General features: G+C 70.2%; 219 protein-coding genes, 1 tRNA gene, 1 rRNA gene, 1 pseudogene and 2 riboswitches (2 of these 224 only partly in view). Of the genes and pseudogenes, 110 read left to right on the forward strand and 112 right to left on the reverse strand.

All coding sequences use genetic code 11. The features are described 5' to 3' along the window. The 3 genes from IE066_RS08700 to IE066_RS08710 form a co-directional block, all read right to left on the reverse strand. On the reverse strand, positions 1-1241 hold the 5' end (the start) of the coding sequence (locus tag IE066_RS08700) for an EAL domain-containing protein (RefSeq protein WP_189449004.1). 1669 nt of this gene lie to the left of the window's left edge; the window shows 1241 of its 2910 coding nt (coding positions 1-1241); it begins with the start codon at positions 1239-1241; its stop codon lies beyond the left edge, outside the window. Between the two features lie 114 nt (positions 1242-1355). Then, positions 1356-1859, reverse strand: a complete 504-nt coding sequence (locus IE066_RS08705) for a VOC family protein (RefSeq protein ID WP_189449005.1) — start codon at positions 1857-1859, stop codon at positions 1356-1358. Between the two features lie 5 nt (positions 1860-1864). Beyond that, the gene (locus tag IE066_RS08710) at positions 1865-2209 is read right to left on the reverse strand and encodes a hypothetical protein (RefSeq protein WP_229790752.1); all 345 of its coding nucleotides are present in this window, start codon (positions 2207-2209) and stop codon (positions 1865-1867) included. A 223-nt stretch (positions 2210-2432) separates the two neighbouring features. Between IE066_RS08710 and IE066_RS08715 the strand changes: the two genes are divergently transcribed. Continuing rightward, positions 2433-2609 (forward strand): hypothetical protein, encoded by a 177-nt coding sequence (locus tag IE066_RS08715; protein WP_189449007.1) that lies wholly within the window; start codon positions 2433-2435, stop codon positions 2607-2609. Between the two features lie 129 nt (positions 2610-2738). Continuing rightward, a complete protein-coding gene (locus IE066_RS08720; RefSeq protein WP_189449009.1) occupies positions 2739-3119 on the forward strand; it encodes a J domain-containing protein in 381 nt (126 codons plus the stop codon). A gap of 3 nt (positions 3120-3122) precedes the next feature. Here IE066_RS08720 and prpF read toward each other — a convergent pair whose 3' ends face one another. The 3 genes from prpF to IE066_RS08735 form a co-directional block, all read right to left on the reverse strand. Further along, a complete protein-coding gene (gene prpF, locus IE066_RS08725) occupies positions 3123-4304 on the reverse strand; it encodes a 2-methylaconitate cis-trans isomerase PrpF (RefSeq protein ID WP_189449011.1) in 1182 nt (393 codons plus the stop codon). Between the two features lie 28 nt (positions 4305-4332). Further along, the gene (acnD, locus tag IE066_RS08730; protein ID WP_189449013.1) at positions 4333-6951 is read right to left on the reverse strand and encodes a Fe/S-dependent 2-methylisocitrate dehydratase AcnD; all 2619 of its coding nucleotides are present in this window, start codon (positions 6949-6951) and stop codon (positions 4333-4335) included. Between the two features lie 378 nt (positions 6952-7329). Then, the gene (locus IE066_RS08735; RefSeq protein WP_189449015.1) at positions 7330-8082 is read right to left on the reverse strand and encodes a ZIP family metal transporter; all 753 of its coding nucleotides are present in this window, start codon (positions 8080-8082) and stop codon (positions 7330-7332) included. A 102-nt stretch (positions 8083-8184) separates the two neighbouring features. Between IE066_RS08735 and IE066_RS08740 the strand changes: the two genes are divergently transcribed. After that, on the forward strand, positions 8185-8712 hold the full coding sequence (locus tag IE066_RS08740; protein WP_189449017.1) for a cytochrome P450 family protein: 528 nt from the start codon (positions 8185-8187) through the stop codon (positions 8710-8712). 119 nt (positions 8713-8831) lie between these two features. Here the strand turns inward: IE066_RS08740 and IE066_RS08745 are convergent, their stop codons facing one another. The 5 genes from IE066_RS08745 to IE066_RS08765 form a co-directional block, all read right to left on the reverse strand. Further along, positions 8832-9332 (reverse strand): hypothetical protein, encoded by a 501-nt coding sequence (locus IE066_RS08745; RefSeq protein WP_189449019.1) that lies wholly within the window; start codon positions 9330-9332, stop codon positions 8832-8834. Positions 9333-9428: 96 nt separating this feature from the next. Next, positions 9429-11291, reverse strand: coding sequence for an ABC transporter ATP-binding protein (locus IE066_RS08750; RefSeq protein WP_189449021.1), 1863 nt, complete (start codon positions 11289-11291; stop codon positions 9429-9431). 45 nt (positions 11292-11336) lie between these two features. Continuing rightward, on the reverse strand, positions 11337-11849 hold the full coding sequence (locus IE066_RS08755) for a hypothetical protein (protein ID WP_189449024.1): 513 nt from the start codon (positions 11847-11849) through the stop codon (positions 11337-11339). 26 nt (positions 11850-11875) lie between these two features. After that, on the reverse strand, positions 11876-12667 hold the full coding sequence (locus IE066_RS08760; RefSeq protein ID WP_189449025.1) for a lytic transglycosylase domain-containing protein: 792 nt from the start codon (positions 12665-12667) through the stop codon (positions 11876-11878). A 62-nt stretch (positions 12668-12729) separates the two neighbouring features. Beyond that, on the reverse strand, positions 12730-12981 hold the full coding sequence (locus IE066_RS08765; RefSeq protein WP_189449027.1) for a hypothetical protein: 252 nt from the start codon (positions 12979-12981) through the stop codon (positions 12730-12732). Between the two features lie 187 nt (positions 12982-13168). Here IE066_RS08765 and IE066_RS08770 point away from each other — a divergent pair, with 187 nt between their 5' ends. Continuing rightward, complete coding sequence (locus IE066_RS08770; RefSeq protein WP_189449029.1) at positions 13169-13561, forward strand: RcnB family protein; 393 nt, start codon at positions 13169-13171, stop codon at positions 13559-13561. A 66-nt stretch (positions 13562-13627) separates the two neighbouring features. On the opposite strand, the gene IE066_RS08775 is transcribed toward IE066_RS08770, so the two are convergent. The 4 genes from IE066_RS08775 to IE066_RS08790 all read right to left on the reverse strand — a co-directional run bounded on the left by IE066_RS08775 (position 13628) and on the right by IE066_RS08790 (position 16638). After that, complete coding sequence (locus tag IE066_RS08775; protein WP_189449030.1) at positions 13628-13990, reverse strand: hypothetical protein; 363 nt, start codon at positions 13988-13990, stop codon at positions 13628-13630. A gap of 13 nt (positions 13991-14003) precedes the next feature. Then, positions 14004-14783 (reverse strand): LytR/AlgR family response regulator transcription factor, encoded by a 780-nt coding sequence (locus tag IE066_RS08780; protein ID WP_189449031.1) that lies wholly within the window; start codon positions 14781-14783, stop codon positions 14004-14006. Next, complete coding sequence (locus IE066_RS08785) at positions 14776-16026, reverse strand: sensor histidine kinase (protein ID WP_229790753.1); 1251 nt, start codon at positions 16024-16026, stop codon at positions 14776-14778. The genes IE066_RS08780 and IE066_RS08785 overlap by 8 nt, the downstream gene beginning before the upstream one ends. A 327-nt stretch (positions 16027-16353) precedes the next feature. Beyond that, positions 16354-16638, reverse strand: a complete 285-nt coding sequence (locus IE066_RS08790) for a hypothetical protein (RefSeq protein WP_189449032.1) — start codon at positions 16636-16638, stop codon at positions 16354-16356. A 292-nt stretch (positions 16639-16930) separates the two neighbouring features. Between IE066_RS08790 and IE066_RS08795 the strand changes: the two genes are divergently transcribed. Next, positions 16931-17209 carry a type II toxin-antitoxin system HicB family antitoxin gene (locus tag IE066_RS08795; RefSeq protein WP_189449033.1) on the forward strand — a complete coding sequence of 93 codons (279 nt, stop codon included), beginning with the start codon at positions 16931-16933 and terminating at the stop codon, positions 17207-17209. On the opposite strand, the gene IE066_RS08800 is transcribed toward IE066_RS08795, so the two are convergent. The 5 genes from IE066_RS08800 to IE066_RS08820 all read right to left on the reverse strand — a co-directional run bounded on the left by IE066_RS08800 (position 17210) and on the right by IE066_RS08820 (position 21158). Next, a complete protein-coding gene (locus IE066_RS08800; RefSeq protein WP_189449034.1) occupies positions 17210-17953 on the reverse strand; it encodes a helix-turn-helix transcriptional regulator in 744 nt (247 codons plus the stop codon). It abuts the gene before it with no gap. A gap of 30 nt (positions 17954-17983) precedes the next feature. Next, positions 17984-18625 carry a glutathione S-transferase family protein gene (locus IE066_RS08805; protein ID WP_189449036.1) on the reverse strand — a complete coding sequence of 214 codons (642 nt, stop codon included), beginning with the start codon at positions 18623-18625 and terminating at the stop codon, positions 17984-17986. Positions 18626-18709: 84 nt separating this feature from the next. Then, positions 18710-19093 (reverse strand): response regulator, encoded by a 384-nt coding sequence (locus IE066_RS08810; protein WP_189449037.1) that lies wholly within the window; start codon positions 19091-19093, stop codon positions 18710-18712. Positions 19094-19209: 116 nt separating this feature from the next. After that, positions 19210-19605, reverse strand: a complete 396-nt coding sequence (locus IE066_RS08815) for a GFA family protein (protein WP_189449038.1) — start codon at positions 19603-19605, stop codon at positions 19210-19212. After that, positions 19602-21158 (reverse strand): tetratricopeptide repeat-containing sulfotransferase family protein, encoded by a 1557-nt coding sequence (locus IE066_RS08820; protein ID WP_189449039.1) that lies wholly within the window; start codon positions 21156-21158, stop codon positions 19602-19604. Before IE066_RS08820 ends, IE066_RS08815 begins: the two co-directional genes overlap by 4 nt. A 133-nt stretch (positions 21159-21291) precedes the next feature. On the opposite strand from IE066_RS08820, the gene IE066_RS08825 reads away from it, so the two are divergent. Continuing rightward, positions 21292-21693 (forward strand): ExbD/TolR family protein, encoded by a 402-nt coding sequence (locus tag IE066_RS08825; RefSeq protein ID WP_189449040.1) that lies wholly within the window; start codon positions 21292-21294, stop codon positions 21691-21693. 44 nt (positions 21694-21737) lie between these two features. On the opposite strand, the gene IE066_RS08830 is transcribed toward IE066_RS08825, so the two are convergent. From IE066_RS08830 to IE066_RS08845, 4 genes are all read right to left on the reverse strand, one after another. Next, positions 21738-21995, reverse strand: a complete 258-nt coding sequence (locus IE066_RS08830) for a hypothetical protein (protein ID WP_189449041.1) — start codon at positions 21993-21995, stop codon at positions 21738-21740. Between the two features lie 135 nt (positions 21996-22130). Continuing rightward, entirely contained in the window at positions 22131-22442 is a 312-nt protein-coding gene (locus IE066_RS08835) for a hypothetical protein (protein ID WP_189449042.1), read from the reverse strand. Between the two features lie 174 nt (positions 22443-22616). Next, the gene (locus IE066_RS08840) at positions 22617-24728 is read right to left on the reverse strand and encodes a M13 family metallopeptidase (RefSeq protein WP_189449043.1); all 2112 of its coding nucleotides are present in this window, start codon (positions 24726-24728) and stop codon (positions 22617-22619) included. Positions 24729-24796: 68 nt separating this feature from the next. Continuing rightward, positions 24797-25234, reverse strand: coding sequence for a hypothetical protein (locus IE066_RS08845; RefSeq protein ID WP_425488923.1), 438 nt, complete (start codon positions 25232-25234; stop codon positions 24797-24799). Positions 25235-25392: 158 nt separating this feature from the next. On the opposite strand from IE066_RS08845, the gene IE066_RS08850 reads away from it, so the two are divergent. Next, complete coding sequence (locus tag IE066_RS08850; protein ID WP_229790754.1) at positions 25393-27327, forward strand: M61 family metallopeptidase; 1935 nt, start codon at positions 25393-25395, stop codon at positions 27325-27327. 122 nt (positions 27328-27449) lie between these two features. On the opposite strand, the gene IE066_RS08855 is transcribed toward IE066_RS08850, so the two are convergent. Further along, the gene (locus IE066_RS08855; protein WP_189449047.1) at positions 27450-28358 is read right to left on the reverse strand and encodes a sensor domain-containing diguanylate cyclase; all 909 of its coding nucleotides are present in this window, start codon (positions 28356-28358) and stop codon (positions 27450-27452) included. A gap of 162 nt (positions 28359-28520) precedes the next feature. On the opposite strand from IE066_RS08855, the gene IE066_RS08860 reads away from it, so the two are divergent. Next, positions 28521-29732 (forward strand): L,D-transpeptidase family protein, encoded by a 1212-nt coding sequence (locus tag IE066_RS08860; protein ID WP_189449048.1) that lies wholly within the window; start codon positions 28521-28523, stop codon positions 29730-29732. Between the two features lie 71 nt (positions 29733-29803). Then, positions 29804-30676: a 5'-nucleotidase, lipoprotein e(P4) family gene (locus IE066_RS08865; RefSeq protein ID WP_189449049.1), complete on the forward strand. Its 873-nt coding sequence runs from the start codon at positions 29804-29806 to the stop codon at positions 30674-30676. A gap of 69 nt (positions 30677-30745) precedes the next feature. On the opposite strand, the gene IE066_RS08870 is transcribed toward IE066_RS08865, so the two are convergent. After that, entirely contained in the window at positions 30746-30994 is a 249-nt protein-coding gene (locus IE066_RS08870; protein ID WP_189449050.1) for a KGG domain-containing protein, read from the reverse strand. Positions 30995-31213: 219 nt separating this feature from the next. On the opposite strand from IE066_RS08870, the gene IE066_RS08875 reads away from it, so the two are divergent. From IE066_RS08875 to IE066_RS08885, 3 genes are all read left to right on the forward strand, one after another. Then, positions 31214-31798: a YdeI/OmpD-associated family protein gene (locus IE066_RS08875; protein WP_189449051.1), complete on the forward strand. Its 585-nt coding sequence runs from the start codon at positions 31214-31216 to the stop codon at positions 31796-31798. Positions 31799-31967: 169 nt separating this feature from the next. Next, a complete protein-coding gene (locus IE066_RS08880) occupies positions 31968-33584 on the forward strand; it encodes a diguanylate cyclase domain-containing protein (RefSeq protein WP_189449055.1) in 1617 nt (538 codons plus the stop codon). A gap of 58 nt (positions 33585-33642) precedes the next feature. Then, the gene (locus IE066_RS08885) at positions 33643-34623 is read left to right on the forward strand and encodes an NAD(P)H-quinone oxidoreductase (RefSeq protein WP_229790755.1); all 981 of its coding nucleotides are present in this window, start codon (positions 33643-33645) and stop codon (positions 34621-34623) included. Here IE066_RS08885 and IE066_RS08890 read toward each other — a convergent pair whose 3' ends face one another. From IE066_RS08890 to IE066_RS08910, 5 genes and pseudogenes are all read right to left on the reverse strand, one after another. Beyond that, positions 34624-36228, reverse strand: a complete 1605-nt coding sequence (locus IE066_RS08890; protein ID WP_189449058.1) for an MFS transporter — start codon at positions 36226-36228, stop codon at positions 34624-34626. Positions 36229-36273: 45 nt separating this feature from the next. After that, on the reverse strand, positions 36274-37071 hold the full coding sequence (locus tag IE066_RS08895; RefSeq protein WP_189449060.1) for an MOSC domain-containing protein: 798 nt from the start codon (positions 37069-37071) through the stop codon (positions 36274-36276). A gap of 31 nt (positions 37072-37102) precedes the next feature. Next, positions 37103-38278 (reverse strand): mechanosensitive ion channel family protein, encoded by a 1176-nt coding sequence (locus IE066_RS08900; protein ID WP_189449062.1) that lies wholly within the window; start codon positions 38276-38278, stop codon positions 37103-37105. 178 nt (positions 38279-38456) lie between these two features. Further along, positions 38457-39611: pseudogene (locus tag IE066_RS08905) on the reverse strand (PilT/PilU family type 4a pilus ATPase); the annotation flags it as partial. A gap of 111 nt (positions 39612-39722) precedes the next feature. After that, entirely contained in the window at positions 39723-40001 is a 279-nt protein-coding gene (locus IE066_RS08910; protein WP_189449066.1) for a DUF3297 family protein, read from the reverse strand. Positions 40002-40094: 93 nt separating this feature from the next. Here IE066_RS08910 and IE066_RS08915 point away from each other — a divergent pair, with 93 nt between their 5' ends. Together IE066_RS08915 and IE066_RS08920 are read left to right on the forward strand one after the other, a co-directional pair. Beyond that, positions 40095-40472, forward strand: coding sequence for a hypothetical protein (locus tag IE066_RS08915; protein ID WP_189449068.1), 378 nt, complete (start codon positions 40095-40097; stop codon positions 40470-40472). Positions 40473-40697: 225 nt separating this feature from the next. Beyond that, positions 40698-40904 (forward strand): cold-shock protein, encoded by a 207-nt coding sequence (locus IE066_RS08920; RefSeq protein WP_115647238.1) that lies wholly within the window; start codon positions 40698-40700, stop codon positions 40902-40904. Positions 40905-41246: 342 nt separating this feature from the next. Here the strand turns inward: IE066_RS08920 and IE066_RS08925 are convergent, their stop codons facing one another. Then, a complete protein-coding gene (locus IE066_RS08925; protein ID WP_189449070.1) occupies positions 41247-41852 on the reverse strand; it encodes a PAS domain-containing protein in 606 nt (201 codons plus the stop codon). Between the two features lie 61 nt (positions 41853-41913). Next, positions 41914-42282 carry a DUF3247 family protein gene (locus IE066_RS08930; RefSeq protein ID WP_189449072.1) on the reverse strand — a complete coding sequence of 123 codons (369 nt, stop codon included), beginning with the start codon at positions 42280-42282 and terminating at the stop codon, positions 41914-41916. A 125-nt stretch (positions 42283-42407) separates the two neighbouring features. On the opposite strand from IE066_RS08930, the gene IE066_RS08935 reads away from it, so the two are divergent. Continuing rightward, on the forward strand, positions 42408-43028 hold the full coding sequence (locus tag IE066_RS08935) for a M23 family metallopeptidase (RefSeq protein WP_229790781.1): 621 nt from the start codon (positions 42408-42410) through the stop codon (positions 43026-43028). A gap of 27 nt (positions 43029-43055) precedes the next feature. Here IE066_RS08935 and IE066_RS08940 read toward each other — a convergent pair whose 3' ends face one another. After that, positions 43056-43313: a hypothetical protein gene (locus IE066_RS08940; RefSeq protein ID WP_189449677.1), complete on the reverse strand. Its 258-nt coding sequence runs from the start codon at positions 43311-43313 to the stop codon at positions 43056-43058. A gap of 124 nt (positions 43314-43437) precedes the next feature. On the opposite strand from IE066_RS08940, the gene IE066_RS08945 reads away from it, so the two are divergent. Further along, on the forward strand, positions 43438-44463 hold the full coding sequence (locus IE066_RS08945; RefSeq protein ID WP_189449076.1) for a class I SAM-dependent methyltransferase: 1026 nt from the start codon (positions 43438-43440) through the stop codon (positions 44461-44463). Continuing rightward, positions 44460-45161 carry a pseudouridine synthase gene (locus tag IE066_RS08950; RefSeq protein WP_189449078.1) on the forward strand — a complete coding sequence of 234 codons (702 nt, stop codon included), beginning with the start codon at positions 44460-44462 and terminating at the stop codon, positions 45159-45161. The genes IE066_RS08945 and IE066_RS08950 overlap by 4 nt, the downstream gene beginning before the upstream one ends. On the opposite strand, the gene IE066_RS08955 is transcribed toward IE066_RS08950, so the two are convergent. Next, the gene (locus IE066_RS08955; RefSeq protein WP_189449080.1) at positions 45152-45709 is read right to left on the reverse strand and encodes a DUF1415 domain-containing protein; all 558 of its coding nucleotides are present in this window, start codon (positions 45707-45709) and stop codon (positions 45152-45154) included. The genes IE066_RS08950 and IE066_RS08955 overlap by 10 nt on opposite strands. Next, the gene (locus tag IE066_RS08960; protein ID WP_189449082.1) at positions 45710-46192 is read right to left on the reverse strand and encodes a YajQ family cyclic di-GMP-binding protein; all 483 of its coding nucleotides are present in this window, start codon (positions 46190-46192) and stop codon (positions 45710-45712) included. A 134-nt stretch (positions 46193-46326) separates the two neighbouring features. On the opposite strand from IE066_RS08960, the gene IE066_RS08965 reads away from it, so the two are divergent. Both IE066_RS08965 and IE066_RS08970 read left to right on the forward strand, forming a co-directional pair. Continuing rightward, positions 46327-46839 (forward strand): hypothetical protein, encoded by a 513-nt coding sequence (locus IE066_RS08965; RefSeq protein ID WP_189449084.1) that lies wholly within the window; start codon positions 46327-46329, stop codon positions 46837-46839. A gap of 38 nt (positions 46840-46877) precedes the next feature. Beyond that, complete coding sequence (locus tag IE066_RS08970) at positions 46878-47765, forward strand: DMT family transporter (RefSeq protein ID WP_189449086.1); 888 nt, start codon at positions 46878-46880, stop codon at positions 47763-47765. Here the strand turns inward: IE066_RS08970 and IE066_RS08975 are convergent. The 3 genes from IE066_RS08975 to IE066_RS08985 form a co-directional block, all read right to left on the reverse strand. After that, positions 47762-48562 carry a DNA-formamidopyrimidine glycosylase family protein gene (locus IE066_RS08975; protein WP_189449087.1) on the reverse strand — a complete coding sequence of 267 codons (801 nt, stop codon included), beginning with the start codon at positions 48560-48562 and terminating at the stop codon, positions 47762-47764. The two genes, IE066_RS08970 and IE066_RS08975, sit on opposite strands and share 4 nt — an antisense overlap. Positions 48563-48565: 3 nt before the next feature. Further along, positions 48566-48769: a hypothetical protein gene (locus IE066_RS08980; RefSeq protein ID WP_189449089.1), complete on the reverse strand. Its 204-nt coding sequence runs from the start codon at positions 48767-48769 to the stop codon at positions 48566-48568. A gap of 114 nt (positions 48770-48883) precedes the next feature. Further along, complete coding sequence (locus tag IE066_RS08985; RefSeq protein WP_189449091.1) at positions 48884-49516, reverse strand: OmpW/AlkL family protein; 633 nt, start codon at positions 49514-49516, stop codon at positions 48884-48886. A 230-nt stretch (positions 49517-49746) separates the two neighbouring features. Here IE066_RS08985 and IE066_RS08990 point away from each other — a divergent pair, with 230 nt between their 5' ends. From IE066_RS08990 to lpdA, 3 genes are read left to right on the forward strand one after another with little or no spacing between them, the layout of a single operon-like run. Beyond that, positions 49747-51195, forward strand: coding sequence for a dihydrolipoyllysine-residue acetyltransferase (locus tag IE066_RS08990; protein WP_189449093.1), 1449 nt, complete (start codon positions 49747-49749; stop codon positions 51193-51195). Between the two features lie 2 nt (positions 51196-51197). Continuing rightward, entirely contained in the window at positions 51198-52316 is a 1119-nt protein-coding gene (locus tag IE066_RS08995; RefSeq protein ID WP_189449095.1) for a mechanosensitive ion channel family protein, read from the forward strand. Next, complete coding sequence (gene lpdA, locus IE066_RS09000; protein WP_189449097.1) at positions 52316-54130, forward strand: dihydrolipoyl dehydrogenase; 1815 nt, start codon at positions 52316-52318, stop codon at positions 54128-54130. The genes IE066_RS08995 and lpdA overlap by 1 nt, the downstream gene beginning before the upstream one ends. Before the next feature lie 72 nt (positions 54131-54202). On the opposite strand, the gene IE066_RS09005 is transcribed toward lpdA, so the two are convergent. Both IE066_RS09005 and IE066_RS09010 read right to left on the reverse strand, forming a co-directional pair. Then, entirely contained in the window at positions 54203-55006 is an 804-nt protein-coding gene (locus IE066_RS09005; protein WP_189449099.1) for a hypothetical protein, read from the reverse strand. Positions 55007-55195: 189 nt separating this feature from the next. Beyond that, entirely contained in the window at positions 55196-55390 is a 195-nt protein-coding gene (locus IE066_RS09010; protein ID WP_189449101.1) for a DUF2061 domain-containing protein, read from the reverse strand. Between the two features lie 213 nt (positions 55391-55603). On the opposite strand from IE066_RS09010, the gene IE066_RS09015 reads away from it, so the two are divergent. The 12 genes from IE066_RS09015 to IE066_RS09070 all read left to right on the forward strand — a co-directional run bounded on the left by IE066_RS09015 (position 55604) and on the right by IE066_RS09070 (position 68236). After that, positions 55604-55972, forward strand: coding sequence for an ATP synthase subunit I (locus IE066_RS09015; RefSeq protein ID WP_189449103.1), 369 nt, complete (start codon positions 55604-55606; stop codon positions 55970-55972). Positions 55973-55981: 9 nt separating this feature from the next. Next, entirely contained in the window at positions 55982-56812 is an 831-nt protein-coding gene (atpB, locus tag IE066_RS09020) for a F0F1 ATP synthase subunit A (protein ID WP_189449105.1), read from the forward strand. Between the two features lie 79 nt (positions 56813-56891). Further along, complete coding sequence (gene atpE / locus IE066_RS09025; RefSeq protein WP_115841924.1) at positions 56892-57170, forward strand: F0F1 ATP synthase subunit C; 279 nt, start codon at positions 56892-56894, stop codon at positions 57168-57170. 86 nt (positions 57171-57256) lie between these two features. After that, on the forward strand, positions 57257-57727 hold the full coding sequence (locus IE066_RS09030) for a F0F1 ATP synthase subunit B (RefSeq protein ID WP_189449108.1): 471 nt from the start codon (positions 57257-57259) through the stop codon (positions 57725-57727). 13 nt (positions 57728-57740) lie between these two features. Further along, positions 57741-58268, forward strand: a complete 528-nt coding sequence (locus IE066_RS09035) for a F0F1 ATP synthase subunit delta (RefSeq protein ID WP_189449110.1) — start codon at positions 57741-57743, stop codon at positions 58266-58268. A 52-nt stretch (positions 58269-58320) separates the two neighbouring features. Continuing rightward, a complete protein-coding gene (gene atpA / locus IE066_RS09040; protein ID WP_189449112.1) occupies positions 58321-59868 on the forward strand; it encodes a F0F1 ATP synthase subunit alpha in 1548 nt (515 codons plus the stop codon). 71 nt (positions 59869-59939) lie between these two features. Further along, the gene (atpG, locus tag IE066_RS09045; RefSeq protein WP_189449114.1) at positions 59940-60803 is read left to right on the forward strand and encodes a F0F1 ATP synthase subunit gamma; all 864 of its coding nucleotides are present in this window, start codon (positions 59940-59942) and stop codon (positions 60801-60803) included. A gap of 70 nt (positions 60804-60873) precedes the next feature. Next, a complete protein-coding gene (gene atpD / locus IE066_RS09050) occupies positions 60874-62298 on the forward strand; it encodes a F0F1 ATP synthase subunit beta (protein WP_189449116.1) in 1425 nt (474 codons plus the stop codon). Positions 62299-62364: 66 nt separating this feature from the next. Next, on the forward strand, positions 62365-62790 hold the full coding sequence (locus tag IE066_RS09055) for a F0F1 ATP synthase subunit epsilon (protein WP_189449118.1): 426 nt from the start codon (positions 62365-62367) through the stop codon (positions 62788-62790). 258 nt (positions 62791-63048) lie between these two features. Continuing rightward, positions 63049-63669: a translesion DNA synthesis-associated protein ImuA gene (imuA, locus tag IE066_RS09060; RefSeq protein ID WP_189449120.1), complete on the forward strand. Its 621-nt coding sequence runs from the start codon at positions 63049-63051 to the stop codon at positions 63667-63669. 1 nt (position 63670) lies between these two features. Next, on the forward strand, positions 63671-65086 hold the full coding sequence (locus IE066_RS09065) for a Y-family DNA polymerase (protein ID WP_189449122.1): 1416 nt from the start codon (positions 63671-63673) through the stop codon (positions 65084-65086). Between the two features lie 3 nt (positions 65087-65089). After that, a complete protein-coding gene (locus IE066_RS09070) occupies positions 65090-68236 on the forward strand; it encodes an error-prone DNA polymerase (protein ID WP_189449124.1) in 3147 nt (1048 codons plus the stop codon). Between the two features lie 16 nt (positions 68237-68252). On the opposite strand, the gene IE066_RS09075 is transcribed toward IE066_RS09070, so the two are convergent. Beyond that, on the reverse strand, positions 68253-69248 hold the full coding sequence (locus IE066_RS09075; RefSeq protein WP_189449126.1) for an aldo/keto reductase: 996 nt from the start codon (positions 69246-69248) through the stop codon (positions 68253-68255). Positions 69249-69398: 150 nt separating this feature from the next. On the opposite strand from IE066_RS09075, the gene IE066_RS09080 reads away from it, so the two are divergent. Beyond that, entirely contained in the window at positions 69399-69830 is a 432-nt protein-coding gene (locus IE066_RS09080; RefSeq protein ID WP_189449128.1) for an antitoxin Xre/MbcA/ParS toxin-binding domain-containing protein, read from the forward strand. 4 nt (positions 69831-69834) lie between these two features. Here the strand turns inward: IE066_RS09080 and IE066_RS09085 are convergent, their stop codons facing one another. From IE066_RS09085 to glmS, 3 genes are all read right to left on the reverse strand, one after another. After that, positions 69835-70035, reverse strand: coding sequence for a hypothetical protein (locus tag IE066_RS09085; protein ID WP_189449130.1), 201 nt, complete (start codon positions 70033-70035; stop codon positions 69835-69837). Positions 70036-70044: 9 nt separating this feature from the next. Further along, positions 70045-70362, reverse strand: a complete 318-nt coding sequence (locus IE066_RS09090) for a YkgJ family cysteine cluster protein (protein WP_189449132.1) — start codon at positions 70360-70362, stop codon at positions 70045-70047. Positions 70363-70646: 284 nt separating this feature from the next. Then, entirely contained in the window at positions 70647-72479 is a 1833-nt protein-coding gene (glmS, locus tag IE066_RS09095) for a glutamine--fructose-6-phosphate transaminase (isomerizing) (RefSeq protein ID WP_189449134.1), read from the reverse strand. A gap of 175 nt (positions 72480-72654) precedes the next feature. On the opposite strand from glmS, the gene IE066_RS09100 reads away from it, so the two are divergent. The 6 genes from IE066_RS09100 to IE066_RS09125 all read left to right on the forward strand — a co-directional run bounded on the left by IE066_RS09100 (position 72655) and on the right by IE066_RS09125 (position 79990). Then, complete coding sequence (locus IE066_RS09100; protein ID WP_189449136.1) at positions 72655-73929, forward strand: efflux RND transporter periplasmic adaptor subunit; 1275 nt, start codon at positions 72655-72657, stop codon at positions 73927-73929. A 37-nt stretch (positions 73930-73966) separates the two neighbouring features. Further along, the gene (locus tag IE066_RS09105) at positions 73967-74680 is read left to right on the forward strand and encodes an ABC transporter ATP-binding protein (RefSeq protein ID WP_189449138.1); all 714 of its coding nucleotides are present in this window, start codon (positions 73967-73969) and stop codon (positions 74678-74680) included. 10 nt (positions 74681-74690) lie between these two features. Beyond that, the gene (locus tag IE066_RS09110) at positions 74691-76001 is read left to right on the forward strand and encodes an ABC transporter permease (RefSeq protein WP_189449140.1); all 1311 of its coding nucleotides are present in this window, start codon (positions 74691-74693) and stop codon (positions 75999-76001) included. Between the two features lie 12 nt (positions 76002-76013). Continuing rightward, complete coding sequence (locus IE066_RS09115; RefSeq protein WP_189449142.1) at positions 76014-77237, forward strand: ABC transporter permease; 1224 nt, start codon at positions 76014-76016, stop codon at positions 77235-77237. A gap of 79 nt (positions 77238-77316) precedes the next feature. Then, a complete protein-coding gene (locus IE066_RS09120) occupies positions 77317-78648 on the forward strand; it encodes a sigma-54-dependent transcriptional regulator (protein ID WP_189449144.1) in 1332 nt (443 codons plus the stop codon). Between the two features lie 37 nt (positions 78649-78685). Beyond that, a complete protein-coding gene (locus IE066_RS09125) occupies positions 78686-79990 on the forward strand; it encodes a sensor histidine kinase (protein ID WP_425488932.1) in 1305 nt (434 codons plus the stop codon). Between the two features lie 16 nt (positions 79991-80006). Here the strand turns inward: IE066_RS09125 and cfa are convergent, their stop codons facing one another. The 3 genes from cfa to glmU all read right to left on the reverse strand — a co-directional run bounded on the left by cfa (position 80007) and on the right by glmU (position 83103). Next, positions 80007-81170 carry a cyclopropane fatty acyl phospholipid synthase gene (gene cfa / locus IE066_RS09130; RefSeq protein ID WP_189449146.1) on the reverse strand — a complete coding sequence of 388 codons (1164 nt, stop codon included), beginning with the start codon at positions 81168-81170 and terminating at the stop codon, positions 80007-80009. Between the two features lie 137 nt (positions 81171-81307). Next, entirely contained in the window at positions 81308-81736 is a 429-nt protein-coding gene (locus IE066_RS09135; protein ID WP_229790756.1) for a GNAT family N-acetyltransferase, read from the reverse strand. After that, positions 81733-83103 (reverse strand): bifunctional UDP-N-acetylglucosamine diphosphorylase/glucosamine-1-phosphate N-acetyltransferase GlmU, encoded by a 1371-nt coding sequence (gene glmU / locus IE066_RS09140; RefSeq protein ID WP_189449148.1) that lies wholly within the window; start codon positions 83101-83103, stop codon positions 81733-81735. The genes IE066_RS09135 and glmU overlap by 4 nt, the downstream gene beginning before the upstream one ends. A 104-nt stretch (positions 83104-83207) precedes the next feature. Here glmU and IE066_RS09145 point away from each other — a divergent pair, with 104 nt between their 5' ends. From IE066_RS09145 to IE066_RS09155, 3 genes are all read left to right on the forward strand, one after another. Beyond that, positions 83208-85202: a hypothetical protein gene (locus IE066_RS09145; protein WP_189449150.1), complete on the forward strand. Its 1995-nt coding sequence runs from the start codon at positions 83208-83210 to the stop codon at positions 85200-85202. Continuing rightward, positions 85199-85582, forward strand: a complete 384-nt coding sequence (locus IE066_RS09150; RefSeq protein WP_189449152.1) for a GtrA family protein — start codon at positions 85199-85201, stop codon at positions 85580-85582. Before IE066_RS09145 ends, IE066_RS09150 begins: the two co-directional genes overlap by 4 nt. A gap of 113 nt (positions 85583-85695) precedes the next feature. Continuing rightward, positions 85696-86187: a hypothetical protein gene (locus IE066_RS09155; protein ID WP_189449155.1), complete on the forward strand. Its 492-nt coding sequence runs from the start codon at positions 85696-85698 to the stop codon at positions 86185-86187. Positions 86188-86239: 52 nt separating this feature from the next. Here IE066_RS09155 and IE066_RS09160 read toward each other — a convergent pair whose 3' ends face one another. The 4 genes from IE066_RS09160 to IE066_RS09175 form a co-directional block, all read right to left on the reverse strand. Then, complete coding sequence (locus IE066_RS09160; protein WP_189449156.1) at positions 86240-86617, reverse strand: DUF6694 family lipoprotein; 378 nt, start codon at positions 86615-86617, stop codon at positions 86240-86242. Between the two features lie 34 nt (positions 86618-86651). After that, positions 86652-88475, reverse strand: a complete 1824-nt coding sequence (gene btuB / locus IE066_RS09165) for a TonB-dependent vitamin B12 receptor (protein ID WP_189449158.1) — start codon at positions 88473-88475, stop codon at positions 86652-86654. Between the two features lie 113 nt (positions 88476-88588). After that, positions 88589-88818: riboswitch (cobalamin riboswitch) on the reverse strand. 46 nt (positions 88819-88864) lie between these two features. Continuing rightward, the gene (locus IE066_RS09170) at positions 88865-89230 is read right to left on the reverse strand and encodes a TfoX/Sxy family protein (protein WP_189449160.1); all 366 of its coding nucleotides are present in this window, start codon (positions 89228-89230) and stop codon (positions 88865-88867) included. A 4-nt stretch (positions 89231-89234) separates the two neighbouring features. Further along, the gene (locus tag IE066_RS09175; RefSeq protein ID WP_189449162.1) at positions 89235-89723 is read right to left on the reverse strand and encodes a GAF domain-containing protein; all 489 of its coding nucleotides are present in this window, start codon (positions 89721-89723) and stop codon (positions 89235-89237) included. A gap of 226 nt (positions 89724-89949) precedes the next feature. Between IE066_RS09175 and IE066_RS09180 the strand changes: the two genes are divergently transcribed. Both IE066_RS09180 and IE066_RS09185 read left to right on the forward strand, forming a co-directional pair. Continuing rightward, positions 89950-91122 carry an efflux RND transporter periplasmic adaptor subunit gene (locus IE066_RS09180; protein ID WP_189449163.1) on the forward strand — a complete coding sequence of 391 codons (1173 nt, stop codon included), beginning with the start codon at positions 89950-89952 and terminating at the stop codon, positions 91120-91122. Positions 91123-91127: 5 nt separating this feature from the next. After that, entirely contained in the window at positions 91128-94289 is a 3162-nt protein-coding gene (locus IE066_RS09185; protein ID WP_189449164.1) for a multidrug efflux RND transporter permease subunit, read from the forward strand. Positions 94290-94452: 163 nt separating this feature from the next. On the opposite strand, the gene IE066_RS09190 is transcribed toward IE066_RS09185, so the two are convergent. Together IE066_RS09190 and queD are read right to left on the reverse strand one after the other, a co-directional pair. Then, positions 94453-94899 (reverse strand): phasin family protein, encoded by a 447-nt coding sequence (locus IE066_RS09190; protein WP_189449165.1) that lies wholly within the window; start codon positions 94897-94899, stop codon positions 94453-94455. A gap of 176 nt (positions 94900-95075) precedes the next feature. After that, the gene (gene queD / locus IE066_RS09195) at positions 95076-95432 is read right to left on the reverse strand and encodes a 6-carboxytetrahydropterin synthase QueD (protein WP_189449166.1); all 357 of its coding nucleotides are present in this window, start codon (positions 95430-95432) and stop codon (positions 95076-95078) included. Between the two features lie 99 nt (positions 95433-95531). Between queD and IE066_RS09200 the strand changes: the two genes are divergently transcribed. Together IE066_RS09200 and IE066_RS09205 are read left to right on the forward strand one after the other, a co-directional pair. Then, positions 95532-99164 carry a PAS domain S-box protein gene (locus IE066_RS09200; protein ID WP_189449167.1) on the forward strand — a complete coding sequence of 1211 codons (3633 nt, stop codon included), beginning with the start codon at positions 95532-95534 and terminating at the stop codon, positions 99162-99164. Positions 99165-99398: 234 nt separating this feature from the next. Then, positions 99399-100154 carry a hypothetical protein gene (locus tag IE066_RS09205; RefSeq protein WP_189449168.1) on the forward strand — a complete coding sequence of 252 codons (756 nt, stop codon included), beginning with the start codon at positions 99399-99401 and terminating at the stop codon, positions 100152-100154. Here IE066_RS09205 and IE066_RS09210 read toward each other — a convergent pair whose 3' ends face one another. Continuing rightward, the gene (locus tag IE066_RS09210) at positions 100155-100436 is read right to left on the reverse strand and encodes a hypothetical protein (protein WP_189449169.1); all 282 of its coding nucleotides are present in this window, start codon (positions 100434-100436) and stop codon (positions 100155-100157) included. Positions 100437-100498: 62 nt separating this feature from the next. On the opposite strand from IE066_RS09210, the gene IE066_RS09215 reads away from it, so the two are divergent. From IE066_RS09215 to IE066_RS09255, 9 genes are read left to right on the forward strand one after another with little or no spacing between them, the layout of a single operon-like run. Beyond that, positions 100499-101266 carry a YjfI family protein gene (locus IE066_RS09215; protein WP_229790757.1) on the forward strand — a complete coding sequence of 256 codons (768 nt, stop codon included), beginning with the start codon at positions 100499-100501 and terminating at the stop codon, positions 101264-101266. After that, on the forward strand, positions 101263-101982 hold the full coding sequence (locus tag IE066_RS09220) for a PspA/IM30 family protein (RefSeq protein WP_189449170.1): 720 nt from the start codon (positions 101263-101265) through the stop codon (positions 101980-101982). The genes IE066_RS09215 and IE066_RS09220 overlap by 4 nt, the downstream gene beginning before the upstream one ends. Next, positions 101982-102632, forward strand: a complete 651-nt coding sequence (locus IE066_RS09225; RefSeq protein WP_189449172.1) for an OB-fold-containig protein — start codon at positions 101982-101984, stop codon at positions 102630-102632. Before IE066_RS09220 ends, IE066_RS09225 begins: the two co-directional genes overlap by 1 nt. A 26-nt stretch (positions 102633-102658) precedes the next feature. Further along, positions 102659-104716, forward strand: a complete 2058-nt coding sequence (locus IE066_RS09230; RefSeq protein WP_189449174.1) for a flotillin family protein — start codon at positions 102659-102661, stop codon at positions 104714-104716. A gap of 60 nt (positions 104717-104776) precedes the next feature. Then, positions 104777-110113, forward strand: coding sequence for a DNA repair ATPase (locus IE066_RS09235; protein WP_189449175.1), 5337 nt, complete (start codon positions 104777-104779; stop codon positions 110111-110113). Between the two features lie 8 nt (positions 110114-110121). Beyond that, positions 110122-110763 carry a hypothetical protein gene (locus IE066_RS09240; protein WP_189449177.1) on the forward strand — a complete coding sequence of 214 codons (642 nt, stop codon included), beginning with the start codon at positions 110122-110124 and terminating at the stop codon, positions 110761-110763. Further along, entirely contained in the window at positions 110760-111851 is a 1092-nt protein-coding gene (locus tag IE066_RS09245) for a toxic anion resistance protein (protein WP_189449179.1), read from the forward strand. Before IE066_RS09240 ends, IE066_RS09245 begins: the two co-directional genes overlap by 4 nt. After that, positions 111848-112534 (forward strand): phospholipase D-like domain-containing protein, encoded by a 687-nt coding sequence (locus IE066_RS09250; protein ID WP_189449181.1) that lies wholly within the window; start codon positions 111848-111850, stop codon positions 112532-112534. Before IE066_RS09245 ends, IE066_RS09250 begins: the two co-directional genes overlap by 4 nt. Before the next feature lie 56 nt (positions 112535-112590). After that, on the forward strand, positions 112591-112863 hold the full coding sequence (locus IE066_RS09255; RefSeq protein ID WP_189449182.1) for a hypothetical protein: 273 nt from the start codon (positions 112591-112593) through the stop codon (positions 112861-112863). 7 nt (positions 112864-112870) lie between these two features. Here IE066_RS09255 and IE066_RS09260 read toward each other — a convergent pair whose 3' ends face one another. From IE066_RS09260 to IE066_RS09290, 7 genes are all read right to left on the reverse strand, one after another. Further along, a complete protein-coding gene (locus IE066_RS09260; protein WP_189449184.1) occupies positions 112871-113332 on the reverse strand; it encodes a YaiI/YqxD family protein in 462 nt (153 codons plus the stop codon). Beyond that, positions 113329-114711, reverse strand: coding sequence for an ATP-dependent RNA helicase DbpA (gene dbpA, locus IE066_RS09265; RefSeq protein ID WP_189449186.1), 1383 nt, complete (start codon positions 114709-114711; stop codon positions 113329-113331). Before dbpA ends, IE066_RS09260 begins: the two co-directional genes overlap by 4 nt. 106 nt (positions 114712-114817) lie before the next feature. Further along, positions 114818-117031, reverse strand: a complete 2214-nt coding sequence (locus IE066_RS09270; RefSeq protein WP_189449188.1) for a carbohydrate binding family 9 domain-containing protein — start codon at positions 117029-117031, stop codon at positions 114818-114820. A gap of 206 nt (positions 117032-117237) precedes the next feature. Then, on the reverse strand, positions 117238-117840 hold the full coding sequence (locus IE066_RS09275) for a DUF2894 domain-containing protein (protein ID WP_189449189.1): 603 nt from the start codon (positions 117838-117840) through the stop codon (positions 117238-117240). Next, positions 117837-118472 (reverse strand): OmpA family protein, encoded by a 636-nt coding sequence (locus IE066_RS09280; protein WP_189449191.1) that lies wholly within the window; start codon positions 118470-118472, stop codon positions 117837-117839. Before IE066_RS09280 ends, IE066_RS09275 begins: the two co-directional genes overlap by 4 nt. Further along, positions 118469-120748, reverse strand: a complete 2280-nt coding sequence (locus IE066_RS09285) for a DUF802 domain-containing protein (protein WP_189449193.1) — start codon at positions 120746-120748, stop codon at positions 118469-118471. The genes IE066_RS09280 and IE066_RS09285 overlap by 4 nt, the downstream gene beginning before the upstream one ends. Further along, positions 120738-121412 (reverse strand): DUF3348 family protein, encoded by a 675-nt coding sequence (locus tag IE066_RS09290; RefSeq protein ID WP_189449194.1) that lies wholly within the window; start codon positions 121410-121412, stop codon positions 120738-120740. The genes IE066_RS09285 and IE066_RS09290 overlap by 11 nt, the downstream gene beginning before the upstream one ends. A 31-nt stretch (positions 121413-121443) precedes the next feature. Between IE066_RS09290 and IE066_RS09295 the strand changes: the two genes are divergently transcribed. The 7 genes from IE066_RS09295 to IE066_RS09325 all read left to right on the forward strand — a co-directional run bounded on the left by IE066_RS09295 (position 121444) and on the right by IE066_RS09325 (position 127699). Beyond that, on the forward strand, positions 121444-121992 hold the full coding sequence (locus IE066_RS09295) for an OsmC family protein (RefSeq protein WP_229790758.1): 549 nt from the start codon (positions 121444-121446) through the stop codon (positions 121990-121992). Between the two features lie 150 nt (positions 121993-122142). Then, complete coding sequence (locus IE066_RS09300) at positions 122143-122427, forward strand: hypothetical protein (RefSeq protein WP_189449196.1); 285 nt, start codon at positions 122143-122145, stop codon at positions 122425-122427. A gap of 125 nt (positions 122428-122552) precedes the next feature. After that, a complete protein-coding gene (gene ygiD / locus IE066_RS09305; protein WP_229790759.1) occupies positions 122553-123413 on the forward strand; it encodes a 4,5-DOPA-extradiol-dioxygenase in 861 nt (286 codons plus the stop codon). Further along, positions 123410-123823 (forward strand): YkvA family protein, encoded by a 414-nt coding sequence (locus IE066_RS09310; protein ID WP_229790760.1) that lies wholly within the window; start codon positions 123410-123412, stop codon positions 123821-123823. The genes ygiD and IE066_RS09310 overlap by 4 nt, the downstream gene beginning before the upstream one ends. Positions 123824-124037: 214 nt before the next feature. Continuing rightward, positions 124038-126155, forward strand: coding sequence for an ATP-dependent DNA helicase DinG (gene dinG, locus IE066_RS09315; RefSeq protein ID WP_189449198.1), 2118 nt, complete (start codon positions 124038-124040; stop codon positions 126153-126155). Positions 126156-126605: 450 nt separating this feature from the next. Continuing rightward, complete coding sequence (locus tag IE066_RS09320; protein WP_189449200.1) at positions 126606-126872, forward strand: hypothetical protein; 267 nt, start codon at positions 126606-126608, stop codon at positions 126870-126872. 146 nt (positions 126873-127018) lie between these two features. Next, positions 127019-127699, forward strand: a complete 681-nt coding sequence (locus tag IE066_RS09325) for a L,D-transpeptidase (RefSeq protein WP_189449688.1) — start codon at positions 127019-127021, stop codon at positions 127697-127699. 133 nt (positions 127700-127832) lie between these two features. On the opposite strand, the gene IE066_RS09330 is transcribed toward IE066_RS09325, so the two are convergent. After that, on the reverse strand, positions 127833-129245 hold the full coding sequence (locus IE066_RS09330; protein ID WP_189449202.1) for an aminotransferase-like domain-containing protein: 1413 nt from the start codon (positions 129243-129245) through the stop codon (positions 127833-127835). Between the two features lie 132 nt (positions 129246-129377). Between IE066_RS09330 and IE066_RS09335 the strand changes: the two genes are divergently transcribed. Further along, entirely contained in the window at positions 129378-129737 is a 360-nt protein-coding gene (locus IE066_RS09335; RefSeq protein WP_189449204.1) for a hypothetical protein, read from the forward strand. Further along, positions 129734-129988, forward strand: a complete 255-nt coding sequence (locus tag IE066_RS09340; RefSeq protein WP_229790762.1) for a twin transmembrane helix small protein — start codon at positions 129734-129736, stop codon at positions 129986-129988. The genes IE066_RS09335 and IE066_RS09340 overlap by 4 nt, the downstream gene beginning before the upstream one ends. Positions 129989-130225: 237 nt before the next feature. On the opposite strand, the gene IE066_RS09345 is transcribed toward IE066_RS09340, so the two are convergent. Then, positions 130226-131338 carry a serine hydrolase domain-containing protein gene (locus IE066_RS09345; protein WP_189449208.1) on the reverse strand — a complete coding sequence of 371 codons (1113 nt, stop codon included), beginning with the start codon at positions 131336-131338 and terminating at the stop codon, positions 130226-130228. A 324-nt stretch (positions 131339-131662) separates the two neighbouring features. After that, a tRNA-Met gene (locus tag IE066_RS09350) sits at positions 131663-131739 on the reverse strand. Between the two features lie 144 nt (positions 131740-131883). Between IE066_RS09350 and IE066_RS09355 the strand changes: the two genes are divergently transcribed. From IE066_RS09355 to bfr, 3 genes are all read left to right on the forward strand, one after another. Then, positions 131884-132498: an RNA pyrophosphohydrolase gene (locus IE066_RS09355; RefSeq protein ID WP_189449689.1), complete on the forward strand. Its 615-nt coding sequence runs from the start codon at positions 131884-131886 to the stop codon at positions 132496-132498. 58 nt (positions 132499-132556) lie between these two features. Then, positions 132557-132760, forward strand: coding sequence for a (2Fe-2S)-binding protein (locus IE066_RS09360; RefSeq protein ID WP_189449210.1), 204 nt, complete (start codon positions 132557-132559; stop codon positions 132758-132760). Positions 132761-132862: 102 nt separating this feature from the next. Beyond that, positions 132863-133333 (forward strand): bacterioferritin, encoded by a 471-nt coding sequence (gene bfr / locus IE066_RS09365; RefSeq protein WP_189449212.1) that lies wholly within the window; start codon positions 132863-132865, stop codon positions 133331-133333. A gap of 40 nt (positions 133334-133373) precedes the next feature. Here the strand turns inward: bfr and IE066_RS09370 are convergent, their stop codons facing one another. Beyond that, on the reverse strand, positions 133374-133970 hold the full coding sequence (locus IE066_RS09370; RefSeq protein WP_189449215.1) for a DUF4126 domain-containing protein: 597 nt from the start codon (positions 133968-133970) through the stop codon (positions 133374-133376). A gap of 91 nt (positions 133971-134061) precedes the next feature. Between IE066_RS09370 and IE066_RS09375 the strand changes: the two genes are divergently transcribed. The 3 genes from IE066_RS09375 to nudC all read left to right on the forward strand — a co-directional run bounded on the left by IE066_RS09375 (position 134062) and on the right by nudC (position 136095). Further along, complete coding sequence (locus IE066_RS09375) at positions 134062-134748, forward strand: DUF6776 family protein (protein ID WP_189449217.1); 687 nt, start codon at positions 134062-134064, stop codon at positions 134746-134748. Positions 134749-134821: 73 nt separating this feature from the next. Continuing rightward, entirely contained in the window at positions 134822-135190 is a 369-nt protein-coding gene (gene erpA / locus IE066_RS09380) for an iron-sulfur cluster insertion protein ErpA (protein ID WP_189449690.1), read from the forward strand. Continuing rightward, on the forward strand, positions 135187-136095 hold the full coding sequence (nudC, locus tag IE066_RS09385; protein ID WP_189449219.1) for an NAD(+) diphosphatase: 909 nt from the start codon (positions 135187-135189) through the stop codon (positions 136093-136095). Before erpA ends, nudC begins: the two co-directional genes overlap by 4 nt. A gap of 3 nt (positions 136096-136098) precedes the next feature. Here nudC and IE066_RS09390 read toward each other — a convergent pair whose 3' ends face one another. From IE066_RS09390 to IE066_RS09400, 3 genes are read right to left on the reverse strand one after another with little or no spacing between them, the layout of a single operon-like run. Further along, on the reverse strand, positions 136099-136479 hold the full coding sequence (locus IE066_RS09390) for a DUF2752 domain-containing protein (RefSeq protein ID WP_229790763.1): 381 nt from the start codon (positions 136477-136479) through the stop codon (positions 136099-136101). Positions 136480-136505: 26 nt separating this feature from the next. Beyond that, a complete protein-coding gene (locus IE066_RS09395) occupies positions 136506-136865 on the reverse strand; it encodes a CD225/dispanin family protein (protein ID WP_189449221.1) in 360 nt (119 codons plus the stop codon). A 55-nt stretch (positions 136866-136920) separates the two neighbouring features. Then, positions 136921-138807, reverse strand: a complete 1887-nt coding sequence (locus IE066_RS09400) for an MFS transporter (protein ID WP_189449223.1) — start codon at positions 138805-138807, stop codon at positions 136921-136923. A gap of 213 nt (positions 138808-139020) precedes the next feature. Here IE066_RS09400 and IE066_RS09405 point away from each other — a divergent pair, with 213 nt between their 5' ends. Further along, positions 139021-141450: a catalase gene (locus IE066_RS09405; protein ID WP_189449225.1), complete on the forward strand. Its 2430-nt coding sequence runs from the start codon at positions 139021-139023 to the stop codon at positions 141448-141450. Positions 141451-141574: 124 nt separating this feature from the next. Here the strand turns inward: IE066_RS09405 and IE066_RS09410 are convergent, their stop codons facing one another. Continuing rightward, entirely contained in the window at positions 141575-142183 is a 609-nt protein-coding gene (locus tag IE066_RS09410) for a DUF1989 domain-containing protein (protein ID WP_189449226.1), read from the reverse strand. Then, positions 142183-142923 (reverse strand): guanitoxin biosynthesis heme-dependent pre-guanitoxin N-hydroxylase GntA, encoded by a 741-nt coding sequence (gene gntA, locus IE066_RS09415; RefSeq protein WP_189449228.1) that lies wholly within the window; start codon positions 142921-142923, stop codon positions 142183-142185. The genes IE066_RS09410 and gntA overlap by 1 nt, the downstream gene beginning before the upstream one ends. Before the next feature lie 219 nt (positions 142924-143142). On the opposite strand from gntA, the gene IE066_RS09420 reads away from it, so the two are divergent. Continuing rightward, a complete protein-coding gene (locus IE066_RS09420; RefSeq protein WP_189449230.1) occupies positions 143143-143547 on the forward strand; it encodes a hypothetical protein in 405 nt (134 codons plus the stop codon). Positions 143548-143709: 162 nt separating this feature from the next. On the opposite strand, the gene IE066_RS09425 is transcribed toward IE066_RS09420, so the two are convergent. From IE066_RS09425 to IE066_RS09455, 7 genes are all read right to left on the reverse strand, one after another. Next, positions 143710-144066: a hypothetical protein gene (locus IE066_RS09425; protein ID WP_189449232.1), complete on the reverse strand. Its 357-nt coding sequence runs from the start codon at positions 144064-144066 to the stop codon at positions 143710-143712. A 173-nt stretch (positions 144067-144239) separates the two neighbouring features. Further along, the gene (locus tag IE066_RS09430) at positions 144240-144596 is read right to left on the reverse strand and encodes a PDZ domain-containing protein (protein WP_189449234.1); all 357 of its coding nucleotides are present in this window, start codon (positions 144594-144596) and stop codon (positions 144240-144242) included. Positions 144597-144753: 157 nt separating this feature from the next. Then, positions 144754-145098, reverse strand: coding sequence for a GFA family protein (locus tag IE066_RS09435; protein WP_189449236.1), 345 nt, complete (start codon positions 145096-145098; stop codon positions 144754-144756). Then, positions 145095-145316 carry a hypothetical protein gene (locus IE066_RS09440; RefSeq protein ID WP_189449238.1) on the reverse strand — a complete coding sequence of 74 codons (222 nt, stop codon included), beginning with the start codon at positions 145314-145316 and terminating at the stop codon, positions 145095-145097. Before IE066_RS09440 ends, IE066_RS09435 begins: the two co-directional genes overlap by 4 nt. A gap of 75 nt (positions 145317-145391) precedes the next feature. After that, complete coding sequence (locus tag IE066_RS09445) at positions 145392-145715, reverse strand: hypothetical protein (RefSeq protein WP_189449242.1); 324 nt, start codon at positions 145713-145715, stop codon at positions 145392-145394. Positions 145716-145980: 265 nt separating this feature from the next. Continuing rightward, complete coding sequence (locus IE066_RS09450) at positions 145981-146454, reverse strand: hypothetical protein (protein WP_229790764.1); 474 nt, start codon at positions 146452-146454, stop codon at positions 145981-145983. A gap of 136 nt (positions 146455-146590) precedes the next feature. After that, positions 146591-147160, reverse strand: a complete 570-nt coding sequence (locus IE066_RS09455) for a GNAT family N-acetyltransferase (RefSeq protein WP_229790765.1) — start codon at positions 147158-147160, stop codon at positions 146591-146593. Positions 147161-147432: 272 nt separating this feature from the next. Between IE066_RS09455 and IE066_RS09460 the strand changes: the two genes are divergently transcribed. Further along, complete coding sequence (locus tag IE066_RS09460) at positions 147433-148107, forward strand: hypothetical protein (protein ID WP_189449246.1); 675 nt, start codon at positions 147433-147435, stop codon at positions 148105-148107. A 173-nt stretch (positions 148108-148280) separates the two neighbouring features. Then, positions 148281-149102 carry a hypothetical protein gene (locus IE066_RS09465; RefSeq protein WP_189449248.1) on the forward strand — a complete coding sequence of 274 codons (822 nt, stop codon included), beginning with the start codon at positions 148281-148283 and terminating at the stop codon, positions 149100-149102. 251 nt (positions 149103-149353) lie between these two features. Here IE066_RS09465 and IE066_RS09470 read toward each other — a convergent pair whose 3' ends face one another. The 5 genes from IE066_RS09470 to IE066_RS09490 all read right to left on the reverse strand — a co-directional run bounded on the left by IE066_RS09470 (position 149354) and on the right by IE066_RS09490 (position 153278). Further along, complete coding sequence (locus IE066_RS09470; RefSeq protein ID WP_189449252.1) at positions 149354-149944, reverse strand: hypothetical protein; 591 nt, start codon at positions 149942-149944, stop codon at positions 149354-149356. A 132-nt stretch (positions 149945-150076) separates the two neighbouring features. Further along, a complete protein-coding gene (locus IE066_RS09475; RefSeq protein WP_189449254.1) occupies positions 150077-151759 on the reverse strand; it encodes a monovalent cation:proton antiporter-2 (CPA2) family protein in 1683 nt (560 codons plus the stop codon). A 246-nt stretch (positions 151760-152005) separates the two neighbouring features. Next, positions 152006-152308 (reverse strand): hypothetical protein, encoded by a 303-nt coding sequence (locus IE066_RS09480; protein WP_189449257.1) that lies wholly within the window; start codon positions 152306-152308, stop codon positions 152006-152008. A gap of 12 nt (positions 152309-152320) precedes the next feature. Then, complete coding sequence (gene rnk, locus IE066_RS09485; RefSeq protein WP_189449258.1) at positions 152321-152734, reverse strand: nucleoside diphosphate kinase regulator; 414 nt, start codon at positions 152732-152734, stop codon at positions 152321-152323. Between the two features lie 148 nt (positions 152735-152882). Further along, entirely contained in the window at positions 152883-153278 is a 396-nt protein-coding gene (locus IE066_RS09490) for a group III truncated hemoglobin (protein WP_229790766.1), read from the reverse strand. 114 nt (positions 153279-153392) lie between these two features. Here IE066_RS09490 and IE066_RS09495 point away from each other — a divergent pair, with 114 nt between their 5' ends. The 7 genes from IE066_RS09495 (at position 153393) to IE066_RS09525 (ending at position 160264) form a co-directional block, all read left to right on the forward strand. Beyond that, positions 153393-154757 (forward strand): M28 family metallopeptidase, encoded by a 1365-nt coding sequence (locus IE066_RS09495; RefSeq protein WP_189449261.1) that lies wholly within the window; start codon positions 153393-153395, stop codon positions 154755-154757. 119 nt (positions 154758-154876) lie between these two features. Beyond that, positions 154877-155731 carry an STAS domain-containing protein gene (locus IE066_RS09500; RefSeq protein WP_189449262.1) on the forward strand — a complete coding sequence of 285 codons (855 nt, stop codon included), beginning with the start codon at positions 154877-154879 and terminating at the stop codon, positions 155729-155731. Position 155732: 1 nt separating this feature from the next. Beyond that, the gene (locus IE066_RS09505; protein ID WP_189449263.1) at positions 155733-156104 is read left to right on the forward strand and encodes an STAS domain-containing protein; all 372 of its coding nucleotides are present in this window, start codon (positions 155733-155735) and stop codon (positions 156102-156104) included. Beyond that, on the forward strand, positions 156101-156502 hold the full coding sequence (locus IE066_RS09510; protein WP_189449264.1) for an anti-sigma regulatory factor: 402 nt from the start codon (positions 156101-156103) through the stop codon (positions 156500-156502). The genes IE066_RS09505 and IE066_RS09510 overlap by 4 nt, the downstream gene beginning before the upstream one ends. Further along, entirely contained in the window at positions 156502-157494 is a 993-nt protein-coding gene (locus tag IE066_RS09515; protein ID WP_189449265.1) for an ATP-binding protein, read from the forward strand. Before IE066_RS09510 ends, IE066_RS09515 begins: the two co-directional genes overlap by 1 nt. Next, positions 157491-158357 carry a sensor histidine kinase gene (locus IE066_RS09520; RefSeq protein WP_189449266.1) on the forward strand — a complete coding sequence of 289 codons (867 nt, stop codon included), beginning with the start codon at positions 157491-157493 and terminating at the stop codon, positions 158355-158357. The genes IE066_RS09515 and IE066_RS09520 overlap by 4 nt, the downstream gene beginning before the upstream one ends. Then, entirely contained in the window at positions 158354-160264 is a 1911-nt protein-coding gene (locus IE066_RS09525; protein ID WP_189449268.1) for a hybrid sensor histidine kinase/response regulator, read from the forward strand. The genes IE066_RS09520 and IE066_RS09525 overlap by 4 nt, the downstream gene beginning before the upstream one ends. 6 nt (positions 160265-160270) lie before the next feature. On the opposite strand, the gene purD is transcribed toward IE066_RS09525, so the two are convergent. Continuing rightward, positions 160271-161563 carry a phosphoribosylamine--glycine ligase gene (gene purD / locus IE066_RS09530; protein WP_189449270.1) on the reverse strand — a complete coding sequence of 431 codons (1293 nt, stop codon included), beginning with the start codon at positions 161561-161563 and terminating at the stop codon, positions 160271-160273. A gap of 97 nt (positions 161564-161660) precedes the next feature. Between purD and IE066_RS09535 the strand changes: the two genes are divergently transcribed. Continuing rightward, positions 161661-163115: an alanine/glycine:cation symporter family protein gene (locus tag IE066_RS09535; RefSeq protein ID WP_229790767.1), complete on the forward strand. Its 1455-nt coding sequence runs from the start codon at positions 161661-161663 to the stop codon at positions 163113-163115. 63 nt (positions 163116-163178) lie between these two features. On the opposite strand, the gene purH is transcribed toward IE066_RS09535, so the two are convergent. The 12 genes from purH to IE066_RS09595 all read right to left on the reverse strand — a co-directional run bounded on the left by purH (position 163179) and on the right by IE066_RS09595 (position 174133). After that, positions 163179-164777, reverse strand: coding sequence for a bifunctional phosphoribosylaminoimidazolecarboxamide formyltransferase/IMP cyclohydrolase (gene purH / locus IE066_RS09540; RefSeq protein ID WP_189449271.1), 1599 nt, complete (start codon positions 164775-164777; stop codon positions 163179-163181). A 74-nt stretch (positions 164778-164851) separates the two neighbouring features. Next, positions 164852-165139 carry a DNA-binding transcriptional regulator Fis gene (gene fis, locus IE066_RS09545; RefSeq protein WP_189449273.1) on the reverse strand — a complete coding sequence of 96 codons (288 nt, stop codon included), beginning with the start codon at positions 165137-165139 and terminating at the stop codon, positions 164852-164854. Positions 165140-165248: 109 nt separating this feature from the next. Next, a complete protein-coding gene (locus IE066_RS09550) occupies positions 165249-166118 on the reverse strand; it encodes a DUF3426 domain-containing protein (RefSeq protein ID WP_229790768.1) in 870 nt (289 codons plus the stop codon). Between the two features lie 108 nt (positions 166119-166226). Further along, on the reverse strand, positions 166227-167144 hold the full coding sequence (gene prmA / locus IE066_RS09555; protein ID WP_189449275.1) for a 50S ribosomal protein L11 methyltransferase: 918 nt from the start codon (positions 167142-167144) through the stop codon (positions 166227-166229). A 7-nt stretch (positions 167145-167151) separates the two neighbouring features. After that, on the reverse strand, positions 167152-167835 hold the full coding sequence (locus IE066_RS09560) for a hypothetical protein (protein ID WP_189449277.1): 684 nt from the start codon (positions 167833-167835) through the stop codon (positions 167152-167154). Positions 167836-167898: 63 nt separating this feature from the next. Beyond that, positions 167899-169266 (reverse strand): acetyl-CoA carboxylase biotin carboxylase subunit, encoded by a 1368-nt coding sequence (accC, locus tag IE066_RS09565; protein ID WP_189449279.1) that lies wholly within the window; start codon positions 169264-169266, stop codon positions 167899-167901. 103 nt (positions 169267-169369) lie between these two features. Beyond that, positions 169370-169846, reverse strand: a complete 477-nt coding sequence (accB, locus tag IE066_RS09570; protein ID WP_189449281.1) for an acetyl-CoA carboxylase biotin carboxyl carrier protein — start codon at positions 169844-169846, stop codon at positions 169370-169372. Positions 169847-169907: 61 nt separating this feature from the next. Next, complete coding sequence (gene aroQ, locus IE066_RS09575) at positions 169908-170375, reverse strand: type II 3-dehydroquinate dehydratase (RefSeq protein WP_189449283.1); 468 nt, start codon at positions 170373-170375, stop codon at positions 169908-169910. 94 nt (positions 170376-170469) lie between these two features. Further along, positions 170470-171060 carry a TlpA family protein disulfide reductase gene (locus IE066_RS09580; protein ID WP_189449284.1) on the reverse strand — a complete coding sequence of 197 codons (591 nt, stop codon included), beginning with the start codon at positions 171058-171060 and terminating at the stop codon, positions 170470-170472. Then, positions 171057-173327: a protein-disulfide reductase DsbD domain-containing protein gene (locus IE066_RS09585; RefSeq protein ID WP_189449285.1), complete on the reverse strand. Its 2271-nt coding sequence runs from the start codon at positions 173325-173327 to the stop codon at positions 171057-171059. Before IE066_RS09585 ends, IE066_RS09580 begins: the two co-directional genes overlap by 4 nt. Then, entirely contained in the window at positions 173320-173643 is a 324-nt protein-coding gene (cutA, locus tag IE066_RS09590) for a divalent-cation tolerance protein CutA (RefSeq protein ID WP_189449286.1), read from the reverse strand. The genes IE066_RS09585 and cutA overlap by 8 nt, the downstream gene beginning before the upstream one ends. Before the next feature lie 88 nt (positions 173644-173731). Next, positions 173732-174133, reverse strand: coding sequence for a helix-turn-helix domain-containing protein (locus IE066_RS09595; RefSeq protein WP_189449287.1), 402 nt, complete (start codon positions 174131-174133; stop codon positions 173732-173734). A gap of 606 nt (positions 174134-174739) precedes the next feature. On the opposite strand from IE066_RS09595, the gene groES reads away from it, so the two are divergent. The 4 genes from groES (at position 174740) to glnE (ending at position 182517) form a co-directional block, all read left to right on the forward strand. Then, positions 174740-175027: a co-chaperone GroES gene (groES, locus tag IE066_RS09600; protein WP_027083774.1), complete on the forward strand. Its 288-nt coding sequence runs from the start codon at positions 174740-174742 to the stop codon at positions 175025-175027. A 59-nt stretch (positions 175028-175086) separates the two neighbouring features. Then, positions 175087-176727: a chaperonin GroEL gene (gene groL, locus IE066_RS09605; protein ID WP_189449288.1), complete on the forward strand. Its 1641-nt coding sequence runs from the start codon at positions 175087-175089 to the stop codon at positions 176725-176727. A gap of 208 nt (positions 176728-176935) precedes the next feature. Continuing rightward, entirely contained in the window at positions 176936-179539 is a 2604-nt protein-coding gene (locus tag IE066_RS14940; RefSeq protein WP_308427436.1) for a S8 family serine peptidase, read from the forward strand. 200 nt (positions 179540-179739) lie between these two features. Next, complete coding sequence (gene glnE, locus IE066_RS09615) at positions 179740-182517, forward strand: bifunctional [glutamate--ammonia ligase]-adenylyl-L-tyrosine phosphorylase/[glutamate--ammonia-ligase] adenylyltransferase (RefSeq protein ID WP_189449289.1); 2778 nt, start codon at positions 179740-179742, stop codon at positions 182515-182517. 89 nt (positions 182518-182606) lie between these two features. Here glnE and IE066_RS09620 read toward each other — a convergent pair whose 3' ends face one another. Further along, the gene (locus tag IE066_RS09620; RefSeq protein ID WP_189449290.1) at positions 182607-183578 is read right to left on the reverse strand and encodes a mitochondrial fission ELM1 family protein; all 972 of its coding nucleotides are present in this window, start codon (positions 183576-183578) and stop codon (positions 182607-182609) included. Positions 183579-183666: 88 nt separating this feature from the next. Here IE066_RS09620 and IE066_RS09625 point away from each other — a divergent pair, with 88 nt between their 5' ends. The 8 genes from IE066_RS09625 to waaA are packed head-to-tail and all read left to right on the forward strand — an operon-like array spanning position 183667 to position 190544. After that, positions 183667-184257, forward strand: a complete 591-nt coding sequence (locus tag IE066_RS09625) for a malonic semialdehyde reductase (protein ID WP_189449292.1) — start codon at positions 183667-183669, stop codon at positions 184255-184257. A 25-nt stretch (positions 184258-184282) separates the two neighbouring features. Further along, a complete protein-coding gene (locus tag IE066_RS09630; protein ID WP_189449294.1) occupies positions 184283-184891 on the forward strand; it encodes a YceI family protein in 609 nt (202 codons plus the stop codon). A 4-nt stretch (positions 184892-184895) separates the two neighbouring features. Next, on the forward strand, positions 184896-185600 hold the full coding sequence (locus IE066_RS09635; RefSeq protein ID WP_189449296.1) for a pirin family protein: 705 nt from the start codon (positions 184896-184898) through the stop codon (positions 185598-185600). Between the two features lie 58 nt (positions 185601-185658). Then, a complete protein-coding gene (locus IE066_RS09640; protein WP_189449298.1) occupies positions 185659-185871 on the forward strand; it encodes a zinc-finger domain-containing protein in 213 nt (70 codons plus the stop codon). 24 nt (positions 185872-185895) lie between these two features. Further along, positions 185896-187023, forward strand: coding sequence for a glycosyltransferase (locus IE066_RS09645; RefSeq protein ID WP_189449300.1), 1128 nt, complete (start codon positions 185896-185898; stop codon positions 187021-187023). Continuing rightward, positions 187004-188326 (forward strand): O-antigen ligase family protein, encoded by a 1323-nt coding sequence (locus tag IE066_RS09650; protein ID WP_425488933.1) that lies wholly within the window; start codon positions 187004-187006, stop codon positions 188324-188326. The genes IE066_RS09645 and IE066_RS09650 overlap by 20 nt, the downstream gene beginning before the upstream one ends. Further along, on the forward strand, positions 188323-189240 hold the full coding sequence (lpxL, locus tag IE066_RS09655; RefSeq protein ID WP_229790769.1) for an LpxL/LpxP family Kdo(2)-lipid IV(A) lauroyl/palmitoleoyl acyltransferase: 918 nt from the start codon (positions 188323-188325) through the stop codon (positions 189238-189240). The genes IE066_RS09650 and lpxL overlap by 4 nt, the downstream gene beginning before the upstream one ends. After that, positions 189240-190544: a lipid IV(A) 3-deoxy-D-manno-octulosonic acid transferase gene (gene waaA, locus IE066_RS09660; protein WP_189449304.1), complete on the forward strand. Its 1305-nt coding sequence runs from the start codon at positions 189240-189242 to the stop codon at positions 190542-190544. Before lpxL ends, waaA begins: the two co-directional genes overlap by 1 nt. Before the next feature lie 405 nt (positions 190545-190949). On the opposite strand, the gene IE066_RS09665 is transcribed toward waaA, so the two are convergent. The 3 genes from IE066_RS09665 to IE066_RS09675 form a co-directional block, all read right to left on the reverse strand. Continuing rightward, positions 190950-192377 (reverse strand): TolC family outer membrane protein, encoded by a 1428-nt coding sequence (locus IE066_RS09665; RefSeq protein ID WP_189449306.1) that lies wholly within the window; start codon positions 192375-192377, stop codon positions 190950-190952. 84 nt (positions 192378-192461) lie between these two features. After that, positions 192462-193115: a protein-L-isoaspartate O-methyltransferase family protein gene (locus IE066_RS09670; protein WP_189449308.1), complete on the reverse strand. Its 654-nt coding sequence runs from the start codon at positions 193113-193115 to the stop codon at positions 192462-192464. 120 nt (positions 193116-193235) lie between these two features. After that, positions 193236-193919 (reverse strand): TetR/AcrR family transcriptional regulator, encoded by a 684-nt coding sequence (locus IE066_RS09675; RefSeq protein ID WP_189449310.1) that lies wholly within the window; start codon positions 193917-193919, stop codon positions 193236-193238. 87 nt (positions 193920-194006) lie between these two features. Between IE066_RS09675 and IE066_RS09680 the strand changes: the two genes are divergently transcribed. Together IE066_RS09680 and IE066_RS09685 are read left to right on the forward strand one after the other, a co-directional pair. Then, on the forward strand, positions 194007-195098 hold the full coding sequence (locus tag IE066_RS09680) for an efflux RND transporter periplasmic adaptor subunit (protein ID WP_189449312.1): 1092 nt from the start codon (positions 194007-194009) through the stop codon (positions 195096-195098). A gap of 24 nt (positions 195099-195122) precedes the next feature. Beyond that, positions 195123-198332, forward strand: a complete 3210-nt coding sequence (locus tag IE066_RS09685) for an efflux RND transporter permease subunit (RefSeq protein WP_189449314.1) — start codon at positions 195123-195125, stop codon at positions 198330-198332. 132 nt (positions 198333-198464) lie between these two features. Here IE066_RS09685 and thrC read toward each other — a convergent pair whose 3' ends face one another. Genes thrC through IE066_RS09700 form a run of 3 tightly spaced genes read right to left on the reverse strand, consistent with a single transcriptional unit; the run spans position 198465 to position 201774 of the window. Continuing rightward, positions 198465-199748: a threonine synthase gene (gene thrC / locus IE066_RS09690; RefSeq protein WP_189449316.1), complete on the reverse strand. Its 1284-nt coding sequence runs from the start codon at positions 199746-199748 to the stop codon at positions 198465-198467. Next, positions 199745-200698, reverse strand: coding sequence for a homoserine kinase (locus tag IE066_RS09695; RefSeq protein WP_189449318.1), 954 nt, complete (start codon positions 200696-200698; stop codon positions 199745-199747). Before IE066_RS09695 ends, thrC begins: the two co-directional genes overlap by 4 nt. Continuing rightward, positions 200695-201774 (reverse strand): homoserine dehydrogenase family protein, encoded by a 1080-nt coding sequence (locus IE066_RS09700; RefSeq protein ID WP_189449320.1) that lies wholly within the window; start codon positions 201772-201774, stop codon positions 200695-200697. The genes IE066_RS09695 and IE066_RS09700 overlap by 4 nt, the downstream gene beginning before the upstream one ends. 363 nt (positions 201775-202137) lie before the next feature. Then, positions 202138-202231, forward strand: a riboswitch (TPP riboswitch). Between the two features lie 84 nt (positions 202232-202315). Between IE066_RS09700 and thiC the strand changes: the two genes are divergently transcribed. From thiC to IE066_RS09715, 3 genes are read left to right on the forward strand one after another with little or no spacing between them, the layout of a single operon-like run. After that, complete coding sequence (gene thiC / locus IE066_RS09705; RefSeq protein ID WP_189449322.1) at positions 202316-204190, forward strand: phosphomethylpyrimidine synthase ThiC; 1875 nt, start codon at positions 202316-202318, stop codon at positions 204188-204190. A gap of 34 nt (positions 204191-204224) precedes the next feature. Next, entirely contained in the window at positions 204225-205898 is a 1674-nt protein-coding gene (locus IE066_RS09710) for a sulfotransferase (RefSeq protein WP_189449324.1), read from the forward strand. Positions 205899-205955: 57 nt separating this feature from the next. After that, positions 205956-206894, forward strand: coding sequence for an aspartyl/asparaginyl beta-hydroxylase domain-containing protein (locus IE066_RS09715; protein ID WP_189449325.1), 939 nt, complete (start codon positions 205956-205958; stop codon positions 206892-206894). Positions 206895-206959: 65 nt separating this feature from the next. Here the strand turns inward: IE066_RS09715 and ppa are convergent, their stop codons facing one another. The 3 genes from ppa to IE066_RS09730 form a co-directional block, all read right to left on the reverse strand. Further along, positions 206960-207508: an inorganic diphosphatase gene (gene ppa, locus IE066_RS09720; RefSeq protein ID WP_189449327.1), complete on the reverse strand. Its 549-nt coding sequence runs from the start codon at positions 207506-207508 to the stop codon at positions 206960-206962. A gap of 139 nt (positions 207509-207647) precedes the next feature. After that, the gene (locus IE066_RS09725; RefSeq protein WP_189449329.1) at positions 207648-209291 is read right to left on the reverse strand and encodes a mechanosensitive ion channel; all 1644 of its coding nucleotides are present in this window, start codon (positions 209289-209291) and stop codon (positions 207648-207650) included. Positions 209292-209426: 135 nt separating this feature from the next. After that, a complete protein-coding gene (locus IE066_RS09730; protein ID WP_189449331.1) occupies positions 209427-211490 on the reverse strand; it encodes a sodium-translocating pyrophosphatase in 2064 nt (687 codons plus the stop codon). A 190-nt stretch (positions 211491-211680) separates the two neighbouring features. On the opposite strand from IE066_RS09730, the gene IE066_RS09735 reads away from it, so the two are divergent. Beyond that, entirely contained in the window at positions 211681-212178 is a 498-nt protein-coding gene (locus IE066_RS09735) for a hypothetical protein (protein WP_189449334.1), read from the forward strand. 27 nt (positions 212179-212205) lie between these two features. On the opposite strand, the gene IE066_RS09740 is transcribed toward IE066_RS09735, so the two are convergent. Continuing rightward, positions 212206-213462, reverse strand: a complete 1257-nt coding sequence (locus IE066_RS09740; RefSeq protein WP_189449336.1) for a 6-phosphofructokinase — start codon at positions 213460-213462, stop codon at positions 212206-212208. Between the two features lie 115 nt (positions 213463-213577). On the opposite strand from IE066_RS09740, the gene IE066_RS09745 reads away from it, so the two are divergent. Beyond that, positions 213578-214156: an adenylate kinase gene (locus tag IE066_RS09745; RefSeq protein ID WP_189449338.1), complete on the forward strand. Its 579-nt coding sequence runs from the start codon at positions 213578-213580 to the stop codon at positions 214154-214156. A 116-nt stretch (positions 214157-214272) separates the two neighbouring features. Next, positions 214273-215673, forward strand: a complete 1401-nt coding sequence (gene mpl / locus IE066_RS09750) for a UDP-N-acetylmuramate:L-alanyl-gamma-D-glutamyl-meso-diaminopimelate ligase (RefSeq protein WP_268244881.1) — start codon at positions 214273-214275, stop codon at positions 215671-215673. 16 nt (positions 215674-215689) lie between these two features. On the opposite strand, the gene IE066_RS09755 is transcribed toward mpl, so the two are convergent. Beyond that, positions 215690-217699 (reverse strand): bifunctional DedA family/phosphatase PAP2 family protein, encoded by a 2010-nt coding sequence (locus IE066_RS09755; RefSeq protein WP_189449342.1) that lies wholly within the window; start codon positions 217697-217699, stop codon positions 215690-215692. A gap of 71 nt (positions 217700-217770) precedes the next feature. Between IE066_RS09755 and IE066_RS09760 the strand changes: the two genes are divergently transcribed. From IE066_RS09760 to IE066_RS09775, 4 genes are all read left to right on the forward strand, one after another. Next, positions 217771-218445 carry a protein kinase family protein gene (locus IE066_RS09760; RefSeq protein ID WP_189449705.1) on the forward strand — a complete coding sequence of 225 codons (675 nt, stop codon included), beginning with the start codon at positions 217771-217773 and terminating at the stop codon, positions 218443-218445. Between the two features lie 67 nt (positions 218446-218512). Beyond that, the gene (locus IE066_RS09765; RefSeq protein WP_189449344.1) at positions 218513-219325 is read left to right on the forward strand and encodes an SDR family oxidoreductase; all 813 of its coding nucleotides are present in this window, start codon (positions 218513-218515) and stop codon (positions 219323-219325) included. 9 nt (positions 219326-219334) lie between these two features. Continuing rightward, positions 219335-219754: a VOC family protein gene (locus tag IE066_RS09770; protein ID WP_189449346.1), complete on the forward strand. Its 420-nt coding sequence runs from the start codon at positions 219335-219337 to the stop codon at positions 219752-219754. A gap of 199 nt (positions 219755-219953) precedes the next feature. Continuing rightward, complete coding sequence (locus tag IE066_RS09775) at positions 219954-221186, forward strand: aspartate aminotransferase family protein (RefSeq protein WP_189449706.1); 1233 nt, start codon at positions 219954-219956, stop codon at positions 221184-221186. Here IE066_RS09775 and IE066_RS09780 read toward each other — a convergent pair. From IE066_RS09780 to thiE, 3 genes are read right to left on the reverse strand one after another with little or no spacing between them, the layout of a single operon-like run. After that, complete coding sequence (locus tag IE066_RS09780) at positions 221171-221785, reverse strand: HAD-IA family hydrolase (RefSeq protein ID WP_229790770.1); 615 nt, start codon at positions 221783-221785, stop codon at positions 221171-221173. The two genes, IE066_RS09775 and IE066_RS09780, sit on opposite strands and share 16 nt — an antisense overlap. Further along, positions 221782-223065, reverse strand: a complete 1284-nt coding sequence (gene hemL, locus IE066_RS09785) for a glutamate-1-semialdehyde 2,1-aminomutase (RefSeq protein WP_189449348.1) — start codon at positions 223063-223065, stop codon at positions 221782-221784. Before hemL ends, IE066_RS09780 begins: the two co-directional genes overlap by 4 nt. After that, the gene (gene thiE / locus IE066_RS09790; protein ID WP_189449350.1) at positions 223062-223706 is read right to left on the reverse strand and encodes a thiamine phosphate synthase; all 645 of its coding nucleotides are present in this window, start codon (positions 223704-223706) and stop codon (positions 223062-223064) included. Before thiE ends, hemL begins: the two co-directional genes overlap by 4 nt. Before the next feature lie 60 nt (positions 223707-223766). Between thiE and IE066_RS09795 the strand changes: the two genes are divergently transcribed. Further along, positions 223767-223958, forward strand: a complete 192-nt coding sequence (locus tag IE066_RS09795) for a rubredoxin (protein ID WP_229790771.1) — start codon at positions 223767-223769, stop codon at positions 223956-223958. Positions 223959-223961: 3 nt separating this feature from the next. On the opposite strand, the gene IE066_RS09800 is transcribed toward IE066_RS09795, so the two are convergent. Then, complete coding sequence (locus tag IE066_RS09800; protein ID WP_189449354.1) at positions 223962-224408, reverse strand: DUF192 domain-containing protein; 447 nt, start codon at positions 224406-224408, stop codon at positions 223962-223964. Positions 224409-224895: 487 nt separating this feature from the next. Here IE066_RS09800 and IE066_RS09805 point away from each other — a divergent pair. Then, positions 224896-225516 (forward strand): 16S ribosomal RNA (locus IE066_RS09805) (it continues 918 nt past the right edge of the window).

A 225516-nucleotide genomic window follows, 5' to 3' on the forward strand; every position in this document is an offset into this window, starting at 1 on the left:
CGCCGCAGCAGGCGCAGGCCCGCCTCGTGGCGGCGGCGCTCGGTCTCGTCGACGAGACCGCCCACCATGCGCAGCGCGCGGCCCTTGGCGCCGCGCGCGATCAGCCCGCGCTCGGTCACTTCGGCATAGCTGCCGTCCTGGCGCATGAGCCGATAGGTTTCCTGCCATTCGTCCGCGCCGCCGGCCAGCGCGTTCTCCATGCTGGCGCTGACGCGCTCGATGTCCTCCGGATGCACCAACGCGGCCCAGCCGGCCATCGACAGCTCGATGCTGCCGCGCGCATGGCCGAACAGGTGGTAGAACGAATCGCTCCACCACACGGTGCCGGTTTCCAGGTCGAAGTCGTAGACCGCGTCGCTGGTGGCGCGCGCGATGAGCGCGAAGCGGTCCTCGATGCGCTCGCGCTCGGTGACGTCCTGCGCGGCCACCAGGCGCGCGCTGCGCTCCTCGAACGTCGTGTCCTGCACCGACAGCGCGAGCCGCATGCGATGCCCGTCGCGATGCCTGCACGTGATGACCGCTCCGGAGCGCCAGGTGCGCGCCCAACTCGCGCGCCCGTTCTCCTGCAGATGCTCCTCCGGCGCGATGCAGTCGAGCGTGCGGCCGGTGATCGCCTCGGGTTCGTAGCCGAACTGGCGCCCCGCGGCGCGGTTGGTGGCCAGCAGTACGCCGCGCTCGTGGTCGAAGATCCACATCGGCACCGGGTTGTCCTCGAACAGCGCGCGGTACTGGCGCTCGGCCTCGCGCAGAAGCCCGCGCATGGTCTCCAGCTCGGTGACGTCCTTCATGAAGCCGAGCACCAGGCGCTCGCCGTTCTCCTGGCTCAGCTCGCCGGTGGTGACGATCGAACGCACCCGGCCGTCGGGGCGTACCACGCGCAGGATGGTCTCCGGTGGTCGCCCGCCGCCGGCGAGGTTGCGCACCGATGCCAGTGCGAGTTCGCGGTCCTCCGGATGGATGGCGGCGAGCGCGCGATCGACATCGATGCCGCGCGCCGGATCCATGCCGAAGATCCGGTAGCTGCACGGCGACCACCAGACCGCGCCGGTGTCGAGGTTCCAGACGTACTCGCCGATGCCCGCAAGCCGCTCCACGCGCTGCAGCCGGCTGACGCGCGCGCGCAGCTTCGCGAGCCGGTGCAGCAGCAGGCGCAGGCGCCGCGTGCGGCCGCCGAGCGTCGTCGCGGCGACCGCCACCGCGGCCATGCCGGCCGCCGTCGCCACCACAGTCGTACTCGACAACGCGGGGCCGCTCATCGGGGGGGGGCAATCGAAGGAGGACGCGCGGATCATTACGTGACGCACGTCACGTTCGTCTTCACGCGGCACCGGGCCCGTCCCGGGTGGCGGGAGGGTCTAGCCCGGCTTGCCGCGATGCGCCCGTTCGAGGGCCACGATGTCGAGCCGGCGCATCGCCAGCATCGCCCGCATGACGCGCGAGGCCGCCGCCGGATCCGGATCGGCCAGCCAGCCCGGCAGGGCCGACGGCACCACCTGCCAGGACACGCCGAAACGGTCCTTCAGCCAGCCGGACTGCTGCGCCGACGGATCGCCGCCCTCGCCGAGCGCCTGCCAGTAATGGTCGATCTCGGCCTGCGTGGCGCAGTGCACCACGAACGAGATCGACTCGTTGAACCGGAACAGCGGCCCGCCGTTGAGCGCGGTGAAGGGCTGGCCGTCCAGCTCGAACTCGATACTGAGCACGCTGCCCACGGGGCGCCCGGCCTGCCGCGCCGCCGCCGCGTCGTAGCGCAGCGTGCGCGCGATCCGCGAGTCCGGGAACACGCGCACGTACTGCGCGACGGCGGCCTCGGCGGCGTCGTTGAACCACAGGCAGGGCGTGATCCGGACCAGCTTCATGACGATCAGTCGAGGCGGCGGACACCGTGCGAGGGGTCGCCGCAGACGGTGATCGAGCCGGCCTCGCCGGCGCTGCCGGTCGCACGCACGCGGTCGCCGGTATGCAGCGACTGCACGTCCACCGCCGCGGCCTGACAGAGGTTCCAGCGCGCGGGCAGCTGCACGCGCACGTCGCTGGACGCCGTGGCGACGACGATCACCGCATTGCCGTCGTAGGCCCAAGGTGCGGTGTCGATGCTGGCGATGCGGCCCTCGACGGTGCGCGACGCGCCGGCGTCATCCGGCGCGACGGTCGTCGCGCAGCCGGCGAGGAACAGGAAGGACGACAGGGCGGCGATGGGCAGGCGCATGGCGGGCTCCGCAGGGAAAGCCGGACTTTAAGTCCTGCCGCCGCTGCGGGGCGTCGTCGCGCGCCCCGCAGGGTCGGCATCGCCCGGGGCCGTTCCGACGGGCGGTGGTCGGGCACGATCGGCGTCGACGGACTGTTAACGGCCGCTGTGCGGACATGGCCACCGGCGGACGCCAGCGTCCCCGCAGGCTCGGGTACCCTGCGCCGTACCCCCTACAGGGAGGTTGGACATGCTCGCTTTTCTCCTTTGGCTCCTCAGCATCTTCGGCGGCAGCGCGCCGGTCGCCGACGACGCCGGCGCCGCCAGCATCGCTACGGCCGGTTCCGATCAGGCGGACCAGATCGGCAACGACGAGCCGGACGATCCGATCAAGCGCTGCATCAAGTGCACCGTTCACTGATCGACTGAGGCGGCGCGGGCGCCGGCCCGCGTGCGCCACCCACGTGCCGTCCGCCTTCGCGGCGCGACTGAGCCGGGTTTCACGCGCGGCCGGCTACAACGGGCCTCCCCGGCATTCCGTTCGAGACGCGTGGCCACCGCCCACTATCAGGTCCTCAAGGTCGCAGCCGACGCGCCGGTCGAGGTGATCCGCGCCGCGTACCGGGCGCTGGCCGCCCGCCACCATCCCGACCGCTGCGGCGACGATCCGTCCGCCGCCGCTCGGATGCAGCGTGTCAACGAGGCCTACCGCGTGCTCTCCGACCCGGCGCTGCGTGCCCGCTACGACGCGGTGCTGCGCCGCGAGCGTCGGCGGCGCGCAACCGACGTACCTTCGACGCCGCCGCTTCCCGCACGGCGGCCGCGTATCGAGGTCGACGTCGACGGCGAGATCGAAGTGCCGCCGGCCCTGCGCCGACGCGCCGCCGAGGCCTACCGCGCGCACGCGTCGCTGGGAAGCTGGCGCGCCTGAGGCTCAGCCCTCGGCGGGCACGCGCACCCGGCCTTCCATCAGCACGCGCGCGCTGCGGCTCATCACCGCCTTGGTGACCGTCCAGATGCCGTCGATGCAGCGCACCTCGGCACCGGCGCGCAACGTGCCGGAGGGATGCCCGAAGCGCACGACTCGGCGGTCGCCACCGCCCGCGGCCTGGTTGACCAGCGTGCCCGGCACCGCGGCGGCCGTCGCGATGGCGACCGAGGCCGTGCCCATCATCGCGTGGTGCAGCTTGCCCATCGACATCGCGCGGGCGAGCAGGTCGATGTCCGACGCGGCGATCGCCTTTCCGCTCGACGCCATGTAGCCCTTCGCCGGCGCCACCCACGCGACCTTCGGCGTGTGCTGGCGCGTGGCGGCCTTGGACACGTCGTCGATCAGGCCCATGCGCACCGCGCCGTGGGCGCGGATCGTCTCGAGCTTCTGCAGCAGCGCGCGATCGTCGTTGACCGCGGGCTGCAGCTCGGTGCCGTCGAAGCCGAGGTCGGCCGCGCGCAGGAAGATGGTCGGGATGCCGGCGGTGATCATCGTCACCTCGAATGTGCCGACGCCGGGCACGTCGAGCGTGTCGACGAGGTTGCCGGTGGGAAACATCGCACCGGCATCGCCGTCGTCGGACGGATCGATGAACTCCAGCGGGATCTCGGCGGCCGGGAAGGTCACGCCGTCGAGTTCGAAGTCGCCGGTCTCCTGCACCTCGCCGTCGGTGATCGGCACGTGCGCGACGATGGTCTTGCCGATGTTGACCTGCCAGATGCGCACGATGCAGTGGCCGTCGTGTGGCACGCGCGCTGGATCGATCAGGCCGTTGGCGATCGCGAACGGGCCGACGGCCGATGACAGGTTGCCGCAGTTGCCGCTCCAGTCGACGAACGCACTGTCGATCGACACCTGGCCGTAGAGGTAGTCGACATCGTGGTCCGGCACGTCGGACTTCGAAATGATCACGCACTTGCTGGTGCTCGACGTCGCGCCGCCCATGCCGTCCGTGTGCTTGCCGTAGGGGTCGGGCGAGCCGATAACGCGCATCAGCAGCGCATCGCGCGCCGCGCCGGGGACGCGCGCCGCTTCGGGCAGGTCCTCGAGGCGGAAGAACACGCCCTTGGACGTGCCGCCGCGCATGTAGGTGGCGGGAATGCGGAGCTGGGGACGATGCGTCATGGATCGGATCCGATGCGGGCGGTCGCGGTCAGGCCGCGTCGCGGTTGCCTTCGAGGAAGTCGTTGGCGAAGCGCTGCAGCACGCCGCCGGCCTCGTAGATGGACACTTCCTCGGCGGTATCGAGGCGGCAGGTCACCGGCACTTCGAGCGTGTTGCCGTCCTTGCGGTGGATCACCAGCGTGAGCGTCGCGCGCGGGGTGCGGCCGCCGATGACGTCGAAGGTCTCGGTGCCGTCGATGCCCAGCGTGAGGCGGCTGGTGCCGGCCTGGAACTCCAGCGGCAGCACGCCCATGCCGATCAGGTTGGTGCGGTGGATGCGCTCGAAGCCCTCGGCGACGATCGCCTCCACGCCGGCGAGCCGCACGCCCTTGGCCGCCCAGTCGCGCGAGCTGCCCTGGCCGTAGTCGGCGCCGGCGATGATGATCAGCGGCTGGCGGCGCTGCATGTAGGTCTCGATCGCTTCCCACATGCGCGTGACCGTGCCCTCCGGCTCGATGCGCGCGAGCGAACCCTGCTTCACCGTGCCGTCCTCGTTGCGCACCATCTCGTTGAGCAGCTTCGGGTTCGCGAACGTCGCGCGCTGCGCGGTGAGGTGGTCGCCGCGATGCGTGGCGTAGGAATTGAAGTCTTCCTCAGGCACGCCCATCTTCGCGAGGTATTCGCCCGCGGCGGAGTTGGCGAGGATCGCGTTCGACGGCGAGAGATGGTCGGTGGTGATGTTGTCGCCGAGCACCGCGAGCGGACGCATGCCGCTGAGCGTGCGCTCGCCGGCCAGCGCGCCTTCCCAGTACGGCGGGCGGCGGATGTAGGTCGACATCGGGCGCCAGTCGTACAGCGGACTGACCGGCGCGGTGTTCTCCACGCGCACGTTGAACATCGGGCCGTAGACGCGACGGAACTGCTCGGGCTTCACATGCTCGCGCACGATCGCGTCGATTTCCTCGTCGGAGGGCCACAGGTCCTTGAGCGTGAGCTCACGGCCCTGCGCGTCGATGCCCAGCACGTCCTTCTCGATGTCGAAGCGGATCGTGCCGGCGAGCGCGTAGGCGACCACCAGCGGTGGCGATGCGAGGAAGGCCTGCTTCGCGTACGGATGGATGCGGCCGTCGAAATTGCGGTTGCCGCTGAGCACGGCGACGGCGTAGAGGTCGCGGTCGACGATCTCCTGCTGGATCGCCGGATCGAGCGCGCCGCTCATGCCGTTGCAGGTGGTGCAGGCGAAGCCGACGATGCCGAAGCCGAGTGCTTCAAGGTGCGGCAGCAGCCCGGATTCCTGCAGGTACAGCTCGACCGCCTTCGAACCCGGCGCGAGCGAGGTCTTGACCCACCGCTTGCGCACGAGGCCCAGCTCGTTGGCCTTCTTCGCGAGCAGGCCGGCGGCGATGACGTTGCGCGGGTTCGAGGTGTTCGTGCAGCTGGTGATCGCGGCGATGATCACCGCGCCGTCGGGCATCAGGCCCTGCGCTTCCTGAGCGCGCGCGGCGTCGAGGTTCTGCGCGATGCCGCGCTCGGCCAGCGCGCTGGTCGGCAGGCGGCGATGCGGGTTGGACGGGCCGGCCATGTTGCGCGTCACCGTCGACAGGTCGAACGTGAGCGTGCGCTCGTACTCGGCGTCGACCAGCGCATCGGCCCACAGGCCCGCGGCCTTCGCATACGTCTCGACCAGCGCGACCTGCTGCTCCTCGCGGCCGGTCAGGCGCAGGTAGTCGAGCGTGTTCTCGTCGATGAAGAACATCGCCGCGGTCGCGCCGTATTCGGGCGCCATGTTGGAAATTGTCGCGCGGTCGCCGAGGGTCAGCGCGCGTGCGCCTTCGCCGCGGAATTCGAGGTACGCGCCCACCACCTTCGACTGGCGCAGGAACTCGGTCAGCGCAAGCACCATGTCGGTGGCGGTGATGCCCGGCTGCGGGCGGCCGGTGAGCTCGACGCCGACGATCTCCGGCAGGCGCATCCACGACGCGCGGCCGAGCATCACGCTCTCGGCCTCCAGGCCGCCGACGCCGACGGCGATCACGCCCAGCGCATCGACGTGCGGCGTATGCGAATCGGTACCGACGCAGGTATCCGGGAACGCCACGCCGTCCTTGACGTAGATCACCGGCGACATCTTCTCCAGGTTGATCTGGTGCATGATCCCGTTGCCCGGCGGGATCACGTCGACGTTCTTGAACGCGTGCTTGGTCCACTCGATGAAGTGGAAGCGGTCTTCGTTGCGGCGCTCCTCGATCGCGCGGTTCTTCGCGAATGCGTCGGGATCGAAACCGCCGCATTCGACGGCGAGCGAGTGGTCGACGATCAGCTGCGTCGGCACGACGGGATTGATCTGCGCCGGGTCGCCGCCGCGTTCGGCGATCGCGTCGCGCAGGCCGGCGAGGTCGACGAGCGCGGTCTGGCCGAGGATGTCGTGGCAGACCACGCGCGCCGGGAACCACGGGAAGTCGAGGTCGCGGCGGCGCTCGATCAGCTGCTCCAGATAGGCCGACAGCATCGACGGATCGGCGCGTCGCACCAGGTTCTCGGCGTGAACGCGCGAGGTGTAGGGCAGCGTGGCCCAGGCACCCGGCCTGATCGCGTCGACGGCTTCGCGGGCGTCGAACCAGTGGAGCGGGGTGCCGGGAAGCGGCTTGCGGAAGGCGGTGTTCGTCATTCGGGGATCGACCGGCTGTCGGTGGGCGAACCGCCGCCCGGCGCTGCGCCGTGAGGCGGCCGGGCGGGACGGGAAAGGGTGCCGGGAGCCCGGCGTGCGGCAATTATCCCGCAGATCGCACCGACGACGCCGAATGTCCGGCAAGCGGGCTCGACCATGGCGTCGCGATCGGCCCGGCGCGAAGGTGGCGCAACGCACGGTTCACCGGGCTCCAACACACCCGGGGCTAGCGTCGCAGTCGGGTTCCGTGACGGATCGCATGACATGGCGCACATCGGCATCGGCAGCCGCAAGTCGCACTACCTGTGGATCGTCCTCGGCGCGGCGGTGCTCATCGCTGTCGCCTACCTCTGGGCCACGGTGTTCTGACCCGCGCGGTCAGGCGTACTTGCTCAGCGCGAACGCGGCGAGGAAACCGGCCACGGTGACGAGGCCGGCGAAGTCGTGCGCGATCTCGAAGGCCTCGGGGATCATCGTGTCCGCGAGCATGGCCAGTATGGCGCCCGCCGCGACCGCGGTGGTGGCCGCGACGACGTCCGGCGAGCGGCCATCGAACAGCGTGTAGCCGGCGATGGAGGCCAGGCCCGACATCAGCGCGATCGCGCCCCACACCCCGAACACGTAGCCGGCGCCGCGGCCCGCGCGCCGCATGCCCGACGCGCTCGACAGCCCTTCCGGCAGGTTCGACAGGAAGATCGCGACCACCGCCACCAGGCTCACCGCGCCGCCCTTGAGCAGGCTGAGGCCGATCACGATCGATTCGGGGATGCCGTCGAGCAGCGCGCCCGCGGCGATGGCCAGCCCGCTGCCGGCGGCATCGGCCTCGCGTGCCTGCTGGTCGCCACTGCGCTTGCGATGGCGCGCGCCGCGGTGCGAGAGCAACGTGTTGATCGCGGTGTAGACCGCGGCGCCGCCGAGGAAACCGATCGCCGTGGAGTCCAGCCCGCCCCGCGCATAGGCCTCGTCCATCAGCTCGAACGACAGCGTCGAGATCAGCACGCCGCTGCCGAAGGCCATCACCGCGGCGACCGCGCGCTGCGGGACATGCAACGCGTAGCCGATGCCGGCGCCGAGCAGCAGCGCACTACCCGCCAGCCACCCCCACAGTCCCGCGTGCAGCCATCCGGCCATCGTCGCCTCCACTGGCACCAGCGCCCTGAGTAGCCGGGCGGCCGTGTGCGGCGCGGCAAGCCGCCTTGCCCGGCACCTCACCGGATCCGCCGGCTGCGCCGCATGCCCGCGCAGCACGACACGCCGGCCGCCGTGATCGCCTGGCATCGCGATGCGCGGGGCGTGCTGCTGGACGAGACGAGTGCGGCGGTCGAGCTGATCCACCTGCTGCGGCCGATCGTCGCCATCGCGGTGTGGATCACCTTCGTCGTCCACGCGCTGCACGTGAACCCGGACATCCGCGAACGGCTGCGCGCGGGCGAGCGCGGCCTCGCCTGGCGCTTCGTGCAGGAAGTGCGGCGCTTCTGTCCGTTCTTGTCGGCGATCGCCGGGCGCGTGCGAACGGCGTGCGAATGGCGCGGCCGGCAGTTCCGCGGCGGCGAGAGGGTGATACTCGACCGCTACGCCAGCGGCCACGATCCCGCGCGCGGGGTATCAGCCGCGCGCTTGGAGCCCGAGCGCTTCATCGCCTGGCCCGGCACTGCCTTCGAGCTGATCCCGCAGGGTGCAGGCGAGGCCACGCACACATCGCTGCCCCGGCGAAAAGCTGTCGATCGCGGCGTTGATGGCGGCGGTGAATCTCCTCGTTAATCCCGTCGACTACGACGTGCCGCCTCAGCCGCTTGACTGGCGTGGCAACCGCTTCCCCCGACGTGCCGGAAAGCGGCCTTCGGCTGCGACACGTGCGATTGCGCGCCGCCTGAGCATGGTCAGCGCGGCGCGCCCTGTTCGACCTGCGCGAAGAAGCGGTCGGCGGCGCCATTGAGACGCGGATCGCGCGGGCTCACGCCCGCCTTGCCGAAGCGTGCGATCGCCGCACGCGTGAGGGCCTGGCGGCGCGCCTCCAGCGCCTTGGTCTGCCGGTCCACGCTTGCGCGGTCGGTAGTGCCCTTCACCATGCGGGTGAACACGGCTGACGTTTCCGCGTAGTACGCCGCCATCTCGTTCCAGCCGGCCTCGCGCGCGATGCGGCTCATGCCCGCATAGTCGTGGGCGACGTGCCGCAACGCCTTCACCGCCTGCTGCGGCGAGGTCTTCGGCAACTGGCCGAGATGGCGCTCGACGCGGCCGGCCAGCATCAGCACCACGGCCTGACGCTGCAGCGGGGACATCAGCTGGGGTGGGGCCTTCCGCGGCGGTGTCGCGCCGACCGCGAGCAGGGGCGCGAGCGCGAGGGAAACGGCGAACAGGTAGCGGGCGGTGCGGCGCATCGCGGCATCTCGGAAGGCGGCGGCGCCATCGTAGCGGCCGTGCCCGCAACGCCGTGTCGCGGCTGCAGGGCGGCCGGCGCCATGCCGGCACGGCGTTCAGCGATAGCCGGCGGCCTGCAGCTCGAACAGTTCCGCGTAGCGCCCGCGCTGCGCCATCAGCTCGTCGTGCGTGCCCGAGGCTTCGACCTTGCCGCCGCCGAGCACCAGGATGCGGTCGGCCATGCGCACGCTGGAGAAGCGGTGCGAGATCAGCACCGCGGTGCGGCCGCTGCTGAGTTCCTTGAAACGCTGGAACACCTCGAACTCGGCGCGCGCGTCGAGCGCGGCGGTCGGCTCGTCGAGGATCATCACCTGCGCGTCGCGCATGTAGGCGCGCGCGATCGCGATCTTCTGCCACTGGCCACCGGACAGGTCCACGCCGGTATTGAATCGCCGGCCGATCATCTGGTCGTACTGCTGCGGCAGCGCTTCGATCACCTCGTCAGCCAGTGCACGACGCGCGGCTTCGCGGATGCGGGCCTCGTCGCCCATCGCCTCGAGCCGGCCGACGCCGATGTTCTCGCGCGCGGTCAGGTGGTAGCGCACGAAGTCCTGGAAGATCACGCCGACGTTGCCGCGCAGGTCGTCGAGGTCGTAGTCGCGCAGGTCGCGGCCGTCGAGCAGGATGCGGCCCTCGTCGGGGTCGTACAGGCGCGCCAGCAGCTTCACCAGCGTGGTCTTGCCCGCGCCGTTCTCGCCGACCAGCGCCAGCACTTCGCCCGCGCGCAGTTCGAACTCCAGCCCGCGCAGGGCCCAGCGTTCCGCGCCCGGATAACGGAAGCCGACGTTCTCGAACACGAAGCCGCGCTCGATCGGCGTCGGTACCGGCACGGCATCCGGCTTCGAGGCGATCTCCGGTTCGATCTCGAAGAACGAGAACAGGTCCTCGAGGTAGAGCGCCTGCCCGGCGACCTGCGAGAAGCCGATCAGCAGGCCCTCCAGCAACTGGCGCAGGCGGCGGAAGCTGCCGGCGAGGAAGGTGAGGTCGCCGATGCTGAAATCGCCGTGCACGGTGCGCCAGACGATGTAGGCATAGGCGACGTAGTAGCCGAGCGTGCCGAGCGCGGCCAGCACCGTGCCCCATATCGCGCGTCGCCGTGCCAGCGCGCGGTTGGCCGCGTAGAAGCGCTCGGACAGCGTGCGGAAGCGGTCGATCAGGAAGCGGTGCAGCCCGAAGATCTTGATCTCCTTGGCCGTCTCCACGCTTGCGCCGGTCTGGCGCAGGTATTCGAGCTGGCGCCGCTCCGGCGTCCAGTGGAAATTGAGCGAATAGCCGAGCGCGTTGAAGTGCGATTCGCCGACGAACGCGGGAATCAGCGCGATCGCGAGCAGCAGCATCAGCCAGGGTGCGTAGGCGATCAAGCCGATGGCGAAGCTGATCACGGTGATCGCATCCTGCGCCTGCCCGAACAGCTGGCCCAGCAGGCCCATGCGGCCCATGGTCTGGCGACGCGCGCGGTCGAGTCGGTCCTGCAGGTCGGGGTCCTCGAAGTCCTCGAGATCGAGCGTGGCCGCGTGCTCCATCAGCCGGATGCTGGTGGCATTGGTGAAGCGTTCGGACAGCAGCGAGTCGACGTAGTTGGAGCCGCGCGCGAACAGGTCCGACAGCACCGCGAGCGCGAACTCCAGCGCGACCAGTCCGGCGAGCGGATGCAGCGCGCCGGTGTTCCACAGCGTGACGAGGTCGGCGTCGGCGCTGCCGATGGCAACGAGGCGGATCGCTTCGTCGATGATCAGCTTGCCGACGTAGAGCAGCGCCACCGGCATCAGCGCCTGCACCAGGCGCAGGCAGAGGCTGGCGAGCGTCAGCGGGCGGCTGGTCTGCCAGATCTGCCGGAGGAACGGGCGCAGGTTGCGCAGCGCATCGATGCGCTCGCGCAGCGGCATCGAGCTGTTACGGGGCTGGGACGGGGCGGGCATCGCGCCATTGTCGACATGGCCCGTGAAGCGCGCGGCCAGCGGTGCTCAGGCGAGCCTGTGCCAGGCGAACGCGCTCAGCACGACGACCGACGCAAGCGCGAGGAAGGGCAATGCGATGCGCACGTCCGCGCGCGAGGGCAATGCCGCGCCGAGCAGGGTGCCCGCGATCCAGGCATGCAGTGCGAGCCATGCGCCCGATGCGCCCGCGACGAGCAGCACGCACCACGCCAGCGCGGCTGGCGCGAGCAGCAGCGGCGCGAGCGCGATCGGCCCGGCGCGCCACCACGGCGCGCGGAACGCGACGGAGCCTAAGCGCCAGCCGGTCGCCGTGCGTTCGGGCCACAGACGCGGCAGTTGCGGTCGCGCGGCCAGCAGCAACGCGACGCCGTAATGCGCGAGTTCGTGCGCCAGGGTGCCGGGCAACGCGAACGCCGCGTAGATCCACAGCCCGAATCGCCGCGCCACGCGCTGCAACAGCACGACCGCGCCCACGGCCAACCAGGCGGACGCCGGCGTCGCCTGCCAGGCGGCCTGCCAATGAGCGGGAATGTCGATCACGCGCGCAGTATGCGCACGAAGCGGGCCTACTTCGCGGCCCGCAGGATCTCGCGGCCGTCGAGCGTCTTCGGCGCCTGCCCCAGCGCGCTCCGGTAGCGCGCGTACAGCGCTTCGACCTTGGCGATGTACTGCTGCGTCTCGCGATACGGCGGCACGCCGCCGTATCGCGCCACCACGCCGGCACCGGCGTTGTAGGCAGCGGCGACCAGCTTGAGATCGCCGCGATAGCGCTTGGCGAGCTGGCGGATCAGCCGCGCGGCGCCGTCGATCGACTGCTCCGGCGACTTCGGATCCGCCACGCCGAACTCGCGCGCGGTGTCCGGCATCAGCTGCATCACGCCGACCGCGCCCTTGGGCGACACGGCCACCGGGTCGAAACCGCTCTCGGCATGCGCAATCGCGCGAAGGTAGGCATCGTCGACGCCGGTCTTCTTCGCCGCCGCGCGGAACTGCTTGGCGTAGCGGTCGAGTCGCGGCTTGCCGACCTCACCGAGGCCCGCATGCGCCGGTTCGCCGGGCGGCGTCTCCACGGTGAAAGCCAGCACCTTCTTCGAGCCCGGCAGCTTGCGGGTGCCGTAGACGGTCCTGCCGTCCTGCTCGCGCTCGTAGAGCGTGCCGTTGATGACGCCGAGCTCGCCCCAGAGATTGGGCACCTTGCCGGGGTCGTCCTCGAACGTCTTTTTCTCGCAGCGCGAGCCGGGTTCCGGCGCGGTGGCGAGGCTGACCGTGCCGTCGCGCACGCAGCGATAGACGGTGCGTGCCTGCGCGATTGGTGCGATCAGCAGGCCGACAAGCAGCAGGGGCAGGACGCGACGCATGGCGCATCCTAGGCATCGCGCGTGAACCGCGGATGTGCTTCTCGTCAGCGGCCGTAAGCGCGTCAGTCGCCGCGCGCGGTGCCCGAGCGGTCGGGATTCGCGTCCTTGCGCGTGGCGACCGAGTCGTCGTAGCCGCCCGCCACGCCCTTGCTGGAGCGGTCGCGCTGCTGGTCTTCCATCGACTCGCCGCGATCGTCCAGTTCGACGTCATGGAGGCGGTTCTGCGCCGCGCGCCCTTCGCCCGGGCCGGAGTAGGGCTCGCGCTGGCCTTCGGCGGTACCGCTGTTGGAGGTGAACGATGAATCGCGATTCATGGCATGGCTCCCGTGTGCGTCGGGCCACGTTCCCATCGCCGCCGTAAGCGCGATGCGAGCAGCGCATCGCCATGCCGTTAGCAGCGGTTCTTCACGACGATGAGCACCGCGCATTAAACCCGGACGTGTTCATGTTCGCGTTCAGCTTCGACGCGCTAGGGTCGAGTCGTCCCCAAGGAGAACCGACATGAAGCGCATCCTTCTCGCCTCGGCCGTCACCGCCCTCATGCTCGCCGGCCCCGCGTTCGCCAAGGAGGGGCACGGCAAGGGTCATGCTCCGCATCATCCGAACCCGCCGCATGCCATCCGTGTCGGCGAACCGCATCCGCACAACATGCCGGTCCGTCACGACAAGGGCCGCCACCTCGGCCAGTACAAGAACCAGCACAAGAAGTGGGCCCGCGGCGAACGCCTGCCGCGCACGTACCTGGTGCAGCGTTACTACGTGAACGACTACCGCAGCTACCGCCTCGCCCCGCCACCGCGCGGCATGGTCTGGGTGCGCCCGTACAACGATTCGAACGAGTTCTACCTCGTGCAGGCGGCGACGGGCCTCATCTCGCAGATCCTCGGTCGCTGATCCCGCTCGACGTAACGAAAGAGCCCCGCAGACGCGGGGCTCTTTTCTGTCAACGTTCCTGCGCCGCTACTGCATGGCCGACGTCACCGCGCACTGCGTCGGCGGCGCGACGCGGTCGTCGCTTTCGACGCAGAGCCGGAACGCGGTGAGCCCCGTGACCTGCCGCGTGTCGCCCTGCGGCACCACGAAACGCCGAGCGTCGCCGTCGCAGGCGGACATCGACGTGCAGTCGCGGGGCAGCACAAGGTAATGGCAGCGACCGCTGGCGCTGCGCACGCAGTCCAGCCGCGTCACCCCGTCCTGCACCGAGGCGCGGCTGAAGAGCAGGTCGGTGCCGTCGCTCACCACGCGATGCACGATGGTGTCGCGCGCGCCGTCGCAGCCGACGAGCGAGGCGAGGAAAGCGAGCAGGGCGAAGAGCTTGTCCATGGCGACGACTCCTTCAGGCGGGACGGAACAGCGCCATGAACGGCGCGCTCACGGTGAGGGTTTCGGGACGGCCACGCAGGCGCAGCACGCCGCGGCCGGCGTCGTCGCGCGTAACGCCGGCGACGGCCTTCATGTTGACCACGGTGGAGCGGTGCACCTGCTTGAACACCGCAGGGTCGAGACGCGCGAGCAGTTCGCGGATCGACGTGCGCAGCAGCGCCTCGCCGTCGGCGGTGACCACCGTCGTGTACTTGTGGTCGGCGCGGAAATACGCGACCTCGTCGACCAGGATCAGCCGCGTCTCGCGGCCCGCGCTCGCGGTGAGCCAGGTCAGCGGCTCGGGCGCGGTGGCGGCGCGCGGCAGCACCGGGCTGAGCTTGGCGAGCAGGGCCGCCAGTGCCTCGTCGCGGCCTTCGCCGAGCCGGCCCTGCACGCGCTGCACGGTGGCGGCAAGGCGTTCGGGCAGCACCGGCTTGAGCAGGTAGTCGACCGCGCCGCGCTCGAAGGCGTCGATGGCGTGCTGGTCGTAGGCAGTCACGAACACGATCTGCGTCTGCGGGCTGGATTCGGCGGCGGCCGCGGCGACTTCCAGCCCGGTCAGGCCCGGCATGCGGATGTCGAGGAAGGCAACGCCGGGGCGTTGTTCGGCGATCGCTTCCAGCGCGCTTGCGCCGTCCTCGCATTCGGCGACGATGCGCAGCGTCGGCCAGGCGCGCCGCAACTGCTCGACCAGCGCCTCGCGCAGCAGCGTCTCGTCTTCGGCCACGACGCAGGTGACCACCGGCTCAGACATGGCGCACCGCCTCGCGTTCGGCCGGCACGCTCAGCGTCGCCGCCACGCCCGCCGGGAAGTTCGCCACCACGGCCAGCGATGCCGCGCCGTCGTACACCAGCCGCAGGCGCTCGCGCACGTTCTTCAGGCCGATACCGGTGCCGCTGTTCTTGGTGTTGAGGCCTTCACCGTCGTCGGCCACGGTGACGGCGACCTGGTCGTCGCTGCGGCGTGCGCGGATCCAGATCGTGCCGCCGCCGGTACGCGGCTCCAGCCCGTGCTTGATCGCGTTCTCGACCAGCGTCTGCAGCATCATCGGCGGTAGCTCGACGGCGCGCAGCGACTCGGGTACGTCGACCTGCACGTCCAGCCGGCTGCCCATGCGCACCTTCATGATCTCGAGGTAGGCGAGCGCGCGTTCGAGCTCCGCGCCGAGCGTGGACTGCTCGTCCTCGGTACGCGGCAGCGAATGCCGCAGGTACTGGATCAGGTGGCCGAGCATCGTCTCCGCGCGCGCGGGATCGCTGCGGGTGAGCAGCTGCGCGCTCGCCAGCGTGTTGTAAAGGAAATGAGGCTCGACCTGCGCGTGCAGCAGGTTGAGCCGCGCGACGGTGAGCTCCTTCTCGGTCGCGGTCTGCGTGGCGGCGGCCTGCTCGCCGCGGCGGCGTGCGGCCACGCGGCGGGTGATCGCACGGGTCAGCGCCTCGGCGTTCTCCAGGTTGGTGCCGTCGTCGACGAAGAACCAGTCGCCCCAGGCGCCGACCTGCGGCTCGCAGATCAGTGTCACGCTGCCGGTGTCCTGCGTGGGCGTGACGGTGGCGAGGATCTGGTTGTGCTGCGTGCCAAAGCCCGACAGCGGGTTCCAGCGCCCCAGCGGGCTGGTGCTGTAGGTGATCGGGCGATGCACGCGGGCACGGATCTGCAGGCTGTCGCGCGCGCTGTCGACGCGGTCGACGCCGGGCAGCTCACGGATCGCAGCGTCGAGCAGGTCGAAGGCCTCGCCGGCTTCGAACGGGATCTCGATCTGGCGGCGGTGGCGGTTGCCCAGCGCGCCGCGGTCGACGTGCCCGGCCACCAGCCGCACGCGGCGCAGGTGCGACAGCGTGCCGGCGATGACAAAGGCCGCCACGGTCATGTCGAAGGCGACTATCGGAAACTCCCAGCGCCCGAGGATCGGGATGCCGCTGTACATGCCGGTCAGCAGGGCCAGTGCGACGAACCACGCGGCCGCGATGCGCACAACGAAGAAGATGCTCTTGATCACGGGCCGGGTGTCCGCTGGGTCGATGCGGCGAGGATAGTGAGGCCATCCGCGCCGTCGATGGCATTGCGACGAAGGCGCCCGATCGCGGAACGAAGCGCGGCGCAGGCGCGATAAGCCCCGCGGCGCTCATCGTCGGGAGCGCCGGATTGCGCATTCGCGTGCAATCGGCGTGCGGATATCGCGGTAGGCGGCAGGGGTCGCAGCGGTGTCGCCGACGTCGCTATGGCTGCAGGCGGGCACGGCAGTGCCCTCCGTGCCGGCGCTTCATCGAATCAGACGGTCACTTGTCCCGGCCGGCAAGGCCCACCCGCGTCGTGGCCGGTGGCGTCAGGCCGCCTCGGGGCTGCCCCCACCGAGCGGCGTGGCCTTCTTCCTGTCCTCGGGACGCACGGCGAGGCTCCGCACGGCCAGCACCCGGCCGTCGCGGGCGATCACCGCATTGCCCTTGTCGTCATGGGAGAGAAACACGCTCGCGGGCTCGCCGCGGACGAACAGCAGGCGCCAGCCCATGGTTTCGTACCAGGCCAGCTTCGCGCGCTGGGTCAACGTCAGGCGGCGGCGCAGTTCGGAGCCCGGAAGCGGTCGGCAGCGACGGCGGTCGTAGATCAGCATGGCGGCTCCGGGCGCTGCGCGCACTGAACGGTAATGGGCCCGTGTTTCGGCCACGTGAAACGCCGTTATGCCAGCGGACACGGCGCGGGCGCCGGCTTCGCCACTGCAAAGGCCGCCAACGGCCGCTTGGCATGGACGGGCGGCGCTCGTTCGTGGCCGGTCAGCCCTCGCCGCGCCGAAAAAGCGTGCCGCGGGTCGAGACACCGTCGGCATCGCATTCCGTGACCGGAATCGCACTGTCGCCGTCGCTCCGTCACGGCCGCTTAGCGCCGGCCGAACCATGCTTTTCGGCATGCAATATTTCGCCTTCATCGAGCGCGACGCCGAACGCCGGTACTCGATCACGCTGCCCGATTTCCCCGGTTGCGTGACCGAAGCGGGTTCGCTTTCCGGCATCACCGACGCCGCGCAGCAGGCGGTGTCCGTGCACCTCGCCAGCTGCGTGACGCCGCTGGGCAAGCCGATGCGCGCGGAGATGCTGCCGCCCTCGTTCGAGACGCGCGAGGGCTACTGGATGCTGGTCGATCTCGCGCCCGTCATCGCGAATTACCCGCCCGGCGTGGGTTGGTAATCAGGCCAGCGCGCCTTCCTGCAAGGCGCGCGCGCGGACGGCATCCATTGCCTCCGGCTGCATGCGGACTTCGCGCAGCAGCGCGGCGAGGCTGCGGGACGGGACGTCGGCGGCGATCTCGCCGGTCGGCACCATCGATCCGATACGGTTGAGCCGGAACTGCCGGAACGCGCCACGCAGCCGGCACCAGGTGCCGAGCGTCCAGGAGCCGCCCCAGAACACGATGCACAGCGGCTCGACCTCGCGCAGCGTGGCGCGGCCGTCCTCCGACCGATAGTCGAGGCGCAGCACGCGCCGCGCGGCGATCGCCTCGTTGAGGCCGTCGAGCACTTCGCCGAAATCGCGCCCGCTTTCCCCGCGGCAGGTCGGCGCCATGATCGCCACGCGATCGGCGCGTTCGCGCAGGCGGTCGGGCAGGGCCGCCTCGATCTTCACCATCGCCCGCGCCGCGCCCGTGGCCAACCGCGGCCCTGCGAACGCGCGTGCGAAGCGGATCCCGACGACCAGCGCCTCGAGTTCGTCCTCGTCGAACATGAGCGGCGGGATGTCCGCGCCCTGGCGCAGCACGTAGCCGACGCCGGCCGCTCCCTCGATCGGCACGCCCGAGCGCTGCAGGTCGGACACGTCGCGATACACCGTGCGCAGCGAGACGCCGAGCGTCGCGGCGAGGTCGCGCGCGAGCACCGCGCGGCGACGGCCGCGCAGTGCGTTGACGAGCAGGAACAGGCGGTCGGCGCGTCGCATCGGCCGAGTGTAGACCCGTGCCGGCCCGGCTCAGGCCATCGCCGCCTCGGGCGCCTGTGCGGCGGCGTGGCGGGCGTCGAGCTCGAGCGCATGCGCCAGTTCCGGGCGTGCGAGCACACGCTCGACGTAGTCGCGGAACACCGGCAGGTCCGGCACCAGCCCGAAGTTGAGCGTCCAGCGCAGCGCCGTCGCCCAGAGCACGTCGGCGGCGGTGAAGCGCTCGCCGAGCAGGTAGGGGCCGGCGGCGAGCTGGTCGGCGAGCGCGCGCATCGTGCTGTCGTAATCGCCGTAGGGCGCGGCCATGGACGGCCCGGCATCGCGCTGCAGCGAGCGGTCGACCACCGCCGGCTCGAAGCTCGCGGCATAGAACACCGACCAGCGCAGGTACGGGCCGCGAAGCGGATCGTCGAGCGCCGGCGCGAGGCCGCGGTCGGCATACAGGTCGGCCAGGTAGATGAAGATCGCGACCTGCTCGGTGACCACCGCGTCGCCATGCCGGATCGCCGGTACCTTGCCCAGCGGATTGATCGCGAGATGCGCGGCGCTGCGCTGCTCGCCGCGATGCAGGTTCAGCACGTGCAGGTCGTAGTCGGCATGCAGCGCCTCGAGCAGCGCGAGCGTGCACGAGGCGCGCGAGTGCGGAGCGTAGTAGAACGTGACGCGTCGGGACATGGCGTTTCCTCCGTTCGGCGCTCGTGCGCCACGGAGGCCAGTGTCCGGTGGGGCTGCTGCCAGCGTGGTGTCAGCAGCCGACGCTCAGGCGACGCGCCGGATCGCCATCGACGGCAGGGCGGCCACGGCATCCCGGAACGCCTCCACCTCGAAGGGCTTCTGGCAGACCGGTACGTGTGCGAAACGCTCGGGCAGCCGCGCGCGTTCGTTGGCGGTGGCGAACAGGAACGGGATGCCGCGCGCGACCAACGCATCGGCCACCGGGTACACGACCTCGTGGCCGAGGTTGACGTCCAGCACCGCGCCGTCCATCTCGGGCACGCGCTCGATCAGCGCGAGCGCGTCGCCGACCGTCGCCACCGGGCCGAGCACGACGGCGCCGAGGTCACCCAGCACGTCCGCAAGACCCAGTGCGAGTACGAATTCGTCCTCGACCAGCAACAGTCGCAGCCCCTCGATCCCGTCCATCGTCCCTTCGCTTCACGCCCGCGGCGGGCGACGTGCATAGCCTGCGCGGGGCGGCGTTGTGCCCACGCGAAAATGCACCGCCTGCACGCACGTTCGCCTCGGACTCGCTGACGCGTTCAGAGACCGAGGGACGCGAGCCCGGCCATCGCTGCAGCGCGGTCGCCGTCGTTGAACGGCGTGATGCGCAGGTCTTCGATCGCGACGTGATCGAGGCAGCGCGCGTTGACGCTGTAGCCGTCGGGATGGCTGCGCGGCACGTAGAAGCTCTTGATGCCGCAGCGGCTGCAGAACAGGTGCCGCGCGGTGCCGGTGTTGAACCGGTACTCGGCCAGTGCGTCCTCGCCGCGCAGCAGGCGGAAGCGCTCGCGCGGCACGATGAGGTGCAGGAAGCCGGTCATCGCGCACATCGAGCAGTTGCAGTCGAGCACATGCAGCGGCGCGGGCGCATCGACCTCGAAGCGGACGGCGCCGCAGTGGCAGCCGCCGGAAAGCGTGGCAAGGGCGTTTGTCATCGGGGCGTGTCGTTCGTCTCGTCGAGCAGTTGCAGCAGCGGGTCGAGCAGGTCGCCATAGCGACGCCAGCGATCGACCGAATCGGTGTTCATGGCGCGCCGTACCTGCGCCGCGCTCGCCGTCGCCGCGGCCGAGGCGTTGTGCTGGAAATCGAGGCAGGCGGGCGACCAGTCCAGGCCGCAGAAGTCGAGCATCCGACGCGTCTGGCCCTCCTGGTCGGCGACGAGGTCCTCGTAGCGCACATCGAGGATGCGCCCGGGAAGCCGCGCCTGCCAAATCGCCATCAGGCGCTCGTAGCGCAGGAAGTAGCGCGCGGTGTCGGCGAGGTCGAACGAGTAGCGGTGGTACGGCGAATCCGGCGAGAACAGCTGGCGGAAGTTGCTGAGGCAGGTGTCGACGCGGTCGCGCCGCATGTGCACGAGGCGCGCGTTGGGCAGCGCGCCTGCGATGAAGCCGGCGAACAAGAAGTTCTGCGGGAACTTGTCGACCAGCCGCGCGCGATCGCCACGCAGCGCGCGCGTGCCCTCAACGTAGTGACGGCCGAGCGCGGCCCAGTCGCCGAAGCCCGTCAGCCCGAGCGGAATGTCGGCCAGCGATCGCGCAGGACGGCCGGCCATGCGCTGCATCGCGGCGCCGAAGTGGCCGAGTTCGCCGCCCGAGGCGACCTCCGGGTGCGAGGACAGGATGCGGTCGACCAGCGTGGTGCCCGAGCGCGGCATGCCGAACACGAAGATCGCGCTGTCGTCCGCATCGCCGTCGCCGGGTCGCGTGCTCGCGAACGCGGCTTCGATCACGTCGAACAGGCGCGCGTCCTCGGCCGATGACGAACCGAGCGTCGCCGCATACGCGCGCTTGCCGTCGACCAGATGGGCGAAGGCCTCGGGAAAGCGGCCCCGGTCCTCGAGTTCCTTGGCGAGTGCGAGATGCAGGTGCAGGCGCGCATCGGCATCGTCGCCGCAGCGCGCGAGCACGTCGGCGAACCAGTCGAGGTGGTGCGCGTCGCCGCGCCACGGGCGCAGCTGCGCGAGCGCAAGGTAGCCGCGCCAGTAACGCCAATCGTTCCGCAGGCAGGCGAGGTAGTTCGCCTCAGCGCCGTCGATGTCGCCGAAGTACATCAGCGATGTCGCGAGGTCGAAGCGGTAGTCGGCGCTGCCGGGCGTCAGCCGCGCCGCGCGCCCGAAGGCCTCGGCGGCGCGCTCGTGCGCATGCGCGCGGGTGTAGACGGTGCCGAGCGTGTCGAGCGCGGCGGCGTCGAGGTCGTCGCGCTGCAGCAGCGCATCGGCGACCGCGCGCGCCTCCTGCAGGCGATGGCATTCGACCAGCGCGCGCGCCAGTTGCGAGGCGGCGTCGATGCGCCCGGGCGTCGTGATGCGCTGCAGGTGCGCGACGGCCAGCGGCGCATGGCCGAGCTGCATCGCGGCCACGCCGGCGATGTAGTGCACGTCCGGATGCTCGAGCGCGAGCCGCGCGGCCTCGCCGGCATGGCCGTAGGCGCCGCGCCAGTCGCGTCGGTCGAAGGCGTCGAAGGCGCGTGCGAGCAGGGTCTGAAGCATGCGGGGCGGCCGGAGCGGGCGGCCAGCCTACGCGATGCGCTTTCCGCCGACCACGTCACGCCGCGTCTATTGCGGGTCCCACAGACGCAGGCGTACGGTCGAATCGGGCATCCCGCCCGCTGGAGGATCGACGATGGCCGCATCCACCTACGCACCCCGCCTGCGCAACGACGCGATGGCCGAAATGAACGTCACGCCGCTGGTCGACGTCATGCTCGTGATGCTGGTGATCTTCATGATCGCCGCGCCGGCAATCACCAAGACGCTGCCGATGAACCTGCCGATTCCGTCGGAGACGCCGCCCGAGCCGCCGCCGCGCGCAGAGCTGAGGGTCGATTCCAACGGCGGTTTCGTGCTCGACGGCCGTGTGCTGAACGAGGCGGGCCTGCAGGCCGCGCTCGACGACATCGCGCGCCGCGATCCGACCACGGTGCTGAACGTCAGTGCAGCCGCCGAGGCCGAGTACCAGGGCTTCGCGACCGCGCTGGCGGCGGCGCAGGGCAGCGGCCTCGGCAACATCGCGATGGGCGACTGAAACAACGCGCCGGGGCGGCCGCGGTCGCCCCGGCGTCGTCGCGGTCAGCGGTTGGCCGCGTCGAGATCCTTCAATGCCGCGCCGATCGCCTCGCGCACCACGTCGATGACGTTGCTGGCGGCACCTTCCACTTCCGGCAGATTCGCCAGCATGTCCTCGAACAGCTGGCGGCGATCTATGCCCGTCTGGCGCGACACCGCGTTCGTGGCTGCCAGCACCGTCACCGCCACGCCCACCGACATCTCGCCCAGCGCCTGGCCGACGGCTTCGGCCACGGCGCGCGCCAGTTCGTTCTGGTCCATCGTGCTCTCCTCGCAGGTACCCGCGTCGGGTGATACACGGGCGCGCGATCAGTCGTCGTGACGGGCGCGTAACCACGGATGCGAAGACGCCGCGCGGTGCGCGGCGTCCTGTCGACTCGATTCGGAGCGGCCTTCTCAGTGGCCGCCATCCTTCAGCGACGCGGTGATCGGCGCGGCGCGGCCGCCCGGCGCCGCGGTCCGGGTGGCCACGGATGTGTCGCCGGGGGTGGACGCGGCACGTTCGGCGTCGCGCTGCTCGCGCGCCACGCGCGCCAGCTCGGCAATGGCTTGGCCGAAGCGGTTCTGCGACTTCGGCTTCGATTTCACTGGCGCTTCGGCGGCGGCCGCGGCTGCCTGTCCATCGGCCGGGACCAGCGCCGCATCATGGGCCTGCGCGGCGAGCGGCAGCGCGAGAGCGAGCGCGGCGATGATCGGGAAGCGGCGCATGGCGGAACCTCGTACGGCGTGATCGGTGCGCGCAGCCTAGGAAGCGCCGTGTGGCCCATCGTGTGAAATGAACGCAGCGACCTTTCACGCGTATCGATACGGCTCAGCGACGTGGGCGCAGCGTGATCGCCAGAACGAGGAAGCCCGGCTTGCGCCGGGCTACGTGTCACCACCTCACCACACCTTCACCCGTTGCTCTGGCGCGAGATAAAGCGCCTGCCCGGGCTGCACGCCGAACGCCTCGTACCAGGCGTCGATGTTGCGCACGGTCTGCGCGCGATAGCGGCCGGGCGCGTGCACGTCGGTGAGGATCGCGTTGCGCATCGCCGCGTCGCGGTACTTGCTGCGCCAGGCCTGCGCGAAGCCGAGGAAGAAGCGCTGCTCGGGCGTGAAACCGTCGATCGTGCGCACCTCGCGGCCCTGCAGCGACAGGCGGTAGCCGTCGAGCGCGGTGGCGATACCCGCGACGTCGGCGATGTTCTCGCCCAGCGTCAGGTCGCCGTTGACGGCGAGGTCGGGGAACGGCTTGTAGGTGCTGAACTGCGCCGACAGCGCCTTGCCGGCGGCGTCGAACTTCGCGAAGTCCTCCTTCGTCCACCAGTTGTGCAGGCGGCCCTGCGCGTCGAACAGCGCGCCGGTGTTGTCGAAGGAATGGCTGATCTCGTGGCCGATCACCGAGCCGATCGCGCCGTAGTTCACCGCGTCGTCGGCGTTCGGGTCGAAGAACGGCGGCTGCAGGATCGCGGCGGGGAAGATCAGGCGGTTCTCCAGCGGCACGTTGAGCGCGTTGATGATCTGCGGCGTCATGTACCACTCGTCGTGGCTGACCGGCTGCGAGAGCTTGGCCAGGTTGCGGCGGTACTCGAACATCTCCGCGCGCTCGGCGTTGCCGACCGGATCGTCCGCGCGCACTTCCAGCGTCGAGTAGTCGCGCCACTTCGACGGATATGCGACCGCGACCTCCAGGCTGTCGACCTTCGCCTTCGCCGCGGCCTTGGTCTGCGGGCTCATCCAGTCCAGCGCGTCGATGCGGCGGCCGAACGCGGCGACGATGTTGCGCACCATCTCCTCGGCGCGCGCCTTGGTCTTGGGGTCGACATGGCGCGTGACGTACTCGCGGCCCACCGCCTCGCCCAGCGCGTTGCTGGTGGCCGAGACGGCACGCTTCCAGCGTTCGCGCTGCTGCGGCGTGCCGTTGAGCGTCCTGTCGTAGAACGCGAAGCGCTCGTCGGCGAAGGCGCGCGGCAGGTAGCTGGAGGCGCGGTCGATGGCGTGGAAGGCGAGGTAGTCCTTCCAGGTCTGCAGCGGCTGCGAGGCGGCGAGCTGCGAGATACCCGCGACGGCCCTGGGCTGCCAGACGATGAAGTCGCGCTGCGAGGCGAGGTCGGCGGCCTGCATGAAGACCGGCCAGTCCAGCCCCGGCGCCTTGCGCGCGAAGTCGGCCTGCGTCCACGCGTTGTTGCCGGCCTCGACGTCGTTGGTCTGCTCCTGCGTGGCGTGCACGCGTGCGATCGCCGTTTCCAGCGCGAGGATGCGCGTGGCCCTGGCGGCGGCATCGTCGATGCCGGCCAGCTCCAGCACCTTCTGGACGTGCGCCTGGTAGGCCTTGCGGATCTCCGCGGCGCGGCCACCGTCGAGATAGAACGAGCGGTCCGGCAGGCCCAGGCCACCCTGCACGAGGTAGGGCACGTTGCGCGAGGGATCGTTGAGGTCCTGCGTGATCCACAGGCCGAACGGGCGATCGGTGTAGTAGTCGGTGGCGTTGAGCAGGTCGACGTCGGCGCGCAGTTGCTCGCCGAACTCGCGCGCGAGCGCGCGGCGGTCGCCGATCCCCGCGATCGCATCCAGGCGCGGCTTCACCGGCGCCAGCCCGCGTGCTTCGATGCCGGCCTCGTCCATGAACGCGGTGTAGTAGTCGCCAACCTTGCGCAGGTCGCCCGTGGCGCTACCGTCCTTCGCCGCGCCCTCGATGATGTTGCGGACCTGCTTCTCCGTCTCCAGCGCGATGCTGGTGAAGCTGTTGTAGCTGGAGCGATCCGCCGGAATCTCGGTATCGCGCATCCAGCCGCCGTTGGCGTGCAGGTAGAAGTCGTCGCCGGCGGCGACCGCGCGATCCATGCCCGCCACGTCGAAGCCGAAGCTGCCGAGCGCGGGCGTGCCTGCGCGCGCGGGCGCGGGTGCCGCGGTGGACGCGGGTTCGGACGTCGTCGTCGCGCAGGCGGCGAGCCCGGAGACGAGCAGGGCGGTAACGGCGGTGGTCAGCAGGCGGCGGGGCAGCGGACGCATGGGGGATCCGGGTGGGGAAATTCCGCCGAGCCTACCGGGCCTGCCGCGCCCGCCGCGTGTATCGGAAGTCAGCGCTCGCTGATGATGAAACTGCCGAACGAGATACCGAGTTCGACGCCTTCGCCCTTGCCGGCCAGCGCCAGCGAGACCGGGCCCTTGGTCACCACCTGCGCCTTGGCGGCCTTGCCGGCGGCCGCATTGGCCTCGCCGGTGGCGTAGCCGCCCAGCACGTCGCGGATGCTGCGCACACCGGCGAATCTGCCGGTGCCATTGTCGATGCGCGACTTGCCGAACGTCAGCCCGCCGCCCTTGGCTTCGATCTTCACCGGCAGCGTCTGGCCGTTGCTGCAGCGGACCGTGCCGGTGCCGGTGGAATGCTTGTAGATCGCGCTCCAGCCCGTCATCGAGAAGCTCAGCGAGCAGGACAGGTCGGCCGCCGCGGCGGGGAGCGCGGCGAGGGAAAGAGCGCTGGCGACGATCAGGTGTCGGATGTTCATGGTGGACATGCGAGTGGACCGGTGCCGGAGTATCGCGTCGCCGGCATGAAGGCCGCGCGTCTGCTGCGCCGCACGATGTGACGCGTTGCCGATCGTTGCAAACGGCACACGCGCAAGGCCCGCCCGCGCCCGTAGGATCGGCCGCCTGCCCATCAACGGACCGCCGAATGCCCCGTCCTGCCCGTCGACTGCTTCCGCTTCTCTGCGCCGCCGCCTTCGCGGCGATGCCGGTTTTCGCCCAGACGGGCGCCCATGGCGCCCATCCGCTGTCCAGCCCGCAGGTGCCGCTGCCCGCGGACACGTCCTATCCGGGCACGGTATCGATCACGGTGGACGCCACCGACCTCGCGCGCCGCATCGTGCGCATCCGCGAGGAGATCCCGGCGCAGCCCGGTCGCCTCACGCTGCTGTATCCGCAGTGGCTGCCGGGCAACCACGGCCCGTCCGGTCCGATCGACAAGCTGGCGGGCTTCGCCTTCACCGCGAACGGGCAGAAGCTCGCGTGGACGCGCGACCCGCTCAACGTCTACGCCTTCCACCTCGACGTGCCGGCGGGTGCGACCTCGGTCGTCGCCGAGTACCAGTACCTCACGCCCAGCGACACCTCGCAGGGCCGCGTGGTGATGACGCCGAACCTCGTCAACCTGCAGTGGAACGCACTGGTGCTGTACCCGGCCGGCCACTACGCGAGCCGCATCGACACCGCCGCGACGGTGAAGTACCCGGCCGGCTTCACTGCCGCGACCGCGCTCGACGTCGCCAGCAAGCAGGGCGACACGGTGACCTACCGCAACGTGCCGCTGGACATCCTGGTCGACTCGCCGGTGTTCGCCGGCCGTTATTCGAAGGTGATCGACCTCGCGCCCGGCGCGAAGGTGCCGGTGCGCCTGAACGTGTTCGCCGACGAGGCCAAGTACCTCGAGGCCAAGCCCGAACAGATCGCCGCGCATCGCCGCATGGTCGAGCAGGCGGTCAAGCTCTACGGCGCGCAGCACTACGACCACTACGACTTCCTTTTCTCGCTGTCGGGCCAGATGTCGGGCATCGGACTGGAGCACCAGCGCTCCAGCGAGAACGGCGAGGATCCGGAGTACTTCACCGGCTACGACGCGAAGTCCGGTTTCTCCGACCTGCTCGCGCACGAGTACACGCATTCCTGGAACGGCAAGTACCGCCGCGGCGCGGACCTGTGGACGCCGAACTACAACGTGCCGATGCAGGACTCGCTGCTGTGGGTCTACGAGGGCCAGACGCAGTACTGGGGCAACGTGCTCACCGGGCGCGCCGGCATGCGCACGCCGCAGGCCTCGATGGACGCGCTCGCGCTCACCGCGGCGACGTATGCGGAAAACCGCCCGGGCCTTTCGTGGCGCGGCGTGCAGGACACCACCAATGATCCGATCATCGCCCAGCGCCGGCCGAAGTCGTATCGCAACTACCAGCTCTCCGAGGACTACTACTCGGGTGGCCAGATGATCTGGCTCGAAGCCGACGCGCGCATCCGTGCGAAGACCGGCGGCAGAAAGTCGCTCGACGATTTCGCGCGTGCGTTCTTCGGCGTCAACGACGGCGAGTGGAAGGTGCAGAACACCTACACCTTCGAGGACGTGGTGCGCACGCTCGACGGCATCGTCAAGGACGACTGGTCCACGTTCCTGCGCGACCGCCTGGACGGCCGCGTGCCGCTCACCGGCGGGCTGGACGCCGCGGGCTGGCGCCTGGTGTTCAAGGACGAGCCGAACGCGCTCGCGCAGGCGTCCGGCAAGTCGGGCAACGCCGATTTCGTCTATTCGATCGGCCTGTCGATCGGCAAGGACGGCAAGGTGGCGGACGTGCGTTGGGACAGCCCGGCGTTCAACGCCGGCATCGGCACCGGCATGACCATCGTCGCCGTGGACGATCGCGAGTACAGCAAGGACGTGCTGGTCGACGCGATCAAGGCAGCGAAGGGCGGCAGCGCGCCGATCCGGCTGATGGTCAAGACCTTCGACCGCTACCAGACGATCCCGGTCGACTACCACGACGGCCTGCGCTATCCGCACCTGGAGCGCATTCCCGGCAAGACCGACCTGCTGACCGCAATCTACGCGCCGAAGCGCTGACGACGATGGCCGGGCGGCGTGGACCGTCGCCCGGCCGTCACGACGTGTCGCCGCGGCTGGCGGGCCTGATCCTCGCGCGGAGCGGCTACGCGCAGTTGCGCAGCGACCCGCGCTGAGCGCGGTCAGCCGCGGCGTTGCGCATTCTTGGCGATGCCGAGCTGCGCGTCGGCGCGCAGGTACACCGACTCCGGCGACTCCGTCGGCGAAGCCGCGACCGCCAGACCGTGCAGCACGCGCGCGCCGAGCTCGCGCTCCAGGCCGGCAAAGCGTCCACGCAACGCCGCCAGCGCGGCCTCCGGTGCGTCCCCGTGCAGCAGCGCGATGAACTCGCCGCTGCCGGTCACGCGGTTCACGCTGTCGCCGCGCGAGAGCACCGATTCGAGCAGGCGGTCGACCTCCTGCAGCGTGCGCTCGACGGTGCGACCGCCGTGCTGCGCGACGAGGTCGGCGAAGGCCTGCACCTCGAAGATCGCGATCGCGTAGGGCTGCGCGTTGAGCGTGTCGGCCGAGGTCGCGATCTTCGGCTCGAGCTGCGCCGCGCGCTGAAGCTCCAGCTCGCGGCGGCGGCCTTCCATCAGGTTCATGGTCAGCCGCGCGAGCGATTCCAGCGCGGCGCGCTGGCGGTCGTCGAGGGTGCGCGGCTGGTCGTCGATCACGCAGACCGTGCCGATGGCCGCGCCGCCCGGCGTCACCAGCGGCATGCCCGCATAGAAGCGGATGCCGACGTCGCCGGTCACCAGCGGGTTGTCGCGGAAGCGCGGGTCCTGCATGGCGTCGGGCACTTCCATGATGCGGTCGGGCGTGCGGATCGCGTGGTCGCAGAACGCGTCCTCGCGCAGCGTCTCCGTGGCTTCCAGGCCCACGCGCGCCTTGAACCACTGGCGTTCGCGGTCGATCAGCGAGACCAGCGCGGTCGGCGCATCGCACAGCATCGAGGCGAGACGGGCGATGTCGTCGTAGGCGGCCTCGGGAAGGCTGTCGACGATGCGGTAGAGATCGACTTCGCGCTGGCGCTCGGCTTCTGTCGGCATGGACGCAAGGGGAGGTGGATGAGTGCCCAGTGTCGCGCAAGCGGCGTTAGATGGCCGCCAACGTCGCCGCATGAACGGACGCCGCGTTCGCGGCGCGGGATTCACGCGTCACCCACCGGCCGTGCCAAGGATGGAAGGCCCATCGCCTTCGCCGTGGTCCCGATGCCCGCACTCCGTCCGCTCGCCCTCGCCCTGAGCCTCAGCCTGCTCGCCGCCTGCAACGTCTCGCCCGCACCGTCGGACGCCGATACCACGCCTGCGGCGCCCGCCGACACCGCCGCGACGACCGGCAACGGCGTGCCCGCCAGCGCCACCGGTACGCCCGGTATGCAGGACGGCCAGCCCGGCGCGCCGGGCAATGCCATGCCTGTCGCGCCCGGCGATGCGCTCGACGCGCTGCCCGTGGCCGCGGCCGAGGCGCAGCTCGCCAAGGACGATCCGCTGCGTGCGCAGGTCCTGCTCGAACGCGCGTTCTTCTCGCCCGGCGAGATCGACGGCGCCAAGGGCAGCAACATGGCGCGCGCGGTGAAGGCGTTCCAGGCTTCCAACGGCCTCAAGGCGACCGGCACGCTGGACGCCGCGGCCTGGGAGCTGCTCAATCGCGATACGGCGCCGGTGCTGGTCGAATACACGGTCACCGCCGAGGACCTCGCGGGCCCGTTCGCCAAGACGCCGGGCGAACCGATGGCGATGGCCGAGCTCGACGCGCTGCCCTACGAGTCGGTGGAGGAGAAGCTCGCGGAGAAGTTCCATATGAGCCCCGCGCTGCTGCGCAAGCTCAACCCGCAGGTGACGTTCCCGGCCGGAACCGAGGGCGGCTCGGACAAGGCCGCGAAGACCGACGCCAAGCCCAAGACGGCACCATCGACGGACGCGAACGCCACGCCGTCGGCCTCTGGCCCGCTCGCAGCAGGTGCCAAGCTCACCGTGCTCAACGTGATGCCGGCCGAGCGCTTCCCGGCGCCCGCCAAGATCGTGGTCGACAAGTCCGATTCCGCTCTGCTGCTCGTCGACGCCGCCGGCAAGACGGTCGGCCAGTTCCCGGTGACCACGGGCAGCGCCCAGTTCCCGTTGCCGATCGGCGACTGGAAGGTGACCACCGTGCAGCAGAACCCGGTCTGGCATTACGACCCGAAGCTGATCGCGGGCAGCAAGAAGACCGACAAGAAGGCCGAGGTGCCGGCCGGCCCGAACAACCCGGTGGGCACGGTCTGGATCGGCCTGACCAAGGCGCACTACGGCATCCATGGCGCGCCGCATCCCGAGCGCATCGGCAAGACCGAATCCAACGGTTGCATCCGCATGACCAACTGGAGCGTGCAGGCGCTCTCGAAGGTGGTCGCCGAGGGCATGCAGGTCACGATGCGCGAATAACGCGGCGGCCGTCGTGTCGCCGGACGGGCCGACAGCCTAGACTGTCGGCCCGTTTTCGTGCGACCGACACCATGCGCCCGACCTGGTCCCTGCTGTTCCTCGCCCTCGCGCTCACCGGCTGCCACCGCGATGCCGTGCGTGACGCCGCCCCGCATGAGTCGGTCGCGTCCGTGCCGGCCGACGACAACCTCAATGCCGTGGCGTGGATGCAGACCTCGGCCGAATACCGCGCCAATTCGCTGCAGACCTACCGCGCCGCGATCCGCGAGCTCGATCGCGCCATCAAGGACCGTGACTGGGACGCGCTGGCGCCATCCGAGCGCGCCAACCCCGCGCGCGGCCTGCCCCCGGCGGTGGTGTTCGACGTCGACGAGACCGTGCTGGACAACTCGCCGTACCAGGCGCGCCTGGTCGTCGCCGGCACCGAGTACAGCGAGCCCGAGTGGGACAACTGGGTGCGCGAGCAGAAGGCGACTGCCGTTCCCGGCGTGCTGGAGTTCGCGAAGGCCGCGCAGAAGCGCGGCGTCGCGCTGTTCTTCATCTCCAACCGCGCCGTGCACCTGAAGGACGCGACGATCGCCAACCTGCGCAGCGTCGGGCTCGACATCAGGGACGATTCGTTCCTCGGTCTCGGGACCGTGGTGCCCGACTGCGAGCAGCAGGGCAGCGACAAGAACTGCCGTCGCCAGCTGATCGGCCGCAAGTACCGCGTGCTGATGCAGTTCGGCGACCAGCTCGGCGATTTCGTCGAGCTCGCGCCCAATACCGTCGCCAACCGCGACACGGTGCTAGAAGCGCATCGCGACTGGATCGGCGAGCGCTGGTGGGTGCTGGCGAACCCGACCTACGGCTCGTGGGAACCGGCGCTGTTCGACAACAACTACCGCCAGCCGCGCGATGCGCGCCGCGAGGTCAAGCGCGAGGCGCTGCGCCTGGCGAAGTGATGCATCCGGCGCGGACATACGAACGGCGCGGGATGGATGCCCGCGCCGTGGTTCGCCGAACGATTGAACTCAGCGCTGGTTGCCGCCGCGGCCGCCACCACCGCTGGACTCGCCGCCCTTGCGGCCGGCTTCGCGGGCCTCCTGCGAATCGAACTCGTGCGCGTTGCCGCTGCGGTGCGCGGCCTTGCCGCCTTCCGAGGCGATCTCGCGCTGCTGCTCGCGATCCATCGACGCGAAGCCACGCCCGCTGCCCTGGTTACCGCCCTGGTTGCCGCCCTGGTTGCCGCCGCCGCGATTGCTGCCCTGGTTGTTCGCCATGTCCGATGCCCTCGTGCTGTGGAAGAAACGTCCGGGCGCAGTTGACGCCCGCATGCAGTCTTCGCGGTCTGTCGTAAGCGTTTCGGCATGCGCGCGTGCATTCGGATTAACCGCATTCACGGCCCTGAGCGACGGTTGTGCGCGCGCCGGTTCAGATGCACGCGGCGCGCCGATCGGCGACATTGGTGCAACCGCCGCCCTGCATCGCGAAGCCCCGTCATGACCGAGCTCGACCCGCGCGTGGACGCCTACATCGCCGCGGCCGCCCCGTTCGCGCAGCCACTGCTCGCGATCCTGCGCGAGCGCCTGCACGCGGCCTCGCCGGCATTCGTCGAGACGATCCGATGGGGTATGCCGACGCTGCTGCACGAGGGCCGCATCCTCGCGCACGTCGCCGCGTTCAATCGCCACGTCGCGCTGGTGTTCCGCGACGCCGAAGCGGTCGGGGAGGCCGCGCCCGGCGCGATGGGCCAATTCGGCCGCTTGACGCGCGTCGAGGAACTGCCGGATGCGGCGACGATCGCGGCGATCGTGCAGCGCTCGATCGCGCGCATCGCCACGCCCGCGCCGCCGCGGCCGCGCACGCCACGCGCGATGCCGGCGCTGCCGGATGCCTTCGCGGCCGCGCTGCGCGCACAGCCCGCCGCGCAGGCCGGCTTCGACGCGCTCGCGCCCGGCCAGCGTCGCGACTACGTCGAGTGGATCGTCGACGCCAGGCGCGAGGACACACGCCAGCGCCGAATCGTGCAGGCACTCGAGTGGCTGGCGCAGGGCCTGCCGCGCGACTGGAAATACCGGCGTTGAAGCCGGCGCGGCCACGGCCGATAACCTGCCTGCGATCCGCCCCCGTGGTCGCGCGCTGCGGGCCGCTGTCCGCCGGAGATGCCGCCGTCAGTCCCCCGTTGCACGCCGCACCGCCTTCGGCCCGCTCCGCGCCGGCCGGCACTCGCGTGCGCGGCGGAGGACCGTGGCGATGAGCCGCGCCTCGCTGCGCCGCCAGCTGGTCACCGGCGTCGCGCTGGTGCAGTTGCTGCTGATGGGCGCGTTCGTCGTGCACGGCGCGCTGCGCCAGCGCGCGGATCTCGAGGCCGCGGCCACGCGCCATGTCGCGCAGGCGGCGGTGCTGGTGGCCGACGACCTCGCGCTGGCGCTGCAGGCCGGCGACGCCGTGGCCGTCGACCGCAGCGCGCGCCGCCTGCTGGCCGACGACATCGTGGCCGGCGTCGAGATCGTCCGCCCCGACGGCCGCCTCGTCTGGAGCTCGGGCGACACCACGGGCGCCGCGACCTATCCGCTGCGCTACGACGGCCGCGAGGTCGGCCGCCTGCGCCTGTCCGTCGACCGTGCCGACATGGCGCGTGCGCTGGCGGCCGCGGTGCGCGACGGGCTGGCCTTCGCGCTCGGTGCGCTGCTGCTCGGCCTGCTGCTGTCTCTGGCGCTCGCGCATGCGTTGACGCGTCGCCTGTACCGCCTTCTGGAAGTCGCCGACGCGATCCGCGAGGGCCGCCACGACCTGCGCGCACCGCCCAGCCGCGTGCACGAGGTCGGGCGCCTGGTCGAATCGTTCAACGGCATGCTCGACGCGATCGCCGAGCGCGAGCAGGCGCTGGCGCGTGCGAACGACGCACTGGAAACGCGCGTCGAGGAACGCACCGCGGAGCTCGCCGAGAGCATCGCCAACCATCGCGCCATCCTCGAGCAGGCCAACGACGCCTTCGTGATGCTCGACGAGGAAGGCCGCATCGTCGAATGGAACCGCGCCGCGCGCACCACCTTCGGCTGGACGCGCAGCCAGGCCTACGGGCGGCTGTTCTCCGAGTTGATCCTGCCCGAGGACGAGCGCGAGGCCTTCGACGCCGACCTGCAGGGCTTCATCGCCACCGGCCAGACCGAGCGCATCGGCCGCCGCATCGAGATGCAGGCACGCACGCGCGACGGCCGCGACATGCCGGTGGAGATGAGCACACGCTCGCGCTGGCGTGGCAACCGGCGCTATTTCGACGCCTTCCTGCGCGACATCACCGAGCGCAAGCAGCTCGAGATCTCGCTGGCGATGCAGGCACTGCACGATTCGCTGACCGGCCTGCCCAATCGTCGCCTGCTGCTGGAGTCGCTGCCGCGCGCGATCCAGCGCGCGGACCGCAACGGCACCGCGCTCGGCGTCTACTTCATCGATCTCGACGGCTTCAAGCAGGTCAACGACACCTACGGCCACGAGGCCGGCGACGACGTGCTGCGCGAGTTCGCCTGCCGCATCCGCGAGTCGGTGCGCGCCGTCGACCAGGTGGCGCGCCTGGCGGGCGACGAATTCGTGGTGGTGGCCGAGGCCTTCGCCGATCCGTCGCCGAACGCCGAGGTCGTCGCGGCCAAGCTGCTGTCCGTGGCGGAGCAGCCTTACACGGTCGGCGGACAGCCGCGGCGCATGTCCTCCAGCGTGGGCTTCGCGATCTACCTGCCGCGCGCGGGCATCGACTCGCAGGCGCTGCTTTCGCGCGCCGACCAGGCGATGTACGCATCCAAGCGCGCCGGCAAGGGCCGCGCTACCGAATGGCATGCCGGCCTGCCGCCGGTGAGTGCGAACGCGGGCTGATCGACGCTACCGACGCGGTGCCCGCGCTAAGGTGCCGGCGCGAACGAAGGAGCCCGCGATGAGCCTGCCCGACACGATGACCGCGATCGCCGTGCGCGATGGCGCCGGCCCCGCCGAGGCGCTGCATGCCACCACCGTCGAACGGCCGACGCCCGCCGACGGTGAGCTGCTTGTGCGTGTGCGCGCCGCCGGCGTGAACCGGCCCGACATCCTGCAGCGCGAGGGCCGCTATCCGCCGCCGCCGGGTGCGCCGGCCACGCTCGGGCTCGAGATCGCCGGCGAGGTGGTGCAGGGCGCCGGCCGCTGGCGCACCGGCGACCGCGTCTGCGCGCTGCTCGGCGGTGGCGGCTATGCCGAGTACGCCGTCGTCGATGCGCGCCACGCGCTGCCGGTTCCCGGCGACCTCGACGACGTACATGCCGCGGCGATTCCCGAAACGTGCTTCACCGTCTACGCCAACGTGTTCGAGCACGGCGCGCTGAAAGCCGGCGAGACGCTGCTGGTGCACGGCGCAACCTCCGGCATCGGCGTGATGGCGATCCAGATGGCCAAGGCCGCAGGCGCACGCGTGATCGCCACCGCGCGCGGGGCGGACAAGGCGGCCGCCGCGCGATCCCTCGGCGCGGATATCGCCGTCGATACGACGGCCGAGGATTTCGGTGCGATCGCCAGGGACGCCGGCGGCGTCGACGTCGCGCTGGACATGGTCGGCGCGCCTTACCTGCGCGCCACGCTCGACGCGCTCAATACCGGCGGCCGCATCGTCTACATCGCCTCGCAGGGCGGCGACATGCTGGAAGTGCCGGTGTGGGCGCTGATGCGCAAGCGCGCGGTGCTCACCGGCTCGACGCTGCGCCCGCGCGATGCCGACGAGAAGGCGCGGCTGGCCGCGGAGGTCGAGCGCGTGGTGTGGCCGTGGATCGCCGACGGTCGCATCCGCATCGTCGTCGATCGCACGTTCCCGCTCGCCGAGGCGGCGCAGGCGCATGCGTTTCTCGAATCCGGCCGGCATACCGGCAAGGTCGTGTTGCTGCCCTGATCAGCGCTCCAGCGAGGCCTGGATGTCCTCCAGCCGCACGCCGCGCGTCTCCACGCCGTGGCGCAGCAGCATCAGCATCGAGGCCGCCATCGGCAGCGCGATGAGGATCGCCGACAGCGCGAACTGCTCGAAGAAGCCGAACACGCCGAGGCCCGCCCCGAGGATGCCGCCGAGCTTGGAGCTGGCGGCGATCACGCCCGAGCCGGTGCCGCGCAGGTGCACCGGGTAGATCTCCGCCGCGTACGGAATCAGCATCGCGATCACGCCGCTCACGCTGACCAGCAGCGCGGCCACCACGCAGATCACCGCGGCCTGCGCGCGCACCTGCATGAGGCCGAGCGCGGCGAGGGCGAGCAGCGCCAGCACTGTCAGGCCGATGAACAGCACCAGCGCGCGATAGCTGCTCCAGCGGTGGTACAGCCAGATCACCACGCCGATGCCGGGCAGCGCGTAGATCGCCGACTTCGCCAGCAAAGCGCTGGTGGCCTTCGCGTCCACGCCCAGCGCGGTGAGGTTCACCGGCAGCCACAGCAGCACGCCGAAATTCACCAGCCCCCAGGCGATGCCGCAGACCACCAGGCCGATGGTGATGCGCGCATGCCGGCCGCGCATCAGCGCGCGCATTCCCGTGGCCGCGTGCTGCTCGTTGATCACCGGCGGTCCGGGATGCGCGGCGTCGTCGCGCTCGATCGCATCGGCGGCGCCACCGGAGAACTTGCGCAGCACCGCGCGGGCCACGTGCTCGAGCCCCGCGTTGGACAGGAAGCGCGGCGACTCGGGAATGAAGCGGTTGAGCGCGATGATGATCGCGCCGGTCGGCAGCCCGAGCAGCCACAGCACGCGCCAGCTGAACATCGGCTCCAGCGTGGCCGCGGCGCCCGCCGCGAGCAGGTAGCCCGCCGACGTGCCGATGCCGCCCAGCGCGACCAGCAGCCAGCCTCGATGCGCGGCGGGAATGGTCTCGGCCATCAGCGTGAAGGTGATCGGCAGCAGGCCGCCGGCCGACGCGCCCATCAGGAAGCACATCACCAGGTTCCAGCCGAAGCTCGGCATCGCGCCGCAGATGGCGGTGCCGATGAACATCAGCGCCGACAGCAGGATGGCGCCACGTCGCCCCGAGAGATCGGCGATGCGGCCCCAGATCACCGAGCCGACCGTGGTGCCGGTCAGTGCGACCAGCGCGAGCAGGCTCGCGGTGGGCTTGGCGATGCCGTACTCGCTGCTCATGCCCGGCACCACGAAGCCCAGCGTCGCGGGCTTCATGACGTCGATGGCGAGCGTCACCACCAGCACGGCGACGAGCTTCCAGTGCTCGACGTTGAGCGGCACGCCATCGGCGATGTGGAACTGTAGCGGTGCGCCGCCGCGCGCCTGGCGCATGCGCGCGAGCCGCGGCATCAGGCCGTAGGTGGCGAACGCGAGGCCGACCGGGATCGCGGCCATGCCGAGGATCATCCCGGTCGTCATCGGCATGCCGACCATCTGCCAGTGCGTGTGGCGTCCCATCAGGAACATCGGCGCATGGCCGAACACGCCCGCGGTGATCAGCAGGCAACCGAGCCAGAAGGCCCACGGATGGTAGAAGGAAATCCCGCTCGCTTTCATGAGGCCCCCGTTTGGACGCGACAGTCTACGGGCGCCGCGCCGGCCTCAGGCCAGCGGTACCACCGCATCGCCGACCCGCAGCACGCCGGTGCCGCGCGGGATCAGGTTCATGCCGAAGGTGACGCCCTTGGGCGTGCGGCGGTACTCCATCAGCGTGCGCAGCGGCTCGCCGTCGGCATCGCGCGTCATCGTCGCGGGATCGAGCGTGGTGAACACGCAGCGCGTGCAGGCCTTCACCGCGTCGAACTCGATGCCGCCGATACGCACGCGGCGCCAGCCGTCCTCGGCATGCGCGGCGCTGCCGGCGACAACGAGGTTGGGGCGGAAGCGCGCCATCGGCACGGGCGAGGCGAGCCGTGCGTTGAGCCCGTCCAGCGCGGCCTGCGAAATGACCAGCAGCGGATAGGCGTCGGCGAAGCTGACCTCGTCGCCGGGCGCGGCGTAGTCGGGATCGACGGCGCGACGGGCACCCGCGTCCATGTGCACCAGGCGCGCGGGCGTGCCGAGCCAGGCGCTGAGCCAGTCCGCCGCGGCGTCGCCGGCGTCCTGTGCATGCACGGTGTCGTTCCAGATCACAACGGGCCGTCGTGGGGCATCGGGCAAGGGGACAGGCACGCGCAGCGTCGGCCTTCCGGGTGCGTCGAGCCGAAGCCCGTCGCCGTCCGGCAGCGCGCGGATGCCGACCATCTCGTTGCGCTGGCGCGCGGTGATGAAGCGCCCCGTGTCGTCGACCACCAGCCAGCGGCGATCGCCGGCGGGGCCGCGCGGCGTGATGTCGAGCGTGTCCGCGTCCAGCGGCGCGCAGGACTTGAGCGGGTAGAGATGGAGCGAGGCGACGTGCATGCGCGCATTGTGGGCGGTGCGCGCGCGGGCGTCAGCCGGGCGGGCGCGGCTCGGCCGGCGGCGCCTCGCCCGCCGCCTCGGCCCCGGGCGATCCGGTGTCGGTGGCGACCGCGCGCGCGCGCCGGTCCGCCGCCTCGACGCGCACGCGGTCCGGATCCGGTGCCACGGTGCCGCGGACGATGTTGGCGCGCATGCGCGGCAGCGCCTCGGGATGGTGCGCCAGCAGGAAATCGATCATTCGCTCGCGCACCGCGCAGCGCAGGTCGAACAGGTCGCCCGAATTGCGTGCGCTCACCAGCAGGCGCACCTGCACGGTGGAGCGGTCGGTCTCGACGATCTGCGCCACGCAGACGCGCCCGTCCCAGCGCGCGTCGGTCTCGCAGATGCGCTGCAGCTCGGCGCGCACCGCGTCCATCGGCGTGCGGTAGTCCAGCCACAGCATCGACGCGCCGAGAAGCTCGGCGCTGCGTCGCGTCCAGTTCTGGAACGGGTGCTCGATGAACCACTGCAGCGGCACCACCATGCGTCGCTCGTCCCAGATGCGTACCACCACGTACGCGCTGGTGATCTCCTCGATGCGGCCCCATTCGCCTTCGACGATCACCACGTCGTCCAGCCGGATCGGCTGGCTCAGCGCGATCTGCAGGCCGGCGATGAGGTTGCCGAACACCGGTTTGGCGGCGATACCGGCCACCAGGCCGACCACGCCCGCCGACGCCAGCAACGTGGTGCCCACCTGTCGCACCGCCGGGAACGTCATCAGCACGAACGACAGTCCCAGCAACGCGATGCCGCCCTGCGCGATGCGCCCGATCACGCGCGTCTGCGTCTGGATGCGGCGCGCGGCGAGGTTGTCGGCCACGTCCACCGGATGCTCGATGATGATCCGGTTCGCGATCGCGCCGACCGCGCGCACGCCCAGCCAGGTCAGGCAGAGCATCACGCCGATGCCGAGTGCGTGGCGCACCGAGGCGAGCCAGTCGGATCGAAGCGGCAACAGGCCCGAGGCGATCGCCAGCAGCACCAGCGGCAGCGCGATCGACGCGGGCGGCGCCACCACGTCGACGATGCGCGCGACGAGCTTGTCGCGGCGCAGGCGCGCGCGCCGCGACAGCGATCTCAGCAGGCGATTGATGACGTAGCCGGCGAGCAGCGCGGCCAGCACGATGCCCGCCGCACGCAGCAGGGTGTCCCAGTCGACCGACATGCAGGTCCTCCCGGAGGGCGGGCCATGCTGACCGGAATCGCGTAAACGCGAGGTGCCCGGCGCGTCAGGGCTGCGGCGTGCCCTGCGCGGCCTTGGCGCGCTGCAGGCGCTCGAGTTCGATCTGCTCGCGCTTTTCCTGTTGTTTGCGCAGTTCCTCGCGGCGGATCGCCTCGGCTTCCTCCGCACTCGGCGCGGCATCGAGCGAGAGCGACAGCCCCGCGGCCGCCGCCGGCTCGCCGCGACGGCTCTTGAGCTTGATGTTCAGGCGCAGTTCGTTGGCCGAGTCGGCGTTGCGGATCGCCTCGTCGTAGCCGATCACGCCCTCGTTGTAGAGCTCGAACAGCGCCCAGTCGAAGGTGCGCATGCCCAGCTCGCGCGACTTGTTCATGATCCCCTTGAGCTCGTTGAACTCGCCCTTGAAGATCTTCTCGGCGATCGTCGGCGTGTTGATCAGGATCTCGATCGCCGCCGCACGCCCCTTGCCGTCCTCGGTGCGCACCAGGCGCTGCGAGACGATCGCGCGCAGGTTCGCCGAAAGATCCATCAGCAGCTGCGTGCGGCGCTCTTCGGGGAAGAAGTTGATGATGCGCTCCATCGTCTGCGACGCGCTGTTCGCATGCAGCGTCGACAGGCAGAGATGGCCGGTTTCGGCGAACGCGATGGCGTGCTCCATCGTCTCGGCATCGCGGATCTCGCCGATCAGGATCACGTCGGGCGCCTGCCGCAGCGTGTTCTTGAGCGCGTGGTGCCAGCTGTGCGTGTCCACACCCACCTCGCGGTGGCTGATCAGCGACTTCTGCGACGTATGCGCGTACTCGACCGGATCCTCGACGGTGATGATGTGGCCCGCGCTGGTGCGGTTGCGGTGGTCGAGCATCGCCGCGAGCGAGGTCGACTTGCCCGAGCCGGTGCCGCCGACCACCAGGATCAGGCCGCGCTTCTGCATGACGAGGTCCTTGAGCACCTCGGGCAGACGCAGCTTCTCGAAGTTCGGGATCTCGGCCGCGATCGTGCGCAGCACCATGCCGACCTGGCCCTGCTGCACATAGACGTTGACGCGGAAGCGCGATACGCCGGGCACGGCGATCGCGAAGTTGCATTCGAGCTCGGTGGCGAACTCGGCGCGCTGCTTCTCGTTCATCAGCGCGCGCGCCAGCTGCTGGGTCACCGCGCCGGTGAGCTTCTGCGGGCTCAGCGGCGTCATCTGCCCGTGCGCCTTCATGCTCGGCGGGAAATCGTGCGCGATGAACAGGTCCGAGCCGCCGGCCTTCGCCATGGCGGCCAGGAGCTTGTGCATGTAGTCGCGGGCCTGGTCGTCGGTGAGCTGGGTCATGCGCGGCGATCGGGAAAGACCACCCGGTTAACGGCCGCGGGCGCAGCCGGTGAACCCATTGGAACGTGCGCGCCGTGGCGATCCCGCGATCACCCGGCGCGTCGGCGGGCCTCAGCCGGCCGTGGATTCCGGTGCGGCGTCCGCGGCGTCGGCGGGGAGCAGCAGGAACGGCTCGACCGTCCCGCGCAGCTTCAGCGTCATCGGCTGGCCGCGGCGGTCGCGCGCGCGGCCCGCGGCAACGCGGATCCAGCCTTCGCTGACGCAGTACTCCTCGACGTCCATGCGCTCGCGGCCGTTGAAGCGGATGCCGATGCCGCGCTCGAGAAGGGCGGCGTCGTGGAAGGGGCTGCGCGGATCGGTGGCGAGGCGGTCGGGGAGGGTGTCGGTCATGGGGCGGTGCTGCCTGGAAAACGGACCGGCATTATGTCCGACCGTGACCTCCCGCCCGCGCAGCCGTCACCGCGCGGGGCCTAGGCTTCGCGCATGAGCCCCGGATTCGACCTGTCGCTCGACCAGCGCGACCACTATCTTTTCGCCCGCGTCGATGGCCCCGAGGACACCTACGAGGTTTCCGTCGCGTACTGGTCGCGCCTGCGCGCCGAATGCGAGGCGCGCGGCACCCGCCGGCTGCTGGTCCTGGAGGCGCTGGAGGGAAACGCCGTTCCCAGCGAGGCCCGGCAGGTCGTGGAAGCCTTGGTACAGATGGGTTTCCACGACATCCGCATCGCCTACGTCGACGCCACCGAGGACGCCGCACTGCTGGTCAGCAGCGAGATCCGAGCGGCCCAAGCGGGTGTCACGGCACGTGTTTTCCGCCGCTTCGACGAGGCCGAATCCTGGCTTCTGGAAGGCGTCGCGTAGGCGGGCCCCGCGGGCGGACCCCTCCCCTCGCTGAAGAGGCGACGGACGGACGTTGCATTTGCTACGGGCAGGCTCTACGGTAGCCGCGCTGCTCCGGGGGTCACCGTGACCTGTGACCCGATGCTGTAGATCGCTGATCCGCTACATCGTTGCTAGATCACTCCTTGTGAACAGCACCATCGCCGCCAACCGGCGGCACCATCAATTGTTCCAAGGAGTTACACAATGTCCCGCGAAACCGGCACCGTGAAGTGGTTCAACGACGCCAAGGGCTTCGGCTTCATCAGCCGCGAGAACGGTGAGGACGTCTTCGTCCACTTCCGCGCGATCCAGACCCAGGGCTTCAAGAGCCTGAAGGAAGGCCAGAAGGTCTCCTTCACCGTGACGCAGGGCCAGAAGGGCCTGCAGGCCGAAGCCGTCCAGCCGGAGTAATCCTCCGCTGACCGCTCAGGTCGCACGATGCGAAAGCCCGGCTCACGCCGGGCTTTCTCTTTTTCGGCCTCCGGTTTCGTCGTCCCGTCGAAGCTCCGGGCCATTCGGTGGCACCGCAACGCGATTCGCGCACGACATTGCCGAGGCGGCGGTGGCTGCCACGCGTTGGGCGGTGGATGCCGGCGGTCTGCACTCCCCGCGCCGCGAGCGCGGCGCACGCGTCCTCGGGTGGAAGCCGCAGTGGTTGTTGCGCCGCCGCAGCCTGGAGCGTCGCGGGCCCGGGCGAGCACCGCGGGTGATCGTGCGAACGCGGACCGCAACCGACGCCTCGAACCCCGCCGATCAGTCGGCGTCGACTTCCAGATTGAGCACGCGATCGACCAGGCGGGTGATGTGGCGCAGGCGCTCGTCCAGCGCGGGATCGACCTCGCGCGTCGACCGCCGCAGCGGCGTGAGGCCGGCGCGGATGTCGCAGGCCAGTGCAACGAGTTGCTCGCCCTGCAGGCGCAGGCGCTCGCGCTCGGCCTGTGCGCTGCGGTGCTGGTCGGTCACGTCGACGAGCAGGTTGACGCCGCCGATGACCGCGCCGCCGTCGTCGAACAGCGGGCTCGCATAGCTCAGCGCCACGCGGCGAGAGCCGTCGGGGCGCTCGAGCTGCAGGCGACGGCCGTGGTGCGCGCGTCCATCGACGAGCGCACGCGCGATCGGCGAGGCCTCGTGCGGCATCGGACGGCCGTCCTCGTGGAAAAGCCGCAGGGCGCCGCACCAGCGCGGCCCTGCTTCACCGAGAGCGGGCCGGTGGCCCCATAGGGCCACGGCCTGCTCGGTGTAATGGGTGACGCGACCGTCGGCGGCGCAGAGACAGGCGCCGGCCGGCAGCACGTCCAGCAGACGACGGAACTGCGCGAACGCATCGTCGTCAGTCGTGGGGCGGGCGGAATCCTGCATCGGCATGCCCGACGTCGGCAGCGGGGGGCGCGAGGATTGGCGCGCTGCCGTGAAGCAGGCGTCAATGGGACGTATTCAGTTCGGACGCGACGAATGCGCGCTGTCGGACGCCCGGCGCGGGCCGCGGCTCGATCTCGTGGCGGTCGAGGTGACGCACCGAGACGATCTGGTCGAGGTAGAGATCGACCCACTGCGCCTGCTCGGGCTGTTCCAGTGCGGGTTGCTCGAGGCGCACGGTGCCGTTGGTGCCTTCGCGGCCGTCGGCGTCGAAGAACTGCATGGTCATCGGCCGGGCGGCGACGATGCCGCGCAGCACGCGGCCGTCGTCGAGGGTGAGTTCGACGTGCTGGTCGTTCGGCAGCTCGAAGATGCGGGACTGCAGGCGGTCGATGTCGACCTGGGCGGTATAGACGCGGGGGGCGATGCGCATGGCGATCCTCCTGATCCGGTCATGCTGCGGCGCCGCGCGGCAATCGACGGTGAAAAACCGCGGCTTCACGCCGGTGCGAGCGGCCGTTGGCGAGCATCCTGCGACGCCTCGGAGGACACCGGATGCTGCGCTATCTGCTCGTATTCCTGATCGGCGCGCTGCTCGGCGCGAACGTCGCCTGGTACTACGCGCGCTCGCGCGGTGCCTGCGAAGCACCGCCGCGGAAAGAGGTTCCGGTGCGAACGCCGGATGCCGTCTCCACCACGCCGTCCGTTTCGCCGCCCGCGCCGGTCACGTCCGCCGCACCTGCAGTTCTGTCGAGCGGGCTCGTGCTGCCGGTTGCCGGCGTCACGCCGTCGCAGCTGGTGGATACCTACACGCAGGCGCGCGGCGAGAACCGCGTGCACGACGCGATCGACATCATGGCGCCTGCCGGCACGCCGGTGCTGGCCGCGGTCGACGGGCCGGTCGCCAAGCTGTTCACCAGCGACCTCGGCGGGCTGACGATCTACCAGTTCGACGATGCCGGCCGCCGCGTCTACTACTACGCGCACCTGCAGGGCTATGCCGCGGGGCTCGCCGAGGGCCAGCGCCTGCGGCAGGGGCAGGTGATCGGCTACGTGGGCAGCACCGGCAACGCGAGCCCCGATGCGCCGCACCTGCACTTCACCGTCGGCGACCTCGGCCCGGAGAAGCAGTGGTCGAAATCGACGCCGGTGAACCCGTACCCGTTGCTCGCGCGCTGACGGCGCGGGCCGCCAGCGCGCGAGGCGTCAATGCACCGTCTGCGGCGTCGCCTCGAAGCGGCGCGCGTAGTCGCGCTCGTCGGCCACGCGTTCGACGAAGGCGTCGTCGACTTCCGGCGCGCCGTACACCGCATACACCACGCGTTCGCCGTCCACGCCGAGCTGGCGCAGGCTGTAGCGCGACGCCCCGCCGCCGGTGTTTTCCGGATAGTTCTTCGGCGGCTGCGGGCCCTCCAGGTCCATCTCGCTGTTGTCCACCACGCCGCCGACGAAAAGGGCACGGATCATGTCGCCTCCACGCTGTGTATTGAGGCTCCACCCTGCCGCCGGCCGTGTTTGGCGGTGATGAAGCGGGCGTGGTGGAAGCGGCAAGGGCCTAGACTGTCGCGCCGCCCGACCCGCCAAGACCGTGCACGCCGACCCGGCCCTCGACGCCCTGTTCCTTCCCTTCGACGACGGCCTGCTGCCGCCGCCCGCCGGTGGCGCCTTCCTGGGCGCCCGCGCGGGCGTGGCGCTGCAGCGCTGGAGCTCCGCCGGCCTGGCCTGCGAGCAGGACTACCGCCCGGTCGCGTTGGCGCTCGAACGCGCCGGCATCGGGGTGGTCGCCGATGCGCTGCAGCCCCCGCCCACCTTTCCGACGGTGCTGGTGCTGCCGCCGCGGCAGCGCGAGCAGTCGCGCGCGATGCTCGCGCGCGCGGTGAAGCTGGCGGGCGAGCGTGGCCGCGTGGTCGCCTGCGCCGCCAACAATGCGGGCGCGAAGTCGATGCAGGACGATCTCGCCGCGCTGGCCGGCCCGGTCGGCGTGCTGAGCAAGCACAAGTGCCGTGTCGTCTGGACCGAGCCCGGGACGACGCCGTCGCCGTTGGTGGACGAATGGCTGGCGCTCGACGCGCCGCGGCCCATCCTCGACGGCAGCGTGCTGAGTCGCCCGGGCCTGTTCGCCTGGGATCGCGTCGACCCGGCCTCCGCGCTGCTCGTCGCGCAACTGCCGACCGACCTCGCCGGCCGGGCGGCCGATCTCGGCGCCGGCTGGGGCTATCTGTCACGCGAGCTGCTCGCGCGTAATGCGGGCATCGCGTCGCTCGATGCGTTCGAGGCGCAGTACCGCGCGCTGCCGCTGCTCGAACGCAACCTGGCGCCGTTCGCCGATCGCGCACGCATCGCCACGCACTGGTCGGACGTGACCGCCGGCATCGACGGCACGTACGAGGTGATCGTCAGCAATCCGCCGTTCCATGCCGACGACCGCGTCGATCGCCCGGACCTGGGCCGGCGCTTCATCGAAGTCGCCGCCGCCGCGCTCGTGCCGGGCGGACGCTACTTCATGGTCGCCAACCGCCACCTGCCGTACGAAGCCACGCTCGCCAGGCACTTCCGCGACGTGCGCGTGCTGGCCGACGCGCGCGGCTTCAAGGTCTTCGAGGCACGCCGATGAAACTGCTCCGTCTGATCGCCAACCTCGGCTACGGCTCGCGCAAACAGGTCCAGCAGATGTTCCGCGAGGGCCGCGTCACCGACGCCGCGGGCGACGTGCTCTACGGCGACGACGTGCGCGACCCGGCCGACGTGCGCCTGGACGGCGAGCCGTTGGATCCGCCACCGGGCCTCGCGCTGATGCTTCACAAGCCGGTCGGCTACACCTGTTCGACCAAGGACGCGGGGCGGCTCGTCTACGACCTGCTGCCACCGCGCTTCCGCCTGCGCGATCCGGTGGTGTCCACGGTCGGACGCCTCGATCGCGACACCAGCGGCCTTCTGCTGCTGACCGACGACGGCGCGCTGCTGCACCGGATCATCTCGCCGAAGGCCGTGGTGCCGAAGGTGTACGAGGCGACCCTGGCGCAGGACCTGCGCGGCGACGAGGCCGCGATCTTCGCCAGCGGCACCCTGTTGCTCGAAGCCGAGAAGACGCCGCTGGCACCCGCCGCCCTGGAAGTGATCGACGCGCGTCATGCGCGTCTCACCCTGACCGAAGGCCGCTACCACCAGGTGCGGCGCATGTTCGCCGCCGTCGGCAACCACGTCGACGCGCTGCACCGCAGCCGCATCGGCGGCCTGTCGCTCGACGGGCTGCCCGCAGGCCAGTGGCGGATGCTGTCGCCGGCCGACATCGAGGCGATCTTTCAGGGCTGAGTGTCGTCGGCCAACAACCGGCGCAGACCGTCGGCGCCGAGGCGCCGCATCGTGGCGATATTGCGTTCGACGATCACGTCGGGATCGGGATAAGCCGCCACCGCGCGGTCGATGCTCGCCTCGCGCAAGAGGTGCAGCGTCGGATAGGGCGTGCGGTTGGTGAGGTTGGACGGATCGTCGGCGGGCTCGCCGGCGAACACGTAGTCCGGATGGAAACTCGCGACCTGGATCTCCCCTTCGAGACCCATGCGCCGCACGAGGCGGTCGGCCTCGTCGAGGAAATCGTTGTAGTCGAAGAAGTCGCCCAGCACGTGCGGATGCACGATCAGCGTGGTGTCGATCTCGTCGGCGGGCGTGGCGCGCAGCCGCTCGAGCTCACGCTGCAGATCCTCGCGCAGCGCCTCGGTGTCGCGCGCCTCGCTCAGCACGAAGCGCACCTGGCGCTTGACGTGCACGGCCTTGGCAAAAGGGCAGAGGTTCAGCCCGATCACCGCGCGCTCCAGCCAGCGGCGCGTCGCGGCGATCTCGGCGGGCTCGGCCGCGTCCACTCAGTCGCGGAAGTTGTCGAACTGCAGTGGGCGCTCGAATTCGGCGCCGCGCAGCAGAGCGATCACCGCCTGCAGATCGTCGCGCTTCTTGCCGGTCACGCGCAGCTTCTCGCCGTTGATCTGCGTATCGGCCTTGAGCTTGCTGTCCTTGATCGTGGCCTGGATCTTCTTGGCCAGCTCGCGCTCGATGCCCTGCTTGACCAGCACGGTCTGGCGCGCACCGGCCACGTTGGTCAGCACGTCCTTGAACTCCAGGCAGCGCGCGTCGATGCCGCGGGCGATCAGCCGCGCGCGCAGGATGTCGTTCATCTGCTTGAGCTGGAATTCGCTGGGCGCCGACAGCGTGATCGACTCGCCCTCCTGCTCGAACTTCGCGTCCACGCCCTTGAAGTCGAAGCGGGTGGACAGCTCGCGGTTGGCCTGGTCGACGGCATTGGTGAGCTCGTGGGCGTCGACTTCCGAGACGATATCGAACGAGGGCATGGCGGCCTCCGCAGCAGGGCGCAAGAGGGTACCGCAGCCCTCGCGGGCCGACGACGCCGGATCGCGGATGCTGGATGCATGTCGCGCGCCGTTTCCTTGTATCGCAAGCGCCTGCCGTCCCGATGGAGGCTGCGATGCCGCTGTTGATCGCGCTGCTGGCGCTGGCGGGCGTATTGCTCCTCGGCGTCGTGCTCGGCGTCGCCGGCCTGTTGCGTCGGCCGTTCCGGGCGCCGGTCTGGCAGCCGGTGTTCGGCTTTCCGCTCGCGCTGCGCGCGGTGGCGCTGCTCGTGGCGGTGCTGATCGCCGTATCGCTGGCCGCATGGCGGCATCCGGAGGCGCTGCAGGGCCTCGGCTATGGATTGGCGGTCGGGCTGCTGCTGGGCGGCGGCGCGGGCGCGACGTCCGGGCTGCGTCGCGAGGGGCGATCGATGCGCCAACGCCCCAACCGCGTGTTCATGGTTCTGCTCGCTGTCGCCGTGCTGGCGCGCGCGCTGCTCGCGATGGCCGGCGGACTCGCGTCGCTTCCGGCCGGCATGCAGGCCACGCTTCCGATGCTGGGCGGGCTGCTGCTGGGCTATCCGCTCGCGCATGCGGTGGTGCTGCGTCTGCGACTGGTACGTCTGGCACGCTTGCGCGACGCCGGCTAGCGCCGCATCGTTCGCGCTCCTCACATCCGGATGCATCCATGCCGGCTTCCCGCCGCGCCGTGGCCATGATGCTGCTGGCCGTCGCAACCTTCTCGCTGATGGACGCCGGCCTCAAGCAGCTCAGCACGCATTACCCGGCCTTCCAGGTCGCCGCGCTGCGCGGTGCGGCCTCGTTGCCGTTCGTGCTGGTCTGGGCGCTGTCGACGGGCGGCGTTCGACCGCTGTTGCGCGTGCGTTGGCCGCTGCACCTGCTGCGCGGCGCGATGGGCGTGGCGATGATGGCCTCGTTCGTCTACGCGCTGCGCACGCTGCCGTTGTCGACGGCCTATTCGATCTTCTTCGTCGCGCCGCTGCTGGTGACCGCGCTGTCGGTACCGATCCTCGGCGAGCGCGTGGGGCCGCGGCGCTGGACGGCGATCGCGATCGGCCTCATAGGCACCCTGGTGCTGCTGCGGCCCACCGGCGAGGGCCTGGTCAGCATCGCCTCGCTGGCGGTGCTGCTGGCCGCGGTCATGTACGCGGTGAGCGCGATCAGCGTGCGCGTGCTCGCGCGCACCGACAGCACGCAGTCGATGATGGTCTGGCTGATGGCCCTGATGGCGATCGGCGCCGGCCTGCTGGCCTGGCCGGGCTGGACGCCCGTCGCAGGCGCGGATCTGTGGCTGATCCTCGGCATCGGCGTGGCGGGCGGCATCGGCCAGTACGCGGTCACCGAGGCTTTCCGCGTGGGCGAGGCCTCGCTGATCGCACCGCTGGAATACACCGCGCTGGTCTGGGGCGTGCTGCTCGACCTCACGCTCTGGGGCGTGCTGCCCGACGGCGTCACCTGGGTCGGCGCGGCGATCATCGTCGCCAGCGGGCTCTACCTGCTTCGACGCGAGCGCGTGCAGGCCGAGCGCGCACCCGACGTGGTGACGCCGCCCTAGCGTCGGCCGAGGCGCCGGGTCGTCGGCTTGGGCGCAGGCAACGGTGGCGGCTCGCCCTCGCCGTAAAAGCGCTGGCAGGTGTCGCACCAGAACGCGCGGCGTTCCTTCTTGCCCAGATGCCGGCAGAAGCTCAGCGGCGTGCCATCGCGCGGGCAGGTCTTCTTCGCGTGCACCTGCCAGTGCTGGCGCAGGGTGAATTCCTTCTTCCACTCGTAGAAGTCGAAGCTGTACTCGCGCGCCTGCACGATCAATTCGGTGAGCTTTCGCGACGGCAGGTCGCCAATGCGCGTCTGCGGATGCACGCGGATGCGGTGCAGCACCTCGTTCTTGATGATGTTGCCCACGCCGGCGAACACGTCCTGCTCCAGCAGCGCGTCCGCACATATCGTGTCCGGCATCGCCTTGAGCTTGCGGCGTGCGGCCTTCGGGTCCCATTCGTCGGCCATCACGTCGGCGGCCCAGTCGTAGGCGTCGTCGAGCGGCTCGTCGATGAACTTGACCGAACAGGAATAGAAGTTGAGCTCGCGCTTGCGGGTGAAGCGCCGGCTCAGGCGCGGCGTCTTGTCCTCCTTGCGCTCGTCGATGCAGTAGCTGCCGAACATCAGCATGTGGATGCGCACGGCGAAATCGCCGAAATCCAGCAGGAAGTGCTTGCCCCAGGTGCGCACGGACTTCAGGCGCGAGCCGGGCAGGCGGAGGAGGTCCTGCTTCGTGTTGCCGGATGCCTCCAGCACTTTCAGGCCCGCGAGCGATTCGGCGCGCTCGCGCAGGATGACCAGCGACGGGCCTTCGGGCATCGGTCAGCGCCCCAGCGTTTCGAGGCTGCCCTGCAGCGCGGCGGCGAGCGCGGCATCGCCGCTGACCAGCGCCGTCCACTGCAGCTCCAGGCCCTTGCGGCGCCCCTTGGGCACCAGCTTCAGGCCGTCGGGGTCGACGGTGAGCGTGTAGGCTTGGCCCTTGATGTCGACCTCGCGACGCAGCGGGCCGTCGAGCTTCGTCGTCATCGCGACATTCCTGCATTGGGTGCCCGCAGGCTAGCGAGCGGCCGACGCAGGCCACGTGAACCCGAAAAAGAGAACGGGCCCCGAAGGGCCCGTCCGTATACGCATGTCGCGGTGTTACCAGCGCGCGCCCAGGCCGACGCCCACCACCACCGGGTTGGCCTTGGCCTCGCCGACGTTGGTGCCGTTCACCGACATGTCCGACGAGCCGTGCAGGTAGCGCACGTCGCCTCGCGCGAACCAGTGCTGGCCCAGCGTCACGTCGGCGCCGACCGTGGCCATCGGGCCCTTCGCGGTCTCCACGCCGATGCGCTGGCCGGCGAGCGCGCCGGTCGACGTCGCGGTCTCGTTGTCGTAGTTCATCTCGTAGTAGCCAAGGCCCACGAACGGGCGCACGGTGCGGTCCGGCGTGCCGAAGTGGTACTGGCCGCTGAGTGCATACGGCTGCGCATCGACGCTGGCGACCTTGCCGTCGCCGGTACGCACGCGATAGCCCGCCTTGTCCGCGCCCCAGGCCTCGACCGCGAAATTGTCGTTGACGAACCAGCTGCCGCTCAGCGTGGCGGCCGCCTCGCCATCGAGATCCGCGCGGGTCGCGCCGGCTTCGACGCTGCCGGTCGGATGGTTGAGTCCGACGCCGCCGACGATGGCGAAACGCGAGCCGGAGGCGGAGGTGCCGGCGTCCTGGGCGAAGGCGCACGGGGCGGCGGCGAGAGTGCCCACGAGGGCAAGAATCAGGTGACGCTTCATGGAGTGGCCTCCTAGTAATTGGCAGGACCGGTCGATGCCACCGACCGGCGAAGCCAACCTACCGATGTACGACTGAACCTCGCTTGCCTCGCGGACGGTCGCTTCTACGCGCACGCGACATCGGCTTCGCTAGCGGCATCTGCACGCGACGTCGACATCGCGTGGTTGGCGTCCTAGCCCGCACAGGCGAGAATGGCTTTTTGGTGAGCCCTCACCGCGGAGTCCCTCGAATGGCTGAGCTGAAGGAAGCGCGCGTCCCCGACATCGGCAACTACGACGGCGTGCCCGTCATCGAACTGCTCGTGTCCGTGGGCGACACCGTGGCGGCTGACCAGGGCCTCGTCACGCTCGAGTCGGACAAGGCGACGATGGAAGTGCCCGCGCCGTTCGCCGGCGTGGTGCGCGAGCTCAAGGTCAAGGTCGGCGACAAGCTCGCCGAGGGCGCGGTGGTCGCGATGATCGAGCCGGCCGACGCGGGTGCCCGCGATGCCGCGTCGGCATCCGGCCCGTCGTCCGATGGCGCACAGCCCAGGGCCGATACCGCGCAGGTCGCGACCTCGCCCGCGCAGCCGCGTCCTTCCGAAACGCCTGATCGCGTCGAGCCGGTCGCCACGGGCGAGCCCGACAGGCTGGCGCAGCGGGAGATCGCCACGCATGCCGCCAGCACGTCCGCGCCGCCGCCCCCGGCGACGCCGCAGAACGAGTCGCCGCGTACGCCGCCGGTCACGTTCGACGCGAACGAGCTGATGCCCGATGCGGTGCCGTATGCGAGCCCCGCCGTGCGCCTGTTCGCGCGCGAGCTGGGCGTCGACCTGTCGCGCGTCAAGGGCAGCGCCAAGGGTGGCCGCATCACCAGGGAAGACGTGCAGGGCCACGTCAAGCAGGTGATGTCCGGCGCCACCGCCGCGCCGTCGTCGGGTGGCGTGTCGCTCGGCGGCGGGCTCAACCTGCTGCCGTGGCCGAAGGTCGACTTCGCCAAGTTCGGCGAGATCGAGACGCGCGAGCTTTCGCGCATCAAGAAGCTCTCCGGCGCGAACCTCGCGCGCAACTGGGCGAGGATCCCGCACGTCACGCAGCACGACGATGCCGACATCACCGAGCTCGAGGCGCTGCGCATCGCGCTCAACAAGGAAAACGAGAAGAGCGGCACCAAGGTGACGATGCTCGCCTTCCTGATGAAGGCCGTGGTCGCGGCGCTGAAGAAGCACCCGGACTTCAACGCCTCGCTCGACGAGAGCGGCGAGAAGCTGGTGCTCAAGAAGTACTTCCACATCGGCTTCGCCGCCGACACGCCGAACGGTCTCGTGGTGCCGGTGATCCGCGACGTCGACAAGAAGGGCGTGGTGGAGCTCGCGCAGGAAACCGCGGAGCTCGCGAAGAAGGCGCGCGACGGCAAGCTCGGCCCGGCCGAGATGAGCGGCGGCTGCTTCTCGATCAGCTCGCTCGGCGGCATCGGCGGCACCAAGTTCACGCCGATCGTCAACGCGCCGGAAGTCGCGATCCTGGGCGTGTCGAAGTCGGCGATGAAGCCGGTATGGGACGGCGAGGCCTTCCAGCCGCGCCTGATCCTGCCGCTGTCGCTGAGCTACGACCACCGCGTCATCGACGGTGCCTCGGCCGCGCGCTTCACCGCATACCTCGCGCAGCTGATGGCCGACATGCGTCGCGTGCTGCTCTGACGATGCCGCAGGCGCAGGCTTCGCGCGAGTTGCACGAGGCCGGCGCGCGCGTGCGCGACGCCGCGCAGGACGGCTGGCAGGGCCTGCAGCCCGTACTCGATTACGAGATCGTGCGCGTCGCCGGGCTGCAGCTCACCGTCGGCAACCTCGCGACGGCGACGATCCTGCTGGCCCTGTTCTTCGCCGCCTCGCGCTACGCGGCGCGCGGGCTCACGCGCTACGGCGAGCGCGAAGGCGTGGATGCGGCCTCGCTGTATGCGATCAGCCGCGTCGCGCGCTATGGCCTTCTCGTCATCGGCTTTCTCATCGCGCTGGAAGTCGCGGGCATTCCGGTGTCGAAGTTCGCGGTGTTCGCGGGCGCGATTGGCGTGGGCCTGGGGTTCGGCCTGCAGGCGATCTTCAACAACTTCATCTCAGGCCTGATCCTGCTGTTCGACCGATCGATCAAGATCGGCGACTTCGTCGAACTGGAAAGCGGCGTGCACGGCGTGGTGCGCGACATCAAGATCCGCGCCACGCGCATTTCCACCAACGACAACCTCAACATCCTGGTGCCGAACTCGGAGTTCGTCAGTGGGCGCGTGGTGAACTGGACGCTGCTGGAGCGTGCGCGCCGCATGCGCATTCCGTTCGGCGTCGCCTACGGCACCGACAAGGAGATCGTGAAGCTCGCGGCGATCGAGGCCGCCTGCGAAGTGCCGTTCACGCTCGCGCACGACGGCCCGCGCGGGCCGCAGGTGTGGCTGGTCGAATTCGGCCCGAGCCGCCTGGAGTTCCAGCTGATCGTCTGGCTCAACGCCGATGCCACGCGGCGCCCGTCCGCGGTGAAGGCCGCCTACAACTGGGCGCTGCACAGTGCGCTCCAGCGCCACGGCATCGTCATCCCGTATCCGCAGCAGGACCTGCACGTGCGCAGCCTTTTCGGGCACGAGGGCGACGAGGCGATCGCCGTGCTCGCCGGCCGCGCGGTGCCCACCGCCGAACACGAAGCGGCGCATGCGCCGCCGCCCACACCCCGCGAACGCATTGCGCTCGCCGACAATGACGCGCAGCGCGACATCGAGCGCGACATCCACGAACAGCCGCCGGCCGACCCGGGCCCGCGGCAGCAGGAGGAATGATGGCTGCCCAGATCGAAGTGAAGGTGCCCGACATCGGCGGCTACGACGACGTGCCGGTGATCGAGCTGCTCGTCGCCGTCGGCGACCGCGTCGAGAAGGACCAGGGCCTGATGACGCTCGAATCCGACAAGGCGACGATGGAAGTGCCGTCGTCCGCCGCCGGCATCGTGCGCGAGCTCAGGGTCAAGGTCGGCGACAAGGTGTCCGAGGGCAGCGTGATCGCGGTGCTCAAGGCCGAAGGCGAGGGCGCGGCGCCTGCAGCGCCGCAGGCCGCCGCACCGGCCACCAGCCAGGGCGAAGCCAAGGGCTACGGCGACACGAAGCAGGCGTCCCCCGCGGCGTCCACGGCCAGTGCGCCGGCCGCGACGTCCCCGACGCCTGCCGCATCCAGCGGCCGCAAGGCCGACGTCGAATGCCGCATGCTCGTGCTCGGTGCCGGCCCGGGTGGCTACACGGCCGCGTTCCGCGCCGCCGACCTCGGCCTCGACACCGTGCTGGTCGAGCGTTATGCGTCGCTGGGCGGCGTCTGCCTCAACGTCGGCTGCATCCCGTCGAAGGCGCTGCTGCACGCGGCCGCCGTCATCGACGAGGCGCAGCACGCGAAGGATTACGGCATCAGCTTCGGTCAGCCTGCGATCGAACTCGACGCGCTGCGGACCTACAAGGAGAAGGTCGTCGGCCAGCTCACCAAGGGCCTGGCCGGCATGGCCAAGCAGCGCAAGGTGCGCGTGGTGCAGGGCACGGGCCGCTTCGTGTCGCCGAACGAGGTCGAGGTGCAGGGCGAGGGCGGCACGCAGCTGATCCGCTTCGAGCAATGCATCATCGCGGCGGGTTCGCAGGCGGTGAAGCTGCCGAACTTCCCGTGGGACGACAAGCGCGTCATGGATTCCACCGACGCGCTCGACCTCGCCGACATCCCGAAATCCCTGCTCGTGGTCGGCGGCGGCATCATCGGCCTGGAAATGGCGACCGTCTATCGCGCGCTCGGCGCGCAGGTCACCGTGGTCGAACTCGGCGCGCAGCTGATGCCGGGCGCGGACACCGACCTCGTCAAGCCGCTCGCCGATCGCCTGAAAAAGCAGGGCGTGACCGTGCACCTCAACGTCAAGGCGTCGGGCGTGAAGGCGTCGAAGGCCGGCATCGAGGTGACGTTCGAAGGCGAGGGTGCGCCGCAGCCGACATCGTTCGATCGCGTGCTGGTCGCCGTCGGCCGCAGCCCGAACGGCGCGAAGATCGGCGCCGAGGCCGCGGGCGTGCAGGTGGGCGATCGCGGATTCATTCCGGTCGATCGGCAGATGCGAACCAACGTGCCGCACATCTTCGCGATCGGCGACATCGTCGGTAACCCGATGCTCGCGCACAAGGCGACGCACGAGGGCAAGCTCGCGGCGGAAGTCGCGGCGGGCGAGAAGCGCGAGTGGGTCGCGCGGGTGATTCCGTCGGTGGCCTATACCGATCCGGAGATCGCGTGGGTCGGCGTCACCGAGGCCGAAGCGAAGGCCAAGGGCCTCAAGGTCGGCGTCGGCAAGTTCCCGTGGGCGGCGAGCGGTCGCGCGATCGGGCTGGGTCGCACCGAAGGTTTCACCAAGCTCATCTTCGACGAGGTCACGCATCGCGTCATCGGCGGCGGCATCGTCGGCGTGCATGCAGGTGATCTGATCGCCGAGGTCGCGCTCGCGATCGAAATGGGCTGCGAGGTCGCCGACATCGGCATGACCATCCATCCGCATCCGACGCTCAGCGAATCGGTGGGCATGGCGGCGGAGGTCTTCGAAGGCACGATCACCGACCTCTACATCCCGAAGAAGAAGTAGTCGCGGGGGCGCGCGAAAAAGGAAACGGCGGCGCCTTCGCGGGCGCCGCCGTTTGCGTTCAACCGGCGTCGATCAGAACGCGATCGAAAGGCCCGCCACCGGGCCGTTGAAGCGCTGCTCGAAGCGGTTGATGCCTTCGTCGCCGTCGCGATCCTGCAGGTCCAGGCGCATCCACTTGTAGCCCGCGTGCACGCCGAAGCGGCCGCCGAAGCGGTATTCGACGATGGCGTGCGCCTGCGTCAGCTTGCCGTCGATGTCGTCCGAATCCAGCCAGCCCGCATCGAGGTGCTGCACCTGCGCATTGACGCGCCAGTTCTCGGACGGGGCGAACGTCAGGCGCGTGCCCACCAGCGGCAGCAGCCCGCTTTCCGCGTCGCTGCGGTCGTAGGTATTGGCACCGGAGACCGCGCGCAGGCGGCCTTCCACGCGCGCCTCCTGCACGCCCAGCTGCAGGCCCCAGCTCACCGTCGGCGCCTCGACCACGGCGAAGTCGTAGGCCACGCCGCCGAGGCTCATCTCGGCATCGGCGCGCGCGGAGCTGCCCGCGGGGATCACCACGTCGTCGTAGGAGATCGACTCACCGAGCGTGGCCGATTCGTCGCCGTCGAAGCGCGTGTAGTTGAAGACCAGGCGATGGCGATCGCCGAGGCGCCACTGCGCGTCGAGCGCGGGCACGGTGTCGCGGCCGGTGTCGAAGGTTTCGTCGAACGTCTCGGCATTGCCGAGGTAGGTGGTGTTGCCGGCCACGCGCAGGCGGCCGTCGCCGTTGAAGGCGCTGGCGCGCAGCACGAAGCGGTCTTCATCGATGGCATGTGCGGGAGCGGCGACGCCGGCCAATGCGAGGGCCAGCAGGGACAGCGGAAGCAGGCGGGTCATCGTGACTCCGGTATCAGGGGAAGGTCGCGATGAAAGCCGCACCGGGGTCGAGCATCCGTGAATCGCAGGAACGAAAAAGCCCCGGCCGGGAGGCCGGGGCTGCGTCCGCCGCGCACCACCGTCGACGAGGAGAGAAGCCGTGGCCGGGGCAGGCGAGGCTTGTGACCGCCCGTTGGCGGGAAGGTTCCGTCAGGCCGCGACCGCCGGCGACGTACGGCGCTCCAGGCGTCGCCAGAGCTTCTCGTGGAAGTGGAAGGCGACCGTGTTGCAGGCCGGCTCCACCAGCGCCATCACGCCACCGACCACTGCACTGCCGGTGAGCAGGTAGCCGAGGCTGAACGCCACGGTGAAATGGACGACGGCGAAGCTGAGGGTCTTGCGCATGGCGGGTCCTCTCCTGTCGCCCGATGCTGCGGCCGGGCGAATGCGCAGGTCCAATCGATTGTTCCGGCTGCCGCGATAGCCGGTTTCGATCACCTGTTCAGCCCATTCGCGCAGGCATGGCTTCCGTCGGTTGCCCGGATTTCTCACGCGTTCTATACTTTTGGGGCTCCACAGGGCGCTTTCGCGCCAGCCTCCAGACCGACGGAAACCCGCGTGCACGATCCATTGTCCGCAGGCCGCCGGCTGGCGTCGCGCGCGATCGTCTGGCAGGCCATTGCGACGGCGTTGGTCGCGCTGGCCTTCCTCCCGCTCGGCGTGCGCGAAGCGCTCGCGGCGGCGGTGGGCGGCGGCGCGGTCGTCGCGGCGGCGCTGGTGTCGATGCTGATCGCCCTGGGCGGCGGCATCCGGCCCGCAGGCGTCGCGATGGCGAGGCTCCTTGTGGGTATGGCGGCCAAATGGGCCACGGTCGCCATCGTTCTGGTTCTCGGCCTCGCCGTCTGGCGCCTTGCGCCCCTTCCGTTGCTGGTCGGGGTGCTGGTGGCGACAGTGGCGGCCGTCCCGGCCCAACTTCTGAAGCGATAGGTGTTCTCAGTGAGCGAGCAGACCGGTTCCGGCGGCGGCCTGAACGAGTACATCCAGCACCATCTGACCCAGAACACCATCCAGCTGGGCGGTGGCGGTTTCCATATCGATACGTGGGCCGTCTCGCTCATCCTGGGCCTGTTCTTCATCGCGTGGTTCGGCTTCTTCGCGCGACGCGCGACCGCCGGCGTGCCGTCCAAGGGCCAGGCCTTCGTCGAGCTCATCCTCGAGTTCATCGATGGCCAGGTGAAGGACACCTTCCACGGCGACCGTCGCTCGATCACGCCGCTCGCGCTCACGATCTTCATGTGGGTCGTGCTGATGAACGCGATGGACCTGCTGCCGCTCGACCTGCCGGGCTGGGTGGTCAAGACCACCGCCGGCGCCGAAGTCGCGCACCACACCTATTTCCGCTGGGTCCCGACCGCCGACCTCAACACCACGTTCGGCCTGTCCGTCGTCGTGTTCTTCATCATCCTCTACCACTCGATGAAGGCGAAGGGCATCGGCGGCTTCGGCAAGGAGCTGCTGACCGCGCCGTTCCACGCGCATGGCGCGGCGAAGATCGCGCTGGCCCCGGCCAACCTGCTCCTCAACCTCATCGAGTACGCGGTCAAGCCGGTTTCGCTGGCCATGCGACTGTTCGGCAACATGTACGGCGGCGAGCTGGTCTTCATGCTCATCGCCGGCCTGCTGGGCGGCGGCCTGCTGATGTTCGTGCCGGGCGTCATCTTCAATGCGGCCTGGGCGATCTTCCACATCCTGATCGTGCTGCTGCAGGCCTTCATCTTCATGATTCTCACCGTCGTCTACATCGCCGGCGCGTACGAGAGCCACTGATCGGATTCCGCTGTCGCGGTACTGCTCCACCCTTTCGCTTCACCCTTCAAACTTCACTTAAATCCGTAGGAGAAACACCATGGAATTCATCGCCAGCGTGCAGGGCCTGACCGCGATCGCGATCGGCATGATGGTCGGTCTGGGCGCGATCGGCGCCTGCCTCGGCATCGCGCTGATGGGCTCCAAGTTCCTCGAGTCGGCTGCCCGTCAGCCGGAGCTGGTTCCGATGCTGCAGGGCCGTATGTTCCTGCTCGCCGGCCTGATCGACGCGGCGTTCATCATCGCGCTCGCCGTCGGCCTGCTGTTCGCGTTCGGCAACCCGCTGCTCGGCGCGCTGCAGACCGCCGCCGGCGCCTGATCGCCCAGCAGTCCGCTTCAAGGCCGCCCGCGCATGCGGGCGGCTGACCGGGCGCCCGCGCCCGACCTGCGATCACCGGAGCTGTCATGAATATCAACATGACCTTCTTTGGCCAGATGCTCACCTTCGCGGTGCTGATCTGGGTCACCATGAAGTTCATCTGGCCGCCGCTCAACGCGGCCATCGAAGAGCGTCAGCGCAAGATCGCTGAAGGCCTCGCTGCGGCCGACAACAGCCAGAAGGCGCTGGAGCAGGCCCAGTCGAACGCCGATGCGGCGATCCGCGAGGCGCGCGTCAAGGCCAACGAGATCATCGAGCAGGCGCACCAGCGCGCGAACCAGATCGTCGAGCAGGCGCATTCCGAAGCGGTGGCCGCGGCCAACCGCCAGAAGGATGCGGCGCAGGCCGAGATCGCCGCCGCCAGCAACCGTGCCCGCGAGGAACTGCGTGCGCAGGTCGCCACGCTCGCCGTCGCCGGCGCCGAGAAGGTGCTGCGTCGCGAGATCGACCCGAACGCCCACCGCGCGCTGCTCGACGAGCTGGCCGCCCAGCTCTGACTGAGACCTATCGATGAGCCAGGCCCTGACCCTTGCCCGTCCCTACGCCCGCGCCGCGTTCAACGCCGCGCGGGACGAAGGCCGTATCAAAGCGTGGTCGGACGCGCTGGCGTTCGCGGCCCGCGTCGCCGGCGATCCGCAGGCACAGGCGGTGCTCAAGCACCCGCAGCTGACGTCCGAGCAGGCCGCGCGCCTGCTCGCGATCGACGGCGCGGAAGCCAGCGTGCAGCGTTTCGTGCAGATGCTTGCCGACAACCGCCGCCTCGAGCTGCTGCCCGAGATCGCCGGCCTGTTCGAGCAACTGCGCGCCGAGGCCGAGCGAGTCGTCAAGGCGCGCGTGACCTCCGCCTCGCAGCTCGGTGACGCCGACCTCGCGGCGATCCGCGACGGCCTCAAGCGCCGCTTCGGCCGCGAAGTCGAGCTGGAAACGGCGGTCGATCCGTCGCTGATCGGCGGCGCGGTGATCGATGCCGGCGACGTCGTCATCGACGGCTCGGTCAAGGGCAAGCTCGAGCGCCTGCAGTCGGCGCTCGCGGCGTAAGCCCACGAATTCATCTACTCCCGGCGTCCGCGTCGGAACCAGGGAAACTCCCATGCAGAACACGCTCAACCCGTCCGAAATCAGCGAACTGATCAAGACCCGCATCGAGCAGGTCGGTCTGGCCGCCGAAGCCCGCAACGAAGGCACGGTCACGTCGGTCTCCGACGGCATCGTCCGCATCTTCGGCCTGGCCGACGTGATGCAGGGCGAAATGATCGAGCTGCCGGGCAACACCTACGCGCTCGCGCTGAACCTGGAGCGCGACTCGGTCGGCGCCGTGGTCCTCGGCGACTACGAGCACCTGCGCGAGGGCGCGGTGGCCAAGACCACCGGCCGCATCCTGCAGGTGCCGATCGGCGAGCAGCTGCTCGGCCGCGTCGTCAATGCGCTGGGCGAGCCGATCGACGGCAAGGGCCCGCTGGGCGCCACGCTGTCGGCGCCGGTCGAGCGCGTCGCGCCGGGCGTGATCTGGCGCAAGTCGGTCGACCAGCCGGTGCAGACGGGCTACAAGTCGGTCGACGCCATGATCCCGATCGGCCGCGGCCAGCGCGAGCTGATCATCGGCGACCGCCAGACCGGCAAGACCGCGATGGCCGTCGACGCGATCATCGCGCAGAAGGGCACCGGCATTAAGTGCATCTACGTCGCGATCGGCCAGAAGAACTCGACCGTCGCCAACGTCGTGCGCCGCCTGGAAGAGCAGGGCGCGCTCGCGCACACGATCGTCGTCGCCGCCACGGCGTCGGAATCGGCCGCGATGCAGTACATCGCGCCGTACGCCGGCTGCGCCATGGGCGAGTACTTCCTCGACCGCGGCGAAGACGCGCTGATCATCTACGACGACCTGTCCAAGCACGCCGTCGCCTACCGCCAGATCTCGCTGCTGCTGCGCCGCCCGCCGGGTCGCGAAGCCTATCCGGGCGACGTGTTCTACCTGCACTCGCGCCTGCTCGAGCGCGCCTCGCGCGTGTCCGAGGAGTACGTCGAGAAGTTCACCAACGGCGAGGTGAAGGGCAAGACGGGTTCGCTGACCGCGCTGCCGATCATCGAGACGCAGGCGGGCGACGTGTCCGCGTTCGTCCCGACGAACGTCATCTCGATCACCGACGGCCAGATCTTCCTCGAGACCGACCTGTTCAACGCGGGCATCCGCCCGGCCGTGAACGCCGGCATCTCGGTGTCGCGCGTCGGTGGCGCGGCGCAGACCAAGATCATCAAGAAGCTGTCGGGCGGCATCCGCATCTCGCTGGCGCAGTACCGCGAGCTGGCGGCGTTCGCGCAGTTCGCGTCGGACCTCGACGAAGCGACCCGCAAGCAGCTCGAGCGCGGCCAGCGCGTCACCGAGCTGATGAAGCAGAAGCAGTACAGCCCGCTGCCGATCTCGCTGCAGGCGCTGTCGATCTACGCCGTCAACGAGGGTTATCTCGACAACGTGCCGGTCAACAAGATCGGCGCCTTCGAGGCCGGCCTGCACTCGCACTTCGTCAACACGCAGGGCGAGCTGGCGTCGCGCATCAACCAGTCCGGCGCGTGGGACGACTCGATCGAGAACACCTTCAAGCAGGTGATCGCCGAGTTCAAGCAGACGGGCAGCTGGTAATTCCAGCCGCCGCGCGGGCGTGGTGATCCACGCCCGCCGACCCCGGTAGCAGCACGAGAAGCGAGCGAGAGATGGCAGGCGGACGCGAAATCAAATCGAAGATCAAGAGCGTGCAGAACACCCGCAAGGTGACGCGCGCGCTTGAAATGGTCTCCGCCTCGAAGATCCGCAAGGCGCAGGACCGCATGAAGACCTCGCGCCCCTATGCGCGGGTGATGAAGCAGGTGATCGGCCACCTCGCGCAGGCGAGCGCCGACTACCGCCATCCGTACATGGTCGAGCGGACCGACGTGAAGCGCGTGGCCTACGTGATCGTGTCGAGCGATCGCGGCCTCGCCGGCGGCCTCAACAACAACATGTTCCGCAAGCTGGTGGGCGAGTTCCGCCGCTGGCAGGAGCAGGGCGTCGAGGTCGACGTCGTCACGATCGGCCAGAAGGCGTCGGTGTTCTTCCGCCGCCTGAAGGTCAACATGATCGCGTCGGTCACGCATCTGGGCGACGTGCCGAAGCTCGAGCAGCTGATCGGCGTGATCAAGGTCGTGCTGGACGCGTACGAGGCCGGCCAGGTCGACCGCGTGTTCGTCGGCTACAACCGCTTCATCAACACGATGAGCCAGCTGGCCACGTTCGACCAGCTGCTGCCGCTGCCGGCGTCGAGCACGAAGGTCGCGTCGCACGACTGGGACTACATCTACGAGCCGGACGCGCCGACGGTGCTCGAGCACGTGATGACGCGCTACATCGAGTCGCTGGTCTACCAGGCCGTCCTCGAGAACATCGCGTCCGAGCATGCCGCGCGCATGGTGGCGATGAAGGCGGCGTCCGATAACGCGACCAAGCTGATCGGCACGCTCAACCTCATCTACAACAAGGCCCGCCAGGCCGCGATCACCCAGGAAATCTCGGAGATCGTCGGCGGCGCCGCGGCGGTCTGATCGACGCCACCGGCTGAGCGCGTCGCCCGCGCTCGCATTCCAACGAATCGGTTTACCAAGGAAACAACCCATGAACGCTCAGGTCACTCCCAGCACCACGGGCACCATCGTCCAGATCATCGGCGCGGTCGTCGACGTCGAGTTCCCGCGTGATGCGGTGCCGCGCGTGTACGACGCGCTGAAGGTCGACGGTACGGCGATCACGCTGGAAGTCCAGCAGCAGCTGGGCGACGGCGTCGTGCGCGCGATCGCGCTCGGCTCGACGGACGGCCTGAAGCGCGGCCTCGTCGCCAACAACACCGGCCGCGCCATCGCGGTGCCGGTCGGCACGGGCACGCTGGGCCGCATCATGGACGTGCTCGGCCGCCCGATCGACGAGGCCGGCCCGGTCGAGGCGACCGATCACTGGGAAATCCATCGCGGCGCGCCGTCGTACGAGGACCAGTCCTCGGCGACCGACCTGCTCGAAACCGGCATCAAGGTCATCGACCTGATGTGTCCGTTCGCCAAGGGCGGCAAGGTCGGCCTGTTCGGCGGCGCCGGCGTCGGCAAGACCGTCAACATGATGGAGCTCATCAACAACATCGCGAAGGCGCACTCGGGTCTGTCCGTGTTCGCCGGCGTGGGCGAGCGTACCCGCGAGGGCAACGACTTCTACCACGAGATGAAGGACTCCAACGTCCTGGACAAGGTCGCGATGGTCTACGGCCAGATGAACGAGCCGCCGGGCAACCGCCTGCGCGTCGCGCTCACCGGCCTGACCATGGCCGAGTACTTCCGCGACGACAAGGACCCGGCGACGGGCAAGGGTCGCGACGTGCTGCTGTTCGTCGACAACATCTACCGCTACACGCTGGCCGGTACCGAAGTGTCGGCACTGCTGGGCCGCATGCCGTCGGCCGTGGGTTACCAGCCGACGCTGGCCGAGGAAATGGGCGTCCTGCAGGAGCGCATCACCTCGACCAAGACCGGTTCGATCACCTCGATCCAGGCCGTGTACGTGCCCGCGGACGACCTGACCGACCCGTCGCCGGCGACCACCTTCGCCCACCTCGACGCCACCGTCGTGCTGTCGCGAAACATCGCCTCGCTGGGCATCTACCCGGCCGTCGACCCGCTCGACTCGACCTCGCGCCAGCTCGACCCCAACGTCATCGGCACCGAGCACTACGACGTCGCGCGTCGCGTGCAGTCCACGCTCCAGAAGTACAAGGAGCTGAAGGACATCATCGCGATCCTGGGCATGGACGAGCTGTCGGAAGAGGACAAGCAGGCCGTGTCGCGCGCCCGCAAGATCGAGCGCTTCTTCTCGCAGCCGTTCCACGTGGCGGAAGTCTTCACCGGCTCGCCGGGCAAGTACGTCTCGCTGAAGGACACGATCCGCGGCTTCAAGATGATCGTCGACGGCGAGTGCGACCACCTGCCGGAGCAGGCGTTCTACATGGTCGGCGGCATCGAGGAAGCCTTCGAGAAGGCCAAGAAGATCGGCGGCTGAGCCGTCTGATCTGCACGGCGCCGACGTGAGTCGGCGCCGACGCCCTCCGAACCAAGCGAGAAAGACATGGCATCCACCATCCGTTGCGACATCGTCAGCGCCGAGCAGGAGATCTACAGCGGCGACGCCGAGCTGGTCGTCGCGACCGGCGAACTCGGCGAGCTGGGCATCGCGCCGAAGCACGCGCCGCTGATCACGCGCCTGAAGCCGGGCAAGGTCGTGGTGACCGTGCCGGGCGGCCAGCAGCTGGACTTCGCGATCTCCGGCGGCATCCTCGAGGTGCAGCCGAGCGTGGTGACCGTGCTGGCCGACACCGCGATCCGTGCCGAGGACATCGACGAGGCGGCGGTGCGCGCGGCGAAGGAAGAAGCCGAGCGCGTGCTGGCCAACAAGGATCCGAAGATGAGTCTCGAGGAAGCGCAGACCCAGCTCGCGATGTCGATCGCGCAGCTCTCCGCGCTCGAGCGCCTGCGCAAGAACCTCAAGCACTGAGGTCCGACCGCATCGCAGCGAAAACGCCGGCCTCGTGCCGGCGTTTTCGTTTGTGGCGGATGTTCGCGCGGCGCCGTCTCAGCCGATGAGCATGCGCTGCCGCAGATTCGATTGCGTTCCGCGTCGCAGTGCATAGAGCGACTGCATGCGGACCGGACAAGCGGCTGGCACCGCCTTCACATCTGTTAGTAATATTACTAACAGCATGAACGTTTCAGCCGTACATCCGACCCTTGGGTCCTGCCGGAGGCGGGGCTGATGGGCGAGGTGCATGCGCTCGATACGCTGATGCGCGAACGCCCGGTCTGGCGCGGACGTTCGCCGGCGCCCGTCCGCGACGGCGTGTCCACCGGCCATGCGCGGCTCGACGCGGCACTGCCGGGGCAGGGCTGGATCGCGCAGGGGCTCAACGAGATCCTGCTGCCCGACGCGGGGCTGGGCGAGCTCGAACTGGTCTGGCCGGCGCTGGCGAGGCTGGCGTCGACGAACGCGCCGGTGGTGCTCGTCGCGCCGCCCTACGTGCCGTATCCGCCGGCCTGGCATGCGGCGGGCGTGCGGCTGGACGCGCTGCACGTCGTCCACGCCGACCCGCGCGATGCGCTGTGGGCGGCCGAGCAGTGCATGCGCTCGGGCAGCTGCGGCGCCGTGCTGTGCTGGCCGTCGACCGACGACGACCGCCCGCTGCGCCGCCTGCAGGTGGCGGCTGAGGCCGGGCGCTGCCTCGGCTTCGCGTTCCGGCCCGCGCGCGCGGCGCTGAACCCGTCGCCGGCGCCGCTGCGCATCGCGCTGGAAGCCAGCCCGGTGCGGCAGTTGCGCGTGCTCAAGTGCCGCGGCGCGAATCCGCCACCGTGGCCGCTCGCCTTCCCGCGGGAGGCCTGAGATGCACTGGCTCTGCGTCTTCCTGCCGCAGCTCGCGCTCGACGACGTGCTGCGCCGCCTCGACGACCCGCTCGAGCCGGTCGCGCTGGTGAGCGGGCCGCGGCAGCGGCGTGTGCTGCACGCGGTGAACGCGGCGGCCCGCGAGGCGGGCCTGCGGCCGGGCCTGACGATGGCGGCCGCGCAGGCGCTGGGCGTGCGCTTTCGCAGCGCCGACCATGACCCCGACGCCGCCGAGCGCTGCCGTCGCCTCGTGGCCGCCTGGGCCTATGGCTACAGCTCGCAGGTCAGCCTCGACCTGCCGCATGCGGTGCTGCTGGAGATCGGCCGCAGCCGGCGCCTGTTCGGTGGGTGGGCGCAACTGGCGCCGCGGTTGTCGGCCGAACTGCAGGACATGCACCTGCGCCATCGGCTGGTGGCCGCGCCGAACCCGTGGGCCGCGCGACTGCTGGCGAACGTGCACGCGAGCCTGGCGGTCGATGCGCAGACGCTGCCGGCCGCGCTCGATGCCCTGCCGGTGGCGCGCAGCGGGCTCGCCGGGGAGGTGCGCAAGGCGCTCGCGCGCATGGGCTTGCGAAGGCTCGGCGAACTGCGACGCCTGCCGCGCGCGTCGATCGGGCGGCGCTTCGCATCGACGGTGCTCGACCATCTGGACCGCGCCTACGGGCTGCGGCCCGAGCCCCTGATCGCCTACCGGCCGCCGGACGTGTTCGAGGCGCGCATCGAGTTCGACCACGAAGTCGAATCGAGCCAGGCGTTGCTGTTCCCGCTGCGCCGTCTCACCGCCGACCTCGCGGCCTTCCTGCGCAGCCGCGACGGTGGCGTGCAGCGCTTCGTGATCCGACTGGAGCACGAGCGCGGCGGCGACAGCGACGTGGTCGTCGGCCTGCTCGCGCCCGAGCGCGAGGCCGGGGCGCTGTTCGACCTCGCGCGTACGCGCATCGAGCGTGCGCAGGTGCCGGCGCCGGTGCGCGGCATGCGCCTGCGTGCCGACGACCTGCCGCGCTTCGTGCCCGATGCGGGCGATCTCTTCGCATCGCAGGCGCGTCCGCAATTGCCCTGGCTGCAACTGCGCGAGCGGCTGCGCGCGCGGCTCGGCGATGCGGCGGTGCGGCCGGTGGTCTGGCGCGCCGACCATCGGCCCGAATGCATCCTGCTCGACGGCCCGCCCGTCGACCCGCGCATCCGCGCAGTACCGCGGCCCGGCTGGCTGCTGCCCACGCCCACGGCCTGCCGCGAGCGCATCGAGCGCCTGGTCGCCGGGCCCGAGCGCATCGAGTCGGGCTGGTGGGACGACGGCGACGTTCGCCGCGACTACTACGTCGCCGAAACGGTGGATGGGCGACGCATCTGGCTGTTCCGCGAGGCCGGCGACCTCGCCGGCGACGGGCCGGTCTGCGTGCACGGACTGTTCGGTTGAGCCATGACGAACGCCGTTGCCGAACCGCTGCCGGGCTATGCCGAGCTGCATTGCCTGTCGGATTTCAGCTTCCAGCGCGGCGCGTCGACCGCGCTCGAGCTGTTCCTGCGCGCGCGGCGCGAAGGCTATGCGGCGCTGGCGATCACCGACGAATGCACGCTCGCCGGCATCGTGCGTGCGCTGGAGGCCTCGCAGAAGACCGGCGTGCCGCTGATCGTCGGCAGCGAGATGGCCATCGAAAGCGGCCCGCGCTGCGTGCTGCTGGTGGAGAACGCGGCCGGCTACGCGGCGCTGTCGGGCCTGATCACCGATGCGCGGCGTCGCGCGCCCAAGGGGCGTTACCGCCTGCTGGCCAGCGACTTCGAACGCCCGCTCGACGGGCTGCTCGCGCTCTGGCTGCCCGGTGACGAACCCGACGCCTCACAGGCGCGCTGGCTCGCCGAACGATTCCCGTCGCGCTGCTGGATCGCCGTCGAGCTGCACTGCGGCGCCGACGATGCGGCGCGGCTGCGGCAACTGCGTGCGCTGGGCGACACGCTGGGCCTGCGCTGCGTCGCCAGCGGCGACGTGCACATGCACCAGCGCGGGCGTCGCACGCTGCAGAACGTGATGACCGCGATCCGCCTCGGCGTGTCGCTGCGCGAGGCCGGCTATGCGCTGTTCCCGAACGGCGAGCGCCACCTGCGCAGCCGCGATGCACTGGCGTCGCTGTATCCGCCGGAGCTGATGGAGGAAACGCGCCGCATCGCCGCGCGCTGCCGCTTCGACCTCGCCCGCGACCTCGTCTACGACTATCCGCACGAAGTGGTGCCCGACGGTCATACCGCCACCAGCTGGCTGCGCGTGCTGGTCGACGAGGGCATCGAGTCGCGCTGGCAGGATGCGCCGCCGGACCACGACGAGCGGCGCGAAACGAAGGCGCTGCTCGACAAGGAGCTCGCGCTGATCGAAGAACTCGAGTTCGAGAAGTTCTTCCTCACCGTGCACGACGTGGTCCGCTTCGCGCGCGGCCGCGGCATCCTCTGCCAGGGGCGCGGCTCGGCGGCCAATTCCGCCGTCTGCTACGCGCTGGGCATTACCGAGCTGCGGCCCGGCCATTCGAACCTGCTGTTCGAGCGCTTCATCTCGCGCGACCGGCGCAACGAGCCGCCGGACATCGATGTCGACTTCGAGCACGAGCGCCGCGAGGAAGTCCTGCAGTACGTGTTCAAGCGCTACGGCCGCGAGCGTGCCGCGCTGGCCGCGGTGGTGATCCGCTATCGCGGGCGCAGTGCGGTGCGCGACGTCGGCCGCGCGCTGGGCCTGCCCGAGGACCAGATCGGCGAGCTGGCGCGCACGCTCGACCGCTGGAGCGCGGAAGGCCCGATGCCCGATTACCTGCGCGAGCGCGGCTTCGATCCCGATGCGCCGCTGATGCGCCGGCTGATCCGCCTGACCACGCAGCTGATCGGCTTTCCGCGCCATCTCTCGCAGCATCCCGGCGGCTTCCTGATCTCGGAGCGCCCGCTCTCCACGCTGGTGCCGGTGGAGAACGCGGCGATGGACGACCGCACCGTCGTGCAGTGGGACAAGGACGACATCGAAACCATGAAGATGCTCAAGGTCGACTGCCTCGCGCTGGGCATGCTGACCTGCATCCGCAAGACGGTCGAGCTGCTCGACGCCGTCGGCCGCCGCCGCGTGACGCCCGCGGCCATCATGCTCGACGACCACCACACCGAGGCCGGCCGCCGCGTGTTCGAGATGGTCCGCGCGGCCGACACCATCGGTGTGTTCCAGATCGAATCGCGTGCGCAGATGGGCATGGCGCCGCGCATGAAGCCCGCCACGTTCTACGACCTGGTGATCCAGATCGCGATCGTTCGGCCGGGGCCGATCCAGGGAAACATGGTGCAGCCCTACCTCAAGCGCCGCATGGGACAGGAGGCCGTCACCTATACGAAGGACGAGCTGCGGCCGATCCTCGAACGCACGCTCGGCGTGCCGCTGTTCCAGGAACAGGTGATGCAGATCGCCATCACCGCAGCGGGCTATCGACCCGAGGAAGCCGACCAGCTGCGGCGCTCGATGGCCGCGTGGAAGCGCAACGGCAGCATCGAATCGCATCGCGAGAAGCTCACCGCGGGCCTGTTGCGCAACGGTTATCCGCCGCAGTTCGCCGAGGACATCTTCAACCAGATCCTCGGCTTCGGCAGCTACGGCTTCCCCGAATCGCATGCCGCCAGCTTCGCGATCCTGTGCTGGCAGAGCGCCTGGCTCAAATGCCACGAGCCCGCCGCCTTCGCCGCCGCGCTGCTCAACTCGCAGCCGATGGGTTTCTATTCGCCGAGCCAGATCGTGCAGGACGTGCGTCGCCATGGCATCGAAGTGCGGCCTGTCGACATCCGCTACAGCGACTGGGACTGCACGCTCGAGTTCCACACCGCGCCCGACGACCTGTCGCGCCAGCCCGCGCTGCGGCTGGGCCTGCGGCTGGTCGATGGTTTCAACCAGGGCGCCGCGCAACGCATCGGCGAGGCGCGCCGCCTGCGCGCGTTCACCGACGCGACCGACCTGTGCACCCGCGCCTCGCTCGACATGCGCGAGCGCGGGCTGCTCGCCGATGCCGGCGCCCTCAAGAGCCTGCTCGGCCATCGCCACAAGGCGCGCTGGGCGGTGGCGGGCGTGGAGGTGCAGCGGCCGCTGTTCGAGGCCGCCACTCCGGAGGCGCCGGTCGCGCTGCCGCTACCCAGCGTCGAGGAGGACGTGCGCACCGACTACGACATGCTCGGCCTCACGCTGGGCCGCCATCCACTCTCGCTGCTGCGGCCTGCGCTCACCCAGCGCCGCTACGTGCGCTCGCGTGACCTCAGGCGCATGGCCAACGGGCGCGTGGTCGCCTTCGCCGGCCTGGTCACCCTGCGCCAGCGGCCCGAGACCGCCAGCGGCGTGACCTTCCTGACGCTGGAGGACGAGGACGGGCTGGTCAATGCGGTGGTCTGGCGGCACGTTGCCGAGCGATTCCGGCGAGCATTGTTGGAATCGAAGCTGATGCTGATCCACGGCCACCTCGAATCGCAGGACGGCGTGCAGCACGTCATCGCCAGGCGGCTTGCGAACATCGGCGAGCTGCTCGGGCCGCTGTCGACGAGTTCGCGCGACTTCCACTAATCGCCAAGGCGATCTGTCAGAGGTTGACCTTCGCCATCCCGTCCGCCGGATAGCGCGTGCCGGCCACCGGATGCGCGTCGAGCACCGCAGCGATGCGCGCGATCTCGCTGGCGTCCAGTGCGATGAAGGCGGCCTGCGCGTTCTCGTCGAGGCGTTCGATCCGGCGCGTGCCGGGAATCGGCACGATGTCCTCGCCCTGCGCCAGCAGCCAGGCGAGCGCGAGTTGCGCGGGCGTGCAGCCGCGCGCCTGCGCGAGGTCCGTCACGGCGTCCACCAGTGCGCGGTTGAGCGCGGCATTGGCCTCCTGGAAGCGTGGGTGGTTGCGGCGCGCATCGTTCTCGGCGAGGCCGTCGGCGGCAGGCACCGCGCCGGTGAGGAAGCCGCGGCCCAGCGGGCTGTAGGGCACGAAACCGATGCCGAGTTCGCGGCAGGTCGGCTGCACGTCGACCTCGACGTCGCGCGACCACAGCGAGTACTCGCTCTGCACCGCGGCGATCGGATGCACCGCATGCGCGCGGCGGATGGTCGCCGCCGACGCCTCGGACAGACCGATGTGCCGCACCTTGCCGGCCTCGACCAGGCGCGCCATCGCGCCCACCGTCTCCTCGATCGGCACACTGGGATCGACGCGGTGCTGGTAGTAGAGATCGATCGTCTCGATGCCCAGTCGCGCGAGGCTGGCGTCGCAGGCTTCGGCCACGTACCGCGGCGAGCCATCGATGCGCAGCATGCGGCCGTCCGGCGCGCGAACGTTGCCGAACTTGGTCGCCAGCACCGCGTCGTCGCGGCGCGTCTTCAGCACCTTGGCCAGCAACTGCTCGTTGCGGCCGACGCCGTACATGTCGGCGGTATCGAGGAAGTCGATGCCACGGTCGAGTGCGTGGTTGAGCACGGCGAGGTTGGCCGCCTCGTCGCTCGGGCCGTAGAAGTCCGACATGCCCATGCAGCCGAGCCCGATCGCGGAGACGGTCAGGCCATTGCCGAGGCGGCGGCGGGGGAAGGCAGGACTCATGGGCGGTCTCCGGGAAAACCAGAACGCTACAGGCCGCGCCGTAATGCGGAGGCAGCAGCGGCGCTGCCAGCATGAACCGTGGCTGACGAAAGAGCGCCGTGGAGCCGACGTTATACGCCGCCCTCATCGGCCGCTGGCCACGATCGCGGGATGGGGGAATCCACGTCACTTCACCTGCTCGACGGCCGCACGTCCGCGCATGCGCTGACCTACGGCATGCTGCGCGCCTCGCGCACGCTCGAGCTCGACGACCAGCTTCTGCAGTTCATCCTGGCGACCGATGCCGACATGGTCACGCGCCTGCTGGGCAGCCAGTCGGTGCTGGAGCCGGACTCGCCCGAAGGCCAACGCGCGCTGCGGCTGGTGCGCCTGCATCGCGCCCTGGGGGACGTCTTCGGCTCGGCCGAGCGCGTCCATCGCTTTCTCGACACCGTCGAGCCGGAACTCGGGGACACGCCGCGGGCGCTGTTGCGCACCGTGGACGGCATCGAACGCGTGCTCGCGCACGTGGAACGCGACGTGCGCGATTCGCTGGATCCGGGCTTCGCCGGCGCGCTGGCCGAGCAGGGCGCGATGCGCTGACGCGTTACTCGGCGGCGGGCTTTTCCGCCGCGTCCGCCAGCCGCTTGAGCGTGACGGTGGTGCCCAGCACCTCGATGTGGCCGCCCCCGGCGGCGAAGGTCTCCATGTCCTGCGCGATGCGCTCGCTGGTGAGCTCGCGCGATGACTCCGGCCTGCGCCCGGAAGCGGCATTGGACGGGAAGCGAAGCGTCGTCTTGGTCGACATCGGATCTCCTCAGACCAGCGTTAGCGCGATCGGGCGCGTGTAGAAGTGGGCATAGTCCTCGCGGACCGCCTCGCAGTACGGGCCGCCCATGGTGAACTTGCGACAGACCTGCGGCCGCGATTCGTAGATCGAGCAGCACATGCGCGCGGCGTCGATCGCCACGCACCAGCCGTCCTCGTCGCGCGCCATCACGGTAAGCCCGGATGTCGTGGTGTCGGTCAGGTGCTCGGGTATGCCGTCCTCGGGCTGCACCACCACGGTGAGGCGGCAGCAGACGGCATCGCAGCTCGAACACACGGGCGCATCGGACTGGACCTGCGCGTTCATGCAGGCACCCGCCCGTGCGCGATGCGCGCGCAGCCGTAGGGGCGGAGGGACGGGGCGGAGTCGGGCATGGTGTTGCTCCCGGAAGGGCGTCCGCGGCGGGACGCGTGGGAGGAGCGACACGGGCGGCCAAGGGCCGGGCGCAGCGCGCGAAGGAACGTTTGCCGTCCCATCCTACGCCCTGCTTGCGACGGCGACGAACCGCGCATCGCACGGTGGGCGATGCGTTCAGGTCCGCACACCGAAAAAAACGCCGATGCGATGCGCGCATCGGCGTGCCTTGCGGCCTATTCCACGGTGACGGACTTCGCCAGGTTGCGCGGCTTGTCGACGTCGGTGCCGCGTGCGAGCGCGGCGTGGTAGGCCAGCAGTTGCACGGGGATCGCGTGCACGATCGGAGAGAGCACGCCCACGTGGCGAGGCGTGCGGATCACGTTGACCTGTTCGGACTCGCCGAACTGGCTGTCGGCATCGGCGAACACGAACATCTCGCCACCGCGCGCGCGCACTTCCTGAATGTTGGACTTCACCTTCTCCAGCAGTGCGTCGTTCGGCGCGATGACGACCACCGGCATCGCCTCGTCCACCAGCGCGAGCGGCCCGTGCTTGAGCTCGCCGGCCGGGTACGCCTCGGCGTGGATGTAGGAGATTTCCTTGAGCTTGAGCGCGCCTTCCAGCGCGATCGGGTAATGCACGCCGCGGCCGAGGAACAGCGCATGCTGCTTGGGCGCGAAGCGCTCGCTCCAGGCGACGATCTGCGGCTCGAGGTTCAGCGCGTGCTGCACGCTGCCCGGCAGCTGGCGCAGCGCGTCGATGTAGCCGGCTTCCTGCGCGGCATCGAGGCGGCCCTGCAATTTCGCGATCGTGCAGGTCAGCGTGAACAGCGCGACCAGCTGCGTGGTGAACGCCTTGGTCGAGGCCACGCCGATCTCCGCGCCGGCGCGGGTGTAGTACACCAGCCGGCTCGCGCGCGGTATCGCGCTCTCGGGCACGTTGCAGATCGACAGCGTCTTCGCATGGCCGAGCGACTTGGCGTACTTGAGCGCCTCCATCGTGTCGAGCGTCTCGCCCGACTGCGAAATGGTGACGATCAGGTTCTTCGGGTTCGCATGGGCTTCGCGGTAGCGGTACTCGCTCGCGATCTCGACGCTGCAGGGGATCTTCGCGATCGACTCGATCCAGTAACGCGCGGTCAGGCCGGCGTAGTAGCTGGTGCCGCACGCGAGGATCTGCACGCCCTCGACATCGCGCAGCACGTCCTCCGCGCCTTCGCCGAACAGCGATGCCCCGAACGCGCCGTTGTCCATCAGCGCTTCGATGGTGTCGGCCACCGCGCGCGGCTGCTCGTGGATCTCCTTCTGCATGAAGTGCCGGTACGGGCCGAGTTCCAGCGAGGCGAGCGAGACGTCGGAGACGTGAACCTCGCGTTCGATCGGGGCATTGGCCGCGTCGAACACGCGCACCGACTCGCGGGTGACGTCGGCGGTATCGCCTTCCTCGAGGAAGATCACCCGGCGCGTGGCCTGCACGATCGCGGACACGTCGCTGGCGACGAAGTTCTCGCCGTCGCCCAGGCCCACCAGCAGCGGGCAGCCCATGCGCGCGGCGACCAGGCGCCCCGGCTCGCGCTTGCTCACCACCGCGATCGCATACGCGCCGTGCAATTCGCGCACCGCCGCCTGCACTGCGGCGAGAAGGTCATGGCCGCCGCGCTGGTGGAAGTGGATGAGGTGCGCGATGACCTCGGTATCGGTCTGCGACTCGAACGCATAACCTTCCGCGCGCAGTCGTTCGCGCTGCTGCTCGTGGTTCTCGATGATGCCGTTGTGCACCACCGCCAGTTCGCCGAACGACACGTGCGGATGCGCGTTCGATTCGGTGACGCCGCCGTGCGTGGCCCAGCGCGTGTGGCCGATGCCCAGCTGCGCATGGAAGCCTTCCTGCTGCGCGGCGGCCTCCATCTCGGCCACGCGCCCGGTGCGGCGCACGCGGCGCACGTCATCGCCGTCGAGCACCGCGATGCCGGCGGAATCGTAGCCGCGGTATTCGAGCCGCTTGAGCCCGTCGATCAGGACCGGAACCACATCGCGATCCGCGATCGCACCAACGATGCCGCACATGGGGAAGCTCCTCGGACAAGGCGGCTAGTGTAGCGGCGGGGCGCGTCCGGCGGCGGACGCGGACACTGTCCGCGGACGGCGTCCGTTCGGGTTTGGTCCTTGCCGATCAATGGCTTGCGATTGGCACGATGCGTGCTTACTGCCGTTATCGACCGCCCGCACCGAACCACCCGCCATGGCCATCCGCGACACCTCCGGACAGGACGTCCGCGTCTCCACCGCCCAACCCGGCCGCGGCCGGCGGCGCCTGCTGCTCATCGGCGGCCTGGCCGCGCTGGGCCTCGTGCTCGCCTTCGGCGTCGCCGCGCGCTTCACCGGCTCCCGCTCGGTCGACGTGCAGCGCCTGCGCATCGCCGAGGTGACCCGCGGCACGCTGGTGCGCGACGCCTCGGTCAACGGCCGCGTCGTCGCTGCCGTCAGCCCCACGCTCTATTCGCCGGTGGCCGCCACCGTGGCGTTCGAGAAGCGCGCCGGCGACACGGTGAAGAAGGGCGAGGTGATCGCCCGGCTGATTTCGCCCGAGCTGCAGAGCGAACTCGCGCGCGAGCGCTCCACGCTGCAGCAGCTGGAAGCGCAGTCCGGCACCGCGCGCATTGCCGCCTCGCGCAGCCGCCTGGACGCCAAGCGCGAGGCCGACGAGGCCGCGATCGCGCTGCAGGCGGCCGAGCGCGACCTCTCCCGCATCGAACGCGGCTTCAAGGGTGGCGCCCTTGCGGAGATCGACTACCTGCGCGCGCAGGACGCGCTGAAGAGCGCGCAGGTGCGGCACCGCAATGCGGTGCGGGCCGCCCAGCTCACTGGCACCAGCGCCGGCTTCAGCGTGCAGACCAGCGCCGAGGAAGCGCAGCGCCAGCGCCTGGTGGTGGCCGAGATGCAGCGCCGCGTCGCCGAGCTCGAGGTGCGCGCACCCATGGACGGCGTGATCGGCACCACGCTGGTGGCCGACCGTGCGGTGGTGCCGGCCAATACGGCCATTCTCACGGTGGTCGACCTGTCCAGGCTCGAGGTCGAGCTGGAAGTGCCGGAGACCTATGCCGAGGACCTTGGCCTGGGCATGACCGCGCAGGTGCAGATCGGCGCGACGACCGCGAACGCGACGATCTCGTCGATCTCGCCCGAAGTGGTGAACCGCCAGGTGCTCGCCCGCGTGCGCTTCGCCGACAGCAAGCAGCCGCCGGGCCTGCGCCAGAACCAGCGCGTCACCGCGCGCGTGCTGATCGAGGAGCGCCCGAACGTGCTGATGGTCGAGCGCGGCCCGTTCGTCGACCAGGGCGGTGGCCGCTACGCCTACTTCGTGGACGGCGACAGCGCGGCGAAGCGCCCGATCCGAGTCGGCGCGACCAGCATCTCCAGCGTCGAGATCCTCGACGGCGCCAAGCCGGGCGACCGCATCGTCGTCGCCGGCACCGACCTCTTCGGCGACGCCGAAAAGATCTCCCTCTCCCAGTAAGTCCTCCACCGGATCCCCGCAGCCAAGGACCCCCGACATGCTCCGCATGACCCAACTCAGCAAGGTCTACCGCACCCACATGATCGAGACCCACGCGCTGCGCGGGCTCGACATCCACGTCCGCGAGGGCGAGTTCGTCGCGGTGACCGGCCCGTCCGGCTCGGGCAAGACCACGTTCCTCAACATCGCGGGCCTGCTGGAGGACTTCACCGGTGGCGAGTACATGCTCGACGGGGTCGACGCGCGCGGGCTCAACGACAACCAGCGCTCGAAGCTGCGCAACGAGAAGATCGGTTTCATCTTCCAGGGCTTCAACCTGATTCCCGACCTCAACCTGTTCGACAACGTCGACGTGCCGCTGCGCTACCGCGGCCTGGCGTCGGCCGAGCGCAAGCGCCGCATCGAGCAGGCGCTGTCGCAGGTAGGGCTGTCCTCGCGCATGAAGCACTTCCCGGCCGAGCTCTCCGGTGGCCAGCAGCAGCGCGTTGCGATCGCGCGTGCGCTGGCCGGCAGCCCGCGCCTGCTGCTGGCCGACGAGCCCACCGGCAACCTCGACTCGCAGATGGCGCGCGGCGTGATGGAGCTTCTCGAGGAGATCAACGCGCAGGGCACGACGATCGTGATGGTCACGCACGATCCGGAACTCGCCGCGCGTTCGCAACGCAACATCCACATCATGGACGGCGTCGTCACCGACATCAGTGCGGTGTCCGCGCTGCACGCCGTCACCCACGCCGCCGCGCAGGCCTGAGGACGACGCCATGTTCGCCTACTACCTGAAACTCGGCTTCCGCAACCTGCGGCGCAACCCGGTGCTGACCGCGCTGATGGTGCTGACGCTCGCGGTCGGCGTGGCCGCCAGCATGTCCTCGCTCACGCTGCTGCACGCGATGAGCGGCGACCCGATCCCGCAGAAGTCCGACCGCCTGTTCGTGCCGCTGCTGGACAACGCGCCCACGCAGCAGCCCGAGCCCAGCCCCGATCCGCCGGACCAGCTCACCTACCGCGATGCGGTCGCGCTGCATAACTCCGGCAAGGCGCCGCATTCGACCGCCGTGCTCGGCCTGAGCGGCGGGATCTCCACCGGCAAGCCCGGCGATCGCCCGCAGCTGGTGCAGGGCGTCGCGGTGAACGACGACTTCTTCTCGATGTTCGACGTGCCGTTCGCCCAGGGCGGCGCCTGGTCGGCGTCGGACGACGCGCGCGGCGGCGCGGTGGCGGTCATTTCCCGCCAGCTCGCCTCGCGGCTGTTCGGCGACGGCGAGGCCGTCGGCCGCACGCTGCGCTTCGACAACCGCGAGTACCGCGTCGCCGGCGTCATCGACCGCTGGAACCCGCTGCCGAAGTTCTACCGGCTGGTCGGCGGCAATACCTACGAGTTCGAGGACATCTTCCTGCCGTTCAACCACGCCATCGCCAACGAGATGGACCCGAACGGGAGCGTCAACTGCAACGTCAACGGCGACATCGAGCCCGGGTACAAGGGCCTGATGAACTCCGAATGCGTGTGGGTGCAGTTCTGGGTGGAGCTCGCCCGGCCGGGCGACCGCGCGGCGTTCGCGCAGTACCTCGACGACTACGTCAACGAGCAGAAGAAGCTCGGCCGCTTCGAGCGCCCGCTCAACAACCGCCTGTACGACGTAATGCAGTGGCTGGAGCAGCAGGAAGTGGTGGGCGACGACAGCCGCCTGCAGACCTGGCTCGCATTCGGATTCCTTTTGGTGTGCCTGGTCAATGTGATCGGCCTGCTGCTGGCGAAGTTCACCGCGCGCAGCGGCGAGATCGGCGTGCGCCGCGCGCTCGGCGCGCCGCGTGCGGAGATCTTCAAGCAGTACCTCACGGAGTCGGGCGTGATCGGTGCGATCGGCGGCGTGCTCGGGTTGGCGCTCACCTTCGGCGTGCTCGCGTTGATGGCGAGCCAGTCCAGCCGCATCCGCGCGATCGCGCATGTCGATACGACGATGCTCGTCACCGCGCTGGGCCTGGCGCTCGTAGCCAGCCTCCTCGCCGGCCTGCTGCCGACCTGGCGCGCCTGCCAGGTGCGCCCGGCCGTCCAGCTCAAGTCGCAGTAAGCGGAGAACGCCATGGAAATCCGTCCCATCCTGTCCGCGCTGCTGCGCAGCAAGACCGGCGCGGTGCTGATCGCCGCGCAGATCGCGCTCACGCTCGCGATCATCGCCAACGCGCTGTACATCGTGAACGACCGCATCGAGCGGTCGAACCGACCCGCCGGCATCGACGAGGCCAATACGTTCTTCATGACGCTCGGCGGCATCGGCGATATTCCCGACACGGAGGCGATGCAGAAGCGCGACGTCGAGGTGCTGCGAGCGATCCCGGGTGTCGTCGATGCCGCGTGGATCAACCAGTACCCGATGACGCAGAGCGGCTGGAACCTCGGGCTGACCACCACGCCGCAGGATCCGAACTCGGGCATCGCCGGCGCCACCTACTTCACGCCCGACTCGCTGACCAGGTCGATGGGGGTGAAGATCATCGAGGGCCGCGACTTCACGCCCGACGAGGTGCGCACGGTCGATCCCGAGAGCGGGCAGCTGGCCGCCGGCAGCGTGATCCTCACGCAGCAGATGGCCAAGAAAATCTGGCCCGATGCGACGCGCTACGTGGGCCGCGAGGTGACGCTGGGTTCCGGCGCGGAAGCCGAACCGATGCGCGTGGTCGGCGTCGTCGAGCGCCTGATGACGCCGTTCGCGCAGAGCAGCGACAACGCCTGGAACAGCTTCGTTCTCCCGGTGCGCTACCTCGTCAGTGACGGCACGTATGTCGTGCGTACGCAGCCCGGCCAGCAGGCGCGGGTGATGCGCGCCGCGGAAGACGCGCTGGTCAAGCTGCGCGACGACCGCGTGCTGATCGCCAGCCGCTCCGGCGAGGAGATCCGCGCGCGCCGCTACCAGAACGAGAAGTCGGTGGCGGGCATGCTGATCGGCGTCACGGTCGGCCTGCTGCTGGTCACCGGCAGCGGTATCGTCGGCCTCGCGAGCCTGTGGGTGACGCAGCGGCGCAAGCAGATCGGCGTGCGTCGCGCGCTGGGGGCGCGCAAGGTCGACATCCTGCGCTACTTCCTGGTCGAGAACGCGATGATCACCACCATCGGCGTGGTCATCGGCCTCGCGCTCGCGCTCGCGCTGAACCAGGTACTGGTGAGCACGATGGAGCTGCCGCGCCTGCCGCTGGCCTACCTCGGCTACGGCGTGCTGGCGCTGTGGGGCTTGGGCATACTGGCGGTGTACGGGCCGGCGTCGCGCGCGGCCGCGGTCCCACCGGCGATCGCCACGCGCAGCGCCTGATGTCCGCAGGGGAACGCATGTCCAATCGTCCACGTCGTGCCCGCCGGGCGGGCACGGCTCCGCGCAGAGCGATGCACTGATGGCCCGCGTGCTCGTCATCGACGACAACCCGGCGGTCGCCACCGCGCTCGACGTGCTGTTCTCGCTGCACGACATCGAGACGCTGAGCGCGACGACGCCGGACGCGGGCCTCGCGCTGCTGGACCGCGAGGCGGTCGACCTCGTCGTGCAGGACATGAACTTCCATGCCGACACCACCTCGGGCGAGGAAGGCCGCGCGCTGTTCGCCGAGATCCGGGCGCGCCATCCGGACCTTCCGGTGATCCTGCTCACCGCATGGACGCACCTGGAGGCCGCGGTCGACCTCGTGCGCGCCGGCGCGGCCGACTACCTCGGCAAGCCCTGGGACGACCGCAAGCTGCTGGCTTCGGTCAACAACCTGCTGGAGCTGTCGCAGGCGCGGCAGGAGATCGGCCGTCGCCTGCAGTCGGAAAAGCGCCGGCGCGAAGCGCTCACCCGCGAGTTCGACCTGCGCGACGTGGTGTTCGCCGATGCCGCGACCGAGGCCGCGCTCTCGCTCGCCTGCCAGGTCGCGCGCTCGGACCTGCCGGTGCTGATCACCGGCCCGAACGGCGCCGGCAAGGAGAAGTTCGCCGAGATCGTGCACGCCAATTCCGCCGCGAAAGCCGGGCCGTTCGTCGCGCTCAACTGCGGTGCGCTGCCGGGCGAACTGATCGAGGCCGAACTGTTCGGCGCGGAGGCCGGCGCCTACACGGGCGCCATCCGCGCGCGCGAAGGCAAGTTCGAAGCCGCCGGCGGCGGCACGCTGTTCCTCGACGAGATCGGCACGCTGTCGCCGGCCGGGCAGGTGAAGCTGCTGCGCGTGCTCGAGACCGGGCGTTTCGAGCGCCTCGGCGGCAACCGCGAGCGCAGCGTCAAAGTACGCGTGGTCAGTGCGACCAACGCGGACCTGCCGGCGATGATCGCCGCCGGCCAGTTCCGGCAGGACCTCTTCTACCGGCTCAACGCGGTCGAGGTGCGCGTGCCCGCGCTTGCCGAGCGCCCCGACGACATCCTGCCGCTCGCCCGTCATTTCCTGCCGCGCGGCCGGCGTTTCTCGGGCGACGCCGAGCGCGCGCTGCTCGCGCATGCCTGGCCCGGCAACGTGCGCGAACTGCGCAACGTGGTGCAGCGCGCGGCGCTGCTGTCGCGCGGCGATGCGATCGACGCGGCCGACCTCGGCCTGCCCGCGGCGAGCGTGGTACCCGGTGGCGACGAACCCGACCGCGTGGCCATCGAGGCAGCGCTCACGCGACATGCGGGCGTTGTCGCGCAGGCCGCCTCCGAACTCGGGCTGAGCCGGCAGGCGCTGTACCGGCGCATGGAGCGCCTGGGGATCGCGCGCGCATGAGGACTGCAGGCGTGCCGGGGAGAGCGACATGCGCTGGCTGCAACGCATACCGCTGACCGTGCGCTTCACGCTGATGGCGGCGCTGCATGCGCTGCTGGCGGCCGCGCTCGCCATGCTGCTCTACCGCTTCGTGCTGCACCACGTGGCGCCGTCGGTGCTGCTCGCCGTGCTGCTCGACCTGCCGTTGCTCGCCTATCACGTTCGCCGCATGCTGGCGCCCGCGCATTCGCTGTTTCGTGCGCTCGCCGGCACCGTGGCCAGCTATCGCGACGGCGATTTCAGCTTCGGCCTGAAATGGGACGGCGGCGGCGAGCTGCGCGAACTCGTCGACAGCCACAACGCGCTCGGCGACGTGCTTCGCGAGCAGCGCACCGCGCTGGTGCAGCGCGAGCTGCTGCTCGACACGATGGTGCAGAACACGCCGGTGGCGATGGTGCTGGTCGGGCCGTCGGGCCACATCGTGCACGGCAACCTCGCCGCGCGACGGATGCTCGGCGAAGGGCGGCGGCTCGAGGGGCGCGGCTTCGACGAACTGCTGGTCGACGCGCCCGATGCGCTGCGCGACGCGTTCGAGCGCGGCGGCGATGCGATGTTCACCGTCGGCGACGCCGACGACGAGGACGTCTACCACCTCTCGCGGCGCCAGTTCCGCCTCAACGGCCGTCGCCACGAGCTGGTGCTGCTGCGCCAGCTCACCGCCGAACTGCGCCGGCAGGAAGTGCAGACCTGGAAGAAGGTGATCCGCGTGATCAGCCACGAGCTCAACAACTCGCTGGCGCCGATCGCCTCGCTCGCGCATTCGGGCGCCGAGCTGCTGCGGCGTGGACAGCACGAGAAGCTGCCGATCGCGCTGGCCACCATCGAGGAGCGCGCGCGGCACCTGGAAGGTTTCATCCGCGACTACGCACGTTTCGCCAAGCTGCCGGCGCCGCGGCTGGAACCGGTGGAGTGGACGCGCTTCATCGCGCAGCTGCGCTCGCAGGTGGGCTTTCGCGGCGCGACTGAGGTCGAAGGCGTGGTACGCATCGACGTGGCGCAAATGGAGCAGGCACTGCTCAACCTGCTCAAGAACGCGCACGAGTCCGGCTCCGCGCACGAGGACGTGGAACTCGTACTGCGACGCCTGCCCGATGCCTGGCGCGTCGAGGTGCTCGATCGCGGCCACGGCATGAACGAGGCGGTGCTGGCGAACGCGCTGCTGCCGTTCTACTCGACCAAGCGCAACGGCACCGGCCTCGGGCTCGCACTCGTGCGGGAGATCGCCGAGGCGCATGGCGGGCGCGTGTCGCTGGCCAACCGCGAGGGCGGCGGGCTCTGCGTGTCGATGACGCTGCCGGCCTGACCGCCCGACTGCGCGGTCAGCGCACCGCCGCGTAGCCGCCCGGCACGCCGTCGGGCGACAGCACAAGCTGCCAGAGCTGCGCCTGCCGGGTGCGGAACACCGCCATGCTCGCGGCGAGATAGAAGCGCCACATGCGGCGGAAGCGTTCGTCGTAGCGCGCCGGCAGGCTCGGCCAGGCACGCTCGATGTTCGCGCGCCAGGCCTGCAGCGTGCGGTCGTAGTCGGGGCCGAAGCCATGCCAGTCCTCCATCACGAACAGGCCCTCGAACGCCTGCGTGATCTGCGCGGCCGAGGGCAGCATCGAGTTGGGGAAGATGTAGCGGCCGATCCACGGATCGGTGGCGCGTACCGACACGTTCGAGCCGATGGTGTGCAGCAGCGTCAGCCCGTCGGGCGCGAGGCAGCGACGCACGGTATCGAAATAGCGGCGGTAGTTGCGCAGGCCGACGTGCTCGAACATGCCGATCGAGAACACGCGGTCGTAGCGGCCGTCGAGCTCGCGGTAGTCCTGCAGGCGGATCTCGACCGGCAGACCGCGGCACAGCTCGCGCGCGAGTGCTGCCTGTTCCTTCGAGATGGTCACGCCGACGCCACTCACGCCGTAGCGCTCGGCCATGAACTTCAGCGCCTCGCCCCAGCCACAGCCGATGTCCAGCACCTTCATGCCGGGTGCGAGCTCCAGCTTGCGCGCGATGAGGTCCAGCTTGGCTTCCTGCGCCTCGTCGAGCGTCGCCGCACGCGCCCAGTAGCCGCAGCTGTAGACCATGCGCTCGCCCAGCATCGCGCGGAACAGGTCGTTGCCGAGGTCGTAGTGCACGCGGCCGACGCGCCGCGCGCGGCGGCGCGACTGCATGTTCAGCAGCGTGGCGCGCGCCACGGTCCACCAGGCGTCCAGCCCGTGCACGCGTTCGTGCAGGCGCGCGCGCATCAGCCGGGTCAGCAGGCCGTCGAGGTCGTCGGTCTCCCAAGCGCCATCCATGTAGGTCTCGCCGAGGCCCAGCGAGCCGCGGCTCAGCACCTCGGTGAAGAAGCGCGGGTCGCGCACGCGCAGGTCGGTGGGCGCCGTGCCGTCCAGGCGCACGCCGGCGGAGGCGAGCAGCTCGGCGACGCGTCGGCGCAGGCGGTCGGGGGCGGGACGTCGGGCGACGACGTCTTCGGCGGCATGCGGAGAAAGGGCCATGGATCGCACCTGCACCGGAATGACGACGGTTCCTGCGGCGCGGCCGCACCGCGGGGCCGCGCCGGAGCGGATCCTGTCTCGCCCGTGGCGGCCGCCGTCGAGTGTGCGTGAAGAACGTAAAGACGCCGCGATGAAGGCTAGCTGGCGCCGGCGTAGACGCCCGGCGCGTAGCGCTCCATCAGCGAATCGGGATGCGCGGGTGGCGCGAACCCGTAGCGGGCGTAGAGGCCGTGCGCGTCGCGCGTGGCCAGCATGAAGCGGCGCAGGCCCTGCAGGCCCGGGTGCGCGAGCACGGCGTCCATGAGGCGCGCCGAAATCCCGTGTCCGCGCGCGTCTTCGAGCACGAACACGTCGGCGAGGTAGGCGAAGGTGGCGCAGTCCGTCACAACGCGTGCGAACGCGACCTGTCGATCGCCGAGGTAGCCGGAGAAGCAGAGCGAGTGGTCGAGCGCGCGCTCCACGACGTCGCGAGGAATGCCGGCCGCCCAGTACGACTCGCGCGACAGCCAGCCGTGCACGACGTCCACGTCGACCGCGTCACGGCCGATGCGGATGTCGACGGTCACTTGCGCGTCTTCACCGGCCGCTGCCAGCCCGGCAGCGTGACCTGCCGCGCGCGGGCGAGCGTGAGCTCGCCTTCCGGCGCGTCGCGGGTGATCACCGAACCGGCCGCGATGGTCGCGCCGCGGCCCACCGTCACCGGCGCCACCAGCGCGCTGTTGGAGCCGATGAAGGCTTCGTCCTCGATCGTCGTGCGGTGCTTGTTGGCGCCGTCGTAGTTGCAGGTGATGGTGCCGGCGCCGACGTTGACCTTGGTGCCGATCACCGCGTCGCCCACGTAGCTCAGGTGGTTGGCCTTGCTGGCCACGCCCATCACGGTGTTCTTGGTCTCGACGAAGTTGCCGATGTGCACGCCGTCGGCGAGCACGGTGCCCGGGCGCAGCCGCGCGAACGGGCCGATCTGCGCGGCGCCTTCGACCACCACGCCCTCGAGGTCGCAGTGCGCACGCACCTCGGTGCCGGGACCGAGCTTGACGTCCTTGAGCCTGCAGAACGGCCCGATGCGCACCCCGTCGCCGAGCTCGACCTCGCCTTCGAGGATCACGTCGACGTCGATCTCCACGTCCAGCCCCACGCGCACCACGCCGCGCTGGTCGAAGCGATCCGGGTCGACGATGCTCGCGCCCGCCACGCACAGCGCCTGCGCGCAGCGGCGCTGCAGCGCGCGCTCGAGCTGCGCGAGCTGCCAGCGGTCGTTGGCGCCCTCGACCTCGACGGGGTCCTCCACCAGCACGATCTCGGCCGGGCTGAACTCGTCGGCCGCGGCGGCGAACACGTCGGTGAGGTAGTACTCGCCCTGCGCGTTGTCGTTGGACAGGTGCCCCAGCCAGCGCCGCAGCGGCTCGGCATCGGCGACGAGGATGCCGGTGTTGACGGTGGTGATCTCGCGGTCGTCGTCGCTGGCGTCCTTGTGCTCGACGATGCGCGCCACCTTGCCCGCGGCGTCGCGCACCACGCGGCCGTAGCCGGTGGGATCGTCGAGTTCGGTGGCGAGCATGGCGATCCGGCCTTCGGCTTCGAGCAGGCGCTCGAGCGTCTCGGTGCGGATCAGCGGCACGTCGCCGTAGAGCACCAGCACGCGCGCGTCCTGCTCGACCTGTGGCATCGCCTGCACGACGGCGTGGCCGGTGCCGAGGCGTTCGGCCTGCTCGATCCAGTCGAGGTCGTCCTGGCCTTCGAAGGCGTCGCGCACCTGCTCGCCGCGATGGCCGTAGACCACGTGGATTCCGGCGGGCTCGAGGGTGCGCGCGGTGTCGACGACGTGCTGCAGCATCGGCACGCCCGCCACCGTCTGCAGCACCTTCGGTTTCGCGGACTTCATGCGCTTGCCTTCGCCGGCAGCGAGGATGACGACGTGGAGCGGCGCGGCCATGGCGGATCCGGAAAGCGGGAAAGCGTCGATTCTAGCGGCGACGCGCAGGCGCGGCGGTCAAGGCGCACATGCGACGCGCGCGGCGACTGCTTACCATGCCGCGCGTGCAGACCCCGACCCTTTCCACGACGCCCGGCGTCCCGTTGCAGCGACGCCTCGTCGAGGCGGGCCTGCTCGCCTGCGCGGCCGGCCTCGTCATCCACCGCACCTGGGTGGAACTGCCCGCGGGGCGTTTCGGCGAATCGCTCGCGCTCGCGCTGCTGTGGCTGGGCCTGGCCTGGGTGCTGCGGCGCGTACGCGCGATGCGCATGGCCGACGCCATGGCGATCGTCGGCCTGCTTGCGCTGGTCGCGATGGCCGGGCCGCTGCCGGTGCTCGCGACCGTGTTGCTGGCTGCGGGCGCGATGGCGATCGGCAGCCTGTTCGTGTGCGACGCAGCGCTCGCGTTCGTCGTCGGCGCAGGCGTCGTTGCCGGCGTCGTCGGCTGGCTGCTGCCGCTGCCCGTGCATCGCGCGTGGCTCTACGCGCCGCTGCTGCTGGCGCTGGTGTTCGCACGCCGGCGCGTACTCGCCGACATGGCGCGCACATCGCTGGCCGAGTGGCACGCGTCGGTGCACGCGTCGCCCCGCGTCGCCGCGGCCGGGATGCTCGCACTCGGGCTCGCGTCGGCCGGTGCTTGGCTGCCGACGATGCAGTACGACGACCTCGCGTATCACCTCGGCCTGCCCTGGCAACTGCTGCGCAACGGGCGCTACGCGCTCGACACCTCCATGCAGGCCTGGGCACTCGCACCATGGGCGGGCGACGTGCTGCAGGGCATCGCGCAGGTGCTCGCACGGGCCGAAGCGCGCGGTCCGCTGGATACCGCGTGGCTGCTCGCGTCGGCCGCGTTGGTCGCGCGCATCGCCGGGCGCCTCGGCGCGCCCGTCGAATTCCGCTGGATGGCCGTGGCCTTGCTCGCGACACTGCCGCCCGTCACCGCGCTTCTCGGCGGCATGCAGACCGAGCTCCCGGCGATGGCCGCGATGCTGGCGCTGCTCGCACTGGCCACGCGCGACGAGCCACGCGGCCTGCTCGCCGTGGGCGTGCTGGCGGGTTTTCTCGGCGGGCTCAAGGCGATGCATCCGCTGGCCGCGATCGGGCTGGTCGCGATCGCCGTCGCGCGGACCGCACGCGGGCGTGGCGTCGTCACCCCGCTGCTGGCCGTCGCGCTGGCGCTCGGCATCGCCGCATCGAGCTATGCGACGGCGTGGCGCATCTGCGGCAATCCCGTGCTGCCGCTGTTCAATGACGTGTTCCTCTCGCGCTGCTTCGCGCCGACCGCGTTCAACGACGCGCGCTGGCAGGCGCTGCCCGGCCTGCCGCTGCCGTGGTCGATGACCTTCCTGACCGGGCGTCATCTGGAGGCCTTCGACGGCGGCCTGGGCATGTTGCTCATCGCACTGGCGGGTGCGGCCTTCGCCGCGCTGTTCGACCGCCGTACGCGCTGGCCGGCGGTCGCCGGGTTGCTGGCGGTCGTACTGCCGATGACGGTGATCGCGTATGCGCGCTACGTCGTCCCGGGCATCGTGGTGATGCTGCCGGTGGTGGTGGCCACCCTCGTGCGGCTGTACACACGGCGCACCGCGCTGGTGATGCTCGCGGCGCTCTGCGTGCTCGACCTCGCGTACCAAGCCAATGCGAACTGGATGCTGCATACCGGTGCGATCAAGCGTGCGGTCGGCGCACTGGGCCGCGATGCGCCGCTGTTCGACCGCTACGTGCCCGAGCGCAGCCTCATCGACGCGATCCGCCGCCGCTGGCCGGATGCGCGCGTGCTCGACCTCGGCGACGCCAGCCACGCCGAACTCGCCGGCAACGGCCTCACCACCACCTGGTACGCACCGGTCCTGCATGCGGACGCGCTAGCCGCCGACCAGGACGCGACCGGCGCCGTCTGGGCACGCTTGCTGCAGGCGCGTGAGGTCGACTTCGTGCTGCTGCGCGCCAAGGACGCCACGCCGGCGCGGCGCGCCGGCCTCGCGCGTGCGGGCGCCCACCGCGCGATGACCGCCGGGCCTGTAGAGTGCTGGCGCCTTGCACGCGACGCATCCGAATGAGCCTGAGTCGACAGAGCCGTGCCTACCTCACGATCGGCCTCGTGCAGTGGCTGGTCGACTGGGCTGTGGTGGTCGCGCTCAGCCACGCCGGCATGCTGATCGAGCCCGCGAACGTGGTCGGTCGCGTCGCCGGCGCGATGCTCGGCTTCTGGATGAACGGCCGCTTCACCTTCAACGGCGAGGAAACCGCACTGGGCGGTACGCAGTTCCGTCGCTTCGCGCTGATGTGGGTCGGCACGACGATCCTGAGTACGTGGGCGCTTGGCGCCATCGACGATGTCATCGGCCTGCATTGGGCCTGGCTGGCCAAGCCCGCCGTCGAATTCATGCTCGGCGTGATCGGCTTCGTGCTGTCGCGCCACTGGGTCTATCGCCGCTGAGTCCCGAGCGGACTTGAGCGGCCGTTCATCGCCGCTTCGCTACATCTTCCACGGCCGGTGCGATCCGGCCGGCCGTCGCCGCGGGCGGAGCGCGGCAGAGGGAGGAAGAGGCGATGCACCTACGTCACGGGGCGCCTGTCGAGCTGTGGCAGGCGCTGGTATCCGAAGCCGCCGAGCGCGCGGGGTGCGCGCACGACGAGTCGCGCGAGAGCTATCTCGTCTTCATGCTGCTGCGCCACCAGAAGGACGGCCAGCTGCTGACGCGAACGCAGGCACTCGACTGGCTGCGTGCGCATGCGCAGGCCGGGCGGCTGCGCGACCAATCGCTGCGCGAGGTGGGCGACCGCTGCCTGCTGATCGCCGGCCTGTACCCCGCGCTCGCCGAGCGCCGGCGGGTCGACGTCGGCTACTTCATGGATCTCGGCCGCAGCGCGTACCTCGGCATCGCCGACGCCGGCCGCTCGGCGTATGCCGCGCTGTTCCGTCAGCTCGCCGCGGGCTACGAGGACCTCGTGTGCACGCTGCGCGCCGTGCGCCCCGACATGGTCGGCATGCGCATCGACTTCGAGCGCCTTGCGCTGATGCCGGCACCCGGCCGGCGCTGAAACGAAGACCGCCGGCGCGAGGCCGGCGGTCGGTTGACGCGAAAGCGAAGGTCTACTGCAGCTCCGCCGGTGTCGGCAGAACGGGTACGACCTCCGTCCTTTCAATCTGCGCAGTGCCCACGCGCTCGCCATACTCGATGATCTCGTCGGCCGTCATGCCGGCGACGCGCTCTTTGATTCTCGCGATTCCCAGGCTGTGCATTTCCGGGTGATCGACGACGTCGCTCGCGGTCTTAACGCCTGCCAAATTGATCTTGAGCATGGCCTCCAGCAGCTTTTGCTTCTTCGACGCGTTGCTGGACGCCACCATGCGCTTCCAGCTCGCCTCCGCCGCCGCGTCCGACGATGCATCGAGCCGCACCGGCTCTGCTGCGTGCGCCGTTGTTGCGATAAGCATCGCCAGCATGGCGACGAGAACCCGCTTCTTCATGATCGATCCTCCGTGACGCCGCGTTCCTGCGGCCCTAGCGCGACGGAGCATATCGCAGCGTCACGAACAGGCCGCGGCCGGGCTGGCGGTAGAACTCCACGGTCTCGTAGTCGCGATCGAACAGGTTCTCCACGCGGGCCTGCACACGCCAGTCGGCATTGAAGGCGTACTCGGCGCGCAGGTCGAACGTGGCGAAGCCGCCGAGCCGGCGCGTATTGGCGAGGTCGTCGTAACGCTCCCCTTCGCCGGACGCGGTGACGCCGAGCCTGAACGCACCGAACTCGCGATCGAGGTCGAGGCGCGCGCTCTGGCGCGCACGACGCGGCAGCGTGTGCACGTCGCCCGCGACCGTACGGTTGTCGGCATCGACCCAGCTGAGGCTCGCGTTGGCGATCCATCCCGCGATCGTCGTATCGCCGCCGAGCTCGGCGCCGCGCAGGCGCGCTCGCTCGATGTTCTCGGGGCGACGCGTGAGCGAGCTGTAGGCGATGAGGTCGTCGACGTCGGTCTGGTAGACGTCCAGCCGCAGGTTGGCGACCTTGGACTTCCAGGACAGCCCGCCCTCGACGGTGCGCGCGCGTTCCGGTGAGAGTTCGGGGTTGCTGTAGCCGAACGGGTAGTAGAGCTCGTTGAACGTCGGCGCCTTGAACGCGGTGCCGGCGCCGAGGGTCAGGCGCCAGTCGCGCCCGAGGTCGAAGCCGATGGCGAGGTTGCCCGTGTCGTGCTCGCCGAACTGTTCGTTGTCGTCGCGGCGCGCGCTGGCCTGCAGGTCGAAGGCGCCGAAGTCGCCCTGGTACTGCAGGAAGCCTGCGCGATCGATGCGGCGCACGCGGACGTATTCGGTGGTGCTGCTCACCTGGTCGCGCTGCCACTCGGTGCCCGCGCTCAGGCGCTGGCCGGCCGCAAGAACGAAGTCGCCCTGCAGCGACACGGTGTCGCGGTTGCTGGCGAAGTCGCCGGCGAACACGTCGTCGCTGAAGTTGTCCGAGGCATCGCGGTTGCGGCCGGCCTGCGCGCGCAGCGATGCGCGCTCGGCGAGCTTCCACGTCAGCCCGGCGCCGGCGACCTGCTGCACCGTCTTCGAGCGGTTGTAGTAGCCGTCGTATTCGTTGTCGCCCTCGGCGCGCAGCGCGTTGCCGTCCAGCGTGAGGCCATCAACGAGCTCGACGCCTGCACGCAGCGACACGGAGTCGCGCGTGTAACCGTCGCGATCGGGCTCGTCGGCGAAGCAGCCGCCGCTGAAGGATGCGCGGCAGGAGTCGTAGCCGCGCGTCTGCTGGCGTGCGGCGTCGATGCCGAACCAGCCGCGGCCGATGCGGCCGCCGAGGCCGGCACCGGCTTCATAGGTATCGCGGCTGCCGGCACCCAGCGAGAAGCGCGGCGACACCGCGCCCGCGTCGCGACGGGTGAAGATCTGGATGACGCCGCCGATCGCCTCGCTGCCGTACAGGCTCGAGCGCGGGCCTCGCACGATCTCGATGCGCTCGATCAGCTCGACCGGGATGTCCTGGAACGAAACGAGGCCGGACGTCGCCGAGCCCATGCGCACGCCGTCGACCAGCACCAGCACGTGGTCGGATTCGCTGCCGCGCAGGAACAGCGTGCTGAGCTTGCCGAGGCCGCCCTGGTTGCCGATCGACACGCCGGCGCGGCCGCGCAGCAGGTCGGGCAGCGAGCGCGCCTGGCTGCGCTCGATCTCCTCGCGGTCGATGACCTCGACGGCGGCGAGCACGTCGCGCACGGCGATCGGCGTGCGGTTGGCGGTCACCACGACCTCGTCGAGCGGGTCGGTGGCGTCGGCAAGGGCAGGCATGGCGAGCGCGGCCAGTACGGCCGCGGAAAGGATTCGGAACGTCATCGGTACAGCACTCCAGCGGGCACGGCCCCACGCCGTGCGTGAAAGGGAGTCGCGTGGAGAGGCACGAACGGAGCGACGGCGGGCGTCGAGCCGCCGCGACGCCCTCCGCATCGCAACCAGTCGACTTCCAGGCCGGTCTCCGGGCTCGCGAGCTGGATGGCGATGCCATCCGTCCTTTGGCGCCTTCCCGTGACGTGGTCACAGTGGCCGATGCCGTGGAACGACTCGCTTACCGTTGCGGGGGCAGCGCCGGACTGGCGGATCGTGTCGATCGCGCGTCACCGGCTTCCCGTTTCAACCCGGCGCCGGACGGCGGCGGGTCACCTGAAAGCGGCGTGGAGTCTACGGGAAAGACGCAGCGCGTGCGTGGCCCGCGGCACGCGATGCGATCAGAACGAGAGTTCGTTCCTTTCCTCGGAGGCCGCCGGGATGTCCTGCGCATCGCCCATGGTGAGCGTGACCGCCGACGCGGCGGGCATGCGGCGCGCCGACGGCAGCAGCGCGGCGCCGGCCTGCGCCTGCGCGGCGAGTTCGACGCGGCGGTCCATCGCGACCTGCTGCCAATGGCAGCCGAGCAGCGCGCCTTCCAGCGCGTAGAGCAGGTTGAGGCTGGGCTTGAAACCGGCGCGCTTGACGCGCAGGTAGGCGTCGACCGCGCCGATGGCGTTGACGTCGTCCCACGTGCGCAGGCCGACCTGTCGCAGCCACGCGGCCGACTTGCCGCCGATGTTGAGCAGTTTCGGCGCGTCGGTCATGGCGTCAGGCCAGCGAATCGACGAAGGCGCGCGCGATCGCCTCGAGGCCGCGCTGGTCGTCGGCATCGAAGCGGTCGGGCTCGGGGCTGTCGAGGTCGAACACGCCGATCAGCGAGCCGTCCTTCGCGATCAGCGGGATGACGACTTCGGAGCGCGAGGCCGAATCGCAGGCGATGTGGCCCGGGAACGCATGCACGTCGGGTACGCGCTGGGTCTCGCGCGTGGAGGCGGCGGCGCCGCAGACGCCCTTGTCGAGCGGAATGCGCACGCAGGCGGGCAGGCCCTGGAACGGCCCGACCACGAGCTCGGTGCCTTCGTAGAAATAGAAGCCGACCCAGTTGAGCGAGGGCAGGGCGTTGTAGACGAGCGCGGACAGGTTGGCCGCGTTGGCGATGCGGTCGCGCTCGCCGTGCAGCAGTCCGCGCGCCTGGTCGAGCAGTTGCGCGTACTGCTCGGGCTTGCTGCCGCTGAGCGTGGAGGCGGTAAAGGTCATGCGCCCAGTCTATGCGGCCCGCGCCCGGCCGGCCACGCCGCCTTCGTGCGTTCAAAACATCGTGCGACACAAGGTCATGAGCGGAACCGGCCGTATGTCGGCAGCGCAGCGGCGGTATGACTTCTTGCCCGGGAGCGCCGAGCGGCCATTGCTATACTGGGCGGTGCATAAATTCCGGTGCGCGCATGCCGACCGTGCGGCGCCTTCCCCTTTTGGAGCTCCCAGAATGTCCAACACGCGCAATTTCGCCGCGGCCGGTGTGCTGTTCCTCGCGCTGACCGCCTGCGGCCGCGGCGAGGGTCCGCAGCAAGGCATGGGCCCGGGCGGCGCGATGCCGCCGGCCGAGGTAGGCGTGATCACCGCGCAGCCGCAGGCCGTGCCGCTGAGCAAGGAGCTGGTCGGACGGCTCGCGCCGTTCCGCACCGCCGACGTGCGCGCCCGCGTGCCGGGCGTGGTGCAGCGCCGCGTGTACGAGGAAGGCGCCGACGTCCGCGAGGGCCAGGTGCTCTTCACCATCGACCCGGCCGAGCTGCAGGCGCAGACCGGCGCATCCCGTGCGGCGCTGGCGCAGGCTGAGGCGACCTACGCCAATGCCCGCGCCGCCGCCGACCGCGCGCGCCGCCTGGCGCCGTCGCAGTTCATCTCGCGCTCCGACCTCGACAACGCGCTCGCCGCCGAGCGCAGCGCCGCGGCCGCAGTGCAGCAGGCGCGCGCCGCGCTGTCGAGCTCAAGCATCAGCCTCGGCTATTCGACGGTGCGCGCACCGATCTCCGGCCGCGCGGGCCGTGCGCAGGTCACCGAGGGCGCGCTGGTCGGGCAGGGCACCGCGACGCTGCTGACCACCATCGACCAGATCGACCCGCTGTACGCCAACTTCTCGATCTCCATCGCCGAGCTCGACCAGCTGCGCCGCGCGCAGAGCGAGGGCGAGCCCGGCGACCGCGACGTGCAGGTCGTGCTGCCCGACGGCACCGTCCATGCCGAGCGCGGCTCTCTGGACTTCGAGGGCAGCACCGTCGACCCGGCCACCGGCGCGGTGTCGATGCGCGCGCGCCTGGCCAATCCGGACCGCCGCCTGCTGCCGGGCACGTTCGTCACCGTGCGCGCCACGCTCGGCCTGCAGCGCAACGTGTTCCTGATCCCGCAGGCGGCCGTGCAGCGCGACGCGCAGAGCGCCTACGTGCTGGTGGTCGGCGCCGACAACAAGGTCGTGCGCAAGGACATCACCGCCGACCGCGCTCAGGGCCCCAACTGGGTCGTCGAGAAGGGCCTCGCCCCGGGTGACCGCGTGATCGTCTCCGGCCTGCAGAAGGCCCAGCCGGGCGCGCCGGTGAAGGCGTCGGCTTGGCAGCCCGAGGCCGCGCCGGCCAAGGCGGCGGCTCCGGCCGCGAAGGGCTGATCGCCATGTCACGTTTCTTCATCAACCACCCGGTCTTCGCCTGGGTCATCGCGATCCTGATCGTGCTGGGCGGCGTGCTGGCCACGCTCAACCTCGGCGTGGAGTCCTACCCGGACATCGCGCCGACGCAGGTCACCGTCGCCGCGACCTACCCGGGCGCGAGCGCGGAGACCACCGAGCGCGCGGTCACGCAGGTCATCGAGCAGCAGATGACCGGCATCGACAACCTCGACTACTTCAGCTCCTCGTCGAACGCGAGTGGCGGCGCGTCGGTGTCGCTGACGTTCAAGCCGGGCACCGACCCGGACATCGCTCAGGTGCAGGTGCAGAACAAGGTCGCGCTGGCGACACCGCGACTGCCTACCGAAGTGGTGCAGCAGGGCGTGGTCGTCGCGCGCGCGAACTCCGGCTTCCTGATGGTGGTGGCGCTGCGTTCGGAGAACCCCGCGATCGACCGCGACGCGCTGGGCGACCTGATCGGCTCGCGCGTGCTCGACCAGATCTCGCGCGTGCCGGGCGTGGGCAGCACCCAGCAGTTCGGCGGCGAGTACGCCATGAACATCTGGCTCAACCCGGAAAAGCTGCAGGGCTACGGGCTCTCGGCGAGCCAGGTGCTGCAGGCCGTGCGCGGCCAGAACGTGCAGTTCGCGGCCGGCAAGATCGGCGCGGCGCCGGCGCCGGAGAACCAGGCGTTCACCGCGACCGTTTCCGCCGAGGGGCGCTTCAGCACGCCCGAGCAGTTCGCCGACATCGTGCTGCGCGCCAACAGTGACGGCACCGTGGTGCGCCTGGGCGACGTGGCGCGCGTCGAGAAGGGCGCATCGGCCTACGGCTTCGACCTCAAGTGGAGCGGCACCACCGCGAGCGGCTTCGCCGTCCAGCTGGCGCCGGGCGCGAACGCACTGGGCGTCGCCGAAGCGGTGCGCAAGCGCATGGACGAGTTGCAGCAGACGTTCCCGCAGGGCGTCACCTGGTTCTCGCCCTACGACAGCTCGACGTTCGTGAAGATCTCGGTCGAGGAAGTGGTCAAGACGCTGATCGAAGCGATCGTGCTCGTCTTCCTGGTGATGCTGATCTTCCTGCAGAACTTCCGCGCCACGCTGATCCCGACGCTGGTGATCCCGGTCGCGCTGCTGGGCACGTTCCTCGGCATGTACATCATCGGCTTCACGATCAACCAGCTCAGCCTGTTCGGCATGGTGCTGGCGATCGGCATCGTGGTCGACGACGCGATCGTGGTGATCGAGAACGTCGAGCGGATCATGACCGAGGAGGGCCTGTCGCCGAAGGAGGCGACCCGCAAGGCGATGGGCCAGATCAGCGGCGCGGTCATCGCGATCACCGTGGTGCTGGCGGCGGTGTTCGTCCCCAGTGCGTTCCAGGCCGGCAGCGCCGGCGAGATCTACAAGCAGTTCGCGATCACCATCGCGATGGCGATGGGCTTCTCGGCGTTCCTCGCGCTGGGCTTCACGCCGGCGCTGTGCGCGACGCTGCTCAAGCCGACCCAGCATCACAAGTCCAACTTCGTGTTCCGCGGCTTCAACAAGGTCTACGACCGCGTCAGCCGTACCTACGTCGGCCACGTCGGCAGCGCGATCTCGCATGCGCCGCGCTGGATGGCGGTGTTCGTCGGTCTGGCGCTGCTCTGCGGCTTCCTGTTCACGCGCATGCCGGGCAGCTTCCTGCCCGAGGAAGACCAGGGCTATGCGCTGGCCATCGTGCAGCTGCCGCCGGGCGCCACGCTCAACCGGACGCAGCGCGTGTTCGAGGACGTGCGCGCCACGCTGGAGAAGCAGCCGGGCTACGAGGGCATGATGCAGGTCGCCGGCTTCAGCTTCGTCGGCCAGGGCGAGAACGTCGGCATGGCGTTCATCAAGCTCAAGCCCTGGGACGAGCGCGAGGTCGACGCGCCGACGTTCATCCAGAACGCGAACATGCAGTTGGCGGGCATCCGCGACGCGCAGATCTTCGTGATCAACCTGCCGACGGTGCAGGGCCTGGGCGCGTTCGGCGGCTTCGACATGTACCTGCAGGACCGCAGCGGCGCCGGCCGCGAGGCACTGACCAACGCCCGCAACATGCTGCTGGGCAAGGCCGCGCAGAACCCGGCGTTGATGGGCGTGCGCCCGAACACGCTGGAGGACTCGCCGCAGTTGCGCCTCGATGTCGACCGCGTGCAGGCCCAAGCGATGGGCCTGTCGGTCAACGACATCTACAGCGCGATCCAGCTGCTGTTGGCGCCGGTGTACGTCAACGACTTCGTCGACCAGGGGCGCGTCAAGCGCGTCAACATGCAGGCCGAGGGCGAATACCGCGCCGGCCCTGAGGCGCTGGGCCGGCTGTACACGCCGAGCACCATGCCGGCGGCCGACGGCTCGCAGTCCGCGGTGCCGCCGATGATCCCGCTGTCGAATGTGGTCAAGGGCCACTGGATCACCGCGCCGCCGTCGCTGACGCGCTACAACGGTTACGCGGCGGTGGAGATCGTGGGTTCGCAGGCGCCGGGCCACAGCTCGGGCGAGGCGATGGCGGCGATCAGCGACATCGCCGGCGAGCTGCCCGAGGGCATCGGCTTCGACTGGACCGGGCAGAGCTACCAGGAAATCCTGTCGGGCAACCAGGCCACCATGCTGATGGTGCTCTCGATCCTGGTGGTGTTCCTCTGCCTGGCCGCCCTGTACGAGAGCTGGTCGGTGCCTGTGGCGGTGCTGCTGGTGGTGCCGCTGGGCGTGCTGGGCGCGGTGATCTTCTCGTTGCTGCGCGGCCTGCCGAACGACATCTACTTCAAGATCGGCCTGATCACGGTGATCGGCCTCGCGGCCAAGAACGCGATCCTGATCATCGAGTTCGCGATCGCCGAACGGCAGGCCGGCAAGACGCTGCGCGAGGCCGTGACCGAGGCCGCGAAGCTGCGACTTCGTCCGATCCTGATGACGTCGTTCGCCTTCATCATGGGCGTGCTGCCGCTGGCGATCTCCAGCGGCGCGGGCGCCAACGCGCGCCACGCGATTGGCACCGGCGTCATCGGCGGCATGCTGTTCGCGACCTTCCTCGGCCTGCTGCTGATCCCGGTCTTCTACGTGATCGTGCGGCGCCTGCTCGGCGACAAGATGGACGAGCCGCCGAAGACGGACGCGAGCGACGCGCACCACCCCATCCCGCTCTGACGCCCCCACGTCCGGGATCGAAGCCCCCGCCATCGGCGGGGGCTTCTTCTTTTGCGCGACGCGACAGCAGCGCGAGCTTCGATGCGCACTCGCGCGCAGGCACAAAAAAACCCGGCAGCGCGGGCTGCCGGGTTCGGTTCCAGTCGGAACTGGAGAGAGAAACTTACTTCGCGGCCTTGCCGGTGGCCACGTTCGCGGCCTGCTCGGCAGCGCCCTTGGCGGCCTGCGTGAACTGCTCCTGCGCCTGCTTGACGGTGTCGTTCGCGCTGCGCGCGGCGGCGTCGAACTGGCCCTTGGCGATCTGCGCGACCGACTCCTGCACCTTGGCGATGCGGCCGAGCACGTCTTGGCCCGTGGTCAGCGTGCGCTCGATGTTCTCGCGGGCGACCTGCGCGCCACGCGGCAGCAGGTTCTTGGCGCCGTCGAGGTCGCGGACCTGCGCGGCTTCGCCGAGGAAGGCGAAGGTGGCGGAGCTGCGCTCCTCGATCGCGGCCAGCTGCAGGCCGACGATGGCCTCGGCGCTTTCGAGGGTAAGGCGGTTGATGCGGGCGGCCGTGTCGGCGAACTGACGGGTGGCCGCGGCGAACTGCTCGTTGAACTGTGCGTACATGGCGGGGCTCCTGGGCCGGATGGCCGTAACCGCGTGGATGGTGCAACGCAGCATATGCCTGTCGATGGTGCGGTGCAACAACCGCTCGTCGGCCGTTGGGAGCGCCTCAGGTAGGTGAGCGGCCGTACGCAAGCTCCTGATCCGCCTGGTTTTTATGGCCGCTTGCCGGTTAGGGGTCAGGGGCCGCGGTAGCGGCAGCCGGAGGTGCAGGTCTCGTGGACGACGACTTCGGACAGCTGCGGCAGCGCCGGCTTCAGGCGTTCCCAGATCCAGATCGAAAGGCGCTCGCTGGTCGGGTTCTCCAGCCCCTCGATGTCGTTGAGGTAGTGGTGGTCGAGCCGGTCGTAGAGCGGGCGGAACGCCGCCTTGAGGTCGCCGAAATCCATGATCCAGCCGGTTTCGGGGCCGGGCTCGCCGCTGACGTGGATCTCGATACGGAACGAATGCCCGTGCAGCCTCGAGCACTTGTGGCCCGGCGGTACGTTCGGCAGGCGATGCGCCGCCTCGAGGGTGAAAACCTTGAAGATGTCCATCGGTCACATTCTAAAGCTGCGCAGTCGCGCCGACTTTGCGTGCTTGCGGGCGCTGCGCGTCTGCTACCGTAATTCGATCCTCGCTTCGGGCGGCTCCACGTGGCCGAAAGTTCCGCGCCGATCGCCGTGTCGTCGACCGTGCCCGCGGCGGGCGCGCGGCAGGCGAGGCGCGCCTTGGCCGTCACGCTCGCGCTGACCATCGCCTATGCGCTGCTGGCGGCGTTCGGGCTGCGCTGGGCGCTGGCGCAGGGGATCGCCTCGCCGACCTGGCCGGCCGCGGGCGTGGCCCTCGCCGTGCTGGTGATGGCCGGGCCGCGGCATGCGCCGGCCATCGTGCTGGGCTACGTGCTGGCGGCGCTGTTCGGCGGGTCGCCGCAGCCCTCGTGGGTCATCGCGACCGTGGCCGTCGGCAACATGCTCTCGGCGCTGGGCGCGTGGTGGGTGCTGCGACGCCTGCACTTCGCCCCGCGCTTCGAGGCGTTCCGCGATTTCGTCGTGTTCGTCGGCGCGGCGACGCTGGCCTCGACGATCGCCTCGACGATCGGCGCCGTCGCCATCGGCCTCGCGTCCCCGGCCGGCACGCCGTCGGTGCTGATGTGGGCGCACTGGTTCCTCGGCGACTTCACCGGCGTGCTGGTCGTCGGCACGCTCGTGCTCGCCTGGGCCAATGCCGGCTGGCAGCGGCCGTTGCGCTGGTGGTTCGAGCTCACCGCGTGCCTCGCCACGCTCGGGCTGATCTGCAGCCACGTGTTCCTCGGCAACGGCGTGCGCGCCTACACCTTCCTCATCTTCATGCCGCTGATCTGGGCCGCGCTCTCGCTGCGCCTTCGCGGTGCGACGGTCGCCTGCCTCGTGACCGCCGCCTTCGGCGTGGCCGGCACCACGCTCGGGCTCGGCCAGTTCGGCGGCCTCGGGCTGCACGCGCGCTACATCGACCTGCAGATGTTCGTCGCCGTCAGCACCGTGGCGACGCTGGTGCTCGCGGTGGTGGCCGACGAGCGCCGTGCGCAGCGCGCACTGATGGCGAGCGAGGCACGCCTGCGCCTCGCGTTGGAGGCGTCCGACACGGGCCTGTGGAAATTCGACCTGCGCAGCGACGCGCTGACCTTCTCGCCCGAATGCTGGCGCATCACCGGCCTCGACACGCGCCTCGTCGAGGCCACGCGCGAGGGCATCCGGCGCCTGCTGCATCCCGATGACGCCGACCACGTGCGACAGGCATTCCTCGACGCGCTCGCGCACCACAGCCTGTTCGAGAGCGAGTTCCGCATCATCCGTCCCGACGGCGTGTTGTGGTTGCAGGCGCGCGGGCGCGCCTCGTTCGACGACGATGGCCGGCCGAAGACGATGCTCGGCACGATCACCGACGTCACCGCGCATCGCCGCGACGAGCGACGCCTCGCCGAGCAGGCGCGGCTGCTCGACCTCACCAGCGATGCCATCCTGATCCGCGACCTCGACGGCCGCATCACCTACTGGAACGACGGTTCGGTACGGCTGTACGGCTACACGCGCGAGCAGGCGGTCGGCCGCGACGCCGCGGAGCTGCTGGGCACGCGTGCGCCGCTGACGCCGCGCGAACTCGACGCGCTGCTGCTCCGCGACGAACGCTGGGAGGGCGAGGTCGTCGACCGCCGCCAGGATGGCGAGGCGCGCATCATCCAGTCGCGCTGGGTGCTCACGCGCGACGCCGCCGGCGAGCCGCATTCGGTGATGCAGACGCATACCGACATCACCGACCGCAAGCGCGCCGAGCGCGCCGCCGCGGTGCTTGCCGAACTCGACCAGTGCATCGCCCGCGCCGCGGGCGCCGACGAGGTCGCGGAGACGGGTCTCGCACTGCTGGGCCGACATCTGGGTCTGCAGCGCTGCGTGCTGTCGGACATCGACACCGAGCAGGCGCGTGTCCGCAGGCTGCACGAATGGACGGACGGCGCGCCGCGCGGCGGGGGCGGCCACGACGCGCGCGAATTCTTCTCCAGCGAATTCGGCATCCTGCTCGCCAATGGCGAGGCGGTGGCGATCCGCGACCTGCGCAACGATCCGCTCGCCGCGCCCGCGGTCGTCGCGCAACTGCCGCCGGGCATGCTTGCGCTGGCGGCCATGCCCTACGTCATCGAAGGCCGCTTCGCCGGCTTCCTGCTGGTGGGGGGCGCCGCGCCACGCGACTGGCGCAGTGACGAGGTGCAATTGCTGCGCGAGGTCGTCGCGCGACTGTGGCCGGCGATCGAGCGTGCCCGTTCGATCGCCGCGCTGCGCGAATCGGAAGTGCGCTTCCGGCAACTGGCCGACACCGCGCCGATCATGATCTGGGTGGGCGAGGCCGACGGGCGCTGCAGCTACGTGAGCCGGCGCTGGACCGAGTTCACCGGCCGCCTGCCGGAAGCCGAACTCGGCGAAGGCTGGAAGGACGTCATGCATCCCGACGACGTGCCGGCCTACATGGCGGGTTTCGAGGAGGCGGCGCGCGAGCAGCGGCCCTTCGCCTGGGAATACCGTGGCCTGCGCTGGGACGGCGCCTGGCGCTGGCTGCATGTCACCGCGCGGCCGCGCTTCGGCGCCGGCAGCGAGTTCCTCGGCTACATCGGCGCGGTGATGGACGTCACCGAGCGCCGCGAGGCGGAGGAAGCGCTGCGCGAAGCCGATCGTCGCAAGGACGAATTCCTCGCCACGCTCGCGCACGAACTGCGCAACCCGCTGTCGCCGATCCGCACCGGCCTGCACGTGCTCAACCTGACCGACGACGCGGAGACCGCGCGCCGCACGCGGCAGATGATGGAGCGCCAGCTCGGGCACATGGTGCGGCTGATCGACGACCTGCTCGACGTGTCGCGCATCACCAGCGGCAAGGTGGTGCTGCAGCGCGACCGCATCTCGCTGCAGGACGCGGCGCTCGCCGCCATCGAATCGGCGCGACCGGTGGTCGAATCCGCGCGCCATCGCCTCACGGTCGAGCTGCCGGAGGCGCCGCTGTGGATCGACGCCGATCCCACGCGCATCGCCCAGGTGATGGGCAACCTGCTGACCAACGCGGCCAAATACACGCCCGACGGCGGCGAGATCTCGCTGCGCGTCTACGAATGCGAGGCCGCGGCCTGCGTTTCGGTCACCGATACCGGCCTCGGCATTCCGCCCGAGGCGCTGGGCGAGGTGTTCGGCATGTTCGCGCAGGTCAACCGCACGCTCGACCGCGCACAGGGCGGGCTGGGTATCGGGCTCGCGCTCGCGCGTCGCCTCGTGGAGATGCACGGCGGCAGCATCACCGCCGACAGCGCGGGCCTGGGGCGCGGCAGCACGTTCACCGTGCGCCTGCCGCTGTCGTTCGACGCGCCGGATGCCGACACGCCGGCGAACGCGCTGTCGTCGACGGGCATGCGTCGCCGCGTGCTGGTGGTCGACGACAACCAGGACGCCGCGAGCACGCTGGCGATGATGCTGGAGCTCGAAGGCCACGCCACCTGCATCGCGTTCTCCGCGCATGACGGCCTGCGCCTGGCCGCCAACTTCGGCCCCGACATCGCCTTCCTCGACATCGGCATGCCCGGCATGAACGGCTACGAGCTCGCGGTCGCGCTGCGGCGCCTGCCGGGGCTCGCGCGCATGCGCCTCGTCGCGGTGAGCGGCTGGGGCGGCGACGAGGACAAGCGACGCTCGGCCGAAGCGGGCTTCGACCAGCATCTCACCAAGCCGGTGAGCATCGACGCGGTACAGAAGGCGATGGCGGATGTCTGACCTGCGCATGCGTCCCGGCGTCATGCCAACCCCGGACGCCTGCATGGCGCGTGTCGCGCGGATCGGCGGCTTCGACGTGCGCGCGATGCGACCGCGAGGGCGCCGCACGGGTCGCACGGCGCGTCATCGTGTATACATTCGAAACGTGCGCGCCGTTACGGGATGCACGCCGAAGCCGGCGACGCGGGCAGCCGATGCCGGCCGCGCCGCACGCCACGCGAACCAGGAGCCTTCGTGACGTCCCAGCTGCTCCAGGTGCCGCCACCGGGAAACGAAGGCGGCGACGGTGATCCGGTCGGGCGCATCGATCGCGAGATCATCCGCGAGGTCGACCTCGATCGCGTCTCCGCGTTGATCGAACGTCGCAGCGCGTCCGGCCTGCTGGAGGAACTCGCCGGCATCGTGCAGGCGCTCGAACTCGCCGCGTCCCGCGCCTCGCCGCTGCGCGCGGGCATCGTCGGCCGCCTGCTGGGGCGCGACCTCGCGCAACAGGCACGCGCGCGCCAGGCCTACGAGCACATCCGCATCCGCCTGCACCTCGCCGAACGCCGCGCCGTCGAGGTCGAGGCGCACGGGCGCGAGCTGGCCGAGGCCGTGGCGCATATCGGTCGCCAGCGCGCGCGCCTCGCCGAGATCGCCGAGCGCGGGCGCGGCGCGATGGACGCTTTCGCCGTGGGCGCCGCGCCGCGCCAGGCTGACGCGATGGCGCGGCGGCTCGACCACCTGACGCTGCTGATCAGTTCCTGGGACATCGCCGCCGCGCACATGCGGCTGGTCCGCCAGTACGGCGAGCTGCTGCTCGCGCGCTATGCGCACGTGCGCGACGTCGTGGTACCGCAGTGGCGACGTGCCGTCGAAATCGCGCTGACGCAGGACGAGGATGGCGATACGCAGGCGGCGGAACTCCTGCGCGAGGCGCTCGAATCGCTGCTGCAGGCGACCGCCCCCGAGCCGGCCGTCTTTCCGAGCGGTAAGGACCTGCGCGTCTAGTCAGCGCGCCTCCCGCGCCAGCGCCTCGCGCGACGGTCGCGGGCCGCGCGGATGGCGAACGCCGTCCCGCCCCGCATCGTCGACTACCCACTCCGCCTGCGTCGCATGCGCCTGCCGGGGCATGGCGTCGGCATTGCCCTGCCATGCGCCACCCGTCGCGAGCCGCGCGGCGACGTCATCGGGACCTGCATCCGCCGGCGCCCGGAGTCGCCCGCCCAGCATCAGCGCGCCCGCGACGCCGAGCAGGCCGCACATCATCATCGTCCTCGGGTTCCGGACCATGGCGTCCTCGCGGCTCGGGCCTTCGAGCCTTGCACGCGGCGTGGCGAGATGATGTCGACGCGGTGCGGGCGTTCCTCGGCGGGCTGCGAAGCCGCGAAGCCCGCCGCGCCGAACGACCACGCCTGCCGTTCGTCGGATCGGCCGCGGGAACCGCTGTTCGTGGCTTTCATGTAAGGGTAGTGTCGCCTTTCATGAAAGGCGAACGCCCCCGCAGCTCCACCGAATACGTTCGCGAGTTCCGGCGGCGCATGCGCGAGGCCGGGCTCGTCAAGCGGGAGGTGTGGATCCGACCGGAGCGCAGCCCGGAACTCACCGCGGTCGAGAAGCAGCTGCGCCAGCCGCGCGGTGCCGTCGTGGGAAGCGACGAGGAGCGCTCGAGCCGGCCGGGCTGGACCGTCCACGCCCTGGGCGCGGCGCTCGGCGGAACCCGGCCCATCGTCGACGGTCGCATCGAGCTCGAGGTCATCGAGGGCACCGAGCCGAGCCTGCACTTAGTCATGCGCGACTACGGTGACCTGCCGGTGTTCGTCGCGATCGGCGGCGAGCAGATCGTAGTGCAGGCGCTGATGTGGCCGGTGGAGGACGTGCTCGACACCGCAGGGTTCAACGCGCACGCACTTCGGACCCACAAGCTGCTGCCGCTCAGCACGCTCGGCATCGAGCCGATCGGCGGCGTGGCCTGCTACATCATGTTCGGCTCGCTCGACACCCATTCGAGCCTCGCCAACATCCTGTTCGAGATCGAGACGCTCGCGGAGAACGTGCTCGACGCCGCCGACGCCTATACGCCATTCCTGCGGCCCGAACTGCTCGAGGAGGCCGCCGCATGAGCAGCCTCGGCAAACTCGTGGGGCGCGTGCGCGAGCAGCTCTCCGAAATCGGCGAGGCGATCGCGGGCAACGCGGCGGACCGTGCACTGGAGGAGCAGATCCGGCTCGCCGACGGCCAGCTGCGCACGTGGCGAGCGTCGCTCGCCGAACTCAAGGCCCGGCATCTGGCTGCCAGCGAGCGCCGCGACGCCGACGCCGCGACCATCCTGCAGCGCGAAGCGCAGGCCGCCGCGGCGCTGCAGGCGGGCGAGGACGCGCTCGCGCTCGAAGTCGCGCGCGAGATCGATCGCCTCGAACTTGCCCGCGACGACGAGGCCGCGCTCATCGCCCATCTCGATGCCTGTATCGCGCAGCTGGTTCCGCTGGTCGAACAGGGCGAGCGTCACCTGCGCCGCCTGCGCCACCAGATCGACGTGCTGCATGCGGCGCAGACGGTGCAGCGCGCGCAGGAATCGGTGGCGGGTCGCGCCTGCGGCAGCGTGCCGCCGCCGCGGACGGCGATCGATTCGCTGATGCGCGCGCGCCGCAGGCATGGCGCCGCGCCGATCGACATCGAGTCGGCCGGTATCCCGAGCGCCGACGCGCTCGACATCAAGCTGCACGACGCCGGGCTCGACCAGCGCGCGCGACTGGACGCGATCCTCGCCCGCATCCAGGCGACTGCCGCGCCCGTCGTCGACAGCGAACCCGCACGACATTCCCGCAGGACGCCGTAATGGATGCCTTCCTCGCCACCGCCCTGACGTTCCCGACCGTCGTCTACAGCGTGCTGCTGGCGGTCTGCCTGATCTACTGGCTGCTCGCCGCGACCGGCCTGTTCGACCACCACGCCCCCGACGCTCTGGTCCACGGACACGCGACCGACGCACCGACCGCCGACGGCGACGCCGGTGACGTCGCCGCGATTCTCGCGCGCCTCGGGCTCGCGGGCGTGCCGGTGATGGTGATCGCCACCGTGCTGAGCTTCTTCGGCTGGCTCTGCGCGTATTACGTGCAGCTGCTGGTGCTCGACCATCTGCACACCTCGCTGCGCGTCGTGCTGGGTATCGCGATCGATGTGCTGGCGCTCGTGCCCGGCCTCGTCGCCACCTCGCTGGTGCTGCGCCCGGTCAGCCGCTGGATCCTCAGGCTGCGTCCGCCGGTCGAGCCCGGCCTGCTCGGTCGCGTCGGCACGGTCAGCACGCCTGCCGTGGACGCGCGGTACGGCCAGGCGACGATCGACGACGGCGGCGCCGGCCTGATCCTGCAGATCCGTTCCAACGACACCGGCCGGTTCAAGCGTGGCGACCGGGTCGTGCTCATCGAATACCTCGATGCGCAGCATGCCTACCGCGTCATCGCCGAAGAGCAGTTCAACAGCCTGTAAGCACCACACCTCAAGGAGAGGTCGCAATGAGTATGTCCCTGATCATGCCGTTCATCGTCGGCACCGGCGCGCTGCTGGTGGTGCTCCTCGGCATCTTCGGCCTGTTCAAGGCCTTCTACGTCAAGGTCGAGCAGGGCACTGCGCTGATCGTCAACGACCTCAGCAGCACGCCTAAGGTGCGCTTCACCGGCGGGCTGATCATCCCGGTGCTGTACAAGGCCGAGTACATGCAGATCTCGCTGATCGGCCTGCAGGTCGATCGCAAGGGCAAGGAAGGCCTGGTCTGCAAGGACAACATCCGCGCCGACATCTCGGTGGCCTTCTACCTGCGTGTCAACGAGACGCAGCAGGACGTGCTGCGCGTCGCCAAGGCGATCGGCGCCAGCCGCGCTTCGGATCGCGCGGCGGTGGACGAGCTGTTCAACGCCAAGTTCTCTGAGGCGTTGAAGACCGTCGGCAAGCGCTTCGACTTCACCGAGCTGTTCGACAAGCGCGACGAGTTCCGCGACGAGATCGTCAAGGTGATCGGCAGCGACCTCAACGGCTACGCGCTCGAGGACGTCGCGATCGACTACCTGGAGCAGACGCCCAAGCACCTGCTCGATCCGAACAACATCCTCGATGCCGAGGGCATCAAGAAGATCACGCTGATCACCTCCGAGCAGAACATCCGCACGAACGACCTCGAGCAGAACGCGACGCTGGAGATCCAGAAGCGCAATACCGCCGCGCGCGAAGCCTCGCTGTCGATGGAGAAGCAGGTCGCCGAGGCCGAGGCACGCCAGGCCCGCGAGGTCGCCGAGATCCGCGCCCGCGAGGAAGCCGCCGCGAAGAAGGCGCAGGAGGAGCAGCGCCTGATCGCCGAGCAGGCGCGCCTGGAAACCGAGGAGAAGCTGCAGATCCGCGACCAGAACAAGCAGCGCGAGATCGAGGTCGCGGAGCAGAACCGCCAGCGCGCTGTGGCCATCGAGGCCGAGCGCGTGGAGCGTGCGCGTGCGCTGGAGAAGGTCACGACCGAGCGCGAGGTGCAGTTGCAGGGCGTCGAGCGCGACAAGGTCGTCGAGACCGGCAGGATGGATGTCGCCAACATCACCCGCGAGCGCATCGCGATCGACAAGACGGTCGCGCAGGAAGAGGAGCGGATCAAGGAAGTGCGCGTGGTGTCCGAAGCCGAGCGCGAGCGCCAGGCGCGCGTGATCGCCGCCGAAGCCGCTGCACAGGAAGCGCTGGTGCAGGCCGTGAAGCGAGCCGAAGCCGATGAGACCGCCGCCAAGCATCGTGCCGTCGAGCGCACCACGCTCGCGCAGGCCGAACTCGAGGCGGCGAACCGCGAGGCCGAGGCCAAGCGCCTGCTGGCCGAAGGCATCAAGGCCGAGCGCGCGGCGCCGGGCCTGGCCGATGCGCAGGTGCGCGAAGCCGGTGCGACGGCCATCGAGAAGGTGGGTCTCGCCGAGGCACGCGTGGCCGAAGCGAAGGCCGAGGCGACCTACAAGCAGGGCAGCGCCGAGAGCCGCGTGCTCGCCGATACGCTGGCCGCGCGTGCCGAGGGCGAGCAGAAGATGGGCCTGGCGAAGGCCAGTGCGACGGAGGCGGTCGGCACCGCCGAGGCCGACGTGCTCGGCAAGCGCTTCGCCGTGGAGGCCGAGGGCCTGACCAAGCGTTTCGACGCGCTGGGGCAGCTCAACGACACCGCGCGTGCGCACGAGGAGTTCCGCATGGTGCTCGAGAAGAACCTCGAGCAGGCGCTCGCGGCGATCGAGGCGGGACGCGACGTCAGCAAGGAGAACGCCGAGGTCATCGCGACCGCGCTGCGTGGCGCGAACATCGATCTCGTCGGCGGCGACGGCGGCCTGTTCGAGAGCTTCTCGAAGGCGCTTTCGCTGGGCAAGGCGGTGGAGGGCTTCGCCGCCAAGAGCCCGATCGCGCAGGACCTGATGGAGCGCTTCCTCGGCGTGGCCAAGCCGACGCCGCGCGAGCGCGTCATTGAAGTGCCGGTTCCGGCGGCGGACCCGACGCCCATCGCGGCGGCGATCGAGCGCGCGGCGCATGCCGTCGACGCCGAGCCGGCGAAGCCCGCCGTCTGAGCAGGAACCGCCGGGCGCCGCGCGGCGCCCGGCTCGCACACGGAATAGAAGGTCGACCCCATGTCCGAAGCCATTGCCGACGCCGTGCAGTCGGGCACGCCCGAATCCGCGGTCGACCGTGCCGTCGCCGAAGGCGGCGCCTACGAGGTGCTGCGCCGGCGCCTGAGCGAGCAGGGCACGCGCCTGCGTGCCGTGGCCGACGCGCTCAATGCGCAGCGCCTCGTCGAGTTCGGCGACAGCCGGCTCGAGGTCATCGGGCGGCTTCGCATCCGTACCGAGCACAACTGCATCGGGCGCGACATCGTGCCGGTCGGCGACCTTCTGCTGTTCGGCTACAACGTGTTCATGGGGCTGAAGGCGACGACCTCCGTCGCCGACGTCTTCGGGCTCTACCGCCTCGTGACCACCGCAGACGGGTTCGACGTCGAAACCGTCGACCACGCGACCAGCTTCCTCGGCGACGCGCAGTTCGTCCGCGATTTCGGCGAGCTCTACGCGTACTACAAGAACGCTCGCCTGCTGCAGCTCGACGTCGTCGGCGGCAAGCTGCTGGCGGCGTTCCAGATCGGCGAGCGCAGCACCGACGTCCGCGTGTTCCGCTGGGCCGTGTCGCCGCAGGGTGACGTCACCTACATCGATGCACGCGGCGAGCGCGACCTGGTGCTGCCGCCGCCGTTCGACTTCGAATGGACGCGCGCCACGCGCGACCTCATGGTCAGCGGCCGCCATCCGCACCTCAACATCCTCGACACGCTTTTCGTCGAGACGACCGGTGGGGATCTCACCATCAAGGTCGAGAACAACACCGAGACCGGGCAGGGCCTGTACTCGGAGCCGGTCGAGGACGCCACGCAGTCGCTGGACGACGCGACCGTCGACTTCGCGAAACTCGGCACGCTGATCCTGCTGAAGGTGCTGCCGTACCGCGAGCAGGACTGGCGCGGCTTCATCTACAACACGCTGACCGGCAAGGTGCTGCGCTGCGACGCGATCGTGCAGGCCTGCGTGCAGTTGCCGGAGGACCACGGGTTGCTGTTCCCCGGTGGCTACTACCTGCAGAACGGCGAGTACAAGGCATTCGATGCGCAGATGGAGGGCATGTGCTTCCAGCGCGCGCTGCGCTCGCCGAACGGCGAGGACGTGCTCTACATGTTCTACGAGCACGAGGCGGGCAGGTCCGCGCTATTCGTCTACAACATGATCCAGCGCCGCCTGCAGAACCCGTTGTTCGGGCACGGCCACGCCGAACTGCCGGACGGCCGCATGGTGCTGTTCAACGCCGAAGGCGACGCGCCGACCCGCGTGCATCCCATGCAGGTTTGGCAGACACCGTTCGTTTCCGACGAAGTGGCGGCTGCGCGGCCGCCGGGAACGAGTTTCATGGGGCGTCTCGGCAATGCCGAGCTAGTGCGCGGCATCTCGAACCTGCTGGAGCTGGCGAGGGAGATCGAGCGTTCCGACGTGTCCGCCGCGCGCTACCAGCGGCTCGCGCAGCAGACCCGGCGCCTGTTCGATGCCCACCATTGGCTCGACGACGCGAACTGCCAGGGCGCGGTGACGTTGCTGCGGGACATCGCCGCCACGGGTGAGTCGGTGCTCGACGAGTTCGAGAAGGTCGAGGGCATCCGCCGCCAGTCCGGCCAGGCGATCACGCGCGCGCAGACCGAACACAGGGCGCTGATGTCGCGCCTTGCGCCCGACAACTGGACGCAGGTGCAGGACTTCGTCGACGCGCTCAATGAGATCACGCGCCTGCGCGGGCACCTGCTGACCATCCGCGACTACCGCTACATCGATGTCGCCGCGATCGACGCGATGGCGGAGGAACTCGAGACGGCGCACGCACGCGTCGGCGCGGCGACGGGCACGTTCCTTGCCGGCCCGACGGCGCTCGCGCCCTTCGCCACCCGTGTCGACGAGCTCGATGCCGCCGCGCAGCAGGCGCAGACGGCGAAGCAGCTGGCCGACCAGCTATCGGCCCTGAAGGCCTTGTCGGCGGACCTCGACATGCTGTCGGCGCTCATGGCCGGGCTCAAGGTCGAGGACGCGACCGAGCGCACGCGCGTGGTGGACGCCATCGCCGGCATCTACGCGCGCCTCAACCAGGCACGTGCGCGCGCCGAGCAGCGCCGCAAGTCGCTGGGCTCGGCCGAGGCGGTCGCGCAGTTCGCCGCGCAGTTCACGCTGTTCGGCCAGTCGATCACCAGCGCGCTCGGCCTCGCGACCGACCCCGAAAAAGCAGACGAGCAGCTTTCGCGGCTCATGGTCCAGCTGGAAGAGCTCGAGAGCCAGTTCGGCGAGCATGAGCAATTCCTCGGCGACATCCTCGGCAAGCGCGAGGAGCTTCTCGAAGCCTTCGAGAGCCACAAGCAGGCGCTGCTCGACGACCGCCAGCGCAAGGCCCAGGCCGTGCTGGACGCCGCCAGCCGCATCCTCGAAGGCCTCGGCAAGCGCTGCGAGAAGTTCGCCAGCCCGGACGAGCTCAACGCGTTCTTCGCCGGCGATGCGCTGATCCTCAAGATCCGCGAACTCGCCGAGCGCCTTCGCGCGCTGAAGGACAGCGTCAAGGCCGACGACGTCGAGGCCCGCCTCAAGGCCGCGCGCGACCAGGCGATCCGCGCGCTGCGCGACCGCAGCGACCTCTTCGAAGGCGGCGGCAGCGTCATCAAGCTTGGCCGGCACCGCTTCAGCGTCAATACGCAGCCGCTGGACCTGACCATCCTGCCGCGCGGCGATCAACTCGCGCTGCACCTGACCGGCACCGACTTCATGGAGCCGATCGAGAGCGTGGAACTCGACGCGCTGAGGGAGTACTGGCAGGTCTCGCTGGAATCCGAATCGCCGGCCATGTACCGCGGCGAATACCTTGCCGGTGAGGTGCTGGCGGCCGCCGAGACAGGCACCGACGGGCTGTCGCGTGACGCGCTGCAGCACCTTGCGGCCGACCCCGAGGCACTCGCCAGGGCGGTGCGCGATTTCGCTGCGCCGCGCTACCGGGACGGCTACGAGCGCGGCATCCACGACGCCGATGCCACCCGCATCCTGCGCGCATTCCTGACCCAGCGCGGTGCCGCCGGCGAACTGGTGCACGCACCTGCGGCCCGCGCCTTCGCCGCGCTCGCGCTGGCGGCGCTCGCCGCCGAGCCCGAGGTGCGCGAATGGGCCGGCCGCGCCACTGGCGCCAAGGCCATGCAGGCCCTGTTCGGCGCGCGCACCAGCCTCGACGCGCTCGAAGCGGACATGACGCGTCGTCTCGTCGAGTTCGCGGAAGCGTCGGGCCTGCCCTTCGATGCCGCCCTCGCCGCCGATGCCGCGCGCTACCTCGTCGACGAGTTGGCAGCGGGCCACGGCAGCATGGTGCTTTCGCGCTACGGGCGTGAGCTCGGCGAGACTCTGGCCAAGCGCCTCGAGGCCGCCGGGCTCAAGGAGGGATTCGACCGCACGCTCCTGCAGTTCCAGCACCGGCCCGGCGCGCGCTGGCACCACGTCGTGCATTGGCTCGATGCCGTCTGCGGCGATGAGGCGCTCGCCGCGTCGCGTGCCTACGTGCCGGAAGCGGCGGCCTGGCTGCTCACGCGCGACGTGCTGGCCTGGCGCGACAATCCGGCGACGCTGCTGGTCGCCGTCGACGGCCTGCTCGGCGAGCACCCGCGCATCGCCGCAGGCGTGCTGCAGTTGTCGATCGACGACCTGCCCGCGCGGCTGCGCGCGCATCGCGAGCGCTTCCTGCCCGGCTACCGGCGTTACCAGTCGCTGCGGCACGAGATCGCCGCGCGGGAGCGCGAGGCGCTGCGCCTGTCCGAGTTCCAGGCGCGCCCGCTGACCTCGTTCGTGCGCAACCGACTCATCAACGAGGTCTACCTGCCGCTGATCGGCGACAACCTCGCCAAGCAGATCGGCACGGTGGGCGAGGGCAAGCGCAGCGACCTCATGGGCCTGCTGATGATGATCTCGCCGCCCGGCTACGGTAAGACCACGCTGATGGAGTACGTGGCCGACCGTCTCGGCCTGATCTTCATGAAGATCAACGGCCCCGCACTGGGCCACGAGGTGCGCTCGGTCGATCCTGCGCAGGCGCCGGATGCCACCGCGCGGCAGGAGCTGGAGAAGCTCAACCTCGCGCTGGAGATGGGTAACGGCGTGATGCTCTACGTCGACGACATCCAGCACACTCACCCGGAGTTCCTGCAGAAGTTCATCTCGCTGTGCGACGGCACGCGCCGCATCGAGGGCGTCTGGCGCGGCCGCACGAAGACCTACGACATGCGCGGCAAGAAGTTCTGCGTGGTCATGGCGGGCAACCCGTACACCGAGTCCGGCGACGTCTTCCGCATACCGGACATGCTGGCCAACCGCGCCGACATCTACAACCTCGGCGACGTGCTCGGCGGCATGGAAGACACGTTCCTGCTCAGCTACATCGAGAACTGCCTGACCTCCAATCCGGTGCTCGCGCCGCTGGCCACGCGCGACATGGCCGATCTCTACGTGCTGATCAACCGCGCGATGGGCAAGGAGGTATCGACGAACGCGCTGTCGCACGCCTACAGCGCTGCCGAGATCAACGAGATCGTCGCCACGCTGCAGAAGCTCATCGCGGTGCGCGACGTCGTCTACCGCGTCAACCAGGCGTATATCGCGAGCGCGGCGCAGGCCGACAAGTACCGTACCGAGCCGGCGTTCAAGCTGCAGGGCAGCTACCGCAACATGGGCAAGCTGGCGGAGAAGATCTCGCCGGTGATGAACGACGCCGAGCTGCAGCAGCTCATCTCCGACCACTACCTTGGCGAAGCGCAACTGCTCACCCAGGGTGCCGAGGAGAACCTGCTCAAGCTCAAGGAGCTGCGTGGCCTGCTCGGCGACGAGGACGCGGCGCGCTGGGCGCAGATCAAGCGCGACTTCCTGCGGGAGAAATCCATGGGCGGGGACGAGACCGACGTCGGCGGACGCGTGGTCGCGCAGCTGGCCGACATCGCGGGCGGCCTGCAGGCGATGGAGAAGGCGGCCTCGAGACCGAGCGCGGAGCCCGCGCCGTGGGAGGAGATCCTCGATGCGCTGCGCCGCGTCATCGAGCGCCGGGACGAGACGACGCCGGCAGCGAACGCGTCATCCGAGCCGGCGTCGTCGTCCGATCTCGATCGGCTGGTCGATCGCATGCCTGCCGCGCTGCATGGCGCACTCGCGCCGTTGCTGGATGCCCTGCGCGCGACGCACGACCAGCAGGCACGCGTGGGTGCGGCGCTGCTGCAGCTCGCCGAGTCGCTGCGCGAGGCACCCGTGGCTCGACCTGTCATCGTGGCGCCGAAGTCCGGTGCGCGCGGGCCCCACAGTCCCACGCCCGACGAGGCGCCACTGGATCGGGCGCTCGAACAGTTCGGCTCGTCGCCGGTGCCGTGAGCGAATCGATGGATCGCGACGACGCGCCCCCGGCACGGGATGGTTTGATCGACGGCCTGCTCGAAGCCGCGGCAGCGCTGCTGGAGCGCCGCCCCTCAACGCATCTGCTCGCCGAGCTGCAGCCGCTGCTCGCCGCGCTGGCGCCGCAGGCTCCGGTCTCGACACCCCGGTTCATCGACCGCCTGCTCGGGCGCGATCTCGTACGCGCCGCGCATCCCGATCCGGTCGACGGGCGCGTGCGCCTGCACCTGCAACGCAGCGCCGTTCATGCCGAGGCGGTGGAGGCCCACGTCGGCGCCCTCGACGACAGCCTGCGCGCCATCGACGCATGGCTCGCGATGCCGCCAGCAGCCACGAACGCAGCCGCGGCCAACGAGGCGCGGCGTGCCGAAGCCCTGCATGCCGCGGCGCTGACCACGCGGGGCCAGCTCGCGCTTGCCCGCGCGACGGCGCTCGCCATACTCGACCAGCATCGACACCTCCGCGACCTGCTCGTCCCGCTTTGGCGGCAGGCACTGGCCGCGGAGGCGGCGGGCGCCCACGCCGAAGCGGCGCAGGGCCTCGCCGAGCTGCGCGCCAGCCTCGGCCATCGCCTGCACGAATTGCAGGCCGCCGCATCCCCTTCGTCCCGCCCGGAGAGCACGACATGACCGCACCGACCCCCGAGCTCCTCGCCACGGCGCCCGTCGTGCTCGACGAGGCCACCGTGAAGTCGCTCGATCTGCAGCCTGCCGATATGGAAACCGTCGAAACGCTGCGCGCGACGCTTGCCGCCTTGCCGCCCACCGACCTGCAGGGCTTCGGTCGCGATGCCTCGCTGCGAACGACGCAGTTCTCCAGCCAGCTGCTCGACCAGGTGCGCAACAAGGACCTCGACGAGGCCGGTGCCAAGCTGGGCGAGGTGGTGCGCATCGCGCGCACGCTCAACCTGAGCAATTTCGCCGGGCGCTCCAGGCTGCCGGTGATCGGCCCGCTGATCGACCGCCTGCGCGATGTCCGCGGCGAGCTGGCGCAGAAGTTCAGCACCACCAATCAGCAGATCGACCAGCTCATGCGCGACCTTTCGCGCCAGCAGGACGATCTTGGCAAGCGCGTGCGCGACTTCGATCGCATGCACGACATCGTGGTCGAGGAGCGCCACCAGCTCGGCCTGCACGTGGCCGCCGGCAAGCTGCGGCTGGGCGAGCTGGAGGCCGAGCGCGCGAGGCTGGACGGCGCCGACGAGGCGACCGCACGCGCGCGGCGCGGCGAGCTGGAGATGGCGATCCGCCTGCTCGAAAAGCGCGTGAGCGACCTGCAGCTCATGCGCCATGCCGCGGAGCAGACGCTGCCGATGATCCGCCTGATCCAGGCCAACTCGATGCAGCTGATCGAGAAGTTCACCTCGGTGCGCGACATCACGGTGCCGGCCTGGAAGCGCAGCTTCGCGATCCAGCTATCGCTCGACGAGCAGAAGAGCGCCGTCCAGCTGGCCACCGCGATCGACGATGCGACGAACGAACTGATGCGCCGCAACGCCGACCTGCTGCGCGAGAACTCCGTGGCCACGGCACGGGCGAACCAGCGTGGCGTCATCGACATCGAGACGCTGCAGCACGTGCACGAGCAGCTGATCCAGACGGTCGAGGACGTGCGCCAGATCCATCGGGAGGGCGCGGAGAAGCGCCGCCAGGCCGAGCAGGACCTCGCGCGCATGCGCGACGACGTGCAGCGGCGTCTCGCGGCTCCGGCCGCATGATCTCGCTGGAGGAGCTCGACCGCGTCCTTCGCGAGACCTCGGCGGACACGCGCCTGGATAACGAGGAACGCGTCGAGCTGCGCGACATCGGCGCGCGTGCCGCCGCCGACCAGCTGCGCTTCCTGCGCAACCGCGCGTTCGACATCGCCCGCGAGGCGCTGCTCGCCACGCCGACGGCCGCCGCTGAGGTGCTGCGCTGGCTAGAGCAGGTGGTGAAGACGCTGGACGTCGCCGCGGTCGGCGCCATCGCCGAGACGACCGCTTTCTTCTCCCCGGGCGATGCGTGCCTGCGCAAGCTGCAGGCGCTGTTCGGCGGTGCGAAGCGCTCGGTGGATGCGTGCGTGTTCACCATCGCCGACGATCGCATCACCCGCGAGATCCTCGCCGCGCACCGGCGCGGCGTCGCGATCCGTATCGTCAGCGACGACGACAAGCGGCTGGACGCGGGCAGTGACCTCGACGAGCTGCTGGCCGCCGGCGTCGCGGTGCGCACCGACGCGACGCCGTACCACATGCACCACAAGTTCGCGGTGTTCGATGGGGCGACGGTCGCCAATGGCAGCTTCAACTGGACCCGGACCGCCAGCACCAGCAATTTCGAGAATCTCGTGGTGAGCAGCGACCCGTACCTGGCCCGGGTCTTCGCCGGCCAATTCGAGTCGCTCTGGACGCGCTTCGGCTAGGACGGCGGCGGTGCACGGTCACCGGAACTACACGCCGTGCGACCTAGCCTCGGCGCATGCGCTTTCTCGATGCCGACCTCAAGCCCGTCACCGCCCGCGCGGCGCTGTCGCCGCTGCTGATGGCCGCTTCCATCACCGCGGTCACCGCGGTGCTGGGACTGCTCGGCGGCCATGGCGCATGGCTGGGGTTGCAGGCGTTTCCGGCCGTGTTCGCCGGTAGCCTGATGGCGCAGATGGGCATTTCACCGCAGCGTTCGCCGATGGCGACGCTCGCCGCCCTGCCGCTTCTGTGGCTGATCTTCGTCGCCGGCGCGCGGCTCGCGGCCTGAGCAGGCTCTAGCGGCGCAATCGCGCCAACCAGCGGTCGAGGCCGGCGGCGAAGGCCTGCCGATCACGTGCGTGGAACGCCGGCGGGCCGCCCGTCTGCACGCCGGCGCCGCGCAACTCGTCCATGAGGTTCCGCATCGACAGCCGCTGGGCGATGGTGTCCGGCGTGTGCACCTCGCCGCGCGGATCCATCGCCGCAGCGCCCGCTTCGATCGCGCGTGCGGCGAGCGGGATGTCCTGGGTCACCACGAGGTCGCCGGCGGCGAGCTGGAACGCGATCGCGTTATCGGCTTCGTCCGGGCCCTGGGCCACCTGCATCGCACGCAGCCACGGCGAGGTCGGCAGGCGGATCCACTGGTTGGCGACGAAGACCGCCTGCACCTGCGCGCGGTTGGCGGCGCGTACGACGATGTCGCGCACGGGGCCCGGGCAGGCATCGGCATCCACCCAGATGCGCGGTGCGTCGCTCACAGCTTGCGGACGCGGAAGCGCCGGGCCTTGATGCGGCCTTCCTGCAGGCGTGCGAGCGCGCGGTCGGCCTGCTCGCGGCGGATCGCGACGAAGCTGCGCGTGGCGAACACGTCGATCTTGCCGATCGCGTCGGCGGCGAGGCCCGCGTCGCCGGTGAGCGCGCCGACGATGTCGCCGGGGCGCAGCTTGTCGGTGCGGCCGCCGTCGATGCGCAGCGTCACCATCGCCGCGCGCGGGCCGATGCGGCCGCGCAGTGCCGCGAGCGGCGGGCGCTGCAGGTCGATGCGCAGGCCGAGCGCGTCCTCCACCACCTTCAGCCGGGGCTGCTCGCGCGGCGTGCACAGCGTGAACGCGGTGCCGCCGCGCCCGGCGCGCCCGGTGCGGCCGATGCGGTGCACGTAGGTGTCGGCATCGTTCGGAACGTCGTAGTTCACGACGAGGTCGAGGCTCTCGACGTCGAGCCCGCGCGCGGCGACGTCGCTGGCCACCAGCACGTTGCAACTGCGGTTGGCGAAGCGCACCAGCGCCTCCTCGCGATCGCGCTGCTCCATGTCGCCGTGAAGCGCGAGCGCGGAAAAGCCCAGATGCGTGAGCGACGAGACGACTTCCTCGGTGTCGCGGCGCATGTTGCAGAACACGACGGCGCTGTCGGCGGCGGCGTCGATCAGCAGGCCCGCCAGCGCCGCGGGCTTCTGCGCCGGCTCGACCGAGAAGAATCGCTGCGTGACCGCGGGCGCATGCGCCTCGCCCCCGACCGTGACTTCCTCGGGCTCGCGCATCGTGGTGCGCGCGACCTCGCGCACGGCGTCGGGGAACGTGGCGGAGAACAACAGGCTCTGACGCTGCTTGGGCATCGCCTTGGCGATTTCGCGGATCGCCTCCTCGAAACCCATGTCGAACATGCGGTCGGCCTCGTCGAGTACGAAAACCGACACGCCGCGAAGATCCAGCGACTTCTTGCGCAGCAGTTCCTGCACGCGGCCGGGCGTGCCGACTACCACGTGCGGCGGATGCGCGAGCGAGGCGAGCTGCGGTTCCAGCGAGACGCCGCCGGTGAGCGTCAGCAGCTTGAGGTTGGGCAGCCCCGTGGCGAGCTTGCGCAGCTGCTTGGCGACCTGGTCGGCGAGTTCGCGCGTGGGGCAGAGCACCAGCGCCTGCACGCCGCTGCCCGCGAGTTCGATCCGCTGCAGCAGCGCGAGGCCGAACGCGACGGTCTTGCCGCTGCCGGTCGGCGCCTGTGCGATGAGGTCGCGACCTTGCAGCGCGGGCGGCAGGGCGCGCGCCTGGATCGGCGTGAGGCGGACGTGCCCGAGGGCATCGAGCCCCTGGAACAGGGCGGGCGCGAGCGGGAGATCGGTGAATTCGGCGGCGTTTTGCATGCGCCATGATACGGACAGGCGCGGTGCAGGCCGGGAATGCGCGTCCCCGATACGCGAATCCCGGCCGTGGGGCCGGGATTCGCGGACTACTCGGGGCGGGGCCCGCTCAGGGCTGCCAGCCGTAGGTCAGCTTGACGAACGCGCCGCGCGTGCTGGCGAACAGCTCGCGGTTCTCGTCGTCGAGGAACCCGCCGACGGTGCCGCCCGCATAGATCGCGGTGCGCGGATTCACGCGATAGGAGTAGACCAGCTGCGCGCCGAGATCGCGGCCGTGGCGGTTGACCGGCTCGTCGTAGAGCGACGGGTCCTTGTCGACGTTGCTGGCCTGTACGGCGATCCGCAGGCGCTGGCGCGGATCGAGCTGCCAGGCCATGCGCGCGTCGAGCACCGTCGCCTCGAAGGCGGTGCCGCCGTCGCGGCGCAGGCTTTGCTGGAACAGGTCGAGGTTGGCGCTGAGCCCGCGGCCGAACGCGAAGTTGCCCCAGATGTCGAAGTAACGGCCCTGGCCACGGCGCGAGGCCGCGAGGTCGATCTGCGGGCCGACGCGGAAGTTCGCGCCCACCTGCATCGCCGAGCTCGGCGTCATGCTGCCGAACAGGTTGACGTAGGACTCGTCGAACAGCTGGCCGTTCCAGTAGCGCTCGCGGGTCATGCCCTGCACTCCGAAACTGCTCTGCCACGGGCCGTTGACGCTGATTTTCGATTCCAGCTCGCGCTCGAGCAGCTGCCCGTCGTAACGGTGGGTGATATCGAAGTCGGTATAGAACTGCACGCGCGTGATCTTCGAGCCCTTGTCGAAGAACCAGTTGTAGGCGCCGCCGACCAGCGATTTCTCGTAACCCACCTGGCCGATGAAGCCGAGGTCGGCGCGGAAGCCGGGGTCGATCCGCTCGTGCCAGGCCGAGGCGAACCAGTTGCGGGTCTCGTAGTCGTAGGACGCGCGCCAGGCATTGCCGGCGGGGCTGGTGTCGTCGACGTCGTCGGCGAGCGCGGCCGGATATTCGGAATCGCTGCGCAGCAGCTGCGCGATCACCGTGTGCCGGCCCTTCTGCCAGCGCGTGTCCACGCCCGCCACGCCATTGCTGTAGTCGTCGCCCTGACGCGCGGTCGCGATGACGCCGACGCTGGTGTGCTCGTCGAGGTCGTGGCGATAGCGGCCGACGGCGACGTCGGAGGTCTGGTCGAGCACGGTGAACGACGAGCCGAGCACGCCCGGCAGCAGCAGCTGCGTGGTGGCGTCGCGCGCGACGAACGCGCCGTAGGCGCCGCTGCCGCTGCGGCCGGTCACGCGCAGGCCGAAGTCGGGGTCGGCGATCTGGCGCGTGTAGAGCACCTGGAACGGCGTGTTGAAGTAATCCGCGCCTTCCATGAAGAAGGGGCGCTTCTCCGGGAAGTACAGCGCGAAGTTGCTGGTGAGATCGAGCTGCGCCTGGTCGGATTCGACCTGCGAGAAGTCGGGATTGATCGTCGCGTTGAGCGTGAGGTTGGGCGAGGGTGCCCATGACACGTCCAGGCCCGGCTCGATCCGCACGCCGTCGCCGCGCCACTCGCCCCCGCGATGGTCGCGCGACTGCGCATCGGTGATGGTGAGCGTGGGCACCACTTCCAGGTTGCGGCCCTGCTGCACGCCTTCCATGCCCTCGAACTTCGACGCATGGCAGAGCAGGCAGTTGCCCCCGCGCGGCACGGTCACGTTGGCGAGCTGGTGGCGGACGCTGCGCGGATAGGCGCGGAAGGCGATCACGCCCCAGCGCTTGGGGCCTTCGCCGTCGCGGAAGCGCAGCGTCGAGAACGGGATGCGGATCTCGACGTCGTAGCCTTCCGCGGTGATGCGGCCGGCGCTGGTCCAAAGTCCGTCCCAGGAATCGTCCTCGTTGCCGGTGGCTTCCTCGCGGATGAGGTCCATCTGCACGCCGAGCGGATTGACGAAGAACTCGTAGTTGCGGCGGCGGTCGTCGAAGGTGTCCAGCATCACGCCGACGAAATCGTCGCGGAAGGCGCTGTCGCGGTCGGTGAGGTGCGCGCGGATCTTCGACGGGTCCGGGTCGGCGGCATGCACCGCGATGTACAGCGCATCGCGCGTCGTCGCCATGCGCATGGTGGTGCGCACCGGCGCCGGCGTGTTGTCGGCAGGCGAGATCTCGTAGGGCAGGTCGATGACGGTGGCCTGCGACCAGACCGATTCGTCGAGCAGGCCGTCGACGACGATGCCGCCCTCGATGTGCGGGATCTGCGTGGCCTCCTGCGCGGGCGCGAGGGGCGCCAGTGCAAGAAGCGCGAGTGCGAGGGAGAGGGCGAGCGGGCTGCGTCGTGTCGTCATTGGGCGGCTGCGGATCCGGTTCGTGCAGGGATGCGGCGCAGTGCCCGACGGTTTAAGCCGCCTGCTGCATATCACGGCCCGGCATGCACGTCCGGGCGTCGCGAGGATGAGGCCGTGATGCGGGCGCGGCGCGTGCCGGAAGTCGCGACCCCTGCGTACGGTCGCGACGGCTTATGACGGTGGCGCGTTCCGACGGATGCGCGGCGTCAGGCGCGGCGCGTGCGCGGCTTCGCGCGCGGGCGCTTCGGTCCCGCGATGGGCGTCGCGCTCGCGGGCGCCGCTTTGGCCGTCATGCCATCGAGCCAGGCCAGCGCGTCGACGTAGCCCATGAACGCCTGCAGATAGTCGGGCGAGACATCGCGCATCAGCGTGAGCGCGCGATGCACCAGCAGCGTGGAGTTCAGCGGGCCGGCGTCCTGCGGCGCGCTGTCCAGCGCCTGCCGCATCTGGCTGCGTGCGCGGGCCGTGGCGCTGGCGCGGTGCAGTTCGTCGAGGGCGGTCGTCGCGGCCTGCGCCTTGGGCGACGCGGTGTCGGCTGCAAGGCGTTCGTGCAGCGCCGCGAACGCGTTCCGGGCCGACTGACGTGAACCATCGCGTGCCGGCGCGGCGTGCGATGCATCGAGCGAGGCCAGGCAGGCGGATGCGAGTTCGGCAATCCGGGCGTCGAGCACGCGTCGCAGCCCGCCGTCGCGGTCCGCGGCGCGGCGCGACAGTGCGCGGATGCGCGCGTAGCACAGCGGGTCCAGGCGGTCGGCGCCGCGCTGCTGCAGCGTGGCCAGCATCGCCGCGATGTCCACGGCGTCGCTCACGGTGCGGCCGCGGTCCGCGGCTTGGGCATCGGCGCGATCTCGACACGTCGATTGCGCGCGCGGCCGGCTTCGTCGTCATTGGCGCTGACCGGGCGCTGCGAGCCGAAGGCCGCGGCGAACACCGAATCGGCCGGCACGCCGGCGGCGATGAGCGCACGCGTCACGGTGAGCGCGCGCTCGGCGGAGAGCTCCCAGTTGTCGGCGAACTGGCGGTTGCCGTCGCGCACCTGACGGTCGTCGGTGAAGCCGCTCACCATCAGGATCTCGTCGCGCGAGCGCAGGTACGTGGCCAGCGGGCCCGCGAGGCTCTTCAACAGCTCGCGCCCTTCCGGCTGCAGGCGGTCGGAATTGAGCGCGAACAGCACACTGCCGCGGATGCCGATGCGCCCGTCCACCAGCGTCACGCGGCCAGTCGACAGCGGCACCGCGAGCGCCTGCTCCAGCGTGCGCGTGCGCTGCGTGGCTTCCTCGCGCTTGCGCACTTCCTCGTCGAGACGCTGCGAGAGCTGCATCTGCATGCCGATCGCACCGACCAGGATCAGCACGAACACACCCAGCAGCACCGACATCAGGTCGCCGAACGCGGCCCAGACCGGCGCGCTGCCGCTGTCGTTGTCGAACTCCACGCTCATGCCGGCTGGGCCTGTGCGTCCGCCCGTTGCTGCAGCTCGCCGAGGATCTGCTTCTGCGCCAGCAGGCTCAGGTCGACCACCTCGCGCGCCTGCGCGACGTAGTAGGCGAGTTGCTCGTCGCTGCGTTCCAGCGAGCGCTCCAGCGCGCCCTCGATGGCCTGCAGGCGCGCGGCGAGCTGCTCGTTGGCGTCGCCGAAGCGCTGCACCGCCTCGCTGAACACGTCGCCCACGCTCGCGACGTCGATCGCGCCCGCGGCGATGCGGTCGGCGGCGGCATCGAGCCGGCTGCCCTGCGCCTCGACCTGCTCGGTGAAGCGCGCGGCCACGCGTTCCATCGCGTCGGCGGAAGTCGCGATCAGCGCATCGACCGCGGCGCGCTGTTCGGCCGACGCGTGGTTCACCGCGCCGAGCAGCGTGTCGACGGTCGCCAGCAGGCGGCCGCGTTCCTCCAGCATCGCCGTATCGCGGGCGAGACTGTCGGACAGGTTCTGGCGAAGCTCGGCGATGACCGCGGCCGCCGCCTTCGGCGCCTCGGCGGCGTCGTGCACGAGGCGCGAGATTTCCGCCAGGGTTTCGCGCGCATGCGCCTGCGTGTTGGCTTCGAGACGCGCCTGCAGCTCGGCGTGCGAGCGCTGCACGGTGTCCACGAGCGACGCGGCCTGCGATTCGAAGCACGCCGTCGCAGCCACGAGCGCCTGTTCGTTGTTGCGCGCGAGTGCTTCACCGGCTGCGAGTTGCTTCGACAGCGCTTCCTCGAAGGCGGCGCGCGCACCGGCGAGTGCCTGGTCGCTGCCGCGCGCCAGCGTTTCGCCCACGGCGGCCTGCTGCGATACCGCCTCGTTGAACCGTGTCGTCGCCTCGGCCAGCGCCTGTTCGTTGTTGCGCGCAAGTGCTTCACCGGCTGCGAGTTGTTTCGACAGCGCTTCCTCGAAGGCGACGCGCGCATCGGCGAGCGCCTGCGCGCTGCCGCTCGCAAGCGACTCGCCCGCGGCGGCCTGCTGCGACAGGGCCTCGCCGAACTTCGTGGTCGCCTCGGCCAGTGCGTGCTCGTTGTTACGTGCGAGTGCCTCGCCCAGCGCAGCCTGGCGTGCCAATGCGTCATTCCATGCGGCGACGGCGCCGGTGCCCACGTTTTCGACGCGTGCAGAGATCGTGTCGACCAGTCGGGTGGCGCGCTGCTCGAACGCCCCGGTGAACTGCGCGAGCGTGGCGTCCAGCTGCTGCGCGACGCCGTCGTTCGCCGCACGTTGTTGCGCGATCGCATCGGTCCATAGCGTGGCGACCTTGTCGGTGCTCGCCTGCAGGCCGTCGCCGATCGATTCGATCTGGCGTTGCATGGCCTGCGCGATCTCCGCATGCAGCTCGGCGGCCTGTTTCGTCAGCGCGGCCATGGTGTCCTCGGCGACCGGGCGCAGCGTCGCGCCCGCGGCCTCGGCGCTCCTGGAGACGCTGGCTTCCAGCGATTGGCCGACGCTCGTCGCCAGCTGGGCATGCATGGCTTCGGCGCGCGCGTGGAACGCGGCCTGCTGCGCGAGCTGTCGCTCGTGCGCGCGTGCGCTCTGCTGTTCGATCGCCGCCATTGTCGACGCCAGTTGCTCGACCAAGGTCGGCATCGTGTCGACCTGGCGCTGCAGCAGGCGGAATGCCTCGTCGCGCTGGTGGCTGCGCGAATACACGTGCAGGTGCGTGGCGACCGCGCCGTCCAGCGCCTGCGCAGCCTCGCTGCGCTCGCGACGGCACAGCGCCGACAGCAGGCCGAGCATGGCCGAGGCCGCGACGCCCGCGATCGACGTGCCGAACGCGAAAGCCAGCCCCTTCACCGGTGCGGCCAGCGAGGTGCGCACGGCATCGAGATCCGTGGCGCTCTCCAGCGCCATGCCGGTGCCGCGCAGCGTGCTCATCATGCCGAGAAGGGTGCCGAGCATGCCGAGCAGCACCAGCAGGCCGACGAGATAGGGCGTCAGCGCAGGGGCCGGCAGTGGCGCCCGCTCGCCCTCGATGCGCTGGCGCACCGTCGCGCGCAGCGATGCGGGCAACGACGCGAGCCAGGTCGTCAGGCTGTCGACCGGCCCGTCGAGCGAATCGACCGACGTCGCGAGTGCGGTGGTGGCACGGCTGTAGCGCCGCAATTCGACCGCACCCGCGAGGTAGCAGGCGGTGATGACCAGCACCACCGCGAGCGCGAGCGGGTTGCTGCCGACATAGCCGGCGCCGACGGCGACAAGGGCCAGCAGGCCGAGGGAGAAGACGGCGGGTTTGAGCAGGTTATTCGGCATGGGGTCCCGCGGTATCGGTTCGAAGGGCCGCTGACAGGCCCCGGGTGGGTTGCAGGCGCAGGTCCAGCTCGGCGACGAGCAGTGCGCGCATGTCGCGGCGGAAGGCGTCGAGCCAGGGCGCCGCGGTGTCGCCCGATGCTGGTTGGGCATCGCGCAGTCGTTCCAAGTGGCGCCCGAGCATCTCCGGCACCGCGGCCAGCGACGCGCGTTCGCGCGGCGCGAGCGCCTGTTCCATTGCCGCATCCGCCGCAGCCAGCCGCGCGAATGCCGTCGAGCGCCGCGCGAGACGCTCGCGCAGGCGCTTTCGCAGCAGCCCGACCTCCGCGCCCATCACCTGTTGCAGCAGCTGGCAGCGCTGGCGGAAGAAGGCCGCATCGGCGGACGTCGTGGTGAACGCGCGGTCGCCGTCGATCGAACGGACGAGGGACGCGCGAACCTGCGCGCAATCCTCGTCGCCATCCGTACCGGTCGGAACGTCGCTGTCGCAGGCCGACGGCTGTGCCTCCAGCGCGGATGACAGCGCCACGGCCTGGCGCCACTCGATCCACTGCGCCAGTTGCGGGGCCAGGGCTTGCGAAGGGGGCGATGCGGCGGCGCCGCCGACGTAGGCAAGCAGGCGGATGAGCGCAGGCCCACCGTCCTGCGCCCGGAAAGAATGTTCCACTGCGTGCGTACGGCCAAAACGCGGATTTTACATGCCGACCGGCGGGCGCCCCCTGTTCAGCAGCCGGCCGTGGCCTCCGCCGCCCGGCGGCCGCCATTTGCGCCTGCATCGGCGCTACAACGGCGCAGGGCCCGGGACGACACCCGGGCGCGGCGCAAGCGAGGCGGTGATGGAGATCTCGGCACGCGTAAGCAACACGGCGGGCGGGCACGCGGCGGATGTCGCCACCGCCGGCAGCAGGCAGTCGGTGGCGGTCGCGGCGAAGGCGCAGGGCCGCGGCAGCGCGATCAACGGCGGCGAATTCCTGATGCTGGCGCTCGCCACGTGCTACTGCAACGACCTCTACCGCGAGGCCGCGCGGCTGGGCATCGCCATCGACGGCTGCGAGGTCGTCGCCACGGCACGCTTCGAGGGTGTTGGCCTGGCGGCGGAAGACGTCCGGTACGCCGTGCGGGTCGATTCCATCGCTCCGACGGCCGACATCGAGAGACTCGTCTCGGAGACCGACCGCGTCGCGGAGGTGCACAACACGCTTCGCGGTGGCTGCGCCGTCACGCGGGTCCAGTGGCCGCTGTCCTGAGGACGGTGGCGACCGCTAGGCGAACCTGCGGGACAGAACTGGAACGGCGGGCCGCCGCTTGCCCCTGGACGCAGGGATGGATGCCGCAGGTCATATGGCGTCCGTGCGCCGGATGGGCCATGCTCGAACCCCCGACGTACGGATATCGCCATGAAGCTTCCTGTTCTTGCCGCTGGCCTTCTGCTGGCCATGCCGACGGCGTTCGCTCAGACAGCCACCGCACCGACGGACGACGCCGCACCGGCGCCCGCGGCGCAGGCCGAGGCGGCCAAGCCTGAAAAGAAGAAGGTGTGCACGCGCGAGCGGCCGATGGGCAGCAACATGTCGCGCAAGGTCTGCCGCACCGTGGACGAAATGCAGGCCCAGAGCGACGACTCCCGCGACGCCATGCGCGACCTGATGCTGCGTGGTCCTTCGCAGGCGACCGGCAACTGAGGTTTGCCGGCAGCGACGTTCCGCGCACTACACGGCGCGTCGTTCCGTCGGACAGCGCGGCAAGCGCCGATCCCGGGCCGAAGACGTGGATCGCGCCGCGTCGTGACCCGTCACCGGAGGGACCGATGAGCAGCCAACCCATGCCGGCGGCCTTCATCGGCCACGGCAGCCCGATGAACACGCTGGAACGCAACCGCTACACCGAAGCGTGGCGTGCGTTCGGCGAATCGGTGCCGCGGCCGCGCGCGATCCTGATGGTGTCGGCACACTGGTTCGTCAACGCGACGGCCGTGACCGCGATGCCGCGCCCGCGCACCATCCACGACTTCTACGGCTTCCCGCAGGCGCTGTTCGACGTCCGGTATCCCGCGCCCGGCTTGCCCGAACTCGCGGAAGAAGTCGCCGACGTCGCGCAGCCCGACTACGTCGCCGCCGACACCGACAGCTGGGGCCTGGACCACGGCACCTGGTCGGTGCTCGCGCATGCCTTCCCCGATGCCGACATCCCCGTCGTGCAGCTGTCGATCAACGCGACCAAACCGGCCGACTGGCACCTCGCGATGGGGGCGAAGCTCGCCGCGCTGCGCGACTCGGGCGTGCTGGTGATGGGCAGCGGCAACGTCGTGCACAACCTGCGCGCGATGGACCGCCATTCGGTGGATGCCGGTTTCGACTGGGCACGCGCGTTCAACGAGGCCGCGATCGATATCGCCACCTCGCGGCCCGTCGAAACGCCCGCGCTGGTCGCGCGCGGCGATTTCCTCAAGGTCGCGCCGACGCCCGAGCACTTCCTGCCGTTCCTCTATATCGCCGGCATCGCCGCGCAGGCGGGCAGGCCGCTCGACGTACTGGTCGACGGCTATGCCTACGGCTCTCTATCGATGACCTCGTTCACCGTCGGCGGCCCGCATCTGCGGGTCGACCGCGGGCTCGACGGTGCGCCGCCGCTCGGGAGCAGCGCGCCGGCCGACAGCTCGAACGTGTGAGGCCGACGCGGACGTCCGATGCCGGGCGCCTGTTCGCGACGTTGGGCGACTCGGCGCGAAGGCTGCGGCGCGAGGCGATCACGGTCTATCTCGTCGCGCGCCATCCGGCGACGCCCGGCGGGGCGCGGCTGCTGGCATTCGCCGTCGCCGCCTACGCGTTGAGCCCGATCGACCTGATTCCCGACTTCGTTCCGGTGCTGGGCTACCTCGACGACCTCGTGCTCGTGCCGTTGGGCATCTGGCTGGTGATGCGGCTGGTGCCACCCGCAGTGATCGCGGAGTGCCGCGAGCGTGCCGGCGCGATGGCCGAGCGCCCGGTGGCACGCGGCGCGGCCGTCCTGATCGTGGGGCTGTGGCTCGCGGCGGCCGTCTGGGCCTGCTGGCTGGGCTGGCGCTGGCTGCACGACTGAGCGCGCTCGCATGACGGCGGCTCGCGACGGCGCATGTCCTAGCCGTTCGCGGTCCGCGATGGAACGTCCATGTCTTCGGGAGGCCGCCGATGCAGGCCGCGCTCCAGTGGCATGGTGCGTGCCCTGCCGGTTCAGAAAAGCCAACGGCAGGCCCGCGCGCTGAGACAGCGAACGGCGACAATCGCGGCCGCGTCGCGCCGTGTGTCCTGTCCAGATGAGTAAGCCCGCAGTTCCCCGCGCCCTCGACGAGGGAACCAAGACCGCCGTCCGCAAGGCCTACGAGCAGGTCACGAACGGCGTGCCGGGCTTCGTCCCGCGGCCGTCGCAGCGGCACCTGATCGCCACTGCCTCGCGCGCGCTGGGCACCAGCGGCGGCTTCGCCGTCGCCGAAGCGCCGACCGGCACGGGCAAGTCGCTGGGCTACCTCATCGCCGGCATTCCGACGGCGAAGATCGGCAAGCGCAAGCTGGTGCTGTCGACCGCGACCGTCGCGCTGCAGGGCCAGCTGGTGAGCAAGGACCTGCCCGCCTTCCTCGCCGCGACGGGCATCGAGGCGAAGGTGGCGCTCGCGAAGGGGCGGCAGCGCTACCTGTGCGTGCGCGATGCGATGGAGCTCGCCGGCGGGCAGACCGCGCAGGCCGACCTCGGCTTCGACCTGCCCGCCGCCGGCTGGCCGCGCCCACCCGCGGCCGACGAGATCAGGGCGGTGAATGCACTGGTCAGTGCGTTCGAGCGCGGCGACTGGACCGGCGACCTCGACGAGGCGCCGCACCCGGTGCCCGCCGCGCTGCGCCCGCTGCTGAGCACCACGTCCGGCGCGTGCTCGAACAGCCGTTGCGCGCATTCCATGCGATGCCCCGTGCTCGCCGCGCGCAAGGACATGCGCGACGCCGACATCGTCGTCGCCAACCACGCGATGGTGATCGCCGCACTCGAACTCGACGGCAACGCCGATGCCGAAGCGCAGTCGGAGAACTTCCTCATCGGCGACCCCGCCGCGTGCACGTTCGTGTTCGATGAAGGCCATCACCTCGCGTCGGTGGCGATCGAATCGGGCGCGGCGCGCCTGCACATAGGCGCGTTCGGCCGACGCCTCGCCAAGATGGACCCCGTCTTCGCCGCGCCGTTCCGACTGCTCGACAAGAAGAAGCTCGGCAACCGCGAACTTGCCGACGCGCATGCCGACCTCAAGCGCCTCACCGATGCGGTCAAGGCGTTCGAGGCACTGCTGCAGGCACACTGGGTGCCCGACGCCAACGAGCGCGAGCCGATGTGGCGCGCGCGCCTGGGCCTGCTGCCGGACGATTGGCGCACGCATGCGAAGGCGCTCGCGACCGATACCGGCAACCTTCTGGAATGGCTCGACGCCGCGCGCCGCCGCGTGCTGAAGAACGAAGGCTCCGCGAGCAATGACCGCGTCACGCGTGCCATGGGCACCGCCGTCGAGCAATTGCGCGAAGCCTTCGACCTGTTCTTCGCCTGGGGCCAGCAGGATCCCGACGGCGAGGCGCCCAACGCGCGGTGGATGACGCTCGGCATCGACCGCGGCCTGGTTTGCCATGCCTCGCCGATCTCCGCCGCCAAGCTGCTGCGCCGACGCCTGTGGTCGCAGGCCGATTCCGCACTCGTCACCTCGGCCACGCTCAGCGCCGGCGGCAACTTCAAGGTGTTCGCGGCGTCGATCGGGCTGCCGACGGACGCCGAATGCGTGTCGCTGCCATCGCCCTTCGATCTGGACCGCCAAGCCGTGCTGCAGGTGCCGCGCTTCCCGGTGCTGCCCGACAACGAAGCACACCCGCGCGCCGTCGCCGACTGGCTCGCGCGCGAGCTCGTGTGGAGCCGCGGCTCGCTGGTGCTGTTCACCTCGCGCCGCAAGATGGAGCAGGTCTACGCATTGATGCCGGAGACCTGCAAGCCCGACATCCGCATGCAGGGCGCGCTCGGCAAGCAGGCGCTGATCGACGAGCACTGCGCGGCGATCGACGCGGGCGAGGGCAGCGTGCTGTTCGGCCTCGCCTCGATGGGCGAGGGCCTCGACCTCGCCGGCGAGTACTGCTCCACGGTGGTGATCACCCAGCTGCCGTTCGCGGTGCCGACCGAGCCCGTGCTCGCGACCAAGTCCGAATGGCTCGAATCGCGCGGCCAGAACGCCTTCATGCTGGTGTCCGTGCCCGAAGCCACGCGCGTGCTCACCCAGTACGCCGGCCGCCTGATCCGCACATCGAGGGACACCGGCCGGATCGTCATCCTCGACCGGCGCATCGTCGAGAAGCGCTACGGGCGCGACATCCTCGATGCGCTACCGCCGTTCCGGCGGGAAGTGGAGATGTGAGCAGCGGCGAAGCTGCGCTGTGGTCGTGAAGAAAACACGTATCGGCTGCACCCGTCGCCTCGCCGAAATGGTTCGTTTGCCGATGGTTGCAGGCGAGTGGATGCAGGACCGAAAGATGCGTCGCGAGCGGGTGCGGACGTTGACGGAGAGGGTGTGGCGCCGCGCTCTTGTCGTCTCGCCGCATGACGCAACCCGACAAGCCGTGCGGTGATGAGTCGATGTCGCGTTCGTTGCGGGTCCGCGATCAATGAACGTCGCGGTCGCACCCGCGGTGCGTGCTCGAATATCGAATAAGCCCGGGAAGATCGCCGTTCTGCGATCGCCGCCTCGTCGATGACAGCGCATTCTTCACGCCCTCTCGACGTAGTCGAACAGCGCCTGTACGCATTTCATGAATACGACACGAAGGTGGCTATATTCCGGGCTCCCCCAACAGGAAGGAGGTTCGAAATGATTCTTACCCGGCAACATTTCGTCATGGCGCGCGCGCTCGGCGTTGCAGCCGTCGCCCTCAGTCTCTCCGCCTGCGCCACATACAAGGACGAGTTCGCGGCCGTGAATTCGCGCCTCGACCAGATCGACACGCGCGTGCAGAGCGCCGCCCAGAGCGCCGAAGCCGCCAACCAGAACGCACAGCGCGCCAACCAGCGCCTCGACCAGCTGGAAGGCCGCGTGCAGCAGCTCGAAACGGCACCGGGCCGTCGCCCGCGCGGCTGATCGGGCTTCGCGCCGTTTGCGACAAACGGCTTGAGCCGGGACCCGGTGGCCGTCGCCGGCCATCGGTGTCCGCATCGTCAATCGTTCGAAGGAACCGTCCCATTCGTACGCGCAAACATCCTGCGATCCGTATCGTTGCCGGCGCGCTGGCGTTGGCATTCGCAAACTTCGGCGTCGCAGGCGCCGACGCCATGGCGGCGCAACCGGTCGCGGCCGCCGATCAGCTTCCGCCCGGGCAGGACGTGTCCGGCACGGTGATCGAACTCGCCGGCTGGGTCGTCGCGTCAAACGACGCCCAGGGCTATCCGTTCGCGATCATCGACAAGGCCAGCGCGCAGGTGCTGGTGTTCGGCGGCGACGGCCGGCTTCGCGGCGCAGCGCCCGGCCTGCTCGGCTCGGCGATCGGCGATCACATCGCCCCCGGTGTCGCCGGGCTCGCGCTTCGCGAGATTCCGGGCCGCGACCGCACCACGCCCGCGGGCCGTTTCATCGGCGGCTTCGGCCCGTCGATCGACGCCGGGCGCGTGCTGTGGGTGGACTACGACTCCGCCGTCTCCATCCATCCGACGGCCACCGGCGTTCCGTCCGAGCGGCGTGCCGAACGCCTGGCATCGCCGACGCCGTCGGACAACCGCGTCACGCACGGCTGCATCAACGTCGCCCCCGACTTCTACGAGCAGGTCGTCAGCACGACCTTCAAGCGTGGCGGCCTGTTCTACATCCTGCCGGACAAGGCATCGGTCGCGGAGACGTTTCCCGACTTCGCACGAAGCCGCGCCACCGCGGACGGCGACGACGGGAAGCGCGAACGGCACGCGCGTCGCTGAAACGCGTCCGCCGCTGGCTGTGCAAGGCCGGCGGCCGACGGTGATTGTTCGCACCTTCCCTGCAGGTGCGCGCATCGCGCGCGCAGCCTGCTGGACGTCGGACCTACGTGACCGTGCGCTGGGGCAAACGCTCTCAGCCCCTGCGCGCCAGGCGTCCTACCTGCCTGATCCCCTCGAGAGCGCGCTTGTCGAGCGGATGCCCGAAGTTGACGCGGATGAAGTTGCCAAAGCCGCGTGACGCCGAGAACATCGGCCCCGGCGCGAGGCTGACGCCACTGGCCACGGCACGCTGCCGCAGGTCGAGCGCATCCGTGGACGCGGGCAATTCGACCCAGAGGAAGTAGCCGCCGCCGGGGCGGCTCACGCGTGTCCCGGCCGGAAAGTACTGCGCGATCGCTTCGGTGTAGTCGTCGCGCTGCGCTTCGAGCGTGCTGCGCAGCACGCGCAGGTGCCGCTCGTAGCTGCCGCGCTCGAGGTAGCGCGCAAGTGCGAGTTGCACGGGAACCGATGTCGCCAGTGAAAGCGTGAGCTTGTGCTGCGCGATGCGCGCGGCGAAACGTCCCGGCGTCACCCAGCCGACGCGGTAGCCGGGCGCGAGCGTCTTCGAGAACGAGCTGCAGTGGAGCACCCAGCCGTCGGCATCGAAAGCCTTCGTCAGCGCGGGCCGGCGGCTTCCGAAGTACAGCTCGTTGTAGACATCGTCCTCGATCAGCGGCACGCGGTATCGGGCGACAAGTTCGGCCAGTGCCCGCTTCTTGTCGTCGGACATCGCGCTTCCGAGCGGGTTCTGGAAATTCGTCATCAGCCAGCACGCCTTCGGCCGGCGCTGCTGGAAGGCCCGTTCCAGTGCGGCGAGGTCGATGCCCTCGCGCGGATCGGTCGCGACCTCGACCGCGTGCAACCCCAGCCGCTCCAGCGCCTGCAGGCAGACGTAGAAGCAGGGCGATTCGACGATGACGGCATCGCCCGGATCGCAGACCGCGGAGAGGCAGAGGTTCAGCGCCTCCATCGCGCCGTTCGTCACGAGGATGTCGCCGGGATCGATGTGGACGCCGTCCAGCACGTATCGAAGTGCGATCTGGCGGCGCAGCTCGAGGCTGCCCGGCGTCAGGTCGTCCACCGTGCTCCACGGATCCATGTGGGTTGCCGAGTTCGCCAGCACGCGGCCGAGCTTCTCCAGCGGAAACAGCAACGGGCTGGGAAAGGCCGAGCCCAGCGGCACCACGTCGCGGGTCATCGCCGAGCGCAGGATGTCGAACACCATCGAGCTGATCTGCACAGGCCGCGCCTGGCTGTCGGGCGTCGACGCCGTCTCCGGCTCGGCAGGCAGCCGTCGGGGCTTGTCGACGACGTAGTAGCCCGAGCGCGGCCGCGACCGGATCAGCCCGCGCGCCTCCAGCAGGTAATAGGCCTCGAACACGGTCGCCGGGCTCACATGGCGGCCGGCGCTGGCCTGTCGCACCGACGGCAGGCGGTCGCCGGGCTTCAGCAGACCGTCACGGATCGAGGTCGCGATGTCGGCGGCCAGGGCTTCGAAGCGCTTCATCTCGGGCTTCTTAGGGGTCGACCTACGGCGCGGCTGAATCTGATCCGGTTTTTTTCAGCAGATCTGATCCTGAAAAATCTGATCCGGTCGCCCTAGGCTAGCACCCGTCCAGAAGATGCTTGCCGCAATGCCATGACTGCCGGTGTCCAGCTCAACCTCGCACTGATCCTGTTCCTGCCCTGGTACGCGATCCTCGCGGCGCTGTACTGGATCTACCCGCGCCAGCCCAGGACGCTGGTGCGCTGGTCGTTCGACCTCATCGCGCTGGCGCTGACGACGCTGCTGTCGATCGCGAGCATGCACTGGGGCTACCGGAGCGCGGATGTCTCCGTCGGGCCCATGTGGAAGCAGATCCTCGCGACGTCCGTCTGCTACGGCGTGTTCCTCGGCGCCATGACGGCGGCCTTCTTCCTCCGTCGCGCATGTGTCATCCGCCCGTACCAGCGGTGCGTGGCGGGCGACACCGGCGCGCCTCATCAGGTGACTTCATGAAAACGCTGCTGATCGTCGGCTTCCTCGGCCTGATCATCTACAACCTCGGCGCCGGCCTGTATTACATGCTGACCGACAAGGGCACCAGCAAACGCACGGTCAACGCCTTGACCAAGCGCATCGTGCTGTCGGTCGTGCTGATCCTTCTGGTGTGCGCGGGCATCGCCACCGGCTTCATCGAGCCCCACGGCGTGGGTTCGAATCCGTCGAGTGCCGTTGCGGTGCATGCATCGACCACGGATGCGGTCTAGCTGGGTCACACCTCGATATACCCATGAGGGTGGGCGGCTGGCTGGCCGGGCCCGCTGGCTGGCGCGACGGCAGGCGGCGCAACGCATTGCCGAATCACCAACACTGACGATCGACACGCGGCTCAGGGGTTTGCGATAGCAGTCCGTCGCCCGCTTCGCGTCGCGCCGATATCGAAACGCCGATTCTGGCGACTCGTCAACGCTCGACTGTTTCGACCACGTCCTGGACGAATCGGTTCACCGCGATCGCCGTGGGCAACTGGTCGTAGGCTCCGGCCGTGGTGGCGATCGCAAGGTCGAGGTCGTGTACGACGAACAGGCGTTGTCCCCCGTTGCCGAACGCGGCCTGCCACGCGACCGCACGCCTTTCCATCGCGCCGTGCCCGTCCACCACTGGCCCCGGTAACGCACGCCATCGATATTGGTCGGAAGACCGGGCGCTCTCGCATCGCGCACCCAGTCCGCTGGAACCGGTTGGCGTCCGTCCCAGCGGCCGTCGTCGAGGACCAGGCGCCCGAGCTTCAGCAGGTCCCGCGGGCGCAGGCGGAGCCCGTTGAACGCCATCGGGCGCCCATGGACGTCGCGCACCCATTCCCAGCTGCGAATGCCCATCGGCTTGAAAAGGCGTGCCTGCGCGAACTGGTCCAGCGGCTCGCCGGTTCCATCGCTGATGATCGCAGCGAGCAGCGCGGTGCCGCCGCCGTTGTAGTTGAATACCGTGCCCGGCGGGTAGCTCATGGGGTGGTCGAGCACGTAGGCCGGCAGGTCGCGCTTCCAGAACAACTTCAGCTCGTCGTTGAGCCCGGGCCTGCCCTCCGTCCATGCCAAGCCGCTGCCCATGTCCAGCAGGTCGCGGATACGGATCACGCGCGCATTCTTCGCGGCCCGACCGGCGAGCCCCGGAAAGGCGAGGGCGACCGGCTGATCCGTCGCAGGCACCCGGCCCTCGGCGAGCGCGATCCCGTAAAGCAGGCCCGTGACGCTCTTACCCACGGATCGGACGTCGTGGAGCGTCGCCGGCCCGAACGACTGCCGCGTTGACACCAGCGAGTAGACGGATCGATCGAGCCCACCCCGATACATCTCTGCGACGAGACACCGGTGGCGCTCGATCACCACGGCATGCACATCCAATGGCCGGTCGACGAGCCGCTGTGTCGCGGCGAGCAGCGCGGCCTCGTCGAAGCCCTGCGTGGCCGGACGGCACAGCCTCCATCCATCGTCCTGCTGCGACGGAACGGGTCCAGAGCCTGCGTCGATCGGGCGTAGCCATCGCAGCCATGCGAACGCGGCCAGCAATGCGAGCCCGAGTACGACAGACACGCGAGCTCGCCGGGAACGCAGGTTCATGGGCAGGCGGCGTCCGCTTCTCGTGGGAGACGATTGTAGGTGGCTGACGCGAACGTCAATTCTGCGGCGAGACGGAACCTCGGCGACGTCCAACTGTTATCGAAGGCCCTGAGACGAAAGCTCGCGATTCCGCCAGCTTGGCTCGTCAGGCTGGCGGCTGTAGGTGGTGCTGGGTCAGATTGAAAAACGGCGTTCGACGTGTGACAGAAAAGTTGTCACAGATTTGTCCCAAGCCGCTCCCAGCACTAACTGCGGCGCACGCTTGCGTAGCGAGCAGAAACAAAAAAAGCCCGCGAATTCGCGGGCTTAGATGATTCACCGAACTGGTGGCTATGGGTGGACTCGAACCACCGACCCCAGCATTATGAGTGCTGTGCTCTAACCGGCTGAGCTACATAGCCAGTGCGGTGAACCGTGAATTCTTCCGGTTCGACCGGCGGCTGTCAATCACCCGATGCGCTCCGCCGTTCGCTTGTTGTCGACGGCACCCCGTGGCAGAGTCGGGCGCAGTGGCCTTTCGGCCTAAGCAGATCGAGGTCCGCATCGTGATCGATCCGGACGGGTACCGCCCCAACGTGGGCATCGTGATCATGAACGCCGAGGGCCGGGTGTTCTGGGCCCGTCGCGTCCATCGCGATGGCTGGCAGTTCCCGCAGGGCGGGATGAACACCGACGAGACACCGCTCGAGGCCATGTACCGCGAGCTCCGCGAGGAGACCGGGCTGTTGCCGCAGCACGTTGAGGTGCTGGCCGCGACCCCGGGCTGGCTGCGCTACCGGCTGCCGCAGCGCGCGATCCGCCGGCGCGACCGCCTGGTCTGCATCGGCCAGAAGCAGGTGTGGTTCCTGCTGCAGCTCAAGGGCGACGAGTCTGCCGTCCGGCTCGACCTCACCGACAAGCCCGAGTTCGACCACTGGCGCTGGGTCGACTTCTGGTACCCGCTTGAGCACGTGGTGACGTTCAAGCGCGGCGTCTATTCGCGCGCGCTGCGCCACTTGGCGCCGACCGCGCGAAGCGTGGCCGGGGCCGGTGCGATCCCTACGCCCCAGCCCGATCCCCGCGACGCCCGCGGCCCGCGCAGTTACGGCCGACAGCGTCCACGGCATAGCGGTGGCGGGGCGACGCAGGGCGGCATGCCCGCTGAATCCGCGCCGAATTGACAATCATTCTCATTCGTGTTGCACTGTCGAGGCTGCCGGAATACCTCGATGGGCCTCCATGTACGTGTGCATCTGCAACGGCGTTACCGACCGTGACATCCGCCAGGCTGCCGAAGCCGGCTGCCGCACGATGACCGAGCTGACCATGCGCACCGGCGCAGGCGCGAACTGCGGCAGTTGCATCGAGATGGCCACGCAACTGCTCGACGAGACCCACGCGCGACGCGAGCTGCCGCTGCCGGTGCTGTCCCAGGCCGCCTAGGCCGTGCCGCAAACGCGCGCGGAGATGCAGTCGATTCGCGTTACGTCATCCGTTCTTCCGGGTCGCTAGAGTGTCGGCTGCCGTCACCGAGGAGCCGTCGCCATGAAGGGCGATTCGAAGGTCATCGAATATCTCAACCGCGCGCTCTACAACGAGCTGACCGCGATCAACCAGTACTTCCTGCATGCAAAGATGCTGAAGAACTGGGGGCTCAAGGAACTCGCCGACCACGAGTACCACGAGTCCATCGACGAGATGAAGCATGCGGACAAGCTGTCCGAGCGCATCCTCTTCCTCGACGGCCTGCCGAACTTCCAGGCGCTGGGCAAGCTGCGCATCGGCGAGGATCCTCGCGAGGTGCTCAACGCCGACCTTGCGCTCGAGTACGAGGCGCTGCCGCTGTTGCGCGAGGCGATCGCGCACTGCGAGCAGGTCAGCGACTACGTCAGCCGCAAGCTGTTCGCCGATATCCTCGAATCCGAGGAAGAACACATCGACTGGATCGAGACGCAGCTCGCGCTGATGGACCGCCTCGGCGACGCACTCTACCTGCAGTCCAAGATCGAAAGCTGACGAAAACGGCCCGCCTCGCGCGGGCCGTCTCGCATCCGGCTCAGCGCGCCGCCGGCGCGGCAGGCGTGGGCCGACGCAGCAGTCGGCGCACCCGTCGCCACAGCCAGAGCAGCGCCAGCACCACTACCAGCGTGAGCAGCAGCGCGAGTCCGAGCGCGGCCACCGGGTGGGTGAGCACCAGCGCGAGTACGCCGAGCGTGGCGGCGTCCTCGCCAGCCGATGCGGTCCAGTTGGTCACCGGCTCGGGCGAGGTATTGAGCAGCGCGCGCGTACCGGACTTGAGGCCATGGCTCGCGAACGCGATGCCCGCGCCGGTGGCGAGCGCGCCTGCACCCAAATGCCCATCGGGCGACAGCGCCGCCGCGGCGAGGAAGGCGCCGACCGGCACGCGCAGCAGCGTATGCAGCAGGTCCCAGATCGAATCCACGCCCGGGAACTTGTCGGCGAAGAACTCGACCACCGCGAGCACGCCGGCCACGCCCAGCACCCACGGTGACTGCGTGACCTCGAGCGCCGGCGGCAGCTCCATCCATCCCAGCGCGCCGGCGAGGCCGATGCCGAAAACCGTGAGGTAGACGCGTACCCCTGCCAGCCAGGCCAGCACGAGGCCGAGGGCGAACAGCGGGGCGTCGGTCATGGCGGATCTCCGGCGTACGGCGGCATGGGAGCGCCGCGGGCGTGCATGCGCTGTCGGCATACTCGCATTCCCGCCGTACGAGGACACCGCCATGGAGCCACGCCCGACCCCGACCGCTGCCCGTGCGGGACTCGGACTCGTCGTCGCGCTCGGTGTGTTCCTGCTGGCGCTGCTGTTCGGCGCCTGGGGCGTCTGGCAGGTGGCGCGAGGCGGCCGTCCGCCGGCCTGCAATGCCAAGGCGACGGCCTTGCTGGAGCAGCGCGTGGCCACGCTCGGCCGCTCGGACCAGATCAGCCGTGACGCCAACCGCCAGCTGCAGTCCACGCTGGCCGACCGCGAGGAGCAGATCGCGCAGCTGCGGGCGGACGTCGACTTCTACGAGCGGCTGGTGGGCGCGACGGGCCAGCGCCACGGCCTGAGCGTGCACGCGCTGCGCATGCAGCGGCAGGCGGGCAACGCGTGGCATTTCACGGCCGTGCTCACCCAGAATCTCGACCGCGCCGCGGTCAGCACCGGCGAGCTGACGCTGTCGGTGGAAGGCAGCCGCGGGGGCCGCATGCAGACGCTGGACTGGAACGCGCTGCGGCAGCAGCCGAAGGCACCCGGCACGCCGTTCTCGTTCCGCTATTTCCAGGAGGTCGAGGGCGACGTGCTGCTGCCGGCCGATTTCGCGCCCGTGCGCGTCAGCGTGCACCTGAAGCCGCGCGGCCGGGCGGCGGTCGATCACGCGGTGACCTGGGCCGAAGCGACGTCGCCGGCGCCCGCGACCGCGCCGTGACGCGCGCGGAAAGCATCGTCGCGATGCATTGGAACGGCGTTCCGGAAGCCACTGCTATCCTGCGCGCATGGAAATGATCGATCTGCCGACGGCCCCGGGTTACCAGTCGCTCGAGCGGCCGCTGGTGTTCACCTCGTCGGCGGCCGCCAAGGTGCGCCAGCTGATCGAGGAAGAGGGCAACGACGCGCTCAAGCTGCGCGTCTACATCCAGGGCGGCGGTTGCTCGGGCTTCCAGTACGGCTTCGAGTTCGATGAGGAAAAGGCCGAGGACGACCTCGCGGTGGAGACCGACGGCGTGACGCTCGTGGTCGACCCGCTGAGCCTGCAGTACCTGATGGGCGCGGAAGTCGACTACACCGAGAGCCTGCACGGCGCGCAGTTCGTGATCCGCAATCCGAACGCGAAGACCACCTGCGGCTGCGGTTCCTCGTTCTCCGCATGAGCCCCGCCGACGCGCCGTACGCGCTCGTCGGAACCGATCCCCAGCTGGCGCCGCTCGATCGCGCCGACCACCTGCGCGACGACCCCGCCGCGCTCGCCGCGATGTGGCCGGCCGCCTGCGTGCTGCGCGTCGATGGCGACGGGCGTGCGGCCGCCGATGTCGATGGCGCGCCGTCGGTGTCGTGGGGCGAGTCGCTGGGCCCGATGCCGGCGGATGCGGACTTTCTCGGCATCGACGCCGACTCTGTCGCCTGGTTCGCCAGCACGCTGACCGACGCGACGACGCCCCGCATCGACCTGCGTCGCGCCGCCGCGACGTGGCCCGTGCGCGCGGCCAGCGCCTACGCTACCGCGCACGCGCTGCATCACTGGCATGCGCGGCATCGCTACTGCGGCGCCTGCGGCGGCGAGGTGGAATTCGTGCGCGGCGGCTGGCTCGGCCGCTGCCTTCGCTGCGAGCGCGAGCACTACCCGCGCACCGACCCGGCGGTGATCGTCGCCGTCGGCGAGGGCACGCGCCTGCTGATGGGGCGACAGGCCTCGTGGCCCGCGCGCCGCTATTCGGTGATCGCCGGCTTCGTCGAGCCGGGCGAGACGCTGGAGCAAGCGGTCTCGCGCGAGGTGATGGAGGAGACGGGTATCCGCATCACCGGCTGCCGTTACCTCGGCTCGCAGCCGTGGCCGTTTCCGACCTCGCTGATGCTCGGCTTCATCGCCGATGCCGGTTCGGCCGAGATCCGCGGCAGCGACGAGCTGGAGGAGGCGCGCTGGTTCGAGCGCGAGGAGATCGTGGCGGCGCTGGACGCCGACGCGCGTGGCGAGCCCGAGTCCGGCCCGTTCCTGCCGCCTGCGCGCATCTCGATCGCGCACTGGCTGGTGCGCCAGTGGGTGGCCGCGACGACCTGAGATTCAGCCGGGCGCGAGCGCGGTGAAAGGTGCGAACGGCAGGTTCCGCGCTATGCCGAACGCAAGTGCGGCGACCATCCAGAAACGGCCGTTGTAGGCGAAACGCGCGACGGCGCCACGCAGCAGCGTGCGGCCGCGCATCTCGTTGAGGGCGATGGCGCCGAGCACGGGCAGGCCGGCGAGCGCGAGGACGTTCATGGACGCGGCACGGGCGATGTCGCCGTGCACCAGCGCATGCAGCATGCGGGTCAGGCCGCAGCCGGGGCAGTACAGGCCGGTGGCCATCCGGAACAGGCAGGGCAGGAACGGGTTCCCGGGGGCGTTCGGATCGAAGCGCCACAGCAGCCACACGCCCAGCAGGGCGACGGCCGAAGCCGTCGCCACGAGGGCGTTGCGGGATCGCGTCGCGATCAATTCATCCCCTGCAACTGCTGCATGGTTTCCATGTACTGGGCCATGCCACCGGTCGCCAAGAAGACGATGTTGAGCACCACGCCGAGGATGCACAGGCCGGTGGTGATCCAGCACCACAGCTTGGCGTTGTCGGACGAACGCTTGGCCTCGGCGAAGTCGCCGCGGTCGAGCGCGCCGTTGACCTTCGACGAGAACACGATGGCGACGATGCCGGGGATCGTGCCGATGATGCAGCAGACGCACAGCGACACGATGGTGATCGCGATCGACCACACCATGTAGTTCGGCACCGGCGATGCGGTGTTCCCCGGCTGCGTGATGTGCGGTGGCGGCTGGATCGGCGGCGGCGTGCTCATGGTGTTCCCCTTGTCTGAAGATGGTGGACCGGCGCGATGCTAGCAGGGCGACGCGTCAGGCCGCATCGCCGCGCAGGGCGCGCACCTGCGCTTCCAGCGTGTCCGCCGTGGCCGTGGTGCCATCAACCGGAGGCGCGGCCACGACCTCGACACGCGCGCGGAAACGGCGCGGCACGCGCATGCGGCCCAGGCGGCCGTCGCGACGGCTCCACATGCTGGCCCACATGCCGCGCAGCGCCATCGGCACCACCGGCACCGGACGGCGTTCGAGGATCTTCTCCACGCCCGACTTGAACGCGGCGATCCCGCCGTCCTTGGTCAGCGCGCCCTCGGGGAAGATGCCGACCAGCTCGCCCTCGGCCAGCGCCGCGTCGATTTCGTCGAATGCGCGCTGCATCAGTGCCGGGTCCTCCTTCGCGCCGGCGATCGGGATCGCCTTGGCGGTGCGGAAGATCCAGCGCATCACCGGGATGTTGAAGATGCGGTAGTACATGACGAAGCGCACCGGCCGCGGGATCGCCCCGGCGAGAATCAGCGCGTCCATGTAGCTCACGTGGTTGCAGACGATCAGCGCCGGGCCCTCGTCGGGTACGTTGGCCTCGATGCCCTTGGCGCGCAGCCGGTACAGCGAGCGCACCAGCACCCAGCTGACGAAGCGCATCGCGAACTCCGGCACGATGCTGAAGATCCACAGCGTGACCAGCGCGTTGGCGACGGCGAGCGCCAGCAGCAGCTGCGGGATCGACCAGCCCAGAAGCCGCTGCGTGCCGAGCGTCGCGCCCGCGGCCAGCACGATCAGCAGCGCGTTCTGGATGTTCATGCCGGCGATCACGCGCGACATCTCCGCCTTCGGTGTGCGGCTCTGGATCAGTGCGAACAGCGGCACCACGAAGATGCCGGCCGACAGTCCGATGCCGAAGAGGTCGAGCGCCACGCGCCAGCCACCGGGCGCGGCGAGGAAACCGGCGACGTCGAGCCCCTGTGCGGTGGCCGCGTCCGGCCGGCCGAAGTAGAGGTGCACGAGGAACGCGGTGATGCCGAGCGCGCCGATCGGCACCAGGCCGATCTCCACCGTGCGCGCCGAGAGCTTCTCGCAGAGCATCGAGCCGATGCCGGTACCGATCGAGAACACCGCGAGCGCGAACAGGTAGAGCGTCGCGCCGCCGCCGAGCACCGTCTCGGCGTAGGCCGGCAGCACCGAGGTCAGCACCGTGCCGACGAACCAGAACCACGACACGCCGAGCACAGCGTTGCGCACCGCCAGCTGCTTGCGAGTGAGCCGCAGGATCGCAATCGATTCGGGCAGCGGGTTCCAGCGAACGCGCAGCTCCGGCGCGCTCGCGCCCGCGGGCGGGATCAGCCGGCTGACGAGGTTGCCGGTGATGGCGAGCGCGACCACCGCCCCGCCCGCCGCGTACGGGCCGTACTCGCCCGCGAGATGGAAGATCGAGCCGCCGAGCAGCATGCCCAGCAGGATCGACACCGACGTGCCCATCTCCACCAGCCCGTTGCCGCCGGTGAGCTCCTCGGGCTTCAGCACCGAGGGCAGGATCGAATACTTCACCGGCCCGAACAGCGTGGACTGCACGCCCGTGCAGAAAAGCGCCACGAGCAGCACCGGCAGGCTCTGCAGCGCGAAGCCCACCGCCGCCAGCGACATGATCGCGATCTCCATCGCGGTGGTGATGCGGATGACGCGCGACTTCTCCAGCTTCTCGGCGATCTGCCCCGCGATGGAGGAGAACAGGAAGTAGGGAAGGATGAAGAGCGCCGGCGCGAGCGTCGCGTACAGCGTCTTCTGGTCGTCGCTGGCCTCGAGCCAGAACAGCAGGCCGATGATCGCCTGCCGGTACACGTTGTCGTTGAACGCGCCCAGCGCCTGGGTGAGGAAGAACGGCGCGAAGCGCCGCTGGCGAAGCAGCTCGAACTGGTTGTGCGCCATGCGGCGTGGTCTCTCCCCGGGACGGCGCGAATCTAGCAGAGCGCGCCCTCCCGGCAGACGTGGTGCGCGCACGGCTTGGCCCGACCGGCGGCACCGTTGCACGACAGCGTCCGACGTCGATACGGCCGCCTGTTACCGGCCGCGCCATGCAGTAGCCGTAACGAGCCGGCGGCTAGCCTCGCCGGGCGGCATGCGGTCGCACAGGAGATATCCATGGCTACGAAGAAGTCGGCCGGCGGCAACGCGTCAGGCCCCAAGGCGGGCGCTGCCCGCGCCACCGGCGGCAAGGCCGCCGCCCGCAAGACGGACAGCGGTAGCGCTAAGGGCCCGCCGCCCGGCACCGGCGATGCGCCGGCCGAGAAGATGGCGCGCACGCAGCAGGTGGCCGAGGCGATGAGGGTCAACACGGCCAAGGCCGGCGAGTACGCGAAGGCCGGCAGCGTGCCCGTGCCGCCGGAAGGGGCGCACGTCGACATCGATCCGATCGTCGGTGCGAGCACGCTCACCGAGCTCAACGTCAACGACAAGGCCGGCGCGCCCGCCGCGATCGGCGAGAACCCCACCGTCGATCCGCTCGACCGCGTGCGCGTGGATTCGGCCGGGCGCGTGCTCACCACCAATCAGGGCGTGGCAATCGGCGACAACCAGAACTCGCTGAAGGCCGGCCTGCGCGGCCCCGCGCTGCTGAAGGACTTCATCCTCCGCGAGAAGATCACCCACTTCGACCACGAGCGCATTCCCGAGCGCATCGTGCATGCGCGCGGCTCGGGCGCACACGGCTATTTCGAGAGCTACGAGGACCTTCGCGACATCACCGTCGCCGCGCCGTTCCAGGGCCGCGGCAAGCGCACGCCGGTGTTCGTGCGCTTCTCCACCGTCGCCGGCGAACGCGGCAGCAAGGACACCGCGCGCGACGTGCGCGGCTTCGCGGTGAAGTTCTATACCGAGCAGGGCAACTGGGATCTCGTGGGCAACAACATACCGGTGTTCTTCATCCAGGATGCGATGAAGTTCCCCGACCTCGTGCACGCCGTGAAGCCCGAGCCGCACCACCAGATGCCGCAGGCCGCGAGCGCGCACGACACCTTCTGGGACTTCGTCTCGCTGATGCCCGAATCCACGCACATGCTGCTGTGGCAGATGAGCGACCGCGCGATTCCGCGCAGCTACCGCACCATGCAGGGTTTCGGCGTGCACACCTTCCGGTTGGTCAACGCCAAGGGGCAGGCGGTGTTCGTGAAGTTCCACTGGACGCCGGTGCTCGGAACGCATTCGCTGGTCTGGGACGAGGCGGTGAAGATCTCCGGCGCCGATCCGGACTACCACCGGCGCGACCTCTGGGAAGCCATCGAGGCGGGGCATTACCCCGAGTACGAGCTCGGCCTGCAGATCTTCACCGAAGAGCAGGCCGAGGGCTTCAGCTTCGACATCCTGGACGCGACCAAGATCGTTCCCGAGGAACTGGTACCGGTGCGTCCGGTCGGCCGCATGGTGCTGGACCGCAATCCCGACAACTTCTTCGCCGAGACCGAGCAGGTGGCGTTCTGCACCGCGCACGTCATTCCCGGTATCGACTTCACCAACGACCCGCTGCTGGCCGGCCGCATCCATTCCTACGTCGACACGCAGCTGACGCGACTGGGCGGGCCGAACTTCCACGAGATCCCGATCAACGCGCCGATCGCGCCGGTGCACAACAACCAGCGCGACGGCTTCCACCGGCAGGCGATCAACCGCGGCCGCGTGAGCTACGAGCCGAACAGCCTCGCGGGTGGCTGCCCGTTCCAGGCCGGCGGCGCGGGCTTTGTCGGCTTCCCGGAAGTGGTGCAGGGCAACGAGGTGCGCGGCAAGCCGGAGAAGTTCGCCGAGCACTACAACCAGGCGCGGCTGTTCTTCGAGAGCCAGACGCCGATCGAGAAGGCGCACATCGTCGCGGCCTTCCGCTTCGAGCTGTCGAAGGTGACGGTGCCCGCGATCCGCGAGCGCACCGTCTCGATGCTGGCGAACGTGTCCGACGAGCTGGCCGCGGGCGTCGCCGCAGGGCTGGGCATGGACGTGCCGGCGCCGATGCCGCCGGTGCTGGCGAAAGCGCCGAAGCCGGAGGTCGAGTCGTCGGACGCGCTCTCGCTGCTCGCGCGCCCGGGCGACGGGAGCATCCGCACGCGGCAGATCGCGATCGTCGTGGCCGATGGCGTGGATGGCGCGGCGGTCACCGCGCTGCAGTCCGGCCTGCTCGAGGAAGGCGCCGTTCCGCGGCTGGTCGGCCCGCGCATCGGCCCGGTGCGCACCACCGACGGCGGCGTGCTGGACGCCGATGCCTCGCTAGAGAACGAGCCGGCGTTCCTGTTCGACGCGATGGTGCTGCCCGACGGCGCCGCGGCCGTGGACGTGCTGGCCGCGAACGGGCGCACGCTGGAAGGCATCAAGGACCAGTACAGGCACTGCAAGACTCTGCTCGCGCTGGGCGAGTCGCGTCGCCTCGTGGCGGCCGCCGGCCTGCCGACGGAACTGCCCGACGGCTCGCCCGACCCCGGCCTCCTGCTGATGGATGGCGGTGACGTCGACGCGGCGCTGGCGGCGTTCGTCGAAGCAGTGGCGATGCACCGCCATTGGGATCGCGAGACCGATCCGCCGCGCGTGTGAGTGCAACCGCAACGGGTCGCCGCCAGACGCGGCGCCCCGTTGCGGCAGCCGGGTCGATGCATCGATCCACTCGGGCAGGAACGAAGGCCCCGCATCGCGGGGCCTTTTCGTCGTCCTGCGGCGCTCAGGCGTCGGCTTCGGCCGCGCGGATGATCCGGTAGTCGATCGGCTTGTAACGGAAGTTGTTCGACTGCCCGGCCGAGCAGGCGGTCATGCCGACGATCAGCGGCATCAGTGCGCGCAGGCGGACGAAATCGCCCGGGCCGCTCTTGGGCGGCAGCACGCGGATCACGCCGCTGGCCGAGTCCACGTCCACGTGCATGAACACGTTGAAGGCGATCGGGATGTCGTCCACCTCGATGCCGTGCGGAGCCAGCGCCTCGGCGAGGTTGCCCTCGCAGCCCGGGCGCCCTTCGGTCTCGCCGTAGATGATCGAGAACGTGTCCTTGGAGCAGGGCGTCAGGGTGAAATCGTGGCGGCCGCAGGTGTCCTCGACGATCTCGAACATCGGCCGGCTGCGGTTGGAATAGAGCAGGTCGCCGGTCGTGAGGAACATGCGCGACGCGTAATCGATCGAGCGGCCCGACGACAGGTACTCGCGGACGTCCTCGCGACTGAAGGCGGTGAGGTCGCTGACCTGCTGGCCTTCGGGGTCGATCACCACCAGCTCGTCGCCGGCCTCGAGTTCGATGGCATGGGCGGAGCAGGGTGGGATGCGGGTGGTGTCGCTCATCAGTGCAGGCGTCCGGTGCGGATGTGGAGGGGGCAGCGCCACTCGGGTTCTACCGCGCGGCCGCTGTACTGGCGCGTCTCGGCCGCGGTGCCGAAGTCGGCCAGGTTGGGGTTGATGCCGCCCTGCAACGCGGTGTCGCGTGCGCGGGTGGCGGCCTGCATCTTCGCGTAGCGGCCGTCGGCGCGGAGTGCATCGAACTGGCGGTGCGAGTTGAATACCAGCACGGGCGACTCGAATCGCCGCGCGAGGCGCGAGGCGCCGGCATGTACGCCGATCACGAAGAACGGGTGGCCCGCGACGCTCAGGCTGAAGCGCGCGTCGTCCGGGTCGGGCGACACGCCGTCGGCCCAGGCGTGGCCGCGCGCGCGATCGAGGTCGTGCAGGCGCTGCAGCTGCGCCCACAGCAGCGCCTCGAAGTGCGCCTCGTCGGTGTCGCCGGGGCCGGCGAACAAGGCGGCGAAGGAATGCACGGTGGTATCGCCCTCGGGCTGGGACTCGACGAAGGCGGCGAACTCCTCCAGCGCATCGAGCAGCGCGGCATCGTTGCGCGGGCAGCCCAAGGTGCCCAGTTCCAGCGCGCGGATCGCGCCGCGTGCCAGTGCCGCTTTCGAGCCGACGCAGGGAAATTCGGGGGAGGCGATGCGGTCGAGGAAGCGCTGCGCACGCGAGGGCGACGCCTCCTCGACCCACGGAACCGGGCAACTCGGGGTGTCGGCGGCGGGGTGGTTCGAGAAATCCATCGGAAAGCGGCCCTGAAGGTTTCGCTCAGGCTAGGGACCGCCGCTCGATGCCACCGTGTATTTCCGCCTTCACCTCGCGCGACCGTTCAGTGAGGCGAAGCGCATGTGGATGCGTACCGTCGCCGAACCACCTGCAGACGGGCCGACGGACGGGCGCCGCCAGGATGCGCCGGGTGCCGACGATCGCCATCGCGCGATCCGCGCATCGGGAGCAAACACATGAAAGGCCAGCTGTTTCTCCGTACGGGCGTCGTGCTGCTGATCGTCGGCATCGTCATGGGCATGCAGCTGGGCGCCACGCAGAACTTCACGTACGCCCCGGTGCATGCGCATCTCAACCTCGCCAGCGGCGTTCTGATCATGCTGGCCGGGATCGTCTACAACGCGCGGCCCGATCTTTCGTCGCGCGCCGTCAATGCGCACTACGTCAGCCACCTGCTGGGCACGATCCTGCTGCCGATCGGCATCTACGGCTCGATCGCCGGTCGCGCCTGCGCCGGCGGCGTGGTGGGTGCCGGCGCGGTGCTGGTCCTGCTGGCGCTGCTGCTTTTCGCGTTCAACCTGTTCCGGCGAGTGCCGCGCGAAGCCCCGGCGGGACAGGTCGATACGGCTCAGGTGCCGTAGGGCCGTCCCGCTCCGGCGTCCGTATCCGGGGCGACCTGCGGATGGACCAGGGGTTCGCTGGAGACCGCGAAGTAGCGGCCCGCTCGCGGGCCTTGCGAACAGGCCAATGCCCGCCATCCGTTCGATTCGATGCGATGCGACGCGCGAGGGCCGCGGGAACCGTCAGGACGACGCTCCCGGCGTTCGCGGCAGCCATGCGTGGACGCCGACCGTCGTGATCGCGGAACCCACAAAGAAGCTGAGCATCAGCAGCGTAAGGATCGCCACCGCGAGCGCGGCACTTCGGCCGACGCCGACCCGCGCCCTGCTTGCGGCCAGGGGCCAGGCGCAGAGAAGAGCGAGCGAGAGCGCGGTAGCCGTCCAATAAAGCGTCTGGCTGCCGACACCATTCAGATCCAGCAGCACCAGCAACGCGGGAAGCACGGCAGCGCTGATGCAGGACGCCAGCAGCCGGCGACCGAACCGGGAGGCATTGGCCCGGCCGGGGCGGGAGGGCGGAGGGGCTGGTGTCTGGTGCATGGGAATCGATGGCCTGTCCGCGTGGGTGACGATGTCGATGCGGCGCTCCCGTAGCCTGAGGGTCACTAGGCGGGCAACGTCGGTTGACGTCGGCGGCTGCAGCGCCAGCAGTCTGTCCTGATGAGCGCTTTAATCGTGGGCGGTCGCAGCGTCGCGCGAAACCGGTCTACCGCTCAGGAGCCTGCGACGATGTCGACAACGACCAACCCCTTGCCTGCGCGTTCCACCTTCAGTACGACGTGTTCGCCCGGCTTCACCGCGGCCAGCGCCCTCTTGAGCGCCGGGCCACTGGCGCCCTTGACCGGCGTGCCGTCCATCTCGACGACGATGTCGCCGACCTTCAGCCCCGCCTTCTCCGACGCGCTGCCCGGCCGCACCGACGTGACCTTGACCGATTCCAGCGTGGTGCTGAAGAAGCCGTCCGTGGCGACAGCGATGCCGAAGCCCAGCAAGGGCTTGGCGAAGGCCAGCGCGGGAACGAGCAGTGCGAGCAGCAGCAGCGCAGGGAGCGCAAAAAGACGTCGCTTCATGAGGTCCGGGCATCTGGATGTGACCCGCATTTGAGCAGAACGCGCGGATCACGGCAGTGCCGGAAGTGCTGCCCGCGATCGTGGCCGTGCCTCGCGTCGCGGCGACCCTGGGTGGCCGGCAAGAGGCGGCGGGTCAGCGCGATGCCGGGGCCGTCGACTAGAAGTCGCGGCCGTTGACCGCGACGCGCGGCACCGCGTCCAGATCCACATTGTCCAGAGCGCGGATATTGATGGCGGCCATCGACGTGCCATCGGGCATGCTGCCGAGCCCGAACGGCTGCACGCCGCAGACCGCGCAGAAGCGGTGCTGGATCGCGTGCCGGTTGAACGTGTACGTGGTGAGCCGGTCGTCGCCGGCCGTGACCTGCAGTGCGTCGCGCGGCACGAACCACAGCAGGAATCCCTTGCGACTGCAGTGCGAGCAGTTGCATTCGATGGCCTTGTCGATCTCGCCGTCCACGCTGAAACGGACGGCACCGCAATGACAGCTTCCCGACTTCATGAGCTTCTCCCGACGATGAGTGTCCACGCGAGCCAGCCCGCACTCGCGATCCACGAAATGGCGACATACAGCTTCAGCTGCTCCGCGCCCAGCAGGCCCGCGAACCAGTCGATGAAGACGAAGGCCTTCCAGCCCTCCATCACCTCCGCACCGTCGCGGAAGACGACCCAGTAGGCGAAGAGGGTGTGGACCAGGAACAGCAGGACCGCGATTCCCATCGACGACTCCTTGTGAGGGAAGGGCTGGCGACTGGATCAGGCCATGCCGAGAAACGGCACGGCCCGGGCGAAGCTTCAGGTCCCTTTGCCGGCGGGCTTGGTGACCACGTTGATGACGATCGCATCACCGTCGGACAGCACTTCCACGCGGTCGGACTTGTCCAGCTGCGAGGCCGCCGTCGACGACTCCTTGCCGTCGAGAAGGAACAAGACCTTCGTCGGATCGATCAGGGACGTCCGGCCCGTGTCCGCGAGGAAGCGGTCGACGATGTCGGGAATGGTGTACGTGTTCGAAGGCGCGAGTTCCGACTTCGGATACGTAAGCCGGGTGGGGACGTCTTCTGCCGAAGCGATGGAGGCAAAGGCCAGCAGGACGGTGAGCGCAAGAAGCTTCTTCATGGGACTCGTTTGCGATGAGCTTGGACGTGAGGCTAGCGCTGTGGATGGCCGCCGCGCCACGCGTGCGGCGGAAGTCCTGTGGCCGGTGTACCCCTGCCGGTAGCGGCTCGGGCGCCGCGTCGGAAGAAATCCCGGGCGGGCCCCCGGCTACGACACAATCGCTGAGGATTCGGAGCTAGCGCCACGTGGTGTTGACCAACGGGCGCGAGACTGGGTACGGGGCCACAGTGCTGTGCACGCCTGGGATGCACTGGCTGGCCCTCGACTAGCGCGAAGCCGATGTCCTATCGAACTTCAGCGTCGCGCCATCGATAAGCCGCATCCACGACTCGTCGCGCCTGAGCTTCACGTCGGCCCAGAAGGTCAGGTCGCGCGGGTTTTCAGGTGACTTGGCAAGCGGCACGTTGATGCCCAGTTCGAACTTGTTCGGGTTCCCGGCGAGGGCGAACTGCTGCATCGCGCGCATTTCACGCACGCCTTCTGGCGATAACGCGAGTACGTAGGTCGACACCGGCACGTCGGCGCTGAACCAGCCGGGCGATCGCGTATCGCGCACGGTTTGCAGCAGCGACAGGCCGAGTTGGCTCTTGCGTGACGGCCCATTGGTCGCGGCGAGCGACACGGTGAGCCGGCTCTTCGGGACGTTGAGCTCGAAGCCGTCCGGCAGGGACACGCGTACACGCACGTCGGCCGGGTCGAGCTGCGCGAGCGTCCGAGGCTTGAGCGACGACAGCCGCATTGCGGTGCTCAGCGGAATTGACGCGCACCCCGCCAGCACGAGTGTCGAGGCGAACAGAACGGCGAATAATGAGCGCATCTGGATCTCCCCCGAGGCGGATGCCGATTTGCAGGCTACCGCGGTCCGCGCGCTTGCGTCAGGGTCTCGGCCGCCGCATGACGTACTCGTGCGTGGTCTCGTCGACGATCGCGAAGCCCAGCCGTTCGTACAGCCGTCGCGCGGGATTGGCCTTGAGCACGCTGAGCTTCAGGCCGGCGCCGGCGGCGGTGGCTTCTTCGATCACCTGCTGCAGCAACATGCGGCCCATGCCCTTGCCCTGCAGCTCGGGGCCGAGCTGGATCTGGATGACCTCCCATTCCTCCGGCGCGCGGCGGACCTTCAGCAGGCCGACGGGGCGGCCGTCGAGTTCGAGCACGCACGCGTGCTCGAAGCCGTAGCGCAGGCGCGCGAAATGGTGCGCCTCCGAGGTGTCGGCGCCGGTGGCGGCGAGGTGCGCGTCCATGGTCTGGCGGCGCAGCGCCAGCAGGAACGGGACGTCGGCTTCGGTGGCGGGGCGGGACGTGAGCGGCAGGGCGGCGGTCATGCGGTAGGTCCATGATGGCGCGGCGCGAGTCTTGTGCAGGCGGCGCATGGGCGCCGTGGAGACCCAGGGCGTCGGGAGGACGACGGTGGCGACGAGGATGTCGGCATCGCGTGCGTTCGACATGCCCCGCGCCATTCGCGCGCGAGCGGATGCGGCGATACCCCCAGTGTGGCGAATGACGGCGTGTGGCGGTGCCGAGCCGCGGCGATGGCCAGCGCGGGCGTATCGCCCAGCGCTCATCCCGTTGGCGCTCCTGCGGCGACGGCGTGCCCAGCCCTGCAGGGGGCCGCTGCGAGCAGCGCACGATGCGCGCGACAAATGCGTTTCCTTGCACGCCGCGCACCGGCATCATGCGCGCCTTGCGGCGCCGGCCCTGGCGCCACCACAGGGGACACATGAGGACGATGCTTCTCGCCATGGCCTGCGCCATGGCGCTCGCCGGTTGCGGCCAGAACGACGTCACGCCGATCGGCATGGCCGCGACGGCGGGGCAGTGCGCGAAGGACACCGACTGCAAGGGCGAGCGCATCTGCGAGGCGGGGCGCTGCACGATTCCGTCGACGCCGCCGCTCGCGGCCGCGGTGGCGGCGAAGCCCGCCGGCGCGTCCGAGCCCGCGCCTACCAGGCCTGCAGTCGCATTGCTGGCCGCGCTGCGCCTTAAGCCGGGCACCTACGAGCGCGAGGGCGAGGCTGACGTCGCGGTGCAGGGCTATGTCGACGCCGGGCTGGTGCCCGCGAAGGCCGATGCGCGCGTGGACTACAGCGACTACCGGCTGCTGCGGAAGCCAGCCACGCTGCTGGGCCACGACCTCGTCGGGCTGGACGAGGAATACATGGTCGAGCACATCGGCTGCTGCGTGTCCGAAGGCATGGCCGTCGCGCTTCGCCTGCGCCCGGATGGCGAGGATCTCGATGCGTTCGCGAGGTCGAACGGCTGCAGCCTTCAGTCGGAGGCCGACAGCTACACGCTCGAACAACTGTTCCTGCTCGGCCTGCCGAAGGCGCCGGCCGGCACCTACACCGTGCTCCAGTGCAAGGCGCGCGACGCGGTGAGCGACGACGGGGAGTGAGGCGCCGGGCTTGATCCTGCGCGACCGCCCACAGGTTGCGGGCGCGCGTGATTCAGACCCGCCCGCGCGGGTGAGCCACGTCGCGGTTTGCGCATCCGGCCCGTGATTCGCGCGCAAACCCGGTCCGCATCGCTAAAGCCGCCGCTGCGGGGGCCGATGCTGGGAAGGCAATCGTGAGCATTTCCCCCGCCAGCACCGATCCGGTTCTCGCCCGCATGGGCGAACTCCTGGACACCCCCATCGCCAGCGAGCTCGACGTCCTCGAGATCGTGCGGCACGGGCTGACGTGCGCGATGTGGGCATCGCTGCAGTCGCAGTGCCCGCTGCCGCGCGACCTGTTCGTGCCCAGCGACGCGGTGCGGCTGATCGTCGCGCTGGACCGCCGTTTCTCGCCCGCGCAGTCGGACCTGATCCTGCGCGCCGTGCGCCTCGTCGCGCAGGCCCGGGAAGCGCTGGGCTCGCTGCAGGCCGCGCGCGACTGGCTGGACGCGCGCCAGGACCTGCTGCCTAGCTGCGCGCCGGTGTCGCCGTGGAGGCTCGCCAGCTGCGAGGCCGGCGCGCGGCTGTGCCAGTCACTGCTGGGCCTGGGTACCGCGAGCGTGGCGCCGATGGCCCTGCCGAAGCCGGCGCCTGCCATCGACGTCGACGCGCTGGTCCGCGAACAGGCCGGCATGAGCGATCACGACCTCGACTGGGCCGCCGCGTTGGAAGAGCAACGGACCGCTGGCCTGCCCGAAGTGGCGTCGTCCGACGCGGTAGGTGCGGACGTGGACGTCGATGCGCTGATGGCCGACGTCGCGATGGACCCGCATGCCGCCGACTGGGCCGCCGCGCTCGCCGAACAACGCAACGCCGAGCACGGCGAAGAAGCGGTGGTCGACGCCGACGACATCCTCGCCGACGTGCAGCGGCAGCAGGCGACGTGGCAGACCGGCGCGTCGGTCGACCAGGTGGTCGGCCGCGCCGAGCACCAGGGGCTGGTGGCGGGACGCTAGTCCATTCAGGCGCTTGGGGAGATCGTCCCAATCAAGGGCCGGCTCCGTGTCGACCCGACGAGACGCCGGCTGCTAAGGCCGGTGCGCTGTGTTGCCGCGGGTTGATGGACGCACGGCCCCGCCAAGCGTGCCTACCGTAAAGTGCTGTCGCGCTACTGCAACCGCAGGTGGTCGCTTCGCCGTCTCGCCCAGAACCTCGATACTTAGGTCAAGCGCAGCGATGCCGCAACGCTTAGCTGATCGCAGGTGTATCAACCGCCATTCGGCGCGACCGTCACCGTAAGCCCCATCTCGCCGATCTTCATGCTGGCCGGCACGCCGGGCTTCACCACGACGGTCGGCGAGATGCTGCCGTGCGCCGAATCCACCGCCGCGACGACTTCGATCCTGTCCGCCGCCAGTTCCCGCACCGTCAGTGCAAGCCTGTATCCCGTCGCACCCGTCACCTCCATCGACGCGGGCTCCGCGTCGCGGACCACGACCGACGGTGCCGCGAAGACCTCGCCCTGGTGCGACAGCTCGACAGCCACGGCGTAAGGCCCCGATGCCCGGGCAGCGAAGGGCGCGAGGGCCGAGGCCAGCAGTACGGCAGCGGCAAGAGCCGTTCGAGCGTTCATATCTTTCCCTGTAATGACTGGACGGGTGGGTCGAGCCGCACCTTGAGCTGCCGCGGCCTGCAGCGCTGGATTATGGGGCGGCTCGGCCTGCACGGCAGCATGTGCATCGATTTCGCAGGCGATGGCAGCGGGATCCTCGTCGGCGACCTGAATAAGCGAGACGACCCCTCCGTCGCGAAGGATTCGCGTCGATTTCGGCCGCGCTGCGGTCGCCGTCGCGCCCAAGGGCCGCACGTCGCGGTGGCGACGACGGATTCATTGCCGGCCGCCGCCACGCCAGGACGAGTCCTGCATGTGCGCGCTTTAGGCAGGTCGCGACGGCACGTGGCGCGGTCGGTGGCAGGCGTGATGCGCGCGTCAGCCCGCCACGCCCAGCGCCGGCGGCAGCGGCTTGCCGCCGCGCCGCGCGGGCGTGGCCTCGATCATCGCGATGATGCTGTGCGCGAGTTCCTTCTCGGCGATCACCGCGGCGTCGGCGCCGTTGCTGATCAGGTGGCTCGCGCCGTCCTCGGTATGCGCACGGCCGATGATGGTGATCCCCGGCGACTGCTTGCGCATGCAGTCGGCGACGGCGCCGGCCTCGAGCGCGGTCGGCACGGCGACGATCGCGAAGCCCGCGTTGTCCACGTGCGCCTCGCGCAGCGTGCGCACGTCGGCACCGTTGCCGGTCACCGCGAGGTAGCCGTCGGCGCGTGCCTCGTCGCTGCGATGGCTGTCCGCGTCGACCACCACCGCCGTCATGCCGAGCGACGACAGCAGGGGAGCGAGCTCGCGCCCGACACGGCCGTAGCCGACCACCAGCACGTGTCCCGCGATATCCGCCGGCAGCGGCGCGACCGCATCGGCCTGCGCGCGCGCGCGGGCATCGCGGCGCGCCTTGCGGCGGTCCAGCACAGCGAACAGGAAGGGATTGACGACGATCGAGATGATCGCGCCGGCGAGGACCAGGTCCTGGCCGTCCTTGGGCAGCACCTTCAGCTGCAGGCCCAGCGTGGCGAGGATGAAGGAGAACTCGCCGATCTGCGCGAGGCTGGCGGCGATCAGCAGCGCGGTGTTGTTGTCGCGCCCAAACGCGCGGACGATGCCGTAGGCGGCCACCGACTTGCCGAGGATGATGATCAGCGTGGTGACCACCACCTCGACCGGGCGCTCGACCAGGATCATCGGGTCGAGCAGCATGCCCACCGAGACGAAGAACAGCACCGCGAAGGCGTCGCGCAGGGGCAGCGTCTCGTTGGCGGCCTGGTGGCTGAACTCGGATTCGTTGAGCACCATGCCGGCGAAGAACGCACCCAGCGCGAACGACACGCCGAACAGCGCGGCCGAGCCGAACGCCACGCCCAGCGCGATCGCCAGAACGCACAGCGTGAACAGCTCGCGGTTGGCCATGCGCACGATGCGGTCGAGCAGCCACGGGATGACCCGTCGGCCGACGATCAGCATGAAGGCGACGAACGCGCCGACTTTCGCCAGCGTGAGCAGCAGCGCCTGCCAGAGCGGCTTGGGCTCGCCCGCGGACGCATCGCCCGCCAGCGCTGGCAGCAGCACCAGCGCGAGCACCATCGCGATGTCCTCGACGATCAGCCAGCCCACGGCGATCTGACCGCGCGTGGTGTCCACGAGCCGGCGTTCCTCCAGCGCGCGCAGCAGCACCACGGTGCTGGCCACCGACAGCGCGAGACCGAAGATCAGGCCCGCCATGTCCGACCAGCCGAGCCAGCGCGCGAGGCCCCAGCCCATCGCCGTGGCGACCGCGATCTGCACCACCGCGCCCGGCAGCGCGATGTTCTTCACCTTCATCAGGTCGGCCAACGAGAAGTGCAGGCCGACGCCGAACATCAGCAGGATCACGCCGATCTCGGCCAGCTGCGGCGCCAGCGCGCTGTCGCCGACGAAGCCGGGCGTGAAGGGGCCGACCGCGACGCCGGCGAGCAGGTAGCCCAGGAGCGGAGGCAGCCGGAAACGCTGCGCGACCGCGCCGAAGACGAAGGCCAGGACGAAGCCGCCCACCAGTAATGCGATCAGCGAGGTGTGGTGCACGTTCGGGTCTCTCCACTGCGGGCCCCCGCCGCGACGACGCCGGGCCGATGGGCGGAGATTGGGGGAGCGCTATTTTCACCCGGGACGGGCGCGACGCATTCACATTCCGCGGCACATGTGTGGCGACACACGGCGGAACCGGGCGCGCGAAGCGCGCAAGACGCCGCAACGGCGGACCTGCACGCTACTCGCGGGCATCGGAAAAACGGTGTCGTCGCCGCGTGCGTGCGAATGGCTGCAGCGAGATCAGGGCCGCAGCAGTCGCGCCTCCAACCGGCCCGCGCGGATGCGCACCCACAGGCGCACGGTCGCACCCGGCCTCCAGCGCCGCTGCAGGCGCCGCAGCGCGGCCGGGGAGGCCTCCCATTCGATGTCCAGCGGCACTTCGGTCGGCGCATGGCCGACGGTCGACCACGGGCTCAGGCGCAGGCGCGCCGTCCAGCGCCGCTCACCCGCGCGGCGCCAGGCGCAGACGCCCTCGGGCCCCACGGTGCCCTGCACCCGTTGCGGCAGTGCCGCCGCCAGCCGCTTCCAGCATTCGACGAGCATCGCGCCCCGGCGTCACTCGGGCAGGCCGGCCGCCTCCGGCTGGTACAGCACGCCGGTGACGCGCAGGCGCACGGTACGGTCGCCCGGCATCGGCCAGTCGATCGCATCGCCCGTGCGCAGGCCCAGCAGCGCCGCGCCCACCGGCGCGAGCACCGACACGCTGTCCGCGCCGCCGGTCTCGTTCGGGTAGACCACGCGCACGGTGCGCTCGGCCCCGGTGCTCTCGTCGAGCACGGTGACGCTGGAATTCATGGTCACCACGTCGGGCGGCATGTCCTGCGGCTCGCGCAGCTCGGCGCGCGCGATCTCCTCGCCCAGCAGTTCCGCGGTCTCGTTGCCGGCGGCCGAGGGGCTCGCGATCAGCGCCTCCAGGCGTCGCGCGTCGCGTGCCGACATGATCAGGCGGGGCGTGGTCTGCGAATTCATCGCGGGTCTCCATGTGAAAAAGGGCCCGGTGCTGACCGGGCCCACTGTGGGGGAACCGTACTCCGCCCATGTCGCCGGATGCAAGGCTCGACGTCGCCGCACGGCCTCTCGGCACGGCCGTGGGGAGGCCGCATGTGCCAGGTGCGTGTCAGCCGACCATCGGCAGGCCCAGCGGCCGGCGCGTGCCGTCGATGCCCATGCCGTACATCAGGCTACGCGCGATGCGGCGCGCATGGTCGAGCGCGAGTTCGGCATCGGTGGGGGCGAGTTCGGCGCGCACCGTCGATTCCCACAGCGCCAGCCAATCGGCGAAGTGCTCGGCGCGGATCGGGTGCGGGCGGTGCATGGCCATCGGCCGCCCGCGGTAGCTCGCGCTGCCCAGCAGCACCGACGACCAGAAGCGCACCAGCGTGGCCTTGTGGTCGGGCCAGTCGTGCACGGCCGGGTTGAATACCGGGCCGAGGGTGGGATGCGCCTGCACGGCCTCGTAGAAACGGTCGACGACGCGCGCGATGTCGGCTTCGGTAAGGGTGGTCTCGCTCATGGCGTCCATTGTCCGCCGGTGCGCTGTACCACGCATGGACGCCGCGCCCGACGTCGGACACGCATCGCCGCGGCTGCCGTTGCTACGCTCGCCGCCTGCCTTCCGGAGGTCCGCATGCGCCGCTCGCCCCTGTTCCTCGCCTGCCTGATGCCCACGCTCGCCCTGGCGCAGGCCGCGCCGCCCGCCGACAAGGCGGACCTGTACGACATCGGCACCGCGCCCAGCGCTGCGCGCATCGAGGCCGACGTGCGCAAGCTGGTGTCGTTCGGCACGCGCCACACGCTGTCGGACCAGACCTCGGAAACGCGCGGCATCGGCGCGGCCACGCGCTGGATCCACGACGAATTCGAGCGCATCTCGAAGGCCTGCGGCGGCTGCCTCGAAGTGCGCTACGTGCGCGGCACCGTGCAGGGCGAGCCGCGCATTCCCGGTCCGCTCGAAGTCACCAGCGTGATCGCGATTCAGCGCGGCACGTCCGACCCGGACCGCTACGTGATGATGAGCGGCGACATCGATTCGCGGGTCACCGACGTCATGAACGCGACGGCCGACGCGCCGGGCGCCAACGACAATGCCTCGGGCATGGCCGGCACGCTGGAGGCCGCGCGCGTGCTGACGAAGTACCGGTTCCTCGGCTCGATCGTCTACGCGGCGCTCTCGGGCGAGGAGCAGGGGCTGTTCGGCGGCCGATTCGTCGCCGCGGAAGCGAGGAAGAACGGCTGGCGCATCGAGGCCGTGCTCAACAACGACATGATCGGCAACTCGGCCGGCCTCACCGGCGTGGTCGACAACACCACGGCGCGCGTGTTCTCCGAGGGCACGCGCATCGTGGAGACGGCCGACGAGGCGAAGCAGCGCCGCTTCGAGGGCGGTGAGATGGACTCGCCCTCGCGCAACCTCGCGCGCTACATCGATCGCATGGCGGGCTACGTGCCCAATCTGGACGTGATGATGGTCTACCGCCTCGACCGTTTCGGCCGCGGCGGCCATCACCGCCCGTTCAACGAGGCCGGATATCCGGGCGTGCGCGTCATGGAAACCAACGAGAACTACGACCGCCAGCACCAGGACCTGCGCACCGAGAACGGCCGCGTCTACGGCGACACCATCGAAGGCGTGGACTTCGCCTATGCCGCCAAGCTCACCGCGCTCAATGCGGTGAGCCTGGCCGGCATGGCCTGGGCGCCGCCGCCGCCGGCCAGCGTGAAGATCGAAGGCGCGGTGACCGCCGACACCACGCTCAAATGGACGCGCCCGACGGCCAAACAGGCGCCGAACCTCGCGGGCTACAAGGTGTACTGGCGTCTCACCACCGAGCCGACGTGGACGCATTCGCGCTGGGTCGGCAACGTCGATGCGTACACGCTGAAGAACACCGTCATCGACAACTACTTCTTCGGCGTCGCCGCGGTCGCGAAGGACGGCACCGAAAGCCCGGTGGTGTTCCCCGGCGCGGCGGGCAGCTTCGGCGGTTACTGAAGCCGCCTGGCGAGCGATCGAAGCACGCCGCCGGCGCCCCGGCGGCGTCACCGGACGACTACGGCCGCTTGGCGGGCCGCGTGGTAACTTCGGGCGCTCTTTCCAGCCTCGAAAGCGCCATGGCCCACCCAGCTTCTCTGCTGCCCGACGTCATCCGCCAGGACAAGCCCGCCATCCTCGACGACTGGCGTCACGAGCTGGAGCAGACCGCCAGCGCGCTGCGCGGACGGGTCACCAAGGAGGAGCTCGGCGCCCGCGGCGCGGAGATGCTCGACCATCTCGCGCAGGCCGTCTCCACCGGCGCCGACGGCACCACGCAGGCCGACTTCGCGGTGCTCGACCGCTTCTTCGACGAGTTCGCCCGCGACCGCGTGCTGCAGGGCTTCAACGCCGAGGAAACCGCGACCTTCGTGCTCTCGCTCAAGCGCCCGGTGTTCGCGCGGCTGCGCGATCGCGCCGAGCCCGCCGCACTGGCCGACGCGCTATGGGACGCGACGCAGCTCGTCGACAAGCTCGCGCTGCGCTGCGTGGGCGCGTTCCAGCGCATGCGCGAAGCGGTGATCGAGCGCCAGCAGGCCGAGCTGCTCGAGCTGTCCACCCCGGTGGTGAAGCTGTGGGACGGCGTGCTGGCGCTGCCGATCATCGGCACGCTCGATTCGGCCCGCACGCAGACCATGATGGAGACGCTGCTGACGCGCATCGCCGACACCGGCTCGGCGATCGCGATCATCGACATCACCGGCGTGCCCACCGTGGACACGCTGGTCGCGCAGCACCTGATCAAGACGGTCACGGCGATCCGCCTGATGGGCGCCGAATGCATCATCAGCGGCGTGCGTCCGCAGATCGCGCAGACGATCGTCCACCTCGGCGTGGACCTCGGCAACGTCACCACCAAGGCCAACCTGGCCGATGCGCTGGCGCTCGCGCTCACGCGCACCGGCCTGTCGGTCGCCAAGACCGTGCGCGCCTGACGTGGACCGCATCCCCATCCTGCGCATGGGTGACGTGCTGCTCGTCACCATCCAGGTCGACATGCACGACCGCATCGCGCTGCAGTTGCAGGACGACCTCACCCGCATGATCGAGCGCACCGGCGCGCGCGGCGTGGTGATCGACATCTCCGCACTGGAGATGGTCGATTCCTTCATCGGCCGCCTGATCGCCGACACCTCGGCGATGAGCCGCGTGCTCGACGCCGCGACGGTGGTGGTAGGCATGCGGCCGGCGGTCGCGATCACGCTGGTCGAACTCGGCGTGGCGATGCCGGGCGTCAAGACCGCACTGGACGTCGAGAAGGGACTCGCGCTGCTGCAGGCGGAACGGCCTGCGGACGGCAACGAATGAGCGCGACCTCCGGAACGCTTCCGCTGCGCAGCGAGCAGGACATCGTGCTCGCGCGCCAGCATGTCCGGCAGCAGGCGCTGCACCTCAAGTTCTCGCTGGTCGACCAGACCAAAATGGTCACCGCCGCGAGCGAGCTCGCGCGCAACGCGCTGGTCTACGGCGGCGGCGGCGACATGGAATGGGAGATCGTGCACGACGGCCCGCGCACCGGCCTGCGCCTCGCCTTCGTCGACCAGGGGCCCGGCATTGCCGACCTCGCGCTCGCGCTGACCGACGGCTGGACCTCGGGCAATGGCCTGGGGCTGGGCCTGACGGGCACGCGGCGCCTGGTCAACGACTTCGAACTGCACAGCGTTCCGGGCGAGGGCACGCGGGTGGTCATCACCCGGTGGAAGTGATGGACGCGGACACCGGGCTCTGGCAGGTGGCGGAGATCGACGACGCCACCCAGGTCGGCGCGGCGCGCCGCATGGCCGCACGCCTGGCCGAATACGCCGGGCTCGACGACACCCGCGCCGGGCAGCTCGGGCTGGTGGTGGTGGAACTCGCCACCAACCTGTTCAAGCACGCCCGCCAGGGCCGCCTGTTCCTGCGCGCCGAAGGCGAGGGCGACTCGGCGGTGATCGACGTCGTCGCCGTCGACCAGGGGCCCGGCATGGACCTGGAGCGTTGCTTCCGCGACGGCTTCTCGACCGGCGGCACCAGCGGCACCGGCCTCGGCGCCGTGCGTCGCGTCGCCACCCTGTTCGATGCGTATTCCGATGCGCGCGGCAGCGTGCTGTTCGCGCGGCTGGGCACGATGCCCGGCCCGCGCCGCGGCTCGGTCGCGCTGGCCATCCGCGGCGAGCTGGAAAGCGGCGACCGCTGGCAGTTCCTGCCCACGCCGCGCGGCTGGTCGGCCGCCGTGGTCGACGGGCTCGGCCACGGCGCCGAGGCCGCGCGCGCCTCCGACATCGTGGCCCGCGAGCACGCGGCGCTGCCGGAATCGCCGGCGCACTGCCTCGCGCTGGCGCACGAGCGCAGCCGCGCCGGCCGCGGCGCCGCCGCCTCGATCGTCGCCTACGACGCGGGTGCCGCGAGCCTCGTGCACGCCGGCGTGGGCAACGTCGCGGTGTCGGTGGTCGGGCTGGAGGACGGGCGCGGGCTGGCCAGCCAGAACGGCACGCTCGGCGCCGCCTGCCCGGCGGTGCGCGAGCAGCGCATCGACGCGCCGCGACGCTCGCTGGTGGTCATGCACAGCGACGGGCTGAGCTCGCGCTGGTCGATACGCACCCATGCCGGCCTGCGCTCGCGCCATCCGCAGGTGATCGCCGCGGCGCTGTTCCGCGACGCCTGGCGCGTGCGCGACGACGCCACGGTGCTCGTGGTCGAAACAGGAGAGGCGGCATGAACGAGCTGTCGGAGCTGCAAGCGCATCTCGCGGCCGCGCGGGCGCAGGTGGAGGCGCTCAACGCCGAACTCGCCGAGACCAACAACGGCGTGCTCGCGCTGTATTCCGAACTGGACCAGCAGGCCGAGGAACTGCGGCAGGTTTCCGAGCTCAAGAGCCGGTTCCTGTCGTACATGAGCCACGAGTTCCGCACGCCGCTGGTGTCGATCCAGAGCATGGCGCGGCTGCTGCTCGACCGCCTCGACGGCCCGCTCGAGCCCGAGCAGGAGCGCCAGGTCGGCTTCATCCAGCAGGCCGCGGGCGAGCTGAGCGAGATGGTCGACGACCTGCTCGACCTCGCCAAGGTCGAGGCCGGGCGCATCACCATCTCGCCCGACTGGTTCGAGCTGATCGACCTGTTCTCGGCGCTGCGCGGCATGTTCCGCCCGATCGCCACCAGCGGCGAGGTCGCGGTGGTGTTCGAGGAGCCGGTCGGCGTGCCGGCGATGTTCTCGGACAACCAGAAGGTCGCGCAGATCCTGCGCAACTTCATCTCCAATGCGTACAAGTTCACCGAGCAGGGCTCGATCATCGTGTCGGCACGGAAGGAGGGCGAGGCGATGATCCGCTTCTCCGTCGCCGACACCGGCGTCGGCATCGCGCCGCAGGATCTCGACCACCTGTTCGAGGACTTCGTGCAGCTGCGCTCGGCGCGCAGCCATCGCGGCACCGGCCTCGGTCTGTCGCTGTGCCGGCGCTTCGCCGAGCTGCTGGGGGGGCGCGTCGAGGTGGAGAGCACGCCGGGCGTGGGCTCCACCTTCCATGCGATCCTTCCGTGCGTGCCGCCGGCCGTCCCGGAGGGCAGCGAGGAGGACATGCCGTGATCGGCCAGATCAAGGTCGAGCGCCCCATCCTGGTGGTCGACGACACCAATTCCACGCGCTACTCGACCGCGCGCATCCTGCGCGCCGCGGGCGTGGAAGTGATCGAGGCCACCAGCGGCCAGCATGCCATCGAGCTCGCGTCGCGCTGCGGCGCCGTGGTGCTGGACGTCAACCTGCCCGACATCGACGGCTTCGAGGTCTGCCGGCGCCTGCGCGCGGGCGCGCTCAACGCACGCGTGCCGGTCATCCACCTCTCGGCGCAGCGCCTGCGCGACGAGGACAAGATCCTCGGCCTGGAGTCGGGCGCAGACGCCTACCTCACGCATCCGGTGGAACCCGGCGTGCTGGTGGCGACCATCAACGCGCTGCTGCGCGCGCGTGCGGCCGAGCACGCCGAGATGCGCTCGCGCGAGCGCTTCGAGGCGATCTTCCGCACCGCGCCGGTCGGCATCGCGCTGGTGTCCGACGACGGCGCGCTGCGCGACAGCAACACCGAGATGCACCGCATCTTCGACACCGGCGAGGGCGATGGCGAGGCCGCGCTGCGCGAGCGCCTGCAGGACGTGATCGCGCAATGCGCGACCGCGGTGGACGGAAGCCGCGAGCCCACGGTGGTCACGCTGTCGCGCGCCGATCGCGCGGTCTATCTCGACTGCCGCATCGCCGCGCTCGACGACGGCACGCGCCTTCTGATCGTGGTCGACACGACGACCAAGCACCAGCTGGAAGTCGAGCGCGAACGCCTGTTCGAGAGCGAGCGCAGCGCGCGCCGACAGGCCGAGGAGGCCAGTCTCGCCAAGGATTCCTTCCTCGCGCTGCTCTCGCACGAGCTGCGCAATCCGCTGGCGCCGATCAGCTCGGCCGCCAAGCTGCTGCAGATGGCGCCCGGCGACGCGACCGTCGTCGATCGTGCCAGCGGCGTGATCGTGCGGCAGGTGCGTCACATGAAGGAGCTGGTCGACGACCTGATGGACGTCTCGCGCGTGACGCGCGGGCTGGTCGAGCTCGAGCGCCTGCCGCTCGAACTGCGTCCGGTGCTGGAGCAGGCGGTCGAGCAGGTGCGCCCGTTGCTGGAATCGCGCGGCCATGCGTTCGAGGTCGTGGTGCCCGACACACCCGTGGTGGTCGACGGCGACCGCACGCGGCTGGTGCAGGTAGTGGCAAACCTGTTGAACAACGCGGCCAAGTACACGCCGCCGGGCGGGCGGATCTCGCTCGCGCTGGAACGCATGGGCGACGCCGCGGTGATCCGCGTGCACGACAGCGGCGTGGGCATCTCCGCGACGCTGCTGCCGCACATCTTCGAGCTGTTCACCCAGGCCGAGCGCACGCCCGACCGCGCGCAGGGCGGGCTGGGCGTCGGCCTCGCGCTGGTGCGCAGCGTGGTCAAGCTGCACGGCGGTCGGGTCGAGGCCGCGAGCCCGGGCGAAGGCGCGGGCAGTACGTTCACCGTAAGCCTTCCGCTGGGCAGCGACGCCGCCGCCCCGGTGCCCGAGCGCAGCCTGTCGGGCCGCCGCTTCGAGGCGCGCGACGTGCTCCTGGTGGACGACAACGCCGATGCCGCGGCCACGCTGGCCGAGGTTCTGCGGCTGGCCGGCCATCGCGTGCACGTGGCGCACGACGCCGATACCGCGCTGGCCGTCGCCCGCGACCCGGAAGCCCGCTTCGATACGTTCGTGCTCGACATCGGCCTGCCGGGCATGACCGGCTACACGTTGTCCGAGCACCTGCGCGACGATCCGCGCTGGGCCGACGCGGTGTTCGTCGCACTGACCGGCTACGGCCAGGAAACCGACCACGAGCGTTCGCGCGCAGCCGGGTTCGATCGGCACCTGGTCAAGCCGGTGCGCGAGCTCGACCTGCTGGAAGAGCTCAACGCATTGGCGGCCGCGCGCGTGGCCGGCTGAGCCGGCTCAGCCGCGCTCGCGCTCGCGCGCGATCGCGCGCCAGCCGATGTCGTGGCGGTGGAATTCGCCGTCCCAGGAAATGCCAGCCACCAGCGCATACGCACGGCGCTGCGCCTCGGCGACCGTGTCGCCCAGCGCGCAGCAGCACAGCACGCGGCCGCCCGCGGTTTCCACGTGCTCGCCGACCAGCTTCGTCCCGGCGTGGAAGACCTTGCTGCCCGGTTCCTCGGGCACGTCCCACTGGTTGATGACGTCGCCGGTGCGCGGCGCGTCGGGATAGTTCGCCGCCGCCATCACCACGCCGAGCGAGGCGCGCGGATCCCACTCGGCCTGCACGCCGTCGAGGCGGCCGTCGATGGCGGCATCGACGAGGTCGAGCAGGTCGCTGGCCAGGCGCAGCATCACCGGCTGCGTTTCGGGGTCGCCGAAGCGCACGTTGAACTCGATGACCTTCGGCGCGCCGCTCGCGTCGATCATCAGCCCCGCGTAGAGGAAGCCGGTGAACGGCACGCCGTCGGCCGCCATGCCGCGCACGGTGGGCTCGACGATCTCGCGCATCACGCGCGCGTGCACCTCGGGCGTCACCACCGGCGCCGGCGAATACGCGCCCATGCCGCCGGTGTTGGGACCGGTATCGCCATCGAACACGCGCTTGTGGTCCTGGCTGGTGGCCATCGGCAGCGCGGTCCTGCCGTCGACGATCGAGATGAAGCTGGCTTCCTCGCCGTCGAGGAATTCCTCGATGACGACACGCGAGCCGGCGTCGCCGAACGCGTTGCCGGCGAGCATGTCGCGCACGGCGGCCTCGGCTTCCTCCAGCGTCATCGCGACGACCACGCCCTTGCCGGCCGCGAGGCCGTCGGCCTTGATGACGATCGGCGCGCCCATCTCCCGCACGTGGGCCAGCGCCCTCTCGACGTCGTCGTGCACCGCGTAGTGCGCGGTCGGGATGCCGTGGCGGGCGAGGAAATCCTTGGCGAAGGCCTTGCTGCCTTCCAGCTGCGCAGCGGCGGCGGTGGGCCCGAAGATGCGGTGGCCGGCGGCGCGGAAGCGGTCGACCACGCCCGCGACCAGCGGCGCCTCGGGGCCGACGATGGTGGTGGTCACGCCCTCGCGCTCGACCAGTGCGAGCAGGCCGTCGATATCGGTGGCGCGCACGTCGACGTTGCGGCATTTCGACTCGCGCGCGGTGCCCGCATTGCCGGGGGCGACGAGCACCTGCGAGATGCGCGGCGACTGCGCGAGCTTCCAGGCGAGCGCGTGCTCGCGGCCGCCGGAACCGATGACCAGAACCTTCATGCCGGTAATCCAACGCTTGCGAAACGCCGCATCTTACGGGAGCACTTCTCCGCGATCGACCGGCTGCTAGCATCGCCGGCCCTCGCACAAGCTTGGAATGCGCATGGCCAGCGGCCCGTCGATCATCGAAACCGTGCTGGGGCCGCCGGTCGGCCTGGTCAACACGGTGTTCTGGAACTACGTGCTGACCTATGGCCTGCTCGCCGTCGGCCTGTACTTCAGCGTGCGCCTGCGCGGCATCCAGCTGCGGCGCTTCCCGCACATGCTGCGAGTGATCGCGCGCGGCACCGGCGGCGACGCCAGCGGCATCTCGCCGTTCCAGGCGCTGTGCACGAGCCTCGCCTCGCGCGTGGGCACCGGCAACATCGCGGGCGTCGCCATCGCGATCGGCCTCGGCGGGCCGGGCGCGCTGTTCTGGATGTGGTGCACGGCCGCGCTCGGCATGGCCACCGCCTACGCCGAAAGCACGCTCGCGCAGCTCTACAAGGTGCGCGACGAGAGCGGCCAGTACCGCGGCGGCCCGGCGTACTACATGGAGCGCGGCCTGAAAAAGCGCTGGATGGGCCTCGCCTTCGCGCTGTCGCTGCTGCTGAGCTACGGCGCGATCTTCTCCAGCGTGCATGCCAACGCGATCGCGCAGTCGGCGGGCGCCGCGTTCGGGCTGGGGCAGGGCGTCATCGCCATCGCGCTGGTGCTGCTGACCGCGGCGATCATCTTCGGCGGCCTGCGTTCGGTGGCGCGCTTCTCCGAGTGGGTGGTGCCGATCATGGCGCTGGGCTACATCGGCCTCGCCGGCTGGGTGGTGGTCACGCACATCGACCGCGTGCCGGGGGTGCTGTCGCTGGTGCTGCGCAATGCGTTCGGGCTCGACGCGGCCGCGGGCGGCGTGCTCGGCGGCATCACCGCGGCGATGCTGCAGGGCGTGAAGCGCGGGCTCTACTCGAACGAGGCCGGCATGGGCAGCGCGCCCAACATCGCCGCGGCCGCCACGCCGGTGCCGCACCATCCGGCCAGCCAGGGGCTGGTGCAGTCGCTGGGCGTGTTCATCGACACGCTGCTGGTCTGCAGCGCCACCGGCTTCGTGATCCTGCTGTCGGGCGTGCCGCTCGACGCCGCCGACGGCGTGCTGCTCACCCAGCGCGCGATGACCGTGTTCTTCGGCGGCGCCGGCACCGTGTTCGTGGCGATCGCGCTGTTCTTCTTCGCCTTCACCACCATCATCGGCAACTACTCCTACGCCGAGAACAACCTGCTCTACCTCGGCGGGCGCCGCATCGGGCTGCTCGTGCTGCGGCTGGTGACGCTCGGCGTGATCACCTGGGGCGTGTACTCGAAGGTGCAGATCGTCTGGGACGCGGCGGATGCCTCGATGGCGATCATGTCGACCATCAACCTCGTCGCGATCCTGTTGCTCTCGGGTGTGGTGGTGCGGCTGACGCGCGATTACGACGCGCAACTCGCGGCAGGCCGCACGCCCGAGTTCGTGATCGCCGAGCATCCGTCGCTGGCGGACGGCGTGGACACGGAGATATGGCGGCCGCGGAATCGCTGAGCCAACGTCGCAACGAAAAACGCCACGGCAAGCCGTGGCGTTTCTTCTTCGGGCCCGCGCGCCTCAGTGGCGGAAGTGGCGGATGCCGGTGAACACCATCGCGAGGCCGTGCTCGTCGGCCGCCGCGATCACCTCGGCGTCGCGCATCGAGCCGCCCGGCTGGATCACCGCCTTGATGCCGGCCTCGGCCGCCGCGTCGATGCCGTCGCGGAACGGGAAGAATGCGTCGCTGGCCATCACCGAACCCGGCACGACCAGGCCCGCGTCGTTCGCCTTGATGCCGGCGATGCGTGCCGAGTACACGCGGCTCATCTGGCCCGCGCCGACGCCGACGGTGCGGCCGTCCCTCGCATAGACGATGGCGTTCGACTTGACGTACTTGGCAACGCGCCAGGCGAACAGCAGGTCGGCCAGCTGCGCCTCCGTCGGCGCCACACGGGTGACGACCTTGAGCTCGTCGCGCGTCACCTCGCGGATGTCGGCGGTCTGCATCAGCAGCCCCGAGCCGACGCGCTTGATGTCGACGTTATTGCGGCCGTCGCCATGCGGGATGCGCAGCACGCGCACGTTGGCCTTCTTGCGGCCGTAGGCGAGCGCGGCCTCGTCATAGTCCGGGGCGATCAGCACCTCGACGAACTGGCGGTCGAGGATCGTTTTCATCAATTCGCCGTCGACCGGGCGATTGAACGCGATGATGCCGCCGAAGGCGGAAGTCGGATCGGTCGCGTAGGCGAGCTCGTAGGCGGTCGCGATGTCCGCCGCCTCGGCCACGCCGCACGGGTTCGCGTGCTTGACGATCACGCAGGCGTTGCCCTCGAACTGGCGCACGCATTCCCAGGCCGCGTCGGCGTCGGCGAGGTTGTTGTAGGAGAGTTCCTTGCCCTGCAGCTGGGTGAACGTCGCCAGCGTGCCCGGCACCGGCCAGAGGTCGCGGTAGAACGCGCCCTGCTGGTGCGGGTTCTCGCCGTAGCGCAGGTCCATCACCTTCACGAAGCTGCCGTTGCTCTGCTGCGGGAAGGTCGAGCGCTTGGCGCGGCCGTCGTCACCGACCGCGGTGATCGAGGACAGGTAATCGCTGATGCGCGCGTCGTACTGCGAAACGCGGTTGAACGCGGCGACCGACAGCGAGAAGCGCGTGGCGCCGGACAGCGCGCCGTCGTTCGAATCGAGCTCGGCGACGATCGCGTCGTACTGCGCCGAATCGGTCGCCACCGCCACGCGCGCGAAGTTCTTCGCCGCCGAGCGCAGCATCGCGGGGCCGCCGATGTCGATGTTCTCGACGATCTCGTCCATGGTGCTCGCCGGATCGGCCGAAACCTTCTCGAACGGATAGAGGTTCAACACCAGCAGGTCGATCGCGCCGATGCCGTGCTCGGCCATCACCGCGTCATCCGTGCCCGCGCGGCCGAGCAGGCCGCCGTGCACGATCGGGTGCAGCGTCTTGACGCGCCCGTCCATCATCTCGGGAAAGCCGGTGAGCTCGCTGACGTCGCGCACCGCAAGGCCCGCATCGCGCAGCGCCTTCGCGGTGCCGCCGGTGGAGACGAGCTCGACGCGGTGGCGCGCGAGCGCCTGCGCCAGCGGCACGAGGCCGGTCTTGTCGGAGACGGACAGCAGGGCACGGCGGAGCTTCACCGACGGGCCGTTCAGGGCAGCGGTCATGGCGGGCGAGGAGGCGTGGGAGAAGCGCGAATTATACCGGCGCGCTGCAGGCGGCCTTTCCGCGCGACGCGCGATCAGCCCTGCGCCAGCCCGTATTCGCGCAGCTTCTTGCGCAGCGTCGCGCGATGGATGCCCAGCAGCTGCGCGGCGCGGCTCTGGTTGCCGTCGCAGTGGCGCAGCACTTCCTGGAACAGCGGGATCTCGAGCTCGCGCAGCGCGATCTCGTACAGCTCGCTGGTGTCGCAGCCGCCGAGGTCGCCGAGGAAGCGCCGGATCGACACCGCCACGTGGTCGCGCAGCGGAACGCGCGCCGGGCGGATGTCGGTGATGTTGGAGGTGACGTCGGACGCGGCGGCGCTCATGGTGTCGTTCTTGCCCACGGTCCGGTGCGGGCGGACGGGGAGTCTAGCCGGTCGACGTCGCGCGCGGCCCGGCGACGCGACGCACCGGCGTGGCTGCGGACGAACGGCGTTACTGCAGCTGGAAGTCGTAGGCCTCGACGCGGCCCACGGGCTCGCGCACGTCGAAGGCGATGTCGATGCTCTCGCCGGGCGGCACCAGTGCGTCGATGCGGCGGCCGTACTCCGCAGGGGCGAGGGCGCGCGCACCGAGCAGGCGGCCGTCGACGTCGGACAGGCTCAGCACGACTACCGGCGGCGGCTGCGGCCAGTGCGCGTCGTTGCGCACCGTGGTGCTGGCATGCAGCACGCCGCCGCGCCCGGGCGCGGGCCGCACGGTGTGGCTGAGCATCCGGTAGGCGCGCGGCTCGTGCCAGGCCGGCACCTCGCAGCCGAGCACGGTGCATACGCGCAGGACGACGGGGCGCCAGCGCGCATCGCGTGCAAGCTCGACACGTTGCGCGAGCACGAGTTGCAGCGCGAGCAGGAGCGCCAGCAGCAGGAGTGCCAACGCCCAGGGCCAGCGGCGGCCGCCTTCGCGCGACACGTTCTCGCGGCGGCGCGCGAAGCTCGGGCCGTCGTGGCGCGGCTCGCGCTGCGCTTCCGGTTCGGGAATCCCGGTGGCGGGGCCGGCATCGATATCGCTCGGTGCCGACAAGGGCGACATCGGCATTGCAGCCACCGGCGGCGCGGCGTCGCTTGCGTCGTATGCATCCGTGGCGACAGGCGCCCGCTCGGCTTCGATACGTGGTTCGACGACCGGAGACGCCGGCGCCTCGTCGCGTGGCAGGTCGCGGCGGCGACGGCGTGGCGTGTCGTCCGCCGGCTCGAGCACCTCGCCGTCCAGTAGCAGCGCGCTGCCGCAACGCGGGCAGCGCTGGCTGGCCTCGCGACCGGCGATCAGGGCGACCAGGAAGCCGCAGTTGGGGCAGGGCTTGAACATGCGGCTATTCCACCACGCCAAGCGGCGGGAATGCGACGTGGTTCACAGGGCTCCGCGCATCGGGCAGGCCGGCGCCGCCATCATGCCGCGCGGCCTGCCGGGCACTGGTCAGCGCCGGCGGCCGCTCACGCGCACCCAGTCCTCGATGCGTTCGACCTGCACGTCGTCCAACGCGTCGGCATAGGCGGCGATGACGTCGTCCTCCTGCCCGGCCAGGATGCCGGACATCGCGAGCACCGCGCCCGGCGCGCAACGCGCCACGATCACGTCGCGCAGGTCGATCAGCGCGGTAGCGAGGATGTTGGCGACGACGACCAGATAGGTCGCGGCCGGCTCGTCCTGCGGCAGGTACACGGCGAGGCGATCGCCCACGCCGTTGCGCTCGGCGTTGTCGAGCGTGGCGGTGACCGCCTGCGGATCGTTGTCGACGCCGACCGCGTCGGCCGCGCCGAGCTTCAGCGCGGCGAGCGCGAGGATGCCGGAGCCGCAGCCGAAATCGAGCACGCGCGCGCCGTCCAGCACGCCGTCGTTCGCCAGCGCGTCGAGCCACTGCAGGCAGAGCGCGGTGGTCGGATGCGTGCCGCTGCCGAAGGCGAGGCCGGGATCGAGGCGCACCACCGCCGCGTCCGGCGCATCAGCGCCCTCGGGCAGTTCGTGGTTCCACGGCACGATCCACGTACGCGCACCGAATTTCAGCGGCTCGTACTGGTCCATCCACGCGCGTTCCCAGTCCTGGTCCTCGACGTCGCGGAACGAGGCGCGCGACCAGTCGAGCCCTTCGTCCGTCGCGTGCAGCGCCAGCATGAGCCCGTCGCGCGGCGTACCGGCTTCGAACAGCGCGGTCAGCACCATTTCGCCCCACAGCGGCTGCTCGCCGACCCCGGGCTCGAAGATGGCCTGCTCGTCGGGCGCATCGGCATGCGCGTCCACCAGCGTCACCGCGAGCGCGCCGACGTCCTCGAGCGCGCGCTCGTAACGTGGCTGCTGCTGTTCGGTACAGGGCAGCGAGAGTTCGAGGAAGGGCATGCGCGGCTTACTTGCCGACCAGCTGCACGGCGTCGACTTCCTTGTAGCCCGACTTCACGTTGTTGGCGAAGGTGAGCTTGACCGACTTCACCGGATACGGCGTGGCGTCGAACGTGCGCACGAACCAGGTGCGCGGGCCGCGCTCGTCTTCCTTGGTATCGCTCACGCCGCTCCACACCGTGTGCGCGGCGCCGTCGGTGCCGATCAGCTCGACCTTCGCGATCGATTCGACGGCGTCGTCGTTCAACACCGCGCGCACCGCCGTGGCGGACACCGGGCGCTCGTAGTCGAGCTGCAGCCAGTCGAAGCCGATGTCCTGCTGGTTGTTGGTCCAGGTCTTGCCGTTGACCGCGCCGGTGGTCTGCCACGGCGTGTTCTGGTCCTGCGAATCGGCCGGCGCTTCGTTAGCCTCACCGAACGACGTGCTGGCCTTCGCCGACACCGCCCACTGCGCATTGGCATCGTTGATGTAGCCGTCTTCCATCGTCGCGTAGTCGAGCCTGGCCTTGGCCTCGTCGGTCGGCGCGCTCGCGTTGTCGGCCGGCGCGGGCGTGGCGGGCGCGGGCTGCGCGGCGGGCGCCGCGTCGGCGGCGGGTGTGGCGGTGTCGGCCTGCGCGTCGTCGTGCTTCTTGCAGCCGGCGAGGGCGGCGGTGAGCAGCAGGGCGGAGGCGAGGACAGTTCCCTTGTTCATTGCGTCGATCCGATGGTTGGAAGGTTGGAGGATAGGCCGCGGTTCGCGCGGCGGTGGCATGGGTCAGACGATCGAGATCGCCTTCTCCTTCTGCTCCTTGAGCCGCTTCTCGAGGTAATGGATGTTCTGACCGCCCTGCTGGAAGCCGGCGTCGCCGAGGATGCGCTGCTGCAGCGGGATGTTCGTCTTGATGCCGTCGACGACCATCTCGTTCAGCGCCACGCGCATGCGCGCGATCGCGATCTCGCGCGTGGGGCCGTGCACGATGAGCTTGCCGATCATCGAGTCGTAGTTCGGCGGCACGCGATAGCCCTCGTAGATGTGGCTGTCGACGCGCACGCCCGGGCCGCCCGGCGCATGGAAATGCTGGATCAGGCCGGGGCAGGGCATGAAGGTCTCGGGATCTTCCGCGTTGATGCGGCATTCGATCGCGTGGCCTTCGAGGACGATGTCCTCCTGCTTCAGGCGCAGCTTCTCGCCGGCGGCGATGCGCAGCTGCTCGGTCACCAGGTCGATGCCGGTGACCAGCTCGGTCACCGGGTGCTCGACCTGGATGCGGGTGTTCATTTCGATGAAATAGAACCGCCCGTTCTCGAACAGGAATTCGAACGTGCCCGCGCCGCGGTAGCCGATGCGGATGCAGGCTTCGACGCAGACCTTGCCGATCTCCGCGCGCAGCTCCGGCGTGATGCCCGGCGCCGGCGCTTCCTCGACCACCTTCTGGTGGCGGCGCTGCATCGAGCAGTCGCGCTCGCCGAGGTGGATGGCATTGCCCTGGCCGTCGGCGAGCACCTGGATCTCCACGTGGCGCGGGTTCTCCAGGAACTTCTCCATGTAGACCATGTCGTTGCCGAACGCGGCCTTGGCTTCCTGCTTGGTCGTCTGGATCGCGGCGACGAGCGCGGCCTCGGTATGCACCACGCGCATGCCGCGGCCACCACCACCGCCGGCGGCCTTCACGATCACCGGATAGCCGATCTCGCGCGCGATCTTGACGTTCTCGGCCGCGTCGTCGCCCAGCGGGCCGCCGCTGCCGGGCACGCAGGGCACGCCCGCGGCCTTCATCGCGCGGATGGCTTCGACCTTGTCGCCCATCAGGCGGATCGTGTCGGCCTTGGGGCCGATGAAGATGAAGCCCGACTGCTCGACGCGCTCGGCGAAGTCCGCGTTCTCGCTGAGGAAGCCGTAGCCGGGATGGATGGCCTGCGCGTCGGTGACCTCGGCGGCGGCGATGATCTGCGCCATGTTGAGGTAGCTCTGGGCAGACGGCGCCGGGCCGATGCAGACGGATTCGTCGGCCATCGCCACGTGCTTGAGGTTGCGGTCGACAGTGGAATGCACGGCGACCGTGCGGATGCCGAGCGCGTGGCACGCGCGCAGGATGCGCAGCGCGATTTCGCCCCGGTTTGCGATTACGACTTTGTCGAGCATGGAAGAGTCCAGTGCGTCTGGGAGAGTGGGAACGTCCGGCCCTTCGGCCGCACGGCCGAAGGGCGTTCGCAGGCCGGCGGCAGTGCCGCCGGAAAGCTCCTGCTCACCCAATCACAAACAGCGGCTGGTCGAACTCGATCGGCTGGCCGTTCTCGACGAGCACCTTGAGCACGGTGCCGGAGACGTCGGCTTCGATCGGGTTGAACATCTTCATCGCCTCGATGATCGCGAGCGTCTCGCCGGCCTTCACCGACTGACCGACGCTGACGAATGCCGGCTTGTCCGGCGAGGGCGAGGCGTAGAACGTGCCGACCATCGGCGCGCGCACCACGTGGCCGTCGGGCAGGTCGACGCCGGCCTTGGCGCTGCCGCCGGTGGCGGCCTCGACCGGGCTGGCCATCGGCATCGGCGCGGCCTGCTGCTGCGGGGCCTGCATCGGCTGCGGCGCATAGGCGAACTCGACCGGGCGCGACGTCGTGCGCGCCAGACGCACCGTTTCCTCGCCTTCCTTGATCTCGATTTCCGAAAGGTTGCTCGCCTCGAGCAGGTCGATCAGCTTCTTGATTTTCCGCAGGTCCATGTCGGGCCTCGTGGTGGGATACGGGTTCGATCGCGGCGGGATCGCCGTCGATCTCGGTGGATCAGGAACGGTTGGCTTGCGCCGCGGCGCGCTTGTCCAGCCAGATCAGCGCGGCGTCCATCGCGAACCGGTAGCTGTCGGCGCCGAAGCCGGCGATGACGCCCATCGCGACGTCGCTGAAGTAGCTGTGCTTGCGGAACGGCTCGCGCGCATGCGGGTTGGACAGGTGCACTTCGATGAAGGGCAGGTCGACCGCCGCGATGGCGTCGCGCAGGGCCACGCTGGTATGCGTGAACCCGGCGGGATTGATGATCAGGAACGCGGTGCCGTCGGTACGCGCGGCATGCAGGCGGTCGATGAGCTCGTGCTCGGCGTTCGACTGCATCGAGTCCAGCGTGTGCCCGTGCGATTCGGCGTCGAGCTTGAGCGCGCGATCGATGGCGGCCAGCGAGGTCCTGCCGTAGATGCCCGGCTCCCGCTCGCCGAGCAGGTTGAGGTTCGGGCCATGCAGGACCAGCAGCTTCGCCATGGCGGCAGTTCCGACGTCGAGGCCGGGCAGTCTGCGCCCTGCTGGAAAGGCTGTCCAGACGTTCGCTACCGTATCGCCGACGTTGGGCGAAATTTCAATCGCGCGTTGGGCGCGCCTCGCGGGCCCAGCCGTCGAGGTCGTCGGGCTCCAAGGGGCCCGCCCACTGCTTCAGGATGCGGCCGTCGGTGCCGACCAGCACGCTGTAGGGCAGCACGCCACGGGCATTGCCGAGGCGCACGCTGGAATCGGCCGGGCCCGGGCTGTCGACGAGTACCGTGTAGCCGACGGGGCGCGCGTCGAGAAAACTGCGCACGGCGTCGGCCTCGTCCAGCGCGATGCCGACCACTTGCACGCCGTTCGCGCCCTGTCGGCGCGCGAAGGCATCGAGCGCCGGCATTTCCTCGAGGCAGGGGCGGCACCAGCTGGCCCAGAAGTTCACCAGCAGCGGCCGGCCGGCGGCAAGGTCGGCCAGATGCCGGGTTTCTCCGTCCAGGGTGGGCAGCGCGATCGCGGGCAGCCGCTCGCCGACGCGCGCGACCGGACCGGCGGCGTCGGTCGGTCCCGCCTGCAGGATCGCCTGGCCGAGGCGGGTGCGGGCGAGCCAGCTGCGGTCGACCGCGAGGCTCGCCGCCACGCCGAGCAACCCGGCGACGACCGCCACCGCAACCACGGTGCGCGTCCTCATTTCGCGGCGGCCCGCAGCGCGTCGGCGGTGATCGACGGCGTGAGCAGCGTGGGCAGCACCATCGGCTCGCCGCGGCGCGGATACACGACGTAGAGCGGCACGCCGACCGCACCGTGGCGCTGCAGGAAGGCGGTCAGGCCCGGGTCGACATCGGTGTAGTCGCCGACCATGTAGATCGCATCGGCCGCGCGCAGCGCCTCGCCGAATCCGGGCCGGCCGAGCACGGTGCGCTCGTTCGCCTTGCAGCTCACGCACCAGTCGGCGGTGATGTTGACGAAGACCACCCGGCCTTCGCCGCGCAATCGGGCGAGGCGCGCCTCGTCGAAGGACACCTGCTCGGTGGCGTGGCTCGACGTCGTCGCGGCCGCGCGCGGCAGGCGATGCACGGTCACGAGCGAGGCGCCGACGCCGGCGAGCCCGATCACCAGCGCGACCACGCCCCAGGCGCGCTGACGATCGCGCGTGCGCGTCCAGGCCCAGGCAGCGAAGGCAACGGCGACGGCGGCGGCGAGCGTCCAGGCGATCGCGTCCGGGCCCCGCTGGCGGCCCAGCACCCACACCAGCCATGCGGCGGTGAGGTAGAGCGGGAACGCGAGCGCCTGCTTCAGCGTCTCCATCCACATGCCCGGGCGCGGCAGCATCGCGGCAAGCCCGGGCAGCAGGCCGATCAGGATGAAGGGCAGTGCGAGGCCGACGCCGAGCGCGACGAATACCGCCAGCGCCAGTGGCGTCGGCGCGAGGAAGGCCCAGGCGAGCGCTGCGCCCATGAAGGGCGCGGTGCAGGGCGTGGCGACGATCACCGCCAGCACGCCGGTGAAGAAGTCGCCGGCGATGCCCCTGCGTTGGGTGAGGCCGTGGCCCGCGCCGGTCCAGCGACCACCCGCGTACCACAGGCCCGACAGGCTCAGGCCCAGCGCGAACATCAGCAGCGCGAGCGCAGCGACGACCACCGGCTCCTGCAGCTGGAAGCCCCAGCCCAGTGCGCGGCCCGCGTGCCGCAGCGCGAGCGCCAAGCCGCCCAGCAGCAGGAAGCTCAGCACCACGCCCGCGGTGTAGCCCAGTGCATGGCGGCGCGCGACGCTGGGCGCGCCGGACTCCGCCAGCGACAGCGCCTTGAGCGAGAGCACCGGCAGCACGCAGGGCATCAGGTTGAGGACGAGGCCGCCCAGCAGGGCCAGCAGCAGCGCCGACAGCGCGCCGCCGGGCGCGATCGCGCGGCCGGCGGGCGGGCCTTCGCGCGGCACGGCGGCGGCGGGCGGCGGGGTCCTGCCATCGTTCGTCGAGGAAGCCGTCGCCGCGGCTTCGACCGGTGCTTCGGGCGACGCGGTGGGCGTCGTCGGCGGTACCGTCGTGGCCGACGGCGTCGAAATCACTGCGGCTGCGGTCGCGGCCGGGAGGTCCAGCGTGACGCTGCGCTCCATCGGCGGATAGCAGATGCCGTCGGTCTGGCAGCCTTGGAAACGCGCGATGAGCGTCAGCTTCCGCGCCGCACCCGCGTCACGCGTGATCGGCAGCACGAGATCGACCGGGTCGAAGTACACGGCTACATCGCCGAAATGCTCGTCGCGATGCGCGCGCGCCTGCGGCCAGCGTGGCTTGCCGAGCGCGAAGCCCGCGCGCCGCGACGCGTCGTCGAGCCGGAACGTGCTGCGGTCGCGGTAGAGGTAGTAGCCCGGCGCGACGGCGAAGCGCGCCAGCACCGAACGCGCGTCGCCGGCGATCGCCTCGAAGCGGAACGCGTCGTCGGCCGGCAGCGGCGCGGCGTCCATGCCAGCCGCGGCGCCGCGGGCGCGGGCGAACGGCGACAGCGCGGTCGCGGGCGCCGGCTCGGCCTCGGGCAGCGCGACGCTGATGCGGCGCGTCTGCGGCGGATAGCAGACCCCGGCGTCGGCGCAGCCCTGGTACTTGACCGTCAGCACCGTGCGCGCAGCGCGAACGGTGCCGGGCAGCCGGCCGACCAGCTCGCCGCGGTAGGTCTCGACGTCGCCGAAGAACTCGTCGCGATGCGCGTCGCCGCGCGGCAACTGCAGCGGCTCGGCGTCGAAGCCCGCATCAGCCTGCACGGAGGTCCGATGGCGATAGAGGTAGTAGCCCTTGGCGATCGTCCAGCGCACCTCGATCGCGCCATCCGCGTAACGCGCGCTGGGCACGAACACCTGGTCGACAGGCGGCAGCTGGTCGGGGGTGATGGCATGGACCGAGGGGGCAAGCGCAGCCAGCAGCAGCGGCGCGAGATGCCGCACGAGGCGGCGCAGGAAGTCAGGCATCGTCACGGCTCTGGGCGATCACCCAGTCGAGGTAGTCGGGCGTGCCATCGCGCGCGTCGAGCGCGAGCAGTTCGGGCACGTCGTAGGGATGTAGCGCACGCACGCGCTCGAACACCGCGGCGGTGCGATCGGCGGCCGTCTTGATCAGCAGAAGAATCTCCCCGGCGTGCTCGACGCGGCCCTGCCAGCGGTAGGTCGAGCGCAGCCCGGGAAGCTGCTGCACGCAGGCCGCCAGGCGTTCGCCGACGAGCGCGGTCGCGATGCGCTCGGCCGTCGTCGCGTCGGGGCAGGTGCAATGGATGACGACGGCGGCCATGGCCCGATTCTACCGGCCGCGCCGCCGCGGGCCCCGTCGGGCGTGGCCGCATCGGCGGCACGCTGAGACGTGCGTATGGCGATGCGCCTCAGTCCCGCGGCTTGCGGCTGCGGCCGCGCCCGGTGCGCAGCTCGGCCATCTGCTCCATCAGCTCCACCAGCGGAGCCTGGCTGCGCGCCGGAAGCGTGCGGAAGGCGGCGAGCATGCGCAGCTCGAGCGGCTCGTCGACCATCGTGGCGTCGACCGCCGCCACGCCGTCGAGCGCATCGTCCGGCGACAGCGCCATGCGGCCGCGTCCCGTGGCCAGCCATTCGAACTGTACCCCGGTGACCGTGGCGACCCGCCGCAGGTTGGACATGCTGGGGCTCTTGCCCTGCACGGCCTCCCAGTGGCTGACGGCGCTTCGCTGCACCCCCACGGCCTCGGCGAGGGCGGTCTGGGAGAGCGCGGCATGGCGGCGGGCGAGCCGGATTCGCTGCTGAGAGTTCATGGAGTGACGCTCCGCGTCAGTTCAAGCCCCTGAACAGGGCGGGGGATACCGAAGCTCACAATGCTACCGATAACCGCGGAAGGATGTCCGTTTCAGGTCACCATTCGTGATGGCATGCGACGAAATGCGGAAATGAAAACGTTTGCAGATTTGGCCGGTTTCGATGCGCTACCGGAATCGGTCGCCCACGGCCGCTTACGGCCTCTGGCATGGGTGACACGAAGGGGCACACAATCGCCCCACGTCGACAGGGACTCGTCGATGGACATGGGGTCAGGTACTGGGGAGGCGCACCGGATCGCGCGAGCTTGGATGGCCCTCCCCGGCACCAGGGAGCGCGTTTCTTCGGGACGCGCTCTTTTTTTGCGTCCGCGAAACGCCGCCTCGCGCGCACGCGCGGCCGCGTTGCACCGTCTGCCGGCCGATCGGCCGAGCGCGGATTTTTTCTGAACACCCCTTGAAAGCCTTTGGCGGCATCCCATATCCCGCCCCGTCCGCGATGCGGGCGGGTCGCGCCCCGGGTTTGGCACTCGTGGCCAGCGACTGCTAAAATTTCCCGTCTTTCGCTGTTTTTTCAATCACTTACAATCTGCCGGAGGTTCGTGCATGAACATCAAGCCGCTCTACGACCGCGTGGTCATCAAGCGCATGGAAGAAGAAAAGGTCTCGGCCGGTGGCATCGTCATCCCGGACTCGGCGACCGAAAAGCCGATCAAGGGTGAAGTCGTCGCCGTGGGCGAGGGCAAGGCCTTCGACAACGGCAACGTGCGCGCGCCCAAGGTCAAGGTCGGCGACAAGGTGCTCTTCGGCAAGTACAGCGGCACGGAAGTGAAGCTGGACGGCACCGAGTACCTGGTGGTGAAGGAAGACGACATCTTCGCGGTCCTCGGCTGATCGCGGCCTTCCCTCGCATCACGCATCCCTTCTGATCAATTCTTTTTGAGGTAACTGCAATGGCAGCCAAGGAAATCCGCTTCGGCGAAGACGCACGCACCAAGATGCTGCGCGGCGTGAACGTGCTCGCGAACGCCGTCAAGGCCACGCTCGGCCCGAAGGGCCGCAACGTCGTGCTCGAGAAGAGCTTCGGCGCCCCGACGATCACCAAGGACGGCGTGTCCGTCGCCAAGGAGATCGAGCTCGCCGACAAGTTCGAGAACATGGGCGCGCAGATGGTGAAGGAGGTCGCGTCCAAGACCTCCGACAACGCCGGTGACGGCACCACCACCGCCACCGTGCTGGCGCAGGCGCTGATCCGCGAGGGCATGAAGGCGGTCGCCGCCGGCATGAACCCGATGGACCTCAAGCGCGGCATCGACAAGGCGGTCACCGCCGCCGTTGAAGAGCTGAAGAAGATCAGCAAGCCGTCGTCGACCTCGAAGGAGATCGCGCAGGTCGGTTCGATCTCGGCCAACTCCGACACCAACATCGGTGACCTCATCGCGCAGGCGATGGACAAGGTCGGCAAGGAAGGCGTGATCACCGTCGAGGACGGTTCGGGCCTCGAGAACGAGCTCGACGTCGTCGAGGGCATGCAGTTCGACCGCGGCTACCTCTCGCCGTACTTCATCAACAACCAGCAGTCGATGCAGGCCGAGCTGGACGACCCGTTCATCCTGCTGCACGACAAGAAGATCTCGAACGTGCGCGACCTGCTGCCCGTCCTCGAGGGCGTGGCCAAGGCCGGCAAGCCGCTGCTGATCATCGCCGAGGAAGTCGAGGGCGAGGCGCTCGCCACGCTCGTCGTCAACACGCTGCGCGGCATCGTCAAGGTCTGCGCCGTCAAGGCGCCGGGCTTCGGTGACCGTCGCAAGGCGATGCTGGAAGACATGGCCATCCTGACGGGCGGCACCGTGATCTCCGAGGAAGTCGGCCTGCAGCTCGAGAAGGCGACGATCAAGGATCTCGGCCGCGCGAAGAAGGTGCAGGTCTCGAAGGAGAACACCACCATCATCGACGGCGCGGGCGACACCGCCGGCATCGAAGGCCGCATCAAGCAGATCAAGGCGCAGATCGAGGAGACCTCTTCCGACTACGATCGCGAGAAGCTGCAGGAGCGCGTCGCCAAGCTCGCCGGCGGCGTTGCGGTGATCAAGGTCGGTGCGTCGACCGAGATCGAGATGAAGGAGAAGAAGGCGCGCGTCGAAGACGCCCTGCACGCCACGCGTGCGGCCGTCGAGGAAGGCATCGTGCCGGGCGGCGGCGTCGCCCTGCTGCGCGCGCGTGCGGCGATCGAAGGCCTCAAGGGCGTCAACGAGGACCAGAACCACGGCATCCAGATCGCCCTGCGCGCGATGGAAGCCCCGCTGCGCGAGATCGTGACCAACGCCGGCGAAGAGCCCTCCGTCATCGTCAACAAGGTGAAGGAAGGCAACGGTTCGTACGGCTACAACGCCGCCACGGGCGAGTATGTCGACATGCTGGAAGCCGGCATCCTGGATCCGACCAAGGTCACCCGCACCGCGCTGCAGAACGCCGCGTCGATCGCGGGCCTGATGATCACGACCGAGGCGATGGTCGGCGAGCTGCCGAAGAAGGACGAGCCGGCGATGCCGGGCGCGGCCGGCATGGGCGGCATGGGCGGCATGGACTTCTAAGCGCCGCTTCGACGCTGCATCGCAACAGGAAAAGCCCCGCGAAAGCGGGGCTTTTTCTTTGCCGCGACCGTTCGTCGTCGCGAGGTGGAAATGTGACCCGCGTCGCTTTTTGTGAAGCTAGGCTAAATCCGGCGCTGCGCGTCCTGTCCGCTCGGCGCTTCCGTTTCCGGCTCCAGATGCCCCCTCCCCCGAATCGTCGAGGTATGCCGTGAAAAAGTCCTCCGCCCTGGTTGTCTCCGTCCTCGCCGGCGCCTGCATGGTCGCCCTGGCCCAGGACGGCTTCGAAGTGAACTGGCTCCAGCCCATCGCGCCCGCCGCGCCGGTGGACCTGGGCGCCGCCCCGGTCGACGAGACCCCGCAGCGCTGGTTCGTCGAGCTGGCGGGCAATCCCGTCGCCGAGCGCGGCTCGGCCAATGCCCTGCGCAGCGAGAAGCAGGCGTTCCGCGATGCCGCGCGCAGCGCCGGTGTCCGCTACATCGAGAACTACGCCTTCGACCAGCTGTTCAACGGCTTCTCGATCACCGTCGCGCGCTCGCAGCTCGGCACGCTGATGCGGATCCCGGGCGTGAAGGCGATCTACCCGGTCGAGACGATCGACCTGCCCGACCAGCCGGCCGCTAGCGCGCCCGAGCTCTACACCGCGCTGTCGATGACCGGCGCGGACATCGCCGGCAGCGAGCTGGGGCTGACCGGCGCCGGCGTGCGCGTGGGCATCATGGATACGGGCATCGACATCGACCATCCCGATTTCGGCGGTGGCGGCGTCAACGGCGGCACGCCGTTCCCCAGCGCGCGCATCGCCGATGGCTGGGATTTCGTCGGCGACGCCTTCAATGCAGACCCGGCCTCGGCCGGCTACAACCCGGTGCCGGCGCCGGATGCGCGTCCTGACGACTGCAACGGCCATGGCACGCACGTCGCCGGCATCGTCGGCGCCAACGGCAAGGTCAAGGGCGTCGCGCCGAAGGTCACCTTCAATGCCTACCGCGTGTTCGGCTGCGAGGGCTCGACCACGTCGGACATCATGCTCGCCGCGATGGAGCGCGCGCTGCTCGACCGCGTCGACGTGCTCAACATGAGCATCGGCGCCTCGTTCCAGTGGCCCGAATACCCGACCGCCAAGGCGGCCACGCGCCTGGTCGACCGTGGCGTCGTGGTGGTGGCCTCGGCCGGCAACAGCGGCACCTCGGGCCTGTACGCTGTGAGCGCGCCGAGCCTCGGTGAGAAGGTCATCAGCGTCGCGTCCTACGACAACATCGGCATCGCGCAGGCGGCGTTCGCAGTCTCGCCCGACGCGCGCAAGATCGGCTTCAACCCCGCCACCGGCGCGCCGCCGCCGCCGGCCTCCGGCACCGCGCTGCTGGCCCGCACCGGCACCGCGACCTCGACCGCGGACGCGTGCAGCCCGCTGCCCGCCAACAGCCTGGCCGGCAAGGTCGCTCTTATCCGTCGCGGTTCCTGCGGCTTCTACGACAAGGCCCGCAATGCGGAAGCCGCCGGCGCGATCGGCGTCGTCCTGTACAACAACGTCGCGGGCGTGCTGAACCCGACGGTCGCCGGCACGCCGTCGGTCAACATCCCGACGGTGGGCATCAACGACGTCGACGGCGTGCTGCTCGACGGCCGCATCGCCGCCGGCCCGACGCAGATCACCTGGGGCGACTTCCACGCCTCCCAGCCGAACCCGACGGGCGACCTGATCTCGTCGTTCTCGTCCTGGGGCACGTCGCCCGACCTGCAGCTCAAGCCGGACATCGGCGCGCCGGGCGGCTCGATCTACTCCACCTACCCGCTGGAGGCGGGCGGTTACGGCTCGCTGAGCGGCACGTCGATGGCGTCGCCGCACGTGGCCGGTGCGGCCGCGCTGCTGCTGCAGTACGCCCCGCGGACCCCGGCGCCGAAGGTGGCGGCGATCCTGCAGAACACCGCGGTGCCTAAGGCGTGGTCCGGTAATCCGGGCCTGGGCTTCCTGGACTCGGTGCACCGGCAGGGCGCCGGCATGATGCGCATCGACAAAGCCGTCGTCGCCGCCACGCGCGTGCAGCCGGGCAAGCTGTCGCTCGGCGAGAACCAGGGCGCCACATCGCAGGTGCGCTCGCTGCAGATCGAGAACACCGGCAACAAGCCGGTGACCTACGCACTGTCGTACACGGCCGCGATCGGGACCGGCGCCGGTACCTTCGCCCTCAGCTACTTCTCGGGCGGCAGCGCGGTGACGTTCCCATCGCCGACGATCACCGTGGCGCCACGCAGCACCGCAACGCTCAACGCCACGATCCTCTCCGCCACTGCGCCCGCGGGAGGGCTCTACGGCGGCTACATCGTCATGACTCCGAACGACGGCAGCCCGACGCTGCGCGTGCCGTACTCGGGCTACATCGGCGACTACCAGGCCAAGCAGGTGCTGGTGCCGACGGCGAACGGGTTCCCGTGGCTGGCCAAGCTGTCCGGCAACAGCTACACCCGCCAGGCGGCCGGTGCGACGTATTCGATGGCCGGCGACGACGTGCCGTTCTTCCTGATCCACTTCGAGCACCAGTCCCGCATCGTGCAGATGACCGTGCGCGACGCGACGACCGGCCGAGACTGGTACACGGCCTTCGAAACCGAGTACTTCGGTCGCAATTCCTCGGCGACGGGCTTCTACGCCTTCAGCTGGGACGGCACCACGCTGCAGGGCCGCCACCGCGTGCACACCGTGCCGGACGGCAAGTACATCGTGACGCTCAAGGTGCTCAAGGCGCTGGGCGACGAGTCCAACCCGGCGCACTGGGAGACCTGGAACTCGCCGGTCATCACGATCCAGCGCTGATCGCCGATGGATGGGGCGGCTAGGGACGGCCGCCCTGAACCGTAAAGGTTTTGCTGCATTGCAGCGTGCATTCCCCGTCACGCATCTTTAACGATAGACCTGCACCCGACGTGGGGGAGGGAGCAAAGGCCCGCTGCCAGCGATGACAGCGGGCTTTTTTTCGTCCCGGAAGCGGCCTTGCCGCGTGCCAGAATCCCCGCATGACCGCATCGATCGCGGCCGCGGCAGCGGTCGAAGCCCTCGTCGAACGTGCCCTCCAGCGGCTCGATCCGCCCACGCAGGCGCACGACCGCGTGGCCGCGGTGGCGCGCGCCAGCGATTTCGCAGTCGACACGCTCTCGCGCGATCCCGACCTGCTGGCGCGCCTGCTGGACGACGATGGCGCCACGCCGACGCCCGAGCCGCGGCTCGATCCCGACCTGCCCGGCGACTGGCCCGTGCGCCTGCGTCGCTATCGCGTGGCCGAGTCGACGCGGCTGATCTGGCGCGACGTGCACGGCCTCGACGGCGTCGAGGCGACCCTGGCCGGCAGCACGCGGCTGGCCGAGCGCTGCCTCGCGCTCGCGCTGGAGGTGCTGGAAGCGCAGTTCGTCGCGCGGCATGGCCAGGTGCGCGATCCCGACGGCCGCGTGCAGCGGCTGGTGGTGTTCGGCCTCGGCAAGCTCGGCGGCGGCGAACTCAACTTCAGTTCCGATGTCGACCTCGTCTACGCGTACGAGGCCGCGGGCGAGTCCGACGGCGCGCGGCCGCTGGACGCCGAAGGCTACTTCACCCGCCTCGGCCAGCAGCTCGCGAAGCTGCTCGACGAAGTCACCGTCGACGGCTTCTGCCATCGCGTCGACCTGCGCCTGCGCCCGTTCGGGACCGCGGGGCGGCTCGCGTGGTCGTTCGGTGCGCTCGAGCAGTACTTCCAGCGCGAGGGCCGCGACTGGGAACGCTATGCCTGGCAGAAGGCGCGGCCGGTCGCCGGCGACATCGAGGCCGGCGAGCGTTTCCTCGACGCGCTCAGGCCGTTCGTCTACCGGCGCTATCTCGACTTCGGCGCGCTCGACGGCTTACGCACGATGAAGGCCTCGATCGCCGCCGAAGTCGCGCGTCGCGAACTCGTCGACGACATCAAGCGCGGGCCCGGCGGTATCCGCGAAATCGAATTTCTCGTGCAGGCGCTGCAGCTGATCCGCGGCGGCCGCGAGCCCGCGCTGCGCGAGCGCCGCCTGCTGCCGGCGCTGCGTGCGCTGGTCGAGGCCGGCCATATCGATGCGCACACCGGCGACGCGCTCGCCGAGGCCTACCGTTTCCTGCGCCGCGTCGAGAACCGGCTGCAGATGCTGCGCGACGCACAGACGCATGCGCTGCCGGACGACGAGGTCGCTCGGCATCGCATCGCGACCGGCCTCGGCTATGCCGACTGGACGGCCTTCCTGCCCGCGCTGGAGGCCGTGCGCTCGCGCGTGAGCGCCGAGTTCGGCGCGCTGCTGGCACCGCGCGAGCGCGATGCCGCGCCCGGTGCGCTGGCCGCCTACTGGGGCGCGCTGCCGCAGGCCGGCGAGGCCGACGTGCTGGCCGGCGCGGGATTCGCCGATGCGCTGGCCGCCGATTCGCTGCTGCGCGACTTCGCCCGTGCACCCGCGGTGCAGGCGTTGTCGGACGCGACGCGCGCGCGGCTCGATCGCGTGATGCCGGCACTGTTGGAAGCCGCGGCCTCGTCCAGCGAGCCGATGCTCGCGATGCGTCGCCTGCTCGCGCTGGTCGGCAACATCCTGCGCCGCAGCGCGTATCTCGCATTGCTCGACGAGCAGCCGGCGGCGCTTGCGCGGCTGGTCGACGTGGTCGCGCACAGCGCACTGCTGGCCGAGCGGCTCGCCGCGTACCCGCTGCTGCTCGACGAGTTGCTCGATGCACGCGTCGCCGGTGCCTTGCCGGATCGCGACGCGTTGCTGGCCGTCTGCCGCGAGGCGGTCGCCGGCATCGACGACACCGAGCAGGCGCTACGTGCGCTCAACGAGGCGCGGCAGGCGCTGAGCTTCCGCATCGCGATGGCCGTGCGCGACCGCCGCCAGCCGGCTGCGGAGAGCGCGCGCCAGCTGGCCTGGCTCGCCGATGCGGTGGTGGACGAGGTCGTGGGCCTCGCGGACCGCGAGATGGTGGCCGCGCACGGTCGCGTCGCCGGCGCGCGCTTCGTCGTGCTGGGCTACGGCAGCCTCGGCGGCGAGGAGCTCGGCTTCGGCTCCGACCTCGACCTCGTGTTCCTCTACGACGCGCCGGCCGATGCCGAATCCGACGGTGCCCGCGCTCTCGACGCGCAACGCTGGTTCGCGCGGCTCGCGCAGAAGGTGGTCGCGCTGCTGGGCGCGCCGACCGGCGCGGGGCGCCTGTTCGACGTCGACGTGCGCCTGCGTCCCGACGGCGCGAAAGGCCTGCTGGTGTCGAGCCTGGCGAGCTTCGCCGCCTACCAGCGCGAGCGTGCGTGGACATGGGAACACCAGGCGCTGGTGCGTGCGCGCTGCATCGGGGGCGACGCGACGCTGTGCGCGGACTTCGACCGCATTCGCGCCGAGGTGCTCGGCCGCGAGCGCGAACGCGCGCAGGTGATGGACGAGGTCTCGCAGATGCGCCGCCGCATGCGCGCCGAGCTCGACCGCAGCGACGCGGCCGCGTTCGACCTCAAGCAGGGCGAGGGCGGCCTGGTCGACCTGGAATTCGTGTTGCAGGCGCTCGTGCTGGCACGCAGTGCCCGTCGCGCTGCGCTGCTCGGGCCGCGCAACACGCGTGCGTTGATCGCGACGTGCGCGGAGGCGGGCGTGCTCGATACGACGGTCGCCGGTGCGCTGTCGGAAGCGCACGCGCTGATGCTCGCGCGCGGGCTGGACTGCACGCTCGATCGCCGCGCGCGCCGCGTGCCGGCCGGCGATGCCGCGGTGGACGCCGCGCGCGCGATCGTGCGCGACGTCGCCACCGCCTGCGGGCTCGCGTTCTGAGGCCCGACTGAGGGGCAGGTGTCGCGTCGGCGTGCCGAAAGAAACGTGCGGCATGGACCGCCCCTCGGCGATGCCGCTTCGACCTGCGATCAGCCGCCGATCCCGAAGCGCTCGCGCAGGAGCGCGGCCACGCGTTGAGTCTCGCGCATCGGTTCGGCGTCGAACGGGGCCAGCACGGCATCGAAGGCGCGCACGCGGCCGCGTTCGCGGAGCGCCTCGACGAAGCGCCGCGGACGCCCGTGCAACTGGCGGTCGCCGGCCACGAAGACGGGTGCGCGCGTGGCGGCGGCTTCCGAAATCATGTTCACCGAGTCGGCGGTGCAGACGATGCGGTCGGCCCAGCCGAGCAGACCGGCATAGGGATTGCGACCGTCGACCGAACCGCTCCAGACGATGCCCGGCAGGCCCTGCAGGCGTTTCTTGACGCGCACCACCATCGCGGGCGGCGTGCGTCGCGACGTCGTGGCCAGCACGCTGCCGCCCTCGCGCTCGACCACCTTGCGCACGTCGCGCAGCCAGCGGTCGAGGCGACGCATCGACATGCGCATGTCCGAGGTCGGCCCGCCGATCAGCAACGCGGTGCGCGGGCCCGGCAGCTTGCCGAGCGCCGCGAAGGCGGCGCGCGAGGCGCCGAGCCAGCCGTCCTGCACGGGATTGAGCGAGCCCAGCAGCTCGACCACGTTGGCCCCGCGCAGGCGGTCGTGCTGCGGCGCCACTACCGCATCCCAGTGCGAGCTGCGGATGCGCGGGTCGAGGATCTGCACGGCCTGCGCGCCGTGTTCGCGCAGCACGCGCGTGGCGAGCGCGGCTTGCCGGCCGCAGCCGATGGCCAGCGTGCGGGCGAGCGCGGGATCGCGCAGGCGCGCCTCGAGCTCGGCGCCGAACGCACGCTCGGCGCCGCCGATGCGGCGCGGCGCCAGCCAGCGCCAGGGCGCGCGCGGGGCCAGCACGATGTCCTGCGTCGGCAGCTTCAGCGCGTCGGCGAGCGCGCGCGCCTGCCGCAGGTTGCCGGCATGGCCGTCGGTGACGACGAGGATCTGCGAGGGAGATGAGCGTTGCACGGGTCGGATCGATCCGTTCCGGGGCCCGCCACGGGCGTTCTGCGGGCGTGACTCTACACTGCGATCCCCACACGCCGAGGAGATGTCGATGTCGCAGCCGCTGTCGCAGGAGGTGCTCGACCAGCTGTTCGTCACCGCGCGCACCCATAACCGTTTCACCGGCGAAGTGTCGGACGAGACGCTGCAGCGCCTCTACGAGCTGGTGAAGATGGGCCCGACGGCGGCCAATTCCTGCCCGGCGCGCTTCGTGTTCGTGAAGTCGCCCGAGGCCAAGCAGCGCCTCGCGCCCGCATTGGACGAGGGCAATCGCGACAAGACGCTGGCCGCGCCGGTCACCGTGATCGTCGGCTACGACCTCGCGTTCTACGACAAGCTGCCGTATCTGTTTCCGCACACCGATGCGAAGGGCTGGTTCGACGGCAAGCCCGAGGCCGACCTGCACACCATCGGCCTGCGCAACAGCTCGCTGCAGGGCGCCTACCTGATCCTCGCCGCGCGCGCGCTGGGCCTGGATACCGGCCCGATGTCCGGTTTCGACGCCGCGAAGATCGATGCCGAGTTCTTCGCCGGCACGCGCATCCGTTCCAACTTCCTCGTGAACCTCGGGGAAGGCGACGCCACCCAGATCTTCCCCCGACTGCCGCGCCTGCCGTTCGAAGAAGCCGCGCGGATCCTCTGATCCATCCACATCGCAGGAGCCTTCCATGATGATCAAGCGCATTGCCCTCGCGGCCGCACTGGCCGCCGTTTCCACCGTCGCCTTCGCCGCGCCCGTCGCCTACAAGATCGACCCGACGCATACCGACGTGGTTGCGACCTGGAGCCACATGGGCTTCTCGAACCCGAGCGCGCACTTCGGCAACGTCGACGGCACCATCGTCTACGACGCGCAGAACGTCGGCGCGTCCAAGGTCGAGGTCACCATTCCGCTGTCGGGCCTGAGCACGCATGTCGAGGGGCTCGACAAGCACATGCGAACGGCCGATCTGTTCGACGTCGCGAAGTTCCCGTCGATCACCTTCCGCAGCACCAAGGTCGAAGCGGCCGGCGACAACCGCCTGCGCGTGACCGGCGACCTCACCGTCCGCGGCGTCACCAAGCCGGCGGTGCTCGACGTCACCCTCAACAAGGTGGGCGAGCATCCGATGAAGAAGGTGCCGTCGATCGGCTTCGACGCCAGCACCACGCTCAAGCGCAGCGACTTCGGCATCGCGTACGCGGTGCCGGCCGTGAGCGACGAGATCCGCATCAGCATCACCACCGAGGCCAGCGCCGAGCGCGCCAAGGCCACGGTGCAGCCGAAGAAGAAGTAACGCCATGATCATCGAGCGCCCGGCCGATTCGCGGGGCCATGCGAGGCACGGCTGGCTGGACAGCCGCCACACGTTCTCGTTCGGCAACTACTACGACCCGCAGTGGATGGGTTTCGGGCCGCTTCGCGTGATCAACGAGGACCGCGTGGCCGGCGGCGGGGGCTTCCCGCCGCACGGCCACGCCAACATGGAAATCATCTCGATCGTCCTCGACGGCGCGCTCGCGCACGAGGACAGCGCTGGGGGCGGCGGCACCATCGCGCGCGGCGACGTGCAGTGGATGGGCGCGGGCCACGGCGTGCAGCACAGCGAGTTCAACGCGTCCAAGACCGAGCCGGTGCATTTCCTGCAGGTCTGGATCCAGCCCGACCGCGTCAACATGCCGCCAGGCTATGCGCAGCGCTCGCCACAACCCGGCGATGCCGACGGCGGCTGGGTGCTGCTGGCCTCGCCCGACGGCGCCGACGGCAGCATCGCGATCCGCCAGGACGCGCGCCTCTACCGTGCCGCGCTCGCAGCCGGTGCCGGCCTGCAGCATGCCCTCGACGTCGGCCGCCGCTACTGGCTGCAGGTCACGCGCGGCACCGTGCTGGCCGCCGACCGCGTGCTGCGCGCCGGCGACGCGCTGGGATTCGTCGACGAGGCCGACCCACTGCAGCTCGAAGCCAACGGCGAGGCCGAGGTGTTGCTGTTCGACCTGCCGCGCTGACGGGCCGTCGCGCCGCGGCTGGTAGAATCCACGGCCTCACCGCAGCGCCCATTCCGTCATGACCGACCCTACCGCTTCGAGCGCCCCGCAGAACGCCGAACAGGCCAACGCCCGCCAGCGCTACGTGGTCGGCATCAAGGACCTGCCGCTGAGCTGCCCGCTGCCGGAGATGGCGCTGTGGAACTCGCATCCGCGCGTGTTCCTGCCGATCGAGGCCGAGCGCGAGTGCCAGTGCCCGTACTGCGGCGCGCATTTCGTCCTCGAGGAGTGAGCCGCCCGCGGCCCTGAGCCCGGCATGGCTTCCCGCCCCGCGTCGACCCGCCCGCTGACCGTCGTCCAGCTGCTGCCCGCGCTGGAGTCGGGCGGTGTCGAGCGTTCGACGCTCGAGATCGCGCAGGCGCTGGCCGACGCCGGCCATCGCGCCGTGGTGGTCTCGCGCGGCGGCCGTCTGGTGTCGCGGCTGGAGGCGCTCGGCGCCACGCACGTCGAACTCGACATCGGGCGCAAGTCGCTGGGCGTACTGCGCCACGTGCGCGCGCTTCGACGCGTGCTCGCCGGCGCCGACATCGTGCACGCGCGCTCGCGGCTGCCGGCGTGGATGGGGCTGCTCGCGTTGCGTGGCATCGACGAGCCGCGACGTCCGCGCTTCGTCACCACGGTGCATGGCCTGAACTCGCCGTCGCGCTACAGCGCGGTGATGACCCGCGGCCAGCGCGTGATCTGCGTGTCGCGCACCGTGCGCGACTACGTGCTGCGGCATTACCCGTCCACCGATCCATCGAAGCTGCGCGTGATCGCCCGCGGGATCGACGCGTCGATGTTCCCGCGCACCGCGTGGCCCGACGCCGACGCGCGCGCCCGGGTCGCGGCGCAGCATCCAGCGCTCGCGGGCGACGGCCCGCTGCTGCTGCTGCCGGGCCGCGGCACGCGGCTCAAGGGCCACGGCGACGGCCTCGCGCTCCTCGCGCGGCTGCGTAGCGACGGTCTCGATGCACGTCTGTGGTTGCCGGGTGCTCGCGAAGCGGGCCGCGAGGCCTACATCATCGAGCTCGAACGCGAAGCCGCGCAGCTCGGCGTCGCCGACGCGATCGCGTTCACGCCGCCGACCGATGCGATCGCGCACGCGTATGCGGCGAGCGACCTCGTGCTGCAGCTCTCGCGCAAGCCCGAGGCCTTCGGGCGCACGGTCGTCGAGGCGTTGTCCGTCGGCCGGCCCGTGCTGGGCTGGGCGCACGGCGGCGTCGGCGAGCTGCTCGCCGACTTCGAGCCCGAGGGCGCGGTGCCGCCGTTCGACATCGAGCGCCTGCACGCCACCGCCGCCATGTTGCTCGCGCGGCCGCCACGGCTGCCGGCTAGCATTCCGCTCACGTTGCAGGCCATGCAGGAGGCGACGCTTGGCGTCTATCACGAACTCGCCGGCTGACGGCGTGCCCGAAACCGGCTGGCGCTGGGCGCCCGCGTGGGTGCTCGCGTTCGTCGCGCTGTGGCCGGCGCCCGGCTATGCCGAGGGCGTGCTGGTGCTTGGCGCACTGGTGGCGATCTGGAAGCTGCTGCGCGCGCGCTTCCGCGGCGGCATGCGGCTGCTCAGCGGGCCGGCCTGGGCGCTGACCAGCGTGATGTTCGCCGCCTACTGGACGCCCCAGCTGATCTCCGCGTTCGACGCCGTCGATCCGGCGAAGACGGTGGGCGACGTGCTCACCGACCTGCGCTACCTGCCGTTCCTGTGGCTGGTGGCGGCGTCGGTCGCCAATGCCGAAAGCCGGCGCCGCACCTTCGGCGGGCTGGGCATCATCGTCGCGATCTGGGTGGTGGACGCGCTGCTGCAGGCGGTCAGCGGCACCAGTCCGTTGTTCGCGATGATCGACAACGCCAAGCATGCGATCAGCGGACACGGCATGTGCCGCGTCGAGGACGTGCTCGCGGTCGACCGCCTCAGCGGCGTGCTCGGGCCGTGCAACCTCAAGCTGGGGCAGGTGATCGCCAGCCTGTCCCCGTTCGCGCTGTTCCTCGCCGCGCGCCGCTTCGGCGCGGCGGGCTGGCTGTTCGCGGCGGCCGCCGTCGGGCTGGTCATCGTGCTCGCCGGTTCGCGCGCGTCGTGGATCACCTTCGGCCTGGTGCTGCTGCTGTCCGGCTGGCGCCTGCTGGGCTGGAAACGCCTGCTCGGCGTGTTCGCCTTCGGCGCGGTGGCGCTGGTGGTGCTCACCTTCACCGTGCCGCAGGTGCGCGAGCGCGTGGAACGTACGCGCGTTGCGCTCGCGGGCGGCGAGCAGCACGTCGACACCGCGCTCTCCGGGCGCGGGCGAATCTGGTCCGCGGCGGTCTGCATGGTGCGCGAGCACCCGCTCAACGGCGTAGGCACGCGGCGCTTCCGCGAGAACTTCCCGGCCTGCGATCCGGCCCCGGGCGAGCCCGCGGAATGGGGCGAGGGCCCGGCGCTGCACGCCCACCAGATCGTGCTGGAGATCCTCAGCGAGACCGGCGCGATCGGCCTGCTGCTCTGGCTCGCCGGCGCCGCGCAGGCCTGGCGCGCATGGCGCTATGCCGACGCCCGCATGCGCGCGCAGGCGCGGCCGGCGATGCTGGCGCTGGTCGTCACCGTCTTCCCGCTCAACACGCATCTCGCCTTCTATTCGACGTTCTGGGGCGGGTTGACGCTGATGCTGTGCGCGCTCTACGCCGGCAGCCTGCTCGCGAACGATCGTGAGCCCACGGGAGCTTCGGCATGACGTCGCCGAGCCCCACCTCGGCAGGCGAACGCCCGCGCGGTGCGAAGCACTGGCCGATGCTGGCCGGTGTCGCCCTGCTCGAAGGTGCCGCGCGACTGCCCTGGGGCCTGCAGCGCGTGCTGGGCCGCGCGCTCGGTGGCGTCGCCTATGCGCTGGCGTCCTCGCGTCGTCATGCGGCGCGCGTGAACCTGCGCCTGTGCCTGCCGGAAATGGACGAGGCGGCGCGCACGCGGCTGCTGCGCGAGTCGTTCCGCGACTTCGGCATCGGCCTGTTCGAATTCGCGCGGGCGTGGTGGGGCGAGGTGGCGCCGATGCGCCGCGACGTCGTCATCGAAGGCCTCGAACACCTGAAGGAACTGCAGGCGCAGGGCCGCGGCGTGCTGATGGTGTCGGGCCATTTCATGACCCTGGAAATGTGCGGCCGCCTGCTCTGCGACCACGTGCCGCTGGCCGGCATGTACCGCCGTTACCGCAACCCGGTGATGGAATGGGCGGTCAAGCGCGGGCGCCTGCGCTATGCCGCGGCGATGTTCGCCAACGACGAGATCCGCCCGGCGATGCGCCACCTCAAGCAGGGCGGCTTCCTCTGGTACGCGCCGGACCAGGACATGCGCGGCAAGGAAACCGTGTTCGCGCCGTTCTTCGGCGTGCCGGCGGCGACGATCACCGCGACGCACCAGTTCGCGCGCCTCACCGGCTGCGCGGTGGTGCCGTTCTTCCATCGCCGCGAGGGCGATCGCTACGTATTGCGCATCGCGCCGCCGCTGGAGGATTTCCCGTCGAAGGACGCGGTGGCCGACAGCGCGCGCGTCAACGCCGCGATCGAGGCCATGGTGCGCGAGGCGCCGTCGCAGTACCTGTGGATCCACCGGCGCTTCAAGCGCCGCCCCGACGGCGCGGCGCCGCCCTACTGATGCCCGACGCCGCCCGCGATCGCCTGGAGCCCGTGCTGCGCGCGCTGTACTCGCTCGTGCTTTACGTGCTCACGCCGATCACCGTCTACCACCTAATCTGGCGCGGCTTCCGCCAGGCCGCGTATTTCGAGCGCTGGCGCGAGCGCTACGCCGGCTTCGGCCCGCCGCGCGAGGGCCGCGTGCTGTGGGTGCACGCGGTGTCGGTGGGCGAGGTCAACGCCGCGATCCCGCTGGTCGACGCGTTGCTCAAGCGCCGCCCCGACCTGCGCCTGCTGGTCACCACCATTACACCGACGGGCTCGGCGCGCGTGCGCAGCCTGTGGGGCGACCGCGTCGAGCACGTCTACCTGCCGTACGACCTGCCGGGCGCGGTGTCGCGCTTCCTGCGGCATTTCCGTCCGTACGCGGCGCTGATCATGGAGACCGAGTTGTGGCCCAACCTGCTGTTCGGCTGCCGCGACCACGGCGTTCCGGTCTACGTGCTCAACGCGCGGCTGTCGGCGCGCTCGCTGCGCGGCTACCGCGTACTGGCGGCGCTGGTGGGTCGCGCGCTGCGCACTGTTCGCGGCGTGGGCGCGCAATCGCATGCCGATGCGCGGCGCTTCGTGCGCCTTGGCGCCGAGGCCGCGCGCGTGCACGAGACCGGCAACCTCAAGTACGACCTCACCCTACCGCCGTCGGTCGAGGCCTTCGGCCGCGACTGCCGCGCGCATCGTGCCGGGCGGCTCGCGTGGATCGCGGCGAGCACGCACGTGGAGGAGGAAGCCGCGGTGCTGGCCATCCACCGCCGCCTGCGCGAACGCTGGCCCGACCTGCTGCTGATGTGGGCGCCGCGACATCCGGAGCGCTTCCGCGCCGCCTGTGAGCAGGCAACGGCCTCCGGTTTCCGCGTACGTCGCCGTTCTGAAGCCGAATGGCCGACGGCCGACTGCGAGGTGTTCATCGTCGACACGCTCGGCGAGCTGCTGAACTTCTACGCCTGCGCCGACGTCGCCTTCGTCGGCGGTTCGCTGCAGGACGTCGGCGGGCACAACCTGTTGGAGCCTGCAGCCACGCGCACGCCCATCGTCACCGGCCCGCACCTGCACAACTTCGCCGACATCTCGCAGCGCCTGGCGTCGGCGGGCGCACTGCGCATCGCACAGGACGAGACGGGCGTCGCGCGTGAGCTCGAAGCGCTGCTGGATGACGCAATGGCGCGCAAGGCGATGGCGGAGGCCGGCCACGCACTGGTCGAAGCCGGACGCGGCGCGCTGGAGCGCACGCTGGCGCTGATCGCATGGGACCTGCCGCCGCAGGCCTGAGCCCGGCACGGCCGCAAATGCAGGACTGCGATTTCGCAGCCGTCGGCCAAGCGGTTCGGCAAAAGGCGGGAACGCCGATCGTGATTCAAACGGCGAACGACGAACGGCGAACGGCGAACGGCGGAAGCGCGGATAGCTGGTCGCCAATCGCCACCGACCAATAGCCAACAGCCACTAGCCAATAGCCAATAGCGAATTACGGATTGCACCCGGGACTTCGATGACCGCGAAACGCGGGCGGCGACATGATCCGCGGCTTCGAGAGCGCCCGCCTCGCCGCCGCGACTACACGCAGTGCGTGGAACCCGCCACGCATGCGTCAAGCCGCGGAAACGCGCGCACGCCGAAAATAAAGAAGGGCCGTCGTTGCCGACGGCCCTTCGGTCTTTCGCTGCGAGCCGCTTATTACGGCGTCGGCGCGTTCGCCGTCAGCAGGCGGTTCACGTCCTGCACGTCCTCGGCATCGAGCGTGCCTGCGGCCTGCTCGAGGTCGAGGCGCGACTGCAGGAAGTTGTAGCGGGCTTCCGCATACGCACGCTGCGCGTTGAACAGGTTCTGCTGGTTGTTCAGCACGTCGAGCACGGTGCGCGTGCCGACCTCGAGGCCGACCTGCGAGGCCTCGTAGGCCGCACGGGCGGAGGTCAGCGCGGCGCGGCGCGCCTCGATCTCGCTGATGCCGGCCACCAGCGCCTGGTAGGCGGCCCGGGTGTTGCGCACCAGCGCGCGACGCTGCTGCTCGAGCTGGTCGCTGGTCTGGTCGCGGTTGGCGATCGCCTGACGCACGCGCGACTGCGTCGCGCCACCCGAGAAGATCGGCACGGAAAGCGTCACGCCGAAGGCCGGCCCGCGGCTTTCGCTGTCGATCGGATTGCTAGACGACAGCGACACGCCGTTGAAGCTACCGGAGAACGAGCGGTCGCCGGTCGTCTTGGAGCGGTCGTAGCTGCCGTTGGCGTAGATCGTCGGCCAGTGCCCCGCGCGCGCGGTCTCGACGTTGGCTTCGGCCGAGGCGAGCTGCTCGTTCGCCGCGCGCAGCGCCGGGTTGTTCTCGATCGCCACGGCGACCCAGTCCTCGGCGGTGCGCGACTCCGGCAGCGCGGGCTGGAAGTTCTCCGGCAGCGCCTTCAGCGCGCTCACCGTCTGGCCGGTGATCTCCGCGAGCGCCTGGTAGGCGTCCTCGACGGCATTGCGCGCCAGGATGGTGTTGGCGCGCGCGCTGTCGTACTGCGCGCGGGCCTCGTGCACGTCGGTGATCGGCGCGAGGCCGACTTCCAGGCGCTTGGAGGCGAAATCGAACTGCTTGCGCAACGCGGTCTCGGCGGCCTCGGCGGCGGCCAGCGTCTCCAGCTGCACCAGCACGTTGAAGTAGGCCGCGGAGGTGCGGGTGATCAGCGAATCGCTGGCGGCCTCGACCTGGTAGTCGGCCGCACGGCCCAGCGCCTGCTGGCTGCGCAACGTGGTGAAGCGCGAGCGGTCGTAGATCATCTGCTGCGCGCCGATCCCGATGCTGCGCGAGGTGCTGTCGCTCTCGGAATCGCCGGGCACCGGGATGAAATCGATCTCGCCGGTCACCGGATCGGTAACCTGGGCGGTCTGCTGGCCGGGACCGGACGAGCGCGAGCGCGTGTAGCGCGCGTCGCCGCTGATCTGCGGAAGCATCGCCGCACGCGCCTGCACGGCGCCCTCGCGGGTGGCTCGCGCCTGCGCTTCGGAAGAGGAGAACTGCGGGTCGTTCTCCCGCGCGAGCTGGTAGACCTGCATCAGGTCGGCCGCGGACGCGGCCGCGGGCAGCAGGGCGAAGGCGAGGGCAAGTACGAGCGGACGGCGGATCATGTGTGAAGGTCCTTGGAAAAGCCGCGCGTTCTGCGCGGCGTCGTCACGTCAAACCGGCATCCGGCGCGCAGCCGCGCACCGGACTTACAGGTGGAACTGCGGCACCGGAGCGGCGCCGGCGAGATACGGGATATCGGTTTCGAACAGCGAATCGATGCGCGGCGTGCCGTTGTCGTTGCGCACGCGCACGGCCTCCATCGCCGGCGCGCGGCCGCGCACGATGAACAGGCGGCCGCCGGGCTTGAGCATCTGCACGAAGCGCTCGGGAATGGTGTCGACCGCGGCGTTGACGCAGATCGCGTCGAAACGGCGCTCGGTCGTCCATGCCAGCGCGTCGGCCACCTCGATGCGGGCGTTCACGATGCCAAGCGATTCCAGGCGCGCGCGCGCGGCGTCGGCGAGGTCGGCATGGCGCTCGATGCTCACTACATCGCGCGCGAGTTTGGACAGGCAGGCGGTCACGTAGCCGCTGCCGGTGCCGATCTCCAGCACGTCGTCGGTGTCCTGCGGGTTCAGCGCCTCGAGCGCGCGGCCGGCGACCACCGGCTTGAGCATGAACTCGCCGTGGCCCAGCGGGAGCGCGATGTCGGCATAGGCCACCCCGCAGTACTCGACGGGCACGAAGACCTCGCGCGGCATCTCCAGCAGCACGTCGATGACGCGCGGCTCCAGCACGTCCCAGGGGCGGACCTGCTGTTCCACCATCATTTCGCGAGCGTGGGCGTAGTCGGGCGTCATCGGCGTGGATCGGTCGGGAAAAGGACGGCAATTCTACCGGCCCGGGTCCCTCGCATCGGGTGTTCAGGATCGCCGGCTGTGGCCGCGACACCCGAGTGCCGGAAGTCACCGGGACTGCGGTCACGCATTGCGGGGCTCTCCGCGCATGCCGTAGGCACGCAGGAACATGTCCACGCAGGCGGTCACGTGCGCCTCCGGCGCAAGGTGCGGCTCGCCCGCGCAGCCGCAGCCGAACACCATGCGCGCATGCGGCTCGCCCTTGAGCAGGGTGAAGAACTGCGACGAGGCGAGCGCGGCATCGGGAACGTCCAGCTCGCCCGCCGCGGCGCGCGCGGCCAGCAGCGTCGCGAAACGGTCCTGCACGCGGCGCGGGCCGCAGTCCCAGAACAACTGCGGCAGATGGGTGTTCGCCAGTTGCGGGCTGCACAGCACGCGGTGGCCGGCGATCGCCTCGGGCGACGCGATCATCGCGTAGAAGGCGGTACCGATCTCCATCAGCCGCTCGCGCACCGGCATCTGCGGCCGATCCTCGAGCAGCGAGGCGGGCATGCCCTGTTCGCAGTGCGATTCGACCGCGGCGGCGAACAGCGATTCCTTGTCGCCGAAATGGCTGTAGACGGTGAGCTTGCTGACCCCGGCGCCGGTGGCGATCTGGTCCATGCTCACCGCGTCGAAGCCCATCTGCACGAACAGGCGCTTGGCGGCATCGAGGATGGCCTCGCGCTTGGCGAGATCCTTCGGACGGCCCGGACCGGCCGCGCGGTCGGCAGGCGGGGCGATGGGGCGTGGGCGGGAAGCGGCCATTGGTCGGAATCCTAACTGAAATACTGGACCGGATGGTTCGATAATTTTACAGTACCGCCCGGTTCATTAATTGCCCCTGAGGTCCGCATGCGTCGCCGCCTCCCTGTTAACGCACTGGCCGGCGTTCTGTTGACCGCGGTGCTCGCCGGATGCGGCAAAGCGCCGGCGCCGGTCGAGCCGCCGCGCCCGGTGCTGGTCGCCCACGCGACCTCCGCCAGCGCTACCGGCACCGCGTTCGCCGGCGAGATCCGCGCCCGCGAGGAGGCTGCGCTGTCGTTCCGCATCGGCGGCAACCTCGCCGAGCGCCGGGTCGACGTGGGCGACCGGGTGCGTCGCGGCGACCTGCTGGCCGTGCTCGACCCGGGCGACGTGCAGGCCCAGGCGCGCGCCGCGCAGGCCCGCCTGACCGCGGCGGAGGCGCAGCTCAAGCGCGCCCGCGCCGAGCAGGCGCGTCTGGCGACGCTCGGCCGCGACCAGCTGGTCAGCCGCTCCAGCGTCGACGCGCAGAACGCCGCGGCCGCGGCCGCGCAGGGCGAGGTCGACGCCGCCCGCGAAAGCCTCGCGGTGGCGCGCAACCAGGCCGCCTACACCCAACTGCGCGCACCGCGCGACGGTGTGATCGCCGCGCGTCAGGCCGAGGCCGGGCAGGTCGTGGCCGCCGGGCAGCCGGTGTTCACGCTGGCCGCCAACGGCGAGCGCGAGGTCGCCTTCGCGGTGCCGGAAGGCGCGGCGACGCAGGTGCGCCCGGGGCAGTCGGTGCAGGTCGAGCTGTGGTCGAACCCCGGCCAGCGCATCGCCGCCCGCGTGCGTGAAGTCGCGCCGGCGGCCGATCCCGTCACCCGCACGTTCGCGGTGCGCGCGGTGCTCGACGCTGTTAACGCCCCGCTCGGCGCCAGCGCGCGCGTGCATCTGAAGCCAGACGGCGCTCCCGCGCTCGCGGTGCCACTCGGCGCGGTTCAGCGTGGTGCCGACGGCCACGCGGCGGTGTTCGTCGTCGATCCGAAGACCGGTGTCGCGCGCCTGCGCCCGGTGGCGACCGGCGCGTTCGGCACCGACAGCGTGCCGGTGCTGCGTGGCATCGCGGCCTCGGACTGGATCGTCGCCGCGGGCGGCCACCTGCTGCGCGACGGCCAGAGGGTCGCGCCGGTCGATCGCGACAACCGTCCGGTCCGTCCGTAACCCACGCCCGTCGAGAGCCCGTCCATGCGCTTCAACCTCTCCGAATGGGCGCTGCGCCATCGCAGCCTGGTCGTGTACGCGATGATCGTGCTGGCGATCGCCGGCACGCTCGCCTACCTCAAGCTCGGGCGCAGCGAGGATCCGCGCTTCACCTTCAAGGTGATGGTGGTGCGCACGCTTTGGCCGGGCGCAACGGCCGACGAGGTCGCCTCGCAGGTCACTGACCGCATCGAAAAGAAGCTGATGGAGACCGGCCAGTACGAATTCATCCGCTCGTACTCGCGCCCGGGCGAATCGCAGGTGATCTTCGTCGCGCGCGACTCGATGCACTCGGACGAGATCCCCGCGCTCTGGTACCAGGTGCGCAAGAAGGTCGGCGACATCCGCGCCACGCTGCCGCGCGACGTGGCCGGACCGTTCTTCAACGACGAGTTCGGCGACACCTTCGGCAACATCTATGCGCTGACCGGCAAGGGCTACGACTACGCGGTGCTCAAGCACTACGCCGAGCGCGTGCAGCTGCAACTGCAGCGCCAGCCCGACGTCGGCAAGATCGAGCTGTTCGGCGTGCAGGACGAGAAGGTCTGGGTCGAGCTCGACAACACGCGGCTGGCGACGCTGGGCGTGCCCGCGCAGGCGGTATTCGACGCGCTGAACGCGCAGAACGCGGTGGCGCCCGCGGGTTTCTTCGAGACCGCGACCTCGCGCATCGCGCTGCGCGTGGACGGGCGTTTCGACAGCGTCGACGACATCCGTGCGTTCCCGATCCGCGCCGGCGACCGCACGTTCCGCCTCGGCGACATCGCCACCGTCAAGCGCGGATTCGGCGATCCACCCGCGCCGCGCATGCGCTTCATGGGCGAGGACGCGATCGGCATCGGCGTGGCGATGAAGGACGGCGGCGACATCCTGGCGCTCGGGAAAACGCTGGAAGTCGAGCGCGTGCGGCTGGAGAAGACGCTGCCGGTCGGCATGGCGCTGCGCAAGGTCTCCGACCAGCCGGCGGCGGTGGAGGAATCGGTCGGCGAGTTCGTGCGCGTGCTGGCCGAGGCGGTCGCCATCGTGCTGCTGGTGAGCTTCTTCTCGCTGGGCGTGCGTACCGGGCTGGTGGTCGCGCTGTCGATCCCGCTCGTGCTCGCGATGACGTTCGCGGTGATGCAGTACTTCGGCGTCGGCCTGCACAAGATCTCGCTGGGCGCGCTGGTGCTGGCGCTGGGCCTGCTGGTCGACGACGCGATCATCGCCGTGGAGATGATGGCGATCAAAATGGAACAGGGCTTCAGCCGCCTGAAGGCCGCGGCCTTCGCCTGGGAATCCACCGCGTTCCCGATGCTCACCGGCACGCTGATCACCGCCGCGGGCTTCCTGCCGATCGCCACCGCGCAGTCGAGCACCGGCGAATACACGCGCTCGCTGTTCCAGGTGGTGACGATCGCCCTGCTGGTGTCGTGGATCGCGGCGGTGGTGTTCATTCCGTACCTCGGCGATCGCCTGTTGCCCGACGGCGGCCACGCGGCCGCGCCGAAGCCCGGCTCGCTCGCCGCGCGCTGGCGCGCGTTCCGCCTGCGACTCGCCGACCGCCACCCGGCGTTCGCCGACGTCATCGCGCCGCTGCCGGCCGCGCAGGACGGGCACGTCCACGATCCCTACGGAACGCGCTTCTACACGCGCTTCCGGCGCTGGGTGCTGTGGTGCGTGCGCCGCCGCAAGACCGTGCTGGCGATCACCGCCGCGCTGTTCGTCGCTTCGATCCTGATGTTCCGCTTCGTGCCGCAGCAGTTCTTCCCCGATTCCGTGCGGCCCGAACTGATGGTCGACATGGAACTCGCCGAAGGCAGCTCACTGCGCCAGACGGCCGCGCAGGCGGAGAAGCTCGAGAAGCTGCTGGCCACGCGCAAGGACCTCGCGAGCTACGTCGATTACGTCGGCACCGGCTCGCCGCGCTTCTACCTGCCGCTGGACCAGCAGCTGCCAGCTGCCAACTTCGCGCAGTTCGTGCTCACGCCGAAGGACATCGAGGCGCGCGAAGCGATCCGCCAGTGGCTGATCGACGACGTCATCCCGCGCTTTCCCGAGCTGCAGCTGCGCGTGACCCGACTGGAGAACGGGCCGCCCGTCGGCTACCCGATCCAATTTCGCGTGTCCGGCGAGCATGTCGATGATCTGCGGCGCATCGCGGTGCAGCTCCGCGAGACGGTGCTCGCCAACCCGCACGTCACCAACGTCAACCTCGACTGGGACGAGCCCAGCAAGGTGGTGCGCCTGAAGCTCGACCAGGAACGCGCGCGCGCGCTGGGCGTGAGCTCGTCGCAGCTGGCGCAGGCACTGTCGTCCTCGTTGTCGGGCACGACGGTGGGCACCTATCGCGAAGGCAGGGAGCTGATCGGCATCGACGTGCGCGGCGGGCCGGGCGATCGCACCGAACTCGAGTCGCTGCGCTCGCTGATGGTGCCGACGGCCGGGGGCGCCAGCGTGCCGCTCACGCAGGTGGCCACGCTCGAGTACGGCTTCGAGGACGGCATCATCTGGCATCGCGACCGCCTGCCGACCGTGACCGTGCGCGCCGACATCCGCGACGCGCTCACGCCGCCCACGGTGGTCGCGCAGCTGATGCCCGCCGTCGACACGCTGCGCGCGCAGCTGCCCTGGGGCTATTCGATCGACATCGGCGGCACGGTGGAGGATTCCACACGCGGTCAGGACTCGATCAAGGCCGGCATGCCGCTGTTCGTGTTCGTGGTATTCACCCTGCTGATGCTGCAGCTGCGCTCGTTCTCGCGCAGCGTGATGGTGTTCCTGACCGCGCCGCTGGGCCTCATCGGCGTGACGCTGTTCCTGCTGGTGTTCCGCGTGCCGTTCGGCTTCGTCGCGATGCTCGGCACGATCGCGCTCGCCGGCATGATCATGCGCAACTCGGTGATCCTGGTGGACCAGATCGAGCAGGACCGCCACGACGGCCGCGAGGCCTGGGAAGCGATCGTCGAGGCGACCGTGCGCCGCTTCCGCCCGATCGTGCTCACCGCGCTCGCGGCGATCCTCGCGATGATCCCGCTCTCGCGAAGCGCCTTCTTCGGCCCGATGGCGGTGGCGATCATGGGCGGCCTGCTGGTTGCGACGTTCCTGACGCTGCTGTTCCTGCCGGCGCTGTACGCGGCCTGGTTCCGGGTGCCGGTGCCGGCGGATACCCGCCACGCGCCGGACGCCGCCAATAGGCTGGCCCCGAAGGGCGAATGACGACGACCGGGCGACGGCGTTGAGCGCGGTCGCCCGGTGCGCCATCGGCTCAGCCCGGATGCGTCGGCGATACCCCGTGAGGGTCGGCGCCGCGGGCCTGCCAAGCGCCGTATCCGCATCGTGATCGCGACCTCAGTGCAGCAGCACGTCGACCAGCGCGTCGTAGTCCGGCGCGAGCGGCTCCGCCGATGCCGGTCGCGCCAGGCAGTCCGCCAGCGCCGGCGGCGGATCGATCACGCGGCCGAGCCGCGGCTCGACGATCGCCTCGAACTTCGCCGGATGCGCGGTGGCGACGATCGCCCAGGGCCGCCTGTCGCCGGCCGCACGCAGCCGCGCGAGCACGTCGTACGCCGTGGCCGTGTGCGGGCAGAGCGGCTCGCCGTGCCGACGATGCGCGTCGTCGATCGCGGCGAGGATCGCGTCGTCGTCGACCGAATGCGAACTGAGCGAACCGCGCAGTACCTCGTCGGTGGCATGCCAGTGCCGCAGCCGCTCGAAGTTGCTCGGTGCGCCGACGTCCATCGCATTGGCCAGCGTCGCGCGCGTCGCGGCCGGTGCGTACTCGGCGCCACCGAAGTAGCGCGGCAGCACGTCGTTCGCATTGGTCGCGAGCACGATGTCGCCGATCGGCAACCCCATGCGGCGCGCGAGCCAGCAGGCGGTCGCATTGCCGAGGTTGCCCGTCGGGACCACGAAGTTCAGCAGCCCGCCATGCGCGGCCTGGAATTCGACTGCGGCATGCGCGTAGTACGCGGCCTGCGGGAGCAGGCGGCCCAGGCTGATGCTGTTGGCCGAGCCCAGCGACACGCGCCGCCGCAGCGCCTCGTCCACGAGCGCCTGCTTCGCAAGACGCTGGCAGTCGTCGAAGCTGCCGTCGACGCGGAACGCCCGCACGTTGCCGGCCCAGCAGCCGAGACCGTGCGCCTGCCGCGGCGACACGCGTCCATGGGGATACAGGATGACGACGCGGAAGCCCGGCCGGCGGTGGAAGGCCGCCGCGACCGCCGCACCCGTGTCGCCGGACGTGGCGACGAGAATCGTGGTTACGGGGTCGTCGGGCCGGCGCAATGCTTCGAGCGCGCGTGCAAGGAATCGCGCGCCGAAATCCTTGAACGCGGCGGTCGGGCCGTGGAACAGCTCGAGCACGTGGTCGTGGCCCGCCAGCCTGCGCAGGGGAGCTGGGAAATCGAGCGCGGCCTCGCAGATGCCGGGCAGGCGCGACGCGAGCGGCGAGCCCTCGAAGAACGGCGCGAGCAGCGCATCGGCGGTCTGCGCGAGGCTCATGCCCGGAGCGACGCCCGCGGCCTGCGGAATCGTTTCCGGCACGTAGAGGCCGCCGTCCGGTGCAAGCCCCGCCGAGAGCGCTGTCGCGATGTCCACCGCCGGCGCGTGGCCGCGTGTGCTGACGTACCTCATGCGATGCACTCCGCGCGCGGGCCGGCGACCGGCGACACGTAGACATGGCTTGCGAGCCCGGCGTCCGCGAACGCCGCGCACATCGCCGCGCCGGCGACGGCCGCGGCGTCGCGCGTGTCGAACCAGCCGAACACGGTCGGGCCTGCGCCCGAGATGCTGGCACCGAGCGCTCCGTGGTCGAGCGCGGCCTGCTTGACGCGATCGAACCCGGGAATGAGCGCGGCGCGACGCGGTTCGACGAGCACGTCGCGCAGGCCGGCGGCGATCAGCGCGCGATCGCCACGCGCGAGGCCGGTGAGGAACAGCGCGAGATGCTCGCTCTGTCGCACGAAGTCGCCGAGCGGGTAGGGCGGCGCGAGAACCGCACGGGCCTCGCGCGTTTCCAGCACGTGCTCGGGATGGACGGCCGCGCAGTAGAGATCCGGCACGTCGAGCCGGATCGCACGCGTGCGGGTCGCGAGCGCCACGCCGCCCAGCAGCATCGGCGCGACGTTGTCGCCGTGCAGCGAACCGCTGGCCACGGCTTCGCCCTCGAGTGCGAACGGATAGAGCGCCTCGCGCGACAGCGGCGTTTCGAGCAGCGCATTCGCGGCCACCAGCGCGGCCACGCACGAGGCGGCGGAACCGCCCAGGCCCGAGCCCAGCGCGATGCCCTTGTGCAGCGTGATCGCGAAGCCCTGCGATAGCCCGAGGTGCTCGCGCAACGCGATCAGCGCGCGCCCGGCGGTGTTGCGCGGCGCGTCGAGCGGAATGCGCGCGAGGCCCGGGACGTCGCCGTCGATACCGTCCATGCGCACCGTCGGCTCGTCGATGAGGCGCACCGTCGCACTGTCGCCGGGGCCTTCGATCGCGTGGCCGAGCAGGTCGAAGCCGACGCCGATGTTGCCGACGCTCGCGGGCGCGAACGCGCGTGCGCTGCGGGAAGAAGCGGTTGCATCGGTCGGGATCAAAGCCGGGCTCCGAGATGGTGGGCGATGGCGAGGACGTCGCCGAACACGCCGGCCGCGGTGACCTCGGGGCCCGCGCCGGGGCCCTGGACGACGAGGGGATTATCCGCGTACCGGCGGGTGCGCAGCTGGATGACGTTGTCGGTGAGGCGCCCGTGCGCGGCCGCGGCGTCGGCCTGAACCCGCGACAGCGCGACGCGCGCGCCGTCGCCATCGAAGCGCGCGGTGTAGCGCAGCACGCGGCGTTCCGCGCGGGCGGCAAACAGGCGCGCGGCCATGGGCACGTCGAATTCGTCGAGCCGCGCGAGGAAGGCGTCGAGCGGAATGTCGCGCAGCGACTCGGGTACCAGACTTTCGATCGACACGTCCGCCAGCGACAGCGGATGGCCCGCCTCGCGCGCGAGGATCACGAGCTTGCGCGCGACGTCGAGGCCGGAGAGATCGTCGCGCGGGTCGGGCTCGGTGTAGCCGAGATCGTGTGCCTCGCGCAGCAACGCCGAGAACGGCACGCTGCCGTCGTAGCGGTTGAACAGCCAGGCCAGCGTGCCTGACAGCACGCCCTCGACGTCCAGCAACGCATCGCCGGTGTCGATCTGGCTGCGCAGCGTCTGGATCACCGGCAGCCCCGCCCCGACGCTCGCCTCGTGGCGGAACCGCCCGCCGTCGCGCGTCGCGTCGCGTATCGCCCGCCATCGCTTTATCGGCCCGCTGCCCGCGTGTTTGCCCGGCGTCACCACGTGCATGCCCTGGCCCAGCCAGCGCGCGTAGTGGTCGGCGACCGCATCGCTGCCGGAGCAGTCGACGACGACCGCATGCAGGCGGCCTTCGTCGACGAGGTGCGGGCCGAAGCGGTGCAGGTCGGGCACGGGCGAGGACTCGAAGTCGCGCATCAGCGCATCGGGTTCGCCGCGCGAGGCGCCGAGCCACATGCGGCGGCGGTCGATCAGGCCGCGGAGCACCAGATCGATGCCCTGCTCGCGCAGTCGGGGCGCGGCTTGGGCCCATTGCGCGAGCCACGCGCGTCCGACCTTGCCCGGGCCGACGAGGCCGAGCGCGATCGTGGTCGTCGCGGTGCACATGCGGGCCGCCGGGAGCGGGACGGGGGCAGGACGTCGATCGGGCAGGACGGCAGACATGGTGGGCACTCCTTGGCGGAGCCCCGTGTCCGGTCGGATGCGTCGACTCCCGCATCCGGTTCGGATGCGGGGCGGGTGAGGGACGGTTAGTCCGGGATCACGCGCGACCGCATCCGCCACGACATGGTCGTGGTGGTGCGGGCGCTGGTACCGAGGCCGTTGCGCATGGCGTCGCCGGTCGCGAGGGTCGCGATCACGGAAGCGGCGTCAGGGGCGCGGAGGTCGGTCACGCGGCGAGTAGACACGCTCGCCGGGGGCGCTGTCAAAACGGCCAGTGGCCTCGGCCTGCGGCGCATGGTCAAATGCCCGTCGAAGCGGGGGTACCGGCCTGGCCGGTTGAGAGAGTCCCTTCGAACCTGATGCGGTTGAGACCGCCGTAGGGAGCTTCGCCGGGGGCCTTCGTGCGTCCGCGCGCCGCTTCGTATGCGAATCCTCGCAGCGCCGCACCGTGTGCGGCTCACCAGTGAAGCCAGCGGACGAACCGATGAACGCAGTCGCCACCGAACTCCTCCAGCAGGCCGAAAAGCTTTCGGCCGACGTCGTCCGCCCGATCCCGGGCTCCAGGAAGATCCACGTCGAAGGCTCGCGCGCGGACATCCGCGTGCCGATGCGGGAGATCGCGCTGGCGCGCACTCCGACGCTGTTCGGCGGCGAGGAGAACGCGCCGCTGACCGTCTACGACTGCTCGGGCCCCTACACCGACGCGGACGCGACGATCGACCTCGCGCGCGGCCTGTCGCCGCTGCGCGCGGCGTGGATCGCCGAGCGCGGTGATGCCGAGGTGCTGCCGGGCCTGTCGTCCGAGTTCGGCCGCGCGCGCGAGCACGATCCCAAGCTCGCGCATATCCGTTTCGGCAACCGCGCGCTGCCGCAGCGCGCGGTGAGCGGCGCGAACGTCACGCAGATGCACTACGCGCGAAAGGGCATCGTCACGCCCGAGATGGAGTTCATCGCGATCCGCGAGAACCAGCGCATCGAGGCGATCCGCGAGGCGCACCTGCTGCGCCAGCACGCCGGGGAGCCGTTCGGCGCGGCGATCCAGAAGCTGATCACCCCCGAGTTCGTGCGTGACGAGGTCGCCCGCGGCCGCGCGATCATCCCGAACAACATCAACCACCCCGAGAGCGAGCCGATGATCATCGGCCGCAACTTCCTGACCAAGGTCAACGCGAACATCGGCAACAGCGCGGTGTCGTCGGGGATCGCGGAGGAAGTCGAGAAGCTGGTCTGGTCGATCCGCTGGGGCGCGGACACGGTGATGGACCTGTCGACCGGCAAGCACATCCACGAGACGCGCGAGTGGATCATCCGCAACTCGCCGGTGCCGATCGGCACGGTGCCGATCTACCAGGCGCTGGAGAAGGTCGATGGCCGCGCCGAGGAGCTCACCTGGGAGATCTTCCGCGACACGCTGATCGAGCAGGCGGAGCAGGGCGTGGACTACTTCACGATCCACGCCGGCGTGCTGCTGCGCTACGTGCCGCTCACCGCGAACCGCGTGACCGGCATCGTCAGCCGCGGCGGTTCGATCATGGCCAAGTGGTGCCTCGCGCATCACAAGGAGAATTTCCTCTACACGCACTTCGAGGACATCTGCGAAATCATGAAGGCCTACGACGTGGCCTTCTCGCTCGGCGACGGCCTGCGCCCGGGCTCGATCGCCGATGCGAACGACGCCGCGCAGTTCGGCGAGCTGGAAACGCTCGGCGAGCTCACGCAGATCGCGTGGAAGCACGACGTCCAGACCATGATCGAAGGCCCCGGCCACGTGCCGATGCAGCTGATCAAGGAGAACATGGACAAGCAGCTGCGCGAGTGCGGCGAGGCGCCGTTCTACACGCTCGGTCCGCTGACCACCGACATCGCGCCCGGCTACGACCACATCACGTCCGCGATCGGCGCGGCGATGATCGGCTGGTTCGGCACCGCGATGCTCTGCTACGTCACGCCGAAGGAGCACCTCGGCCTGCCGAACAAGCACGACGTGCGCGAAGGCCTGATGGCCTACAAGATCGCCGCGCACGCGGCCGACCTCGCCAAGGGCCATCCTGGCGCGCAGGCGCGCGACAACGCGATGAGCAAGGCGCGTTTCGAGTTCCGCTGGGAAGACCAGTTCAACCTCGGCCTCGATCCGGAGCGTGCGCGGGAATATCACGACGAGACGCTGCCCAAGCAGGCGCACAAGGTCGCGCATTTCTGTTCGATGTGCGGCCCGCACTTCTGCTCGATGAAGATCACGCAGGACGTGCGCGACTACGCCAAGGAACACCCGGAGTCGATCGCCGAGGTCGAGAAGGGCATGGCGGAGAAGTCGGCGGAGTTCCGCGCGACGGGCGCCGAGGTCTATCACAAGGCGTGAGCACGGTTTCCGCACCCACGACGGGTATGCGCCGGTGAGGCTGCCGGCGCCCTGGCTCGCCCTGCCGGCGGCGGATGCGAGCGGCATCGCGGCGGAGTTGGCCGCGACGAAGGCCGCGTGGGAGCCGGATGACGGCTTCGACGGTTCGTACCACGCACGCCGGTCGCTGCTCGCCGATGCGGCAGGGCCACTGGCGGAGGGCGCCTGTCCACGCCTCGCGCAGTGGCTTTCGGCGCTGGACGCGCCGTGGCGCGCGGTCGACCTGCGCCGCTACGCAACGGGTGCGCACACAGCGCTGCGCGCGGACGCAGGCGCGGATTCGCGCGAGCGGATGCTGATCGTGATCGCGCTCACCGATGGCCTCGTCATCGACACCGAGGCCGGCCGCGTGCCGTTGCGTGCGGGGCAGGCCGGCGCGGTGGACACGTGGCGGCGGCACCGTTTCGCGAATGCCGCCGCGCGGGAGGCGCTGTTCGTCACGGCCGACACGACGGGCAGCGCCGCGCTGTGGGACGCGCTGGCGCGCATGCCGCCTACGCCGGAGGCGCGCACGCTGCGGCTTGACCGCGAACCCGGTCGCCTCGATCCCTGGCGCGTCGAGGCCGCGGTGGGCGCGCTGCTCGCGGAGGCGCGAACGCCACCCAGTGCCGCGGTGCTCGAAGCGCTCGCGCGGTTCGGCCGCAAGCTGCGCGGGCTCTGGGCGGCGGGCGGATCCGTCGCGGAATGCGTCGCCACGACGCGGACGCTCTTGATCGACGCAGGTGTCGAGCGCACAGGCCTACGCAACGGACTGGGCCTTCTCGATGCGCTGGATCGACAGGTGTTCGGGCCGCTGCTCGGCGCAGCGAAAGCCGATGCCGCGCTTGGCCGCGACACCCGGTTCGACCGACCCGTCTTCATCGTCAGCCTGCCGCGCTCGGGCTCGACGCTGCTGTTCGAAACGCTGTCGCGGGCGCGCGGCGTGGTAACGATCGGCGACGAGAGTCATCAGCTCATCGAGGGAATTCCCTCGCTCGCGCCGGCGGCGCGCGGCTTCGACTCGAACCGTCTCGTCGCGGCCGATGCCCACGTCGCGACGGCCTGCATGCTGCGCACGCGTTTTCTCGACAACCTGCGAGATCGCGACGGCCATCGCGTCGACGGCATCGGCCCGGTGCGCATGCTGGAAAAGACGCCGAAGAACGCGCTGCGCATCCCGTTCCTGCGCGCGGCGTTCCCGGAGGCGCGCTTCGTCTACCTGCATCGCGATCCGCGGCAGGTGATCGCGAGCATGATCGAGAGCTGGGAATCCGGCCGTTTCCGCACCTATCCGCAGCTGCCGGGCTGGCGCGGGGCGGCGTGGTCACTGCTGCTGGTACCGGGTTGGCGCGATCTCGTCGACGCGCCGCTGGGGGACATCGTCGGCCACCAGTGGGCGACCACGCAGCGCATCCTGCTCGACGATCTCGACGACATGCCGACCACGCACCGCCTCGGCGTCGACTACGCACAACTGCTCGCCGATCCGGAGGCGCAGGTGCGCCGCATCTGCGACTGGGCGGGCTGGGACTGGGATCGCGGGCTGGGCGAATCGCTTCCGCTCTCGCGCTACACCAATACGCGGCCCGACGCGGAGAAATGGCGGCGCCGGCAGGATGTCGTGGAGGCGCAGCTGTCGCGCCGTGCGGAACTCTGCGAGCGTGCCGAACGCGCGGCCTCGGTGGCCTGAATCACGGCGCTTCGGCCGCGCTGTGTAGGATGACGCCCCCGCGCCATCGTCGTACGCATGAAACTCCACGCCCCGTTCATCCAGCTGCCGCTGCGCTTCGATGCAGCTGTCCTCGCCGACGAGATCGCCGCACTGGACGCCAGCTTCTGGAAGCCGCATCCGCAGGGATTCGCCGGTAATTCCATGCTGCCGCTCGTGTCGGTGGACGGAAATCCGGACGACGAGTCCTTCGCCGGCGCGATGAAGCCCACCCCTGCGCTGCTACGTTCGCCCTACCTCAGCCAGGTGTTCGCGCGCCTCGGCGCCACCGTCGGGCGCAGCCGGCTGATGAAGCTCTCCGGCCATGCCGAAGTCACCCGGCATGCCGACCAGCACTACTACTGGTCCGAGCGCGTGCGCGTGCACGTGCCGATCCTCACGCAGCCCACGGTGCGCTTCGAATGCGGTGGCGCGGCGGTGAACATGGCGGCCGGCGAGTGCTGGATCTTCGATACCTGGCGCCAGCATCGCGTGCTCAATGACGCCGTCGAGGAGCGCATCCACCTGGTCATCGACACCGTGGGCGGCGGTGATTTCTGGGACCTCGTCGCGCGCGGCCGCGGGCATGCCGACATGCGTGCGGGCTGGGTCGCGGAGGCGGTCGCGCCGCGCGAGGGCGTGGCGGAGTTCGCCTGCGAGACCCGCAACATCCCGGTGGTGATGAGCCCGTGGGAGCTGAACTCGCTGTTCGCGCTGCTGTTCTCGCACGCGCTGCCGCATCCGCAGCTCAAGGCGGTGCATGAGATATCCGGCCGCTTCGCTCGGCGCTGGCAGGGGCTGTGGTTCGAGTTCGGCGACGATGCCGACGGCTACGCGCCATTCCGCGAGGCGCTCGCGAGCTATGTGGCCGCGGTGTCGCCGATCGGGCAGGGCATCATGCTCAACAACGAGCTGCAGTGGTTCGGCGCGATGATGATGACGATCGGCCAGTTCGCGGTGCGGCCCGAAACCCGCTGATCCCGGCGCCGTCCGGGCGAAAAAAAGGCCGCCCTAGGGCGGCCTTTTTTCGTCGGCGTGGCCGATCAGTACTTCGGCTTCTCGCTCGCTTCTTCGTAGCTCTTCATCGCGTCGACGAGGATCTGCTTGGCTTCCGCCGCGCCGCCCCAGCCGTCGACCTTCACCCACTTGCCCTTCTCGAGATCCTTGTAGTGCTCGAAGAAGTGGCCGATGCGCTCCAGCCAGTGCGGGCTCACCTGGCCGATGTCCTCGATGTGCGAGTAGCCGTTGAAGACCTTCGACACCGGCACCGCGAGCAGCTTCTCGTCGGAGCCCGCCTCGTCGCTCATCTTCAGCACGCCCACCGGGCGGCAGCGGATCACCGAGCCCGGGATCAGCGGCAGCGGCAGCACCACCAGCACGTCGGCCGGGTCGCCGTCGCCGCACACCGTGTGCGGCACGTAGCCGTAGTTGCACGGGTAGCGCATCGGCGTGGAGAGGATGCGGTCGACGAAGATCGCGCCCGATTCCTTGTCGACTTCGTACTTGACCGGCTCGGAATCCTTCGGGATTTCGATGATGACGTTGATCTCGTCCGGCGGGTTCTTGCCGGTGGGAACGAGGCCCAGGCCCATTGCTTGCTCCAGATGACGAGGCGCCCGCCGGTCGGCGGGCGCGGGGTGACGGATTCTAGCGGGAGGTGTGCTGCGCTGCAGCAGCCGCCCCCGGGGCCGGCGGATGGCGTCGACGAGGAAGCGCCATCCGCCGGCCGTCTTACTGCGGTCGATCCGGCGGGCGCCGCTCGAGGTACTCGTTGGCCCAGCGCTGCGCGATGCGGCCCGCGGCCTCGCGCCCGCCCAGCCCGAAGGCCAGCGCGGCGGCCACGGCGATCGCGCCCAGCACCAGCCCGAAGGCGAGGTTGACGATGTCGTCGGCCACGCCCATGGCGCGCAGGCCCATGGCCGTCACCAGGCCGATGATGGCGAAGCGCACGATGCGCGCGAGCCCGCGGCTCTGCGGGTTGGCGCGCTCGATCGCGCGGCCGGCGACGTCCGCCAGCCACCAGCCCACGCCGAGGATCACAAGGCCCAGCAGCACGTCGGCGCCGAAATCGATGAACTGCTGCAGCAGCGCGTTGATGCCGGCGAAGCCGAGCATCGAGGCGGCTTCCACCGTCGCGAACAGCATGATGAAGAACAGCGCGAGCTTGCCGGCGAAGGCCGACAGCGTGCCGCCCTGCGCCGCGGCGTCGACGGCGGCCGAGGTCGGCGTGGCGGCAGGGGTGCGCGCCATCGCGTCGGTCGGCGCGGCCAGCGACGAGTCGGTCGAGCGCTCGACGGTCGCGGTGGCCATCAGCACGTCCGAGCCGGTCTCGGGCGTCGCCGGCGTCGCGGCCTGCGGGTCGCGGAAGGCATGGCCGAGGCCGAGGCGCGCGGGCAGGCGGTCGAAGCCGAGGTCGGACAGCAGGCGCTCGACCAGGCTGGCCACGAAGCGGCCGATGAACCAGGCGAGGATCAGGATCGCCGCGGCGGCGAGCAGGTTCGGGATCGCATCGAAGAAGATCGCCAGCATGCCGGTGAGCGGCGCGGATATCGCGGTGATCTTCAGTGCGTCCAGCGCGGCGATGAGCGCCGGGATGATCACCATCACGAAGGCGAGCGTGCCGCCGAGGTCGGAGAGCTTCAGGCCGCGGGTGTCGGGATGCTGCTCGCTCCAGCGGTCCATCCCGGTGGTCGCCAGCAGGTTGCTGACGAGGCCACGCACCGCCTTGGCGACCAGCCAGCCCACGCCGGCGATGATCACCGCCGCGAAGATGTTGGGCAGCATGCCAAGCAGGCTCGACGTCATGCCCGTGAGCGGCGTCATCAGGCCTTCGATCTGTAGCGCGCCGACGATGGCGGGGAGGAACAGCAGCAGCACCAGCCAGTAGGCGACGTTGCCCATCGACTGCGAGAGCGGCCGCATTTCGGCCTCGCTGGCGAGGCGCTCGTCCACGCGCGTCTTAGAGAGCGCGCGGTTGACGATCGTGCGCACGACGGTGGCGACCAGCCAGGCGACAACCGCCAGCGCGATCGCGAGCAGCAGGCGGGGCAGGTAGAGCATCACCGTCGTCGCCAGCGTGCTGAGCGGGCCGGACACGCCCTGCACCTGCAGCACGCTGACCATGCCGATGACGGCGAGCAGCATGATCGCCCAGAAGACGATGCGCCCGCCGATGCGTTCGAAGTTCACGCTGGTCTGCGTGTGCGAGGCGAGGCGCTGGTTGGTGCCGACGGCGGCGAGGCCGCGCCGCGTGGCGGCCGCCGCAACCAGCGCGACGATCCAGCCGACCAGCAGGATGGCGATGCCGCCGAGGATCGACGGCAGGTAGACGCCGAGCGAGTTCTGCAGGGAAGCCTGCCAGGTGGGATCGGGCACGGTGGGGTCCTCGCTTGATCGGCCGCGGGACATCCGCGGCAGCCGCCGAATCTAGCGTCCGTCGCATCAACACCGCGTGGCGAAGGCGAAAAAAAGGGCGGCACGCGGCCGCCCTTTTTTCGTGCGACGTCGGGCTCAGGTCGCCAGCAGCGGCACCAGCAGCAGCGCCACGATGTTGATGATCTTGATCAGCGGATTGATCGCCGGGCCGGCCGTATCCTTGTACGGATCGCCGACGGTGTCGCCGGTGACCGCCGCCTTGTGCGCCTCGCTGCCCTTGCCGCCGTGGTGGCCGTCCTCGATGTACTTCTTGGCGTTGTCCCAGGCGCCGCCGCCGGTGGTCATGGAGATCGCCACGAACAGGCCGGTCACGATGGTGCCGATCAGCAGGCCGCCCAGCGCCTTCGGCCCCAGCAGCAGGCCGACCACGATCGGCACGGCCACGGGCAGCAGCGACGGGATGATCATTTCCTTGATCGCCGACTTCGTCAGCATGTCGACCGCGCGGTCGTACTGCGGCTTGCCGGTGCCCTGCATGATCCCGGGGATCTCGCGGAACTGCCGCCGCACTTCCTCGACCACCGCGCCCGCCGCGCGGCCGACGGCTTCCATCGCCATCGCGCCGAACAGGTAGGGGATCAGGCCGCCGATCAGCAGGCCGATGATCACGTAGTGGTCGGAGAGGTCGAAGGTCGTCACCGCCGACACGGTGCCGGCGGCGGTCGCGCGGAGCTGGTTGGCCACGTCGAGGTTGTGCGTGTAGTCGGCGAACAGCACCAGCGCCGCCAGCGCGGCCGAGCCGATCGCGTAACCCTTCGTCACCGCCTTGGTGGTGTTGCCGACCGCGTCGAGCGGATCGGTGACCGCGCGCACCTCGGGCGGCAGCTCGGCCATCTCGGCGATGCCACCCGCGTTGTCGGTGATCGGGCCGTAGGCGTCGAGCGCGACGATCATGCCGGCCATCGACAGCATCGACGTCGCCGCGATCGCGATGCCGTACAGCCCGCCGAAGTGGTACGCCGCCCAGATCGCGATGCAGACCGCCACCACCGGCATGGCGGTCGACTTCATCGACACGCCGAGCCCCGCGATGATGTTCGTGCCGTGGCCGGTGGTGGATGCCTGCGCGACGTGCCGCACCGGCTTGTACTGCGTGCCGGTGTAGTACTCGGTGATCCAGACGATCGCGCCGGTGAGCGCCAGGCCGATCAGCGCGCACCAGTAGAGGCTCATCGCGCCGTACTTCGAATCACCCATCAATTGCTGCGTCACGAAGAAGAACGCGACCGCGGCCAGCAGCGCCGACACGATCACGCCCCGGTAGAGCGCGCCCATGATCGAGCCGCCATTGCCGACCTTGACCACGAAGGTGCCGAGGATCGACGCGATGATCGACACGCCGCCCAGCACCAGCGGGTAGAGCACCGCATTCGGGCCGGCCTCCGCCGCGACCAGGCCGCCGAGCAGCATCGTCGCGATGATGGTGACGGCGTAGGTCTCGAACAGGTCGGCCGCCATGCCGGCGCAGTCGCCGACGTTGTCGCCCACGTTGTCGGCGATGACCGCCGGATTGCGCGGATCGTCCTCGGGAATGCCGGCTTCGACCTTGCCGACGAGGTCCGCACCCACGTCGGCGCCCTTGGTGAAGATGCCGCCGCCCAGTCGGGCGAAGATCGAGATCAGCGACGAGCCGAACGCGAGGCCGACCAGCGCGTGCAGCGCCTGCTCCTCGCTGTAGCCCATGTGCAGGTGCAGGATCGCGTAGTAGCCGGCGACGCCGAGCAGGCCGAGCCCGACCACCAGCATGCCGGTGATCGCGCCGCCCTTGAACGCGACGTTCATCGCCGGGCCCATGCCGCGTCGCGCGGCCTCGGCGGTGCGCACGTTGGCGCGCACCGAGACGTTCATGCCGATGTAGCCGGCGGCGCCCGACAGCACCGCGCCGACGAGGAAGCCGATCGCCGTCGGCCAGTTGAGGAAGATGCCGATGAGCACGAGCAGCACGGCGCCCGCGATCGCGATCGTCGTGTACTGGCGGTTGAGGTAGGCCCGCGCGCCTTCCTGGATCGCGCCGGCGATCTGCTGCATGCGCTCGTTGCCGGCGGGCTGCGCTGTGATCCATCGCGCCGAGATGATCCCGTAGAGGATCGCTATGACGGCGCAGACCACCGCCAGCGTCAAACCGTGTTGCTCCAGCATGAACCCCTCCCCATGCGAAAAGTGGACATCGGAAAAACGGTATTCGAGAGCCTCGGCGGCCTTCGCCGCGCGGACCGACCGACTATGGCATGCAGGCCGCCGCCGGTAATGCTGCGCTGCGGGGCATTGCGGTGAAAACGCGGTTCAGTGCCCGCGTGCGAGGCTCGCCGCGACCTCGAGGAGATCCGTCATGCGACCCATCGCAGTTGTTTCAGCGCTCGCACTCACGGCCGGCACCGCGCTCGCGGCCACCCCCGAGATCAAGCGCGACGTCGGCGCGCCGCAGGCCAACGGCGTCGTGCATCTGGTGCGTGGCCTGCCCGAGGCCTGCGCATGGATCCAGGGCAGCTTCACCGGCGACGCGGCCGCGCCGTATCGCATCGCGCCAGCACGCACGAGCCCGAACTGCCAGGCCCGCGCGCGCCTGGTCGACGCCGCGAAGGTGCAGCCTTCCGAGGCGAAGGGCTGGACGCTCAACGACGTGGTGCGCATCCCGTCGAAGGACTGCGCGGGGCTGCAGGCGGTGGTCGAGATCTGGCGCAAGCCGTCGACCGCGCAGCCGATCGGGCTCGACGCGCAGGGCCGCGCGCGCGTCTACCTGCAGGACGCCAAGGCCAATGCGTCGAAAGCACCCGCGCCGCCCGCGTACGCCGCGCGGATGCGTACGGAAGGAAAGGTCTGTCGCTGACGCGCGGTCGCGGCGACAGGTCGCGCGTCAGACCTCGAAAGGCGGCAGGCGCGTGGGCACGGTGGCGAGGCGCGGCTGCACGTAGCGCGGTAGCCCATCGCGGCCGTAGCGCGGCGGCGCCTCGGCGCGGATCAGCGGTTGCAGATAGCGACGGGCCGCCTCGGTGATGCCGTAGCCGTCCTCGCGAATGAAATCGTCCGGCATGGTGCGTTCGTGGTTGGCGATGTCGGCCAGCGGCGCGGGCTCGACGGTCCAGCGATAGGGGCGGTCGTTCTTGCGCACGATCACCGGCATCACCGCATTGCGGCCCTTCACGGCGTAGTCCACCGCGGCATGGCCGACGGCGACGGCCTGCTCCAGGTCGGTCGCCGAGGCGAGGTGGCGTGCCGAGCGCTGCAGGTAGTCGGGCAGCGTCCAGTGCACCTTGTAGCCAAGCGCGTCCTTGACCCGCCCGGCCAGGTACGAGGCGACGCCGCCGAGCTGCGTGTGCCCGAACGCGTCCTTGCCGCCGCCGGCGTCGGCCACGAACGCGCCGTCCGCGGTGCGGATGCCCTCGCTGGCCACCACCACGCAGTAGCCCACGCGCTCGACCGTCTCGCGCACCTTGGCGAAGAACGCGGCCTCGTCGAAGGCGCGCTCGGGGAACAGGATGATGTGCGGCGCGTCGTCGGCGCCTTCGCCGGCCAGCCCTGCCGCGGCGGCGAGCCAGCCCGCGTGGCGGCCCATCGCCTCGTACACGAAGACCTTGGTCGAGGTCTCGGCCATCGCGGCGACGTCGAGCGCCGCCTCGCGCACCGACACGGCGGTGTACTTCGCCGCCGAGCCGAAGCCGGGGCAGGTGTCCGTCACGGCCAGATCGTTGTCGACCGTCTTGGGCACGCCGACGCAGGTCAGCGGATAGCCGAACTCCTCGGCGATGCGCGAGACCTTGAGCGCGGTGTCGGCCGAGTCGTTGCCGCCGTTGTAGAGGAACCAGCGCACGTCGTGGGCACGCAGCACCTCGATGAGGCGCTCGTAGCGGGCGCGGTCGGCCTCCAGCGAACCCAGCTTGAAGCGGCAGGAGCCGAAGGCGCCGCCCGGCGTCTGGCCCAGCCGTTTGACCGTGGAGGCGGGCAGGGGCGTGGTATCGATCAGTTCCTCGCGCAGCACGCCGAGGATGCCGTTGCGGCCGGCGAGCACGCGCAACCCATGGCGCCGGGCGCGCTCGATGACGGCGGCGGCGGTGGCATTGATGACGGCGGTGACGCCGCCCGACTGGGCGTAAAGCAGGGTTCCGGCGGCCATGGGCATTCCAGGATTCGGGACGGTATGCGGTAAGCTGCGCCCATCATGACGGCATCGGCGGCGCCCGGCGTGGAGCGCCCGACAACGTGCCGGCTTTTTGCATCAGGAGCGACGAATGCGATTGGTACTTCTGGGGGCCCCGGGCTCGGGCAAGGGCACGCAGGCCGCGAGGCTGAAGGAGCACCTGCAGGTACCGCACATCTCGACCGGCGACCTGCTGCGCGCCGAAGTCGCCGCCGGCAGCCCGCTGGGCCTCGAAGCCAAGGCCGTGATGGCGCGCGGCGAGCTGGTCAGCGACGCGATCCTGCTGGGCATGCTGGAAGAGCGCTTCTCGCGCCCCGACACCCGCAACGGTTTCATCCTCGACGGCTACCCGCGCAACCTCGCGCAGGCCGACGCGATGGGCACGCTGCTCGAGCGCATCGGCCAGCCGATGGACCATGCCGTCTGCCTCGAAGTGCCGACCGAGCTGCTGGTCGAGCGCATCGCCGGCCGCGCCAAGGCCGAAGGCCGTGAGGACGACACACCGGAGTCCGTGCGCAAGCGACTGCAGATCTATAACGACTCGACCGCGCCGGTCGTCGACTACTACCGCCAGCACGGCCAGCTCAAGCGGGTCGATGGCGTCGGCTCGCTGGACGAGGTGTTCAGCCGCATCCTCGACGCCATCGCGCCGGTCAAGGAAGTCCAGTAAGGCCCGGCCGGCCTGCGGGCCGGCCCGACGCGCGCTCGACCGCGGGCACCGGAAACTCGCGGCGATTCCCACTCGACCGCCGGCCGCCGGCGCGTCCCCGCCCGGAGCTCCGTCCCGTGAAACTCCACATCCTCGGCATCGCCGGCACCTTCATGGGCGGCGTCGCGGCGCTCGCGCGCGAGCTCGGCCACGACGTCCAAGGCAGCGACCAGGCGATCTACCCGCCGATGTCGACCCAGCTCGAGCAGCTCGGCATCAACCTCGGCCACGGCTACTCGCCCGAGTGGATCGACGCCGACTGCGACCAGGTGGTGATCGGCAACGCGCTCTCGCGAGGCAACACGGCCGTCGAGCACGTGCTCGACGCGCAGATGGATTACACCTCCGGCGCGCAGTGGCTGGCCGAGAACGTGCTGCCCGGCCGCGAAACGCTCGCCGTCGCCGGTACGCACGGCAAGACCACCACGACCTCGATCCTCGCGTTCCTGCTCGAAGCGGCGCACCGCGACCCGGGCTTCCTGATCGGCGGCGTGGCGGAGAACTTCGGCGTCTCGGCACGCATCGGAACCGGCCGGGAATTCGTCGTCGAGGCCGACGAGTACGACACCGCGTTCTTCGACAAGCGCAGCAAGTTCGTGCACTACCGGCCGACGGTCGCGATCCTCAACAACCTCGAGTACGACCACGCCGACATCTTCCCCGACATCCAGGCGATCCAGCGCCAGTTCCACCACCTGGTGCGAACGGTGCCGCGCCGCGGCCGGCTGATCGTCAACGGCGAGGATCCGCGCATCGCGGAAGTGCTGCAGATGGGCTGCTGGACGCCGGTGGAGACGTTCGGCCTCGCCGATGCCGACGTCAACGCGAAACCCTTCGACTGGACCGCGCACCTGGTCGAGCCCGACGGCTCGAAGTTCGCGGTGATGCATCGCGGGCAGGAGCTCGGCGTGGTCGAGTGGACGCTGCTCGGCCGCCACAACGTGATGAACGCGCTTGCCGCGCTGGCGGCAGTGCATGCGGTGGGCGTGGAGCCTCGCAAGGTCATCCCGTCGCTGCTGCGCTTCCGCAGCGTGAAGCGGCGCATGGAAGTCGTCGGCATCGTCGGCGACGTCGCGATCTACGACGACTTCGCGCACCACCCGACGGCGATCGAGACCACGCTGGAAGGCCTGCGCAGCAAGGTCGGCGATGCGCGCATCGCGGTGGCGATGGAGCCGCGCAGCAACTCGATGCGCCTGGGCGCGCATTCCGAGGCGCTGGCGCCGTCGCTGGCGCAGGCCGACGTCGTGGTGTTCCTGCATCGCCCGGAACTTCCGTGGGACGCGACGCAGGTGGTGGGTGCGCTGCGCGGCGAGGGCCTGACGGTGGCCGATGTCGACACGCTGGTGCGCGAGCTGCGCGCCCGCGTGCGCGCCGGCGACCACGTCGTGTTCATGTCCAACGGCGGCTTCGACGGCGCGCCGCGTCGTTTTCTCGAGCTGATGCAGGCCGAGGGCGTGGTGCCCGCCAACCCCTGACCGGGGCGGTAGGTCTTCAGCGCGTGCCGCGGGGCGCGTTCTCCGGAATCGCGATGCGCATGACGTCGAGCCCCGAGGGCTCGGCGGTGTCGATGCGCGAGGGCAACACGCCCAGCGCCTCGAACGCCGGTTGCGAGTCGGCCGCCACGAACGGCTGGGGTCGCCACAGCACGAAAGCGTCGAACGGGCGCACCAGCACCAGCCGGTGCATCGTGCCGACCCACAGCGGTCGGCCGTCGCCCAGCACCGCGGGCGCACGCCAGAAACGCGCGACGAAGCGTTCGTCGAAGCGCGCGCCGTCGTGGACCATCAGCAGCACTTCCGGCTGCGCGTCCAGGCTTGCCGGCAGTACGGGCTGACGCTCCACCGGCAGGTCGTCGTCGAGCAGGCCCAGCACGCCCTGCCAGTCGGCCTGCGGCTGCACCTTCCAGCCGCGCGACGCCAGCGCCCGCTGCACCGGCGCGAGATCGCCCGCCACCTGCACGTTGAGCGGCCAGCGCCCGTGCGCGGCGTGCTCGTCGCGCATCGCCGGCAGGCGTCGCCAGTCGCCGGTCCACCAGGCCTCGGCGTCCAGAACCAGCGACGCCGCGGGCGGCGAGAATCGCGCCAGCATCGGCGCCGACGCGCGCGGCGCATGCCAGAGCGCGGCCACCACCAGCGTCACGTAGAAGAGGGTGGCCAGCGGGCGCATCCAGAACGAGCGCGCGACGTGGCGGCGATAAGCCAGGCCCAGCACCAGCAGCCAGCCGATGCCGAACAGCGTGCCGCCGACGATGTCGCTGACCCAGTGCGCGCCGAAATACAGCCGCGCGAAGCCGACCAGCGTCGTCAGCACGCCCGCGAGCAGGTAAGGCCAGACGCGCCGGCGGCCGGGCAGCTCACGTGCGATCAGCACCGCGAAGAAGCCCAGCACGACCGTCATCATCGTCACCGCCACCGACGGGAAGCCGAAGCCCGGCGGCGCGGTGGGCGGGCGCGGCATCGTGATCACGGCCTCCAGCATCGCTGTGAGCGCAAGCCCGAACACGACGGCCGCGAGCCAGTGCGCCGCGGCCATCCAGCGCCGCCGCCACAGCAGGTAGGCCAGCGCGACGAGTACCGCCGGGCCGAGCACCTGTGCGTCGCCGAGGCTGGCGAGCGCGGCCATCAGCCGGTCGGCCAGCGGGTTGCGGAGGGCCATCATGATCTCGTGGACGCTGTAGTCCAGGCCGAGCGGGCCGCCGTTGGCCAGCAGCAGCGCGAGCAGCGAGAACCAGATCCAGCTGATGCCCAGCAGGCAGGCGGCGAGCATCAGCAGCGAAGCGGACTCGGGACGGTTCGGGTCCACCAGCGCCACCGCGTAGCGCCCCAGCCGCGGATGCAGGCGCGACCACGACAATACCCGCGCGAGCAGGCTGTCGGCGTGGTCGGCGAACCAGCGCCAGGTGTAGAGGACCACCGCCCAGGCCGTCGCGACCGCGACCAGCAACCCGCCCAGCACCAGCGCGAGGCGGTCGGCCACCGCGGCCACGGCCTCGTAGGACGCACCCAGCAGCCAGCCCGGCGCGAGGAACGACGCCGCCCAGATCAGGCAGGCGATCGCGCTCGGCACCAGGTAGCGCAGCGCGGGGATGTCGAGCATCCCCGCGATCGCCGGCACGAACGGCCGCAGGGCGCCCACGAAGCGGGCGATGAAGATGCTCTTGGTGCCGTGGCGGCGGAACATCGCCTCGCCGCGGTCGAGCCACTGCGGGTAGCGCGCGAACGGCCCGCGCTGGCGCAACTGCGGCCCCCAGCGGCGGCCGATCCAGTAGCTCATGCCGTCGCCGACGAACGCGCCCAGCGCCGCGCTCGCGATGGCGTACGGCCCATTGAGATGCCCGAGGCCGATCAGCGTGCCGACCGCGAACAGCAGCGGCAGTGCGGGCACCACGATGCCGAGGACGATCACGGCATCGCAGAAGGCGACGAGGAAGATCAGGGCGCCGGCCGCGACCGGATGTGCGCTGATCCAGGCGGTGGTGGTGTCGAGCCAGGAAGACGTCATCGGCCCGATTATCGCCAGTCGCCACCGTACGGGAAGCCGGCAGCGTGATGGCGACCCGTAAACTCGCGTCGATGGACTCCGTTTCCGCCGCACCCGATCCGGTCGAGATCGCCGCCCTCAAGGCCGACAGCTTCGGCCGCATCGCCCTGATGCGGCAGGGCGAGCGCACGTTCGTGCGTCGCGATCTCGCCCACGTGCCGCTCTGGCTGCGCCTGCCCGCGTGGTGGCTCGCGCGGCGCGAGGCGCGCGGGCTCGAGGCCGTCGCGGGGCTCGACGCGGTGCCGCAGCTGCTGCGCTGGGACGGCCGCCGGCTCGATCGCAGCTACATGAGCGGCGCAGCCATGTACCAGCGCCCGCCGCGCGGCGATCGTGCGTATTTCCGCGACGCCCGGCGCCTGCTGCAGCGGCTGCACCGCCGCGGCCTCGCGCACAACGACCTGGCGAAGGAAGCCAACTGGCTGGTGCTCGACGACGGCCGCCCCGCGATCATCGACTTCCAGCTGGCCAGCCGCGGTGCTCCGCGCTCGGGCTGGATCCGGCTGCTGGCGCGCGAGGACCTGCGCCATCTGCTCAAGCACAAGCGCACCTATTGCCCCGAGGCGCTTACGCCGGTCGAGCGTCGCCTGCTCAGGCGCCGCTCCTGGGTGCGCGAACTCTGGTTCGCGACCGGCAAGCACGCCTACCGCTTCGTCACCCGGCGCCTCCTGAAGTGGGAGGACAACGAAGGCCAGGGCCCGAAGCCCTAGCCGCGGGTTCGCGCGGGGCGCCGCCGCGGCTACGCTGTCGCGCTTTCCGTTCCTGCAGGGCATCGCCATGACCCTTTCCGGCAAGACCGTCGTCATTACCGGCGCCTCCCGCGGCATCGGCCGTGCGATCGCGCTACGCGCCGCGGCCGACGGTGCCAACGTCGCCATCCTCGCCAAGTCGGGCGTGCCCAATCCGAAGCTGCCGGGCACCATCCACACGGTCGCCGAGGAGGTCCGCCTGGGCGGCGGCAACCCGCTCGCCCTGCAGTGCGACATCCGCGAGGAGGAGCAGGTGCGTGCCGCGGTCGCGGCCACGGTGGACGCGTTCGGCGGCATCGACATCCTCGTCAACAACGCCAGCGCGATCTGGCTGCGCGGCGCGCTCGACACGCCGATGAAGCGTTTCGACCTGATGCAGCAGGTCAACGCGCGCGGCACCTTCCTCGTCACCCAGGCCTGTCTGCCGCACCTGCTCGAAGCGCCGAACCCGCACGTGCTCACCCTCGCGCCGCCGCCGAGCCTCGATCCGAAATGGTGGGGCGCGCATACCGGCTACACGCTGGCGAAGATGGGCATGAGCCTGGTGACGCTCGGCCTCGCCGCCGAGTTCCGCGAGCGTGGCGTCGCCATCAACGCGCTGTGGCCGCGCACCGTGATCGCGACGGACGCGATCAACATGATTCCCGGCGTCGACCCGGCGATGTGCCGCCGCCCGGAAATCGTCGCCGACGCCGCGCATGCCGTGCTGGTGCGTTCCGCGCGCGAGCGCACCGGCGCCTTCCTGATCGACGAGGATGTGCTGCGCGAAGCCGGTGTCACCGACTTCGAACGCTATGCGGTCGATCCTTCGCGACCGCTGCTGCCCGACCTGTTTCTCTGAGGTGAATCCATGAAATACCTGCACGCGATGGTGCGCGTCCGCGACCTCGATGCTTCCCTGCGCTTCTGGTGCGAAGGCCTCGGCCTCGTCGAGAACCGCCGCCGCGACTATCCGCAGGGCCGCTTCACGCTGGTCTACCTCGGCGCGCCCGAGAACCCGGAGTCCGAGGTCGAGCTGACCTGGAACTACGACGACGAGGACTACGGCACGGCGCGCAACTTCGGCCATCTCGCGTTCGAGGTCGACGACATCTACGCCAGCTGCGAACGCCTGATGTCGATGGGCTACACGATCAACCGCCCGCCGCGCGACGGCCATATGGCCTTCGTGCGCTCGCCCGACCTGATCTCGGTGGAGCTGCTGCAGAAGGGCCAGCCGCTGGCGCCGCAGGAACCCTGGGCCTCGATGGCGAATACGGGCGTCTGGTAACACGCCTGCTGCCACATCCCGGCCGGTCGACCACGCGCCCGCGGCGAAATCCGCGGGCGCTTCGCGTTTCACCTCGCTGCGGTACCGGCGACGCGATGTCGGACGTCCCCATCCCGATGTCGTGATGCCGTCCGGCGTGCCGAAGGACGCGATGCCCGACAATACGCGTCGGCCGCTTCCGGCCGCCGCCACCGAAACGATGACCACCAACGACCTGTTCGCGCTGTCCGAGCGCTATTACGTCCCCGTCTACCGTCCGCGCCGGATCGTGCTCGACCACGGCCGCGGCGCCCGCGTGTGGGATCGCGACGGTCGCGAGTACGTCGATTTCGGTGCGGGCATCGCGGTCAACGCGCTGGGCCACGCGCATCCGGCGCTGATCGAGGCACTCACCGCGCAGGCCGGCAAGCTCTGGCACACCAGCAACGTGTTCGTCTCCGAGCCGCCGCTGCGGCTGGCCGAAGCGCTGGTCGAAGCCTCCGGTTTCGCCACGCGCGTGTTCCTGTGCAATTCGGGCACCGAGGCCAACGAAGCCGCGATCAAGCTCGCGCGCCGCTGGGCCGCCGCGCAGGGCCGCGAACCCGGCCGCCGCACCATCCTCACCTTTGAAGGCAGCTTTCACGGCCGCACGCTGGCGTCCGTCACCGCAACCGCGCAGCCGAAGTACCACGAGGGTTTCGAGCCGCTACCGCCGGGCTTCCGCTACGCGCGCTTCAACGGCGTCGCGGCGGCCGAGGCCGCAATGGCGGCGGGCGACGTCTGCGCCGTGCTGGTCGAGCCCGTGCAGGGCGAGGGCGGCGTCACTCCGGCGACGCCGGAATTCCTCGCCGCGCTGCGTGATCTCTGTGATCGCCACGGCGCGCTGCTGATGTTCGACGAGATCCAGTGCGGCATGGGCCGCACCGGCAGCCTGTTCGCCTGGCAGGACAGTGGCGTACGGCCCGACGTGGTCACGCTGGCGAAGGCGCTGGGCAGCGGTTTCCCGGTCGGCGCGATGCTGGTCGGCGACGCCGCGGCCGACACGCTGCAGTTCGGCGCCCACGGCACCACCTTCGGCGGCAATCCGCTGGCCGCCGCCGTCGCGCTCGCCGCGCTGCGGGAGCTGTCCTCGCCGGACCTGCTCGGCAATGTCGAGCGGCAGGCCGCAGCGATCCGCGCGGCGCTGGACGAATGCGACCGCGAGTTCGGCCTGTTCGCCGAGATCCGCGGACGCGGGCTGATGATCGGTGCGCAGTTGCGGCCGGAATACGCGGGCCGGGCCGCCGAGATCCTCGACCGCTGCGTCGAGCACGGCCTGCTGTTGCTGCAGGCGGGCCCCGACGTGCTGCGCTTCGTGCCCTCGCTCAACATCGATGACGTGGACGTCGCCGACGGCCTCGCGCGACTGCGCGCCGCGCTCGCCGACTTCGCCGGTGCTCAGCCGAGCCCGTAAGCGGCGAGCACGTTCCCCAGCACCTCCGGGCCGGCGACGTGCGCCGCCTGCAGGCCCGCGCGGCGTGCGCCCTCGACGTTGGCGCGCGAATCATCGAGAACCAACGTCGCCTGCGGCGCATGCCCGAGCATCGCCACGGCGGCGCGGAACACCTGCGGATCGGGCTTGCGCGCACCCAGTTGCGCGCTCGCCAGCAGGCGGCCCTCGAAACACGTGGCCAGCGACGGCAACAGCGCCGGCAGCGCATCGACCAGCAACCCGCCGTTGTTGGTCAGCACCGCCACCTCGCAGCGCGCGGCGACCGCCTCGACCTGTGTGACGGTACGCGGATCCAGCCGCATCGCCGCGCGACGGGCCGCGCACCACGCGGCGTGGTCGACGCGCCGTCCGAACGGCGCACCGATCGCATCCAGATACGCCTGCCCGTCGATCTCGCCGGCATCGAAACGGTCCTCGAGCCCGCTGTCGAACAGAGCCGCATGCAGGCTGGCCGCGTCGACGTCGACCGCCGCGGCCAGATGCGCCACGCGCGTGGCGCGGTCGTAGTCGACGAGTACGCCGTCGAGGTCGAACAGCACCAGCGACGGCGTCGTGCTCACAGCGTCGCGAACGCCTCGCGCGCCGCCGCCAGCGTGTGCGCGATCTCCGCTTCGCCGTGCGCGCTGGACATGAAGCCGGCCTCGAAGGCCGACGGCGCGAGGTAGACGCCGCGTTCGAGCATGGCGTGGAAGAAGCGGTTGAAGCGCGCGGTATCCGACGCCTTCGCGTCCTCGAACGTCTCCACCGGCCCCTCGCGGAAGTACAGGCCGAACATGCCCGGCGCGCGCGTGGTGTGGAAGGCGACGCCGGCCTCGCGTGCCGCCGCTTCGAGCCCGTCGCACAGGACGTGCGTGGCGCGCTCGAGCGCGTCGTGGAAGCCCGGCTGCTCGATGAGCGCCAGCGTCGCGAGGCCGGCAGCCATCGCCACCGGGTTTCCGCTCAGCGTGCCGGCCTGGTAAATCGGGCCGGCCGGCGCGATCTGCTGCATGAGATCGCGACGCCCGCCGTACGCGCCCACCGGCATGCCGCCGCCGATGATCTTGCCGAAGGTCGACAGGTCCGGCGTGATTCCGTAGCGCTGCTGCGCGCCGCCGAGCGCGACTCGGAAGCCCGTCATCACCTCGTCGAAGATCAGCAGCGCGCCATGCTTCGTGCACAGCGCGCGCAGGTGCTGCAGGTAGCCCTCGCGCGGCAGGATGCAGTTCGCATTGCCGACGATGGGCTCGATGATCAGGCCGGCGATGTCGTCGCCCATCTCCTCGAACAGCGCGGTCGCCGCGTTGAAGTCGTTGTAGGGCAGGGTGAGCGTCAGGTCGGCCAGCGCCGATGGCACGCCCGGCGAATTCGGCAGGCCCAGCGTCATGACGCCGCTGCCGGCTTTCACCAGGAAACTGTCGCCATGGCCGTGGTAGCAGCCTTCGAACTTGACGATGCGGGTGCGGCCCGTCGCGCCGCGTGCCAGGCGGATGGCCGACAGCGTGGCCTCGGTGCCCGAGTTCACCATGCGCACCATCTCGCAGCTCGGCACGATGCGGGTGATCGCTTCGGCCATCTCGACCTCCAGCGCATTCGGCACGCCGAAGCTCAGCCCGTCTCGCATGACCCGCTCGACGGCGGACAGCACTTCGGGGCGCGCGTGCCCGGCGATCATCGGACCCCACGAGCCCACGTAGTCGACATAGCGATTGCCGTCGACGTCGTACAGATAGGCGCCCTCCGCGCGCTGCGCGAAGAACGGCGTGCCGCCGACGGAACGGAACGCTCGCACCGGCGAATTGACGCCGCCGGGCAGCAGCTCGGACGCGCGCGCGAACAGGCGCTCGGACGTGGTGTGGTTCATCGATGCGTTTCCTCGAAACAGGCGATGTAAGCGCGCGCGGCCGCCTGCGGGTCCGGCGCGTCGAAAAGGCCGCCGATCACGGCGACGAGGTCCGCGCCCGCTTCGATCAGCGGGCGCGCATTGGAGGGCGTGATGCCGCCGATGGCGACGCGCGGCAGCGCCAGCGCCGCGGCTTCGCGCAGCAGGGACGGTTGGGCGCGCCGCGCGCCGGGCTTGGTGCCGGACAAATGGAACGCGCCGAATGCGATGTAGCTCGCACCGTCATCGGCGGCACGCCGCGCGCGCTCGATCGAGTCGTAGCACGACGCGCCGAGGATCATCTCCGTACCCACGGCATGTCGCGCCTCGCGCAGGTCGCCGTCGTCGCCACCGAGGTGTGCGCCGTCGGCATCGAGCTCCGCGGCGAGTCGCCAGTCGTCGTTGACGATGAGCGGCACGCCATGCTCGCGACACAGCGGCAGCAGCGCCGCGGCCTGTTCGCGCCGCAGCGCAGGATCCGCGAGCTTGTTCCGGTACTGCAGCAGCGCGGGCGCGAGGCCAAGCACGGGCGTGACGCGCGCGAGCAGCCGCTCCGTCGACGTTTCGTCGGGCGTGATCACATAGAGGCCGCGTCGGGGCCACAACGTCGGATGAAGGGACATGCTTTCCGCGGGAAAGGGCCGATGGGACAATGCAGGCCCGTAGCCACGCATTATCCGCCCATGTCGACCGTTGCAGAAAACGTTAGCTACCGCACCTGGATGTGCGTCGTCTGCGGCTTCATCTACGACGAGGCCAAGGGCCTGCCGGAAGAGGGCATCGCGCCGGGCACGCGATGGGAGGACGTGCCGGACACGTGGACGTGCCCGGACTGCGGCGTCACCAAGGACGACTTCGAGATGACCGAGGTCTGATCGCTACTTCGCCGGCGGGATCGATGGCGCGAGCCTGAGCTCGTCGCCCACCTGCAATTTCAGCTGCTCGGCCTGGCCCGCATTGAGCTCGAGCACGTAGCGCGCGGGCGCTTGGCTCGGATACGGCGGGCAACCGTCGCCCAGCGTGCAGGGCGGCACGTCGCGCTGCTGCGCCACCAGGCGCCGCTGCGTATCGAAATAGAGGATGTCCAGCGGGATCTTGGTGTTCTTCATCCAGTACGCGAGCGGCTCCTCGCGATCGTGCACGAACAGCATGCCGTGATCGGCCGGCAGCTCGTCGCGGAACATCAGCCCGCGCGCGCGTTCCTCGTTGTCGTCGGCGATCTCGACCGCATAGCGCTTGCCGCCGATCTCGACCCAGGTGTCCTGCCCCGTCGCGCAACCGGAAACCAGCAGTAATCCCAGCGACAGTATCCGTGCCTTGTTCATGGCCGCACTCCTATAACGTGCGGCCGACTTTCCGCCACAGGGCCCGCGCAGACAAGCATCGCTGAACGATTTCGACGAAGCATGAAATTGCCTCTTCCAAAACGTTACGAGCATGTGCACAATGCGCCCCCTGCCAACGACGGCACGCCACACGGCGCCGCAGTCGGGAGCGGAAAGAAACAAAAAATTCGATCACAGGGTGTTGACAGTGATCGAAAATGCTCTAAGATGGGCGGCTCACTCGGACGGATTGATTGCCGGGTGAAACGTAAGAGGGACGAGGCGCTGAGGCCGAAGTCCGGTGATCTTTGACAGTGTGCGCAGGTGACTTGTGCGGGCGTCTGGTGGTGGATGACTGTCCATCGCAGATGTCTCGTATCAAGCACAAAGATTCAAGTAAGCATGCAAATGCAAGCTGAGTTTTGGTGCCTGGACGGGCTCTGCACTTCAAAGCTTTAGCTGATCCTTCGGGATTGGTTGCAAAACTTAAGTGAAGAGTTTGATCCTGGCTCAGAGTGAACGCTGGCGGCAGGCCTAACACATGCAAGTCGAGCGGCAGCGGGTCCTTCGGGATGCCGGCGAGCGGCGGACGGGTGAGGAATGCATCGGAATCTGCCTCTATGTGGGGGATAACGTAGGGAAACTTACGCTAATACCGCATACGACCTACGGGTGAAAGCCGGGGACCTTCGGGCCTGGCGCAGAGAGATGAGCCGATGCCGGATTAGCTAGTTGGCGGGGTAAAGGCCCACCAAGGCGACGATCCGTAGCTGGTCTGAGAGGATGATCAGCCACACTGGAACTGAGACACGGTCCAGACTCCTACGGGAGGCAGCAGTGGGGAATATTGGACAATGGGCGCAAGCCTGATCCAGCCATGCCGCGTGAGTGAAGAAGGCCTTCGGGTTGTAAAGCTCTTTTGTTGGGGAAGAAAAGCTTCCGGTTAATACCCGGGAGTCCTGACGGTACCCAAAGAATAAGCACCGGCTAACTTCGTGCCAGCAGCCGCGGTAATACGAAGGGTGCAAGCGTTACTCGGAATTACTGGGCGTAAAGCGTGCGTAGGTGGTTCGTTAAGTCTGATGTGAAAGCCCTGGGCTCAACCTGG

Origin of the sequence: Cognatilysobacter xinjiangensis (genome assembly GCF_014651995.1) — a bacterium.
Classification (GTDB): domain Bacteria; phylum Pseudomonadota; class Gammaproteobacteria; order Xanthomonadales; family Xanthomonadaceae; genus Cognatilysobacter; species Cognatilysobacter xinjiangensis.

Bases quoted from the DNA above. Each gene is read 5' to 3' on its own strand.
- IE066_RS09480 (WP_189449257.1), bottom strand. From the start codon at position 152,308: ATGCTCGTCGAATGCTGGAAGCGGCTGGCGGCGGCACTGCCGCAACGG.
- IE066_RS09370 (WP_189449215.1), bottom strand. From the start codon at position 133,970: ATGACCGACGCCCCGCTGTTCGCCCTCGGCCTCGTGCTGGCCTGGCTG.
- IE066_RS09455 (WP_229790765.1), bottom strand. From the start codon at position 147,160: ATGTCGAACGCACGCGATGCCGACATCCTCGTCGCCACCGTCGTCCTC.
- cutA (WP_189449286.1), bottom strand. From the start codon at position 173,643: ATGGCCGCCGTCGTCATCCATTGCACCTGCCCCGACGCGACGACGGCC.
- IE066_RS09330 (WP_189449202.1), bottom strand. From the start codon at position 129,245: ATGAAGCGCTTCGAAGCCCTGGCCGCCGACATCGCGACCTCGATCCGT.
- glmU (WP_189449148.1), bottom strand. From the start codon at position 83,103: ATGGCCGCGCCGCTCCACGTCGTCATCCTCGCTGCCGGCGAAGGCAAG.
- IE066_RS08930 (WP_189449072.1), bottom strand. From the start codon at position 42,282: ATGCGCATCGCCCCCCGCGTCTATACCGCCCAGGTCGACATCGACCGC.
- IE066_RS09460 (WP_189449246.1), top strand. From the start codon at position 147,433: ATGAGGACGATGCTTCTCGCCATGGCCTGCGCCATGGCGCTCGCCGGT.
- IE066_RS09675 (WP_189449310.1), bottom strand. From the start codon at position 193,919: ATGGCCGCTTCCCGCCCACGCCCCATCGCCCCGCCTGCCGACCGCGCG.
- IE066_RS09515 (WP_189449265.1), top strand. From the start codon at position 156,502: ATGGACGCGGACACCGGGCTCTGGCAGGTGGCGGAGATCGACGACGCC.
- erpA (WP_189449690.1), top strand. From the start codon at position 134,822: ATGATCGATCTGCCGACGGCCCCGGGTTACCAGTCGCTCGAGCGGCCG.
- IE066_RS08705 (WP_189449005.1), bottom strand. From the start codon at position 1,859: ATGAAGCTGGTCCGGATCACGCCCTGCCTGTGGTTCAACGACGCCGCC.
- ppa (WP_189449327.1), bottom strand. From the start codon at position 207,508: ATGGGCCTGGGCCTCGTTCCCACCGGCAAGAACCCGCCGGACGAGATC.
- IE066_RS08835 (WP_189449042.1), bottom strand. From the start codon at position 22,442: ATGCGCCGCTTCCCGATCATCGCCGCGCTCGCTCTCGCGCTGCCGCTC.
- IE066_RS09240 (WP_189449177.1), top strand. From the start codon at position 110,122: ATGGATCGCGACGACGCGCCCCCGGCACGGGATGGTTTGATCGACGGC.
- IE066_RS09625 (WP_189449292.1), top strand. From the start codon at position 183,667: ATGTCGCAGCCGCTGTCGCAGGAGGTGCTCGACCAGCTGTTCGTCACC.
- IE066_RS09300 (WP_189449196.1), top strand. From the start codon at position 122,143: ATGAAGCTTCCTGTTCTTGCCGCTGGCCTTCTGCTGGCCATGCCGACG.
- IE066_RS09170 (WP_189449160.1), bottom strand. From the start codon at position 89,230: ATGACCGACGCGCCGAAACTGCTCAACATCGGCGGCAAGTCGGCCGCG.
- IE066_RS09740 (WP_189449336.1), bottom strand. From the start codon at position 213,462: ATGGCCGCCGGAACCCTGCTTTACGCCCAGTCGGGCGGCGTCACCGCC.
- dbpA (WP_189449186.1), bottom strand. From the start codon at position 114,711: ATGCAAAACGCCGCCGAATTCACCGATCTCCCGCTCGCGCCCGCCCTG.
- thiC (WP_189449322.1), top strand. From the start codon at position 202,316: ATGAACGCAGTCGCCACCGAACTCCTCCAGCAGGCCGAAAAGCTTTCG.
- IE066_RS09630 (WP_189449294.1), top strand. From the start codon at position 184,283: ATGATGATCAAGCGCATTGCCCTCGCGGCCGCACTGGCCGCCGTTTCC.
- btuB (WP_189449158.1), bottom strand. From the start codon at position 88,475: ATGACGTTCCGAATCCTTTCCGCGGCCGTACTGGCCGCGCTCGCCATG.
- IE066_RS09680 (WP_189449312.1), top strand. From the start codon at position 194,007: ATGCGTCGCCGCCTCCCTGTTAACGCACTGGCCGGCGTTCTGTTGACC.
- IE066_RS09685 (WP_189449314.1), top strand. From the start codon at position 195,123: ATGCGCTTCAACCTCTCCGAATGGGCGCTGCGCCATCGCAGCCTGGTC.
- purH (WP_189449271.1), bottom strand. From the start codon at position 164,777: ATGACCGCTGCCCTGAACGGCCCGTCGGTGAAGCTCCGCCGTGCCCTG.
- IE066_RS09105 (WP_189449138.1), top strand. From the start codon at position 73,967: ATGCTCCGCATGACCCAACTCAGCAAGGTCTACCGCACCCACATGATC.
- IE066_RS09295 (WP_229790758.1), top strand. From the start codon at position 121,444: ATGCCGACCGGCGGGCGCCCCCTGTTCAGCAGCCGGCCGTGGCCTCCG.
- acnD (WP_189449013.1), bottom strand. From the start codon at position 6,951: ATGACGAACACCGCCTTCCGCAAGCCGCTTCCCGGCACCCCGCTCCAC.
- IE066_RS09410 (WP_189449226.1), bottom strand. From the start codon at position 142,183: ATGAGCGACACCACCCGCATCCCACCCTGCTCCGCCCATGCCATCGAA.
- IE066_RS08740 (WP_189449017.1), top strand. From the start codon at position 8,185: ATGCCCGCGCAGCACGACACGCCGGCCGCCGTGATCGCCTGGCATCGC.
- bfr (WP_189449212.1), top strand. From the start codon at position 132,863: ATGAAGGGCGATTCGAAGGTCATCGAATATCTCAACCGCGCGCTCTAC.
- IE066_RS09115 (WP_189449142.1), top strand. From the start codon at position 76,014: ATGGAAATCCGTCCCATCCTGTCCGCGCTGCTGCGCAGCAAGACCGGC.
- fis (WP_189449273.1), bottom strand. From the start codon at position 165,139: ATGAGCGCCGCCGCGTCCGACGTCACCTCCAACATCACCGACATCCGC.
- IE066_RS09395 (WP_189449221.1), bottom strand. From the start codon at position 136,865: ATGAGCACGCCGCCGCCGATCCAGCCGCCACCGCACATCACGCAGCCG.
- IE066_RS09745 (WP_189449338.1), top strand. From the start codon at position 213,578: ATGCGATTGGTACTTCTGGGGGCCCCGGGCTCGGGCAAGGGCACGCAG.
- IE066_RS09665 (WP_189449306.1), bottom strand. From the start codon at position 192,377: ATGATCCGCCGTCCGCTCGTACTTGCCCTCGCCTTCGCCCTGCTGCCC.
- accB (WP_189449281.1), bottom strand. From the start codon at position 169,846: ATGGACCTGCGGAAAATCAAGAAGCTGATCGACCTGCTCGAGGCGAGC.
- IE066_RS08745 (WP_189449019.1), bottom strand. From the start codon at position 9,332: ATGCGCCGCACCGCCCGCTACCTGTTCGCCGTTTCCCTCGCGCTCGCG.
- IE066_RS08965 (WP_189449084.1), top strand. From the start codon at position 46,327: ATGCCGCTGTTGATCGCGCTGCTGGCGCTGGCGGGCGTATTGCTCCTC.
- IE066_RS09175 (WP_189449162.1), bottom strand. From the start codon at position 89,723: ATGACCTTTACCGCCTCCACGCTCAGCGGCAGCAAGCCCGAGCAGTAC.
- IE066_RS08765 (WP_189449027.1), bottom strand. From the start codon at position 12,981: ATGAATCGCGATTCATCGTTCACCTCCAACAGCGGTACCGCCGAAGGC.
- IE066_RS09425 (WP_189449232.1), bottom strand. From the start codon at position 144,066: ATGCACCAGACACCAGCCCCTCCGCCCTCCCGCCCCGGCCGGGCCAAT.
- IE066_RS09400 (WP_189449223.1), bottom strand. From the start codon at position 138,807: ATGGCGCACAACCAGTTCGAGCTGCTTCGCCAGCGGCGCTTCGCGCCG.
- lpdA (WP_189449097.1), top strand. From the start codon at position 52,316: ATGGCTGCCCAGATCGAAGTGAAGGTGCCCGACATCGGCGGCTACGAC.
- IE066_RS09450 (WP_229790764.1), bottom strand. From the start codon at position 146,454: ATGCGGCTGTCGTCGCTCAAGCCTCGGACGCTCGCGCAGCTCGACCCG.
- IE066_RS09420 (WP_189449230.1), top strand. From the start codon at position 143,143: ATGAAAGGCCAGCTGTTTCTCCGTACGGGCGTCGTGCTGCTGATCGTC.
- rnk (WP_189449258.1), bottom strand. From the start codon at position 152,734: ATGAATTCGCAGACCACGCCCCGCCTGATCATGTCGGCACGCGACGCG.
- IE066_RS08780 (WP_189449031.1), bottom strand. From the start codon at position 14,783: ATGTCTGAGCCGGTGGTCACCTGCGTCGTGGCCGAAGACGAGACGCTG.
- IE066_RS08960 (WP_189449082.1), bottom strand. From the start codon at position 46,192: ATGCCCTCGTTCGATATCGTCTCGGAAGTCGACGCCCACGAGCTCACC.
- IE066_RS08735 (WP_189449015.1), bottom strand. From the start codon at position 8,082: ATGGCCGGATGGCTGCACGCGGGACTGTGGGGGTGGCTGGCGGGTAGT.
- IE066_RS09080 (WP_189449128.1), top strand. From the start codon at position 69,399: ATGGGGGAATCCACGTCACTTCACCTGCTCGACGGCCGCACGTCCGCG.
- nudC (WP_189449219.1), top strand. From the start codon at position 135,187: ATGAGCCCCGCCGACGCGCCGTACGCGCTCGTCGGAACCGATCCCCAG.
- IE066_RS08750 (WP_189449021.1), bottom strand. From the start codon at position 11,291: ATGCCCGCCCCGTCCCAGCCCCGTAACAGCTCGATGCCGCTGCGCGAG.
- IE066_RS09210 (WP_189449169.1), bottom strand. From the start codon at position 100,436: ATGGTCCGGAACCCGAGGACGATGATGATGTGCGGCCTGCTCGGCGTC.
- IE066_RS09635 (WP_189449296.1), top strand. From the start codon at position 184,896: ATGATCATCGAGCGCCCGGCCGATTCGCGGGGCCATGCGAGGCACGGC.
- IE066_RS09775 (WP_189449706.1), top strand. From the start codon at position 219,954: ATGACCACCAACGACCTGTTCGCGCTGTCCGAGCGCTATTACGTCCCC.
- ygiD (WP_229790759.1), top strand. From the start codon at position 122,553: ATGAGCAGCCAACCCATGCCGGCGGCCTTCATCGGCCACGGCAGCCCG.
- IE066_RS08800 (WP_189449034.1), bottom strand. From the start codon at position 17,953: ATGCGACGCGCCGACCGCCTGTTCCTGCTCGTCAACGCACTGCGCGGC.
- IE066_RS09255 (WP_189449182.1), top strand. From the start codon at position 112,591: ATGCGCTTTCTCGATGCCGACCTCAAGCCCGTCACCGCCCGCGCGGCG.
- IE066_RS09490 (WP_229790766.1), bottom strand. From the start codon at position 153,278: ATGAGCGAGACCACCCTTACCGAAGCCGACATCGCGCGCGTCGTCGAC.
- IE066_RS09230 (WP_189449174.1), top strand. From the start codon at position 102,659: ATGAGTATGTCCCTGATCATGCCGTTCATCGTCGGCACCGGCGCGCTG.
- IE066_RS09595 (WP_189449287.1), bottom strand. From the start codon at position 174,133: ATGAACTCTCAGCAGCGAATCCGGCTCGCCCGCCGCCATGCCGCGCTC.
- IE066_RS08840 (WP_189449043.1), bottom strand. From the start codon at position 24,728: ATGCGTCCGCTGCCCCGCCGCCTGCTGACCACCGCCGTTACCGCCCTG.
- IE066_RS08925 (WP_189449070.1), bottom strand. From the start codon at position 41,852: ATGCAGGATTCCGCCCGCCCCACGACTGACGACGATGCGTTCGCGCAG.
- IE066_RS09030 (WP_189449108.1), top strand. From the start codon at position 57,257: ATGAATATCAACATGACCTTCTTTGGCCAGATGCTCACCTTCGCGGTG.
- atpG (WP_189449114.1), top strand. From the start codon at position 59,940: ATGGCAGGCGGACGCGAAATCAAATCGAAGATCAAGAGCGTGCAGAAC.
- IE066_RS08810 (WP_189449037.1), bottom strand. From the start codon at position 19,093: ATGGACGGGATCGAGGGGCTGCGACTGTTGCTGGTCGAGGACGAATTC.
- IE066_RS09345 (WP_189449208.1), bottom strand. From the start codon at position 131,338: ATGAACCTGCGTTCCCGGCGAGCTCGCGTGTCTGTCGTACTCGGGCTC.
- IE066_RS08865 (WP_189449049.1), top strand. From the start codon at position 29,804: ATGCGCCCGACCTGGTCCCTGCTGTTCCTCGCCCTCGCGCTCACCGGC.
- IE066_RS09280 (WP_189449191.1), bottom strand. From the start codon at position 118,472: ATGAGCGTGGAGTTCGACAACGACAGCGGCAGCGCGCCGGTCTGGGCC.
- IE066_RS09520 (WP_189449266.1), top strand. From the start codon at position 157,491: ATGAACGAGCTGTCGGAGCTGCAAGCGCATCTCGCGGCCGCGCGGGCG.
- IE066_RS08805 (WP_189449036.1), bottom strand. From the start codon at position 18,625: ATGTCCCGACGCGTCACGTTCTACTACGCTCCGCACTCGCGCGCCTCG.
- accC (WP_189449279.1), bottom strand. From the start codon at position 169,266: ATGCTCGACAAAGTCGTAATCGCAAACCGGGGCGAAATCGCGCTGCGC.
- IE066_RS09560 (WP_189449277.1), bottom strand. From the start codon at position 167,835: ATGAACAAGGGAACTGTCCTCGCCTCCGCCCTGCTGCTCACCGCCGCC.
- IE066_RS09360 (WP_189449210.1), top strand. From the start codon at position 132,557: ATGTACGTGTGCATCTGCAACGGCGTTACCGACCGTGACATCCGCCAG.
- IE066_RS09640 (WP_189449298.1), top strand. From the start codon at position 185,659: ATGACCGACCCTACCGCTTCGAGCGCCCCGCAGAACGCCGAACAGGCC.
- IE066_RS09670 (WP_189449308.1), bottom strand. From the start codon at position 193,115: ATGACGCCCGACTACGCCCACGCTCGCGAAATGATGGTGGAACAGCAG.
- IE066_RS08970 (WP_189449086.1), top strand. From the start codon at position 46,878: ATGCCGGCTTCCCGCCGCGCCGTGGCCATGATGCTGCTGGCCGTCGCA.
- IE066_RS09235 (WP_189449175.1), top strand. From the start codon at position 104,777: ATGTCCGAAGCCATTGCCGACGCCGTGCAGTCGGGCACGCCCGAATCC.
- IE066_RS09430 (WP_189449234.1), bottom strand. From the start codon at position 144,596: ATGAAGCGACGTCTTTTTGCGCTCCCTGCGCTGCTGCTGCTCGCACTG.
- IE066_RS08985 (WP_189449091.1), bottom strand. From the start codon at position 49,516: ATGAAGCGTCACCTGATTCTTGCCCTCGTGGGCACTCTCGCCGCCGCC.
- IE066_RS09700 (WP_189449320.1), bottom strand. From the start codon at position 201,774: ATGTGCACCGCGACGACCACGATCGCGCTCGGCCTCGTCGGCCCGGGC.
- IE066_RS09795 (WP_229790771.1), top strand. From the start codon at position 223,767: ATGTCGACCGTTGCAGAAAACGTTAGCTACCGCACCTGGATGTGCGTC.
- lpxL (WP_229790769.1), top strand. From the start codon at position 188,323: ATGACGTCGCCGAGCCCCACCTCGGCAGGCGAACGCCCGCGCGGTGCG.
- IE066_RS08760 (WP_189449025.1), bottom strand. From the start codon at position 12,667: ATGCGTCGCGTCCTGCCCCTGCTGCTTGTCGGCCTGCTGATCGCACCA.
- IE066_RS08910 (WP_189449066.1), bottom strand. From the start codon at position 40,001: ATGACCGACACCCTCCCCGACCGCCTCGCCACCGATCCGCGCAGCCCC.
- IE066_RS09535 (WP_229790767.1), top strand. From the start codon at position 161,661: ATGCGCATGGCCAGCGGCCCGTCGATCATCGAAACCGTGCTGGGGCCG.
- IE066_RS08820 (WP_189449039.1), bottom strand. From the start codon at position 21,158: ATGCTTCAGACCCTGCTCGCACGCGCCTTCGACGCCTTCGACCGACGC.
- IE066_RS08815 (WP_189449038.1), bottom strand. From the start codon at position 19,605: ATGACAAACGCCCTTGCCACGCTTTCCGGCGGCTGCCACTGCGGCGCC.
- IE066_RS09335 (WP_189449204.1), top strand. From the start codon at position 129,378: ATGACTGCCGGTGTCCAGCTCAACCTCGCACTGATCCTGTTCCTGCCC.
- IE066_RS09005 (WP_189449099.1), bottom strand. From the start codon at position 55,006: ATGACCCGCCTGCTTCCGCTGTCCCTGCTGGCCCTCGCATTGGCCGGC.
- groL (WP_189449288.1), top strand. From the start codon at position 175,087: ATGGCAGCCAAGGAAATCCGCTTCGGCGAAGACGCACGCACCAAGATG.
- IE066_RS09075 (WP_189449126.1), bottom strand. From the start codon at position 69,248: ATGAGTCCTGCCTTCCCCCGCCGCCGCCTCGGCAATGGCCTGACCGTC.
- IE066_RS08980 (WP_189449089.1), bottom strand. From the start codon at position 48,769: ATGACGACGAAGCTCGACGGCCCGCTGCGTCGCGAGGTCGACATCAAG.
- cfa (WP_189449146.1), bottom strand. From the start codon at position 81,170: ATGGCCCTTTCTCCGCATGCCGCCGAAGACGTCGTCGCCCGACGTCCC.
- groES (WP_027083774.1), top strand. From the start codon at position 174,740: ATGAACATCAAGCCGCTCTACGACCGCGTGGTCATCAAGCGCATGGAA.
- gntA (WP_189449228.1), bottom strand. From the start codon at position 142,923: ATGGATTTCTCGAACCACCCCGCCGCCGACACCCCGAGTTGCCCGGTT.
- IE066_RS08900 (WP_189449062.1), bottom strand. From the start codon at position 38,278: ATGTCGGTCGACTGGGACACCCTGCTGCGTGCGGCGGGCATCGTGCTG.
- IE066_RS09735 (WP_189449334.1), top strand. From the start codon at position 211,681: ATGCGACCCATCGCAGTTGTTTCAGCGCTCGCACTCACGGCCGGCACC.
- glnE (WP_189449289.1), top strand. From the start codon at position 179,740: ATGACCGCATCGATCGCGGCCGCGGCAGCGGTCGAAGCCCTCGTCGAA.
- IE066_RS09320 (WP_189449200.1), top strand. From the start codon at position 126,606: ATGATTCTTACCCGGCAACATTTCGTCATGGCGCGCGCGCTCGGCGTT.
- IE066_RS09085 (WP_189449130.1), bottom strand. From the start codon at position 70,035: ATGTCGACCAAGACGACGCTTCGCTTCCCGTCCAATGCCGCTTCCGGG.
- prmA (WP_189449275.1), bottom strand. From the start codon at position 167,144: ATGCCCTTCCTCGAACTCTCGCTGCCCTGTACCGAACAGCAGCAGCCA.
- IE066_RS09190 (WP_189449165.1), bottom strand. From the start codon at position 94,899: ATGTACGCACAGTTCAACGAGCAGTTCGCCGCGGCCACCCGTCAGTTC.
- IE066_RS08845 (WP_425488923.1), bottom strand. From the start codon at position 25,234: ATGTCCACCATGAACATCCGACACCTGATCGTCGCCAGCGCTCTTTCC.
- IE066_RS09585 (WP_189449285.1), bottom strand. From the start codon at position 173,327: ATGCCTGACTTCCTGCGCCGCCTCGTGCGGCATCTCGCGCCGCTGCTG.
- IE066_RS09270 (WP_189449188.1), bottom strand. From the start codon at position 117,031: ATGACGACACGACGCAGCCCGCTCGCCCTCTCCCTCGCACTCGCGCTT.
- IE066_RS09245 (WP_189449179.1), top strand. From the start codon at position 110,760: ATGACCGCACCGACCCCCGAGCTCCTCGCCACGGCGCCCGTCGTGCTC.
- IE066_RS08710 (WP_229790752.1), bottom strand. From the start codon at position 2,209: ATGCGCCTGCCCATCGCCGCCCTGTCGTCCTTCCTGTTCCTCGCCGGC.
- IE066_RS08895 (WP_189449060.1), bottom strand. From the start codon at position 37,071: ATGCACGTCGCCTCGCTCCATCTCTACCCGCTCAAGTCCTGCGCGCCG.
- atpE (WP_115841924.1), top strand. From the start codon at position 56,892: ATGGAATTCATCGCCAGCGTGCAGGGCCTGACCGCGATCGCGATCGGC.
- IE066_RS09090 (WP_189449132.1), bottom strand. From the start codon at position 70,362: ATGAACGCGCAGGTCCAGTCCGATGCGCCCGTGTGTTCGAGCTGCGAT.
- IE066_RS09285 (WP_189449193.1), bottom strand. From the start codon at position 120,748: ATGCCGAATAACCTGCTCAAACCCGCCGTCTTCTCCCTCGGCCTGCTG.
- IE066_RS09100 (WP_189449136.1), top strand. From the start codon at position 72,655: ATGGCCATCCGCGACACCTCCGGACAGGACGTCCGCGTCTCCACCGCC.
- IE066_RS09160 (WP_189449156.1), bottom strand. From the start codon at position 86,617: ATGAAGAAGCGGGTTCTCGTCGCCATGCTGGCGATGCTTATCGCAACA.
- waaA (WP_189449304.1), top strand. From the start codon at position 189,240: ATGCCCGACGCCGCCCGCGATCGCCTGGAGCCCGTGCTGCGCGCGCTG.
- IE066_RS08860 (WP_189449048.1), top strand. From the start codon at position 28,521: ATGCCCGCACTCCGTCCGCTCGCCCTCGCCCTGAGCCTCAGCCTGCTC.
- IE066_RS08990 (WP_189449093.1), top strand. From the start codon at position 49,747: ATGGCTGAGCTGAAGGAAGCGCGCGTCCCCGACATCGGCAACTACGAC.
- IE066_RS09645 (WP_189449300.1), top strand. From the start codon at position 185,896: ATGGCTTCCCGCCCCGCGTCGACCCGCCCGCTGACCGTCGTCCAGCTG.
- aroQ (WP_189449283.1), bottom strand. From the start codon at position 170,375: ATGGCGAAGCTGCTGGTCCTGCATGGCCCGAACCTCAACCTGCTCGGC.
- IE066_RS09070 (WP_189449124.1), top strand. From the start codon at position 65,090: ATGACGAACGCCGTTGCCGAACCGCTGCCGGGCTATGCCGAGCTGCAT.
- IE066_RS08880 (WP_189449055.1), top strand. From the start codon at position 31,968: ATGAGCCGCGCCTCGCTGCGCCGCCAGCTGGTCACCGGCGTCGCGCTG.
- imuA (WP_189449120.1), top strand. From the start codon at position 63,049: ATGGGCGAGGTGCATGCGCTCGATACGCTGATGCGCGAACGCCCGGTC.
- hemL (WP_189449348.1), bottom strand. From the start codon at position 223,065: ATGAACCACACCACGTCCGAGCGCCTGTTCGCGCGCGCGTCCGAGCTG.
- IE066_RS09065 (WP_189449122.1), top strand. From the start codon at position 63,671: ATGCACTGGCTCTGCGTCTTCCTGCCGCAGCTCGCGCTCGACGACGTG.
- prpF (WP_189449011.1), bottom strand. From the start codon at position 4,304: ATGACGCATCGTCCCCAGCTCCGCATTCCCGCCACCTACATGCGCGGC.
- IE066_RS09120 (WP_189449144.1), top strand. From the start codon at position 77,317: ATGGCCCGCGTGCTCGTCATCGACGACAACCCGGCGGTCGCCACCGCG.
- IE066_RS09715 (WP_189449325.1), top strand. From the start codon at position 205,956: ATGAAACTCCACGCCCCGTTCATCCAGCTGCCGCTGCGCTTCGATGCA.
- IE066_RS09770 (WP_189449346.1), top strand. From the start codon at position 219,335: ATGAAATACCTGCACGCGATGGTGCGCGTCCGCGACCTCGATGCTTCC.
- IE066_RS08950 (WP_189449078.1), top strand. From the start codon at position 44,460: ATGAAACTGCTCCGTCTGATCGCCAACCTCGGCTACGGCTCGCGCAAA.
- IE066_RS09405 (WP_189449225.1), top strand. From the start codon at position 139,021: ATGGCTACGAAGAAGTCGGCCGGCGGCAACGCGTCAGGCCCCAAGGCG.
- IE066_RS09150 (WP_189449152.1), top strand. From the start codon at position 85,199: ATGAGCCTGAGTCGACAGAGCCGTGCCTACCTCACGATCGGCCTCGTG.
- IE066_RS09250 (WP_189449181.1), top strand. From the start codon at position 111,848: ATGATCTCGCTGGAGGAGCTCGACCGCGTCCTTCGCGAGACCTCGGCG.
- IE066_RS08855 (WP_189449047.1), bottom strand. From the start codon at position 28,358: ATGCCGACAGAAGCCGAGCGCCAGCGCGAAGTCGATCTCTACCGCATC.
- IE066_RS09755 (WP_189449342.1), bottom strand. From the start codon at position 217,699: ATGACGTCTTCCTGGCTCGACACCACCACCGCCTGGATCAGCGCACAT.
- dinG (WP_189449198.1), top strand. From the start codon at position 124,038: ATGAGTAAGCCCGCAGTTCCCCGCGCCCTCGACGAGGGAACCAAGACC.
- IE066_RS09155 (WP_189449155.1), top strand. From the start codon at position 85,696: ATGCACCTACGTCACGGGGCGCCTGTCGAGCTGTGGCAGGCGCTGGTA.
- IE066_RS08770 (WP_189449029.1), top strand. From the start codon at position 13,169: ATGAAGCGCATCCTTCTCGCCTCGGCCGTCACCGCCCTCATGCTCGCC.
- thrC (WP_189449316.1), bottom strand. From the start codon at position 199,748: ATGAGGTACGTCAGCACACGCGGCCACGCGCCGGCGGTGGACATCGCG.
- IE066_RS08915 (WP_189449068.1), top strand. From the start codon at position 40,095: ATGAGCCCCGGATTCGACCTGTCGCTCGACCAGCGCGACCACTATCTT.
- IE066_RS09495 (WP_189449261.1), top strand. From the start codon at position 153,393: ATGCGCCGCTCGCCCCTGTTCCTCGCCTGCCTGATGCCCACGCTCGCC.
- IE066_RS09225 (WP_189449172.1), top strand. From the start codon at position 101,982: ATGGATGCCTTCCTCGCCACCGCCCTGACGTTCCCGACCGTCGTCTAC.
- IE066_RS09445 (WP_189449242.1), bottom strand. From the start codon at position 145,715: ATGAAGAAGCTTCTTGCGCTCACCGTCCTGCTGGCCTTTGCCTCCATC.
- IE066_RS08870 (WP_189449050.1), bottom strand. From the start codon at position 30,994: ATGGCGAACAACCAGGGCAGCAATCGCGGCGGCGGCAACCAGGGCGGC.
- IE066_RS08775 (WP_189449030.1), bottom strand. From the start codon at position 13,990: ATGGACAAGCTCTTCGCCCTGCTCGCTTTCCTCGCCTCGCTCGTCGGC.
- IE066_RS08975 (WP_189449087.1), bottom strand. From the start codon at position 48,562: ATGCCCGAAGGCCCGTCGCTGGTCATCCTGCGCGAGCGCGCCGAATCG.
- IE066_RS08995 (WP_189449095.1), top strand. From the start codon at position 51,198: ATGCCGCAGGCGCAGGCTTCGCGCGAGTTGCACGAGGCCGGCGCGCGC.
- IE066_RS09760 (WP_189449705.1), top strand. From the start codon at position 217,771: ATGGACTCCGTTTCCGCCGCACCCGATCCGGTCGAGATCGCCGCCCTC.
- IE066_RS09550 (WP_229790768.1), bottom strand. From the start codon at position 166,118: ATGTTCAAGCCCTGCCCCAACTGCGGCTTCCTGGTCGCCCTGATCGCC.
- IE066_RS09510 (WP_189449264.1), top strand. From the start codon at position 156,101: ATGAGCGCGACCTCCGGAACGCTTCCGCTGCGCAGCGAGCAGGACATC.
- IE066_RS08850 (WP_229790754.1), top strand. From the start codon at position 25,393: ATGCCCCGTCCTGCCCGTCGACTGCTTCCGCTTCTCTGCGCCGCCGCC.
- IE066_RS08885 (WP_229790755.1), top strand. From the start codon at position 33,643: ATGAGCCTGCCCGACACGATGACCGCGATCGCCGTGCGCGATGGCGCC.
- IE066_RS09375 (WP_189449217.1), top strand. From the start codon at position 134,062: ATGGAGCCACGCCCGACCCCGACCGCTGCCCGTGCGGGACTCGGACTC.
- IE066_RS09730 (WP_189449331.1), bottom strand. From the start codon at position 211,490: ATGCTGGAGCAACACGGTTTGACGCTGGCGGTGGTCTGCGCCGTCATA.
- atpD (WP_189449116.1), top strand. From the start codon at position 60,874: ATGAACGCTCAGGTCACTCCCAGCACCACGGGCACCATCGTCCAGATC.
- IE066_RS09035 (WP_189449110.1), top strand. From the start codon at position 57,741: ATGAGCCAGGCCCTGACCCTTGCCCGTCCCTACGCCCGCGCCGCGTTC.
- IE066_RS09180 (WP_189449163.1), top strand. From the start codon at position 89,950: ATGTCCAACACGCGCAATTTCGCCGCGGCCGGTGTGCTGTTCCTCGCG.
- IE066_RS08890 (WP_189449058.1), bottom strand. From the start codon at position 36,228: ATGAAAGCGAGCGGGATTTCCTTCTACCATCCGTGGGCCTTCTGGCTC.
- glmS (WP_189449134.1), bottom strand. From the start codon at position 72,479: ATGTGCGGCATCGTTGGTGCGATCGCGGATCGCGATGTGGTTCCGGTC.
- IE066_RS09010 (WP_189449101.1), bottom strand. From the start codon at position 55,390: ATGCGCAAGACCCTCAGCTTCGCCGTCGTCCATTTCACCGTGGCGTTC.
- IE066_RS09220 (WP_189449170.1), top strand. From the start codon at position 101,263: ATGAGCAGCCTCGGCAAACTCGTGGGGCGCGTGCGCGAGCAGCTCTCC.
- IE066_RS09765 (WP_189449344.1), top strand. From the start codon at position 218,513: ATGACCCTTTCCGGCAAGACCGTCGTCATTACCGGCGCCTCCCGCGGC.
- IE066_RS08875 (WP_189449051.1), top strand. From the start codon at position 31,214: ATGACCGAGCTCGACCCGCGCGTGGACGCCTACATCGCCGCGGCCGCC.
- IE066_RS09185 (WP_189449164.1), top strand. From the start codon at position 91,128: ATGTCACGTTTCTTCATCAACCACCCGGTCTTCGCCTGGGTCATCGCG.
- IE066_RS08920 (WP_115647238.1), top strand. From the start codon at position 40,698: ATGTCCCGCGAAACCGGCACCGTGAAGTGGTTCAACGACGCCAAGGGC.
- IE066_RS08830 (WP_189449041.1), bottom strand. From the start codon at position 21,995: ATGGACCAGAACGAACTGGCGCGCGCCGTGGCCGAAGCCGTCGGCCAG.
- IE066_RS09340 (WP_229790762.1), top strand. From the start codon at position 129,734: ATGAAAACGCTGCTGATCGTCGGCTTCCTCGGCCTGATCATCTACAAC.
- IE066_RS09435 (WP_189449236.1), bottom strand. From the start codon at position 145,098: ATGAAGTCGGGAAGCTGTCATTGCGGTGCCGTCCGTTTCAGCGTGGAC.
- IE066_RS08790 (WP_189449032.1), bottom strand. From the start codon at position 16,638: ATGCTGATCTACGACCGCCGTCGCTGCCGACCGCTTCCGGGCTCCGAA.
- IE066_RS09800 (WP_189449354.1), bottom strand. From the start codon at position 224,408: ATGAACAAGGCACGGATACTGTCGCTGGGATTACTGCTGGTTTCCGGT.
- IE066_RS08795 (WP_189449033.1), top strand. From the start codon at position 16,931: ATGCAATATTTCGCCTTCATCGAGCGCGACGCCGAACGCCGGTACTCG.
- IE066_RS09500 (WP_189449262.1), top strand. From the start codon at position 154,877: ATGGCCCACCCAGCTTCTCTGCTGCCCGACGTCATCCGCCAGGACAAG.
- IE066_RS08825 (WP_189449040.1), top strand. From the start codon at position 21,292: ATGGCCGCATCCACCTACGCACCCCGCCTGCGCAACGACGCGATGGCC.
- IE066_RS09580 (WP_189449284.1), bottom strand. From the start codon at position 171,060: ATGAGGACGCGCACCGTGGTTGCGGTGGCGGTCGTCGCCGGGTTGCTC.
- IE066_RS09440 (WP_189449238.1), bottom strand. From the start codon at position 145,316: ATGGGAATCGCGGTCCTGCTGTTCCTGGTCCACACCCTCTTCGCCTAC.
- IE066_RS09110 (WP_189449140.1), top strand. From the start codon at position 74,691: ATGTTCGCCTACTACCTGAAACTCGGCTTCCGCAACCTGCGGCGCAAC.
- thiE (WP_189449350.1), bottom strand. From the start codon at position 223,706: ATGTCCCTTCATCCGACGTTGTGGCCCCGACGCGGCCTCTATGTGATC.
- IE066_RS09055 (WP_189449118.1), top strand. From the start codon at position 62,365: ATGGCATCCACCATCCGTTGCGACATCGTCAGCGCCGAGCAGGAGATC.
- atpA (WP_189449112.1), top strand. From the start codon at position 58,321: ATGCAGAACACGCTCAACCCGTCCGAAATCAGCGAACTGATCAAGACC.
- purD (WP_189449270.1), bottom strand. From the start codon at position 161,563: ATGAAGGTTCTGGTCATCGGTTCCGGCGGCCGCGAGCACGCGCTCGCC.
- queD (WP_189449166.1), bottom strand. From the start codon at position 95,432: ATGGACATCTTCAAGGTTTTCACCCTCGAGGCGGCGCATCGCCTGCCG.